Raw genomic sequence first — 226,593 nt, 5'->3', positions numbered from 1 at the left:
GGGTGATGTCGGCGTGCTGCTCGCCGTTCCACTTGACGAGCTTCTCCAGCACCACCGAGCGGGCGGGCATGTTGATGCCGAGCGCGAGGGTCTCGGTGGCGAAGACGGCCTTGACCAGGCCGCGCACGAACAGCTCCTCGACGACCTCCTTGAAGGTCGGCAGCATGCCCGCGTGGTGGGCGGCGATGCCGCGCTCCAGACCTTCCAGCCACTCGTAGTAGCCGAGGACGTGCAGGTCCTCCGACGGGATGGAGGCGGTGCGCTCCTCGACGAGCGCGCGCACCTCCTGCCGCGCCTCCTCGTCGTTGAGCCGCAGGCCCGCGTACATGCACTGCTGGACGGCGGACTCGCAGGCGGCCCGGCTGAAGATGAACGTGATCGCGGGCAGCAGCCCCTCGGCGTCGAGCCGCTCGATGACCTCGGGACGGCCGGGCGTCCACACCCGGGAGCGCTGCCGGCGCTCGCGCTCGCGGTCGGCCTCGCGCATGGCGCGGCCGCGCCGGCGGTCCTGGTAGGACGGGCGGCTGGCCTCCATGCGGGCCATGCGCGTGAGGTCGGGGTTGACGGCCTTGCGGTGGCCCTCGCCCTCCTCGAACAGGTCGTACATCCGGCGTCCGGCGAGCACGTGCTGGAACAGCGGCACCGGCCGGTGCTCGGAGACGATCACCTCGGTGTCACCGCGGACGGTGTCCAGCCAGTCGCCGAACTCCTCGGCGTTGGACACGGTCGCCGACAGCGACACCAGGGTCACGGACTCGGGGAGGTGGATGATCACTTCCTCCCATACGGCGCCGCGGAAGCGGTCGGAGAGGTAGTGCACCTCGTCCATGACCACGTAGCCGAGGCCGAGGAGGGTCTGGGAGCCGGCGTACAGCATGTTCCGGAGCACCTCGGTGGTCATCACGACCACCGGGGCGTCGGAGTTCACGCTGTTGTCGCCGGTGAGGAGGCCGACCTTGCCGCTGCCGTAGCGGCGGCACAGGTCGGAGTACTTCTGGTTGGACAGGGCCTTGATGGGGGTCGTGTAGAAGCACTTCTTGCCCTGCTGGAGGGCGAGGTGGACGGCGAACTCGCCCACGATCGTCTTGCCGGAGCCGGTGGGCGCGGCGACCAGCACGCCCTTGCCCGCCTCGAGTGCCTGGCAGGCCTCGATCTGGAACGGGTCGAGGCCGAAGTCGTACATCTCGCGGAAGTCCGCGAGCGCGGTGGCCTGCTCGGCAGCGCGCCTGCGTGCTGCCGCGTACCGCTCGGCCGGTGAGAGATCCTCTGTCATCGTGCTTTCGAGCGTACCGGGCCGCACTGACAACAGGACGATCATTATCCGGATCGGTGACGTCCGGGTCCGGGAACGCGAAGACCCCGGTCCGCGCGGACCGGGGCCCCTCTCACGCACTGGCGTGATCCAGGGCATCGAGGAGTGCTGACGGGCTGACGCGCAGCCGGGGGCCGGACGGAATGTTCCGTCCGGCCCCCCGTTCATGCCGCTTCTCGGGTCGCCCGTTGCCGTCAGGTGACGTCGTCGTAACCGTTGTGCCTGGGTGAGGGGGTGCCGTCGACGCTGCCGCGGACCTGCCCGGGCAGGACCCGCGAGACTGATACGCGCTCCACCTCGCCGAGGTCCTGCGGAGTGAGGTCGAGCGGTGACGCCTCGTCGTCGTCCAGCTCGGCGTCGGGGTCGGAACGGCGGCGGCGCCGGTCGTTGAGGACGCAGACGCCGACCGCGATGAAGTACAGGACGATGATCGGCCCGGCGAGCGCGATCATGCCGAACGGGTCGGTGGTGGGCGTCGCCACGGCTCCGAAGATGAAGACGCCCATCACGACGCCCCGCCACCACCCGAGCATCCGGCGCCCGGTCACCAGGCCGGTCAGATTCACCATGATCAGCAGCAGCGGCAGCTCGAAGGCCGCTCCGAAGATCAGCACCATCCGAACGGTGAAGTCGAGGATCTTGTCCATCGGCAGGATGTTCGCCGACCCGTCGGGCGTGATACCGAGCAGGACCCTCATGCTGATCGGCATGACGGTGTAGGCGAGCCAGGCACCGCCGAAGAAGAGCGGCACCGCGGCCGACACGAAGTAGTACGAATACCGCCGCTCGTGCCGGTGGAGACCGGGGGCCACGAACGCCCACAGCTGATACAGCCAGATCGGGCTGGAGATGATGACACCTGCCATGACGCTCACCTTCACCGTGGTGGTGAAGGGAGAGAGGAGGTCGGTGTACGCGATGACCGCGCACGCGCCTCCCGTGGTCTCACCGAGCCCCTTGGTGCAGCGGGGAACGGGAGAAGACAGGAACTCCATCAGTTGCTGGCTGTAGAAGGCGGCCGCGACCGACACGACGGTCAGCGCCAGCACTGCCTTCGCGAGCCGGTTGCGCAGCTCACGAAGATGGTCCGCGAGGGGCATCCGCCCCTCCGGATCCTTGTCCCTCTTGCGGGCAGACTTGGGCAACCCACGTCCTCATCTCGTGCGGCGGGCCGGAGGAGTCCGGCCCAGCGTCAGCGCTTGGTCGTGTCCGTCGGCTCGTTGACCGGGCGCGAGCTCGCCACGTCTCCGGGAGCGGCCTGGATGGTGCGCTGCGAGGGAGGCTGCTCGTTCCCGGACGCCGGGGCGGAGGTGTTGCCGTCCTCCTTCATCGCCTTGGCCTCGCTCTTGAGGATCCGGGCGGACTTGCCGAGCGAGCGCGCCATGTCCGGAAGCTTCTTCGCGCCGAACAGGAGCACGATGACGACGAGGATGAGAATGATCTCGGGGGCTCCGAGCCTTCCGAACATAAGTCTTTACCTTCTCACCGAGGCGGCTGGGTGGGGGTGCTGTCCGACCGGTCGGACGCATCTGTGATCGATCGTGCCTGACAGCGATCGTAACGCTCAGGGGTGAACGCGAGGCAATCCCCGTGCGTACTCCCGTCCACGGCCCGGGCCTCGTTCACCGGGCTGCGATCAGCAGCGTACCTGTCCGGGCGAACTGCATAACAGGGCGAGGTGGCGCAAACGGCGCGCCGGGCCGGACTCACACTGCTTTCTTGACCGGCGCCGCGGCGAACCCTGCGACCGCCGGCGCGGGGACGCCGCCCCTTCACAGCGACTCCGCGGACCGGGCCGTGCTCACGGCCGCCCGCTCCAGGTCCTCGGCCGCCCGGTTGATGCGGCGCGCGGACTCCGAGACCTGCCTGCCGAGGCGCTGCGCCTCGACGAAGACCCGGACGGCGAGCACGCCGAGCACGGCGAGACCCAGGAAACCCGCGGACACCGCGAACATCGGCCAGAACATGGTCCGAGCCTAGACCGTGGAGTGCAGCCGCAGCGTCCTGACCCCGCCGCCGGTGAGGAGCTCGACGATCCGCTCACCGGCCGGCTTGCGGACCCCGGCGCCGCAGTCGGGACAGGTGAAGGAGTAGAAGGTGGTGCGGCTGCTGGCCCCGATGGCCAGGCGCAGCGAGCTCGCGGCGAGTTCGAAGCATCCCCGGCAGTCGGGGCAGCCCGCCCGGAAGACCACCGGGGCCACGCTTCTCATCCCCGCGAACGCGGCCGCCACCGACATGTCCCGCACGTCCCGCACGCCGCGCACATCCCGCACTCCGGACGACGTCGCCGACTCGCTCAAAGCCCCAGCTCCTGCCTGTCGTACCACCCGTCCGCCCCGTCGCGGACCGGGTGCACCCCGCCGGGTTCCGGCGCCGCGCCGGCCCTGCCGGATTCAGGCGCCGCGCCGGCCCCGCCGGCCTCCACGCCGTCGTACGCCGCCAAGGCCTCGCGCGCCGCCTGCCGGGCGCTGTCGGCCAGCTCGTGCGGAGCGACGATCCGGCCGTCGCGCCCGAGGCGCAGCGCCAGGCGTCTGAGCGACGCCGGGTCGGGGGTGCGCAGAGTGATACGCAGTCCGCCGTCGGGAAGCTCATCGGCGCTGTCGTGCGGGTAGTACTCGGCGACCCAGCGGCCTCCCGGGCCGGTCTCGACGACGACCTCGGGGTCCTCGGCGGCGGGCTGGACCAGCGCCTCGGACAGGTCGCGCAGCTCCATCTCGGGCGGCGCGGACGGCTCGTCGAGGATCCTGATCTCGGCGACCCGGTCGAGCCGGAAGGTGCGGCGCGCCTCGGAGCGGCGGCACCAGGCCTCCACGTACGTGTGGCCGACGCTGACCAGGCGGATGGGGTCGATCTCGCGCTCGGTGACCTCGTCGCGCGCGGGCGAGTAGTAGCGGATCCACAGGCGGCGGCGCTCGGAGATCGCCCGGTCGACGTCGGCGAAGACACCGCCCTCGGACTCGAAGGTCACCGACAGCCGGGAGCTGGCGCCGGCCGCCTCGCCGGCCGCGGTCTCCACCTTGGCGGTCGCCCGCAGCAGCGCCTGCCGGTCGCTCTCGCGCAGACCGGGCAGGGTCGACACGGCGCGGGCGGCGACCAGCAGCGCGGTGGCCTCGTCGGCGGCCAGCCGCAGCGGCTCGGCCGCGTCCGCCCCGAGGGCCGCGGGGTTGTGCCACCAGATGCGCTCGCCGTCGGTGTCGATGTCGAGCAGGTCACCGCCGCGGAAGCTGGTGCCGCACATGGGGAGCACGTCGAGGTCGGAGACCAGTTCGTCCTCGGTGATGCCGAAGGCGCGCGCGACGTCCTCGATCCGGGCACCGGGGCGCTCCCGGAGATACGTCACCAGCGAGAGCATCCGCCGGGTCTGGTCGATGGCGTTCGTGGGCCTGACCGGTTTGCCTGCCACGTGATCTTCCGCTCCCCCTCAGCCCTTGGCCACGGCACGCAGCCGGTCCACCACGTCGGCCCGCAGCTCGGCCGGCTCCAGCACCACCACGTCCGGACCGAACTCGACCAGCCAGGCGTCCAGCCCGTGCCCGTACGGAATCTCCAACTCGTCCCAGCCGTCGCCGAGTTCCCGCACCGCCGTGGCTTTCGCCCGAAGGGGGTACCCCGCGCCCGAGCGCAGCCGGATCCGCGCGGAGCGGTCGGCGATCTCGCCCGCCCAGCCCGCCACGGTCTCCCGGACCGTGACGACGTCCGGCACCGGGGCGGTGAAACCGACCCCGCGGGTGCGCACCCGGCCGGTGATCCGGGACAGCCGGAAGACCCGCTCGGCACCGCGGTCGCGGTCCCAGCCGGCCAGGTACCAGTGGCCGCGCCAGCACTCCAGCGCCCACGGTTCGACGAGCCGGGGCTCGGGGTGCGCGGCGGTGGCCTTGCGGTAGTCGAAAACGACCGGACGGCGGTCCCGGCAGGCGAGCATCAGCGGCTCGAAGGCGGCCTCGTGCACCGGGATGCGCGGCTCCAGGGCGCCGTGGGCCTCGTAGGGGTCGACCTCCTCGGGCAGTCCGGCGGCGCGCAGCTTCTGCAGGGCGCCGCTGGCCGCGCCGGCCAGGCGGGCCTGCTGCCAGACCTTGGCGGCCAGGCCGAGGGCGGCGGCCTCCTCGGCGTCGAGGGTGATGGGCGGCAGGCGGTTGCTGTCGCGGCGGGCCAGATAGCCCACCTCGCCGTCGACGCCCTCGACGGTCTCGATGACCAGCCCGAGTTCGCGCAGGTCGTCCTTGTCGCGCTCGAACATGCGATTGAAGGAGTCGTCGCTGCCGGACGTGCCCCGCTCCGGCCCGAACGTCTCCACGTAGGCCTCGATGGACTCGCGCAGCTCGCGCTTGCTGAGCGGCCGCCGCGTCCCCAGCAGACACAGCGCCAGGTTCATCAGCCGCTCGGCCTTGGCAATGGCCATCGACGCCCTTCGCCTCCCTATGGTGCTTACGACCGTCGACCGTACCGCTCCGGGGGGCGGTGACAAAAGCCGAGGGCCCATGCCCGACCAGGCATGGGCCCCAGGTGATCGCATCCGGTCGGACCGGGCGGCCGATCAGACGCCGAGCAGGTCCACCACGAAGATCAGGGTCTCACCGGGCTTGATCGCCGGCGTGGGGCTCTGGTCGCCGTAGGCGAGGTGGGCCGGGATGGTCAGCTGACGGCGGCCGCCCACCTTCATGCCCTGCACGCCCCGGTCCCAGCCCTGGATCACGCGGCCCGCACCCAGCGGGAAGCGGAAGGGGGTGCCCCGGTTCCAGCTGGCGTCGAACTCCTCGCCGGTGCTGAAGGCGACGCCCACGTAGTGGACGGTGACCGTCTGGCCCGCCTGCGCCTCGGGCCCGTCGCCCTCCCAGATGTCCTTGATCTCGAGGTCCGCCGGGGGCTCGCCGCCCGGGAAGTCGATCTCGGGCTTGTCGATGCTCACGTCTTTCGCTCCTGCTCATCTACTACAAGGCAACGGACAGTCTTTCATCCCCGGCGCCCTCCCGCCCGCGGCGGGCGGGCGCGGCGCGGCGTCACATCTTGGCGAGGATGTCCACCGAGAACACCAGCGTGGAGTCCTTCTTGATGCCGCTGTTCGGCGGCGGGTTCTCCCCGTACCCCAGGGACGGCGGAATGACGATCAGGACCCGGCTGCCGACCTTCTTGCCGGTCAGACCCTGGGCCCACCCCTTGACGACCTGCTGGAGGGAGAACGACGTCAGCTCGTGCCTGCCGTACGTCGAGTCGAACTCCTTGCCCGAGTCCCACAGCACGCCCTTGTACTGGACGAGCACCGTGTTGTCGGCGGCGACCTCCTCGCCGTCGCCCTCGATGACGTACTCGGCGACCAGCTTCTTCGGCGCGGGCTTCTTGGGGACGTCGATGGAAGGGGCCCGGCCGTCGGTGTTGGTGCCCACCTTGGGCAGGGCCGCGTCGCTCTGCGGGACGTCCTTGCCCTTGGCCGAGCTCTTGGCGTTGAAGGTGTCCACCACGTCGACGACGAAGACCAGCGTGTCGGTGCCCTTGATGCCCGCCTGCGGGTTGCCCTGCTTGCCGTAGCCCCAGGTGGGGGGCACCGCCATCTCCACACGGCTGCCGACCTTCTTGCCGGCGAGGCCGTAGCGCCAGCCGTCGATGATCGTGCCCTGGGAGAGCTTGATGAGCAGGGGCGTCTTGCGGTCGTAGGAGTTGTCGAAGACCTTGGCCGTGGCCCAGACCTGGCCCAGGTAGTTCGCCTGGACGTAGTCGCCCTCCGCGACGGGGCGGCCGCCGCCCGCGACGACCGTCTTGACCGCGAGGTCCTTCGAGGGCGCGCCACTGCCCTTGGCCACGGTCGGCTTCTCGCCGAACTTCACGCCCGCGGTGATCGCCGGCAGCGGACCGGAGACGATCTTCGGCGACGGCGCGGCGGACGGCGCCGAGGCCGACGCGGAAGGCGACGCGCTGTCGCTCGCCTTGCCCGAATCGGCCTTGTCGTTGCCGCATGCGGCCAGCGTGACCAGTCCCGCGGGTACGGAAAGAAGAAGTGAGCGTCGGCGCACGGTGGGGGCCTCGTAATCGGTCGGTCCTGTGGATGGCGTGCGCGCCACCTTACTGATCCACCGGCGCCCACGCGGGCTACGGCCCGCTCGAGTCCCGGCCGGAGGACCGGGGGTTGTCCCCCGGACCAGCACTGTCGGCGTGAGAAGGGCGCCGCACGTGGAACGTACGGCGCCCGTGTGGCCTTCCGGCGACCGGCCGGAAACTCACCCCTCACATACCGGCGATCAGCTTCTCCACCCGGTCGTCCACCGAACGGAACGGGTCCTTGCACAGGACCGTCCGCTGGGCCTGGTCGTTGAGCTTGAGGTGCACCCAGTCGACGGTGAAGTCCCTCCGCTGCTCCTGGGCCCGCCGGATGAAGTCGCCGCGCAGCCGCGCCCGAGTGGTCTGCGGCGGCACCGACTTGCCCTCGAAGATCTTCAAGTCGTCGCAGATCCGGGCCGCTTGCCCCTTCCTCTCCAGCAGGTAGTACAGGCCACGACGGCGGTGGATGTCGTGGTACGCGAGGTCTATCTGGGCGACCCGCGGGTGGGACATCGTCATGTTGTGCTTGGCCCGGTACCGCTCGATGAGCTTGTACTTCATCACCCAGTCGATCTCGGTGCCGATGCGGTCGAGGTCCTCGGTCTCGATCGCGTCCAGCGTCCGGCCCCACAGCTCCAGGACCTGCGCGACCGTGCCGGTGCGGATGCCGCGGCGGTCGCAGAAGTCCACCGCCTTCTCGTAGTACTCGCGCTGCACCTCCAGCGCCGACGCCTCCCGGCCGCTGGCCAGACGCACCTTTCGGCGGCCGGTGATGTCGTGGCTGACCTCGCGGATCGCCCGGATCGGGTTCTCCAGCGTCAGGTCGCGCATCACGGTGCCGGCCTCGATCATGCGCAGCACCAGGTCAGTGGCCCCGACCTTCAGCAGCATCGTCGTCTCGGACATGTTCGAGTCGCCGACGATCACATGCAGCCGACGGTAGCGCTCCGCGTCCGCGTGCGGCTCGTCGCGCGTGTTGATGATGGGCCGCGAGCGGGTCGTCGCCGAGGAGACACCCTCCCAGATGTGCTCGGCCCGCTGACTGACGCAGTACACGGCCCCGCGCGGCGTCTGCAGGACCTTCCCCGCCCCGCACAGCAGCTGCCTCGTGACCAGGAACGGGATGAGGATGTCCGCCAGACGCGAGAACTCCCCGTGCCGGGCCACCAGATAGTTCTCGTGGCAGCCGTAGGAGTTTCCCGCCGAATCGGTGTTGTTCTTGAAAAGGTAGACGTCGCCCGCGATTCCCTCCTCGTGCAGGCGTCGCTCCGCGTCCACCAGGAGTCCCTCGAGAATGCGCTCGCCGGCCTTGTCGTGGGTGACCAGTTCGGTCACGTTGTCACATTCGGGTGTCGCGTATTCCGGATGTGACCCTACGTCGAGATAGAGCCGGGCGCCGTTTCGCAGAAAGACATTGCTGCTGCGGCCCCATGACACGACACGGCGGAAGAGGTACCGCGCCACCTCGTCAGGCGACAGGCGGCGCTGTCCCCTGAACGTGCACGTGACGCCGTACTCGTTCTCCAGCCCGAAAATGCGGCGGTCCATGAGGGAACATTACGCCCGATCACCCGAGCTGAAACGGGGTTCGACGGCACGATTTGGATCATTTTCCGATGAAGCCGCAACGACCGCCCGTCCGGCGGGAGCTGCGAGGACCCCTCCGGTGGCCAGCAGAACCAGCAGCGACACCGCTCCCGCCGCCCCCGGCACGGCGAAGCCCCACAGGGCACCACCCGCCTGGACCACCGGCCCCGCGACCCCCGTTCCGACCGAGGCACCCACGGTGAACATCGTCACCAGCCAGGAGAAGGCCTCCGTGACCGTCCCGCTCGGCGCGTGCCGGTCCACGATGACGAAGGCGCAGGCGATGCAGGGCGCCAGGAAGACCCCGGACAGCGCCGTCAGCAGCACCATGGCCACCACGCCCGGCATCAGCGTCAGCGGCACATAACACACCGCCAGAAGGGCCACCAGCACCCGCAGTCGCCGCTCGGGCGCCCCGGCCCACTGCCGCGCGCCGTAGACGGTGCCGCCGAGCAGCGCGCCCAGACCCACCGCCGCCATCAGCCAGCCGTACACCGCGTCGCCGCCGTGGCCGTCCGCGTAGGGCACCGCGGCGACCGTGATGGAGCCCAGCGCGAGACCGACGAACAGGAACGCGCCGAGCAGGGCCAGCAGGCCCGGCGAGCGCAGCGCGCCCAGCCAGTGCGCCTCGCGGGGCGCCGAGCGCCAGGCCCGCGAGGGCGGCGAGAGGACCACCGAGAGCGCCCCCAGGACCCCGACGACCTGCAGCACCACCAGCGCGGCCGCCGCCGACCACAGCGACACGCACAGCGTCACCAGCAGGGGGCCGACGGTGAACATGACCTCCTGGGCCACCGCGTCCATGGCGTACGCGGTGTGCACCTGGTCCTCCCGCCGCAGCACACTCGGCCACAAGGCCCGCAGACCGCCCTCCAGAGGCGGCGTGAAGAGCCCTGCGGCCGCCACGGCCGCGCACGCCAGGGCGGGCGGCTCGGTACCCGCCAGGGCGAACACCGCCATCGCCAGGGCCGACGCGAGCGCGGCGGGCAACTGGACGCGGGGCTGCCCGTGCAGGTCGACCAGACGCCCGAGCACGGGCTGCCCCACCGCGTTGGCCACGCCGTACACGGCCGCCAGCGCCCCGGCGAGACTGTAGGTGCCACCCTCGGCACGGACGAACAGCACGATGGCGATGGCCGCGGTGGCGTTGGGCAGGCGCCCCACGAGCGTGCCCGTCAGCAGCCGGGCCGCGTGCCTCGCCCTGAGGATCTCCAGGTAGCCCGTGGCCATCGCCCCGCCCTTCACCGGCTCGCCCGAGACGCTTCGGAGGTCTCGACCGAGTGTTACGTATAACGCCCGCCGTCATACGTACCATGTGCGCTGTTCACACGTCCAGACGAAGGAGCACGCCCCCGGTGGCACGAGGTAGCACGCGCCCGACCAGCCGTGACGTCGCCCGGGCCGCCGGGGTCTCCCAGGCCGCCGTCTCGCTCGTCCTCGGCGACAAATGGCGCGGCCGGGTCTCCGAGACCACCGCCGAACGGGTACGCCGCGCCGCCGCCGACCTCGGCTACCGGCCCAACCTCGCCGCCCGCAACCTCCGCCTCGGCCGCACCCGCACGGTCCTGCTCGTCGTCCCCGCCCTCACCACCGAGTTCTTCGCCGGCGTCTACACCGGCGCCGCCCGCGTCGCCGCCGAGCACGGCTTCGGCGTGGTCCTCTACCCCTCCCCCGAAGGCATCGGCCCCGCCAGGAACCCCTTCGCCTCCGCACAGGCCGCCCTGGACGGCGTGCTCGCCTCCTCCATGGCCGCCGACGCCCTCACCGCCATCCGCGGAGACCAGCTCCCGCTGGTCATGCTCGACAGCGACCCGGAGGGCAGCCTCGGCGCCGCCACCGTCAACCTCGACATCGCCGACGGAATGCGCCAGATCGCCGAACACCTGCTCGACCTCGGCCACCGGCGCTTCCTGCACCTGGCCGCCGACGTACCGTCCTGGACCTTCGAGGTACGCGCGCGGGAACTCGCCACCCGCGCCGGCGCGGTCCCCGGCACCTCGATCCGCACCGCCCGAGCCCCCATCTCCATCGAGGGCGCCCGGGCCGCCACCGAGGCCGCGCTCCGCCTGCCCGGCCCCCGCCCCACCGCCCTGGTCTGCGACGACGACAAACTCGCCGCCGGCGCCTACAAGGCACTGCGCCGCCTGGGCCTGCGGATCCCGGACGACATCTCCGTCACCGGCGTCGACGACCTCGCCCTCGCCACCGCCCTCGACCCCGAACTCACCACCGTACGACTGGACGCGGAACTCTTCGGCGAACGCGGGATGCGCGCCCTGCTGGCCGTCCTGGAAGGCCGCACACCCGAGGGCGGAGACATCCCCGTGGAACTGGTGGTCCGGGCGTCCACCGCCCCGCCGACCGCCCCTGAGGGCCCTGTCTCCTGAGCCCCCTGCCCCCTGCCCCTGCAGGCCCCGAGCCCCCGTCGCTCCTGCGGCGCTCCGCACCCCCGGCCCCGCACACCGGTGCCCCGGCCGTGACACCGGCCGGGGCACCAGACGAACCAGAGCGCCAGACGGTCACTCCTCCTCGGAGTCCGCCTCCTCGGCACTCTCCGCACCCGCCGCGCCGTCCGCCCCCAGCAGCCGCGAAAGCTGCCGGCCGACGATACGCCGGAACTTGCGCTTCTGCGGCCGCGTACGGTCCAGCACCGCCACCTCCAGACGCTCCGCGGGGATCTCCCGCTCACTGCCGTTGGTGTCGCGCGACAGCGCCTGCACCGCCAGCTTCAGCGCCTCGGCCAGCGACATGCCGTCCCGGTGCCGCTGGTCCAGATAACTGCTGATCTGCTCGGCGTTCCCGCCGACCGCCACCGACCCGTGCTCGTCCACGATCGACCCGTCGTGCGGCAGCCGGTAGATCTGGTCGCCCTCCGGGGTCTCCCCCACCTCGGCGACCACCAGCTCCACCTCGTACGGCTTCTCCGCCGCGCTGGAGAAGATCGTGCCCAGCGTTTGCGCGTAGACGTTGGCCAGGCCGCGCGCGGTCACGTCGTCCCGGTCGTAGGTGTAGCCGCGCAGATCGGCGTAACGGACGCCGCCGATGCGCAGATTCTCGTACTCGTTGTACTTCCCGGCGGCCGCGAAGCCGATCCGGTCGTAGATCTCGCTGAACTTGTGCAGCGCGCGGGACGGATTCTCACCGACGAACACGATGCCGTCGGAGTACTGCAGCACGACCAGGCTGCGGCCACGGGCGATGCCCTTGCGGGCGTACTCCGCCCGGTCGGCCATGGCCTGCTGGGGTGAGACATAGAACGGCGTCGACACCGGTTATCCGTCCCTTTCTGTCGAAGTCACTGGATCCCCTGGACAAGAACCGCCGCGGACTACAGCAGCGCGGCCCGCGGGCCGTCGGGCTGCTCCAGCCGCCGCTCCAGCACCGCACGGGCGACCTCCGAGGACTCGTCCTCGGTGAGCCGGCGGAAACCGTCCTCGGTGATCACGGTGACGATCGGGTAGATCCGGCGGGCGACATCGGGACCGCCGGTCGCCGAGTCGTCGTCTGCCGCGTCGTACAGGGCCTGGACCACCAGCGTGGTGGCCTGGTCCTCGGTCAGGTCGTCGCGGAAGAGCTTCTTCATGGCGCCGCGCGCGAAGATCGAGCCGGAACCCGTGGCCGCGTAGCCGTGCTCCTCGGAGCGGCCGCCCGTCACGTCGTAGGAGAAGATGCGGCCCCTGTCGCGGTCCAGGTCGAAGCCGGCGAAGAGCGGGACCACGGCCAGGCCCTGCATGGCCATGCCCAGGTTGGAACGGATCATGGTCGACAGCCGGTTCGCCTTGCCCTCCAGCGACAGCTGCGTGCCCTCGACCTTCTCGAAGTGCTCCAGCTCCAGCTGGAACAGCTTCACCATCTCCACGGCCAGACCCGCCGTACCGGCGATGCCCACCGCCGAGTACTCGTCCGCCGGGAAGACCTTCTCGATGTCGCGCTGCGCGATGACGTTGCCCATGGTGGCCCGGCGGTCACCGGCCAGCACGACACCCCCCGGGAACGTCACGGCCACGATCGTCGTGCCGTGCGGCGCCTCGATCACGCCCTGCACCGGCGGCAGCTGCCGCTTGCCCGGCAGCAGCTCCGGCTGGTGCTCGGACAGGAAGTCCATGAAGGACGAGGACCCAGGCGTCAGGAAGGCAGCTGGTAGACGCCCGGTGCCACGAGTATTGGCTTCCACGAGTTTCCTTCCAGATAGGCGGCGGCCCGGCGTACGGCGTCGGGATCGTCACCCAACTTGCCGATGGCCGAATTGCAGTTGAAGCACAGTACGCCACGGACCCTACCCGTCTCGTGGCAGTGATCCACATGTGCGGCCGGAGCTTTCAGGCAGATCACGCAGAGCCCCTTCTGAGAGGCAACCATCGCGTCACGCTCGACTTCGGTGATGCCGTACTGGCGCTTCAGGTGACCAGCACGGTCCTTCGCCGCTTTACACGACCTGCAAAGCGTCGCCAGACCGTCCGAGGCCGTGACATTCCGCGTCCACTCACTGTGCGGCTTGATCTCACCGCACGTCCGGCAGTACTTGTGCCCGTCGGGCGCATCCACTCGCGGGCGCACGTTGCGTCCCTTGGCCACCTGGCGCTGCTGGTGATAGGCCGCTGCGCAGTCACGACAGTAGGCCTGCAACCCGTCACGCATTGCCCTGTTTCGCGCAAACGCTGTCCGCGGCTTGTACTGCTTGCACCGCGGACAACGCTTCACGCCCTCTTCGCTTGACACCCTCGAAGTCCCCGCAACCTTCGCCTCGAAGGGAAAATCTACTCTCCACCCTTCTGAACGAAGGAGCGCACGAAGTCCTCTGCGTTTTCCTCGAGCACATCATCGATTTCGTCGAGGACCGAGTCCACGTCGTCGCTCAGCTTCTCGTGGCGCTCCTTGAGGTCGTCCGTGGCCTGCGCGTCCTGCGCCTGCTCCTCGACCTCCTCGGTGGAACGCGTAGCCTTCTGCTGGCCGCCGCCGGTGTCCTTGGTTGCCATATCCCTCACCCCGCTCAGTTCGCCCGACATGGTCGACGGGTCGGCATTCCTGCCGATCGGTGATGATCAGACCCTACAAGCCGGGTCCGACATCGGCCCCGCAGTTTCTCCAACGTACGGGGGCCATCTCGATGATTCCCTCGCGCCGGGGTTTCCACCCCGGTCGGCCCGGCCGGCCCGGGTACCCGCTCAGCCGCCGGACAGGACCCTGACCAGGTCCTCCGCGGTGCGGCAGCGGTCCAGGAGCTCCTTGACGTGATTTCGCGTTCCGCGAAGCGGTTCCAGGGTTGGGACGCGCTGGAGCGAGTCCCGGCCCGGCAGGTCGAAGATCACCGAGTCCCAGGAGGCCGCGGCGACGTCGTCGGCGTACTGCTCCAGGCAGCGTCCGCGGAAGTACGCGCGGGTGTCCTCGGGCGGCGTGGTGCGGGCGCGGTCGACCTCGGTCTCGTCCAGCAGCCGCTTCATGCGGCCGCGGGCCGCCAGACGGTTGTAGAGGCCCTTCTCGGGGCGTACGTCGGCGTACTGAAGGTCGACGAGGTGGAGCCGGGCGGCGTCCCAGTCGAGGCCGTCGCGGCGCCGGTAGCCCTCCATGAGCTCCCGCTTGGCGACCCAGTCCAGCTCGCCGGCCAGGCTCATGGGGTCGTTCTCCAGGCGGTTGAGGGTGTCCTCCCAGCGGGAGAGGACGTCCTTGGTCTGGTCGTCGGCGTCCGCCCCGAACCGCTCCTCCACGTACTTGCGCGACAGTTCGTAGTACTCCATCTGGAGCTGGACCGCGGTCAGGGTGCGGCCGCTGCGGAGCGTGATCAGGCGCTGCAGGCTCGGGTCGTGGGAGACCTGGTGGAGGGTGCGTACGGGCTGGTCGACGGCGAGGTCGACGGCGATGAAGCCGTCCTCGATCATGGACAGGACCAGGGCGGTGGTGCCCAGTTTGAGGTAGGTGGAGATCTCCGAGAGGTTGGCGTCGCCGATGATCACGTGGAGGCGGCGGTACTTCTCGGCGTCGGCGTGGGGCTCGTCGCGGGTGTTGATGATCGGGCGCTTGAGCGTGGTCTCCAGGCCGACCTCGACCTCGAAGTAGTCGGCGCGCTGGCTGAGCTGGAAGCCGTGTTCGTGGCCGTCCTGGCCGATGCCGACGCGGCCGGCGCCCGCGAAGACCTGGCGGGAGACGAAGAAGGGCGTGAGGTGGCGCACGATGTCCGAGAAGGCGGTCTCCCGCTTCATCAGGTAGTTCTCGTGCGTGCCGTAGGAGGCGCCCTTGTTGTCGGTGTTGTTCTTGTAGAGGTGGATCGGCTGGGCGCCGGGCAGCTGGGCGGCCCGTTCGGCGGCCTCCGCCATGATCCGTTCGCCGGCCTTGTCCCAGAGGACGGCGTCCCGGGGGTTGGTGACCTCGGGGGCGCTGTACTCGGGGTGGGCGTGGTCGACGTAGAGCCGGGCGCCGTTGGTGAGGATCACGTTGGCGAGGCCGATGTCCTCGTCGGTGAGCTGGCTGGCGTCGGCGGCCTCGCGGGCGAGGTCGAAGCCTCGCGCGTCCCGGAGCGGATTCTCCTCCTCGAAGTCCCAGCGGGCCCGCCGCGCCCGGTGCATCGCCGCCGCGTAGGCGTTGACGATCTGGGACGAGGTGAGCATGGCATTGGCGTTGGGGTGGCCGGGGACGGAGATTCCGTACTCCGTCTCGATGCCCATTACTCGCCGTACGGTCATGCGGCCCTCCTTGCCCGGCGGAACCCTCGGTCGTGGGTGCCGCTCAGATACCGCTGGTGCCCAGGTGCCTGTGCGGTGCCCGTCCCCGCACTGCGCGACCCGGCGGTACGAAAGAGCCTAGAACGCCTCTGCGCTGGTGGGGAGATCATTTGCGTCATTGCCTGCTCCAGCCGTGGCCCGAAAAACAGGTCGGCTGCGGGTACCCGCCGAGGGCACCCGCAGCCACCCCGTTTTTACAGGTACTGACCGGTGTTCGCCACCGTGTCGATGGAGCGTCCGGTGTCCGCGCCCTGCTTTCCGGTGATGAGGGTGCGGATGTAGACGATCCGCTCGCCCTTCTTTCCGGAGATCCGGGCCCAGTCGTCCGGGTTGGTGGTGTTGGGAAGGTCCTCGTTCTCCTTGAACTCGTCCACGCATGCCTGGAGGAGGTGGGAGACCCGGAGGCCCTTCTGGTTCTTCTCGAGGAAGTCCTTGATGGCCATCTTCTTGGCGCGGCCGACGATGTTCTCGATCATGGCGCCGGAATTGAAGTCCTTGAAGTAGAGGACTTCCTTGTCGCCGTTGGCGTAGGTGACTTCCAGGAAGCGGTTCTCCTCGGATTCGGCGTACATGTGCTCGACCGCGGTCTGGATCATGTTCTGGACCGTGCTGTCCTTGGCACCGCCGTGTTCCGCGAGGTCGTCCGCGTGCAGCGGGAGACGCTCGGTGAGGTACTTCCCGAAGATGTCCTTGGCCGCTTCGGCGTCCGGACGCTCGATCTTGATCTTCACGTCGAGCCGGCCGGGCCGCAGGATGGCGGGGTCGATCATGTCCTCGCGGTTGGAGGCGCCGATCACGACCACGTTCTGCAGGCCCTCCACGCCGTCGATCTCGGCGAGCAGCTGCGGGACGATGGTGTTCTCCACGTCCGAGCTGACGCCGGAGCCGCGGGTGCGGAAGAGGGACTCCATCTCGTCGAAGAAGACGATGACGGGGGTGCCCTCGCTGGCCTTCTCCCGTGCGCGCTGGAAGACGAGGCGGATCTGCCGCTCGGTCTCGCCGACGTACTTGTTCAGGAGCTCGGGGCCCTTGATGTTGAGGAAGAAGCTCTTGCCGGCGGCCTGGCCGGTGACCTCGGCGACCTTCTTGGCCAGCGAGTTCGCGACGGCCTTGGCAATGAGTGTCTTGCCGCATCCGGGGGGGCCGTAGAGGAGGACGCCCTTGGGCGGCCGCAGCTCGTGCTCCTTGAACAGGTCCGGGTAGAGGTACGGGAGCTCGACGGCGTCGCGGATGGCCTCGATCTGGTTCCCGAGGCCGCCGATCTGCTCGTAGCCGATGTCCGGGACCTCTTCGAGGACGAGCTCCTCGACCTCGCTCTTGGGCACGACCTCGTAGACGTAGCCCGACCTGGGTTCGAGCAGCAGGGCGTCGCCGGGGCGGATGGTGACGTCCAGCAGCGGCTCGGCGAGCCGCACCACCCGCTCCTCGTCGGTGTGCCCGAGTACCAGGGCGCGCTCGCCGTCCTCGAGGATCTCCTTGAGGGTGACGATGTCGCCGACGCGCTCGAATTCCATGGCGTCGACCACGTTGAGCGCTTCGTTGAGCATGACCTCCTGGCCGCGCCGGAGCTCGTCGAGGTCGACGCTGGGGCTGACGTTCACCCGGAGCTTGCGGCCGCCGGTGAAGATGTCGGCCGTGCCGTCCTCGTTCGCCTGCAGGAAGACGCCGAAGCCGGCGGGCGGCTGGGCGAGCCGGTCGACCTCCTCCTTGAGGGCCACGATCTGGTCGCGGGCCTCGCGGAGCGTGTTCGCCAGCCGTTCGTTCTGCGCGGACACGCCGGCCAGGTTGGTCTGCAGCTCGACGATCCGCTCTTCGAGAATCCTCGTGTGTCGCGGAGAGTCGGCGAGCTTGCGGCGCAGGACGGCGATCTCCTGCTCAAGGTAGGCGATCTGCCCGGCCGGGTCGTCGGACCCGCGTCCCGGGCGGATGCCGCGGTTAATGTCGTCGTCGTGGGCTGCCACGGTCCTCACCTCCTCCAAGGGGAGCTGGACGCTTCCAGACCCTACCTGGGTGGGTGTCGATTGAAACCCCTAGATCACAAAGACTGTAGGGGTGTGTCCGATCTTCACCCTTGCGCTCTCCCTCACGCCAGGGGAATACCCACCGAACATGATTGGAAAGCGGGCGGAGGTAGGGTCGAAGCGTTCAACACCCGCCGGAGCTGGCCGGATTCCCGCAGGGCTCGGCACGATTACGTCAGGAGAGAGAACCGTGCAGCAGCAGGCCCCGGGCGAGGGCGAGGCACTGGAGGTCTGGATCGACCAGGATCTGTGCACCGGCGACGGCATCTGCGCCCAGTACGCACCCGAGGTGTTCGAGCTGGACATCGACGGGCTGGCCTATGTGAAGGGGCCGGACGACGCACTGCTGCAGGCGCCGGGCGCCGCAACGCCCGTACCGCTGCCGCTTCTCACGGACGTGGTCGACTCGGCCCGGGAGTGCCCGGGCGAGTGCATCCATGTACGGCGGGTTCAGGACGGGGCCGAGGTGTACGGCCCGGACGCCGAGTGACCCTCTGCTTTCCCTGAGTTACGGATGTCTGGTTGCTCACATCCGGGCGGCATATGCGGTCAGACGCCGAGCGCCTGGGAGGGCGTGGAGCGGATGAACGCGCCGTTGCGCCACTGCCATTTCGCGCCGTTCTTCAGGTCGGGGCAGCAACTGGGCACGTCCGGCGAGGAGTAGCCGAGCAGGGTGGCGGTGACCGTGCCGGCGCGCACCGTGAAGTCGGTCACCGTGAGGCGGTCCTTGGGGTCGACGAGGGTGGCGACCACGCGGGGTTTCTTCGCGTCGGCGGCCTGGGTGAGGACGTAGACGCCGTCGGGCGGGGTGCCCATGGGTGCGTCGCAGTGCACCACGGCCACGGTCTCCGGCCTGCCGTCGCCGTCGAGGTCGCCGGAGGCCTTCTTCACCACCACGGCCCGCACGGGGCCGCACCGGACCGGGAAGGTCACGCCCGTGGTGGCGGGTGCCGCGGCGGCCGCGGGGGCGGGCTCCGCCCGGGTGCCGGAGGGCTGGGCGGCGGTCGCGGAGGCGGGTTGGAGGACCGAGGAGAGGGCGACCACTCCGGCGACGGCGGTGGCGGTGGCGACCCAGTGGATGGGGCGGGTGTGCGTGTGGGCCAGTTCCGGAACGGCGGAGTACTGCACTAGGAGTGTCTCCTGCGAGGGCTGTGCCGGTGGGGGTGGCCAGCATCGTGCCACACGTCACAGTGCGGGGGAACGGCGGGGTGGGTACTCGGAGCGATTTCGGTGCGATCGGCTCGCGACCGGGGGGTGCCGGGTCAACGAAAGGGCGCCGTGGCGCAGTTCCGGATTCGTCCTGGGGAACTGCGCCACGGCGCCCGTGTGTTGCCCTTGGGGGCGGCCTCAGCGGCCGGTGCCTCCGTCGGCGTTGGGGCCTTCGTAGTCCTCGCCGTAGGCGCCCTTGGCGGGGCGGCGGCGGCGCATGGGCGGCTCGACGCCGTCCGCGAGGCGGCGGGCGGTGAGCAGGAAGCCGGTGTGGCCGATCATCCGGTGGTCGGGGCGGACGGCCAGGCCTTCGATGTGCCAGTTGCGGATCATCGTCTCCCAGGCGGTCGGCTCGTTGAAGCAGCCGATCTCGCGGATGGACTCCACGGTCCGGGCGAGCTGGGTGGTGGTGGCGACGTAGCAGCACAGGATGCCGCCGGGGACGAGTGCCTTGGAGACGGCCTCCAGGCACTCCCAGGGGGCGAGCATGTCGAGGATGACGCGGTCGACGTCGGTGTCGGACAGATTGTCCTGGAGGTCGCCGACAGTGAGCTGCCAGGCGGGGTGCGGGCCGCCGAAGTAGCGCTCCACGTTGGCCTGCGCGATCTCGGCGAAGTCGGCGCGGCGCTCGTAGCTGTGCAGCATGCCCTGGTCGCCGATGGCGCGCAGCAGGAAGCTGCTGAGCGAGCCGGAGCCGACGCCGGCCTCCACGACGCGGGCGCCGGGGAAGATGTCGGCGAAGGCGAGGATCTGCCCCGCGTCCTTCGGGTAGACGACGGCTGCCCCGCGGGGCATGGACAGGACGTAGTCGGGGAGCAGGGGGCGCAGCGCGAGGTAGGCGACGTTACCGGTGGTGCGGACAACGCTGCCCTCGGGTGCGCCGATCAGCTCGTCGTGGGGGAAGGAACCCTTGTGGGTGTGGAAGTTCTTCCCGGCCTCGAGCGTGAACGTGTAGTGGCGGCCCTTGGGGTCGGTCAGCTGTACCTGGTCCCCGACCTTGAAGGGCCCGCGTCGGCGGGCGGCACCGGTCGGTTCGGACATGTGACCAGCCTACCGGTCCCCCGGGGGGCCTTGGACCACCCGGGAAGGTTCTAGGAGGACGTGGCCGGGGGGCGGGCCATGGCCTTCACGAAGGCCCGCTCGACGTCCGCGGCGGACAGCACGCCGTAGATCTCGCCGGTCTCCTCCACGACGAGGTACTCGGTCGCCGGGGTGGCGCGCAGCACGTCGAGGAGGTCCTCGCCGGCGAGCTCGGCGGAGACGCGCATGCCGTCGGTGAGGTCCTGGGCGAGTTCGCTGGCGAGGACCCAGGGGCGGCGGTGCTCGGGGACGCCGACGATGGCGGACTCGCGGACCAGGGACAGGGGGCTGCCGTGGCCGTCGACGACGACCAGGGCGCGGGCGCCGGCGGCGTTGGCGCGGCGCAGGGCCTCGGACAGGGAGGTGTTGGTCTCGACGGGGACCGCGCGCCGGGTGAGGGTGCGGGCGCGCAGTTCGGGGAGGTGCTCGCGCAGCCGGGCCATGCGCAGGCTGTTGCCGGCGCCGGTCCAGATGATCGCCGCGAGGATGGCGGCGAGCAGGGCGTCGGTGACGGTGTCCATGCCGACGCTGTCCTCGGCGGTGGTGCCGAGGGCGCCGGACTGGGTGAGCAGGGGCAGTCCGATGAGGACGGAGACCGCGAGCGCGCGGCCGACCCAGGCGGCGGCGACGGTGCCGGTCATCGCGCGGCCGGAGATCTTCCAGACGACGGCGCGGAGCATCCGGCCGCCGTCGAGGGGCAGGCCGGGCAGCAGGTTGAAGGCGGCGACGATCAGGTTGGAGATCATCAGGCCGGCCAGCAGGACGCCGGGGACCGAGGCGGGCTCGACGGGCTGGAGGGCGAGGTAGAAGACGCCGGCCAGGATCAGCGACAGCAGGGGGCCGACGAAGGCGAGGACGAACTCGCGGCCGGGGGTCTCGGCCTCCTTCTCGATCTCGGAGACGCCGCCGAAGAACTGGAGCTGGATGCGGCGGACCGGGAGCCTGAAGCGGAGGGCGGCGACGGTGTGGGCGAGTTCGTGGACGAGGACGGAGGCGTAGAAGGCGACGGCGAAGAAGAGGGAGACGAGGTAGCGGGCGGCGCCGAGTTCGGGCAGCACGCGGTCGAGCTGGCCGCCGAACACCCAGGTGATCAGGGCCGCCACCAGGAACCAGCTGGGCGCCACGTACACGGGCACCCCGAAGGGCCGGCCCATGAGCAGCCCGCCGCCGGGTTCCCGGGGCCGCCGGGGCGGGGGGCCCTGACGTGTGCCGGAGTGGGCCAGGGTGCGGTCGGGGTGGGAGTCGTGGGCGGCGTGGGCGGCGTGGGGGTGGCCGGTCCGCGGCTGCTCCGCCGGTCCGGGCCGGCCCTGGTCCCCGTGGGCCTCGGTCTCGGTTCCGGCTTCGCCTTCGGCTGCTACGGCCGTGTCGGCGTCCGGGGCCGGCCCGGCCGGGGCGTCGGACGTCACGGGTCGGTGGCCGTCGTCGGGGGCCGGGCCGGGGCGCGGGGAGCCGGGGCCCGGGTGGCGCTCGGCCGGCTCGTCGTCGCCGGACCGCGGCTGTCCGCTGCCGCCGCTCACGTCCACGGTGTCCCCTCGATCGAAGCGCGTCTCCCGCACCGGGCGGCCGGAAGGTCTCGGGTCGATGGTATGCGGCCGAGCCGAACGCTTCCGCCTCGGCACCCCTTGTGTTCGCCCCCTGTGTCTGCCCGGTCGTCGCCGGCGTCGCACCGTGCCGTGCGTCACTGTCGGTGGCGGGCCGTATGGTCTGTGGCATGGAGACCAGCACCGAGGGCGACGCGGCGGCCTACAGCGGCGGTGAGGTACCCGCCGGGACCCCGGCGGGGGCGGCGGACGGCACGCAGGGGGTGGCGGCCGGGGCGCCGGAGGCGGTGACCGGGACGTCCGGGGCGGGGACCGCGGGCGTGAGGGCGCCGGTGGTCGTGGCGCCCGCTTCCCTGTCCCCCTCCCGCGCGGGCGACTTCATGCAGTGCCCGTTGCTGTACCGCTTCCGGGTGATCGACAGGCTGCCGGAGAAGCCGAGCGAGGCGGCGACGCGGGGCACGCTGGTGCACGCGGTGCTGGAGCGGCTCTTCGACGCCCCGGCCGCCGAGCGGACGGCGCCCCGGGCCAAGTCGCTGATCCCCGGTCAGTGGGACCGGCTGCGGGAGAACCGGCCGGAGCTGGTGGAGCTGTTCGCCGACGATCCGGACGGCGAGCGGCTGACGCGCTGGCTGACGGAGGCGGAGCAGCTGGTCGAGCGCTGGTTCAGCCTGGAGGACCCGACGCGTCTGGAGCCGGCCGAGCGCGAGCTGTCCGTGGAGGCCGTGCTGGAGTCGGGGCTGCGGCTGCGCGGGATCATCGACCGGGTCGACGTGGCGCCCACCGGCGAGGTGCGCATCGTCGACTACAAGACGGGCAAGGCCCCCCGGCCCGAGTACGCCGAGGGCGCGCTGTTCCAGATGAAGTTCTACGCGCTGGTGGTCTGGCGGCTGAAGGGGGTCGTGCCGCGGCGGCTCCAGCTCGTCTACCTCGGCAGCGGCGACGTGCTGACGTACGACCCGGTCCTCGCCGACCTGGAGCGGGTGGAGCGCAAGCTGCTGGCGCTGTGGGAGGCGATCCGGCGGGCCACCGAGACGGGTGACTGGCGGCCGCGCCCGACCAAGTTGTGCGGCTGGTGCGACCATCGGGCCCGTTGTCCGGAGTTCGGGGGCACTCCCCCGCCCTATCCGCTGCCCGTGAGGGCGCCCGTCTCCGGTGGCGGCGAGCAGGGCAGAATGGGCGCGGACTAGCGAAGGAGACTCCTGTGGCCATCCGTGTCCTACTGGTCGACGACCAGCCCCTGTTGCGCACCGGGTTCCGGATGATCCTGGAGGCGGAGCAGGACCTCGCGGTGGTGGGCGAGGCCGGGGACGGCCTCCAGGCGCTGGACCAGGTGCGCGCCCTGCAGCCCGACGTGGTCCTGATGGACATCCGTATGCCGCGGATGGACGGTGTGGAGGCGACCCGGCAGATCACCGGGCCGGGGAGGGACGGCCCCGCCAAGGTGCTGGTGCTGACCACCTTCGACCTCGACGAGTACGTGGTGGAGGCGTTGCGGGCGGGCGCGAGCGGCTTCCTGCTGAAGGACGCGCCGGCGAACGAGCTGGTGCAGGCGATCCGGGTCGTCGCGGCGGGCGAGGCACTGCTGGCGCCCAGCATCACGCGGCGGCTGCTGGACAAGTACGCCACGCATCTGCCGTCCGGTGAGGATCCGGTGCCGGACACGCTGCACACCCTCACCGAGCGCGAGGTGGAGGTGCTGAAGCTGGTGGCGCGGGGGCTGTCGAACGCGGAGATCGCCGCGGACCTGTTCGTCAGCGAGACCACCGTGAAGACGCACGTGGGGCATGTGCTGACGAAGCTGGGTCTGCGGGACCGGGTGCAGGCCGCGGTGTACGCGTACGAGAGCGGGCTGGTGCGCCCCGGCGCGCAGTAGCGCCGGGGCGGCGGTGGCCCGGGTCAGCCCTTGCTGAGTTCCCAGAACCGGAAGACGGTCGAGGCGTCCAGGCAGTACTCGAGGCCGTAGACGCCGTCGCGGACGACCGCGTACTGCTTGGCCTGCCACACCGGCAGGACGGGCAGTTGCGCGGCCACGATGTCCTGGAGCCGGCCGAACTCCTCGTCGGTGGCGGCGCGGTCGCTCTCGGCGGCGGTGCGCGGGATGAGCGTGCCGGTGATGGTGTCGTTGGCGTAGTGGTTGCCGAGCACGTTGCCCTTGCCGAAGAAGGGTGCCGTGAAGTTGTCGGCGTCGGGGTAGTCCGGGACCCAGCCCTTGACGTAGACGCCGTACTTGCCCTTGGCGATGTCCTTCTCGTACTGGTCGAAGGGCACGGACCGCACGTCGGCCCGGAACAGTCCGCTGGCGTTGAGCTGGGCGGCGATGGCCTTCAGTTCCTCGTCGGTGGCCGGGCCGTAGCGGGACGGGGTGGACCAGAGGGTGAGTCCCACCTTGCCGGTGATGCCGTCGGCGCGCAGCGCCTCGGCGGCCCTGGCCTTGGAGGGGCGGGCGCCGTAGGTGTCGAAGAAGGCCGTGTTGTGGCCGGCGATGCCGGCCGGGATGATCGAGTACAGCGGGGTGGCGGTGTCCTGGTAGACCTGCTTGATGAGGGCGTCGCGGTCGAGCAGGTAGGCGACGGCCTTGCGCACGCCGAGCTTTCCGGCCACCGGGTCGTCCATGTTGAAGACCAGGTGCTGGACCTCGGCGCTGCTGCCCTCGACGACCTCGACGCCCTGGCTGTCGTCCTGCTGGTCGATGCCGCTGATGTCCCGCGCGCTCAGGCCGCGGTAGGCGATGTCCACCTTGCCGGCGAGCAGGTCCCGCTTCAGGGCGGTCTGGTCGCCGTGGAAGAACTTCAGGGTGACGCCGGTGTTCTTGGTCTTGGCGGTGCCCCGGTAGTTCTTGTTGACCGAGAAGGCGGCCTCGTCCTTGCCGAAGGAGTCCAGCTTGTAGGGGCCGGAGCCGACGGCCTGTTCGTCCTTGCGCAACCCGGCGGCGTCGTACTGCCGGTGGTCGACGATGGAGCCGGCGCCGGAGGCTATCTTGCTGGGGAAGGTGGCGTCGGGGACCTTCAGCTCGAAGACGACGGTCCTGTCGTCCGGGGTGCGGACCTTGTCGAGCATGGGGAACATGATCGCCGGACCGGCCGGGTCGTTGATCTTCAGCATCCGCTCGAAGGAGAACTTGACGTCCTCGGCGGTGAGCGGGTCGCCGTTGCTGAACTTCAGGCCGTCCTTGAGGGTGCAGCGGTAGACCTGGGCCCGGGTGTCGGTGAAGGAGCACTGCTCGGCCGCTTCCGGCTGCGGCTCCGTGCCCCCCTTGGGGAAGCTCAGCAGCGACTGGAAGACGTTGTTGAACAGCAGCCACGAGCCGGGGTCGTAGCCGGAGGCCGGGTCGGTGGCCAGGACGTCGTCGGACATTCCCACCACGAGCCGGGAGCCGTCGCTCTCCGACCCGCCGGTCTCGGTGCCGCATCCGGTCAAGAGGCCGGAGGCCAGTCCCGCCACGATGGGCAGGACCGGCCACTGGTTGCGCATGTTCACTGCATGTGCCTTGTCTTTGGTTCTCGGGAAACCCGGGATGCAGTCCCGTGCCCCCGGGCGAGGACCCAGTGCCGACGGGCCCTCAAGAACCGTTAGCTTTTCACACCGCGGCCGAGCTCCCACAGCTGAAGGGTCGAGGTGGAGTTGATGGCGTACGCGGTACCGGTGATGTCGTCCCGGGCGGCGACGTACTGCTTGCCCTGCCACAGCGGCAGCATCGGCACGTCACCTGCGACGATGTCCTGGATCGAGGTCAGGCTGGAGACGGCGGAGAGCCGGTCGGCCTCGCGGCGGGACTGCGGGATCAGCGAGCTGCGGATCTCGGAGTTGGCGTACGGCGAGTTGAGGGTGTTGTCCTTGTCGAGGAACGGCGCGAGGTAGTTGTCGGCGTCCGGGAAGTCGGGGAACCAGCCCATGCCGTAGACCTCGTAGGAGCCCTTCTGCTCGGCCGGGCGGAAGGCCGCCCAGGGCGCGCCCTGGATCTTGGCGTCGAACAGGCCGCTGGCGTTGAGCTGCTGCTGAAGGACCTGGAACTCCTTCTTGGTGGCCGGACCGTAGTGGTCGGTCGTGTAGTGCAGCGTCAGCTTCACCGGGGTGGTGATGTCCGCCTTGGCGAGCAGGGCCTTGGCCTTGGTGACGCTGGGGTCGCCGTACTTGTTGAAGAACGCGTTGGAGTGGCCGGTGACGGTGGCCGGGACCAGCGAGTACAGCGGCTCGGCCTGGGAGCCGTAGACCTTGGAGACGAGTTCGCTGCGGTTGACGAGCTGGGCGATCGCCTGGCGCACGGCACGGCTCTTCACGGACGGGGCGTCGGTGTTGAAGGCCAGGTAGCGGATCTCCAGGCCGGGCATCTCGACCAGGTCGACGGCGCCGCTGCCGGCGTTGCCGAGCTTCTGGATCTGCTGCGGCGACATCGTGCGGGTCATGACGTCGATGTCACCCTTCTCCAGCGCGGCGCCCATGGCGTCGGCGTCCGGGAAGGAGCGCATCTCCACCTTGTCGTTGTGGAGCTCCAACGTCCCCTGGTAGTGGGGGTTCTTGGTGAAGACGGCGTCGACGAGCTCGCCGTTCTCGACGTCGGCCTTGAGACTGTACGGACCGGAGCCGTCCACCGCGAAGCCCTCGCGCAGCTTGTTCTTCTCGTAGTCCTTGGGGTCGACGATGCCCGCAACCGGCGTCGACAGCTTGAACGGGAAGGTGGCGTCGGCGGTGTTGAGGTGGAAGATGACCTCGCGGTCGCCCTGGGTCTCGACGGTGTCGATGGTGGACAGCAGTCCGGCGACGCCGCTGTCGGCCTTGATGGCGAGGGCGCGGTCGATGGAGTACTTCACGTCGGAGGCGGTGATGGGGTCGCCGTTGGCGAACTTCAGGCCGTCGCGCAGGGTGCAGGCGTAGCGCTCGTTGCCGCTGTCGGTGAAGCCGCACTTCTCGGCGGCCTCGGGCACCGGGTCACCGTCGCCCTTGGGCTGGGTCATCAGGGTCTGCACGGTCTGGCGCAGGATGTTCCAGCTGCCGACGTCGTAGGCGTATGCCGGGTCGAGGGGCGCGGGGGCGTCCTTCGAGGCGGTGAACCGGTCCGTGGTGCCGACGACTATGGCGTCGCCGCTGTTGCTGCCGCTGCCGGACCCGCCACAGGCGGCGAGGACCGGCGCCAGCAGACCGGCGACGGCCGGCAGCACCAAAGTCTTGCGGTTCATGCTCGAGTTTCTCCAGGCGTCAAGTCCGTGTATCCGGCATGCAGGGGTGTCGCGGCGGATCACGGGGGTAGTGGCGTTGTTCTCGCGCTGAGATTAATCCGCCCGCGCAGCAAGGGTCACAGCGACCGGAGTTGAAACACCATCACGCTGTGGAACCGGGTGTGGACGGTACGGAGAAACGGCTCGCGGAAGGATTCGTGGCAGTGCCCCGCCAACCGGGACACAAGGGCACACGAAAGCGGGTCGAAGGGGGACGGAGAGCAGACGACGGCCCTCCTGTCGAGCCCCGCAGGGGTGGCGAACGTCACACCCTCAGCCCGGCTTGCGCGGCAACGGAATTCGACCACCGTTACGTATTAATTCATTCTTCCGGGCGGCAGGAAGTAATGGATCTATTCACGTGGCACGCTCGGTGAACGGTTCAGCGCATTTGTGTCATCAGTCCGCGCAGAAATGCGAGATCCACGTGTTCGAGTGACGGAACGATCGTGCGCCGGTGGGCCGGGGCGATGGGGGCGACGGACGGAACGGCGACCACATGGCAGCCGGCGGCCTCCGCCGCCGCGACACCGGTCGCGGTGTCCTCGACCACCGCGCACCGGGCGGGGTCGGCGCCCAGGCCGGCGGCGGCCAGCAGATAGGGGTCGGGGTGCGGCTTGGTGCGGGCCACCTCGTCGCCGGCCACGGACAGGGCGAAGTGCTGCGGGCCGAGCGAGGTGAGCACCCGGTCGATGATGCGCCGGTGCGAGGCCGAGACGAGGGCGGTCGGGATCTCGTGCTCGGCCAGCTCGGCGAGCAGCCGGGCGGCGCCCGGCATCAGGGGCAGAGCGCTGTCGATGCGCTCCTCGAAGCCCGCGTTCAGCAGAACCGTGACCTCGGCGAGGGTGATGTCGGCGCCGGTGGCCTCGATCAGGAAGCCGGCGCTGCGGGTCATGGGGCCGCCGACGACGACGTGTCTCCAGGACTCGTCGAGCGTGTGGCCCAGGGCGGCGAAGACCTCGACCTCGACGTCCCACCAGAAGCCCTCGGTGTCCACCAGGGTTCCGTCCATGTCGAGGAGCACCGCCTGAAGGGCGGAGCCTTCGGCCGTACGGGTTTCGAGCGCGGGGACCGTGCTGGTCATCCGGGCGCACCTCCTTGAGGGACGATCAGGCCGGTTCCCGTGCGGGGAACCGGCCTGCAGTGGACCGACCAGTGTACGCCGTGGGCGGACGAATCGCCTCATACGACTGCCGCCGGGCGCGCTGCGCCCGGCGGAAGCGCACGTCAGCGGGCGTTGAAGTACTTCGCCTCCGGGTGGTGGATCACGATCGCGTCGGTGGACTGCTCGGGGTGCAGCTGGAACTCCTCCGACAGGTGCACGCCGATGCGCTCCGGCTGGAGCAGCTCGGCGATCTTGGCCCGGTCCTCCAGGTCGGGGCAGGCGCCGTAGCCGAGGGAGAAGCGGGCGCCGCGGTACTTGAGGGCGAACATGTCCTCCATGGCGCTCGGGTCCTCCCCGGCGAAGCCCAGCTCGGCCCGCACCCGCGCGTGCCAGTACTCGGCGAGGGCCTCGGCGAGCTGCACGGACAGGCCGTGCAGCTCCAGGTACTCACGGTAGGAGTCGGCGGCGAACAGCCGCGCGGTCTCCTCGCCGATCCGGGAGCCGACGGTGACCACCTGGAAGCCGACCACGTCCGTCTGCCCGGACTCCTCCGGGCGGAAGAAGTCGGCCAGGCACAGCCGGCGGCCGCGGCGCTGGCGCGGGAAGGTGAAGCGGGTGCGCTCGTTGCCCTGCTCGTCCAGGACGATCAGGTCGTCGTCCTTGGACACGCACGGGAAGTAGCCGTGCACGACGGCCGCCTCCAGCAGGTTGTCGGTCTGGAGCCGGTCCAGCAGCCCGCGCAGCCGCGGCCGGCCCTCGGTGTCGACGAGTTCCTCGTAGGTCGGGCCGTCGCCGGTGCGGGCCTGCTTCAGGCCCCACTGGCCCTTGAACAGGGCGCCCTCGTCCAGCCAGGACGCGTACTCCTTGAGCGGGATGCCCTTGATCACGCGGGTGCCCCAGAAGGGCGGCTCGGGCACCGGGTTGTCGGTGGCGACGTCGGAGCGCACGTGGCCCTCCTGGGGGCGCTCCTCGATCTCGACGGCCGCCGCCCGCACCCGGCGCTGCCGCAGCTCGGGCAGCTTGGCCCCGGGCACGCCCCGCTTCACACCGATGAGGGCGTCCATCAGACGCAGGCCCTCGAAGGCGTCGCGGGCGTAGCGGACCTCGCCCTCGTACAGCTCGTGCAGGTCCTGCTCGACGTAGGCCCGGGTCAGCGCGGCGCCGCCGAGGATGACCGGGTAGTCGGCCGCCAGACCGCGCTGGTTCAGCTCCTCCAGGTTCTCCTTCATGATCACCGTGGACTTGACCAGGAGCCCGGACATGCCGATGACGTCGGCGCGGTGCTCCTCGGCCGCCTCCAGGATCGCGGCGACCGGCTGCTTGATGCCGAGGTTGACGACGTTGTAGCCGTTGTTGGACAGGATGATGTCGACGAGGTTCTTGCCGATGTCGTGGACGTCGCCGCGCACGGTGGCCAGCACGATGGTGCCCTTGCCGGCCTCGTCGGTCTTCTCCATGTGCGGTTCGAGGTGGGCGACGGCGGCCTTCATCACCTCGGCGGACTGGAGCACGAACGGCAGCTGCATCTGGCCGGAGCCGAACAGCTCGCCGACCACCTTCATGCCGTCGAGCAGGGTGTCGTTGACGATGTCGAGGGCCTTGCGGGTGGTCAGGGCCTCGTCGAGGTCGGCGTCCAGGCCGTTGCGCTCGCCGTCGATGATGCGCCGCTTCAGGCGCTCCTCCAGCGGCAGCGCGGCCAGCTCCTCGGCCTTGCCCGCCTTGAGGGACTTGGCGGTGGCGCCCTCGAACAGCGCCATCAGCTTCTGCAGCGGGTCGTAGCCCTCGCGGCGGCGGTCGTGGATCAGGTCCAGGGCGGTGGTGACCTGCTCCTCGTCGAAGCGGGCGATCGGCAGGATCTTGCTGGCGTGCACGATCGCCGAGTCCAGGCCGGCCTTGACGCACTCGTCCAGGAAGACGGAGTTGAGCAGGATGCGGGCCGCCGGATTGAGGCCGAAGGAGATGTTGGACAGGCCGAGCGTGGTCTGCACCTTCGGGTGGCGCCGCTTCAGCTCGCGGATGCCCTCGATGGTGGCGATGCCGTCCTTGCGGGACTCCTCCTGGCCGGTGCAGATGGTGAAGGTCAGGCAGTCGACGAGGATGTCCTCCTCGTGGATGCCCCAGTTGCCGGTCAGGTCGGCGATCAGCCGCTCGGCGATCTCCACCTTCTTCTCGGCGGTGCGGGCCTGGCCCTCCTCGTCGATGGTCAGCGCGATCAGTGCGGCGCCGTGCTCCCGGGCCAGCGCGGTGACCCGGGCGAACCGGGACTCGGGGCCGTCGCCGTCCTCGTAGTTCACCGAGTTGATCACGGCGCGGCCGCCGAGCTTCTCCAGGCCCGCCTCGATGACGTCGACCTCGGTGGAGTCCAGCACGATCGGCAGCGTGGAGGCGGTGGCGAAGCGGCCGGCCAGTTCGGCCATGTCGGCGACGCCGTCCCGGCCCACGTAGTCCACGCACAGGTCGAGCATGTGCGCGCCCTCGCGGATCTGCTCGCGGGCCGTCTCCACACAGTCGTCCCAGCGGCCCGCCAGCATGGCCTCGCGGAACTTCTTGGAGCCGTTGGCGTTGGTGCGCTCGCCGATGGCCAGGTAGGAGGTGTCCTGGCGGAAGGGGACCGTCTGGTAGAGCGAGGCGGCTCCGGGCTCGGGGCGCGGGTCGCGCGCGGGCGGGGTGAGGCCGCGGACCCGCTCCACCACCTGGCGCAGGTGCTCGGGCGTGGTGCCGCAGCAGCCGCCGATCAGGGACAGGCCGTAGTCGCGGACGAAGTTCTCCTGCGCGTCGGCCAGGCCCTCCGGACCGAGCGGGAAGTGGGCGCCGTCCTTGGTGAGGACCGGCAGGCCGGCGTTCGGCATGCACAGCAGCGGGATGCGCGAGTGCCGGGTGAGGTAGCGCAGGTGCTCGCTCATCTCGGCCGGGCCGGTGGAACAGTTCAGGCCGATCATGTCGATCCCGAGCGGCTCCAGCGCGGTGAGCGCGGCGCCGATCTCGGAGCCGAGCAGCATGGTGCCGGTCGTCTCGAACGCCATCGAGCACAGCAGGGGCACCTCGGTGCCGGTGGCCTCCATGGCGCGCCGGGCGCCCAGGACCGACGCCTTCGTCTGGAGCAGGTCCTGGGTGGTCTCCACGATCAGCGCGTCGGCGCCGCCGGCGAGCAGGCCCTCGGCGTTGGCCTGGTAGCCGTCGCGGATCGTGGTGTAGCCGACGTGGCCGAGGGTCGGCAGCTTGGTGCCGGGGCCGATGGAGCCCAGCACCCAGCGGACGCGGCCGTCCCGGGCGGCGTACTCGTCCGCTACCTCGCGGGCGATCCGGGCGCCGGCCTCGGACAGCTCGTGCACCCGGTCGGAGATCTCGTACTCGGCGGCCGCCGTGTGGTTGGCGCCGAAGGTGTTGGTCTCCACGCAGTCGACGTCGGCCGCGAAGTAGGCCTCGTGGACCGAGCGGACGATGTCGGGCCGGGTGACGTTCAGGATCTCGTTGCAGCCCTCGAGGTTCTCGAAGTCCTCGAGTGTGGGCTCCTGTGCCTGGAGCATGGTGCCCATCGCTCCGTCGGCTACCACCACACGGGTGGCGAGTGCCTCGCGGAGGGCGGACACACGGGTCCGGCTGTCGGCGGAAGGGGTCGGCGGCAACGAGGCCATGAAGGGGCTCCCTGTGGTGCGACGGCTGTCGGCTTTGCGCCTTCCCCCGGGGGCTCCGCGCGGAGCTTCCCGTGGCGGGCGCACGCGGCCAGGGTAGCCGGGACCGCGCGCCGATGGTCAGGGCGTCCACGACCCGGGACGGACCTGGCCGGGAGGCCGGTGGCCGGAAAGGGCCCGGTCCGGGGTCCCGGAGCGCCGCCGTCGCCCGGTCGGGAGGGGTCTGTCGTGACATCCGGACGTCGTGCGGCGTAACAGGTGTCGACCGACCATTAGCGGGGAGTCGCCATGGACCGGTAGTGTTCGGCATTGCCGAACGGTGGCGGGCCCCCATCGCCGCCGACGGTTCAAGGGGACGGAGGCAGGACGGCGATGGCACGGAACATCCAGTCGCTCGAACGGGCGGCCGCGATGCTGCGACTGCTCGCGGGCGGCGAGCGGCGACTCGGACTGTCGGACATCGCCTCGTCCCTGGGCCTGGCCAAAGGCACCGCCCACGGCATACTCCGCACCCTCCAGCAGGAGGGCTTCGTCGAGCAGGACGACGCCTCCGGGCGCTACCAGCTGGGCGCGGAGCTGCTGCGCCTGGGCACCACCTACCTCGACGTGCACGAACTGCGGGCCCGCGCCCTGGTATGGACGGACGACCTCGCCCGCTCCAGCGGGGAGAGCGTCTATCTGGGCGTGCTGCACCAGCAGGGCGTGCTGATCGTGCACCACGTCTTCCGCCCGGACGACAGCCGGCAGGTCCTGGAGATCGGGGCCATGCAGCCGCTGCACTCCACGGCGCTGGGCAAGGTGCTGTCGGCGTACGACCCGGTCGCGCACAGCGAGGCGCTCGAGGCCGACCGCAAGGCGTTCACCGACCGGACCGTGTGCGAGCTGGAGGAGTTCGAGCACATCCTCGACGTCACGCGGGCCCGCGGCTACGCGGCCGACGTCGAGGAGACCTGGGAGGGTGTCGCCTCCATCGCGGCGCCCGTCCACGACCGGCGGCGGATGCCGGTGGGCGCGGTCGGCATCACCGGCGCCGTGGAGCGCGTGTGCCGGGACGGTGAGCTGCGCCAGGAACTGGTCGCGGCGGTACGGGACTGCGCCCGCTCGGTGTCGCGGGACCTGGGCGCCGGGCGGTTCTGAGCCACGCAGGAGAAACGACCGGAACGTCGAACGGCGTTCCGGTCCGAGGCGTGTCCGCGTGCCCGCGCCGGCGCGCCCGGACGGCTCCCCTCACGCCCCTCGCGCGTCCCCACATCGACCTCGGAGTCCGCACAGAAACGATCGTGACCCCACACGGCCGACCAGGACGGAACGGATCCCGACGCCCTTCGGGACGACCAGCGGGTTTCCGCGAGCCGGGTCGCCGCCACCAGGCGATCAGTAACGATCGGGCTACCAGGAACAGAACTCTTGACGCCCACGTGGCGTGAAGCAAGACTCCCGTCCATCGGTCGGCATTGTCGAACAACTAACGGCAATAAGCGCTACAGTGTGGCAGTGCCAGTGGCCGATTTCGCTCTCACCCCCGAGGGCGCCAGACCCCCGGAGGGACCCGGGGTTCGGCTACCCCTGGACGAAGGACAAAGGAGTCGCGGGTGTCCAGCTCCGACATCTTCATCGGCGAGACCATCGGTACCGCCATACTCATCCTGCTCGGCGGCGGCGTCTGCGCCGCCGTGACGCTCAAGGCCTCCAAGGCACGCAACGCCGGCTGGCTCGCCATCACCTTCGGGTGGGGCTTCGCCGTGCTCACCGCCGTCTACACCTCGGCGCCGCTGTCCGGCGCCCACCTCAACCCGGCGGTGACCCTCGCACTCGCGATCAAGGACGGCGACTGGAGCAACGTCCCCACCTACTGGGCGGGACAGCTCCTCGGCGCCATGATCGGTGCGGCCCTGGTCTGGCTCGCCTACTACGGCCAGTTCCACGCCCACCTCACCGACAAGGAGATCGTCGGCGGTCCTGGTGCGCAGGCCACCACCGCCAAGGCGGTCGAGGCCCAGGAGGCGGGCGCGGGTCCCGTGCTCGGCGTCTTCTCCACCGGTCCCGAGATCCGCAACGTGGCGCAGAACCTGGCCACGGAGATCATCGGCACCATCGTTCTCGTGCTCGCCGTCCTCACCCAGGGCCTGAACGACAAGGGCAACGGCCTCGGCACGCTGGGCGCGCTGATCACCGCGCTGGTGGTCGTCGGCATCGGCCTCTCGCTCGGCGGCCCGACGGGCTACGCGATCAACCCGGCCCGTGACCTCGGCCCGCGTATCGTGCACACCCTTCTGCCCCTGCCCAACAAGGGCGGCTCCGACTGGCGCTACGCCTGGATCCCGGTGGCCGGTCCGCTGATCGGCGGCGCGCTCGCCGCGGGCATCTACAACGTCGCATTCGCTTAGGCACTCATGGCTCTCCAGAGCACCGGGCTGCTCAGCACGCGTACGTACCGCCCCCTTGACCACGGAACCTTCAGGAGCACACAGTGACCGACGCCCACGCCGGCCCCTTCATCGCCGCCATCGACCAGGGCACCACCTCCTCCCGCTGCATCGTCTTCGACCGGGACGGCCGTATCGTCTCCGTCGACCAGAAGGAGCACGAGCAGATCTTCCCCAAGCCGGGCTGGGTCGAGCACGATGCCACCGAGATCTGGACCAACGTCCAGGAGGTCGTCGCCGGAGCCATCGAGAAGGCCGGCATCACCCGCGACGACATCAAGGCCATCGGCATCACCAACCAGCGCGAGACCACCGTGCTGTGGGACAGGAACACCGGTGAGCCGGTCCACAACGCCATCGTCTGGCAGGACACCCGCACCGACGCCCTGTGCCGCGAGCTCGGCCGCAACGTCGGGCAGGACCGTTTCCGCCGCGAGACCGGCCTCCCGCTGGCGTCCTACTTCGCCGGCCCGAAGGCCCGCTGGCTGCTCGACAACGTCGACGGCCTGCGCGAGCGTGCCGAGGCCGGCGACATCCTCTTCGGCACCATGGACACCTGGGTCATCTGGAACCTGACCGGCGGCGTCGACGGCGGACGGCACGTCACCGACGTCACCAACGCCTCCCGCACCCTCCTGATGAACCTGCACACCATGGAGTGGGACGAGAAGATCGCCGAGTCGATCGGCGTGCCGACGCAGATCCTGCCCGAGATCCGCTCCTCCGCCGAGGTCTACGGCGAGATCAAGGGCGGCAAGCTGGGCGACCTGCTCGGCGGCATCCCGGTCGCCTCGGCGCTCGGCGACCAGCAGGCGGCCCTGTTCGGCCAGACCTGCTTCTCCGAGGGCGAGACCAAGTCGACCTACGGCACCGGCACCTTCATGGTGATGAACACCGGTGACAAGATCATCAACTCCTACAGCGGGCTGCTGACCACCGTCGGCTACAAGATCGGCGACCAGGACACGGTCTACGCCCTGGAGGGCTCGATCGCCGTCACCGGCTCCCTGGTGCAGTGGATGCGCGACCAGATGGGCCTGATCTCCACCGCCGCCGAGATCGAGACGCTCGCGCTCTCGGTCGAGGACAACGGAGGGGCCTACTTCGTGCCGGCCTTCTCCGGCCTGTTCGCCCCGTACTGGCGCTCCGACGCCCGTGGTGTGATCGCGGGCCTGACGCGGTACGTGACCAAGGCGCACCTCGCGCGCGCCGTCCTGGAGGCCACGGCCTGGCAGACGCGGGAGATCGCGGACGCCATGACCAAGGACTCCGGCGTGGAGCTGACCGCCCTCAAGGTCGACGGCGGCATGACCTCCAACAACCTGCTGATGCAGACACTCTCGGACTTCCTGGACGCCCCCGTGGTGCGCCCGATGGTCGCCGAGACCACCTGCCTCGGCGCCGCCTACGCCGCCGGCCTGGCCGTCGGCTTCTGGAACAGCACCGACGACCTGCGCGCCAACTGGCGGCGGGCCGCCGAGTGGACCCCCCGCATGGACGCGGACTCCCGCGACCGTGAGTACAAGAGCTGGCTCAAGGCCGTCGAGCGGACCATGGGCTGGCTCGAGGACGAGGAGTAAGAAACCGCATGACCAGTCAGTCCACCCTGCAGTCCGTGCCTGCCCTGGGAACGCACCCGGCCTCCGGCTCCCACCCGAGCCGGGCCGAGACCCGGGAGCAGCTCTCGAAGGCGACGTACGACCTCCTCGTGATCGGCGGCGGCATCCTGGGCATCTCCACCGCCTGGCACGCCGCGCAGTCCGGCCTCAGGGTGGCTCTGGTCGACGCCGGCGACTTCGCCGGCGCCACCTCCTCCGCCTCCTCCAAGCTCCTCCACGGCGGTCTGCGCTACCTGCAGACCGGCGCGGTGAAGCTGGTGGCGGAGAACCACTTCGAGCGCCGTGCGGTCTCCCGCCAGGTGGCCCCCCACCTGGCGAACCCGCTCACGTTCTACCTCCCCGTGTACAAGGGCGGGCCGCACGGCGCGGCGAAGCTCGGTGCGGGCGTCTTCGCCTACTCCGCGCTGTCCGCCTTCGGCGACGGCGTCGGCCACCTGCTGAGCCCGTCGAAGGCCGCGCAGGACGTGCCCGAGCTGCGCACCGAGAACCTCAAGGCCGTCGCGGTCTACGGCGACGACCAGATGAACGACGCGCGCATGGCGCTGATGACGGTCCGCGCGGCCGTCGAGGCGGGCGCGGTCGTCCTCAACCACGCCGAGGTCACCGGCCTGCGGTTCACCCAGGGCCGGGTCACCGGCGCCGAACTCAAGGACCGGCTGTCCGGCGACGAGTTCGGGGTCGCCGCCCGCCTGGTGCTCAACGCGACCGGCCCGTGGGTCGACCACCTGCGCCGGATGGAGGACCCCGGTGCCGCGCCGTCGATCCGGCTGTCGAAGGGCGCGCACCTGGTCCTGAAGCGCACCTCCCCCTGGAAGGCCGCGCTGGCCACGCCGATCGACAAGTACCGGATCACCTTCGCCCTCCCCTGGGAGGACATGCTGCTGCTCGGCACGACCGACGAGGAGTTCGAGGGCGACCCGGCCGATGTCGCGGTCAACGACAAGGACATCGCCCAGATACTCGACGAGGCCGCGTTCTCCATCCGCGACCAGCAGCTCGACCGTGACCTGATCACGTACGCCTTCGCCGGGCTGCGGGTGCTGCCGGGCGGTCCCGGCGACACCGCCAAGGCCAAGCGCGAGACCGTGGTGACCGAGGGCAGGGGCGGAATGCTGTCCGTCGCGGGCGGCAAGTGGACCACCTTCCGCCACATCGGCCGTACGGTGATGCAGAAGCTGGAGTCGCTGCCCGGCCGCCCGCTCGGCGAGGACTTCGAGCCGATCTCCTCGCTGCCGAAGAAGCTGCCGCTGCCGGGCATCGCCAACCCGCGGGCAGTCGCGCACCGGCTGCTGGTGGACCGTCCGGCGCCCGGTCCGCGCATGGCGCCCGACACCGCCCGGCACCTGGCCACGCACTACGGTTCGCTCGCCTTCGACATCGCCCGGCTGGCCAACGAGAACCCGGAACTGGGTGAGCGGGTCCACCCGGACGCGCCGGAGATCTGGGCGCAGGTGGTCTGGGCCCGCGACCACGAGTGGGCCGAGACGCAGGACGACGTGCTGCGCCGCCGTACCACGCTGACGATCCGCGGCCTGGCCACGGACGAGGTGCGGGCGAAGGTCCAGGACCTGCTCGACGGGAAGTGACCGTCGGGCGGACAACGGCCCCGTCGACGACGGGACCAGCCGGCCGGGCCCCCACCGCACGGGGGGCCGGCCGTGCGAAAAGGGGCGGCTCCACCCCGACGGAGCCGCCCCTTTTCGCGTCACCGGCCGCGCGGGCCCACGGGCCGTGCCCCGTGCGCCGGACCCGCGTGCGGCGGGTGCGTCGGGCGCGCTGAACTGTGCGTTCTCCTCCCCGGGCGGCGCGGTGCGCCCCCATACTGTGCTCAGACATCCGATGTCTGAACGCCCGGGAGGACGGCCATGGCGGTGACCGACGCGGCGATCGAGAAGATCAAGGCGATGATCGTCTCCGGTGCGCTGCGCCCGGGCGACCGGTTGCCGAAGGAGGGCGAACTCGCCGCCGAACTCGGCCTGTCCCGCAACTCCCTGCGGGAGGCGGTGCGGGCGCTGTCCCTGCTCGGGATCCTGGACGTGCGGCAGGGCGACGGGACGTACGTCACCAGCCTGGACCCCCAACTGCTGCTGCGGACGCTGGGTTTCGTCCTGGACTTCCACCGCGACGACGCGATGCCGGAGTTCCTGGCCGTGCGCCGCATCCTGGAGCCGGCCGCGACCGCGCTGGCGGCCTCCCGCATCACCGAACGCCAACTGGACGCGCTCTCGGCCCGGTTGGACGCGCTCGGCCCCGATCCCTCGGTGGAGGAACTGGTCGCGTGCGACCTGGAGTTCCACCGGGGCATCGCGCTGAGCTCCGGCAACTCGGTGCTCCGCGCGCTGCTCGACGGCCTGCCGGGGCCCGCCGCCCGGGCCCGGATCCGGCGCGGCCCGGCGCGGGAGGACGCGGTCGGCCGCACCCTGCGTGAGCACCGCGCGATCCTCGCGGCCCTGCGCGACCGGGACGCGGAGGCGGCGCGCTCCTGGGCGACCGTGCACCTCGCGAGCGTGGAGCGGCGGCTGCGCGACGTCCCCTGAGGGGGCGTGGAGCGGCGGCGGCCCGGCGTGCGGGCACCGCTCGGTTCGCTCATGCGTGCCTCTTGTCCCTCGGCGGGCGCATGTCGTGGAACGCCTGCCGCACACCCGCGCCACAGGTCATCGGAGCTCTTCGGTACATCCGACCTATGAAAGATCCCCCTGGGCGTCTCCTGGTCGTATGCCAGGCGGCCGGCCGCGTCCGACGGGGACAGCTCCGATGAATGAGGGGTGTTCCCGGGTGGCGAACGGGGCAGTGATCCGGTCACTCCCCCGTGCAAGGGGGCTGCGGTCGCCCCCGCCGCACGCCGTAAGGTTGGGACGTACGCGAGGGCACGTCGGAAGGAGGCACTGGGTGATCGAGCTCGAGGGGGTTCCCGAGCTGATCGACCCGGTCATGGTGGCCGCGTTCGAGGGCTGGAACGACGCCGGCGACGCCGCCTCCACCGCGGTCGCGCATCTGGAACGCGAGTGGAAGGGCGAGGTGTTCGCGGCGCTGGACGCCGAGGACTACTACGACTTCCAGGTGAACCGCCCCACGGTGTTCATGGACGGCGGCGTCCGCAAGATCACCTGGCCGACGACGAGGCTGTCGGTGGTCCGGATCGGCGGCGACAAGCCGCGCGACCTGGTGCTGGTCCGCGGCATCGAACCGTCCATGCGCTGGCGCTCGTTCTGCAACGAGCTGCTCGGCTTCGCGCACGAGCTGGGCGTGGAAATGGTGGTCATCCTGGGCGCCCTGCTCGGCGACACCCCGCACACGCGCCCGGTCCCGATCAGCGGCACCACGTCCGACGCGGACCTGGCCCGCCGCATGGATCTGGAGGAGACCAAGTACGAGGGGCCGACCGGTATCGTCGGCGTCCTGCAGGAGGCCTGCACGCACGCGGGCGTCCCGGCGGTGTCGCTGTGGGCGGCCGTCCCGCACTACGTCTCGCAGCCGCCCAACCCCAAGGCCACGCTGGCCCTCCTGAACCGTCTGGAGGACCTGCTGGACCTGCGCATCCCGCTGGGCGAACTGGCGGAGGACGCGCGCGCCTGGCAGGTGGGGGTGGACCAACTGGCCGCCGAGGACAGCGAGGTGGCCGAGTACGTCCAAACGCTGGAGGAGGCCCGGGACACCGCGGAGCTGCCGGAGGCGTCGGGCGAGGCGATCGCCCGCGAGTTCGAGCGCTACCTGCGCCGCCGCGACGGCGGTTCCCCGGGCGGGCACGCCACCGCGGACGGCGCCGAGGGCGGCTCGTACCTGCGGGACAGCCCCGGCGGCCGCGGCCGGCCCCCGAAGCCGCAGAAGCCGGGGACGGGCCCGGGGCCGGGGTCCGGGTCCGGCTCGGGACCGGCAGCGGGGCCGGACGACGAGGACTCCTCCGAGGACTGAGGGCGGCCCGGCCAAGGACTCGGGGCCGGAAGGCCGGGGACGGGTCAGGGGCGGTGCGCCTGCCGCGCACCGCCCCTGACGGCGTCTCGGGTGCCCTCGTGGGCCGGAGCCCCGTGTGGCCAGAGCCCCGCGTGGGTCAGAGGGCCACGCCGAGCAGGGCGTCCACGGCGCGGGAGACCAGGCCGGGGGCGCCGATGTCCGTACCGCCCCGCTCCTGCTGGAACGCCGCCCAGCGGTCGACCGCGGCGAGGGCGGCGGGCGCGTCCAGATCGTCGGCGAGCGCCTCGCGGATCTCCTCGACGAGCGCGTCGGCGGGCGGGCCGTCCGGCCGGGAGACGGCCGAGCGCCAGCGGCCGAGGCGCGCGACGGCGTCCCGGAGCACCTGGTCGGTCCACTCCCAGTCGGACCGGTAGTGGTGCGCGAGGAGCGCCAGCCGGATGGCGGCGGGGTCCACGCCGTCGTACCGCAGCCGCGACACGAAGACCAGGTTGCCCTTGGACTTGGACATCTTCTCGCCGTTCAGGGCGACCATGCCGGCGTGCACGTAGGCCTTGGCCATGGGGAACTCGCCGGTCAGCACCTGGGCGTGCGAGGCGCCCATCTCGTGGTGCGGGAAGGCGAGGTCCGAGCCGCCGCCCTGCACGTCGAAGCCCATGCCGAGGTGGTCGAGAGCGATGGCCACGCACTCGATGTGCCAGCCGGGCCGGCCGCGGCCCAGCGAACCGCCGTCCCAGCTCGGCTCGCCCTCGCGGGCGGCCATCCACAGGATCGGGTCGAGCGGGTTCTTCTTGCCGGGCCGGTCGGGGTCGCCGCCGCGCTCGGCGGACAGCAGGCGCATGGCGGCGGCGTCCAGGTGGGACACCTTGCCGAAGTTCGGGTCGGACTCGACCGAGAAGTAGACGTCCCCGTCGAGCTCGTAGGCCGCGCCGAGGTCCCGCAGCCGCTCGACCAGCGGGACGATGCCCGGTATCGCCTCCACGGCGCCTATGTAGTGCCGCGGCGGAAGCATCCTGAGGGCGGTCATGTCCTCGCGGAACAGGGCCGTCTCCTGCTCGGCCAGCGCCACCCAGTCGACGTCGTCGCGCTGTGCCCGCTCCAGCAGCGGATCGTCGACGTCGGTCACGTTCTGGACGTAGTGGACCTGCCGCTTGGTGTCGAGCCACACGCGCTGCACCAGGTCGAACGCGTTGTAGGTCGCCGCGTGACCCATGTGGGTCGCGTCGTACGGGGTGATGCCGCAGACGTAGATACGGGCGACGGGACCGGGGTCGAGGGTGACGAGGCCGCCGGTCGCGGTGTCGTGGATCCTCAGGTCGCGGCCCTGACCAGGCAGGGCGGGGACCTCGGAAGCGGGCCAGGCATGCATGTCATGAGCCTAACCGGACCGGAGTTCCGTATACGAACCGGATCGCGCCGGACGGCCGCGAAGGCGCTCTTGCGCCGGACCCGGCGGGTGTGCCGCCGGCGCGGACGGTGGGGGGGCGCGGCGGGCTGTGCGGCTGCCGTAGCGCGGCGGACTCGTGGGGCCGCCGGGCCGCGGCGGACTCGCGGGACCGTTCCGGCCCTGGCCGGGCCGGTGGGGCCGGGCCGCGGCGGGCCATGGGCGGTGCGCGCTCTGCGTGCCCCTGTGGGGGCCGAGGCCCCCCGGCCCGCCGGGGGGCTAGACCGGTGGCCAGGGAATGGCCGGCCATTCCCCGTTGGGCTCCGGGTGTCTGCCCGAGGCGAGCAGGGCCTCGACCCGCGCGCGGGTGGCGTCGACCTCGGCCGGGGTGATCAGGGGGGCCAGCCGCAGGGCGAGGGCCCCGCCCTCGCCGAGGGCGTCCCGCAGGCCCTCGAGGACGCCGACGGACTCCGAGGGAAGCGGCTCGCCCGCCCAGCCCCACAGCAGCGTCCGCAGCTTGTTCTCGGCGTTGAAGGTGACCCCGTGGTCGATGCCGTACAGCCGTCCGTCCGGGGTCGGCAGCAGATGGCCGCCCTTGCGGTCGGCGTTGTTGATCACCGCGTCGAGCACGGCCAGCCGACGCAGCCGCTCGTCGTCGGCGTGCACGAGCAGGGCGGTCCGCCCCTGGCCGACCTCGGCGAAGCCGATCGCCTTCCACCCGGGGCCGGGCTCCTCCTCGTCGACGAGCGCGAGCAGCTCGGCGTCCGGGGTGGCCTCGATCCACAGCTGGCACATGCCCTCGCCGTAGGGGCCGTCGCGCAGCACGGTGGGCGGCACGAGCCCCCAGCCGGTCGCCTCGGAGACCTCGTACGCCGCCACCTCGCGCCCGGCGAGCGTGCCGTCGGGGAAATCCCACAGCGGGCGCTCCCCGGCGACCGGCTTGTACACGCAGGACGCCTCCTGACCCGCGTACGCCACCGTGCACAACAGCGCGGCGTTGGAGGCGTCACGGATGCGGCCGCGCACCGTCAGCTCGCCCTCGGCGAGCAGCTCGGCGGACGTCACGCTCCGCGGCGGTATCCGTTCTGGCGCGGACATACGTGTCCTTCCGGATCGAGCGGGAGGCTGCACAGCGGGCACGGCGGCCGCCCGGCGTTGACGACGTCGAGGGCGCGCTTGGCGAAGGCCCGTGCCTGCGCGCCGGTGAGCCGGACCCGCAGCATCGGGGGGCCGTTCTCCTCGTCCTGCAGCAGGCGTTCCTCGGCCTCGGCGAGGTCCTCCTCGGACTCGGCGTCGAGCTCGACCAGGGCCTGCGCCTCGACGATCATGCGCTGCTCCTCGCCGTCCCAGGCGAGCGCCATGGTGCCGACCCGGAACTCCTCCTCGATGGGAGTGTCCAGGGGGTCGGTGTCGGAGACCTCGGTGGGGGCCACGGCCGGGACGGAGGCGCTGCCGCCGCTGCGGCGCAACACCTCGTCGAGCAGTTCGTCCATGCGCTCGGCGAGAGCGGCGACCTGGGTCTTCTCCAGGGCCACGCTGGTCACCCGGGAGCCGGCGGTGGCCTGGAGGAAGAACGTACGGCGCCCGGGCAGTCCGACCGTGCCGGCCACGAACCGGTCCGGGGGGTCGTAGAGGAACACCTGACGGGACACGTCCTGTCTCCATGGGATCGAGGGGGGAGCTGGTGGAGGTGAGGGGGGTGACGGCCGCTGCGTCACCGTGACCGCTTCACCCTACTGCGGCCGACGATCACGGTGCGCCCGCGCCGCCGCCGACCGGTGCGTCGTCGCCCGGGGGCTCCTCGCGCGGGGCGAGGGACGCGAGATCGCCCGTATCGCCGAGCCGCACGAGGAAGGGCCGCAAGCGGGTGTACCGGATCGCGGTGACCGAACAGGGTTCCACGGAGATCCGCTGGAACAGGTCGAGGTGAAGTCCGAGCGCGTCCGCGACGAGCGACTTGATGATGTCGCCGTGCGAGCACATGAGGTAGACCGCGTCGGCGCCGTGGTCGCGCTCCACGCGCGCGTTCCACTCGCGGACGGCCTCCGCGGCGCGGGTCTGCATCGAGCGCATCGACTCGCCGCCGGGGAAGGCCGCCGCCGAGGGGTGCGCCTGCACCACCTCCATCAGGGGCTCGTCCTTGAGCTCGGCGAGCTTGCGTCCGGACCAGTCCCCGTAGTGGCACTCCCCGATCCGCTCGTCGGTGTGCGCGGTCAGGCCGGGCCGGGCGTCGAGCAGCGGCCGCAGGGTCTCCTGGCAGCGCTGCAGCGGGCTCGTGACGACCTCGGCGAGGGGCAGCTCGGCGAGCCGCTGGGGCAGCGCGGCGGCCTGCGCGGCCCCGCGTTCGTCCAGGGCGACGCCGGGCGTCCAGCCGGCGAGCAGTCCGGCAGTGTTGGCGGTGGAACGTCCGTGCCTAACGAGGATCAGCGTGGGCATGCGGCCCAGGGTAGGCGTAGGGGGAACACCGGCGGCGGCCGGGCGAAAGGAGGACACGCTCTGTGATCGTCGACTGTGCCATCTATCACGACGGGCACCGGACGGAGGGCCCCGAGGACTTCTCCGACGCACTGGACACGGCGCGGGCGGCAGGCGGTTTCGTCTGGATCGGCCTGCACGAGCCGAGCGAGAAGGAGTTCGAGCACGTCACCGACGAGTTCGGGCTGCACCCGCTGGCCGTCGAGGACGCCCTGAAGGCGCACCAGCGGCCCAAGCTGGAGGTGTACGACGACTCGCTGTTCGTCGTGCTGAAGCCGGTGATCTACGAGCCGCACAGCGACACGGTCTCCACCGGGGAGATCATGGTCTTCGTCGGCGACTCGTTCGTGGTGACGGTCCGGCACGGCGAGGGCGGCGGGCTGGCCGCGGTCCGGCAACGGCTGGAGCAGGAGCCGGAGACGCTCGGCCAGGGCCCCACGTCCGTGCTGTACGCGATCTCCGACAGCGTGGTCGACCACTACCTCGACGTGGCGACCGAGCTCCAGACGGACCTGGAGGAGCTGGAGGCGGAGGTCTTCTCGCCGGACGGCGGCGGCTCGCGCCACACCGCCTCCCGGATCTACAACTTCAAGCGGCAGATCACCGAGTTCCGCCGGGCCACCGGACCGCTGGCGCTGCCCATGTCCCGGCTGGCGGGCACGGGCGCGGGCAGTACGTTCGGCACGGGCGTGCCCTTCGTGGAGGACCGGGCGCGGCCCTTCTTCCGCGACGTCAGCGACCACCTGACCCGGGTGAACGAGTCGGTGGAGAACCTCGACCGGCTGGTCTCCGACATCCTCTCGGCGCATCTCGCGCAGATCAGCGTCCAGCAGAACGACGACATGCGGAAGATCTCCGCGTGGGCCGCCATGGCCGCGATCCCCACGATGCTCGCCGGTGTCTACGGCATGAATTTCGACCACATGCCCGAGCTGCACTGGGTCTGGTCGTATCCGGCGGTGATCACGGTGATGGCGGTCATGGAGGTCCTGCTGTACCGGCTGTTCAAGCGGCGGGGCTGGCTGTGAGGAGAACCGGGACGCGGGGGTGTGAGCGACGCGCTCAGACGTATTCCGGCGCCGGTGCGGCGGGTCCGCCGAGCGCGTCGCGCCGGTCCGGCATGGACAGGCTCACCATGCGGTGCCAGCCCGCGAACCGCTCGTAGGCGTAGACGGCCCGGATGCCCGCCGCGAGCAGCGCCGACTTCGCCCTCGGCCAGCCGAGGATGCGCCCCATGCGGGCCATGACGGCGAGGCTGACGTCGCGGTGGATCCGGATCTCGGCGAGCGCGCACGCGCGCAGCGCCCGCTGGATGGTCCGGCCGTGCCCGGCGGCCGCGAGGCGCAGCAGTTCCTCGTGGCAGTAGGCGAGGTGGCTGTCCTCGTCGTGGGAGATCATCTTCACCGCGCGGCCCACGTCGGGGTGGTCGGCGAAGTACCGGCACAGCAGCTCCATCTGCTCCGAGGCGCGCTGTTCGGTGACCCGGCTGTGCGCCAGGTAGACGACGATGTCCTCCTCGGTGAGCGGGGTGTCGCCCTTGAGCTTCTCGTGCGCGAGGCCGATGCCGTGCCGCTCCAGGAGCATCGTGTAGTCGGTCTCCTCGGGCACCGGCACGGGCTCCAGGCCGCGCTTGCGCAGCAGGGCCCGGAAGATCCTGCCGTGCTTGTCCTCGTCCGCCCCGTGGCGGGCGATCCTGGGCGCGAGGTCGCGCTCGGCGGGAGGCACCAGTGCGGCGATGCGCCCGTTCTCCCAGCCGCCCTGGGCCTCACCGCTGGCCGCGATCGAGCAGAACAGCCGGAAGGACTCGTCGTTGTCGAGGATCTCCTGGAACAGGCTCTTCGCCGAAAGCATCGTGGGCACCTCTCTGCCGGGCTCCGCGAAGAACGAGTCAAGTGCGGCGGGCAGAACCTCGCAACAGCAGTGCCGGACCACTGCGCCGAACGGGGGAAGCACGAAGTCGCGCCGGGGGCGTAACCGAGCCGGGCCGCGGGCGTTGTTCTCCGTGACGGCCGTGGCGGGGAAGACCCCCGAGCCCCCACCACGGCCGCGGAAACCTCCCGCGCGGATCAGGCCAGCCCGGCGCGCTCCAGCGCCTCGGTGCCGGCGCGCAGCGCGGCCAGACGCTCGTCCAGTGTGAAGCCGGCCGGGGCGAGCGTGAGGGTGGTGACCCCGGCCGCCGCGTAGGCCTTCATCCGGTCCGCGATCCGGTCCACGGACCCGAGCAGCGTGGTCCGGTCGATCAGCTCGTGCGGGACGGCGGCCGCGGCGCCCTCCTTGTCGCCGGACAGGTACTTGTCCTGGATCTCGGCGGCCTCCTTCTCGTACCCCATGCGCCGGGCGAGCTGGTTGTAGAAGTTCTGCTTGCGGCTGCCCATGCCGCCGACGTACAGGGAGGTGTAGGGGCGGAAGGTGTCGGCGAGGGCGGTGACGTCCTTGTCGTCGCCGAGGGCGAGCGGCAGGGTCGGGCAGACGTCGAAGCCCTCCAGGGTCTTCCCTGCCTTCTCCCGTCCGGCGCGCAGGTGCTTGACGGCCGTCTCCTCGAGGTGCTCGGCCGAGGGGAAGATGAGCAGTGCGCCGTCCGCGATCTCGCCGGTCTGCTCCAGGTTCTTCGGGCCGATCGCGGCGATGTAGAGGGGGATGTGCTCGCGCTCCGGGTGCACGGTCAGCTTGATCGGCTTGCCCGGCCCGCCGGGCAGCGGCAGCGTCCAGTGCTCGCCCTCGTACGTCAGCCGCTCGCGGGTCATCGCCTTCCGTACGATCTCGACGTACTCGCGGGTGCGGGAGAGCGGCTTGTCGAACTTGACGCCGTACCAGCCCTCGGACACCTGCGGTCCGGAGACACCGAGGCCCAGCCGGAAGCGGCCGCCGGACAGCGAGTCCAGTGTGGCGGCGGTCATCGCCGTCATGGCGGGCTGCCGGGCGGGGATCTGGAAGATGGCCGAGCCCACGTCGATGCGCTCGGTCTGCGCCGCGACCCAGCTGAGGACGGTGGCCGCGTCCGAACCATAGGCCTCGGCCGCCCAGCACACGGCGTAGCCGAGCCGGTCCGCCTCCTGCGCCACCGCCAGATTGTCCGCGTCCATCCCGGCACCCCAGTAACCGAGGTTGATCCCGAGCTGCATCCGCATCCCCTTACCGATCAGTAACGTCCCTTGTGCGGGGAACACTAGCGCGGGGCCCCCGGATACGGCAGGCCGTGGCCGGGCCGCGCCGGGTATCGAACGGCCGTCGCCCGGGCGGGAAATCGGTTGTCCACAGGCAACCCACGGCCCACCACTGGCCAGTAATCTCGGCGTTCATGGAGCAGAGGCATCTCGGCCGTACGGGTCTGCGCGTGTCCCGCATCGGCCTCGGCACCCTCACCTGGGGCCGGGACACCGACGAGCACGACGCCGCAGACCTGCTGAAGGCGTTCTGGGAAGCGGGCGGCACCCTGGTCGACACCGCCGACGTGTACGGCGACGGCGAAGCCGAGTATCTGCTCGGGCGGCTCACGGAGGGGCTGGTTCCCCGCCGTGACCTGGTCATCTCGACGAAGGCGGGCGGCGTCGCGGACCCGGACCGCCGTTTCGACGGCTCCCGCGGCCACCTGCTCGCCGCCCTGGACGCCTCCCTCGCCCGGCTGGGCACGGACTACGTCGACCTCTGGCAGGTTCACGCCTACGACCCCCACACGCCCCTGGAGGAGACCCTCCAGGCGCTCGACCTGGCCGTGAGCAGCGGCCGGGCACGGTACGCCGGGGTGTCCGACTTCTGCGGCTGGCAGCTCGCCAAGGCGGCGACCTGGCAGCTCGCGGCGCCGGGCACGCGAACGCGGCTGGCCGGCACCCAGCTGGAATATTCGCTGCTGCAGCGGGGCGTGGAACGCGAGGTGCTGCCGGCCGCGCTCGACCTGGGCGTCGGCCTGCTGCCCTCCTCCCCGCTCGGCCGCGGGGTGCTGACCGGCAAGTACCGCAACGGCACGCCCCCGGACTCGCGCGGCGCCTCCGACCACCTGGCGCGGTTCGTCGAGCCGTATCTCGACGACGCCGCGAGCCGCATCGTGGACGCCGTGGCGACGGCGGCGGACGGGCTCGCGGTCACCCCGCTCCAGGTGGCCCTCGCGTGGGTCCGGGACCGGCCCGGGGTGACCGCCCCGATCGTCGGCGCGCGCAACGCGCAGCAGCTCACGGCGGCGTTGTCAGTGGAGACGCTTAGTCTTCCTGACGAGATCTGCCGGGCGCTCGACGACGTGTCGGCGCCCGTGCACCGCTATCCCGATCACGACTGGAGCACGCTGTGAGCACGGACCCGGAGACCACGGAGCAGGCCGAACCGGGGGCCCCGGACACGGACTCGGCGGCCGCGGGGGCGGACGTGGCGGAGCCCGGCCCGGTGGCTGAGGGAGCCGACTCTGCGGACGCCGGTACGGCGGCCGAGGGAGCCGACGCGGCGGGCGCCGATCCGGCGGGCGGGGGCGCCGGGGGGCCGTCCGAGGCCGAGGCCGAGCTCGCGGCTCAGCGGCTCGAGCGGGAGCGGATCGCGCGGCGCAGGGCCGAGAAGAAGGGGCCGGTCGAGAGCGGGTCCAAGCTCAGCGGCAAGGCGGCCGACCTCCTCGCCGCGGTGCGGGCCGTGGAGGCCGGCGAGAAGCCCGTGGCCGGTGTCTTCGCCGAGCCGGAGCCCACGCCGCGTCGTGCCGCCCCGGAACCGGCCCGGCGCCCGGGGCCGGCCCCGGCCGAGACCGCCACCGTGCCCGCGGCGCCCACGCCCGCGGCCGTGGCGCCCGAGGCCGTGGACGCGGTGCGCCTGGTGCTCGCCGAGGGCGGCGCCCCGGACTCGCTCGCCCCGCAGGCCGCGGCGGTCCTCGGTGCGGGCGCGGGCGACCGGCTGCGCGCCGACCCCTGGCTGCTGCTGCGTGTGACGGGCGTACGGCCCGAGCAGGCCGACGGGTTCGCCCGGGCCCTGCTCGGCGCGGAGTGCGGCCCCGGCGACGAGCGGCGCGGGCGGGCCTTCACCCTCTGGCTCCTGGAGCAGGCGGCCCTCGCCGGGCACACCGCCCTGGAGGGTCACGCGCTCACCGCCGCACTGGCCCAGCGGGGCGTCCCCGATCCGGACGCGGCCCTGCAGAGCACCCTGGCCGAGGGCGAGGCCCTGGTCTTCCAGGACGCCCTGGAGGAGCCGGGCACCCCGGCCCGGCAGCGGACGGCGGCACCGGACGAGGAGGACCACACCGACGGCGAGGCGGAGGAGGAGCGCCCGGTGCGCGTCCTGGTCGGCCTGGAGCGGTACGCGCTGGCGGAGGAGAGCCTGGCCGACGGACTGGCCAGGCTGGTCAACTCCGTTCCCAAAGAAGGTGGTTCGGCGGAGGGCTGGGAGCGTGCCGCGTCCGCCGCGCGCGGTTCCGCCGCCGAGCTGATCCGCGCGGTCGCGGGCCACGGCCTGGTGCTGCACACCGGCGGCGAGGCCTCCCGCGCCGAGCCGGCGCGGCTGGTCCACGAGGCGCACGGTCTCGGCCTGCGCGCCTGGGCCGCCGCCCACGGCCCGCTCGGCCGGGAGGCCTTCGCGGCGCTCCTGGCCCCGTCCGGCCGCCCGGCCGGTCCCGCGGAACCGGCCGGGCACCCCGTCGCCACGGTGGCCGGCCTCCTGTCCGGCGCCGAGGGACCGGGCCGGGACGCGGACGGTGCGCTCGACCTCGACCTCCTCGTCGTGCTCGACGCGCCTCAGCTGGACGTCGAGACGGCGGCCCTGCTGGTGGAGTCGCTGCCGGACGGGGCCCGGCTCGTGCTGGCCGGGGATCCGGCGGTGCTGTGGTCCGTGGGCCCCGGGCGGGTCTTCGCGGATCTGCTGGCGGCGCGGGTGTGCCCGCAGATCGCCTCGCGGACGCCGGACCCGGGTCCCCTGGGCGAGCTGGTCTCGGGCATCGGCGCCGGTGAGCTGCCCCAGGTGGCGGCGCCCGGCAAGGAGGTCGTGATCGTTCCGGTGCGGGACGCGGGCGAGGCCGTGCACCGGACCGTGCAGCTCGTCGCGGACTCGGTGCCCCGGGCGATCGGCGTCCCCGCCGAGCAGACGGTGGTGATCACACCGGGTCACGGCGGCGCCGCGGGCACCCGCGCGCTGAACGCGGCGCTCAAGGAGCGGCTCAACCCGGGCCCCGGCCGCTTCGGCGGCTTCGACCCGGGCGACCGCGTCGCCTACTCCCCCGCCCCCGGACGCACCCTGCCCGGCGAGGTGGTGGGTGCCGACGCCGAGGGGCTGCGCCTGTCCTGCGCGGGGGCCGCCGTGGTCGTGCCGAGGGAGCGGGTCGACGGCTGTGTACGGCACGGGTGGGCGCTGACCGCCCATCAGGCCGCGGGGGGCCGGTGGCCGGCGGCGGTCGTGGTGCTGCCCGGGGACGCGGCACAGGCGCTGAGCCGCCCGTGGGTCTACACGGCGTTCAGCCGGGCGAGCCGCCATCTGTCGGTGGTGCAGGGCGCGGAGCAGGCGCTGCCGAGAGCCGTGGCCGAGGTCCCGGCCCGGCCCCGGACGACCCGGCTGCCCGTGCTGCTCGCCCCCCAGGTGCCCGCGGCCGGCTGAGGGCACGGACGAGGGCGGGGGCCGCGAGACACCTCCCCGTGGCCCCCGTCCGGCGCCCGGACTCAGCGGTCGGCGTCGAGCGGCTCCAGGTCCTCGTCCTCGTCGAGATGTGTGTCGAACTCGGTGTCGAGGTCGTCGACCAGGTCGTCGGGCGCCTCGTCGTCGATGTCGTCGTCCGGGTCGTCCTCGTCGTCGGCGTCCGGATCCTCGTCGAAGACCGCGCTGACGTCGAAGCGGCACACCACCGCCTCCGGGTCGACGTGCTCGAAGGGCGCCTCCAGCCAGTCGCCGGGGTCGGCGGGCTCGTCCGAGGCCGTGACCCAGAGGGTCGAGTCGCCCTCCTCCAGTCCGAACTCCTTGTGTCTGGAGGCGATCTCGTCCGGTTCGAACTCGCCGAACAGTATGCCGAGCGCCCCGTGGACCGTGTCCGAGGCATCCCCGCCGAGGCTCGCGCCGACCTCGGAGTCGGCCGCCTCCACACGCTGCGCCTGGGCCCGCAGCCGCTGCGGCTCGACCACGGCGTAGTCGCGGCGGATCAGCACACTGATCGCGTTCGGTTCCTCCGGGCCCGCGTACGGCGGCAGCGCGTCGTCACCGGGGATCTCGAAGGGCGTGACCTCGTCGTAACGGTCGTAGAGCAGCTCGTCGTACACCTCTGCGGCCGCGGCCAGCTGGTTGAACGCCTCGTAGACGGCCGGGTCGTCCTCTCCCGACCTGCGTTCGACCGCGGCCAGGTGGCGGTCGAGCGCGGTCTTGACCGCCTCGGCGGCGGCGCGTACCTCGGCAGCGGTGGGCTGCGCAGCATCAGACATAGTGCAGACGCTATCCGTACCGGGCCCCAGCCCGCACAATAGATGCGATGCCGGAATACGAATTTGTCGATGTGTACCTACCGCGCGGGGTGTCCCGCAAGGAGACGACCCGCCTGCTCACGGACCGTGCCGAGTACGGGCACTGGGAGTTGTACCGCCTGAGCCTGCTGCGCGACGGCAGCCGCAGGGTGCGGCTGCGCCGGCGGATCATCCGCCAGGTGCGCGCCACGTGGTGAGGCGAGACGGTCCGGACACCAGCGGGCCCCGCATGACGCGGGGCCCGCTCTGTCGTGTGCGCCGCGACCCGCCCGGGCCGACGCGGCCCGGCTAGGCCGGGGCCCGGTCAGGCCGAGGCCCGCCGCGCCCTGCGGTACAGCACGGCGCCGGCCAGCAGCGCCCCGGCGCCCGCGGGCAGCGCGACGCCCATCGGCAGGTCGCTGCCGGTGTGGGCGAGCTGCGCGCCGCCGTGCGGAGGGGCGACGGACTGCGCGCCGGGGTGGTTGACGTGGGACGACGAGCCGCCCGGCGTCCGGCCGCCGCCCGTGCCGGGCGGGGTGCCCGGGTTCCCGGGCTGTCCCGGCTGACCGGGGTTGCCGGGCTGTCCCGGGTTGCCCGGCTGACCGGGCCCGCCCGGCGTTCCGGGCGGGTTGCCGGAGCCACCGCCGGGGGGCGTGTGGTGCCCGCCGCCCGCGTTGCCGCAGGTGTTGCCCGCGGCGGCGTTGCCCACGCCGATGACGTCGGCGCTGTTGCCGCAGACGTTCACGGGCACGTCGATCGGGGCCTGGACGTGGTTGCCGGAGCCGACGCCCGGCGAGCCGCCGGTGTGCCCGCCCGCGTGCGCCCCGCCGCCGGAGTCGCCGTGCCCTGAGTCGCCGGACCCCCCGGACGAGCCGCCGTGATTGGCGCATGTGTTGCCCGCCGCCGGGTTGAGCAGCCCGACGATGTCGACCGTGTTGCCGCAGACGTTCACCGGCACGTGGACCGGTGCCTGCACGGTGTTGCCGGACAGCACGCCCGGCGAGTGGGACGCGGCGCCGCTCGCGCCCGCGTCGGCGTGGGCGTAGCCGCCGGCGGCGGCGAGCACGCCGGTGGCGGCGGCCACGGTCATCAGGCCCTTGCGGGTGACCTGTCGCATGGTGATGAAATCCCTGCCTTCGACCTTTTTCACGAACCTTCCGGAAACGCGCACCGCACCCTGATAGAAGGGAATGCCGTCGCGCGGTAGACCGGTCAGCCCCGGAGCGCATGGCGCGCGCTCCGGGGCCGACTGGTTCAGACCCCCCACGGAGCCGATGGAGTCAGACCCTCACGGGGCGGGGCACAACGTCAGCTGTTGATGCAGGTGTTGCCGAAGGTGGGGTTCAGGAGCCCGATCACGTTGACCGTGTTGCCGCAGACGTTCACCGGCACGTGGACGGGCACCTGGACGACGTTGCCGGAGAGGACACCCGGGGAACCCACGGCGGCACCCTGGGCACCGGAGTCGGCGACGGCCAGGCCCGCGCCCGCGAGAACCAGTCCACCGGTGGCAGCCGCGGCGGCGACGATCTTCTTGATCATTATTCCTCCTCGTTGACAAAAGCGATCTCTCTCACTGATCGCGATACCTGTAACGAGGAGGGAGTAATGGAGCTACGAGCTTATGGTCGCATTCACTCTTCTCAGTAACTCCCGCACACGCGGGCGATTATCGGGCCGGTCATGGCGTCACGACGCGTCGATGAAACGGTCGAGGACGCGGACGCCGAACTTCAGGCCGTCGACGGGCACCCGCTCGTCGACGCCGTGGAACATGCCCGCGAAGTCCAGCTCCGGCGGCAGCTTCAGGGGCGCGAAGCCGAAGCTGCGGATGCCCAGGTCGTCGAAGGACTTGGCGTCCGTGCCGCCGGAGAGCATGTACGGGATGGCCTTGGCGGCCGGGTCCTCGGCCAGCAGCGCGGACTGCATCGCGTCCACCAGCGCTCCGTCGAAGGTGGTCTCGACGGCCTTGTCGGCGTGCACGTCCTCGCGCCGGACCCGGGGGCCCAGGATCCGGTCGAGGTCGGCGAGGAACTCCTCCTCGAAGCCGGGCAGGAACCGCCCGTCCACGTGCGCCGTGGCCTCGCCGGGGATGACGTTGACCTTGTAGCCGGCGCCCAGCTGCGTCGGGTTGGCCGTGTTGCTCAGGGTCGCGCCGATGAGCTTGGCGATGCCGCCGAGCTTGGCGAGCGTCCCTTCCATGTTCTCCGGGTCCAGCTCGGTGCCGAGCGCGTCGCCGAGCTCGTCCAGGAAGGCCCGGGTCGTCTTGGTCACGCGGACCGGGAACCGGTGCCGGCCCAGGCGCGCCACGGCCTCGGAGAGCTCGGTGATCGCGTTGTCCCGGTGGATCATCGACCCGTGCCCGGCGGTGCCGGCCACGGTCAGCTTCATCCAGTGCATGCCCTTCTCGGCCGTCTGGATCAGGTAGAGCCGCCGCTGCTCGCTGACCGTGAAGGAGAACCCGCCGACCTCGCTGATCGCCTCGTTGACGCCCTCGAAGAGGTCCGGGTGGTGGTCGACGAGATACCGGGCGCCGTAGGTGCCGCCGGCCTCCTCGTCGGCGAGGAAGGCCAGCACGATGTCCCGCGGCGGCCTGCGGCCGCTGCGCAGCCGGTCGCGCACCACCGCGAGGGTCATCGCGTCCATGTCCTTCATGTCGACCGCGCCCCGGCCCCACACACAGCCGTCCGCGATCTCGCCGGAGAAGGGGTGGTGGGTCCAGTCGGCGGCGTTGGCCGGTACGACGTCGGTGTGGCCGTGGATGAGCAGCGCGGGCCGCGAGGGGTCCTCGCCCTCGATGCGGGCCACGGTGGAGGCCCGGCCCGGGTGGGACTCGAAGATCCGCGGTTCGAGTCCCACCTCGGCGAGCTTCTCGGCGACGTACTCGGCGGCCCCGCGCTCGCCCGGGCCGGAGTGGTCGCCGTAGTTGCTGGTGTCGATCTGGATCAGCTCGCGGCAGAGGTCCACGACCTCGTCCTCGCCCGCTACGCCCCTGGCCGTGTCCGTCTCGCTCACGCCGCTTCCTCCCGCTGGGTGCTGGTGGCCCACCTCGCGTGCCGGTGGTCCTCCTCATCCTCCCCCTCCCCCGGCGTCTCCCCAAGGCCGCCCCCGGCCCGTCAGGCGCCGTTCAGGCGGGGACGGGGGGTGATCGGGGCGGCCGGAAAGCCTGGTAAAGTTTTCTTCGTCGCCGGGGAGAGCCCGCGCGGTAGACACCTTGTCCGGGTGGCGGAATGGCAGACGCGCTAGCTTGAGGTGCTAGTGCCCTTTATCGGGCGTGGGGGTTCAAGTCCCCCCTCGGACACCAGCTGAGACCCCTGCTGAGCAGGGGTCTTCTGCTTTTGCGACGGTGGTGCGGCGAGCCGCCGCTCCAGCCGTCCGGCGGCGAGCGCGACGGCCGCGCCGACGGCCAGGACGAAGCCGCCGACGAGCAGGAAGTAGACGGACAGCGGCAGTACGGCGGTGAGCCGGTAGAGCTGGCCGCCGACCACGACGCCGACCGCGCCGAAGAGCCCGTTCACCGCGAGGAAGCGGCCGGTGCTGCCCGGCGGGGCGACCTCCGCGGCCAGCGCCAGACCGGCCGGGGCGAGGGCGATCTCGCCGCACGAGTACAGCAGGTAGACCAGCACGAGCCAGTACGGTCCGACCGGTCCGTCCTCGGCCAGGGACGCGGCGACGGACATCAGCACGAAGCTCGTCCCCGCGGCGGCGAGGGCCCAGGCGAACTTCACCGGCGTCCGCGTACCCGGGCCCGCACGCCGCCCGAGCCGGGCCACGAACGGGGCGGCGAGCAGGACGAACAGCGGGTGCAGGGACTGGAACCAGCTGGCCGGTACCTCGAAGCCGAGCAGGTCGCGGTCGGTGTCGCGCTCGGCGAAGAGGCTGAGGGCCGATCCGCTCTGCGCGAAGATCATCCAGAAGGCGGAGGAGGCCGCCATCATGACGGCGAAGGCCCCGAGCCGCGCCCGCGCCGCGGAGTCGGCTCCGGAGTCTCCCGCGGACCGGACGGCGGCCGGACCGGCCCCTCCCCGGGCCCCGCCGGCCGCCGGGCCGGCCCCCTCCTGGGCCCCGCGGACCGCCGGAGCAACCCCGCCGTTGACGCCACGGACCGCCGGAGCAACCCCGCCGCGGGCCCCGCCGACGACCGGACCTGCCCCGTCGTCGGCCCCAAGGACCGCCGGAACCGCCCCGTCGTGGGGCCCGCCCTCGCCGGTGTCCAGGGTGGTGGCGGGGCTCTCGCGGTCGAGGCTGCGGCGGAGGGTGCGGAGGTAGGCGAAGGGCAGGGTGACCGTGGTCAGGCCGAGCGCGGCCAGTACCGCCTTGAGGGGCAGGGCGCCGAGGAGCGCCGGGGGTGCCAGCACCGCACAGAGCACCGCGGCGGCGAGGGCGACCCGGCGGCGCACGGTCGCGGCCTCGGCCCGGGTGACCGGGCGGGCCGGCCGCGAACCCACCGGCCCCAGCCCGCGCAGCCCCAGGGAGAACTGCGCGAGCCCGGCCAGCATCCCGACAGCCGCCGCGGCGAAGCCCAGGTGCCAGGCGATCCGCTCGGCGAGCAGCCCGGTCACCACGGGGGCGATCAGCGCGCTCACCTGGATGCACACGTAGAACAGCGAGAAGTCGGCCTCGCGGCGGGCGCGCCCCGCGCCCCCGGCCTCCGCCACCATGGCGGCAAGGGCCGGCTTGACGAGGCCGGTCCCCGCGACGACCAGCAGCAGACCGGCGCAGAGCGTGCCCCGCGCGGGCGCCGCGAGCACCAGGTGGCCGCAGGCGATGAGCGCGCCGCCGAGCAGTACGGCCCGGCGCGCGCCCAGCACCCGGTCGGCGAGCCAGCCCCCGGGCAGCCCGGCCAGGAAGCACAGGGACATGTACGCCGCGAAGACGGCGGCCGCCGACTGCGACGCCATGCCCATGCCGCCCCGGCCCGCGGGAGCGGTGAGGTAGAGCACGAGGATCGCCGCCATCCCGAAGAAGCTGAAGCGCTCCCACAGGTCGACCGCGAGCAGGGCGCCGAACCCCCGGCGCCTTCCGCCGTGCCCGGACACGGATCCCGCGGCCGCCGACGGCTCGGTGGAGGAACGGCGCACGCGGCTCACCCGGCCGGTTTGAGGGCCACTCCGGCCAGCATGGCGAGGTCCGGGTCGGGGCGCTCGCCGGGTTCGGGACGCCACAGGGGGGCGCGCACCACGCCGGGCGAGAGCAGGTCGAAGCCGTCGAAGAGGGCGGTGAGTTCGGCCGTGCTGCGCCAGATCACCTGGCTCACCGCGCCCCGGTACTGCTCGGCCGCCTCGGGGGCCGCCTGCGGCACCTCGTCGGCGCCGGCGTGGGAGAGGACCAGGGCGCTGCCCGGTGCCAGCGGGCCGGTGTACTGCCGGACCAGCTCCAGCGGGTCGTCGCCGTCCGGCACGAAGTGCAGTACGGCGGCGAGGATCAGCGCGACCGGGCGGTCGAAGTCGATCAGCCGGCGGGTGTCGTCCGCGTCCAGGATCTCCCGGGGCTTGTGCAGATCGCCCTGGAACACCGCCGCCCTGGGCTCGTCGGCGAGCAGGGCCCGGCCGTGGGCGACCGCCACCGGATCGATGTCGACGTAGACGACGGTGCTGTCGGGGTGGGCGGCGAGGGCGACGTCGTGCACATTGCCCTCTGCGGGGATGCCCGAGCCGATGTCGAGGAACTGGCGGATGCCGAGGGCGGACAGTTCGCGCACCGAGCGGCGCAGGAAGGCGCGGTTGGCCCGGAGGGTGGCGACGAGTTCGGGGTTGCCGGCCGAGACCCGGTCGCCGAGTTCCCGGTCGGCCGGGAAGTTGTGGGTGCCGCCGATCCAGTAGTCGTACACCCGGGCGATGCTCGGGGTGTCGATGTCCACCTCCGGCGGCGCCCAGCTGGGGCGTTCGGTGTCCAGACGTTCCACGTGTGTCTCCTGAGGTCGTTGGTGCGTCGGTGCTTCGTGTGGGGCGCGAGCGTCTCGGCGGCGTACGGCCGGGTCAGCCGGTGTCCTCGCCGGTGAAGACGGGCAGTTCCTCCAGGCCGCGCATCATCAGGCTGCTGCGCCAGCGCAGGCTCGAGGCGTCGGTGGCGAGCCGCAGCCCGGGGAAGCGGGCGAACAGGCGGCTGATGACGATCTGCCCTTCGAGGCGGGCCAGTGGGGCGCCCAGGCAGTGGTGGATGCCGTGGCCGAAGGCGACCGACGCGCTGTGGGGGCGGCCGATGTCCAGTCGGTCGGGGTCGGGGTAGCGGGCCGGGTCGCGTCCGGCCGCGCCGAGCGAGATGGTGACGAACTCGCCCTCGGGGATGACCACGGAGCCGACCTCGACGGGTTCGGTGGTGAAGCGCCAGGTGGCGTTGGTGACGGGTCCGTCGTAGCGGAGGAACTCCTCCACGGCGGCCGGCCACAGCGAGGGGTCCGCGGCGAGCTGCTCGCGCACCCGGGGGTGGCCGAGCACTGCGAGGGTGCCGTTGCCGATGAGGTTGACGGTGGTCTCGTGGCCGGCGACGAGCAGCAGGAAGGCCATGGAGATCAGCTCGTCGTCGGAGAGCTGGTCGCCCTCGTCGCTGACCTGCACGAGGTCGCTGAGCATGTCGTCGGCGGGCTCGGCGCGCTTGCCGTCGATCAGCGCCCGCAGGTAGGCGATCATCGAGACGCTGGCGTCCCGCACCTCCTCGGTGCCCGCTCCGGAGACGAGCAGGTTGGACCAGCGGCGGAAGGAGGCCCGGTCGTCCGGGGGCACGCCGAGCAGCCAGCAGATGACCGTGAACGGCACCGGGAAGGCCAGCGCCTCCATCAGGTCCACGGTGCCGTCCGCAGCGATGTTCTCCAGCAGTTCGTCGGTGAGCCCGGTGATCCTCGGCCGCAGCGCCTCCACCCGGCGCGCGGTGAAGGCCCGGCCGACCAGCCGGCGCAGCCGGGTGTGGTCCGGCGGGTCGCTGTCCAGCATGTGCACGCTGAGTACCTGGGGGAACTGGGCGTGGTCCCCCGCCTCGGCGAGGAAGGCCCGCTGTTTCTCCGGGTCCGCGAAGTTGCGCGGGATGAGGTCCTTGCCGACCCGCATGTCCTTGCTGAGGCGGGGGTCGGCGAGCAGTTCCCTGGCGTGCTCGTACCCGGTGACCAGCCAGGTGCGCAGGCCGTTGGGGGTGACGACGGGCACGGCCGGGGCGGTCCGCCGCAGCTCGGCGAGCGCCTGGTGCGGGTCCTGGTGGAAGGCCGGGGTGAACAGTTCGGCGGGTGGCGGGGACGGGCTCTGCGCGGAGCCCTGTGCGGGGCTCTGGGCGGCGGGCATCTCAGGCTCCTTCCGGGGCGGACTGCGGGTGGCCGCCCTCGTAGCGGGCGAGCTCCCGGTAGATCTCGAACGGCCGGTCCCGCTCCAGGTCCCGGAACGGCCGCAGAGGCGCGGTCTGCTCCTTGTGGGCGGCGCCGCCCTCCCAGGCCACGAAGGCGTCCCAGTCGGACCACCGGCTGACCACGACCAGGGCGCGCGGGTCGCCGACGGCGCGCAGCAGCCGGTTGCCGAGCAGTCCGGGCGTGCCCGCCATGCGCCGGCTGGCCTCGTGGTAGGCGCTCACGACCTGCTCGGCGTCGTCGCTGAGGTGGTGCAGCACCACTTCGACCGGGGCGGCGGTCACCGGATGTCCCGGGCGGAGCCCGCCGCGCCGGCGAGGGCGGCGACGACGTGCATCGTCGTCATGGAGCCGCCGCTGCGGTACGGGTGGAGCTTGCGGCGGTGCTCGACGTGGCGGTCGCTGGTCTCGAACGCGCGGAAGAGCGGCTCGTTCACCCAGTCGCTGACGATGTAGTAGATGCCGTTCTCCTCGGCGCTGCGGGACAGCCACTGCCCGAGGTTCGCGGGGTGGTCGGTGACCGAGTCGCCGACCTCCAGCCACACCTTCTCGAAGTCGTCCTCCATGCCGGGCCGGATCTCCATGCGGAGCATGACCCGGAAGACCTTGTCGGCCATGTCAGATCCCCCCGTCGACGTTGAGCGTCTCGCCGGTGATGTACGCGGCGTGCTCGCTGAGCAGGAACAGCACGGGCCCGGCGAGTTCGTCGACGGTGCCGAGGCGGGCGAGGGCGGTCTTCTGCGCGTAGGTGGCCCGCAGGCCCGCGGCGCGTTCGGTGGGCATCGCGTCGAAGGCCTCGGTCTCGATGACGCCGGGCGCGACGACGTTGACCCGGATGCCACGGGGGCCGAGTTCCTTGGCGAGGGAGCGGGTCAGGCCGGTCATGGCGGCCTTGGCGGCGGTGTAGTGGGCGCGCAGCGGTATGCCCGCGGCGGCGCCGCGTGAGCCGATGTTCACCACCGAGGAGCCGGTGCCGAGCAGCGGGAGCGCCTGCTGGATGACCCGGTAGGCGGCGGTGAGGTTGGTGTCGATGATCCGGGACCACTCCTCGGCGGGCAGTTCCGCGAAGGGGATGTGGCTGATCACACCCGCGTTGTTGACGACGCCGTCGAGCCGGCCGTAGCGGTCCTTGACCTCGCCGAGGAGCCGGTCGACCTCGGCGGTGTCGCCGACGTCGGCGCGCAGCACGTGGTGGTCGCCGGCGGTCTCCTTCAGGGCGGCGGTCAGCGTGTCGACGGCCTCGCTCTCCTGCCGGTGGCAGGTGATGACGTCGGCCCCGGCGCGGGCGGCGGCGAGTACGATGCCGCGGCCGATGCCCCGGCTGCCGCCGGTGACGAGGAGCTTCTTGCCGTGCAGTGCGAATTCCACGGGATGTCCCTTTCGTTGCTGGGGGTTGCGGGTCACACGCAGCCGTCGACGTGGATGTTCTGGCCGGTGACGTAGGCGGCTTCGTCGCTGACGAGGAACAGCACCGTGCGGGCGATGTCGTCGACGGTGCCGAGCCGGCCGAGGGCGGTGAAGGAGGAGAAGGTCCGGCGCTCCCGCTCGGCGTCCTCCTCGGGCAGGTCGTCGAGCGCCTCGGTGGCGATGCGGCCGGGCGAGACGGTGTTGACGCGGATGCCCCGCGGGCCGAGTTCGCGGGCGAGCGATCGGGTCATGCCGACCAGGGCGGACTTCACCGCCGTGTAGTGGACGCCTCCGGCCATGCCGATGAAGGCGACCGTGGAGCCGATGTTCACCACCGAGGAGCCCTCGCCCAGCAGGGGCAGGGTGCGCCGGGTCACCAGGTGGGTGGCGGTCAGGTTGCCCTGGAGGGTGGCGGCCCACTGGGCGTCGTCCAGGTCCGCGTACGGCGTGGGCCGGAAGGCGCCCGCGTTGTTGACGACCGCGTCGAGCCGGCCGACGCTCGCCTCGCACTCGGCGACCAGCCGGTCCACGTCCGCGGGGTCGGCCGCGTCGGCCCGCACCACCTGGTGCTTGCCGGGGGTCCGGGCGAGTTCCTGCTCCAGGGAGGCGACGGCCGGGCCGGGGGTGCGGTAGCAGGTGACGACGTCGGCTCCGGCGCGGGCGGCGGCGAGCACGACGCCGCGGCCGATGCCCCGGCTGCCGCCGGTCACCAGCAGCCGCCTGCCCTCCAGCTGCCGGGCGGCCCGGGCGGCGGCCTCCACCTTGGCCTTGATCAGCCGCATCTGCACGGCGGTGTTGCGGTTGAGGCGCTCGGTCATCCCGGCGTCGTCGAGGGGGGCCCCGGGCTTCATCGCGAAGTCCTGGATCCAGCGCATCCGGACGCCGTTGGGCCGCTGCTCGTACTCCCAGCGGATGTTCATGTACGCGAAGGGCCCGGTCTCCACCCGGCGGGCGGTGACGGTGCGGGTGGCGGGGTCCGGGGTGCGTTCGGAGACCCAGCTCCAGACCGTGCCGTTCTCGTCGGGGTGCAGGGCGAGGCGGAAGGTGACCGTGTCGCCGTCGCGTCCGAGGATCTCGGCGGACGCGTACTCGCTGAACAGCCGCGGCCAGGAGGCCACGTCGTTGGTCATCGACCACACCAGGTCCATGGGCGCGTCGACGACGATCTCGTTGTCGGTGTGTCCGGCCATCAGACGCGCACCTCCGCGAGCCGGGCGTGCACGTAGGCGAGGGCCTCGCGCGGGGTCTGGGTGTGCTCGAGGTCGCCGTCGGGGATCTCGATGCCGTACTCGCGCTCGATGCGGTTGGCGAGTTCCAGCAGGGCGAGGGAGTCGTATCCGAGGTTGGCGAACGCGGTGTCGGCGAAGTCCGCGCCGTCCAGGTCGGTCTGTTCGTCGACGCCCGCGCTCGCGCGCAGGATGCGCCGGACGTCGTCGAGGGTGAACTCGGCCATGGTGGGCCGCCTTCCGGTCGTCGTGGAGTGGTCGTCGGTCACTTCTTGGGGTCGTCGCGGTCGCCCGCGCCGACGATGAGCGCGGAGGTGAAGCCGCCGTGGCCGCGGGCCAGGACCAGGGCGGTGCGCAGAGCGGTCGGGCGCGGGCGGTGCAGCACAAGGTCGATCTCGCAGCCGTCGGCGGCGGCCCCGAGGCCCGCGGTGTGCGGGACGACCCCGGCGGTCAGCGCGAGAAGCGCGGTCGCCACGTCCAGCGCGGCGCCGCCCGCGTACAGCCGTCCGGTGAGCGTCTTCGGCGCGGTCACCGGCACTCCGCGGGGGCCGAACACCTCGGTGATCGCACGGGCTTCGGCGAGGTCGGCGGCGGGCACCCCCGCGGCGTCCGCGAAGACCACGTCGATGTCCGCGGGGTCCAGCCGGGCGTCGGCGAGTGCCCGCCGGACGACGGAGGTGAGCACGGTGTGCCGGGGGCGGCCCGTGGCGGCGGCGTCCGGGGCGTCGGCCGCCGGGTCGAAGCCGGCCGCGTAGCCGAGGAGTTCGCCGTAGTGCGGCACCCCGCGCGCGCGGGCCGACGCCGGGCTCTCCACCACGAGCATGGCGCCGCCCTCGCCGGGGACGAAGCCGGAAGCGGCGGCGTCGAAGGGCAGGTAGGCGCGGGCCGGGTCGTCCTCGGTGGACAGGTGCCCCGAGGAGAGCTGGGCGACCAGGCCGTACGGGCAGAGGGAGGCGTCGGTACCGCCGCTGAGGACCAGCCGGGAGCCGGTGTCCAGCAGCCGGCGGGACTGGCCGAGGACGTCGAGTCCGCCGGCCTGCTCGCAGCAGATCACCCCGCAGGGGCCGCGCATCCCGTGCCGGATGGAGACCTGGCCGGTGGTGGCCGCGTAGAACCAGGCGATCGACTGGTACGCGCCCACCCAGGAGGACCCCTGCTGGTAGAGGTTCTCCATCTCGTGCTGGCCGAACTCGGTGCCGCCGGAGGAGCTCGCGGTCACCACCGCCATCTCGTACTCGGGCAGCTCGGCCGGATCGGCGGCGGCGTCCGCGAGGGCGGCCTCGGCGGCGGCCAGCGCGAAGTGCGTGTACCGGTCGGTCTGCGGGACGAGCCGCCCCGGGATCTGCTCGCCGGCCCGGAAGCCCGGCACCTCGCCGGCGATTCTGACGGGGTAGCCGGTCGGGTCGAAGCGGGTGATCCGGCCGAGGCCGCTCTTGCCCGCGAGGACGGACTCCCAGTGCCGGGCCGCGCCGATGCCGGTCGGCGCGATCACGCCGAGCCCGGTGACCACGGCCCGGCCGCGCGGGCCGGGGCGTATGCCGGAGGCGCTCATGCCGCCTCCTTCCGCGCCGGGGAGGTACTCCGGGCGGCGCGCGGCGTGGTCCGCGTGCGACCGGGCCGGCCGAGCACCATCGCGGTCTGGAAGCCACCGAAGCCGCTGCCCACGCTGAGCACCCGGTCCATACGGTGCTCCCGCGCCGTCACCGGTACGTAGTCCAGGTCGCACTCGGGGTCGGGGACGGCCAGGTTGGCGGTGGGCGGGACGACCTGGTGGCGCAGCGCCAGGGCGCACGCGGCGATCTCCAGGGAGCCGATCGCGCCGAGGGAGTGCCCGATCATCGACTTGATGGAGCTGACGGGCACCTCGTGGGCACGGCTACCGAGACTGCGCTTGAACGCGGCGGTCTCGTGCCGGTCGTTCTGCTTGGTGCCGGAGCCGTGCGCGTTGATGTAGTCGATGTCGCCGGGGTCGAGCCGGGCCCGGTCGAGGGCGACCCGGATGGCCTCGGCCATCTCCCGGCCGTCCGGCTTGAGTCCGGTCATGTGGAAGGCGTTGCTGCGCCCGGCGAAGCCGAGGATCTCGGCGTACACGGTGGCGCCGCGGCGCCGCGCGGACTCGGCCTCCTCGATCACCATCACCGCCGAGCCCTCGCCCAGGACGAAGCCGTCGCGCCGCCCGTCGAAGGGGCGGGAGGCGTGCTCGGGGTCGTCCTTGTTGGGGGTGGTGGCCTTGATGGCGTCGAAGCAGGCGGAGGTGATCGGCGACAGCGGGGCGTCGGTCGCGCCGGCGAGCACCACGTCCACGGAGCCCTCCTCGATCAGCTGGACGCCGTGTCCGATGGCGTCCAGGCCCGAGGTGCAGCCGGTGGAGATCAGCGCGACCGGCCCCTCGGCGTGGACCTGCCGGGCGACCTCGACGGCGAGGGTGCTGGGCACCATGTAGCCGTACAGGTGGGGCACGCCGTAGCTGTGGTCGACCAGCCAGTCGCGTCCGCCGTCGGAGAGGACGGCGTACTCCTCCTCCAGGCCCATGGTGCAGCCGACGGCGCTGCCGATGCTCACGCCGATCCGGCCCGGGTCGGCGGCGGCCAGGTCGAGTCCACTGTCCTCGACGGCCTCGCGGGCGGCGACCACCGCGAACTGGCCGGCCCGGTCCATGCGGCGGGCCTCCTGCGGGGTGAGCCCGGCGGCGAGCGGGTCGAAGTCGCACTCGGCGGCCACCTGGGAGCGGAACCCGGCGGGGTCGAACAGGCTGATCCGGCGGGTGGCGGTGCGCCCGGCGGTGAGCAGGTCCCAGTAGGCGTCGCGTCCGCGGCCGCCGGGGGCGACGGCCCCCACGCCGGTGATGACCGCGCGCCGCTGCGGGCGGGTCACCGGGCCTCCCCGACGTCCGGGTTGCCGGCGGCGGCGTCGAGCGGCTGCTCGGTGTCGACGTGGCCGAGCTCGGGGCGGGGCGCGAGCGGGGAGAGGTGGAAGACCACCTCGGCGGGCACGGTCCCGGTGTTGACCAGGCGGTGCCGGACGCCGATGGGCACCAGCAGCGAGTCGCCGGGGCCGAGTTCCACCGGGACCCCGTCCAGCCGCATCTCCAGACGGCCCTGGACGACGTGCAGGAACTCCTCGGAGTACGGGTGGAGGTGCTCGGTGACGTACTCGCCGGGGGCGAGGCGCAGCACCCCGCCGAACCCGGAGGTGCAGCCGACCGTGCGGGGGCTGAGGGTGACGCGGATGTCGCCGCCGCGCTTGGTGTTGGCGGCGACCGTGTCCGCGTGGACCTTGGTGGTGACGGGGGCGCTCATCGGGCACCGCCCAGGTTCGCGGCGGTCGGGGCGGTGATGGCGGGGCCCTGCTCGGGCGTCCAGGAGTAGAACGGGACGGCCATGGCGTCCTTGGGCTCGCGCCAGTTCGGGTCGTAGGGCGAGATGAACTGGCCCAGGCGGGTGTTGATCTCGCCGTAGAGCGGGTGGCTGCGCGCCTTGTAGAGGTTGGGCGCGATGTCCTGGTCGGCCTCGACCAGGTGGAAGTACAGGTCGTGGAAGGCGAACAGGGTCCGCCGCGACACACCGACCATGTGCGGCAGTTCGGTGCTGTCCGAATCGGCGAAGACCTCGGCGACGCCCTGGGCGTCGGCAAGGCTCATCCTGGCCACGATCAGTGTTCGGTGCACGGTGTCCTCCCGGGCTTGGCTCCTCTGCGTTCACCCTGTTCGGAACGGGTCGAGGCAGTCTGGAGGGCGCCTGGAGAACCGCTCGTCGCGCGGGCGGCGGGCGCTAGCGGGGTGGCGCGAGCGGGGGCCGGACGGAGGACTCGGTGGCCGGACGGGGGGCGGCGCGCGGACAGTGGCTGGACTGCGGGGGCGGCGCCCGGGTGGAGGGCGCGGTGACCAACGGGGCGGCGCGCGGACGGTGGCCGGGCGGAGGGGGCCGGGGCCGGCCGACGGGGGCCGTCGCCGGGTGGGGAGGCGCGGTGGCCGGGCGGAGGGGGCCGCGCAGCGGTGCGGCCCGCCGCACCTGGGGTGCGACGGGCCGCTGGGTGGCGTGGCGCCGTGGGTCGGGTGGGGGTGACTCGGGTGGACGGGTGCTAGCGGCGGGGCACCGCGGTCTTCAGCAGCGTGACCCGCCCGGCGTGGCGGTTCCCCACGTTGGCCGGGGGACCGGCGTGGACCGTGCCGCCCTTCTGCAGGCCGCCGGGCAGCAGCTGGAGCAGCGCCTGCCGGGTGAGTCCCGGCACCGCGTACACCGGTTCACCGCCCGGGGGCAGGACCTCCTCCACCAGGTGGACGTCCACCAGGTACTCCAGCAGCGTCTCGCTGTCGGCGGCGCGTCCGGGCAGCAGGGCCCGCACCTCCTCCAGGTGCCAGCGCGGCTGGCTCCGGGTGAGCAGGAGGTGCAGCAACTCCCGGTAGGGGGCGGACAGATGGCGGTAGCTGGACTCGACCGTGCTCATCAGCGACTGGGTGCCGGCCGGCAGTTCCAGCAGCAGGCGCTGGTTGGTGCGCAACCGGTCGACCAGGCGCCCGGCCGACCAGCCCGGCCGGGCCGCCAGCCGCCCGGCCACCGCCCGCACCGCCAGCGGCAGCCCCTCGCACATCCGGATCAGTTCCTTCACGGCGGCCCGGTCCTCCCGCTGGGAGCGGTCCTGGGCGACCTTGTTGTAGAGCTGGAGGGACTCCGTGTCGGAGAGGGCGGACAGGACGACCTTGCGTCCGGTGGACAGGCTGTGCGCCCGGTAGCGGTTGGTGGCGATCACCGCGCAGCCCGCGCCGCCGGGCATCACGGCGCGCAGCTGGGAGGCGGCGAGCACGTCGTCGACCACCACCAGCACCCGGCGGTCGGCGGTCCAGCTGCGGAAGAGGCGGCTGAGCTCGTCCAGGCCGGACGGCTGCTTCTCCCGTCCGATCCCGCAGGCGCCGAGGGCCGCGGACAGCACGTCGGTGAGCTGTTCCGTGCCGTCACCGACCGTGGACAGGTCGATGAAGAGCTGCCCGTCCGGGAAGTGCGGCCGCAGCCGGTGCGCGGCGCGGATCGCGAAGGCGCTCTTGCCCACCCCGGGCGGGCCGTGCACCTCCACCACCCGCATTCCGGTGCCGGCCCGGTCTCCGCCGAGGAAGGCCTCCAGCTGGGCCAGTTGGTGCTCGCGGCCGACGAAGTCGCCGATGTCGTGCGGAAGTTGCGCTGGCCGGGGCGAGGCCGGCCGTGGCCCGGGCGCGGCGGTGGAGCCGGCCCTGGTCCGGCCGGAAGCCGACGGGAGCGCCCCCCGGTCGGCGAGGACCTCCTGGTGCAGCCGCTGGAGCTGGAGCGAGGGCTCCAGGCCGAGTTCGTCGACGAGGTGGCCGCGCAGGGTGCGGAAGACCTCGAGGGCGTCGGGCCGGCGGCCGCAGCGGTGCAGGGCCCGCATCAGCTGTCCGGCGAAGGCCTCATGGGTCGGGTGGGCGCCGAACGCCTCCGCGAGCTCGTCCAGGACGACCTGGTGGCGGCCGAGTTCGAGTTCGAGGGCGAAACGTTGTTCCTGGACGTTCTTGCGCCGCTCCTCGAGCTGGGTCGACCAGGCCGACAGACGGCGTCCGGAGCTGACGTCGACCAGGGCCGGCCCCCGCCAGACGCCGAGTGCCTCCTTGAGGGTGCGGGCCGCCTCCTCGTGCGCTCCGCCGCGCTGATGGGCCTTGCCGCGTTCGACGAGGAGCTCGAAGCGGTAGGCGTCGACCGACTGCTTGTCGTGCAGGCGCAGTTCGTACCCGCCGACCCGGGTGAGCAGGGCCGGGAAGCCGTGGGGCGGCCGGGATCCGAACGGAGCGCCGTGCTGCCCGGTGGCCAGGAGCAACCTGCGGCGCAGTTGATAAATGTAGGTTTGCAGGGTGGTCAGCGCGCTGAAAGGTGGGTGGTCCTCCCACAGTTCCTCGCACAGCTGGTCGACGCTGACCAGCGAGTTGGCATTGAGCACCAGCAGGGCCAGCACTTGACGCAGTTTCGGGGCCGACGGCGTCACATCGTCCCCGTCCCTGCAGACTCGCATCGAGCCCAGCAGACCGATCTCTATCACTACGTTCCCCCTGATGTTGCCGCCTGGTCTGCGCCGGCCGCCGGCTGGCGCAGTAGTCCGGCAATCGTGTCGGCTGTTCACCTTCCTACACCAAAGCGTCATTGGCGAAACGCCGCCATGACACATAACAAGCGCCGATATTCGGACAATTACATGGTCTTTTGCGGAGCCGTGCGGGCTATGTGAAACGCAGAAAACTAATGCTTCAACAAACTTCGCCGGGGGAGGCGGAAAACGGGCGCGGATCAAATTCGCGGGGCCGGACGCCCGGGAGGACGCCCGGCAAAACTGTATGACTTCCCGCACCTTATTCCATCTCACACATGCGTGACAAGTGGCACATGTCTCTCCCCGGCGGGAACTTTCGCGCCGGGCTCACAGCCGCAGCTCGACCCCGTACTCGGTCAGCCAGGTGTTGAGCTGGAGCACCATCTCCATGCTGGCCCGCTCCACCCAGGCGAAGGCCCCGCTGGGGGCGCCCGCGGCGTCCAGGGCCGCGCTCGTCGCCCGCGCGTCCAGCAGCGGTGCGACCGGCGCCGCGGTGTCCTTGGCCAGTTCGCCGAACCGGTGCCGCACGAACTCGCCGTACGCCGCCTCCTGCACGGTCGGGTAGGCGCTCTTGGGCCGCTCCAGGACCCGCCGCGGCAGCAGATCCGCCACGGCGGACCGCAACAGGCTCTTCTCCTGCCCGTTCACCCGCTTCAGCTCGGCCGGCACGTTGTACACGTACTCCACCAGGGCCCGGTCGCAGAACGGCGGGCGCAGCTGCACCCCGTGCGCCATGCTCATCCGGTCCGCCCGGTCCAGATGGGTCGGCGCCCACCGGGTCAGCGCCAGGTACGTGATCTCCCGGGCCCGGCGCTCCGCCGGGCTCTCGCCCTCCACGTGCGGCACCTCGGCCAGCGCGTCCCGGTAGTGCTGGTCCGCGTACTCCATGAAGTTCAGCTCGCGGCGCAGCGAGTGGTCCACCAGGGAGCAGCCGAGCCCGCCGGCGGCGGCGTCGTGGCCGCGCTCGAAGGAGATCCAGGGGAAGGTCGTCGAGTTGCTGTGCCGGGGGTCGTACGACCAGAAGTAGCCGTTGAACACCTCGTCCGCTGTCTCCCCGGAGAGCACCGCGCTGACCCCGGCGCCGCGCAGCGCCTCGAAGAAGAGCAGCAGCGAGACGTCCATGTCGCCGAGCGGGGAGGGCGTGTCCTGGCAGCGCAGGGCGGCGGCGTGCACCTCCGGGTCGGCCAGCGCCGCGGTGTCCAGCAGGATCTCGGTGTGCTCGGTGCCGATGTGCTCCGCCGCCAGCGCCGCGTAGGGCGCGTCGGGGGTGGCGCGCATCGTGGGGTGCGGCTCGAAGTTCTCCGCGTAGCCGGTGAAGTTGACCGAGAACGACCTCAGGCGGCCGGCGCCCGAGGCGGTGACCGCGCGGGCGGCGAGCGCGGTCAGGGCGCTGGAGTCGATGCCTCCGGAGAGCATCGCGCCGACCCGGACGTCGGCCCGCAGATGCGTGGCCACCGCCTCGCCGAGCAGCCGGCGCACGGTGGCCACGGTGGCCTGCGGGGTGTCCTCGTGCCGCCGCGCGGGCAGCGACCAGTAGCGCCGCCGGCCGGTGCCGCTGTGCCGGACGGTCAGCACATGGCCCGGCAGCACCTCGCACATGCCGTGGAACACGCCCGTGCCCGGCTTCCGGCTGTGCGCGAACAGTTCGCGCAGCCCGTCGGCGTCCACCAGCGGCCGCACCGCCGGGTGGGCCAGCAGCGCCTTGGGCTCGGAGCCGAACAGCACGCCCGACGGGGTCAGGAAGTACGCCAGCGGCTTGACCCCGAGCCGGTCGCGGACCAGGTGGAGCTCCTGCCGGACGACGTCCCACACGGCCAGGGCGAACAGCCCCTCCAGCCGCGCCGGGAAGTCCGTGCCCCACTCCAGGAAGGCGTGCACCGCCACCTCGGCGTCCCCGCGGCCGGTGAACCGGTGGCCCCGGGCGGCCAGTTCGCGCCGCAGCTCGGGCTCGTTGGTGATCGCCCCGTCGAGCACGAGCACCGCCAGCGGCTGCCCGGACGCGGACGCGGCGACCGCGGGCTGCCGCCCGTGCGCGCGGTCGAGCAGCGCGAGCCGCCGGTGGGCCAGCGCCGCGTGCCCCTCGATCCACTCCCCCGGGCCGTCGGGCCCGCGGTGGGCCAGGGTGTCCGCCATGGCGCGCACGGTGGGCGCCTCGGGCACCAGGTCCCGTTCGAAGTCCACCCAGCCGGCCAGTCCGCTCATCGTGGCGTCCTCTCGTTCGCTGTCTCGGATGCTTCCGGTGCGCCGGGCCCGGCCGTGGCGGCGGGCGCGTCGCCGGTCCCCGCCGTCTCGACGGTCACGAGGGACAGGCCGCGGCGCACCACCGCCTCGCGGAACGCGCCGAGGTCGGGCGCTTCCCCGCCGCGCACCGCGATGCCCAGCCGGCGCGGTGCCGCCTCCCCGTACCTGCGGTACAGCTCCAGATAGCCGCGGGCGGTGCGCTCCACGTCGGTCACCAGCGCGAAGCGCGCCGGGACGTTCCGGCCGCGCCAGGTCAGCGCCCCCCTCGCGCCGCCCTGGAAGTTGTGCCGCCAGCCGCTGCCGGTGGCCACGACCAGATCGCCGCCGAGCGTGTGCACCCCGGCCGGCACCGTGTACGGCCGACCCGTGCGCCGGCCGGTGAAGTGCAGCAGCGCGATCCGCTCGGCGAGCGGCCCCGGGTTCGGGCGGCCGAGCAGGTCCCGCATCCGGGCGTCGGCGGCGGCCCGTTCGTCGCCCTCGGGCAGGTCCCGCACGATCTCGGCGCTCACGACAGCACCACCGCCGCCGCCGTCAGCGCGCAGCCCGCGACCGCGCAGCAGGTGCGCACCAGGTGCCAGTCCCGCCAGGCCGGGCGCGGGTCCCGCCAGCCGGGTCCCAGGTCCTCCGGCCGGGTCTGCTTGACCCTCCGGTTCATGGGGACGTTCCGGGTCTGCGACACGACCGCGACGCCGGCCATGCACAGGGCCGCCAGCGCGAACAGCAGCCGGGGAATGCCGGAGGCGCGGATCGCGAAGCCCACGTCGACGGCGGTGGAGCCGGTGACGATGAAGGGCATGATCCGGTCGTAGCGCCGGCCGAGCAGCCGGTGGGTGTCCACGTACCGCTCGGGGGTCATCGCGATCAGCGCGGGCACCACGCTCAGCGCGACCGCGAACAGCACCCCCGCCACCAGGCCGGTGCCCAGCAGCACCAGCACACTCAACGCCTCCACCATGGTTCCGGTCCTCCTAGGCGTGCCAGTCGCACATGTCGGTCGGGCTCGGGCGACTCGAAACTGTCAGCCGCGCCTCGGGCACCACTCGAATCCGCCTGGGATCGCCCTGTGTCCCGGGTGACCGGTTCGCACCGGCCACGAGCCCCCTTCGAGGGGGCGGAGGTTGCATCGGGCCAACTGTCCGAGCACACGCACCTGTCCGGGAGCCGGTATGGCAGAAGAGACGACCGACGTTCTGATCGTGGGCGGCAGCATGGTGGGGCTGGCCCAGGCCCTGTTCCTGGCCCGGCAGGGCATCCGGCCGCTGCTGGTCGAGCGGCACGCGGAGATCTCGGCGCACCCGCGCGCCCAGGCGGCCAGTCCGCGCACCATGGAGCTGATGCGCGCGCTGGGCCTGGAGGACGCCGTACGCGCCAACGAGAACCCGCACGCGCACTACGGCGACGTGCTGCAGGCCGAGTCGCTCGCCGGGCCCGAACTGGGCCGGTTCGACGGCCCGTTCCGCCACGACCCGAACGACGTGGGCGGCACCGGCTGGACCCTGATCGGCCAGGACCGCTTCGAGCCGGTGCTGCGCGACCACGCCGTGGAGCTCGGCGCCGACCTCCGGTTCGGCACGGAGATGACCGGGTTCACCCAGGACGACGACGGTGTCACCGCCGTACTGCGCGGACCGGGGGGCGACGGCAGGCCCGCCGAGTACACCGTGCGGGCCCAGTACCTGGTGGCCGCGGACGGGTTCCGGGCGCCGGTGCGCTCCTCGCTCGGCATCGGCCGGCACGGGCAGGGCGTCTTCGGCCGGCAGATGAACGTCGTCTTCCACGCCGACCTCGACCCGTACGTCGCGGGCCGGACCTTCTTCCTCTGCTTCGTGAACAACGACCGGGTCAAGGGCGTGCTCGGCAAGCTCGGCGGCGACGGCTCCGACCGGTGGGTCCTGGCGCCCAGCCTGCCGCCCGGGGCCCGGCACCAGGAGTACGGGACGCAGGAGTGCGTCGAACTGGTGCGGGCGGCTGTCGGGGTGCCGGACCTCCCGGTGCGGATCGAGTCGGCGACGAGCTGGGAGATCGCCGCCTGGGTGGCCGACCGCTTCCGCTCCGGCCGGGTGCTGCTGGCCGGGGACTGCGCGCACGTCATGCCGCCCACCGGCGGCTTCGGCGGCAACATGGGCGTCCAGGACGCGCACAACCTGGCGTGGAAGCTCGCCCTCGTCCTGCGCGGGCAGGCGGCCCCCGAACTGCTGGACAGCTACGAGCAGGAGCGGGCGCCGGTCGCGGAGTTCACCGTCGACCAGGGGGTGATCCGCTACCTCCAGCGCAGCGGGCTGGACGAGGCGGCCGCGGCCCGGCACCGCCCGGAGACCACCGTGCTCTTCGGCCATGTCTACCGCTCCGGCGCCGTGATCCCCGAGGGCGGCCCCGACGACGGCGCCCCCGTCGAGGACCCGACCGCCCCCTCCGGCCGCCCGGGCACCCGGGCCCCGCACCTGCCGGTCGTCAGGGCGGGCAAGGAGATGCCGCTGCACGACCTGTTCGACGGCGGGTTCTGGCTGCTGGCCGGGCCCGAGGGCGCGGCCTGGGAGAGCGCCTGCGCGGCGGACGCCCTGCCGGCCGGCGTCTCCTTCCACCGCGTCGGGGCGCAGGAGCCGGGCGCGACGGTGGAGCGCTTCCTCACCCGGTACGGGGTGGGCGCGTCCGGCGCGGTGCTGGTCCGGCCGGACGGATTCGTCGCCTGGCGTTCGCGGGACCTGCCGGCGAAGCCCGGAGAGGCGCTCCTGACGGCCCTCGGCCGGATCCTGGGGCGCGCCTCGGTGTGAGGAGCCTTTTCACCACGACGTCCGCGGTGTGCTCCCGAGCGGGGGCACACCGCGGACGTCCGTACGGGTCGGGGCTCTCTAGGCGCGGTCCAGGACGTGGCGCAGGGCGGCGACGGCCGAGCGGTCGACCGGGCCGGAGCGGCCCGCGGTGACCCGCCAGCCGACGAACCCGTCCGGGCGGACCAGCACCGCGCCGCCGGGCAGGATGCCGTAGCGCTGCCGGAACTCGCCGTCGCGGTCGGCGAGGCGGCCCCCCGGCCCGATGCGCACCGACTTCAGGGAGACGCCGAGGGCCTGGGCCTCGCGCTCGACCGCGGCCGGCCACGGCCCCGCCGCCTCGTCGACCAGCAGGGTGAACCCGTCGCCGAACAGGTCGCCCACGGGCAGGGGTCCGTCGGGGCCGTCCAGGACCAGGTGCGGGGCCCGGGTGCCGGGGGCGGCGCTCGGGTGCTCCGGGTCCTCGACGACCGTGCCGGGGGTGCCCTCCTCCGCGGCGAAGGCGCCGGACCGGTAGCAGTAGCCGAAGGTCATCGTCGTCTCGCTGAGCAGTTCGTCGGCGACCTCGTGGTACTGCTTGCCCTCGCGGACCGCGAACCGCAGCATCGCCTGCCGCACGGTCTCCTCGGCGACCGGACGCCGCTCCGCGTCGTAGCTCTCCAGCAGGCCCGGGCCCGCCGCGCCGGACAGCACCAGGGCCAGCTTCCACGCCAGGTTGTACACGTCCTGAATGCCGGTGCTGGCGCCGAACGCGCCGGTGGGCGGCATGACATGGGCGGCGTCCCCGGCGACGAAGACCCGGCGGGTGGCGAAGCGGTCCGCGAGCCGGGCGGAGATGTCCCAGGCCGGCATGTCCACCGACTCGATCTTCAGCGGCAGGCCGGGCACGCCCACCGCCGCCCGGACCAGCTCGATGCAGCGCTCCTCCGTGAAGTCCTCGGCGCTCTGCCCCCGGTCGGGGAAGAAGGAGACGTTGATGACCCAGCGGCGGTCGTTGTCCAAGGGGATGATCGTGCCGCGCACCTCGGGGTTGTTGACGTAGGCGGCGATGATCCGCCGCCCGCGCAGCGCCTCGTCGAGGTCGGCCTCGAAGAAGAAGCTGACCAGGTTGGTGATCGTGCCGCGCCCGTGCGCCCCGATGCCGAGCATCCCGCGCAGCGGGCTGCGGCTGCCGTCGGCGGCGATCACGTACCGGCTGCGGATCTCCGACTCGGTGTCCGTGGAGAGGTCCCTGATCCGGACCAGGACGCCGTCCGCGTCCTCCTCGACCGCCTCCACCCGGGTGTGGAAGCGCACGTCGGCGCCCGCCTCCACGGCGCGGGCGCGCAGGATGGGCTCGAGCTGGTTCTGGTCGATGAGCGTCCACTGGGCGGGGCTGATCCGGCCGATGTCCTCGATGGACGCGTTCGGCATCCGCACCCGTTCCTTGCCGGCCAGGGTCTCCACGTGCACCAGGTCGGTGTTGCCGGAGATGGGCGACCGGCCTGCCCGCACCCGCTCCTCCATGCCGACCGCCCGGTACAGCTCCATGGTTCGCGGGTTGATCGCGCGGGCCTTGGGGTGGGTGGAGGTGTCGGCGTGCCGTTCCACGAGGGTGGCCCGTACGCCGTGCCGGGCCAGGAAGACGGCCGCGGACAGGCCGGTGAGGCCGCCGCCGACGATGAGGACGGGGGTCTGCTCCTGCTTCATGCCGCTGCCTCCTTGTGGGCCGTGACGAGGGTGTGGGTGCCGAGCAGCGGCTCGGCGCCGGCGCCGGTGAAGCCGGCCTCGCGCAGCCAGGTGTGGCAGTCCGCGATCCGGTACTCGGAGCCGTCCTGGCTGACCAGCCTCATGTGCAGGCTGCTCAGCAGCCGCTCGGGGTCGCTGCGGTCGTCGTCGATCATGCGGTCGTAGACGAGCACGGTGCCACCGGGGCGCACCGCGTCGAAGACCCGGCGCAGCAACTCGACGCGCCGCTCGGTGTCGAAGCCGTGCAGGATGTGGCCGAGCACGACCACGTCCGAGGCGGGCAGCGGGTCGGCGAAGAAGTCGCCGCCGGCGAAGGCGATCCGGTCGGCGAGGCCGAGTCCCAGGACGTGCTCGGTGAACAGCGGGCGGGTGCGCTCCAGGTCGAAGCAGGTCGCCGTGAGGTGGGGGTGGGCCTGGACCAGGACGGCGGCGAGGTTGCCGCGGGCGCCGCCCAGGTCGGTGAAGGAGGAGTACCGGCTCCAGTCGACGCGGCGGGCCAGTTCGGCGCCCATCCGGTCGCTGTAGGCGTCGAGGCCGGCGAGGAACCGCTTCATCTTCGCGGGGTCCTGGTGCCGGTCGCCCACGAACCCGCCCTTGTCGGGGTCGAGATGCTGGGGTTCGCCGGTGCGCAGCGCCTCGGTGAGCCGGCCCCAGGTCCCGTACAGGGTCTCGTTGGTGAGCTCGATGAAGCCGCCGAGGTAGGAGGCGGAGTCGGGCACCAGGTAGGTCTGCGCGAGGGCGGAGTTGCGGTAGCGGCCGTCGGTGCGCTCCAGCAGGCCGAGCCCGGCGAGGGCGTCCAGGAAGTCGGGGAGCATCCGGTGGTGCGTACCGGTGCGCCGGGCCACCTCCGCGGCCTCGCGGGGGCCGTCGGCGAGCGCGCCGAACACACCGAGCGCGACGGCGCTGTGCAGCACCTTGGCGGCGCAGTCCGCGATGGTCAGTTTGATCAGCGGCCCCGGGTCGACCGCCGCTGCCGTCGTGGTGGGGTCTTCGGTCGTCGTCACACAAGCCTCCAGGTCGCCCTCGGCGTCTTCGTACGGTGCGGTGCTGCCGACGATGGCCGCGGGGTGTCGAGGGGGGCTCGAAGAGCGCTGAAGCGTCCGGGGCGCGCTCGGCAGGGGCGTACGACGGAGGCGTACGGCAGGGGCGTACGGCAGGCCTGCGCTGGGGACGGCGTGCACGGCGGGGCGCGCTCGGGTCGCTCGGGGCCGGCGCTCGGCGCGGGAGGCGTACGGAACCGGCGTACGGCGCGGGGTGCGTACGGAACCGGACTACGGCGCGGGCGCGTACGGGTCGGGACGCGCGGACCGCCCTCCCGCGGGCGTGTGGTGACGCCGGCGCGGGAGGGCGGTCCCGGGTGGCCCGGAGTGGGGCCGGGTTGCGGTCAGTGTTCGGCTGCGGGGTGCTCCCGGGCCTTCTCCTCCCCTCCGTGGTGGTCCCACGAGCGGAGCGGCAGGTTCCTCATCCGCAGGGCGACGACCAGGCCGACCAGGAGCACCGGCACGGCGGCCAGGAAGACCGGGGTGAGCGCGGTGACGTAGGACTGCTCGACCGCGTCCCGCACGGGGGCGGCGAGCTTGTCGAGGACCTCGTGCGAGGTGAGCGAGTTGTGGTCGACGCCGCGGAGCGCGCCGGCGGGCACCCGCTTGGCGAGTTCCTCGGTCAGCCGGTCGTAGAAGATCGCGGCGAAGACGGAGATGCCCAGCGTGCTGCCGAGCTGACGGGAGAAGGACACCGTGGCGTGGACGGCGCCGATGTCGTCACGCGGCGCGGTGTTCTGCGCGGCCATCGTCAGGACCTGCATGTTGAGGCCGGCGGCGATGCCGAACAGCAGCATGTAGGCGACGACGACGGGCCGCGGGGTGCCGGTGTCCATGGTGGCGAACAGCAGCGCGCCGCCGATGCCGGTGACCATGCTGAGCACCGGGTACCACTTGTAGCGCCCGGTCTGGGTGATGACCCGGCCGCTGACCACCGAGGAGGCGACCAGGCCGAACATCATCGGCAGCAGCACCACGCCGGACATGGTGGGGCTGGCGCCGGTGACCACCTGCACGTACAGGGCGAGGAAGTTGACCGCGCCGAGGAAGACGACACCGGCCGCGAGGCTGACCACGACGCTGATGGTGAAGGTGGAGTCGCGGAACAGGTGGAGCGGGATGACCGGTTCGGGGGCGCGCCGCTCGGCGGCCACGAACAGGACGCCCATGACGACGGCGGCGAGGCCGAGCCCGAGGATCTGCGGCGACGTCCAGTCGTACTTCACCCCGCCCCAGCTGGCGAGGAGGGTGAGCGAGACGATGGCGAGGCTGAGGGTGGTGAATCCCGCGTAGTCGATGTGCGCGCGCCGCGACTTGGGCGGCAGATGCAGACCGGTGGCGATCATCCCGAACACCACCAGCCCGATGGGCAGGTTGATCAGGAAGACCCAGTGCCAGCTCAGCAGATCGGTGAGCAGTCCGCCGATCGCGGGTCCGGCGAGGGCGGCCGCGGCGAAGACGATGCCGAAGAGATTGAAGTACTTGGCGCCCTCGCGGGGGCTGAACAGCTCGCCGATGATGGCGAGCACGGAGACGAACAGGCCGCCGGCTCCGAGGCCTTGGAGGACGCGGAACACGATGAGCTGTTCCATGGACTGCGCGGCGCCCGAGGCGGCCGAGCCGGCCAGGAACAGCACGATGGCGATCAGGAAGACCTTCTTGCGGCCGAAGAGATCGCCGAGCTTGCCGTAGACCGGCGTGGTGACGCTGCTGGTGATGATGTACGCCGTGGTCACCCAGGCGAACACGTCGAGGCCGCCGAGGTCGGCGACGATGCGGGGCAGCGCGGTGGCGATGATCTGCGCGTCGAGCATGGCCAGGAAGATCGCCAGCATGCAGGCCGTCATCACGGTCTTGATCTTCGTCTGGGGTGCGAGCGGGGCACCCGTTCCCACGCTGTGGGATCCGGTTGTCGGGGATGACACGGAAGTGACCTTTCGGTGAGGATCTGAAATCCGCATGGGGCGGCGCCCCTACGAGTGGTGTTCCGTCCCCGTCCCGCCGGCCGCGCGGGGCGGCCGGCGTCGTGAGCTGTCCGAAAAGGGGATCTTCACTTCACTGTGCGGGTGGGTGGAGCAGTGGCCGGCCGCACCCGGGGGACAGCGCGGCCGGCCACCGTCTGGGAGAGGCGGTCGGAGCGGCCCGGCCGGCCCGGTCAGGGAACCAGGACGACCTTGCCGAGCTGGGCGCGCGCCTCCATCAGTTCGTGCGCCTTGACGGCGTCCGTCAGCGGCAGCCGCTCGTGGACGACCGGGCGCACCTTGCCGCTGCCGATCATGTCGAGCAGGTCGCGCTGTCCCGCGGCGATGGCCTCGGGCTTGTTGTAGAGCATCGCGTAGAGCGCGAAGCCGGCGACGGTCTTCATCCGGCTGAGCATCAGCGGGTTGACCGGCTGGATGTCGCCGCTGGCCGAACCGTAGAAGACCAGCCGGCCGAACTGGGCGGTCAGGGCGATGCTCTTGGTGAGGATGTCGCCGCCGACGGTCTCGAGGACGACGTCGGCGCCGCGGCCGTCGGTGGCGGCCTTGACCTGCTCGTCCCAGTCCTCGTCGGTGTAGTTGACGGTGACGTCGGCACCGAGTTCGCGGACGAAGTCCAGCTTGGCCCGGGTGCTGGCGGTGGCGATGACCTTGCCGGCGCCCATCGCCTTGGCGATCTGCACGGCGAGGTGGCCGACACCGCCGGACGCGGCGTCGATCAGCACCGTCTCGCCGGGCTTGAGCTGACCGGCCTCCTTGAGCGCGTGGTACGCGGTCTGGGCCGGGCTGGGCAGCAGGGTCGCCTCGGCGGCGTCCATGGTGGCCGGGATGGAGATGGCCCAGGCGGCGTCGGCGACGACGTGGTCGGCGTAGGCACCGCGGTCCACGTCGACGACGACACGGTCGCCGACGCGGAGGTTGGCCACGCCCTCACCGAGGGCCTCGACGGTGCCGGCGACGTCGCCGCCGGGGGCGCCGGGCAGCTCGGCGTGACCGCCGATCGGGATGCCCTGGCGCCGTTGGACCTCGGCGAAGGTGACACCGACGGCCTCGGAGCGGATCAGCACTTCGCCCGGTCCGGGCTGCGGCTTCTCCGCCTCTTCGACACGCAGCACCGACGGGGCGCCGTGCTCGTAGTGGCGGACGATTCGCATGGTGTTCTCCCAACTAGGAAGTGACTTTCGAGCCGCGGCCGTGCCGCGGCTCCGCCCAGGGATCCGGGTTACAATTTATATGCACTCATGCACGTGTATGAGAGTCTACATATCCGTGCACGGTGCGCAAGCCCTTTGAACGCGGAAAAGCGCCGACGGCTCAGGGGACGAGGACCACCCGCCCGAGCTGGGCGCGTGCCTCCATCAATTCGTGGGCGGCGGCGGCCTCTTCGAGCGGCAGCTCGGCATGCACGACGGGCCGGACCTTGCCCGACGCCACCATGTCCAGCAGCTCCCGCGCACCCTCGGCCATGGCGTCGGGCCGGTGGCGCATCACGCCCCACATGCTGAAGCCCATGACGGTGCGGTTGTCGAAGATGTCGCGGACCTCGACCGCCGGCACCTCTCCGCCGGCCGTGCCGTAGACCACGGTCCGGCCGAAGGCGGCGGTCAGGTTGACGCTCTTGGTGAGGACGTCGCCGCCGACGGTCTCCAGCACCAGGTCGACGCCCTGCCCACCGGTGGCGGCGAGGACCTTCTCCTCCCAGCCCTCCTGGCTGTAGTCGACGGTGACGTCGGCGCCGAGCGAGGCGGCGAAGTCCAGCTTGTCCCGGCTGCTCGCGGCGGCGATCACGCTGCCCGCGCCGAGCGCCTTGGCCATCTGCACCAGCAGGTGGCCGATGCCGCCCGCCGCGGCCGTGATGAGCACCGACTCCCCTTCCCGGAGCCGGCCGGCCGTGACGATGACGTGGTAGGCGGTCTGCGCCGGGATCGGCAGGGACGTGGCCTGGCCGGCGTCGATGCCCTCGGGGATGGCGAACAGCCAGTCGGCGCGGGTGACGACGTACTCGGCGTACCCGTCGGCGCCGACGCCGGTGACCACGCGGTCCCCGGGGCGGACCTGGGTGACGCCCTCGCCCACGGCCTCGACGGTGCCTGCCACGTCGCCGCCCGGGGATCCGGGGAGGACGGCGGGGCCGCCCACCGGGATGCCCTGGCGGCGCTGACACTCGGCGAAGTTGACTCCGACGGCTTCGGTGCGGATCAGCACCTCGCCGGGGCCGGGCGCCGGTTTGTCTGCCTCCTCGACTCGCAGCACCGACGGGGCGCCGAACTCGTGGTGACGGACGATTCGCATGAACGTGCTCCTCTTGCTGATGGGGGGAATGGTGCTCGTGGTACGGGTCGTGCTCGGGTCGATCGCGCGGTGCGCGTGGGGGTGGGGTCGTGCGGGGCCGTAAGGGCTCGTACGGGGTCGTGCGGGTCGGTTCGTGCGGGTCGGTTCGTACGGGGCTGGTGCGGGTGGTCTCCGGTGGCGGCGGGGGTGCGGTGGCCGGACTGCGGACCGACGGACGGGGGCTGCGGCCGGGTGGACGGGGCGGCGGGCCGGTGGGCGGCGGCTCAGGCCGGGGTGAACTCGGCGAGCGAGCGGACCGGGCCCAGGCTGGTGACCCGGCGCAGCGCGAGCCCGGCCGCGGCCCCCAGCTCGCGCAGCCGGCCCGTCGTGCGCATCTGCCCGCCCAGATAGACGAGCATCCGCAGGTCCAGATCGGTCTGGTCGGTCTGCATGTCGAGCAGGCCCTCGACGACCATGACCCGCCCGTCCGGGGCGACGGCCTCGGCGCAGCGCCGCAGAATGGTCCCGGCCTGGTCGTCCGGCCAGTTCAGCAGCACGTTGGCCAGCAGGTACACATCGGCGCCGGGCGGCAGCGGCTCGAAGAAGCTGCCCACGACCGCCCGGCAGCGCTCCCGCAGACCGGCCGCCTCGAAGTCCGACTCGGCCGCCCCGGCGGGTCCTTCGAGGTCGACGAGCGTGCCCCGGGCGCCGGGCGCGGCGGCGATCACGGCCGCGAGCAGCGCGCCGCTGCCGCCGCCGACGTCGACGACGTGCCGGACGCCCCGCCAGTCGCCCTGCGCCAGCAGCGCGGGGGTCACCCACTCCATGCTCGCCGCCATCCGCCGGCCGAAGGACTCGGCGGCCACGGGGTCCGCCTCGACGTCCGTCCAGAAGTCGCGGCCGTAGAGGTCCGCGTAGACGGGGGTGCCGGTGCGGACGGCGTCGAGCAGGCGGAAGAAGGCGAGTTCGCCCCGGCCGGTCGGCCCGTCCAGGCCGAGCCAGTCGCGGCCCGAGCCCTGGGCGTCGCCGCGCAGCAGGTCGCCGAGCCCGGTCGGCTCGTACCCGCCCTCGGGGAGCTCCCGGTAGAGCCCGGCCGTCACCAGGTGGCCGAGCAGGCGGCGCAGCGCGTCCGGGTCGGCGTGGGTCTCCCGGGCCAGCGCGTCGACGGTGACCGCGCCGGCCGCCATGTGGTCGGAGAGCCGCAGGGTCGCGGCCACCCTGATCGCCATCGGAGTGATGAGGTCGCTCTTCCGCAGCAGTTCCTTCGACCAGGGCGGCGCACTCACGATGCTCCTCTCAGGTAATGACATGACGGGACCGGCGGCCCGTCAGACGGTGCCGAACCACGTGGCCAGCGCGTTGCCCAGCGACTCGCGCAGCTCCGCCTCCGGCATGTCCCGGTCCGCGGCCCAGGCGACGTACCCGTCGGGACGGACCAGCAGGCCGGACAGCTCCCGCTCCTGGCCGCACTCGGCACGGACGTGGCGGACGCGGCCTGCCCAGGAGACGCCGGCGCCCCACTTCTCGTAGACCTGGCCGATCTCCGGACGGCCCGTCAGGTCGAGCAGCACGCCGGTGCCCCGCTTCAGGTACTCCGGCAGGGTCTTCTCGCCGTCCTCCGTGCGCAGCGGCAGGTCGCGGGCGAAGTCGCCGAGCATCGGGTGGGCGGGGCCGTCGAGTTCGTAGCGGACGGTGACGCCGCTGAGCATCTGGGCCAGGTACAGGTTCACCTGGTCCTTGCGCATGAGGTCGGTGAACAGCTCACGCAGCGGGGTGACGTACGGGTCCGGGTTCATCAGCGCGATCTGGGCGCGGGTGTTGGCCAGCACCTTGCGGGCCGGGGCCTGGCGCTCCCGGTCGTAGGTGTCGAGCAGTCCTTCGGGCGCCCAGCCGTGGACGGTGGCCGCGAGCTTCCAGCCGAGGTTGAAGGCGTCCTGGAGGCCGAGGTTGACCCCCTGGCCGCCGACCGGGAAGTGGGTGTGGGCGGCGTCGCCCGCGACCAGCAGCCGGCCCTCGCGGTAGCGGTCGGCCTGGCAGGCGGAGTCGGTGAAGACGGAGAGCCAGCGCGGGTCGTGCGCGCCGAGGTCGCTGCCCCAGATCTCGCGCAGGCTCGCGGTGAGCTCGTCCAGGGTGAGCTCCGTGCCGGGCTCCCGCTCGGCGTGGAAGTCGAAGGTGGACACGCGGTGGTAGGTGTCGTCCAGCGGGACGCAGAAGAGCAGGCCGCGCTCGGTGCGCTCCATGCCCATCGGGGCGTTCTCCCGGTCGGCGAGCTTCACGTCGCCGAGGCGGGCGGTGACGCGGCCGCCGGTGCCGGGGAAGGCGATGCCGGCCTCCCGGCGGACCAGGCTGCGCCCGCCGTCGCAGCCCACCGCGTAGCGGGCGCGCAGCGTGTAGGCGCCGTCGGGGGCGGTCACGTCCGCCTCGACGCCATCGGCGTCCTGGCGTACGGCCGTGACCTCGTGGCCGCGCCGGATCTCCGTGCCGACCTCGGCGGCGCGCTCCTCCAGCAGCCGCTCGGTCCTGGTCTGCTCCGAGAGCAGCGCGTAGGCGTGGGAGCTGTCCAGGGCCGAGAAGTCGACCCATTCGTCGAGGCCCGCGAAGTGACCGTTGTTCCAGGAGCGCGCGCCCTCGCGGAAGCGCCCGACCAGGCCGCGCCGGTCGAGGGACTCCAGGGAGCGGGCGTGCAGGCCGAAGGCCTTGGAGTGCGGGGTGCGCTCGGGCAGGCGCTCGAGCACCACGGCCCGGACCCGGGAGATGCGCAGTTCCGCGGCGAGCAGCATGCCGACGGGCCCGCCGCCGACGACGAGCACGTCGAAGTCGTAGTCCCGCTCAGTCTTCCCCGTTGACACGGCGAGTTCCTCTCGCTCGGCGCCAGCTTATGTGCTGGCGAGCAGATATATGTTTTCACACATGCAGTAGATTGAGAGCATACAGATGCTCGCTCGACGTAATCAAGTCGCCTAGAATGCGTGCATGGAGACTTCGACACAGAGTCCGCCGCGGGCATCGGAACTGCTCGACGCCGTGGGACCCGCGTTCTCGCGCCTGCGGCGGACCCAGGCCCTGAATGTCGAAAAGCAGGTGTCCCGCAAGGACATGACGAGGACACTCGTGCTCAACATCGTCCAGGACGGCCCCGAGCACGAGGGCCAGGAGATCACCGTGGGCGTGGTCGGCGAGCGGCTGGCGGTCGACCCCTCCGTGGCCAGCCGGATGGTCTCCGACTGCATCACGGCCGGCTACCTGGTCCGCGCCGCCTCGCAGCGCGACGGACGCCGGACGATCCTCCAGCTCACCCCCGACGGACACGAGATGCTCGCCCGCTTCCGCAGCCACCAGCGCTCGGCGTTCGAGCGCATCACCCGGGACTGGCCGGACGAGGAGCGGCTGGAGTTCGCCCGGCTGCTCATCAAGTACGTCGACTCCATCGGCGAGTTGCAGCAGGAGGCCGCCGAGTCGGCCTGACCCGGCGGCACTCGGCGACCGGGCCGTGAGGCACCCGGCGCCGGAACCGCCGGCACACGGCGAACGGGCCGGGGGTGCGGCGTGCGTGCCGCTCCCCCGGCCCGGTGCGTCAGCCCCGTGCCAGCACCGTCCGCAGCACGGCCGTCAGGACCGCGGCCTCCTCCCCCGCGGGGTCCGCGCCCGGCGAACGCCAGGCGACGACCCCGTCCGGCCGCACCAGCACCGCACCCTCGGGCGCCAGACCGCCGTAGCGCTCCGCCCACTGGCCGTCCGGGTCCGCCAGGGTCCCCGACCCGCCGCCCGAGCCCGGCACCACCCGGCGCGCGGTCAGCTTGAGCCCGAGCGCGGCGGCGGCGGCCGCGGCCGCCGTCAGCCACTCCCCGCCCCGCTCCCCGGCCAGCAGCACGAAGCCGCTGCCGAACAGGTCGAGGGTCGGGACCGGCGCGCCGTCCCGCGCCAGCACCACGTACGGCGCCCGGGTGCCCGCCCGGCCGCGCAGCGTCCGGGGGTCGGCGGGCGCCGGGAGCGCCTCGGCGCCCGGCTCCGGGACCACCGCGGTGGACCGGTAGGCCTGGCCCATCGTCACCGTCAGCGCGTCCGCCGTGGCCGCCTGCTGCTCCGGGGTGGCGCTGCCGGAGCGCACGGCCAGTTGCAGGGACCCCTGCTCCGCCGTGTACGCGGCGACCGGCCGCCGCTCGGCGTCGTACGTCCGGAGCAGGTCCGCTCCGGCGACGCCGTCGACGACCAGGGCGAGCTTCCAGGCGAGGTTGTGGGCGTCGGCGATGCCGGTGTTGGCGCCGTACCCGCCGGTCGGCGGAACGACGTGCGCGGCGTCCCCGGCGAGCAGCACCCGTCCGTGCACGAACTCCTCGGCGACCTGCTCCGCCATGTCCCAGGGGAAGCGGGAGCGGATCGTCACCTCCACTTCGGGCGAGCCGACGGCGGCGGCGACCAGCTCGGCGCAGCGGGCGTCGGTGAAGTCGTCCAGGCTCTCGCCGTCCTCGGGACGGTAGCCGACGATCAGGGTGCCCCCGGTCAGGGTGTCGTCGTGCACCAGGATTCCCATGACGTCGGGGTTCTTCACATGGACGACGCTGTAGCGGCGGTCGCCGAGCACCGGGCGCAGATCGGCGCCGAAGGCGATGCTCACATGGCGGGACAGTACCCCGCGGCCCCGCCGCGGCACCTTGAGCGCCTCGCGCACGGTGCTGCGCGGCCCGTCGCAGGCCACCAGGTAGTCGCTGCGGAAGGTGCGGGTGTCGCCGTCGCCGTCGGCGAGGACGGCGGTGACCCCGTCCGGGTCCTCCGCGAAGGACAGCAGCTCCGTGCCGAAGCGCAGGTCGGCGCCGAGCTCCACGGCACGGTCGCGCAGCAGCGGCTCCAGCCGGTCCTGCGGCAGCAGCAGCAGCCGGGACGGGGTGAGGTCGCCCAGCTCGTCGCCGCCCTCCAGCTCCTCCTTGCTGAACAGCACCTCACCGGCGAGGGAGGTCACTCCGGCGCGGGTGCGGTGCGCCTCGAAGCCCGCGGCCTCCCGCAGGGCGGCGTCCTCGACGCCGGCCTGGCGCAGCAGTTCCGCCGTGCGGGGGTAGTAGCCCACCGCGCGCGGATGGATGGAGGTGCCCGGGTGGCGCTCCACCAGGGTGCAGCGGACCCCGTGGTGGGCGAGGAAGACGGCGGCGGACAGGCCCACCAGGCTGCCGCCCACGATCAGTACGGGTGCGTCACTGGAACTCATCGCGGAGCCCTCTCGTTCGGTCTCGGTCGGGACGGCGGCGGCGCTCACGGGGTCGGCAGCCCCGCCCGGCGCAGCGCCAGGTAGTCGACGACCTCCCAGTGCTCGGCCACCTTGCCGGCCTCGATCCGGAACTGGTCGCAGGTGCGCATCCGCAGCGGCAGGTCGGAGGGTCCGCCGCCGCTCCACGCCCCGGTGAGGGTGCCCGTCCAGGTCACCAGGACCATCACCCGGTCCTCGGCGGCGACGATGTGGTCGACGGTGGTGACCAGGTCGGGGAAGGCGGCGATGTTGTCCGCGAAGAACGCCTTGAAGGCGTCGAGCCCGTCCGGCACCGCGTCGGTGCGCATGTTGTGGTGCCGGTAGTCGTGATGGTAGTAGCGGTCGGCGAGCTCCAGCCGGTGCTCGCTGAAGACCTCGCGGTAGGCCCCGAGCACCAGCTCGGCGTTGGCCTGTTCGACGGCGCTGTGCGGGCCGTGCAGGCCGGGCGCGGCGGGCTGTTCGCCGTCGCCCTCGAGTCCGGGCACGCCGTGGGCCGCGAGCACGTCGCGGTCGGCCACGTTCCAGTGCTCGGCGATGCGGCCGTCTTGGGTGCGGTACAACTCGGCGGTGTGCAGCCGCAGATCGCCGCCGGAGGGGGTCCGCCCGGTCCAGGTCGCGAACAGCATCACCCGGTCGTTGTCGGCGACCAGGTGGTCGATGTCCGCGCGCAGGCCCCAGAACCGTTCGGTCAGGGCCCGGAAGTGGCCGACGGGGCCGCCCGCGGCGGGTCCGGCCAGCGGATCGTGGTCGACGTGTCCGGCGTGGAAGAGGCGGCCGGCCTCCTCGAAGCGGTGCTCGCGGTACAGCACTTCGTACAGATCACGCACCAGGTCCGCGTTGCGCGCGCGCTGCCCGAAGGGGCTCACAGTGGTCATGGGTTCCTCTCGGATCAGCGGGGACCGGTGGGTGGTCCGCCGGTCGCTCAGACTTTGAGCGCGTACGTCGTCCAGTGGGAGTCGGCCTCGAAGCCGAGCTTGCGGTTGAGGGCGACGACGGCGGTGTTGCCGGTGTCGTTGAACACCTGGACCAGCGCGAGGTGTTCGTTCTCCCGGGCCGCCCGCAGCAGCAGCTCGGCCTTCAGCCGGGTGGCGAGGCCCCGTCGCCGGTGCTCCGGCAGCACCAGCGTCTCGCCGGCGTCCGCCATCGGGCTGTCGCGCACGAAGAGGGTGCTGTAGGCGACGACGCCGCCGCCGTCCTCGGGCAGCGCCGCCACCGCGTGGGGCCGGTGTCCCGCGCGGGCCGCCTCGGCCTCCCGCGCCCGTACGTCGGCGGCCGCCGGACGGCGTACCCGGGCCTGGCCGTTGACCCGCTCGTCCAGGGCGCTCCAGGCGCGGGCGTAGGAGTCGACGAGGTCGTCGGGGCAGGGACCGGTCCAGTGCACCAGGCGGTAGCCGGGCACGGGGCGGGCCGCCGCGGCGCGCAGCGCCTCGCGGGCGGGGCCGGCCGGGCGCAGCCGGTTGCGCACGGTCTCGGCGGTGCGCTCCGCGCCGAGCGCCGCGGCGAAGCGCTCCGCGGCCGCCCCGGCGGGAGCGTCGGCCAGGAGCAGGTCGCGTCCGCGGTCGCGCAGCGCGAAGCGGCCCGCGGTGGCCAGCGCCCGGCCCGCGCCGCGCCGGCGGAAGCCGGGGAAGACCCAGAGCGAACCGTGCCCCGGGCCGGAGGGGTCCCCCAGGTCGAGGCCGAGTTTCAGCACTCCGGCCGGGGTGTTCCCGTCGTAGGCGGCGAGCACGATCCGCTCCGTGCCGTGGCGGCGCTGGAACAGCCGCGCGAGCAGCGCCTCGGTCACCGGCGGGTCCGCGGGCAGTTCCAGGCGCATGGTCTCCCGGAACCCGGGGAGCAGGGCGGCGAGGGTCGCCGGGTCGTCACCGTCGAGGCTGCGAATCTCCATGTCCGACACCCTGTCCCGCCGCTCTCGAAGCGCCGTCGAGGGCAGCTCGACACCGGTTCACGGCGGCGGGACGGGCGGCTCAGGCCTCGTGGACGGTGATGGCCTGGACCGGGCAGGCCCGGGCGGCCTCCCGGACCCGGCCGTCCGCGGCGCGGTCCGGCGCGCCGGGGAGCAGCCGGCTCACGCCGTCGTCGTCCTGGGTGAAGACCTCGGGCGCGGTCAGGGCGCACATGGCGGCGCCGATGCAGCGGTCCGTCGCGATGCTGATGGTCACCTGGTCCTCCGTCACCACTCGACGGGGAGTTCGGCGACGCCCTGGAGCACGTACGGGGGGTTCAGCGGCAGCCGGTCGGCGCGGACCGGCACCCGCAGCCCCGGGATGCGCCGGAAGAGGGTGCGGAAGGCGATCTCCATCTCGGCCCGGGCCAGGTTCTGGCCGATGCACTGGTGGATGCCGTAGCCGAAGGCGACGTGCCGGCCGGCGGAGCGGGTGATGTCGAAGGAGTCGGGGTTCTCCCAGGCCCGGGGGTCGCGGTTCATCAGCATCGTCGACATGGCGACTCCGTCCCCGGCGCGGATGGTCTGCCCGGCGATCTCGATGTCCTCGACCGCCACCCGCATCAGCACGTCGCCGATGGAGGTGAACCGCATCAACTCCTCGACGGCGCCCGGCAGCAGGGTGTCGTCCGCCCGCAGCATCGCGAGCTGGTCGGGGTGTTCGAGCAGGGTGACGGTGCCGAGCGCGATCATGTTGGACGTGGTCTCGTGGCCGGAGACCAGCAGCAGCGAGCAGATCATCGCGAGTTCGTGGGTGTCGAGGGCGCCCTCTGCGAGCTGGTGGGCGATGAGGTCGTCGACGAGGCCGTCGCCCGGCTGCTTCTCCTTCCGTTGGATCAGGTCGTGCAGATAGGTGAGGATCTCGGTGAAGGCCGTCCGGGCCAGCTCCGCCTCTCCCTCGCCGGAGGAGGACAGCACGTGCCGGGAGCGTTCGTCGAAGTACCCGCGGTCCTCGTACGGCACGCCGAGCAGCGCGCAGATCACCGCGGACGGCAGCGGAAGCGCGTACTGGGAGAGCAGTTCGGCGGGGCTGCCCCGGTCGAGCATCTCGTCGATCAGCGCGTCGGCGATCCGCTCGATCTCCGGGCGCAGCGCGGCGACCCGCCGGATCCCGAAGCCGGGGATCACCATGCGCCGCTGCCGTCCGTGCTCGGGGTCGTCGACGCCGACCAGCGGCGGCGCGGCCCGCTGCTGCGTCTGGGCGGCGATCCGGGGGGCGAGGAAGGGGAAGTTGGGATGCAGGACGTCGGAGGACAGGCGCGGGTCGGGGAAGAGGGCCCGGCCCACCTCGTTCCCGGCGACCAGCCACACCTGGCGTCCGTCGTACAGGGTGACCTTGGTGAGGGGCGCGCGCTCCCGCAACTCCTCGTAGCCGACGGGCATCTGGTACGGGCAGCTCCGGGTCATCGGGTAGGCCGGCGCCTCGCTCCCGGTGGGCGGGCTGGTGGTCTCCGTCATGGGTGCCTCCTCAAGTCGTATCGCGACGCACGCCATTGAGCCCCGCCGCTCTCGAGGGGGCTTGGAAGATCCCTGGAGAGCGACGGGGCCTGGTGAGGGGTGGCGGGAGGGTCAGGCTCCGCCGGTGACGCGGAGGGTCTCGCCGTTGGTGTTGCCGTTGGCCGCGGAGCCGAGGAAGACCACGGCGTTGGCCACGTCCCGCGGCTCGGACATCCGCCCGGAGGGCAGGCTCCTGCCCTTCTCCTCCAGGAAGGAGGCGGGCACGTTGGCGCGTACCGTCTCGGTGGCCGTCTGGCCCGGGACGGCCATGTTGACCAGGATCCCCTCGGGTCCCAGCTCCCAGGCGAGGCTGCGCGTCAGCCCGAACAGCGCCGACTTGCCGGCCCCGTAGGCTCCGGCGCCCGGCTTGCCCGCGTCCGCGAGGCCCGCGCCGATCAGCACGATGCGGCCCCAGTCGCGGCCCCGCATCCACGGCAGCACGGCCTGGACGGTGTGGAAGACCGCCTCGACGGAGGTGTGCAGCACCTCCTGCCACTGTTTGGCCGGTACGTCCTCGAAGCGCGGGACCGGCCGGCCGGGGCGCGGGATCGCCTCGCTCCACACCACGGCGTTGGCCACCAGGACGTCGATGCCGCCCCACTCCTCGGCGACCCGCCCGACGGCGTCCCGGATCGAGCGCTCGTCGGCGAGGTCGTAGCGCACGACGAGGGGCGTGCCGCCCGCCTCGGTCACCAGCCGGGCCGTCTCCCGGGCGCCGTCCTCGTTGCTGTGGTAGGTGATCGCGACGCGGGCGCCCTCCTCGCCGTACGCCACGGCCGTCGCCCGGCCGATGCCCGAGGAGGCACCGGTGACCAGCACCACCTTGTCCTGCAGATCGGTCCTCATGAAGCCACCTTGGTCGTCGGGGGCCGGCCGCCGATGCTCTGTGCGTGCCGGAAGAAGTTCTCCGGGTCGTACGCCCGCTTCACCTCCAGCAGCCGGGCGCGGTTCTCGCCGAAGCAGTCGGTCTCCCAGTCCTCGCTCACCCGGGAACTGGGGAAGTTGATGTACGAGCCGCAGGCGAGCGGGGCGAGCGCCCCGGCCGCGCGGTCGGCCCAGGCGGTGAGCCGGGCCTCGGCCCCCGGGTCGGCCGCCACGTCCCGGCAGGCCATCTGATAGCCGATCAGGAAGCGGGCGTCCCGGTGCACATAGGCGGTCTGCGTCCGCGGGACCCGGTTGGCGGCGCCGCCGAGTGCGATGCACAGCAGGTACCTCTCCCGGCCCTCCCGGTCGAGCGTGGCGTCCCAGGCGTCGAGCAGCGCCGCCGACTGGGCGCGGGTGGCGGCCCGTGCGGTCAGCCGGTAGCTCTGCCGGGTGTACGGATGGCGGTGTCCCTCGGCCTCGGGGCCCGAACCGGTGCGGTGGCACTGCGCCACGGTCTTCGAACCGCACAGTGCCTCGTGCATCACGTCGGCGTACACGCCCCGGGGCCCCACGGTCCGGCTCAGCGGCTTGGCCGCGGCACGCTCCGCGAGGGCGTCCAGCTCGGCGGCGAGCTGCTCGGTCGGGCCCAGGTGCACGCCCCACACCCGGACCACCGGACGGCCGCCGGGACCGAACATGCCGGGCAGCACGACCAGGGAGGTGCCGAGTTCGTCGGGGCCCTCGACGCACCACTCCTGCCAGGCGGTGAGGACGTCCACGGCGTCCTCGTACGCCCAGAGCGTCTCGAAGCCGGTCATCACCGGGGCGTCGACGGGACGCACCGCGAACTCCGTGACGACGCCGAAGCTGCCGCCACCGCCGCCACGCAGCGCCCAGTACAGATCCGGTTCCTCGGTCGCGGAGCAGCGCACGGTGCGGCCGTCGGCCAGCACCACGCGGGCCGCGGCGATCCGGTCGCTGGCCACCCCGAACTTCCGTGTCTGCCAGCCGATTCCGCCACCGGTCAGGAAGCCGCCGGCGCTCACGGTGGGAAAGGTGCCGGTGACGATCTGGCGGCGCTGCGGCTTCAGCGCGTCCAGCGCGTCCAGCGACTGCGTGCCCGCCCCCAGCCGGACGAGGGGGCCGTCGGCCAGGGCGTGGTTCATCCGGGACAGGTCCACGACCAGGCCCTCGCCGGTCGACCAGCCGTTCATGCTGTGGCCGTTGCCCCGCACGTGCACCCGCAGCCCGTGCTCGCGCGCGTGCCGCAGGCAGGCCACGACGTCGTCCTCCGACTCGCAGTACGCGACGGCGTGCGGCCGGACCGTGTCGTACTCGGTGTTCTGCAGCTGCCTGGCCAGTGGGAAGCCCGGGTCGGCGGGTTCCACCAGCTCCCCCCTCAGACGGTCGCGCAGCATCAGTCGTCGACGCCGAACTTCTCGGCGGTCACCTTGGACCCGGAGTGGCCGCGCAGCTCGGTGCCCTGCGGGTCGAAGAACTGGGCACCGCCCGTCCCCTGCCAGGCGGTGGCGGAGACGAACTCGCCCTCGACCCGGACGTGGGCCTCGCCGACGTGGTTGCCCTCGGGGTCGGCCGCGAGGATGTGGAAGCCGTACTCGAAGGTGTCCGGGCCGGTGGAGCGCCAGGTGCCCAGGCCGATGTTCTTGGTGTTCAGCTGGGTCGAGACGACCCCGCCGTCGGCCGAGAAGGAGACCAGCCCGGGGACCGCCTTGCCGTCGTCGTCCAGCTGAGTGGTCCAGGTGCCGACCAGACGCTCGTCGCTCATCACAACTCTCCTCGGAAGGGTCGCGGGGTGGGTGTCGTCGTCAGGCTTTCGGGCGTGTCTGGAACGGCGCTCGAGCCTGCCTGTAGGAGGCGCCGGAGCTCCTCGGTGCCGTCGTCGCAGAACCACGGCAGGGGCGGGGAGCCGAGCTCGGGGTGCCAGAAGGTGGCCACGTGCATGCTGCCGAGCGCGGTCAGCGCCCGCAGCGCGGGCCGCAGGAGGTGGCGGACCAGCGCCCGCCGCACGGGCGAGGTGGTGTACACGCGGGGGGACACATCGTTCCCTTCGGTTGCGGTGCGCGGTGGAGAGACTCGTGCGCGGTGTGCGGTGCGCCGGGGCGCGGTGCGCGGCGCGTCGGTGCGCGGTGCGCCGCGGCGGGAGGCGACGCGACGGTTCAGCGGGCGCAGACGGCCATTTCCAGGCCGGCGCCGAACGGGAGGGGCAGCGAGACGTAGCCGCCGCCGGGCAGGCGCAGGTGGGTGAGGAACTCCGCGCAGCGCCGGGCGACCTGACGCACTCCGCAGGCCACGACCACGGCCCCCGGCAGCATCCGGGGTTCCAGCAGCCTCAGCAGCGGAAGGTACGACTCCGGCCGGCCGTCGAGCAGCAGCAGGTCGACCGGTCCGGGCACGCCGGGCAGCGTCCGCTCGGGGCTGCCCGCCCGCACCTCGGCGTACCGTCCGAGTCCCGCCGCCTCGATCGCCGCGGCCGCCGCGGCCGCCCGCGCGCCCTCCGGCTCGCAGCACACGACCCGGCCGCGCCCGTTCTCGCTCAGCGCCTGGGCGAGCCGGACGACGGTCGACTCGTGTGAGCAGCCCGCCTGGAGCACCGTGAGCGGTCCGGTGGCCAGCACCAGCTGGCGGAGCAGGGTTCCCACGGCGGCCTGGGCGCCCTGCGGGGGCGCCGGCGCGGTCTCCGGGAGGTGGTCGACGGACGATGTGGTGTTGGGCATGCGCAACTCCCCCGTGCAGAGTGTCGAGAGACCGGCGACGGTCCCTCCTGGCCCGTGGAACCTCTCGGCCGAGCGTTACAGACCGGGCCCCGCCGGGCCACGGCCGTGGACGGCCCCCCGAGCGAGACTCCAGCCGTCCTCCACCCCGCGCGCCCACGGCTCGCCCGCTGAGCGCGTCGCTTCCCAGGGGGGTTCGTTTGGATCAGCCCGGGTCCGCGACGCCCGGCACGGCACCTCGCCGCACGTTGTCGGACCACCCGGGTACGTCCGGTACGCGGGCGGTCCTCCGCCCTGCGACGCTCCCCCACAGCCTCAACGGCGGGGGAGGTGCCCCCAGCACCGGACGCCGCGGCCTGATCCGACCTGGTCCGAACGCCCCCCTAGACTTGAGGGGTGGCCCGGCCCAACGAGGAGGTCGAGGCGCTCCTCCAGGAGTACGCGGACCTCGTCGCGATCACGGGAGGCGACGCCTTCAAGGTGCGCGCCTACGAGAAGGCCGCGCGCGCGATCGGCGGGTACCCCGTCGACATCTCCCATCTGGACGCGCACGGGCTGCGGGAGATCCCCAGCGTCGGCCGGTCGATCGCCGACAAGGTGCTCGAGTACCTGCGCACCGGCAGCGTCGCCGTGGTCGAGGAACGCCGGGCGAAGATCCCGGCCGGGGTGCGGGAACTGATCACCGTCCCCACGCTCGGCCCGAAGAAGGCGCTGCGGCTCCACCAGGACCTGCACATCTCCTCGGTGGACGAACTCGCCGCGGCGATCGCCTCGGACGCGCTGCGCGACCTGAAGGGCTTCGGCGCGAAGACCCAGGAGAACATCCTGCACGGCATCGAACTGCTGCGGCGGACCGGGGACCGCATCCCCCTGCACGTCGCCCTGGACACCGCCGAGGAGATCGTCGGCGAGCTGTCCCGGGTCACCGGGTGCCGCCGCTGCGCGTACGCCGGCTCGCTGCGCCGGATGAAGGAGACCGTCGGCGACATCGACGTGCTCGTCGCCGCGCGCGCGTCCACCCCGTTCATGGACGCCCTCACCGCGCTTCCGGTGACCGCCGAGGTGATCGCGCACGGCCAGAAGAAGACGTCGGTGCGCACCTCCCGGGGCGTCCAGGTCGACCTGCGCGTGCTGCCGCCGGCCTCATGGGGCGCGGGCCTGCAGTACTTCACCGGCTCCAAGGCGCACAACATCCGTACTCGCACCCTCGCCGTCCGCCAGGGCCTGAAGCTCTCCGAGTACGGCCTGTTCGACGTGGAGAGCGGGGAGTCGGTCGCCTCCCGCACGGAGGAGGAGGTCTACGCCCGGCTCGGCCTGCCGTGGATCCCGCCCACGCTGCGCGAGGACCGCGGGGAGATCGAGGCCGCCCAGCGGGGCGAGCTGCCCGAGGTGGTGACCGAGCGCGGCATCCGCGGGGACCTGCACACCCACACCGACCTCACCGACGGGCTCGCACCACTGGAGACCATGGTCGCGGCCGCCGCCGAACGCGGTTACGCCTACTACGCGGTCACCGACCACGCGCCGCGCCTGTACATGCAGCGCATGACCGACGAGAAGATCCTCGCCCAGCGGGAACGGCTGCGGGCCCTGGACGGCACCCACCACGGGATGCGGCTGCTGCACGGCACGGAGCTCAACATCGGTCCCGACGGCGAGCTGGACTGGCCCGACGACTTCCTGGCCGGCTTCGACCTCTGTGTGGCGTCCCTGCACTCCCACTTCGACCTGGACCGCAAGGCGATGACCGAGCGGCTGGTGCGGGCCTGCGAGAACCCGCACGTGCACGTCCTCGGCCATCCGACGACCCGGCTGATCGGCCGCCGGGCGGGCGTCGACGCCGACTGGGACGAGGTGTTCGACGCGTGCGCCCGCTCCGGCACCGCGCTGGAGGTCAACGCCCAGCCCGACCGCCTCGACCTGGGCGACGAGGACATCCTGCGGGCCAGGCGGTACGGCGTGAAGTTCGCCGTCGACACCGACGCCCACTCCGTTCCGCAGCTGGGGTACCTGCGTTACGGCGTGGGCACGGCGCAGCGCGGCTGGCTCACCCCGGACGACGTCGTCAACGCCTGGCCGCTGAGCCGGCTGCGGCGGTTCCTGCGCGGGAGCGGGCGGTCCTGAGCGCCGCCGGGTGTCCCGGCCCCGCGGCGGCTCCGCCCCGCCGCCCTCGCGGGCCGGCGTCCTCGCGTCCCGCCGCTACGGCGCCGCGCCGGCCGGTACGGACCCGAGCGTGAGGGTGCCGTCGTCCCCGAGGCCGACCCGGGTACCGAGGTCGCGGCCGCACCGGTCGAGGACGGTGCGCAGCCATGCGGTGTCCTCGGCGGACGCGTGTTCGAGGCGCATCCGGCGCGCCTGGAGGGGCACCATCCGCAGACCGGTCAGCCGTCCGGTGCCGGACTCGACCGACACCAGGTACAGCAGCCGCAGGTCGTCACGGTAGCGCTCGTAGCCGCCGATGCCCTCGTAGTCGTCGACGAGGTCGCCGCAGCCGTACAGGACGAGCCTGCCCCGGTAGAGCTCCAGGGGGCGCGGGTGGTGCGAGGAGTGCCCGTGGACGACGGCCGCACCGGCGTCGACGAGCGCGTGGGCGAAGCGGACCTCGTCGCGGGCGAGCGCGTAGCCCCAGTTGGAGCCCCAGTGGACCGAGGCGACCACGAGGTCGCCTGGCCGCTCGATCTGCCGCAGGCGGTCGGCGAAGCCTGCCGCGGCCTCGGCCGTCGGCGCGGCGACGAGATCGACCCCGGCCTGCTCGCCGGTGGCGGCCCAGCCGTGCGGGATCCCGCTGGACGGCATGCCGAAGGAGAAGACCAGCACCCGCCCGCCCGCCTCCAGCGGGACGATCGCCGGCTGCCGCGCCGCGACGAGGTCACGGCCCGCCCCCGCCGTGCGCAGCCCCGCCGCGGCCAGCGTCTCCAGCGTCTCCAGGAGGCCGAGCGGGCCGAAGTCGAGCACGTGGTTGTTGGCCAGCGTGCACACGTCGGGGCGGGCCGTCGCCAGGCAGGGCAGGTTGTCGGGGTGCATGCGGTAGTGGACGGCCTTGCCGGGTGCGAAGTCCCCGTCCCGGGTCACGGCGGTCTCCAGGTTGACCACCCGTACGTCCGGGGCGACACGGTCCAGGACGGCCAGCGCCTCACCCCAGGGCCAGGAGAAGTCCACCGGCCGGGGGATCGGGCCGTTCACGGCCTCCGCCAGGCGGACGTAGTCGCGGGCGTCGTGCAGGTAGTCCTCCCGCAGGACGGGAGCACCGGGGTGCGGGAGGATCTGGTCGACGCCGCGGCCGAGCATGACGTCACCTGCGAGGAAGAGGGTGACCGTGCCCTGCTTCATGCTTCCAAGCTAACAAGCCGCGGGCCGCCGGGCGTGGCGGGCTGCCGTCCCGGGAGTCCGGGGACCTTCGGCCCTCCACATCCCACCGGAGGACGACAAGCCTGGAGAGGCGACACCTTCCGGAACAGGAGGCTGCCATGAAACCAGCGGCACCACAGCGCGCTCCGGAGATTCAGGTGGAGGCCCGGGGAGGGGCACCGCGGTCCGCCGTGGAGTACGCGCAGGAAAAGGTGGGGGCGGTCCTCGGACACACCCGGGAACCCATTCTGTACGCCCGGGTCAGACTGACTTTGATGGAGAATCCCGCCCTGGAACGGCCGGCGCTGGCCCAGGTCAACGCGGACGTCAACGGGCGCCAGGCGCGGGCCCACGTCGCCGCCACGACCCTCACGGAGGCGGTCGACCGGCTCCAGGACCGGCTCGCCGAACGGCTGGAGCGGCTGGAGCGGCACTGGGAGGCCCGGCGCGGCCGGACATCGGCCGTGGAGCCGCACGAGTGGCGGCACGGCGACGAGCCCACCCAGCGCCCCGACCACTTCCCGCGCCCGCCCGAGGAACGGCGGGTCGTGCGGCACAAGTCCTTCTCGCTGGACCGGGAGACGCCGGACGAGGCCGCGTTCGAGATGGAGACGATGGACTACGACTTCCAGTTGTTCACCGACCTGTCCAGCGGCGAGGACAGCGTGCTGTACCGGGGCGGCCCGACCGGCTACCGGCTGGCCGCCGTACGTCCTCCCGCCGCTCCGCCGGGCGACGCGGCCGTACCGCTGACCGTCAGTGAACAGCCCGCCCCCCGGCTGACGGTGGACGAGGCCAAGCAGCGGCTCGACGCCGCCGGGTTCCCCTTCGTCTTCTTCAGCGACACCACGACGGGACGCGGAAACGTCCTGTACCACCGCTACGACGGCCATTACGGCCTGATCACCCCCGCCGATTAGCCCCGCCCGGTCGGCCAAGACCCAGAAAGAAGGCCCGACATGACGCCGAACCAGTCCGGCGAGACGGACACCGAGGCCCGCCCCGCCCCTGCCGCCGCGCAGACCGCCAAGAGCCCGGAGGAGCGGCTGAGTCAGCTGGAGTCCCAGGTGGCGACCCTGGCCGGCGCCGTCCGGGCGCTCGCCCGGGGCCTGGAGAGCGTCCCCTCCCAGGACACCCCGCCGGAGGAGGCGGCCAAGGGCGCCCGCCTGGCCCACGAACTCCTGCTCTCCCAGGGGCTGTAGCCCCGCTCACCGGGCACGCGGCCCCGGCACCCGGCACCTCGTCCCGCGCGTTCTCGGCACGGGGCGAGGTGCCGGGTGCCGGGGCCGCCGCCCGTGGGCCGGGGGCCGGGGGCCGTCAAGCGGCCGGAGCGCCCGGCACACGGCCAGGGGGCGTCAAGCGGCCGGGGCGCCCGGCACACGGCCGGGGGGCGTCACACGTGGGCCGGGGCCATGTGGTCGGTGAACCAGTCGCGGGCCAGTTCGGTGACCGCCTCCAGGGTGCCGGGCTCCTCGAACAGGTGGGTGGCGCCGGGGACGACCGCGAGCCGGTTCTCGCAGCGCAGCAGGGCCTGTGCCTGCCGGTTGAGCTCGAGCACGGTCAGGTCGGCGCTGCCGACGATGAGCAGCGTGGGCGCGGTCACCGCGCTCAGACGCGGCCCCGCCAGGTCGGGCCGGCCGCCGCGGGAGACGACCGCGGCGGGACGCGCGTCCGGTTCCGCGGCGGCCCACAGGGCGGCGGCCGCGCCGGTGCTGGCGCCGAAGTAGCCGACGGCGAGTCCCTCGGCGTCGGGCTCCTCGCGCAGCCAGGCGGTGGCGCCGACCAACCGCTCGGCCAGCAGATCGATGTCGAAAACGTTGGCCCGGTCGCGCTCCTCGGCCTCGGTGAGCAGGTCGAACAGCAGGGTGCCGAGTCCGGCCCGGTTCAGCCCCGAGGCCACGAACCGGTTCCGCGGGCTGTGCCGGCTGCTGCCGCTGCCGTGCGCGAAGATGACGACGCCGGTCGCGCCCGCGGGCACGGTGAGCCGCCCGCTTACCCGCACGGCGCCGGCCGTGATCTCCACCTCCCGGTCCACCTGCCCGGCGGCCGCGTCGGACCGGGCCGCCACCCGCCGGAGGACGGCGGTGACCTCCTCGTCCTCGACCTGGGTGAAGTCGTCGTAGAACTGGCCGATGGCGTAGAAGCCCCGGGGGGTGTCCACGCAGACCAGTTCGTCGGCCTCCCCGGCCAGCCGCACGGTCCAGTCCCGCGGCGCGACGGGCACCGCGAGCACGATGTGCGCCGCGCCCCGGGCCCGGGCGATCCGGCAGGCAACCCGCGCGGTCGACCCGGTGGCCACACCGTCGTCGACCACCACGACGGTCCGCCCGGCGACGCTGACCGGCGCGCGCTCCCCCCGGTACCGCGCGGCCCGCCGCTCCAGCACGTCGCGCTCGCGCTCCTCGACCAGCGCCAGGTCGGCCGGCGAGACACCGGTCTCGCGCACCACCTGGTCGTTGATCACGCGCACGCCGTCCTCGCCGATCGCGCCCATCCCCAGCTCGGGCTGGTAGGGCACGCCCAGCTTCCGCACCAGGCAGACGTCCAGGGGCGCGTCGAGCGCGGCGGCGACCTCGGCGGCCACCGGCACGCCTCCCCGGGGCAGCCCCAGCACCACGATGTCCTGGCCCCTCAGGTATTCGAGGCGGGCGCCCAGCCGCCTTCCCGCTTCCAGACGATCCGTGAACAGCACGGTGCAGCTCCTTCGTTCCCTGGGCGACCGTCACGGCCCGGGCGGCGACGCTCCCCCGGCGACGTCATTCCCTGGGCGACCACAGGGGCATGGGAGGGGTCGCCTCGGGCGCTCCCACCGCCTTGATGTCGCCCGCGGCGGCGCGCAGCAGCCGGCGGCCCAGCGCGATCAGGGCGCGCCCGGCGGCGAGTTCGTCGCCGATCTCGGGCACCGCCCGGTCATAGGGGTTCCGGCGCGCCTCCGCGCGGCTCTCCAGCACGTTGTCCCCGGTGTCCAGAATGATCCGGGCCGTGGTGTCCGGATCGTGCTCGGACAGGTACAGGTTCAGCCGCCACTCCTTGACGGACGCGGGCCGGCTGCCGTCGGTTCGAGTCATCGTCCGTCTCTCCTCACTCCGGTGCGAAGCAGGGGACCCAGGGGCGGCGACGGAACACGGGTGCGACACCCCCTTCCACTGTGCATCCGACCCGCGTGCGCCGCACGGGCAGAATGGGCCCATGACCACGCGTTCCTGCCCCTGCGGACTCCCCCGTCCCTACGACGCCTGCTGCGGCCGCCACCACACGGGCGCCGTCGCCGCGCCGACCGCCGAGGCGCTGATGCGGTCGCGCTACACGGCCTTCGTGCGGCAGGACGCCGGCTATCTGCTGCGGACGTGGCATCCGCGGACGCGGCCCGCGCGGATCGACTTCGACCCGCCGATGCGGTGGACCGGTCTGGAGATCCTCGGCACCACGGACGGTTCCGCGTTCCACTCCGCCGGGACCGTCACGTTCCGTGCCTCCTACCGCGGGGGCGCGCTGCACGAGCGCAGCCGCTTCGAGCGGGTGGACGGGGCGTGGACGTACGTGGACGGGGACTTCCTGGACTGACGTCCAGGGCTCCCCAGGCCCCCGTGCGCTACGGCGCCAGGATGTCCAGCTCCTGCAGCGCGCCCTCGGTGATCTCGCGGGTCAGCTGCTCGGCGCGGGCCGCGTCCCTGGCCCGTACCGCCTCGGCGACCCGCACATGGAGGGTGACGGCGGCCGGGTCGGGGTCCTCGAACATGACCTCGTGGTGGGTGCGCCCGGCCAGCACCTCGGCGACGACGTCACCGAGGCGGGCGAACATCTCGTTGCCGGAGGCGGTCAGGATCACGCGGTGGAAGGCGATGTCGTGGACCAGATACCCCTCCAGCCGGTGGCCGCGTGAGTTGGCCACCATGCCGAGCGCGCACTCGGTGAGTTCGGCGCACTGCTCGGACGTGGCGTGCTTCGCCGCGAGGCCCGCGGCGACCGGCTCGACGGCCGAGCGCAGCACGGTCAGCGAGCGCAGTTGCCGCGGGCGGTCGGCGCCCGCCAGACGCCAGCGGATGACCTGGGGGTCGTAGACGTTCCACTCGGACCTGGGCCGCACGGTCACGCCGACGCGGCGGCGCGACTCGACCAGGTGCATGGACTCCAGCACCCGGACCGCCTCGCGCATGACGGAGCGGGAGACGTCGAAGCGCTGGGCCAGCTCGTCGGTGCGCAGCACGCTGCCCGGCGGGTACTCCCCCGCGGTGATCGCGGGGCCGAGGGTGTCCAGTACATGGCCGTGCAGCCCCCGGCCCGGTGTGCTCATGCACTCAGCGTACGGGGTGGATCACGGACTCAAAAAGTCAGACTTATTTGTCACAGACTCTTGAATTCGTCGTACCTAATCGGTTTCAGTTGCGTCGACATCACGTGTCGACGAAGACAGCGAGGCAGCAATGAGTACCCCCCGAGTCGTCGTGGTCATGGGGGTCGCAGGCACCGGCAAGACCACCATCGGTCCCCTGCTCGCGGCCCGGCTCGGCGTCCCGTACGCCGAGGGCGACGACTTCCACCCCCAGGCCAACATCGCCAAGATGACGGCCGGCACTCCGCTCACCGACGACGACCGCTGGCCGTGGCTCGACGCCATCGGCGCCTGGGCGCACGGACGGGCGGGGCTCGGCGGGGTGGTCAGCAGCTCGGCGCTGAAGCGGGCCTACCGCGACCGGCTGCGGGCCGCGGCTCCCGGCATCGTCTTCGTGCACCTCACGGGCGACCGCACGCTCATCGAGGACCGGATGGCACACCGGCAGGGGCACTTCATGCCCACCGCACTGCTGGACTCCCAGTTCGCCGCGCTCCAGCCGCTGGAGCGGGACGAGACCGGGGTGGAGGTGGACGTCTCGGGCAGCCCCGAGGAGATCACCGCCCGCGCCGTGGACGCGCTGCACGGCCTCGGCCGTCCCGCCCCCCGGACCCCGTAGGAACCGGCCCTCGCCGGAAGCAGCCCTCTCCCCACGGACGCGGCCCCTGCGGCCGTCTTCCGAGGGCGCGGGCCCGTAGGACCCTCCCCAACCCGAAACCGAGAGTTCCTCTCCTCATCCAAGGGAACACCGTGACCAGACTCAGCGTCGAGATGCTGGCAGCGGACGCCGTCCAGCCGATCACCTCGGCCGGCCACGCCCAGCTGGGCATCGCCGTACTGGCGGGCATCGCCGTCATCGTCGTCCTCATCACCCAGTTCAAACTGCACGCCTTCCTGGCGCTGACCATCGGGTCGCTGGCGCTCGGAGCGATCGCCGGGGCGCCGCTCGACAAGGCCATCCTCAGCTTCACCACCGGCCTCGGCACCACGGTCGCCGGCGTCGGTGTCCTGATCGCCCTCGGCGCGATCCTCGGCAAGATGCTCGCCGACTCCGGCGGCGCCGACGAGATCGTCGACACCATCCTCGCGAAGGCCGGCGGCCGCGCCATGCCGTGGGCGATGGTGCTGATCGCCTCGGTGATCGGCCTGCCGCTGTTCTTCGAGGTCGGCATCGTGCTGCTGATCCCGGTCGTGCTGATGGTCGCCAAGCGCGGCAACTACTCCCTCATGCGCATCGGCATCCCGGCGCTGGCCGGCCTGTCCGTGATGCACGGCCTGATCCCGCCGCACCCCGGCCCGCTGGTCGCGATCGACGCGGTCAAGGCCAACCTCGGTGTGACGCTGGCGCTCGGCATCCTCGTCGCCGTTCCCACGGTGATCATCGCCGGTCCGCTGTTCTCGCGCTTCGCGGCCCGCTGGGTGGACGTCCCGGCCCCCGACCGCATGATCCCGCAGCGCCCCTCCGAGGAGCTGGAGCGCCGCCCCGGCTTCGGCGCCACGCTGACGACCGTCCTGCTCCCGGTCGTGCTGATGCTCGCCAAGGCCCTGGTCGACATCGTCGTGGACGACCCGGCCAACACCACGCAGCGCGTCTTCGACGTGGTCGGGTCCCCGCTGATCGCCCTGCTCGCCGCCGTGCTGCTCGGCATCTTCACGCTGCTCCGGCCGGCCGGGTTCGGCAAGGAACGGATATCGGGTCTCGTCGAGAAGGGCCTCGCGCCCATCGCCGGCATCCTGCTCATCGTCGGCGCGGGCGGCGGCTTCAAGCAGACGCTGATCGACTGCGGTGTGGGCCAGATGATCCTGGACGTGTCCAAGGACTGGTCGATCCCGGCGCTGCTGCTGGGCTGGCTGATCGCGGTGGCGATCCGGCTCGCCACCGGTTCGGCGACCGTGGCGACCGTCTCGGCGGCCGGCCTGGTCGCGCCGCTGGCGGCCGACATGTCCACCACGCACGCCGCCCTGCTGGTCCTCGCGATCGGCGCCGGCTCGCTGTTCTTCAGCCACGTCAACGACGCCGGCTTCTGGCTGGTGAAGGAGTACTTCGGGCTGAGCGTCGGCCAGACGATCAAGACCTGGTCGGTGATGGAGACCGTCATCTCGGTGGTCGCCGGCGGTCTGGTCCTGCTGCTGTCCCTGATCATCTAGGGCTGGGTACGGCGGCCCTGCGAAGGCTCGGTACGGCTGTCATGCGGAGCTGGGCGGCGGCGCCTCATCCACGACGGTGAGGCGCCGCCGCCTTGTCGCACCGTCCTCCGGCGCCCGGGCAGTGTCACGGCCTCCACAGCGGGTGTTCGCTCTCCGCCCACTCCCGGCTCACCGAGCCGGTGCGCAGGCCGCGCCGGGCCTCCGGGTCGCCGAGGGCCATGCCGATGTGGCCGGCCAGCACGATGCCGATGGTCAGGGCCAGCCAGTCGTGCACGAAGGTGGCGCTGGTGCGCCACATCAGCGGGGTGAGGTGGGTGAACCACATCAGCAGGCCCGTGCCCAGCATCACCAGCGCGGCCCCGGCGATCCAGGCGGCGTAGATCTTCTGCCCGGCGTTGAACTTGCCCGCCGGGCGGGAGGCGGGGCGCCGGTCGCGGCGCAGCGCGGCCCGCAGCCAGATCCGGTCGTGCGGGCCGAAGCGGTCGAGGAGCCGCAGGTCGGCGCGGAAGGCGCGGGAGGCCAGGCCCAGCAGGACCGGCACCGGCAGCGCCAGCCCGGCCCACTCGTGGAGGCGGACCACCAGCTCGCGCCGGCCGACGAGTTCGGCGAGCTGCGGCACGTAGAGGCAGGCCGCCGTCGCCACGCACACCCCCATCAGCGCGGCGGTGCTCCGGTGCGCCCACCGCTGGGCCGGGCCGAAGCGGTGGACGTCCGCGTCCGGCGGGGCGGGGGTCTCAGCTCGTAGGCTCATCGTCGCGTCCGTTCGACCGGCCGACCCAGGCGTCGACGTCGTAGCCCCGCTCCTCCCAGTAGCCCGGCCGGACCTCGTCGGTGACGGTGATGCCGGAGAGCCACTTGGCGGACTTGTAGAAGTACATGGGGGCGACGTACAGGCGGACCGGGCCGCCGTGGTCGTGGCCGAGGTCCTTGTCCCGCATCCGCAGCGCGACCAGGACGTCGGCGCGGCGGGCCTGGTCGAGGGTGAGGCTCTCCGAGTAGGCGCCGTCGAAGCAGGTGAGGCGCACCGCCCGCGCCGAGGAGCGCACACCGGCCGCGTCCAGCAGCCGGGACAGCCGCACCCCTTCGAAGGGGGTGCCGGGCACTCGCCAGCCGGTCACGCACTGCACGTCGCGCACCACGCGGGTCTGCGGCAGGGCCCGCAGCTCCGCCAGCGTGTACGTGGCCGGGTGGTCGACCAGGCCGTCGACGGTCAGCCGGTAGTCGGCCGGGCCGCGGTGCGGGACGGAGGCGGCGACCGAGTAGTAGCGGAAGCCGCCGCCGTTGGGCAGCAGGCCGGTCAGGCCGGTGGGGTCCTTGTCGGAGGCGGCGCCGAGCACGGCCTCCAGGCCGCGCTGCAGGGTGGGTGCGGTGAGCACGCCGAGGGCGCCGAGGCCGAGGGTGCCGAGCAGGACGCGGCGGCCGATGGGCCGGCCCCGCTCCTCGGATGGTCCGGAGTTCACCCCTTCATTCGAGCACCCGCGGTCCCCTTGCGGCCAGGGATCACGGGGACTCGTCAGACTTCCGTCATCACTCTCGCGTGACCGGCGGCGGGACCGGTCCCGCGCCGTCTCCCGTACGCAGGGCCGGTCCCGCGCCGTCCCCCGGGAGACATTCCTTGGAGGCCGCCTCGGCCGCCTTCTCGAGCTGGAACGCCTCGTTGCCGAGTCCGATACGGGCGTGCGCCCGCGGTCTGCGGGAGCGCAGGACGGCTCCCTGGACGAGCCCGGCCACCAGGGCGAGGCCGATGATGCCGGGCAGCACCACGCTGAGGGAGGAGTCGGGGCCGACGCCGACCAGGATGTCGAAGTCCTTCACCGTGTAGACGGCGATCACCAGCAGCGCCAGGCCCGCCAGCGCCGAGGTGACCAGCCGCCAGGCCTGCGCGGCGACGGCGCCGCGCCGCGCGAAGAAGACGATCACCGACAGACAGGCCGCGGCCATCAGGACGATCACGCCGAGGGCGCCGACGTTGCCGAACCAGGTGAACAGGTGCAGCACGGGCGCGGTCGGGTCGCCGGCCGGCCCGTCGTCGAGGAGCGCGAACGCCGCCACGACCACCAGCGAGACCGCGGTCTGGGAGAGCGACCCGGTCGCGGGCGCCCCGCTGGCGGTGGAGGTGCGGCCGAAGGCCGCGGGCAGCAGGCCCTCGCGGCCCATGGCGAAGGCGTACCGGGCGACGACGTTGTGGAAGCTGAGCATGGCCGCGAACATGCCGGTGACGAACAGCACGTGCAGGACGTCGGTGAAGGTGGTGCCGAGCCGTGACTCGGTCAGCGCGAACAGCAGCCCGGCGCTCTCCTTGCGCGCCGCGCCGACGATCGCCGAGGGCCCCGCGGCGACGGTGAGCGCCCAGGAGCTGAACGCGAAGAAGACGGCGACGCCGGCGACCGCCAGGAACATCACCCGGGGCACCAGGATGTGCGGGCGGCTGGTCTCCTCCGCGTACACCGGGGCCTGCTCGAAGCCGAGGAAGGCCGCGATGCAGAAGCACAGCGCGGTGCCGATGCCCGCGCCGCCGAGCGTGTCCGGATTGAAGGCGTGCAGGGACAGGCCCTCCCTGGCGGGGTCGGCGACCGCGGCCACGTCGAAGATCACGACCAGCGCCACCTCGACGACCAGCAGCACGCCGAGCACGCGCGCGTTGACGTCGATCTTGAGCCAGCCGAGCGCGCCCACGACGGCGACGGCCGCGAGGGCGGGGATCCACCAGGCGACCGTGACGTCGGCGTAGGTGGTGAGGAGGTTGGACACCTCGAAGCCGAAGAGGCCGTAGATGCCGACCTGGAGGGCGTTGTAGGCGACGAGGGCGACCAGCGCCGCGCTCGCCCCGGCCGTCCCGCCGAGCCCCCGGGAGATGTACGCGTAGAAGGCGCCCGCGTTGTGCACGTGGCGGCTCATCTCCGCGTATCCGACGCCGAAGAGGACGAGGACCGCGCCTAGGGCGACGAAGAGCAGCGGCTGGCCGACGATGCCCATCACCGCGAATGTAGTGGGCATGACACCCGCGACCACCATGAGGGGGGCGGTCGCGGCGAGCACGGAGAGCAGCAGGCCGCCCGTGCCGAGGCGGCCGGCGCGCAGGGCGCGCTCCTGCCCCTTGAAGGTGCTGATGCCGCCGCCGTCCGCGGTGGGTCTGCTCGTGTGCGAACTGCCCGTCGTCATCGGGGTGGTCCTTTCGGGCTCGGGTTCCGGGGGCTTTCCGTCGTGCGGGTGCGTACAGGTACGTACGTGCGTACAGGTCTCACGCCGCGCCGAGCGCGGCGGCGCGGGCGGCGCGGAAGGCGGTGAACGGGTCCCGGTCGGGGTACGACCAGGGCGCCGGGGTGCCGTGCTCCCCGATGCGGTGGAAGAGGGCGGCGGCCTCGGCGCCCCGGCCCTCGCAGTACTTGGCGTGGGCGAGGAAGTTCAGATCGACCAGGCGCCGCGGATGACCCTCCTGCTCCCACTCCAGCCACCAGTCGAAGGCGGCCTTCAGCACCTGCCGGGCACGGCGGCCCGCCCAGTGCCCGGAGGCGGCCGGGTCGGCGGGCTCGTGCCCGGCGGTGGCCAGCACGCGGTACCGCTCGGCGTGCGCGACCACCGGCAGGACGGCGAGCGGCGAGTCGGCCGGCGCCTGCTCGGCGGCCCAGGCGGCGAAGTCGTAGACCTCGTGCAGCGGGTCCGGGCCCGCCCCGGCGTGGCGCTCGGCGAACCGGGCCACCATCAGGTGGTGCGCGTGGTGGTGGTCGGGGTGCCGTCGGCGGACCTCCTCGAAGAGGCGGACCGCCTCCCGCGCGCCGCCCGGCCCCCGCTCCAGCAGGAGCAGCCCGAGCCACGGGGTGGGGTCGGCGGGCGCGAGCGCGGCCGCGGCCCGGCAGGCCTCGCGGGCGGCCTCGGGCTTCTCCTTGCCGCGCAGGGCGCGCTGCACCAGGGCGGCGCCGAGCAGCACCGAGGCGTCGGCGGACTCCGGTTCGGCGAGCAGCCAGTCGCGGGTCCAGGCAACGGTGTGGGACTCCTGGGCGAGGACGGTGACGCGGTGCCCGCGGCGGTCCCAGTCGTCGCCGGTGTGGACGAGCAGCGAGCGGACCGCCTGCCAGCGCCCCTGCGCCAGCGCGGTGCGCGCGGTGGCGAGCGGGGCGTCGTCGAGAGCGGCGTCGAAGGCCTGCGCCGCACGCCTGCGGCCGCGGCCGAGCGGAGGCGGGGGTGGTGGGGGCACCGCGGCACTTCCTCACACGCTCTTCGTTCCGTGGCGCGGCTCCCGCGCCACGGCCGGGCCGCCGGTCATCGGCCCGCCACCGACTGATCACGGACAGCAAACCCGCGGCCCATACGTGGCGTCAAGGCCCGCCCGGGCGTTACACGCGTCAACTGACCGAAAACGAACGGGACTTGGAGCGAGGCCGACGGTGCCTCCCACCCGCCCGGCCGGCGCCCGCGGGTCCCACCTGTGGCGTACGCCATGGCGCGGCCGGTCCCGGGCGTCCCACCATGGCCGTACGGCCGTACCGTCGCCCCGGTCCGCGGGGCGTCGCGGCCGGGCCGGCTGCCCGATCCGGGTGCTCCCCGGGGCGGACAGCGCCCCGGTCCCCGGGGCAGGCACCGCCCCGGGCTACAGTCGGCCCCCTACGCACCCCGTAACCCAGCCGGACGATCGAGGTACGCAGCGTGTCGGTTCTCGTTCTGACTCTCGCCGTGAGCGCCGCCTGCTGTGTGGGCCTCGGCTTCGTGCTCCAGCAGAACGCGGCCCAGCAGGCACCGCTCAGCGACTTCCTCTCCCCCCGGCTGCTCCTGGACCTGATGCGGGTGCCGCGCTGGCTGGGCGGCATCGCCCTGATGGCGGCGGGCATGGGCCTGGGCGCGGTCGCGCTGAGCCGGGGCGAGGTCTCGCTGGTCGAGCCGCTGCTGGCGACGAACCTTCTGTTCGCCCTGACCCTGTCCCGCAGACAGACCCGGCAGCCGCTCGGCCGCCAGGGCTGGACGGGCCTGGCGCTGCTGGCGGGCGGGGTGACAGCGTTCATCGTGGCGGGCCGCCCGCGCTCCGGCAGCGCGGTGACGGACCCGTTGCGCCACTGGCTGATCGTCGGCGCTCTGGTGGGCCTCGCGCTGCTGCTGACGGCGTACGCCAAACGGTCCCGGCTGAGCTGGGGGCCGGTGCTGCTGGCCACCGCCGCCGGGCTGCTCTACGGCGTGCAGGACGCGCTGACCCGGGTGAGCGGGCAGCGGTTCGCCGCGGGCGGCTGGACGGAACTGCTCACCGGCTGGCAGCCGTACGCGGTGCTGGTGCTCGGGGTGACCGGCCTGGTCCTCGTGCAGAGCGCCTTCGAGACGGCGCCGTTGCGCATGTCGCTGCCCGCGCTGACCGCGGCCCAGCCGCTGACCGGCATCGCCTGCGGGGTGGGCTTCCTCGGCGACCGGCTGCGCACCGACACCGGCGCGCTGGTCTGGGAGGCGACGGGGCTCGCGGCGATCGTGACCGGCATCGTGCTGCTCGGCCTGCACCCGGCGATGCCGTGCGGGGCGACGGCACCCTCACCCGCCCGGGGCCTGCAGCGGCGCTGACCGGCGGCCCGCCGCCGCGGCGGCCCTGCTTGGATGGGCACCATGAGCGCCGCAGAGGAGATCCTCGACATCGTCGACGAGAACGACCGCGTCATCGGGCAGTGCCCGCGGGGCGAGGTCTACGCCCGGGGGCTGCGCCACCGCTGCGTCTTCGTCGAGGCCCGGGACGCCGACGGCCGCGTCTTCGTCCACCGCCGCACCGCGACCAAACTCGTCTTCCCCTCGCACTACGACATGTTCGTCGGCGGGGTGGTCGGCGCGGGCGAGTCCTACGACGACGCCGCCCTGCGCGAGGCGGAGGAGGAACTCGGCGTGCGCGGGCTGCCCCGCCCCGAGCACCTGTTCACGTTCCTCTACGACGACGGCGACGGCCACAGCTGGTGGTCGGCCGTGTACCAGGTCCGCTGCGACCTCCCGGTGCGGCCGCAGGCCGAGGAGATCGCCTGGCACGACTTCCTGCCGGACGCGGAGGTGCGGCGCCGGCTGCACGAGGGCGAGTGGGTACCGGACGGCCTGGCCGCGTACGAACGGCTGCGGGCCCACCGGGCGGCGGGCTGAGGCCGCACGGGGCGTCCGCCCGACGGCGAACCACCGGGCGGCGGGCCGAAGCCGCACGGGGCGGCCGACCGACACCGGTCGACGGGCGGCAGGCGGACCTGCACGGGGTGGCGGACTGTCGCCGGCCCCGGGGGGACTGATGCCGCCCCGGGGGGACTGATGCCGGCCCGGCGGCCGGCAGGCGGACCTGCATATGGTGGCGGACCGACGCCGGCCCGGCCCGTCGTGCCCGGGGCGCGGCCGCTGGGTAAGGTCCGTGACGTGATCGAGCTCGTACGGAACGCCCGCCTGTGGTTCGCCCCCGGGGAGATCGCCGAGGAGGGGCACACCCCCGACTACCGCTTCTCGCTCGCGAACGAGCGCACCTTCCTCGCCTGGCTGCGCACCGCCCTCGCCCTGATCGGCGGCGGCTTCGCCGTGGACCAGTTCCTGCCGCACCTGCCCCGGGCCTGGCGCGTCGGCCTCGCGCTCGCGCTGCTGGCCGCGGGCGTGCTGTGCTCCCTGCGCTCGGTCAACCACTGGGTGCGCTGCGAGCGGGCGATGCGCCGCGGCGAGGACCTGCCGACCTCGCGCTTCCCGGCGCTGCTGGGCGTCGTCGTCGCGGTGGTCGCCGTCGCCATGGTCGTCGTCGTGCTCGCCGGCTGGGAGGGTTGAGCGTGGGCGCGGACCCGGACGCCCCGCCACGGGACCCGGGGCTCCAGCCGGAACGGACCCTGCTGGCCTGGCGGCGCACGACCCTGTCCTGCACCGTCGCCGCCGTCCTCGCGGTGCGCGCGGTGCTGCGCGGCGGCGCCACGCCGGCCACCCTCGCCGTCTGCGCCCTGGTCGGCGCGCTCTGTCTCGGCTTCCTGCTGGTGGCCCAGCACCGGATCCGCGCCCTGGACGCCACACCCGTACCCGCGGCCCTGGCGCCGCGCCACGCCACCGCCGCCGCCCTCTGCGCGGCGGCCCTGGCGCTGTGCGCGGCCGCGCTGCTCGTGTGAGGCCCGCAGGACGGCGCCGGGACCGGCGACCGACGATCCGGAGCGGAGAGAGACGATCCGGAGCGGAGAGAAAGGAACGGAGCGGGGCGGAGACGGGCAGGCCGGAGAGATCTCCGCCTATCGTGGATCCGATCACGTTGGGCTCGCGCACTGGACGACATACCGACCGGTCGGCATCATGGTCGCGTCCCGTTCGTTCCTCCGTCCGTAGGAGCAATGATGAGCCCCGACCATCCGCCCGGACTCGATCTCGACCGGCTGCGCGGCCTGCTCGACCGTGAGCGGCCCGGCCTGGCGCAGGGCCCCCTGACCGGCCGGCTGATCGAGGGGGGACGGTCGAACCTCACCTACGCGCTCTCGGACGGCACCTCGAAGTGGGTCGTGCGCCGCCCCCCGCTCGGCCATGTCCTGGCCACCGCGCACGACATGCGGCGCGAGCACCGGGTGATCAGCGCGCTGCACCCGACCGACGTGCCGGTGCCCCGCCCGGTCCTGCTGTGCGAGGACGAGGAGGTCCTCGGGGCGCCCTTCTACGTCATGGAGTTCGTCGAGGGCACGCCCTACCGCGCCGCGGACCAGCTCGCCCCGCTGGGCGCCGAGCGGACGCGGAACGCGGTGCTGTCGCTCGTCGACACCCTGGTCGAGCTGCACGCGGTGGACCCCGCCGAGGTGGGACTGGCCGACTTCGGCCGCCCCGAGGGCTTCCTGGACCGCCAGCTGCGGCGCTGGGGCAAGCAGCTGGACGCCTCCCGCAACCGCGAGCTGGCCGGCATCGACGAGCTGCACGCGGCGCTCGGCCGCGCCCTGCCCGCCTCCCCCGCCCCGGCCGTCGTGCACGGCGACTACCGGCTCGACAACGTCCTGATCGGCCCCGACGACACGATCCGGGCGATCCTCGACTGGGAGATGTCGACGCTCGGCGACCCGCTCACCGACCTGGGCCTGCTGGTGATGTACAGCGTGCCGCTGGACAGCCCGGACTCCCCGGTCGCCACCACGGCCGAGGCCCCCGGGCACCCCGACCCGGCCGAACTCGTCGAGCGGTACGCCGCGCGCTCGGGGCGCGACGTGTCCGCCGTGTCCTGGTACACGGCGTTCGCCTGGTTCAAGCTCGCCGTGATCCTGGAGGGCATCCACTACCGGTACACGCTCGGCCAGACGGTCGGCCGCGGCTTCGACCGCATCGGCGACCTGGTCCCCGTCTTCATCGAGCACGGCCTGACCACGCTCCACCAGGGCCTACAGGAGGGCTGATCGTCATGGACTTCGCGTTCGACGCACGTACCGAGGAGCTGCGCGCCCGGCTCCTCGCCTTCATGGACGAGCACGTCCACCCGGCCGAGCAGGTCGCGCACGAGCAGCGCGCCCGGCTGGCCTCGCCGTGGGACACCCCGGCGGTGGTCGAGGAGCTGAAGGCCGAGGCCCGCCGCCAGGGGCTGTGGAACCTCTTCCTGCCCGACGCCGAGTACGGTGCCGGGCTGACCAACCTCCAGTACGCCCCCCTCGCCGAGATCACCGGCCGCAGCCCGCAGCTCGCGCCCACGGCCACCAACTGCGCGGCCCCCGACACCGGCAACATGGAGGTGCTGGCGCAGTTCGGCGACGAGCGGCAGAAGAAGCAGTGGCTGGAGCCGCTGCTGGCGGGCGAGATCCGCTCGGCGTTCGCGATGACCGAGCCGGAGGTCGCCTCCTCGGACGCCACGAACGTCACCACGCGCATCGAGCGGGACGGCGACGAGTACGTCATCTCCGGCCGCAAGTGGTACATCTCCGGGGCGATGGACCCGCGCTGCGCGATCTTCATCGTGATGGGCAAGACGGACCCGGACGGCCCGGACATCCGCCGCCAGCAGTCCATGGTGCTGGTCCCCCGCGACACGCCCGGCGTCACGGTCAGGCGCGCGATGCAGGTCTTCGGCTACGAGGACCACTACCACGGGGGCCACGCCGAGGTGGTCTTCGACCAGGTGCGGGTGCCGGTGGCGAACCTGGTCGGCGAGGAGGGGGGCGGCTTCGCCATCGCCCAGGCCCGGCTCGGTCCCGGCCGGATCCACCACTGCATGCGCCTGATCGGCATGGCGGAACGGGCGATCGAGCTGATGTGCCGCCGCGCCGTCTCCCGTACCGCCTTCGGAAAGTCGCTGGCCCAGCAGGGCGTGGTGCACAACTGGATCGCGGACGCGCGGGTCACCGTCGAGCAGCTGCGGCTGCTGGTGCTCAAGACGGCCTGGCTGATGGACACGGTCGGCAACCGGGGCGCCCACACCGAGATCCAGGCCATCAAGATCGCCACGCCGCGCGCGGTGGTCGACATCATCGACCGCGCGATCCAGCTGCACGGCGCGGGCGGGGTCAGCCAGGACTTCCCGCTGGCCGAGCTCTACGCCGGCGCCCGCACCCTGATGATCGCCGACGGGCCGGACGAGGTGCACCAGCGCTCGCTGGCGCGGCGGGAGCTCAAGAAGTACCTGTGAGACGAGGAAGTACCCGCGGGACACGGGCGAGGGGCGGCCGCGCCGAGCGGCCGCCCCTGGTTCGTGTGTCCGGCCCGGCTACGGGCGCAGGGCCCGCAGCAGCAGGTCCGCCAGGTGGTCGGCGACCTCCTGCGGGCTGAGCGGTCCGTCGGGGCGGTACCAGGTGGACAGGTGGTGGACGGAGCCGAAGTGGTAGTCGACCACCAGGTCGGCCGGGGTCGCCCGGGAGAAGACGCCCGCATCCTGGCCCTCCTCGATGAGCGCACGGAAGCGTTCGTGGTAGCGCCGGCGCTCGGCGCGCACCTGCTTGTTCTTCTCGGGGCTCAGGTGGTGCATGGAGCGGAAGAAGATCGACGCGTCGTCGAGGTTGTCGATCGTGGTGACCACCACGTCGGCGGCCGCGTCCCGCACCCGCTTCTCGATCGGCTCGTCGGCGTCCGCGAAGGCGTCCAGGCGCTCCTGCTGTACGCGCAGCACACGCGCGTACACCTCGTGCAGCAGGTCGTCCTTGGACCCGAAGTAGTGGTAGAGCGCCCCCTTGGTGACGCCGGCCGCCTCGACGATCTCCTGCACCGACGTGCGGTCGTAGCCCTGCTCGGCGAAGAGCCGGGTGGCGGCGGCCAGGAGCCGCTGCGGCACGGGAGTGCCGTCCGTGTCCGTCGTTCTGGGCACTGCCGCCACCTGCCTTTCCTCGATGTCTACTGGCTTTCGCGGGCATTCTGCGCGTCACGGGAACGCAGCTCCCGACGCAGGATCTTCCCACTCGCGGTCTTGGGCAGGTCGGGCAGGATCTCCACCTGGCGCGGGTATTTGTAGGCCGCCAGTCTCTCCTTGCACCAGGCGGCCAGCGCACCGGGGTCCGCCTCGGCGCCCGGGCGCAGGCTGATGTACGCCTTGACGGTCTCCCCGCGGTAGCCGTCGGGCACCCCGACCACGGCCGCCTCGCGCACCGCCGGGTGCGTGTAGAGCACGTCCTCCACCTCGCGCGGCCACACCTTGAAGCCGGAGGCGTTGATCATGTCCTTCTTGCGGTCGACGACGTACAGCCAGCCCTGCGCGTCCATGAACCCGATGTCGCCGGTGCGCAGTTCGCCGCCGGGGAAGGTCTCGGCGGTGGCGTCGGGGCGCCGCCAGTAGCCGGGCACGACCTGCGGGCCGCGTACGACGATCTCGCCCTGCCCGCCGAACGGCACCTCCCGCCCCGCGTCGTCGACGATGCGCACGACCGTCTCGGGGCCCGGCAGACCCACCGCCAGCGTCCCGGAGGCCGGATCGACGGGAGCCTCCAGGTGGGGCGGTACGGAGGCGCAGGGCGCGGTGCACTCGGTGAGCCCGTAGCCGTTGCGGATGTACGGCCCGAAGCCGGCCCGGAACTTCTCCACCAGCGCGGGCGGCAGCGGGGCGCCGCCGGAGGAGATGACGTGGAAGGAGGAGAAGTGGTCCGCCGTGGCGGAGGGGTGGGCGGCCAGGGCCATGAAGGCGGTCGAGGGGCCGACGGTGTAGTGCGGCCGGTGCTCGGCGAAGGCGTCCAGCACCACGCCGGCCTCGAAGCGGTACGCCAGTACCAGGGTGCCCGCGCTGTTCAGGCAGGCGCCGAACTGGCAGACCATGCCGGTGATGTGGAACAGGGGCGCCATCGCGAAGTAGACCGGCGCCTCGGGCAGGGCGAGCCCCGTCCCCTGCCGCTCGGCGTTGTACATGATGTTGCCGTGCGTGTTGGTGGCGCCCTTGGGGGTGCCGCTGGTACCCGAGGTGTAGCTGATCAGCGCGATGTCGGCCGGGGCGGGGTCGCGGCCCTCGGGTGCCTTCAGCCCCTGCCGGGCGACGGCCACCAGGTCGTCGGCGTCGGGGGCCTGCGGGAGCCGCTCGAAGGTCAGCACGCGGGCGTCGTCGCGGGTCTGGAAGTCACGCTCGCACCCGGTGAGCACGATCCGCACCGGCGAGCCGGCGGCGGTGTCCCGCAGGTACGCCTCCCAGGCCCGGTCGGAGCAGATCAGCGCGGCCACCTCGCCGTCCCGCAGGACGTGCCCGACCTCCGCCGACTTGTACATCGGGTTCACCGGGACGACGGTGGCGCCCGCCTTCCAGGCGCCGAGGACCGCGAGCACGAAGTGCGGGGAGTTCTGCAGCAGGACGGCGACCCGGTCGCCGCGTTCCAGGCCGCGCGCGGCGAGGTGGCCGGCGACGGAGTCGCTCAGCTCGTCGACCTCGCGGTGGGTCAGCCGCGCGTCGAAGTAGGCGAGGCAGGTGCGGTCCGGGGCCTCCGCGACCGCGCTGCGCAGGGCGTGCACGAGGGAGTCGGCGGGGTCCACGGGGGCCCGCTGGGCATCGGTGAGCAGGGCCAGCCAGGGCTGGTCCTCGTAGGCGGAGGAGGCGTCGGGCGTGGCGTCGGAGGCGGTCACCGGGCCTCCTCCCAGGTGCGCTGGATGTGGTTCATGCCCGCCAGCCAGCGGTCGGGCTCCTCGGCCCGGGCCCGGTAGTACCCGGCGACCTCGGGGTGCGGCAGGACCAGGAACCGGTCCTCCTGGATGCCCCGGAACAGGGCGTCCGCCACGTCCTCCGGCTCGATCGCGGTGGGCTTGAGGACGATGTCGCCCGCGCTGCCGGTGGCGGCCAGCATGTCGGTGCGCACGCCCTGCGGGCAGATCGCGTGCACCTTGAGGCCGCGGTGGCGGTAGGTCAGCGACAGCCACTCGGCGAAGGCGTACGCGCCGTGCTTGGTGACGCTGTACGGGGCGGCTCCGATCATGGTGAGCAGTCCGGCGGCGGAGACGGTGGAGACGAACCGGCCGGCGCCGCGCTCCAGCCAGGCCGGGAGCAGCGCCTGCGCGGCGCGGACATGGGCCATCACGTTGACGTCCCAGGCCTGCGCCCAGACCTCCTCGCCGGCCGCCTCCGAACCGCCCGAGCCGACACCGGCGTTGGCGCAGTAGACGTCGACGGTGCCGCCGAGCGCGGCGCGGGCCTCCTCGACCACGGCGGAGGCGTCGCCCGGGACCGGGATGCCGCCGATCTCCGCGGCGACCGCCTTGGCCCGCTCGGCGTCGAGGTCGTTCACGACGACCCGGGACCCCTCGGCGGCGAACCGGCGGGCCAGCGCGGCGCCGATGCCGCCTCCAGCCCCGGTCACCACGACTCCGGCACCCTGCACGGCTTCCACCATCGGTCTCCTTCGACACGGCGTCGCGGGCGCACCTCATCGCGCGCCCCGGCTCTGCTGGACAGTCAGACTAACCGGTCGGTATGTGGCCGCGGAAGGGGTCCGCGCGACGCGGCCGCGCCGCTTCGTTCCCCTGTGGCGGGGCCCGCGCTAGCGTGCGTGTGCATGACACCCGCTGCGATCACGGAGGTCCCCGCATGAAGCTGACCAGACGGAGCCTGCTCGCCGGGACGGCCGCGGCGGCGGCCACGACGGTCCCCGGGACCCCGGCGCGGGCGGCCGGCCGCCGGCCCGGCGAACGGCTGCGCACCGGCTTCGAGCGCCTCGCGGCGGACGGCTACGCCCCGCTCGCCGGGCAGCGCGTCGGTGTCGTCACCAACCCGACCGGCATCACCCGGGACGTGCGCCACATCGTCGACGTCATGCACGCCGACCGCCGGGTGGACCTGGTCGCCGTCTTCGGCCCCGAGCACGGCTTCCGCGGCACCGCCCAGGCGGGCGGCTCCGAGGGCCGCTACGACGACCCGGCGACCGGACTGCCCGTCTACGACACGTACCTCAAGAGCGGGCAGCCGCTCGCCGACGTCTTCACCGCCTCCGGCGTCGACACCGTCGTCTTCGACATCCAGGACGTGGGCGCGCGCTTCTACACGTACATCTGGACGCTGTACGACTGCATGGAGGCGGCGCGGCTCGCGGGCAAGCGGTTCGTGGTGCTCGACCGGCCCAACCCGGTGACCGGGCGCGCGGCCCTCGGGCCGGTCCTGCACCGGGAGTTCGCCACCTTCGTCGGGCGGCAGCCGGTCTCCCAGGCGCACGGGATGACGGTCGCGGAGCTGGCGCGGCTGTTCAACGGGGAGTTCCTGAGCGCGCCGGTGCCGCTGGAGACGGTCCTGATGACCGGCTGGAGACGGTCGGAGTTCTACGACGCCTCGGGCCTGCCCTGGGTCCCGCCGAGCCCGAACATGCCCACCCCCGACACCGCCCTGGTGTACGCGGGGACGTGCATGTTCGAGGGGACGAACCTGTCCGAGGGGCGCGGCACCACCCGCCCCTTCGAACTGCTCGGCGCGGACGGCATCGACGGGCGGTGGGCGGCCGAGGCCGGCCGGCTCGCCCTGCCGGGCGTCCGCTTCCGCGAGGCGTACTTCGCGCCCACCTTCTCCAAGTTCCAGGGCACCACCGTCGGCGGGGTGCAGATCCATGTGCACGACCGGGCCGCCTTCGACCCGGTGCGGACCGGCATCGCCCTGCTCGTCACCGCGCGGAAGGTCTGGAGCGGCTTCGCCTGGCGCCCGGACCACTGGATCGACAAGCTGACCGGCTCCACCTGGGTGCGCACGGCGATCGACTCCGGGGCGGACACCGACGCGGTGGTGGCGGGCTGGCAGGAGGAACTGGCCGCGTTCCGTGCGGTGCGCGGGAAGTACCTCGTCTACGGATGAGGCCCTTCGTCGGCTCGTCTGCGGACGAGGCCCGTCGCCCGCCCGTCCGGGGATGAGGCCGTCCCTCCGCGGATGAGGCGTGACGTATGGCCAACTCCGCCCGTTGGCAGGACGATGCGCCCACATCGTGCCGCCGCGGGGGACGAAGGAGTCGGTCATGACGGATCCGGGGATGAGCGTGGCTCCGTACTGGGAGCTGACCTTCGACGCCGACGGGGACGTGGACGGCCGGGAACGGGACCGGCTGCTGGACGGGGTCACGCGGGAGGGCGTGCGTGACCTGATCGTCTTCGCGCACGGCTGGAACAACGACCGCAGACGCGCCACCGACCTGTACCGGCGCTTCTTCGCCCCGATCCCGGGCCTCGGACCGGCGGCCCGGATCGGGTACGTCGGCGTCGTGTGGCCGTCGATGCGGTTCTGCGACGAGCCGGTCCCGGACTTCCCGCGCGCCACGGCCGCCGGACCGCTGCCGGGCCCGGCGCTGGACAAGGACACCCGCGTCGCGCTGCTGACGGCGTTCCCGGGGCGGGCGACGGTGATCGACCGGATCACCCGGCTGCTGGACGGGCCGCCGCCCGGAGCGGCCGCACTGGACGAGTTCGGGCGGCTGGTGCGGCTGCTCGTCGAGGTGGAACCGGGAGCCCCGCGGACGCTGTTCGCGGCCGACACCGTGGCCGAGGGGGAGCAGCCGGGCGAGCCGGAGATGTTCTCCCGGCCCACGGCGGAGGTCTGCGCGGAGTTCGCCGGGGCGCTGGGGGGCCTTCCGGCCGCGGCCGGCGAGGAGTCCTTCGCGCTGCCCGGGGCGCTGGGCGACGCGCGGTCCGGAGCGCTGGAACTGCTGCGCCAGGCGACGTACTTCGAGATGAAGCGGCGAGCGGGCACGGTCGGCGAGCGCGGGCTCGGCCCGGCGGTCGGCCGGCTCGCCGCTGCGGCCCCGGACGTCCGGGTGCACCTGGTCGGGCACAGCTTCGGCGGCCGTCTGGTCTCGTTCGCCCTGCGCGGCCTGCCCGAGGGCGTGCGCACGGTGAAGTCGGTGACGCTGCTCCAGGGGGCCTTCTCGCACCACGCGTTCGCCGACCGGCTGCCGGACGAGGCGCGCGCGGGAGGGGTGCTGCGGGGCCTGTACCGCCGGGTCGACGGTCCGGTCGTGTGCTGCTTCTCCCGTTTCGACTCGGCGCTCGGCACGCTCTATCCGATGGCCTCGCGGATGGCGGGCGACGACCGCTCGCTCGCGGGCTTCGACCTCGGGCGGCTGCTCGGCGCGCGCTGGGGCGCCATGGGGCACGACGGGGTGCAGGGGGTGCCGGGCACGCACGCGTGCACCCTCGCCGACGCCCTGCGGGCACCGCTGCCCGCGTCGGGCTGCGTGAACGTCGACGCGGCCGCAGTCGTCCGGCGCGGCGGGCCGCCGAGCGGGGCGCACAGCGACATCCTGCACCCGGAGCTGGCCCGGGTGGTACTGGCGGCGGGCCGCATCGGCTGACCCGCCGCCGCGCGCATGTCACCGGTGTGACGTGTACTCCACCACCTGCTGGTAGGTGGGCCGGTTCTGCCAGCCGATCCTGCCGTGCTTGATGCCGCCCAGGGGGCGCTGCACGATCGAGTCGGCGCACCACTGGTCGCCCGCCGAGCACTGGTCGTCGCCGGGGTAGACCTGGGACGCCGTCTTGCCGGCCGCCTCCTTCAGGGTGCTGATCAGGACGTCCCGGCAGGAGGTGAGGCTACCGCCGCCGCAGTACTTCCGCGCCAGCGGGCCCCGCACCGGCTCACCGAGGACCGACCGGAGATCCTTGTCGACATAGCTCCACCAGCCGTACTGGAAGGAGCTTCCGGCGTGCGCGCCGGTCGGGCCGTGACCGGCCGAAGGGGCCTCGTCCACGGGCAGGTTGGCGGTGAGGGCGGTGTACAGGTCGCTGCCGAGCCCCGGTTCGAACTCGGCCTTCACCAGCAGCGGCCACCAGGCGTCGAGTATCCGGATCGCCTCGGCGTCGGCGTACGTCTTGGAGCCGGCCGAGGTCTCGGTGCGCAGGGCGCCCGCCGTGACCCATGCCTGGAGCTTGCTCACCGCCGCGGCGGCCGTCGGGTCGGTGACCGCCGAGGTGGTGACCACCTGCAGCAGCTTCGGCAGCACGTCCTCCGCCCGCAGGTCCGCGAGCGCCGCGTCCGCCATCGCCTTGACCAGGGACGCGCGGGTCACCCCGCCCGCCGCGACGAGCCGCTTGACCCGGTCGTCCAGCAGATCGCCGCGGTGCACCGAGCCCTCGCCCCAGGGCGCCGCCGTGTACTCCTCGGCCTGCTTGTTGTTCCAGGAGATGTAGTAGTCCTGGTCGACGGAGTTCGGGTGGGCGGAGGCGGGGGTGTAGTCGGCGGTGTTGGCCGCCGGGTCCCAGCCGCGCCACTCGTACGCCGGCCGCGCCCACACCGGGAACTCGGCGTCCACGCCGTCCGCCCGGACCGGGTTGTCGCCGCTGTTGTAGTACGCGGTGTGCCGGGAGTCGGCGTAGAACCAGTTGAAGGTGAAGTTGATGTGCTGGGTCGCGCTCTGGAAGCTCTGCGGGCCCTTGACGTAATCCGGGTCGTTGAGCATCTGGAAACCGATGATCGAGTCGGTCTCGTGCAGGTAGGAGGAGCGCAGGGTGGTGTAGGCGACCCTCTTGCCGCCGACGGTCGCCCGGTACGCGACGGGGCCGTACGCGGTCCGCCACACGCGCATCGTGTAGGAGCCCTCGGCGGTGCCGTCGGCCACGGTCGGCTTCCAGGCGTTCTTCTGCTCGACGCGCTCCATGGCCGTGCAGGTGCCGTGGTACAGGTAGTGCTGGTCGTCCTGGCACAGTTCGACGGCGTAGGTGTCGATGATGTCCTGGCCCGAGGTCGTGGCGCTCCACGAGTAGTCCTGGCCGCGGCCGAGTTCGACGTACATGCTCAGGCCCGCGAAGGAGGCGCCGCGGGCGCTGAGGCCGGGTCCCTGGATCTCCTGGAGCATCAGCAGCTGAGGGGCGAAGTACCCGGTCTGCGGGCCGAACACGGCGACGGGGTGGCCGCTCGCGGTGTGCTCGCCGCTGACCACGAGGGCGTTGGACATGCCGCGCCGGGCGGAGCTCAGCGCGGTCGTGGCGGCGGTGGCCGAGGCGCCGGCCGCGGCCGAGCCCGTGGCGCTGCCGGTGCGGTCGTGGACGAGCTGTTCCCGGGTCACCGAGCCGGGGTCGGGCAGGGCCTCGCCCTGCGGGTCGTCCGGCCTGGGGGCGTACGGGAACCTCTCGCCGTTGTGGACGGTCAGGACGGCCTCGGGGTCGTTGCGCTCGCGGAAGGACTCCCAGACCCGGGTGCCCTCCGTCACACCGTACTTGGACTGGGCGGCGAGCAGGGAGAGCGCGTTGCTGACCTCGCCGCCGCCTCCGGAGCCGAACAGCGAGCCGACGACGGAGGCCAGCGCGACCAGGTCGGTGACCTTGAAGTGCTCGATGGTGCCGGCGTTGGTGATCGCGTCCTTGTGGCCGGTGAGGACGTACTCGCCGGGGAAGTAGCGGCCGGAGTCGGAGGCGTCGATGTAGGCGTTGACACCGGCGAGGTAGGCGTTGACGTCCGCGAGGGCCTGCTGCCCGCGGGCGCCGCCACGGGCCACGGCGCTGTCGATCTGGGCCTGGAGGTCGGCCTCGGTGTACGGGGCGTTGCGGTAGAACTCCTGTTCCAGGCCCTGGTTGGCGGGGGCGCCGCCCGCGAAGGAGGTCAACTGGCCGCGGCCGACGTGCCGGAAGACGTCCATGAGCCACAGGCGGTCCTCGGCGGCGGCGTACCCGGCGCCGAACTCGGTGCCGTACCGGGTGGTGCCCGTGATGTGCGGCACACCGGTCCTCTTGTCCCGGACGATGGTGACGTCGCCGCGTCCGGCGGGCTTCTCCGTGGACGCCACCTGGTCCGAGGGCACCCCGAACGAGGCGTCCCGGAAGAAGTCGTCGATCTTCGCGTCGGTGAGCGCGGGGTAGCCCTTGGCCAGGCCGGCGTAGGGGCCGAGCTGGTCCTCGGCATGGCTGGGCTGGGTGCCGAAGGCCTGGTTGAGGAGGATCTGGGCGAGGGTGGCGTTGCCGTTCTCGCCGGGCGGCAGGATGTCCGAGCACTGGCCGCCGCAGTAGTCGTTCACAGTGGCCGAGTCGGCCGCGGCCGCTTGGGAAAAGGGCGACAAAAGACCGGCAATGAGGACGCATACGGATGCTGTCTTCAGGAACCCGTTGAGTCTGCGGGGAGTTCTCTCTTCGTCGAGCGCGTGGTGTGGGGTGCGCCGTGGCATGGGGCGGCTCCTCCGGACGGGGACGGGGCGGGACGTTACCGGCGGTATCCCCGAGTTGGAAGATGAACGTGCGTCACTTTTTGGAGGCAGCGTGGGGAGGTGCGGGGAGGTCAAGCAGGGCGGGCTTATGGCGGGCATCGGAAATCGGATGGAGCCGATTGACGTGTCGACACGTCTACTCGGCGACGTCCGTACGACGACTTCGCACGACGCGTACGACGACGCCGAAGTGACCGAAGTGCAGACGCAGATGTGACGGAGGTGCAGGGCGATGGCCGGTTTCCGGAGTCTGGCGAGACAGGTGAGGGACCCGCGGTGCGATCTGGCGCTGCGGCGCTACTCGTTGCGCAAGTGCCTTGAGCGGTTCGCCCCTTACGGGCACAGGGCGACCTGGGACCATCTGTGCTCCCGGTGGGGGTTCGGCCCCGAGGACCGCTCCCCCGATCCGGCGCGGCTCGTGGCCGCACTGGACGAGCTGGAGCAGGCGCGTTCGGTCTGGCTGGGCTACGAGGTCGAGTTCGCGGACCGGCGCAGGAAGGAGAAGCACGACGGGCTGCGCAGGCCGGGCAGCGTGGACGACTGGCACCGGATGACCTGGGGCGGGTTCGGCGTCGCCTGGTGCGACGACCCGCGGGTCCACCCGCGTGAACCGCTGGCGGAGGTCCTGCGCCGGCTGATCGCCGCACTGCAGCGCGAGCCGGGCTCGATGTGCCCGGTGTGCGGGGGCGGGCGCCTGGTGTGGCAGTACGACCTGGACCACGAGCCGTCGTCGGGTCCGGTCTGCACGGACTGCGGAATCCTGGTGCCGCGCCCCGTCCTCACCGCGGAGGCGCTGGCCTTCGCCCGGCGGGGACGACTACTGGTGTCGGCCTGAGTACGCGGGGGTGCGCCGGGGATGCCGCACCCCCTTCATCGGCGGACGTTCGTCAGGGCCGCCGGCCGTGGGGGCGTGCGGCCGAGCGGCCGCCGGAGGGTTCGTCCGGACGTTCCACCATCAGCCGTGATCCGGTCCGGCGCTCGCCGAAGGCGTCGTCGGGATTGGACAGGACACAGCCCTCCAGGGACAGGCAGCCGCAGCCGATGCAGTCGGTGAGGTGGTCGCGCAGCCGGTTGAGCTGCTTGATGCGTTCGTCCAGTTCGGACCGCCAGGTCTCGGACAGGCGCGCCCAGTCCGCCCGGGTGGGCGTGCGTTCCTCGGGGAGCTCGGCGAGCGCCTCGCGGATCGTCGCCAGCGGGATCCCGACGCGCTGCGCGGCCCGGACGAAGGCCACCCGGCGCAGCGTGTCGCGCGTGTAGCGGCGCTGGTTGCCGGCGGTGCGCCGGCTGCTGATCAGACCCTTGGCCTCGTAGAAGTGCAGGGCCGAGACGGCGGCCCCGCTGCGCGCGGACAGCTGGCCGACGGTCAGCTCGTGGATCTTCTCGGGAATCTGCGGCACCCCGCAGAGCCTACCCACCCGTCCCGGCCCGGTCCGTTGACAGGGGCCGCGCGGCCCACCATGCTAAGCAGTTGCTTAGAGATGGCGATGTGGGCGACGGAGACGACGCCACACGACGGAGCAACCCGAGAGGCCGGGCACATGGCAGAGCCGAGGATCTTCACGTCCGCCGACGAGCTGAAGGCGGCGGTGGGCGAGCAGCTGGGGTACACCGACTGGCTGGAGATCGACCAGAAGCGGATCGACCTGTTCGCGGAGGCGACCGGCGACCACCAGTGGATCCACGTGGATCCGGAGAAGGCCGCCGCGGGCCCCTTCGGCACGACCATCGCGCACGGCTATCTGACCCTGTCGCTGCTTCCGCTCTTCGGACCGCAGCTGATGGGTGTCGAGGGTTTGAAGATGGGCGTCAACTACGGCACCAACAAGGTCCGTTTCCCCGCCCCCGTCCCGGTCGGCTCGCGGGTGCGCGCCACCGCGACGATCACCGGCGTGGACGACGTGCCGGGCGGCGTGCAGGTGAGCGTCGGCTTCACGGTGGAGCGCGAGGGCGGGGACAAGCCGGTGTGCGTCGCGGAGTCGGTGGCCCGGTACTACCTCTAGAACCCGGGGAGCCGCGCGCCCCCGCCGCCGGGGCCCCGCGCCGGGCCCCGGTCACTTCCGCCGGGAGTCCGGCTCCTTCGCCCCGACCATCCGCAGCACGAGGTCGGCGTAGAGCGCGCCGACCTCCTCCGGGGTGCGCGGCCCGCCGACGTTGAACCAGCGGGCGACGTCGATGCAGAGGGAGAGCACGGCGAGCGTGGTCCCCCGTACGTCCAGGACGTCGAACTCGCCCGACGCCACGCCCTCCTCGATGATGCCGCGCACCTCGGCGTCGACCTTGTGACGCAGCGCGAGGATCTCCGCGCGGGCGTCCGGGCCGAGCGAGTCCAGCTCGTACTGCACGACGCGGGCGGTGGTGCGGCCGCCGGCGTGCCAGCGGACGAAGGAACTCACCGCGTCGGCGAGCCGCTCGGTCGCGCTGCCCTCGCGCCGGGCCGCCGTGCGCAGGATCTCCAGGGCCTTCTCGTGGCCGATCCGGCTGATGCGGTGGAGCAGCTCTTCCTTGGTCTTGTAATGGATGTAGAGCGCGGCCGGGCTCATGCCGGCGCGGCCCGCGATGTCGCGGGTCGTCGTCGCGTGGTAGCCCCGCTCGGCGAAGGCCTCCACGGCGGCCACGAGCAGCCGCCGGGCCGCGTCAGGCGTGACCTCGCCCCACGGCTGCGCCTCGCCGCCGGCCGTCTCCTGCGCCGTAGTCATCCCTCGCCCCTCTCTCGGTCAGGGCCACCACCATACCGCCGAAGGTGAGCGCTCGCTTAGCGCGTGGCTGCCCCGGAGGGCCGTGGCGTCGTCACGGCCGTGCGGCCGCTCCGGCACCCGTCACAGCTTCTCGAAGGGGTCGTGGTCGGCGAGCAGCTTCTCCAGCCGGGCCTGGTCGACCCGGCTGACGATCTGCCCGGCCTCCTGGCGGTCCCGGATCACCTTGGCGAGGGTGAAGGCGGACGTGACGAGGTAGAGGACGGCGATGGCCAGGAAGCCCCGGACCCAGGCGTCGGCGTCCAGCCGGACGATGCCGACCGCGGTCGCCGCCATGGCCACCGCGAAGGAGGCGACCGCCTGGCCGTGGAAGGCGGCGGTGCTCTGCTGCTTGACCGGTGTCTCACTCATGACGGCCAGCCTCGGCGCCCGGGGCCGCCGGCACATCCGCACGGATACTCAGCCGAGGTACTCAGCCGGGCACACTCGGCCGGCTCCCCACCGGGGCCCAGCGGGCCCTCAGAACGCCGAGACCCCCGTCAGGGCGCGCCCGATGACGAGCTTCTGGATTTGGCTGGTGCCCTCGTAGAGGGTCATCACGCGGGCGTCGCGCAGCAGTTTGCCCGCCGGGTACTCGTCGATGTAGCCGTAACCGCCGAAGACCTGGAGGGCGTTGTTGGCGGCCCGCACCGCGGCCTCGGAGGCGAAGAGCTTGGCCTTGGAGGACTCCACCGCGAAGGGCAGCCCGCGGTCGATCAGGTCGGCGACCCGCCAGGTCAGCAGCCGGGCGGCGTCCACGTCCACGGCGATGTCGCTGAGCAGCTCCTGCACGAGCTGGTGGTGGGCGATGGACCGGCCGAACTGCTCGCGCTCGCCCGCGTAGCGCACCGCCGCGTCCAGCGCGGCCTGGGCTATGCCGACACAGCCCGCCGCCACCGACATCCGGCCCTTGGCCAGCGCCGACATGGCCACCGAGAAGCCCTTGCCCTCCGGCGCCAGCATCGCGGAAGCGGGCACGCGGACGTCCTCCAGGACCAGCTCGGCGGTGGCCTGGCCGCGCAGGCCGAGCTTGCCGTGGAGGGTGCGCCGACTCAGTCCGGGGGTGTCGGTGGGGACCAGGAAGGCGGAGACGCCCTTGTGTCCGGGGGCGTCGGTGGAGCGGGCGAAGAGCAGGACGACGTCGGCCCAGGTGCCGTTGGTGATGAACATCTTGGTGCCGTTGACGACGTAGTCGCCACCGTCGCGGACCGCCCGGGTGGCGAGGTTGCCGGCGTCGGAGCCGGTGCCGGGCTCGGTCAGGCCGAAGCAGCCGACCAGCTCGCCGGAGGTCAGCCCCGGCAGCCAGCGCCGCTTCTGCTCCTCGCTCCCCCAGGCTGCGATCGTCTTGGCGACCAGGCCGAGGGAGACGGACACGATGCCGCGCACCGACGAGTCCCCCCGCCCGAGCTCCTCCGTCACCAGGCAGTACGCGAGGTGGTCGCCGCCGCAGCCGCCGTACTCCTCGTCGACGGTGAGCCCGAGGAAGCCGACCTCGCCGAGCTTCTTCACGATCGACCGGTCGACCTCCTCGGCGCGGTCCCAGGCCACGGAGTGCGGGGTGATCTCGCGCTCGACGAAGTCCCGGGCCAGCCGCCGGACCGCGGTCTGCTCCTCGCTGAGTCCGAGGTTCATGACGGATCACCCCACAAGTGACGGACGGTGCGGACCGTTCGTTAAATTAGCACTGCTAGTTTAAAGCCGCAGCCCTACTATGTGCGCCATGGCCCGACCGCGCAAGCCCCTGCTCAGCACCGACCGCATCGTCGCGACGGCGCGGGACCTCGTGGACCGGGAGGGCCTGGCGGCCGTCTCCACCCGCCGGCTCGCCGCCGAACTGGGGGTCAGCGGGCCCTCGCTCTACAACCACTTCCGCACCAAGGACGAGATCCTGGAGGTGGTCGCGGACTCGGTGAGCGCCCAGGTCGACCTGTCGATGTTCGAGGACGGCCGCGACTGGCGGACCGCGCTGCACGACTGGGCCGTCTCCTACCGGGCCGCCCTGCGCGACCACCCGAACATCGTCCCGGTCCTCGCCCGCGGCCCCGGACGCCGCCCGGCCGCGCTGCGCCTGGCCGACGCCGTGTACGGCGCGATGGTCGACGCGGGCTGGCCGCCGGCCCAGGCGACCTCGATCGGCGCGCTGATGCGGTACTTCATCATGGGCTCCGCGCTGGGCTCCTTCGCAGGCGGCTTCGTGGACGACGCGAGCGCCTACGACCCCGCCGACTACCCCCACCTCGGACAGGCGCACCTGCTGGCCGACCAGCAGGAGAAGATCGACGAACGGGCCTTCGAGACCGGGCTGACGGCACTCCTCGACGGCCTGGCGCAGCAGTACGAACAGGTGGCGCGGACCGCCTGAGCACCACCGCCCGAGCACCCCTGCGGGGACCGCCCGGGCATGCCGCGGGCCTTCCCCAGGGACGACGATCGCCGAGCCGGCGCCCCAAGGCGGCCGCCCGGGAACACGGGATCCGGGAGGCACGGCGCCCTGGAGCGTGGCGTCCGGCAGCGTGATCGGGACATGGCGCCCGGCACCGTGGCGTCCGAAACCCGCCAGCCCCGTGCGCACTCGCCCGCCTAGCCTCTGGAGCATGATGAACGTCTCTCCGTCCCGCCTCGCCGCGGGTGCCGCCACGGTCACCGTGGTGCTGTGGGCCTCCGCCTTCGTCTCGATCCGCAGCGCGGGCGCCGCGTACTCCCCCGGGGCGCTGGCGCTCGGGCGGCTGCTGTCCGGGGCCCTGGCGCTGGGGCTGATCTGCCTGGTGCGGCGGGAGGGGCGGCCGCCGCGGACCGCCTGGCGCGGGATCGCGATATCCGGGCTGCTGTGGTTCGGCTTCTACATGGTGGCCCTCAACTGGGGCGAACAGCAGGTGGACGCCGGCACGGCGGCGCTGGTCGTCAACATCGGCCCGCTGCTCATCGCCCTGCTCGGCGCGCGGCTGCTCGGGGACCCCATGCCGCCGCGGCTCCTCGCGGGCATGGCGGTCTCCTTCGCGGGCGCGGTGACCGTGGGCCTGTCGATGTCCGGCGCGGGCGGAGCCTCGGTGCTCGGCGTGGTGCTGTGCCTGCTCGCCGCCGTCGCGTACGCCGCCGGGGTCGTCGCGCAGAAGCCGGCGCTGGGCCGGGCGAGCGCGCTTCAGGTGACGACGTTCGGGTGCCTGGTCGGGGCGGTGGCCTGTCTGCCCTTCGCCGGCGAACTGGTGTCCGACGCCGCCGACGCGCCGGTGTCGGCGACCCTCAACATGGTCTACCTGGGTGTCTTCCCCACCGCCCTGGCCTTCACGACCTGGGCCTACGCCCTGTCCCGGACCACGGCCAGCCGCATGGGCGCGACCACGTACGCCGTTCCCGCCCTGGTGGTGCTGATGTCGTGGCTGGCGCTCGGCGAGGTGCCGGGGCCGGTCACGCTGGCGGGCGGGGTGCTGTGCCTGGCGGGCGTGGCGGTGTCCCGCTCGCGGCCGCGGGTCCCGCGCACGGCTGCGGCCCCGGACACCCGTCCGGAGCCGCAGCCCGAGCGGGCCTCGTGATCAGGAGCTACGGGTCCGGGCCCGGCTCGCCAGGACCTTGATGCAGACCAGGGCGATCACGGCGAGGGCGACGATGTAGCCGGACACCGCCATCGACGTGCCCGTCGCCTCCAGCAGCAGCACCATCACGAAGGGCGCGAGGCCGCCGCCGAACACGGCCGCGATCTGGTAGCCGAGCGAGGCGCCCGTGTACCGCATCTCGGGCGTGAACAGTTCGGCGAACAGCGCGGCCTGCGGGCCGTACATGATGCTGAGGAAGCAGCTCGCGACGAACGTGCCCACCGCCAGCCAGAGCAGTGAGCCGGTGTCGATCAGCAGGAACAGCGGTACGGCCCACAGCGCGATGCCGGCCGCGCCGAGCGCGTAGATCCGGATGCGGCCGATGCGGTCGGACAGCGCCGCCGAGGCCGGGATCAGCACGAGCTGGGTGAGGCTGACGCAGAGCGAGACGGTGAGCACGGCGCCGCGCTCCATGTGCAGGGCGCGGGTGGTGTACTCCAGGACGCCGGTGATCAGGATGTAGAAGGTCGCGGTGTTCACGGCGAAGGACCCTCCGGCGAGGAGGACCGTGCCGAGGTGGCCGCGCACGATCTCCCGCAGCGGGGAGCCGCGCTCGGCCGCCTCCTTGCGTGCCAGGGCCTCCTCCGCCGCCCGGAACTCGGGGGTCTCCTCGACCCGGGTGTGGATGTACCAGGCCAGGACGAGGACGAGCAGGCCGACCAGGAAGGGCAGCCGCCAGCCCCAGGCCGCGAACGCGGAGTCGCTGGTGAAGGCGCCGGCCAGCAGGAAGACGGTGTTCGCCGTGATCACGCCGATGGGGACACCGAGCTGGACGACGCTGCCGTAGACACCGCGCTTGCCCTCCGGGGCGTACTCGGTGGCCAGCAGCATCGCGCCGCCCCACTGGGCGCCGACCGCGACGCCCTGCACGACGCGCAGGGCGACCAGCAGGATCGGGGCGGCCACGCCGATGGTGTCGTACGTGGGCAGCAGGCCGATGCCCGTGGTGGCGAGGCCCATCAGCGTCAGGGCCAGGACCAGCATCGGCTTGCGGCCGCGCTTGTCGCCGAGGTGCCCGGCGACGACGCCGCCGATCGGGCGGGCCAGGAAGCCGACCGCGAAGGTGGCGAAGGAGGCGAGGACGCCGGCGGTCGGACTGCCGGACGGGAAGTAGAGACCGCCGAAGACGAGGGCGGCCGCGATGCCGAAGACGAAGTAGTCGTACCACTCGACGGCGGAGGCGAGGGCGGCCGCCGTGGCGACCCGGCGGCGGTGCGGGTCGACGGGGACGGAGGGGGTGGTGAGCGGTTGAGCGGAAGGGGCCGTGTCCATGCGTGCACGCTCCGATGAGTGCGGGGACGGAACGGGGGGAGGGGGGCGGCTCGAGTTGCGGGGAACGTACTGACCGGACGGTATGGACGTCAACGGGTCGCACACCAGCAGTTTTTACCTGTACATGGCACGGAATACGGCCCGCGGGCACGCCGAGGGCCCGGTCCTCGGCGAGGACCGGGCACGTCGCCTGACGGGCTAGAAGACGACCAGGGCCCGACCGCCCTTCCCGGCCACCATGTTCTCGAAGGCCGCCGGAATGCCGTCCAGGGCGATCCGCTCGGTCACCAGCGCACCCAGGTCCAGACGGCCGGCGCGCACGTGCCCGGCCAGCACGGGCAGGTCCTTCGCCGGGTCCGAGTTGCCGTACACGCAGCCGGACAGGGTCCGGCCCCAGTGGAAGATCTCCAGCGCGTTGAAGGTGACCTGCTGGTCCTTGCCCCCGATGCCGACGACCGTGGTACGGCCGCCGCGGCGGGTGGACTCCCAGGCGGCGCGGATGGTGACCGCGCGGCCCACGCACTCGACGGACACGTCGACGCCCTGCTTGCCGGTCAGGGCGCGGATCTCGCGGGGGGTGTCCGCGGAGGCGACGACGTAGTCCGTGGCGCCGGCCGCACGGGCCAGCTCCTCCTTCTCCGGGGAGACATCGACGGCGACGATCCGCGAGGCCCCGGCGATCCGGGCGGCCTGCAGGGTGGCCAGGCCCACGCCGCCGACGCCGAACACGGCCACCGTCTCCCCGGGGCGCACCTTCGCCGAGTGGTGCACGGCGCCGTAGCCGGTGAGGACGGCGCAGCCGAGCAGGGCCGCGTCGGTGAGCGGGACGCCCTCGGGCAGCGGCAGGACGCAGGCGGCGGGGACGACGGTCTCCTCGGCGAAGGCGGCGACGTTCAGACCGGGGTGGAGGTCGGTGCCGTCCACGGTGCGGGCGTGGACGTTCGCCGCGCCGTTCAGGGCGTTGGCGCACAACCAGACCTCGCCGAGCGAGCAGGCATGGCAACGCCCGCACGAGGGAGCCCAGTTGAGGACGACACGGTCGCCGGGCCGGACATGGGCGACTCCGTTCCCGACGGCGACGACGGTGCCGGCTCCCTCGTGGCCGAGGACGGCGGGCACCGGCACCCGCATGGTGCCGTCGGACAGCGACAGGTCCGAGTGGCAGACCCCGGCGGCGGCCAGGCGGACCCGGACCTGGCCGGGACCCGGCTCGGGCAGCTCGATGCCGGTGATCTCCAGCGGGGAGCCGATGGCGGGCAGGACGGCGGCGCGTACGGCCATGATGGGCAACGCTCCTAGAACTGGAGGGACTTGGTCTGGAGGTACTCGGCGAGGCCGTGCGCGCCGAGCTCGCGGCCGACGCCGGACTGCTTGTATCCGCCGAAGGGGGCGAGGGGGTTGAAGCGGCCGCCGTTGATGTCGACCTGGCCGGTCTCCATCCGGCGCGCGAAGGCCACCGCCTCCGCCTCGTCACCGGCCCACACGGCGCCCGCGAGCCCGTAGACCGTGCCGTTGGCGATGCGCAGGGCGTCCTCCTCGTCCTCGTAGCGCAGGAGGGTGAGGACCGGGCCGAAGATCTCCTCCTGCGCGATCGTCATCCCGGGGGTGACGTCGGCGAAGACCGTCGGGCTGACGAAGCAGCCCCGCTCGCGCGGGGATTCGGGGCCGCCCGCGACCAGCCGGGCCCCCTCCGCCACCCCCTGCTCGATGTAGCCGCGCACCCGTGCCTGCTGCTTGGCGTTCACCACCGGGCCGATGCGGTCGGCGTACTTGGCGGCGGCGGCCGCGGCGAGTTCGACGGCCGTGTCGTACTGGTCGCGGTGCACCAGCATCCGCGTCCAGGCGCTGCACGTCTGACCGGAGTTGGACATGACGTTGGCGACGCCGACGTTCACCGCCTTGGCGAGGTCCGCGCTCGGCAGGATGACGTTGGCGGACTTGCCGCCCAGTTCCAGGGCGACCTTCTTCACGGCCGCGCCCGCCGTCGCGCCGATGTGCCGGCCGACGGCGGTGGAGCCGGTGAAGGAGACCAGGTCGACCCCGGGGTGCTCGGCGAGCGCCTGGCCGGCGACCGGGCCGAGGCCGGTGACCAGGTTGAAGACACCGGCCGGGACGCCGGCCTCGTGCACCGCCTCGGCGAAGAGCTGGGCGGTGAGCGGGGTGTCCTCGGCGGGCTTCAGCACGATCGTGCAGCCGGCGGCGAGCGCCGGGGCGGCCTTGGCGACGATCTGGTGCAGGGGGTAGTTCCAGGGGGTGATCGCGCCGACCACGCCGACCGGCTCGTGGTGGACGACGGAGTTGCCGACCCGCTCCTCGAAGACGTGCGCGGCCGCGAGGTCGGCGTACGAGCCGGCGACGGCGATCGGCACGGCCGCGTGCACCGCCTGCGAGAACGCGAGCGGCGCGCCGAGTTCGGCGGTGATCGTCTCGGCGATCTCGTCCTTGCGGGCCGCCAGGACGTCCCGGAGGGCGGCCAGCCGCGCGGCCCGCTCGGCGGGCGGGGTCGCCGCCCAGGCGGGGAGGGCGGCGCGGGCGGCGCGCACGGCGGCGTCGACGTCCTCGGCGGTACCGGCCGGGACGATGCCGACGATCTGCTCGTCGACCGGGTTCACGACCTCGATGGTGTCCCGGCCCGCGGCGGGGCGCCAGGCGCCGTCGATGTACAGGCCGTCGTGTGCCTTCATGGTGCTCCTCCGGGGCGGGGTGCGTCCGTTCGCGGCCGCGCCGCGGACGTCCGCGTCACAACCTACCGACAGGCCCATAAACTAGCGCCGATAGTTTTTGGCCGCCACACCCCGCCTTGATCGGGCACCCGGTCCGCTCACTCCTCCAGGCCCGGCAGCCGGTCCGGGGCCGGGCAGACGCGCTCGCCGTGCTGGTCGAAGACGAACAGGTGGGCGAGGTCGACGAGGAGCGGGACCTGCATCCCGTGGCGCAGCCGGAGGTCCGGGCTGGTGCGCACCACCAGGTCACCGGTCGGGCGCGGCTCGGACCCGCCGGGATCGGCGAACCCGGGTCCGGCGTCGGCCGGGTGCTCCAGGACCACCACCGGGCCGGCCCGCAGGGCGCCCGCCCGGTCCCGCAGGCGTTCCAGGACGGTGCCCTCGCGGCGGCGCCGCCGGACCGGGCGGCGGACGGGCCGCGGGGCCTCCAGATCGGTCACGACGGCGGGGCGGGAACCGGTGTTGAAGTGGACGAGGACCTCGTGCCCCTGGAACTCCACGTGCTCCACCAGTCCGGTGAGCGCCACCTCGCCGGGCCGGGCCGCCGTGCGTTCGGCGATGCGCACGGCCTCCGAGCGCAGGCCCACGATCACCTCACGGCCCTGCTGCACCCGCAGCAACTGGTGGTCGCGGGAGAGGGGTTCGGGCAGGCGCAGGAACTGCTTGCCGAGGCTGATGGACATCGCGCCCTCCAGCGGGGCCCGGACCATACCGCGCAGCAGGTTGATCCGCGGGGTGCCGATGAAGGCGGCGACGAAGACGTTGCGGGGCAGGGCGTAGACCGCGCGCGGGCTGTCGAGCTGCTGGAGCACCCCGCCGCGCAGCACGGCCACCCGGTCGCCGAGCGACATGGCCTCCGCCTGGTCGTGGGTGACGTAGACCGTGGTGACGCCCAGCTCGCCGGTCAGTCTGGCGATCTCGGCGCGCAGGTGGTTGCGCAGCTTGGCGTCGAGGTTGGACAACGGCTCGTCCATCAGGAAGGCGGAGGGGTGGCGGGCGATCGCCCGGCCCATGGCGACGCGCTGGCGTTCGCCGCCGGAGAGCTGGCCGGGGAGGCGTTCGAGGAGATCCTCGATGCCCAGCATCCGGGCCGTGGCGTCCACGCGGGTGCGCGGGTCCGCGCCGGGCGACTCGATGCGCAGCGGGAAACCGATGTTGTCGCGGCTGGTCATGTTCGGGTAGAGGGCGAAGTTCTGGAAGACCATCGCCATGTCCCGTCCCGCGGGCGGCAGGTCGTTGGCGTACTCGCCGTCGAGCCGCAGCTCGCCCTCGGTGATCTCCTCCAGCCCGGCGATCATCCGGAGCACGGTGGACTTGCCGCAGCCGGAGGGGCCGAGCAGCACCAGGAACTCGCCCGGCGCGATGTCGAGCGACAGGCGGTCGACCACCCGGCCGCCGCCCTTGGTGTAGGTCTTGCTCACGTCGTGCAGAGAGATGGCGCGTGTCATGAGGGTGCCCCCGGGACTCGACCGAGCACTGGCGCTCCGCCGCCGAAACGCCTCGTGCGGGTCGTACGGGGCGTGTGAGTCACGGAAGCTAACGGATCGTGTGCGCCGGGGGGAAGACATCGGTCGGGATCGGGCGCATCCGTCCAGCGGGCGGGAAAGCGGACGGCGGTATTTCGCCACGGCGCGGACGGCCCGTCGAGGGGACGGACGGGCCGCCCGCGCCCGTCAGGCCGTGGAGGTCAGATGGGCGAAGACGACGACGTTGCTGGAGTAGCCGGCCCTGCGGGTGAAGAGGCCGCCGCAGGTGATGATCCGGAGTTCCGGTCGGCGGCTGGGGCCGTACACCTCCTTGTCGGGGAAGCGCGACTTGTCGAAGACCCGCACCTTGTCCACGGTGTAGACGGCGGTACGGCCGTCCGCCCGCCGGGCCTCCACCCGGCTGCCCGGCGCCACCTGCCCGAGAGCGGCGAAGACGGCCGCGCCGGTCGTGGTGTCCCGGTGTCCCACGGCGACGGCGGTGCCGGACTCGCCCGGTGTGGGCCCCTGCTCGTACCAGCCGACCAGCTTCGGCTTGTCCACCGGTGGCGTCCCCAACTGCCTCTTGCCGTCGATCCGTACGCCCATGACGGGGGCGTCGATCCCGAGGGAGGGGATGCGCAGCGAGGTCGCCCGCGAGCGGGACATCGGCGGCGGCGGAGGGGAAGGCGGGGCGGTGGGACTCGCCGACGCCTCCGCGTCCGCCTCGTCCTCCGGGTCCGAGTGCCCGGAGTCCGAGGAGCCCGACCCGTCGTCCCCCGCGCCGGGAACGGCCGGGGCCACGGCGTCCGGGCCGCCGGCCAGGCCCGGACCGGGCCGCTCGTGGGGTCCCGCACACCGGACCCCCGCCGTCACCAGCACGACCGCCAGCACGGTCGTCCTGGCGAGGCGGTAGGCGCGGGTCCGGTACCAGGGGCGCCTGCGTCGGCGCCTACGCGGCGCCATGGGGACGCCGGCGGATCATCCGGAAGTACACCACACCGCTCACCACCACGAGGCCGACGGCCGCGGTCCCGGTCAGCGGCGAGAAGGCCGCCGCGGCCGGGACGAGACCGCCGCCGCCCGCGTGCACACCGCCCCTGGGACCGTCGTGGTCCCCGCGGCCCCAGGCCGCCTGTCCGCGCTGCTCGTCGTTGTCCCGGCCCGACTCCTGGCCGCCGCGGCCCTGGTCCTCGATCTGGCCGCCCGGACCCTGCGCCTCGTGCCGCTCGTTCTCCTCGCGGCAGTTGACGCGGAAGGCCTTCTCCTTGGTGGTGCCGCCGGGGACGGACCAGATCAGCCGGTACTGCCCGTCGGTCAGCCCGAGCGGTTCGGTGTGACCGGCGCCGGCGGCGAGGATGATGGAGCCCCCGAGGGTGGCGGTGTTGGGCAGCGGCGGCTGGGCCTGGATGGTGTAGCCGACGTTCGTCAGCGAGTCGAAGTTGATGGCGTCGAGGTAGAACCTGCACACCACGGGGTCGTCCTTCGAGACGCCGAAGGGCACGCCCACCCGGTGGATCTTGATGTCCCCGTTGTCTCCGGGGATGGCCGCGGCGGCCGGCGCCGCCAGCCACGTGGCCCCCGCCGCGGTGAGGGCCGTGAGGACGGCCGCTGCGCCGACACGGGTGCCGTGAATGCGTGGGAGTGTCAGGGGGGACATGTGCGCTCCTCCGAATCAGACGATTTTCATACAATCGCTCTTTTCGTCTGACTCTCTTTCACATCTCCCGCCCCGGTGACCGCACCCGCGCCCGACGCGCCGTCAGAGATCGCCCGTCCGGCGCAACCGCGGCCCGCCCCTCATCGGGTCGCGGTGAGCTCGACGGGGACGCCGTTGAGGACCGCGTTGCCCGACAGCGGGTCGAGCAGGCTGCCGTCGAGGAGCTGGTTGACGTTGACGCCGGGGTCGGTGGCGGCGTGCGTCAGCCGGGTGCCGGGACGGTCGTGGCCCCAGCCGTGCGGCAGGCTCACCACGCCGGGGCGTACGCCGTCGGTGACCTCGGCCGGGGCGGTCACCTCTCCCCCGGCGCCCTTGACCCGCACCGGGGCCCCGTCGAGGATGCCGAGGCGGGCGGCGTCCTCGGGGTGGACGTGCAGGGTGCAGCGGTTGGAGCCGCCGGTCAGGGCGGGCACGTTGTGCATCCAGCTGTTGTTGGAGCGCAGATGGCGGCGGCCGACGAGGAGGAGCCCGGCCGGGCGTTCGCGCAGGGCCGCCCGCAGGCGCGGCAGGTCGTCCGCGATCGGCCGCGGCAGCAGCTCGACCTTGCCGCTGACCGTCCTCAGCGGCTGCGGCAGGCGCGGGCGCAGCGGCCCGAGGTCGATGCCGTGCGGGTGAGCGAGCAGCTTCTCCAGGCTCAGTCCCTCGGGCCGTACGCCGAAGCCGTCGCCGTAGGGGCCGAGGCGCAGCATCAGGTCGAGGCGCCGCTCGGGGCCGGTGTCGCCGGTCAGCCGTGCGGCGAGTTCGCGCGGGTCGCGGCCGTGGACGGGTGAGTGCGCGTCGCGGACCGCCTTGCGGAGGGTCTGGTCGATCACCGCCGTGTCGACCGCGGACGGGTCGGCACCGTCCATGCCGGTCGCGGCCAGGATCAGCCGGGCCAGGATCTCGGTCTCGGCCATCCGGCCGGGCTCCAGGGGGACGGCCGGGCGGGTGTAGCGGACCTGGTGGCGTACGGCGAGGGTGTTGAAGGCGAAGTCGTGGTGCGGGCTCTGCGCGGGCGGCGGCGGGGGCAGGACGACGTCGGCGTGGCGGGAGGTCTCGTTCAGGTACGGGTCGACGCTCACCATGAAGTCGAGCGAGTCCAGGGCCTTGTCGAGCCGGGCGCCGTCGGGTGCGGACAGCACGGGGTTGGCGGCGACGACGACCAGCGCGCGGACCGGCTCGCCCTCCTCGGTGGCGGTGTCGATCTCCTCGGCGAGCGCGGACAGCGGCAACTCGCCTTTCGCCTCGGGGTGCTTGCTCACCCGGGAGTGCCAGCGCCCGAGCGCGAAGCCGCGGCCGGGCCCGGCCGGCCGGGGCGCCCTGTCGGTGGCCGCCTGCGGGAAGAGGGCGCCGCCGGGACGATCGAGGTTGCCGGTGAGGATGTTGAGGACGTCCACCAGCCAGCTGGCGAGGGTGCCGTGCGCGACCGTGCAGCTGCCGATGCGGGCGTACACGGCGGCGGTGGGGGCAGCGGCGAGCTCACGGGCCAGCGCGCGGATCGTCCCGGCCTCCACGTCGCACGCCCCGGCGACCTCCTCGGGGGCGAAGTCCCTTATCGCCTGGGCGAGTTCGTCGAGCCCCAGGACGTGCGGGTCCAGGGCGCCGAGGGCGACGAGGTCCTCCTCGAAGAGCACGTACGCCATCGCGGCGAGCAGCAGGGCGTCGGTGCCGGGCCGGATCGCGACGTGCCGGTCGGCGAGGCGCGCGGTGCGGGTGCGGCGCGGGTCGACGACCGTGAGGGTTCCGCCGCGGGCCCTGAGCGCCTTGAGCCTGCCGGGGAAGTCGGGGGCGGTGCACAGACTGCCGTTGGACTCCAGGGGGTTGGCGCCGATCAGAAGCAGATGGCCGGTGTGGTCCAGGTCGGGCACGGGGATGGCGTTCGCGTCACCGTAGAGCAGGCCGCTGGAGACGTGCTTGGGCATCTGGTCGACCGTGGAGGCGGTGAAGAGGCTGCGGGTGCCGAGGGCGCCGAGCAGGATGGACGGGTAGAGGGCACCGGCCATGGTGTGCACGTTGGGGTTGCCGAGGACGACGCCGACGGCGTGCGGCCCGTACCGCTCCACGACCGGCCGGATCCCGGCGGCCACGGCGTCGAACGCCTCCTCCCAGGTGGCCTCGCGCAGTTCGCCGTCCTTGCGCACGAGCGGGGTGCGCAGCCGGTCCGGGTCGCCGTCGACGGCCCCGAAGGCAGCGCCCTTGGGACAGATGAACCCCTTGCTGAACACGTCCTCGCGGTCGCCGCGGGCGCCGGTGACCCGCGTGCCGTCGAGGGTGAGCGTCAGCCCGCAAGTGGCCTCGCACAGGGGGCAGATTCGCAGGGCGGTGCGGGACACGGGTCCTCCCGGAGGGGCGGCGGCAGCGGCACTGGGACGGGGGTGAGCATACCGACCGGTAGGCATGTACGGGAGGGCTGCGGAGGCACCGCCGGGAATTCCGGTCCCGGCCCGCCTTGTGCGTGCCAGACCCCGCGGCTCACGGCAAGATCCGAAAGGGAGGCTGGTCGAGCACGCGTCCCAGATACGCCCGCAGCAGGGCGCGCGTCTCCTCGACGATCCTCTCGTCACCCTGCGGGTCCACCCTGAAGGCCAGTTGGACGAGGGTGTCGGCGGTCTCCACGGCGACCAGGAAGACCCGGCGCAGATCCTCGTCGGGCTCGCGGCCCAGATGGCCGGAGAGCAGTTCGGTGAGGCGGTCGGCGACGCGGTGGTTGGGCTCGGCGTGCCGGGCGCCGACGGGGATCTGGTTGCCGAAGTCGACGAGCGAGAAGCCGGGGGCGGTGCGCTTCATCGCCAGGTACTCGTCGAGTACCGCGTCCATGGCCGTGCGCCAGTCCGCCGCGGGAGGCGGCCCGGGCACCTCGGAGACGGCCCCGGGCTCCTCACCGGGCGCGGGCCCGGAGGATTCCGGGCCGGCGGCCCGCCGCAAGCGCTCGCCGACCCGCTCGGTGTACCGCTCCAGGTTGCGCTGCGCGAGCGCGTCGACCATCGCCCGCTTGTTGCCGAAGAAGCGGTAGACGGAGCCGATGGGCACACCGGCCCGCTGGGCGACGGCGCGCGTGCTCAGGGCGTCGTAGCCCACCTCGTCGAGCAGGTCTGCGCAGACGTCCAGGATCCTGGTCAGCCGTTCGGCGCTGCGCCGCTGCACGGGCACACGGCGGAGCGATCTCGCGTGGGGCACGCACCTCATGATGCCGGTCCACGGCGATCCGGTGAAGCGCGCCCCGGGTGTGCGCCGGCCCGTGGCCCCGGACGGTGCCGGCCGCCCTCCGCACTCGTGCCCCCGGAAGGTGCCGTCCGCCCCCGCACGGAGGGCCCACGCCCTCTTGCGCCGGAGCAACCGCAATCCTACGGTGTTGCATAGGAATCAGGGCGCAAGGGAGCGATCATGAGCGGGGACGCACGCAAGACCGCCGAGGGACTGGCCTACCTCTCCGGCTTCGGCAACGAGCACAGCTCCGAGGCGGTGCCCGGCGCACTGCCCGAGGGCCGCAACTCGCCCCAGCGCGCCCCCCTCGGGCTGTACGCGGAGCAGCTGAGCGGTACGGCGTTCACCGAGCCGCGTGCCCACAACCGCCGCTCCTGGCTGTACCGGATCCACCCCTCGGCCGCGCACCCGGCCTTCGCCCGCACCGCCAACGGCGCGCTCCGCACGGCGCCCTTCAACCAGACCGTGCCCGACCCCAACCGCCTGCGCTGGAACCCGCTGCCGGAACCCCCCGCGGGCACGGACTTCCTGGCCGGCCTGTGGACCCTCGGCGGCAACGGCGACGTCACCCAGCGCACCGGCGTCGCCGTGCACCTCTACACCGCCAACTCCTCGATGGAGCGGGTCTTCAGCGACGCCGACGGCGAGCTGCTGATCGTGCCGGAGCGGGGCGGACTGCTGCTGCACACGGAGTTCGGGATGCTGCACGCCGAGCCCGGCCACGTGGCGCTGATCCCGCGCGGGGTGCGCTTCCGGGTCGAGCTCCTGGACACCGAGCCGGACGGCGGCCCCGGCGAGGCCGCGCGCGGCTACGTCTGCGAGAACTACGGCGCCCCCTTCCGCCTGCCCGACCTCGGCCCGATCGGCGCCAACGGCCTTGCCAACGCCCGCGACTTCCGCGCCCCGGTCGCCGCGTTCGAGGACGTCGAGGGCCCGGTGGAGGTGGTGAACAAGTTCTGCGGCAACCTCTGGAGCGCCACCTACGACCACTCCCCGCTCGACGTCGTCGCCTGGCACGGCAACTACGTCCCGTACGTCTACGACCTGCGCCGCTTCAACGTCATCGGCACGATCTCCTACGACCACCCGGACCCGTCGATCTTCACGGTGCTGACCTCGCCGTCCGACACCCCGGGCCTGGCCGGCGTCGACTTCGTCGTGTTCGCGCCGCGCTGGCTGGTGGGCGAGGACACCTTCCGGCCGCCGTACTTCCACCGCAACGTGATGACCGAGTACATGGGCCTGATCGAGGGCGCCTACGACGCGAAGGCCGAGGGCTTCGTGCCGGGCGGGGGCTCGCTGCACAACATGATGTCGGCGCACGGCCCGGACCGGGAGACGTTCGACCGGGCGAGCGCGGCCGAGCTGCGGCCGCAGAAGATCGACGACGGGCTCGCGTTCATGTTCGAGACCCGGTGGCCGCTGACGCTCACGCCGCAGGCGGCACGGGCGGAGCACCTGCAGCAGCGGTACGACGACGTGTGGCAGGGCCTCGAGCGGCACTTCCGCCCGTTGCGCTGAACGGTGCCGCCCGGTACGGATAGGCCCGTGACCTCTTTCGCCCCGGATTCGATCGTCCTGAACCGCAAGCTGCCGCTGTGGTACCAGGTGTCCCAGTCGCTGCGCGCCTCCATCCTCGGCCGTTCGGCCCGGGACCCGCTGCGCCTGCCCACCGAGGAGCAGTTGGCGGGGCACTACGGGGTGAGCGTGCTGACCATGCGGCAGGCGCTGAAGGAGCTGGAGGACGAGGGCCTGATCACGCGCCACCGCCGGCGCGGCACGTTCATCGAGCCCGGTGCCACCCGGGGAGCGCCGGTCCGGCTCCTCGGCTCGGTCGACGCGATCGTGGCCCAGCAGTCCGGCATGACGACCGAGCTGCTGGACCACGGCCCGGCTCCCGTGCCCGCCGAACTCGCCGAGTACTTCCCGGATCTCGGGGAGGTGGCGACGTACCACCGGCTGCGCAGCGACGAGAAGACCGGGGAGCCCACCAACCACGCCCGCAACTACGTCCGTCCGGAGCTGGCCGCGCGGATCGACCTGGGCGATCTGGTGCGGTGGCCGATGACGAAGGTGCTGCGGGACGTGGTGGGCGCGGACATCAGCCGGATCACCGACACCGTGGAGGCGCGGCTGGCCGACCCGGAGACCGCGCGGCTGCTCGAAGTGCCGTTGCTCAGCCCGATCCTGCACTACACGGGGGTCACCTACGACGCCCAGGGGCGGCCGCTCGACGTGGCGGTCATCCACTACCGGGGCGACCGTTTCTCCTTCACGGTCACGCTCGAGGCCACCTGACCCGCCCCCGCCGTACCGGCGGCCCGTCGTACGATGCCCGGCGTGACGCACGACGACGCTCCGCTGCTGGCGGACCTCATGCCGTGGTCCGTCGCACCGCCGCGGCTGGGCCGGGGGTGGCCGGCGGCCCCCGACGCGGCGTGTCTGAAGACCCGCTGGGACACCCTGCTCAAGGCTGACGGGCCAGGCCGGGAGAGCCTGTTCGAGCCGACGCGGTCGCGCACCGCGCACACGGCGGTCGGGCAGCTGCCCGGACAGTCCGGCGGCACCGGGAAGCTGATCCGCGCCAAGGGCCCGTGCGCGGAGCCGGTGCGCGTGCTGCGCGGGGCCTTCGACGAGCAGTGGCTGATCCCCGACCACCGCCTGATCGACGCGGCCCGCCCCGAGCTGTGGCGGGTGGCGGACGCCGCGCAGATCTTCGCCGTGGAGACGGGTGCCGCGCCCGGCGCGGCGGGCCCACCGCTGCTGGCCACCTCCCTGCTGCCGCTCCTGCGCCCGGGGCGCGTGCGCCCGCTGTACCGGCGCCCCGGCGGCGCGGAGCCGAACCTGGCACCGGGTCTGTCGGCCCACCTGGCCGCCCGTCTCGGGCACTCCCCCGCCCCGGTGGACGTCCTGGCCTGGATCCTGGCGACGGTGCGCCCCGGCCCGGACGGACTCGCCGTCCCGCTCACCTCCGACCCCGAACTCTGGTCCGCGGCGCTGGAGGTCGGCCGCCGGACGCTGTGGCTGATGCGGCGCGACGGCGAGCGCCCCAAGCTCCCCGGCGGCCGCCGCCCCTACGTCCGTGCCCCGCTGCCGCCCCGCCCGCTGACCCTGCGCTACGACCGGGACGAGGAGACGCTGCACCTCGACGACGGCCGCATCTCCCCGGTGCCGCCGGGGGCCTGGGACTTCGAGGTCGGCCAGGCCCGCGTCCTGGAGCAGTGGTTCACGGCCCGTACCGAGGAGGCCGAGCCGGGCACCCTGGCCGCGATCCGGCCGGCGGTCTGGCCGCAGACGTGGACCTCGGAGCTGCTGGAGCTGATCACCGTCCTGGCCCTGCTGGCGGAACTGGGGCCGCGGCGGGAGGCGTTGGAGCCGGCCTCCCCGATCACCGCGGCGGAGCTGCGGGCGGCGGGCGTGCTCCCGGTCCCGGGCGCGGCCCGCCGGCCCGCCTCCGTCCTCGACCATCACGAGGAGGGGCCGGAGGGGCAGTTCGCGCTGCTGTGACGACGCAGCGGCCCGTGCGGGCACCTCGGCCCGCGCGAGCACCTCAATCCGTGCGGGCACCTCGGTCCGTCTCGGCGCCTCGGTCCGTCTCGGCGCCTCGGCCCGCGCATGGGCCCGGCCGCCCGGCTCCGCCTCGGCCGCGCGGCTCGAACCCGTCCAGGACCCGCGTCAGCGCCCGCTCGAACACCGCCTCCAGGTCGATCGGCCCCGCGTCCTCCTGGAAGGCCGCCGCCATGCGCGGATAGGCGCCGGTGGCGACCTGACCGCCCAGGTAGGCGATCCGCACCGCGGTCTCCTGCTCCTCCGACCAGGGCAGCGAGCGGGTGCGCTCGGCGGTGGCCAGCTCGTTGGACACGTACATCGTCACCACCGCGTTGAGCATGGCGACCAGTTCCATCTTGGTGCCGTAGGACGCCTCCAGGGGGTCCAGGCAGGTCAGGCAGTGCTCCAGGTAGCGCAGGGCGTGGGGGCTGAAGCCGTAGATCCCGGACATCAGACGGGGCAGCCAGGGGTGGCGCCGCATCAGGTCGCGGGTCTGGTGGCCGACCCGGACCATGTCGGCACGCCAGTCCCCGGACGGCTCCCACAGTTCGTGCTCGGCGCTGACGGCGTCCACCATGAGCTCGTACAGGTCCTCCTTGCGGGGGACGTAGTTGTACAGCGACATCGTGCCGCAGCCCAGTTCGGCGGCGACGTGCCGCATGGACACCGCGTCCAGCCCGCCGGCGTCGGCGATACGCACCGCGGCGGCCGCGATGTCGGCCCGGCTGTAGGCCGGCTTCGGACCCCGTCCCGTCCGCTCGGGACGGGCCCAGATCACTTCGGGTACGGCCGCTCGGCCAGCCATCGATCATCACCTCGCCCCACCATCGTAGTTACGTACACCGTACGTAGTGCGCTATGGTCGGGACATGACTTCTACGTACGCTGTACTTAGTGAAGGCCTGGAGAAGCGGTTCGGTGAGGTCCGTGCCGTGAGCGGGCTGGACCTCGCCGTGGCCGAGGGGACCGTCTGCGGGGTCCTCGGACGGAACGGCGCGGGCAAGACCACGGCGGTGCGGCTGCTGACCACGCTGCTGCGGCCGGACGCGGGATCGGCGCGGATCGCGGGACACGACCTGGTGCGCGAGGCGGCCGCCGTGCGGCGCCGCATCGGCGTCACGGGGCAGTCCGCGTCGGTGGACGGGGACCTCACCGGGCGGCAGAACCTGCGGCTGTTCGCCCGGCTGCACCGGGTCCGGGACCCGCGGGCCCGGGCCGGCGAGCTGCTGGACCGGTTCGGCCTGGCCGAGGCCGCCGACCGGCCGGCGTCCACCTACTCGGGCGGGATGCGGCGCCGTCTGGACCTCGCGGCCAGCCTGATCCGCCGCCCCGACGTGCTGTTCCTGGACGAACCGACCACCGGGCTCGACCCGGCCAGCCGCACCAGCGTCTGGGACGCCGTGGGCGAGCTGAAGCGGCAGGGCACCACGGTGCTGCTGACCACGCAGTACCTGGAGGAGGCCGACCGGCTCGCCGACGAGATCGCCCTGGTGGACCGCGGCCGGGTCGCGCACACCGGCTCACCCGCCGAACTCAAGGCGCTCATCGGCGCCCACGCGGAGGTCGTCGTCGCGCACACCGAGGCGATGACGCGGGCGGCGGCCGTCCTGGACAGGCTCACCGGCGCCGAGCCGGTCTTCGACCACGACCGGCGCGCCGTGGGCGCGGTCTCCACCGACCCGACCCTCACCCTGCCCCGCCTGGTCCGCGAACTCGACGCGGCGGGCGTGCCGTTGCTGGACGCGAGCCTGCGGCCACCGACCCTCGACGACGTCTTCCTCCGGCTGACCGGAGAGTCCCCCGACCCCTCCACCGACCCCCAGGAGCTCGTGGCATGAACGCGCTGACGTACGACGGCACGGCGATGACGGTCCGGCAGTTGCGCCGGGTCCGCAACAACCCGGGGCTGGCGATCCTCTCCCAGCTGATGCCGATCAACATGCTGCTGTTCTTCGGCTACGTCTTCGGCAGCGCGCTGGCGATGCCCGGGCGGGAGTACCGGTCCTTCCTGGTGCCGGGGCTGCTGGTGGCGACCGCCGCGGGCGGGGTCATGACCGGGATGTTCCAGGCGGCCCAGGACACGCACCGGGGTGTGATGGACCGCTTCCGCACGATGCCGGTGAGCCGGGCGGCGGTGCCGCTCGGGCAGGTCGCGGCGGATCTGGTGGTCACGGCCGTCGGGACGGTGCCGCTGCTGCTGGTGGGCCTCGCGGTGGGCTGGCGGGTCGAGGGCTCGGCGCCGGCCGTGCTGGGCGCGGTGGGCCTGCTGCTGCTGTTCCGGCTCGCGTGCACCTGGGTCGGCGTCTTCCTCGGGCTGCTCACCCGCAGCGAGGAGGCCGCCGGGCAGCTGGGCGCCTCGACCTTCCTGCTGCCGTTGCTGTCCGACGCCTACATTCCCACCGACAACCTCGCGGGCTGGCTGCGCACCCTCGCCGAGTGGAACCCGATCAGCGCGGTGACCACGGCCCTGCGGACCCTCTTCGGCAACGCGCCCGTCCCCGAGGGCGCAGCCTGGCCGGTCGCCCATCCCGTCGCCGGCTCTCTGGCCTGGTGCGCCGTCCTGACCACGGTCTTCGCCCCGCTCGCCGTACGCCGCTACACCCACGGGGAGCGCTGACCGAACCGGGCCCTGGGGCGCCGCCGGACGCCGGACCGAGAACGACCGCCGCGGACCGCCGGGCGGACGCCACCGCCGCCGCCCGACACCGCCTGCCCGGGCACCGCCCCCAGGACCCGCACGGACACGGCACCACGGCCGCACGGCGGACGGGAGTGACCGCCGCGGGCGCCGGACCGAGGACGACCGCCGCCGGACGCCGGGCGGGCGCCGCCTGGGCCGTCAGGTGCGACGAGGAGCGCACGCGCGGGCCCCACCGCCGGGGTGCCGCCCGCTGTGCCCGATCGCCGGAGCCGGCCGCCGGCGGGCGCCCGGCCTGGCCCGCCCACGAGGGCGGCTGCTGACAAAGGTGGTGTCCGCGGGTCATGATCCGGGGCATGGAGCAACTCCCCCTGCCCCTGGAGGGCATCACCGTCGTCGCCGTCGAGCAGGCCGTCTCGGCCCCCTTCGCGACCCGGCAGCTCGCCGACCTCGGCGCCCGGGTCGTCAAGGTCGAGCGGCTCGACGGCGGCGACTTCGCGCGCGGGTACGACACGGCCGCCGGCGGGCTCGCCTCGCACTTCGTGTGGTGCAACCGCGGCAAGGAGTCGATCGCGCTGGACCTCAAGGACCCCCGGGGACTGGCGGCCCTGCGGCGACTGGTGGCGGACGCGGACGTGTTCGTGCAGAACCTGGCACAGGGGGCGGCGGCCCGGCTGGGGCTGGACGCGGCGACGCTGTGCGCCGCGCACCCGCGGCTGATCGCCGTCGACATCTCGGGCTACGGCTCGGCGGGGCCGTACGCGGACAAGCGGGCGTACGACATGCTCGTGCAGTGCGAGGCGGGGCTGGTGTCGGTGACGGGCACGCCGGAGCAGCCGGTGAAGGCGGGGATCCCGGCGGCGGACATCGCGGCGGCCATGTACGCCTTCTCGGGCGTCCTGGCGGCGCTGGTGCGGCGCGGCACGACCGGGCGCGGCGGTCCGGTGGAGGTGTCGATGCTGGAGGCGCTCACGGAGTGGATGGGGCACCCGCTGCACCATGCGATGCACGGCGGCGCCGCCCCCGCGCGCACCGGGCTCGCGCACGCGGTCATCGCGCCGTACGACGCCTACCCGACGGCGGACGGCGGGCGGGTGCTGTTGTCGGTGCAGAACGACCGCGAGTGGCGGCGGCTGGCCGAACAGGTGCTGGAGCGGGCCGACTTGGGCATGGACCCGGCGTTCGCGACGAACGAGGCGCGGGTGGCGCACCGGGAGCGCACCGACGATCTGGTCGCGAAGGCGCTGGGCGCGCTGGACGCCGACGAGGCGCTGGCCCGGCTGGAGGGCGCGGGCATCGCGTGCGCACGGCTGAGGGACCTGCACGAGGTGGCGGACCATCCGCAGTTGGCGGCCCGGGAGCGGTGGCGGGAGGTGGGGACGCCGGTCGGGCCGCTGCGGGCTCTGCTGCCGCCGATCACGCTGCCGGGCGCGGCGGCGCCGCGGATGGGGGACGTGCCCGCGCTCGGACAGCACACCGAGGCGCTGCTGCGTGCCGTGGGGATGACGGACGAAGAGATCGCAGCCTTGCGCCGGGACGGTGTGGCGGCCTGAACGCGGGCCCTGGAGGAACGCGGGCTCCTCGGGGAGACGGCCCGGAGGGACGCCGGTGGCGGGGGACGCCGGTGGCGCTCAGCGCCCGCCGAACAGCGAGCGGCGCAGCCGGCGCAGTGGCGCGAACAGCGACACCCGGCGGACGCGTGCTCCCCTGCCCGTGCGGTCGTGCGCGCCCCGCGCGGTCAGCTCGCGCATCAGCGAGGTCGCCTCGGCCGTCTCGCGCTGCGGGACGGCGGGGCCGGCCAGCACCGAGAGGTGGCGGTCGAGGCGCGAGCTGGTCGCGCTGCTCCCGCACGTGATCGCAGGGACCCTGGCCCTGCTGCGCACAGTTATCTGCTCCATGTCACTCCCCACCCGTACGAGTCCACCCGGCCCGGGCAGAGTAACCCTATCGTCCCGTTGCGGCACTCGTGTATCGCGGTCACAGGATTCACCTACCCCGTAAGGGTGTTGACGACTACCCTCCGAATCCGACCGATTTCAAGGCGAGTTGAACAATTGGCTGCGTAGTCGGCCGTTCTGAGCCCCCGTTCGGTTCGACGGTCACGGCGAGTGACGTGGACGCCGGAGCGAGCCCGGCGGCGACCAAGGGCGTGTCGGCCTCGAAGAGCCCGAGGGAACGCGGTTGTGCGCCGGGGCGCATGAGCCACAGCTGCCGCACCCGGCCGCTCGGCGCGGGGCGGTATCCGCTCAGGGTGACGACGGCCCGGCCCTCCGAGGCGGAAGCGATCACTCCGATACTGCCGCCCCGCGCGTCCTGGCCGGTGGCGGCCCGCGCGTCGGAGGCACCGAGAACGTGGGCGATCTCACGTGCCCGGTCCCGCTGCGCCTCCACCTGGTCCTGCGCCTTGCGGGCCTGCACGGCGAAGAGCGCGGCCACCACGAGCGCCGCGGCGGCGGTCACGGTGGCGAACGGAACGAGCAGGAGGCGCGACCGGGGCGCACGGGTGCGCGCGGGCGGCGGCTGCCTGCCCCAGACGTGCGGCGGCAGTTGGGGTGTGTGGCCGCGGGCCGGGGCGGGCTCCTGCGGAGTGGCGCGCACGGCGGCCAGCACCCTCGCGCGCAGCGCGGCCGGTGCCGGGGCCGCCGCGGAGCAGGCCAGGCGCACCGCGTCCTCGGACAGCGCCCGGACCTCGGCGGCGCAGGGGTCGCAGTCCTTCATGTGCTTCTCGAATCGGAGGCGTTCGACGGGCTCCAGCGCGTCGAGGGCGTAGGGGGCGGCGAGGGAGTGCAGGTCCTCGCGGCGGAACAGGCGGCCGAGCAGGCTCATGCCGCACCTCCTCGGTGCTCGCTCGCGCGGTTCGCGGGCCACGGGCGGCGGTCCGGGGTGCTCATGCCGCACCTCCCAGGCACTCGCGCATCCGGGTGAGCCCGTCGCGCATCCGCGTCTTGACCGTGCCCAGCGGCAGCGAGAGCCGCTCGGCCACCTCACGGTAGGTGTAGCCGTCGTAGTAGGCGAGGGTGAGGGACTGCCGCTGGAGGGCGGTCAGCCGGTCCAGGCAGCGCCGTACCCACTGCCGTTCCAGCCCGGCCTCGACCTCCTCGGCGACCTGGTCGAAGGCGGGCGAGGCGGCGCGCAGGGCCTCGCGCTGATCGCGTTCGCCGGCGGCGCGGGCGCTGCGCACCCGGTCGACGGCGCGCCGGTGGGCGAGGGTGAGCACCCACGACAGGGCGCTGCCGCGTCCGGGGTCGAACCGGCGGGCGGAGCGCCAGAGTTCGAGCAGCACCTCCTGGGCCACCTCCTCGGACTGCGCGGGGTCGCGCACCACCCGCCGCACCAGCCCGTACACGGGCCCGGACACCAGGCCGTAGAGCTCCTCGAATGCCTTCTGGTCGCCGCCTGCGACGAGCACCAGAAGTTCGTCCGCCTCCACTCCCGTCCCCCTCTCCGCCGGCCGCCGCGGGCCGTTCCGTCAGGCGAGGCGCCCGCAGTGCGCGCACCTCCTGACGGTGTTACGGATCAGCGGGCCGAAAACGCGGGTCGAGCAGGCAGAAAGAAAAATCTCCGCGCCGACCAATCCGCCCCCGAGAGGTCTCCGAATGCCCGGTCGACAGGCAAGTCGGCACTGAGGACGGAACGGCATGACACCTATTTCCAGTCTCTGGGGCGGTCCGGGGCGCAGGGGCCTGGCCGGCCTCGTCTGCGCGGCGCTGGCCGCCGGGGGGCTCACGGCCGTCGGCGTGGCCACGCTGGAACCGGGGGCGGCCTCCGCCTCCAGCCACCGGGAGGCCCCGCTCATCTCGGGCACCCCGCAGTACGACAACACCGACGTGTACGCGTTCGTCAGCCCGGACAAGCCCGACACCACGACGATCGTGGCCAACTGGATACCGTTCGAGGAGCCGGCCGGCGGACCGAACTTCTACACCTTCGCGGACGACGCGCAGTACGACCTCCACGTCGACAACAACGGCGACGCGCAGAGCGAACTGATCTTCCGCTACACGTTCAAGACGCACGTCAAGAACCAGAACACCTTTCTCTACAACACGGGTCCGGTGAAGAGCCTCGACGACCCGAACCTCAACGTCACGCAGACGTACGACATCGACCTCATCAAGCTGCGCCACCAGAAGCTGGTCTCCAAGACGCGCCTCGCGGACAACGTGCCGGTCGCCCCGTCCAACGTCGGCAAGGCGTCGATGCCCGACTACGGCAAGCTGCGCGACCAGGCGATCCACAAGACGGCCGGCGGCGCGGCGACCTTCGCCGGGCAGGCCGACGACCCCTTCTTCCTCGACCTGCGCGTCTTCGACCTGCTGTACGGCGGGAACCTCTCCGAGGTGGGCCGGGACACACTCAAGGGCTACAACGTCAACTCGATCGCCCTGCAGGTGCCGAACGACCTGATCCGCGAGTCGGCGGACCAGCCGGTCGTGGGCATCTGGTCGACCACCCAGCGCAAGAACGCCCGCGGCGGCTGGAGCCAGGTCTCGCGCCTCGGCAACCCGCTGGTCAACGAGGTCGTCAACCCGCAGAAGGACAAGGACAAGTTCAACGCGTCCGCGCCCTGGGACGACGCGCAGTTCCTGAAGAACGTCACCAACCCCGAACTGCCCAAGCTGGTCGAGCAGATCTACAAGATCAAGGCGCCCGCCGAGCCGCGCAACGACCTGGTGGACGTCTTCCTCAAGGGCGTGAAGGGCCTCAACCAGCCGCCGCACGTGAAGCCGTCGGAGGAGCTGCGCCTGAACACCTCCATCAAGCCGAGCGCGCACCCGAAGCGGCTGGGCGTCCTCGACGGCGACAACGCGGGCTTCCCGAACGGCCGCCGGCTCACCGACGACGTGATCGACGAGGCGCTGCAGGTGATGGAGGGCGAGCTGGTCGGCTCCAAGAACGACCTGGGCGACGCGGTCGACGCCAACGACAAGAAGTTCGAGAAGTACTTCCCCTACGTGGCCCAGCCGACATCCGGTTCGCGCGGGCAGCTCGCCAAGGGCACGACGAGCGGGACCGACGTGCGCAGCCAGCTCGGCGACGCGCTGCGGCCGGCGGGCGCGTCCTCCGGCTCCGGCGACACCGTCCTGATCGCCTCCTCGGCGGCCTCGGGCGCGGCCGGGATCCTGCTCCTCGGCACGGCTCTGGCGTGGTGGCGCCGCCGGATGCGCCGGCCGTACTGACCCGCCGGCCCCACGACTGGCGCGGCCCGCGCTCACCCCATCCCCCACGGCGCGGGCCGCGCCGCCCCACGCGACGACTTCGTCCACCACCGAGCACATCGCACCACCCAGGCGACCGAGGAGAGGGCATGGCCCCGCGGAGCAACGACAACGCGCCGGACGACGGCCCGGGCGACCACCCCGCCGAACCGCCCGCCCGGCCCCCCGTGACAGCGGACACCGGGACGGTGGACGCGGCGGAGGAGCCCACCGGCGACGACACGCGGGTCACCACGGTCGACGCGGCCGAAGAACCCGCCGACGCTGAACCGCGAGTCGCCACCGTCGACGCGGCCGAAGAACCCGCCGACGCTGAACCGCGAGTCGCCACCGTCGACGCGGCCGAAGAACCCGCCGACGCTGAACCGCGAGTCGCCACCGTCGACGCGGCCGAAGAACCCGCCGACGGCGACGACACGCGGATCGGCACGGCCGTCGCGGAGGAGGAGCCCGCCAACCGCGGTGACGTGCGGATCGCCGCCGTGCGTCGGGTCGCGGCGGCCGGACGGCGGTGGCGGGCTGCGCGGCTCGCCGGCTCCTCGCTGCTGCTGGCCGTGGCGCTCACCGGCGGGGCGATCGCCGTGGGGGCCGCCCGGGACCCGGGAGGCGTGCCCGCGGCCTCCGCGGCCCCCGCGGCGTCGCCCGAACTGCTCGCCGGCGGCGGCCTCGACGCGAGCGTCCTCTCGCTCCAGGCCCATCTGCGCGGGCAGCCCCGGGACCACGACGGCTGGGCCACCCTCGGACTCGCCTACGTCGAGCAGGCGCGCACCAAGGGCGATCCGGCACGCTACCCGCGGGCCGAGCAGGCGCTGGCCCGCTCGCTGGAGCTGGCCCCCGGCAACGACCGGGCGCTGGCCGGCCGCGCCGCGCTCGCCGCCGCCCGGCACGACTTCAAGGACGCCCTGGTCTACGCGGACCGGGCCCTGCGGCAGAACCCCTACAGCGAGCGCGCCCTGTCCTCGCGCATCGACGCCCTGGTGGAACTCGGCCGGTACGGCGAGGCGGCGCGGGCCGCCGACACGGCCGACGCCCGGCGTCCCGGCATCCCGGTCTTCACGCGCTACGCCTACGTACGTGAACTGCGCGGCGACGTCACCACCGCCCGCCGCGTCCTCACCCAGGCCCTCGACTCCGCCAACTCCCCGGGCGACATCGCGTACGTCGCCACGCAACTCGGCCAGCTCGCCTGGAACCAGGGCGACTACCGGACCGCCCTGCGCCAGTACGCGCGGGCGCTGGCCGCCGACGACGCCTGCCTCCCCGCCCTGGAGGGCCGCGCCCGGGCCCGGGCCGCGAGCGGTGACCACGCGGGCGCCCTCAAGGACATGGAGGCCGTCGTAGCCCGCTACCCGCTGCCCGGCCCGCTCGTCGCACTCGGCGAGCTGTACGAGGCCCGCGGCGCCGCCGGCGACCGGAAGCGCGCGCACGCGCAGTACGCCCTGGTCGACGCCTGGATCGCGCTGGCCCGCGCGGGCGGCGTCAACGCCGACCTGGACACCGCGCTCGCCGCCGCCGACCACGGCGACACCCGGGCCGCCCTGCGCGCGGCCCGCGCCGAATGGGCCCGCCGCCACACCGTGCACACCGCGGACGCCCTGGCCTGGGCCCTGCACGTCAACGGCCGCGACCAGGAGGCACTCCCCTACGCCCGGCAGGCGGCGGCCACCGGCTACCGCAACGCCGCCTTCCTCTACCACCGGGGCATGATCGAGCGGGCCACCGGCCACCCGGAGGACGCCCGGACCCACCTGGCCGCCGCGCTGAGACTGAACCCCGGCTTCTCCCCGCTGGGCGCCCGCACGGCCCGTACGGCCCTGAAGTCCCTGGAGGCGGCCCGGTGAGGCCCCGCCGTGTACTCGCCTCCGCCGCGGCCGTGTTCACGGCCGCCTGCGCCCTGGTCGTCGTGCTCTCCGCCGCCGCGAGCGCGCACCCCCTCGGCAACTTCACCGTCAACCGCTACGACGGTCTGGTCACCGCCCCCGGCCTGCTGCGCGTCGACCACGTCGAGGACCTCGCGGAGATCCCGGCGACCCAGGCCGCGCCCGACATCGAGCGGCTCGGCGCGGCCGCGTGGGCCCGGCAGCGGTGCGAGCGGGCCGCCCGGGGCAGCCGCCTCACGGTCGAGGGGCGGACGTCAGCGCTCGCCGTCCGCGGCAGCCACGCGCGGACGCGTCCCGGCCAGGCGGGTCTGCACACCCTCCGGGTCGAGTGCGCGCTGACGGCGCCGCTGCCGAAGCACGGCACGGTCACCGTGGGCTTCCGCAGCGCGGGAGCGTCCTCCGGGCCCGGCTGGCGGGAGATCACGGCCGCCGGCGACCGTACGACACTCACCGCGTCCGACGTGCCGAAGACCTCCACCTCTCACGAACTCACAAGCTATCCCAAGGAGTTGCTCTCCTCCCCTGCGGACACCTCGACCGCCTTCCTGCGGGTGCGCCCCGGCGGTCCCGCCCTCGTCGCGGACCGGGCGGACGCGCCCGCCGCCTCCGTCCTCCCGCGCGGCGCCGACCGCTGGACCCGCGCCCTGGACGACCTGGTCGCCCGCCACGACCTCACCCTCGGCTTCGCCGCCCTCGCCCTGGTGATCGCGGTCGCTCTGGGCGCCCTGCACGCCCTGGCGCCGGGCCACGGCAAGACCCTGATGGCGGCCACGGCGGCGGCACGCGGCGGGCGCGCCCGCCTCGGGGACGTCCTGCCGCTGGCCGCGTCGGTGACGGTCACCCACACCCTCGGCGTGGTCGCCCTCGGCCTTCTGGTCACCGCGGGTTCGGCCGCCGCGCCCTCGGTGATCGCCTGGCTGGGACTCGCCAGCGGCGTCCTGGTGACCGTCGCCGGCGCGAGCCTCGTACGCCGTGCCTGGCGCAACCGCACGCACGGCCACGGGCACTCCCACGAACACCATCACGGTCACCCGCGCGGGCACTCCCACGAACACGGTCACACCCACGGGCCCTCCCACGAGCACGCGCACGACGACAGGCACGACCACGCCCAGGCCCAGGACCCGGCACACGAGCACGATCACAACCACACACACGACGAAGGGACCGAGCCCGGGCACAACCACCCCCACCCCGCCGCCGTCGCCCACACCCACGGCGGCGTCACCCACACCCACCCCACCGCACCCACCCTCCGCGGCACGCTCCTGCTCGGCTTCGCCGGCGGGCTGGTGCCCAGCCCCTCGGCCGTGGTCGTCCTGGTGGGCGCGGCCGCGCTGGGGCAGGCCTGGTTCGGGCTGCTGCTCGTGGTCGCCTACGGTGTCGGGCTCGCCCTGACCCTCACCGCCGCCGGGTTCGCCGTCGTCCGGCTGGGCAGCGAGGTGTCCCGGGTGCTGGACCGGCGCCCCCGCTGGACCGCGGGCCCCCTGGCGGCCCTGGTGCGCAGGACCGCGCCGCTGGGATCGGCCTGCGTCGTCCTGGCCCTCGGTGCCGGATTGGTGCTCAAGGGGGCGGCATCCGCACTGGGTTGAGCTACTTTTGGGGAGAAATCACGCGAGTCACGTCGAGTGGAGACATCGCCGGGAAGCGAATGGGGGGCGCCGGTGTCCGAAGAACCGGGCCGTGAGCGTGTGATCGCGGGCCGCTACCGTCTCCTGTCCCCGCTCGGCGAGGGCGGCATGGGAACCGTGTGGCGCGCCCGCGACGAGGTGCTGCACCGCGAGGTCGCGGTCAAGGAGGTGCGCGCGCCGGCGGGCCTGCCGGCCGCCGACGTGGAACGGATGTACGCGCGGCTGGAGCGCGAGGCGTGGGCGGCGGCCCGGGTCTCGAACCGCAACGTGGTCACGGTGTACGACGTGGCCACCGACGGCGGCCGCCCGTGGATCGTCATGGAGTTGGTCCGCGGGCTGTCGCTGGCCGACCTGCTGGAGGCCGAGGGCCCGATCGGCCCGCAGCGCGCCGCGCACATCGGCGCCGAGGTGCTGTCGGCGCTGCGCGCCGCGCACGCCGCCGGGGTGCTGCACCGCGACGTGAAGCCGGCCAACGTGCTGCTGGCGAACGACGGCCGGGTGGTGCTCACCGACTTCGGCATCGCCACGGTCGAGGGCAGTTCGGCGCTGACGATGACGGGCGAGGTGATCGGCTCCCCGGAGTTCCTGGCCCCGGAGCGGGCGCTGGGCCGCACCCCGGGCCCGGAGTCGGACCTGTGGTCGCTCGGGGTGCTGCTGTACGCGGCCGTCGAGGGGAACTCGCCGTTCCGGCAGGACACACCGCTGAGCACCCTGCGGGCGGTCGTCGACGAGGAACTGCCGCCCGCGCGCCGGGCCGGTCCCCTCGCGCCGGTCATCGAGGGACTGCTCCGCAAGGACCCGGCCGAGCGGCTGCCGGCCGAGCGGGCCGAGCGGAACCTGCGCCTCGTCGGGGCGGGCGGCACGCCCCGCGCGGACGTCGCCCCGGCGGCCGCGTACGCACCCACGGTCGCCACCGTGCGGGAGGAGCGGTCGCCGACTCCGCCGCTGCCGCTCCCGCCGACCGGGACCGGGCCCACCCGGGCCGCGGCGGCCACCCGCGAGCGCCCGGAAGGCGGCCGCCGTACGGCCCTGGTGCTGATCGCGGGTCTGGCCGCCCTCGCGCTGGCCCTGGCCGGGCTGACGTACGCGCTGCTCGACCGGGGCGGCGGAGGGAAGGGGGACGACAGCGCGGGCACCACCAGCAGCAGCCGGGCCGGGGTGACGCCGTCGCCGACGCCGAGCGACGAGCACACCCGCGACGGCGGCGGTGCGAGCGCCTCCCCGAGCGGCGGCTCCTCCCACTCCGCTCCGCAGCAGTCGGTGACGGTCACGCTGACGGGGACGCACACGGCGTACTCCGGGGGGTGTCCGCCGCCGCGTGCCGGGGCGCCGTCCTTCACGGCGACGTTCACGGTGGGCCGGCTGCCCGCGGAGGTCTCCTACCGATGGGTGCTGCGCGACGGCGAGGTCTCCGACCCCGGTTGGAAGACGCTGTCGTTCCCGGCGGGCGGGGAGAGGACCCGGCAGGACACGGTGGCCGTCACGACGTACTCGGACGGCGGGACGTACCACGACGCGATCGGTGTCGAGGTGCGGGCGCCGGTGCGCACCGCCTCGGACACGGTGCCGTTCTCGGTGACGTGCGTGACGGAGACCCCGACGGGCGGGGCCTCCGTTTCGCCGACGGCCTCGGCCTCCCCGTGACGGGTCAGGCCGCGTTGGTGAGCACCGGCAGGTAGCCGCCGGACTGGCCGGCCGCGGTGGGGTGGTACGACTCGCCGATGTTGAGCCAGTTGACGCTGTGCAGCCAGGAGCTGCCGGAGCAGATCTCGTGGCCGGTGAAGGTCGTGCGGACGTCGCCGAAGACGAAGCCGTGGTTCGCGACGACCTTGGCGATGGCGGCGTCGAGGTGGTCGGCCGCGTCGTTGATGGCGGAGCGCTTGGTCTCGGACAGGCCGACGCAGTAGGTGCCGAGCTTGTAGAAGCGGGGGTAACCGAGGACGACCACCCGGGCGGACGGGGCCTTGGAGCGGATCGTCGAGTAGACGTTGTCGAGCTTGCCGGGCAGCGTCGTGTCGACGTAGGCCATGGCGGTGTTGATACGGGAGATGCAGGTGCTGTCGGACGACGTCACACAGGTCGTCATGACGTCGGCGAATCCCGCGTCGTTGCCGCCGATGGTGAGGGAGACCAGGGCGGTGGAGGAGCTGAGCGGGCCGAGCTGGTTGGCCAGGACGTCGTCCGTGGTGGCGCCCGAGCAGGCGGTGAAGTCGAACGACGACGGCGCGTGAGCCGCGTTCCAGAGATAGGGGTACGCCTTGGTGCTGCGGTCGCAGCTGCCGCTGGAGCTGATGTAGCTGCCGGCTCCGACCCCAGAGGAGTAGGAGTCGCCGAGGGCCACGTAGCCGCCGGCGGCCAGTTCGGATGCCTGCGCCGACGCGGCCCCCGTGAGAGCGATACCGGCGGCCAGGAGGAGGGAACTGACGTATGCGGTAAATCGGGAACGTCTCATGGAACCTCCCTTTAGCAGGATCTCTGCCACAACCGTGGTAGCAGCTACGCGTGTTGACTGGAAGTGTCCATGCCAAAACTTTTTCGCCGCTCAACAGAATTCATGGAGGCGTCAACAAGCCGTCCCTGACGCTCACTCAGGCAAATCACCCGAACGGAGACGGCCTGGAAAAGGGCACGTGGTCACCCCGAACGCATGTTTAAAGCCGGGCGCGAAGCTCCGCCGACGGCTTCGGCGTCTTGACGGCCGCCACGGGGCTGCGCGACATTGAAGCCCGGCATCCGGCGCTTCGGGGGGCAAAGTCGCCAATGCAGACCATACGTATCAAGACAGCTTCAACGGACGGCGCACCACGGGCGCGGCCGGGGCCGGGGAGGAACCTGACGCCGCTGCTCGCGGGCGCCGCGACCGCGGTCGCCGGGGTGGGCGCGCTGCTGGCGCTCACCGACTCGCCGTCCGTGCTGCGCGGCCCCCTCACGCTGTTCTTCCTCCTGGCGGCGCCGGCCGCCGCCGTCGCGGCCGCTCTGCGCGGGCTGGATCCTTTCGGCCGCGTGCTCGCCTCGGTGGCGGGCGCGGTCGTCCTCGACATGCTGGTCGCCCAGGGCATGCTGGCCGTGCACCGCTGGTCCGTGCGCGGCGGGGTCGTCGCGGTGGCCGTCCTCAGCTCCCTCGTTCTCCTGCTGGTCACGGTGCGGCGGTCGCGCGGCCGCACGGCGAGAAGACAGGGCTTGTGACGTGGACATCAGCGTGTACCGCCCCGGCGAGCTGAGCGCCGCCGACCGGGCGGCCTGGACGGCGATGCAGTCCAAGGCCCATCTGCACGGCTCCGAGGGGCTGGCGAACCCCTTCCTGTCCCCGGAGTTCGCGCTCGCGGTGGGCCGGTGCAGACGCGGGGTGCGGATCGCGGTGGTGCGCGAGGGCGGCGAGCCTGCCGCGTTCTTCCCGTTCCAGAGATCCGCCGCCGGGGTCGGCCGCGCGGTCGGCATCGGGGTGTCGGACTGCCAGGGCCTGGTGCACCGGCCCGGCTTCACCTGGGACCCCCGGGACCTGCTGCGGGCCTGCGGACTCGCCGTCTGGGAGTTCGACCACCTGGTGGCGGGCCAGGAGCCGTTCGAGGCCGGCGCCTCCGGCACCTTCCCCTCCCCGGTCGTGGACGTCGACCAGGGCTACGACACCTATCTGCGCGAGCTGCGCGCCCGGTCGCCGAAGTTCACCCGAACCACGCTCGCCAAGGAGCGCAGACTCGGCCGGGACGCGGGCCCGGTGACCTACGTCCACGACGAGCGCGACCCGGCCGCGCTGCGCACGCTGATGGCCTGGAAGTCCGCGCAGTACCGCCGCACCGGGCGCAGCGACCGCTTCGCCCACGAGTGGATCAACCGGCTGGCCACCCGGCTCTTCCACACCCGTTCGGACCCCTTCGCGGGGATCCTCTCGGTGCTGTACGCCGACGGCAGGCCGGTCGCCGCCCACTTCGGACTGCGCACCGAGCGGGTGCTGGCGTGCTGGTTCCCGGCGTACGACCCGGCGTACGCCAAGTACTCCCCCGGGCTCGTCCTGCACCTGCGCATGGCCGAGGCGGCCGCCGCCGACGGCATCGCCCATCTCGATCTCGGCCGGGGCCAGAAGGCGTACAAGGACTCCCTGAAGACACGGGAACTCCTGGTGTCCGAAGGGTGGGTGACACGACGTCATCCGGTAGCGGTCGGGCACCGGGCGCGCCGCGCCCCGGTCCGGGCGCTGCGCAACATGGTGCTGTCCCGGCCGGAGCTGTTCGAGCCGGCGGACAGAATTCTCAAACGGATGGGAAAAATCCGTTCGAATCAATGAGTCATGCAGGACCAAATCTGCGTAACGGCCAAACCAACAAAAACGTGAGACCTCCTTCCAGGTCTTGCCATACAGGTTCAATCGTCAATACCGTCGTACATCTCACCCGCACCGGTCCGTCATTACGCGGCTCAAGGGGAGGGCTCAGGGACCGCGGCGTTCCGGCGCGGGGCGCGGTAGGGGGGGTGCCGTGCTCGGTTACCGCACAGGTGACCGGGCCGTGCCGCGCGACCGGCTGCCATTTTTCGACCGGCCGGCCAGCTTTGCCAGCTCACCTGGCGTGCGCGGAGATCCGTTCCGCGCGTTCCGCGTGAGAACCCCCCTTTCGAACCGGACACACAGCCGGGCCGCCCAGGGGCGGGCGGCCCGCCGGACGAGAGGGACACAACTCATGAGCTCGGTTCTGCGTCCGCCCGCATCGGGCCAAGATCCGTCCATGGCCGCCCAATACCGGCCGATCTCTTCTCACCTCGCGATAACACCGCCGGTGAGTGTGGTGATCCCCGCCATGAACGAGGCGGAGAATCTCCCCTACGTCTTCAAGACACTTCCGGCCTGGATACACGAAGTGGTTCTTGTGGACGGCAATTCCACCGACGGCACCGTCGAGGTGGCGCGCGGTCTGTGGCCCGGCGTCAAGGTCGTCGGGCAGCGCGGCCGGGGCAAGGGCGACGCCCTCATCACCGGCTTCGAGGCCTGCTCCGGCGACATCGTCGTGATGGTCGACGCCGACGGCTCGGCCGACGGCAACGAGATCGTGTCGTACGTCTCCGCGCTGGTCTCGGGCGCGGACTTCGCCAAGGGGTCCCGTTTCGCCAACGGCGGCGGCACCGACGACATGACCTTCGTCCGCAAGCTGGGCAACCGGATCCTGTGCGCCGTCGTCAACCGCAAGTTCGGCGCCCGCTACACCGATCTCTGCTACGGATACAACGCGTTCTGGCGGCACTGCCTCGACAAGATCGACCTCGACTGCACCGGCTTCGAGGTCGAGACGCTGATGAACATCAGAGTGGTCAAGGCCGGACTGAAGGTGCAGGAGATACCCAGCCACGAGTACCTGCGCATCCACGGCACCAGCAATCTGCGCGCCGTGCGCGACGGGCTCCGCGTGCTCAGGGTGATCCTCCAGGAGCGCTCCAACCGACGTGCGCTGCGCCGCCGTGCGCTCCGCCCGCCGCTGCCGGGCACCGGCCGGGGAGAGGTGTCTTGACCGGTCCCGGCATCTCCGTCGTGATCTGCGTCTACACCGAGGACCGCTGGGAGGACATCCTCGCGGCGGTCTCCTCGGTGCGGGCGCAGTCCCGGCCCGCGCTGGAGACGCTGCTGGTCGTCGACCACAACCGGGCGCTCCTGGACCGGCTGAGCGGGGAGTACTCGGAGGCCGGCGAGGTGCGGGTGCTCGCGAACGCGGGCCCCCGCGGCCTGTCCGCCGGCCGCAACACCGGAATCGCCGCCTCGCACGGCGACGTCGTCGCCTTCCTCGACGACGACGCGGTGGCCGAGCGGGACTGGCTGCGGCACTTCGCGGAGGGGTACGCGGACCCGCGGGTGATGGCCGTCGGTGGCCGCACGGTGCCGGTCTGGGCGTCGGGCCGCCGGCCGGCCTGGTTCCCGGAGGAGTTCGACTGGGTGGTGGGCTGCACCTACCGGGGCCTGCCGCCGGGCCGGGTCCGGGTCCGCAACGTCCTCGGCGGGAACGCCTCCTTCCGGCGGACGGCGTTCGACGCCGCGGGCGGCTTCGCCACCGGCATCGGACGCGACGGCGACCGGCGCCCGCTGGGCTGCGAGGAGACGGAACTGTGCATCCGCCTCACCCGCGCACGGCCCGACGCGGTCCTGCTGATCGACGACCGCGCGGTGATCCACCACCGGGTGCCCGAAGCACGTGAGCGCTTCCGTTACTTCCGCGCCCGCGCCTGGGCCGAGGGCCTGTCCAAGGCGCTGGTGGCGCGGAGCGTGGGCGCGGACCGGGGCCTTGCGTCCGAGCGCCGCTACACCACCCGTGTCCTGCCCGCCGGGGTGGCCCGCGGGCTGCGGGACGCGCTGCTGGCCCGGCCGGGCGGCGCGGGCCGCGCCGGGGCGATCGTCGCCGGCGTGCTCACGGCCACGGGCGGATACGTCGCCGGGAGCGTCCGCGCGCGCCGGGCGGACACGGCCTTCCGGATCGTGGACCTCGCGGACGGCAGGGGGGAAGGAGCCGTATGAGCACACCGGTACCGGTGCTGATGTACCACGCGGTCGCGCGCGAGCCCAACGCGGCCACGCGCGGCCTCTCGGTCGATCCGGAGGCGTTCGCCGAGCAGATGGCGGTGCTGCACGAGATGGGCTTCCGGCCGGTCACCACGGCCGAGCTGGCCGAGCGGTGGCGCGCCACGTCCGGCCCGCCGCCGCCCGCGAACTCCGTCCTGGTCACCTTCGACGACGGCTACGAGGGCGTGCACCGGCACGCGCTGCCCGTGCTCGCCCGCTACGGCTTCCCGGCCACGCTGTTCGTCTCCACCGGCTGGATCCGCGGCGCCCACGACACCGGCGGCGGCCTGGACACCATGCTCGACTGGGACCAGGTGCGCGAACTGGCGGCCGGCGGGGTCGAGATCGGCGGGCACAGCCACACCCATCCGCAGCTCGACCAGCTCGACGACGGCACGCTGTGGTCGGAGCTGATCCGCTGCAAGGAAATCGTCGCCGGCGAACTGGGCACCGTACCGGTCTCCTTCGCCTACCCGTACGGCTACTCCAGCCGCCGGGTGCGCGAGCGGGTCCGGGAGGCGGGCTTCACACAGGCGCTCGCCGTCGGCAACGCCCTGGCCCGCCGCGGTCAGGGCCCGTACGCCCTGCGCCGGCTCACCGTGCGCCGCAGCACGAGCCTCGACGAGTTCGAGCGGCTGGTGCGCGGCCGCGCGATCACCCGGAACTTCGCCAGGGACCGCGCCCTGACCAAGGGGTACGCCGTGGTCCGAAGAGCACGCCAGGTCTGCCGGAAGGCCATCCCGACCCGTGTCTGACGCGACGACCACCACCGAGGCATCGGCCTCCTCCGCGACCGGGGCGCCCGAGCGGCCGGGACGCCGTCTGCGCCTGCCCGGACAGGGCCGGCCCCCCGGCGGTGACCAACTGTTCCGCAACGCCTACGCCCTGATGCTCAACACCGGCATCTCCGCGGTGCTGGGCCTGGGCTACTGGCTGGTCGCCGCCCGCTACTATTCCGCCTCCGCGGTGGGCCAGGGCTCCGCCGCGATCGCCGCCATGAAGCTGCTCGCCGGGCTGACCGCGGTGACCCTGACCGGGGCCCTGGCCCGCTTCATCCCGGTCGCGGGCCGCACCACCGGCCGGCTCGTCGCCCGCACCTACGCGGGCAGTTCGCTGGTCGTGGCGGGCGCGGCGGGCGTCTTCCTGGTCACACTCGACCTGTGGGGGCCGTCGTACCGCTTCCTCCACGGACTCGGCCACGGCCTGGGGTTCATCGCGGTCGTCATGGCCTGGAACCTGCTCACCCTGCAGGACGGGGTGCTGACCGGGCTGCGCAGCGCGCCCTGGGTGCCGGTCGGCAACACCGTGTTCTCGGCGGTGAAGCTGGCGCTGCTGGTCGGTCTCGCCGCCACGCTCCCGACGACCGGGGTCTTCGCCTCCTGGGGCCTGGCGATCGCCACCTCCGTGGTGCCGCTGGGCTGGCTGGTGTTCCGGCGCCTGGTGCCCCGGCACGTCAGGGCGACCGAGTCGCACGCGAAACCCCCGGCGCTGCGGGAGCTCGGCCGGTTCCTCGCCGGCGACTACACCGGCTCGCTGTTCTCGCTCGCCGTGGTCTACCTGGTTCCCGTGATCGTCGCCTCGCAGGTCGGCTCGGCGGACAACGCGTACTTCTACATCACCACCACGATCGGCGGCACGGTCAACCTGCTCGCCATCAACATGGGCGCCTCCCTCACCGTCGAGGGCTCGCACGACCCGGCGCGTCTGGCCGCCAACACCCGGGCCGCGCTGCGGCGCATGGCACGGATCATGCTGCCGGTGGCCGGGGTGCTGTTCCTGGGCGCGCCGTACATCCTGCGCGTCTTCGGGGACGGCTACGCGCACGCGGCGACCGGGCTGCTGCGCTGGTTCGCGGTCGGCGCGCTGCTGCGGGTCGTGATGGAGACGTACTTCGCGGTGCTGCGGGCGCAGAGCCGCACCGCCGGACTCGCCTGGCTGCAGGGCCTGTTGTGCGCCCTGGTGCTGGGGCTGACGCTGCTGCTGCTCCCCCGCATGGGGCTGACCGGAGCGGGCGTCGCCGAGATCTCCAGCCTCGCCGTGATCGTCGCGATCGCCGCGCCGAAGCTGTACCGGACCGTCCGGGCCGGCCAGGCCGCCGGCGTCCCCGAGGACGCGGCTCCGGACGGGGACCTCGCCGACCTGGGGGCGCGCGAGGTCCCCGCCGGGGCCGTCGCGCCGCACCGGCGGGGTCCGGCGTGGGCGCCGGACCCCGACACCGTGGCCCTGGGCATCCATGTCGACTTCGACCACCAGGAACGCCGGCCCGATGTGCGCCCCGGCCCCGGCACCCCGCCCGCGGGCACGCCGGTACCGCCGGACCACCGGCCGACCTGGGCGCTGACCCCGCGTCCGCCGGAGGTCGTGGGGCTGCCCGTGGAGGGGCGCGAGCCCGGCGCGGAGGCATCGGTGGGACCGGCCGAACGGGAGGTGGACGCGCCGTTCGGGACGGAGGAGCGGGCGGTCGTCCCGGACGCCGGGACCGTCTCCGAGGAATCCCGGGAGTTCGAGGATTCCCGGGAGTCCGAGGAGGGAGACGTGGTCGCGCGCGCCGCGCGGGAGGCGGCGGAGGCACGGCGGTACGGCACCTCGCCTCCGACCCCGCAGTCCCCGCGGGCACCTCTCGCGCCCACCCGGCCCGGAGTGTTCCTCGGCGGTCTGCTGGCGGCGGCACTCCTGCTGTACTGGGTACCAGCGCTGCGGCTCGGCGAGCCGGACCTGGACCGGATGGGCGGGCTCGGGCTCGTCTCGGTGCTGCCGCCGGCGACACTGGCGGGCGCGGCGCTGCTGGTCGCGGTGTTCGCCGCGCTGCTGTGGCTGCGCCGCGAGCACCGGACCCTGCTGCTGGTCACCCTGCTCGCGACCGTCGTCTCCCTGCACGCGCTGCCCGCGGTGATCGAGACCGAGCCGCGGTTCGCCACGGCCTGGCAGCACCTGGGGTTCCTCGACTACATCGACCGCACCGGGACGGCCGTGCCGGACCTGGACGCGCGCTGGAGCTGGCCCGGGTTCTTCGCGGTGGCCGCGTTCGCCGCCCGGGCGTGCGGGATGGGCGACCTCACCGAGGTCGTCCGCTGGTGGCCGCTCACCATGCAACTGCTGTACCTGCCCCCCATGTTCCTGCTGACCCGCGCGCTGAGGGCGGGCTGGCGGGCCAAGTGGACCGGCGTGTGGATCTTCGTGCTCGGCGGCTGGGTGGGCCAGGACTACTTCTCCCCGCAGGGCTTCACCTATCTGCTGTACCTGGCCTTCGTGGCGATCCTGCTGGTCTGGTTCCGGGCGCCGCACGTCATCTGGACCCGGGCGCGGCCCGGCGAGGTCGAGGTGGAGCCGGCCGGCCGACGGCAGCGGGCCGTGCTGCTGACGGTCGTGATCGGGCTGTTCGCGGCGAGTGTCCCGGCGCACCAGCTCACGCCGTTCGTGATGCTGGGCGTGCTGGCCGCGCTGGTCCTCGCCGGACGGTCCGAACTGCGCGGCCTGCCCGTCCTGTGCGCGGTGCTGGTGGCCTTCTGGCTCGGTTTCATGGCCGAGCCGTACTGGTCCGGGCACTTCGACGAGCTGTTCGGCGGGGTCGGCGGGGTCGGCGGCAATGTGTCGACGTCCGTCTCCGGCCGGATCAAGGGCGGCGACCCCACGCACCGGCTCGTCCTGTACGCGCGGGTGCTGCTGGCCGGCGGCGTGCTCGCCCTCGCCTGCTGGGGCTGGTGGCGGCGGCGCGAGAACCGGTACCGCGAGCGGGCGCTGCCGGTCCTCGCCTTCGTGCCGTTCCTGGGCTTCGGCATGCAGTCCTACGGCGGTGAGATGGCCCTGCGCGTCTTCCTGTTCGCCCTGCCCGGCGCGGCGCTGCTCGCCGCGTACGCCTTCTTCCCGCGCACCGGCGCCACCGCCGGGGAACGCGCGAAGGACCGGGTCAGCCTGGCCCCGGTCGCCGCGTTCCTGGCGGGCCTGCTGCTCCTGGGCGGCTTCCTGGTCGCCCGGTGGGGCAACGAGCCCTTCGAGCGGATCCACACCGGCGAGGTCGCGGCCATGGAGTACGTGTACGCCCACGACGGGCCGACGGTACGGCTGCTGTGGCTGAGCAACGACACCGTCGACAACGTGACGCCCGCGATGCCGTGGGGGGCGCGGGACATGGAGCGCGTGAACTACGTGCCGACGCTCGCGCCGACCGACCCGGTGCTGGTGTCGGGGCTGGTCAAGGCGCTCGAGGACGCGGGCCCGAACTCGTATCTGATGGTCAACCGGAGTCAGGTGACGTATCTGCGGATGGACGTGGGCTACTCGGCCGGCTGGGAGTCCCGGCTGGTGCGCAACCTCGACGGCCGGCCGGAGCTGAGGAAGGTCCTCGCCAATGACGACGTGACGCTGTACGCGCTGCGCGAGCAGCCCGCGGGCCCGGTGCCCGAGCCGCGGCCGGGGTCGATCGGGCCGAAGGTGACGTGGACACCGTGGTCGGTGGTCGGCGGGCTCGCGGCCCTGGCCCTGGTCCTGATGCTCACGGCCCGGGAGGTCGTGCGGGTCGCGATGCGGCCGGGCGTGCGGCAACTGCGCTGGCTGCAGAGCAGTTTCTGGTTCTCGCTGCCGCTGCTGGCGGTGCTGTGCGCCTCGCTGGCGCAGCGGTTCCTGACCATGGGCAAGGGCTGAGAGGCGAAGGGCACGGGGCAGGGGGCAGGGGGCACGGGGGAACGGAGTGCGGGGTAGGGAGCTCGGGGGGCGGGGGGCGGGGTGAGGCGGCTCAGCGCGCCAGCCACTTCACCTCGTACGCCCCCATGTCGAACCGCCTGCCGTCGACCAGCGCGCTGACGGTCCGGTCCAGGGTGTTCACCACCAGGACGGTCCTCGCACTGGCCAGCACCCGCACGTTGGGCACGTCGTCCCGGGCGACGGACACGGTCTCGTAGCGGGTGCCCGGCGGGAACGCCCGGCCGAAGCGGGAGACGAGGCCGTACATGGGCAGCGCCCGTCCGCCGCCGGGGGTGTCGGTGGTGGTCCACAGACAGCCTGCGCAGCCGCCGCCCTTCTCCTTCTGCGGGTTCCAGTAGAAGCCGGAGGAGGCGCCGCCACGGACCATGGCGATCAGGCCGGCCGCCTGGACTGCGACACGGTGCGGCTCGCTCCAGCCCGTGCGGTCGTCGTCGCCGTCGGCGGGCTCGACGTAGTACTCCGCCCACCACAGCGGCAGGCCGCCGGTCCGCTGCCGCACCCACCGGCCGACGGCCGTGAGCTTGTCGGTGGCCGCGAACTCGTCGGGCAGCAGGTCGTCGTCCCGGGTGTAGGTGGAGCCGTCGACGACCACGAAGTCGGCGCCCTTCTTGTGGGCGTTCCAGTAACCGAAGGCGTCCAGGACCCGCTGGTCCATGGCGCCCCAGGGGCCCCGGAGCGCCGTCGAGGCGTTCTCCTTCTGCCGCGGGCCGACGCTGTCCATGACGAGGTAGGGCCCGCCGACCATGATGTCCTTGCCGATCTTCTTCAGCGCCGCGTACACCAGGTTGTACAGCTTGGTGTACCCCTCGTAGTCCCAGCGGCCCGCGCGGTCGTTCCAGAAGCCCTTGAACTCGTTCCAGACGATGAAGTGCCGTACGTCCGGATAGCGCTTGGCCACCGTCGCGGCGAGCGCGGCGAAGTCGTCGTAGTGGTCGGGCGTCGGTGCGGTCTCCAGGGCGGACCGGCTCCAGTCGGTGCCGCCGACGCCGGCTCTGCCGCCCTTCATCCAGTCCGGCGCGCAGCACAGGGTGAGCACCGGGGTGCCCCCCGACCTGCGGACGAAGTCGATGCGCCGGTCCAGCGCGGCGAAGTCGTAACGTCCCCGGACCGGCTCCGGGTTGTCCGCGCCCCAGCCCATGATGTGCTGGTTCTGCGGCAGGCCCGCCGTGTCGGCGAGCAGCCCCGCCACCCGGTCGGTGGCGGCGCCGCTGCCCTCGTCGGCGCTGAACTGCGTGTGCGTGAAGCCCCAGCCGACGGACGGATCCGCCCGGTGCGGCGGCGTGGCGGGCGTGCCGTGCACCTTGTCGCCGTCGCGCGAGGTGCCGGCCGTGTCGCCGCTCCCGGGCAGGGTGCCGATCAGCGTCACGACCAGGGCGAGAACGGCCGCGCCGACGCCCAGCAGTGCGGTGAGCCGCCACCGCCGCTCCCCCGAGGTCCACCCATGACGTCCCATCAAAGGCAACAGTAACGGCGGAAATCGCCCGCCGGACAGGTGTCGCCGGGGTACGACTTCGCCACAGGACGGGCGAGGCCGCACCGGAGCGGACGACTCCGTACGAGCAGGGACGCAGCGGAGAGATCCGCGACACTTCACGCGCACGTCGGAAAGCGGGTGCGTGCGGCGGCCCCGTGACGGATCATGGCGACATGTCTGCGAACCCACACGACGCTCTGCCGATCCGGCTCAACGTCGACGACTCCGACTCGCCGTCCGACGTCGTCGACGCGCTGTTCCTCGGCCGCTTCGCGAAGGGCGAGCAGCCGTACTCGCACGCGGTGAACATCGACCGCGTCCGCTCCGGCGCCACGCTGCTGCCCGCGGGCGCCCGGGTGCTGCGCACGGCCCGCGACGACGACCGCAGCGCGACCCTCGCGGAGGGCGACGGCTGGACGCTGCTGGTCTCCCGCTGGAACCGGGGCGCCGACGTCACCGTCACCGCGACCACCGCCGACCTGGCCGAGAAGGTGCTCGGCGAGGCGACGGACGGTGCGGCGGACGAGCCGGAACCGCAGCCGGAGAACGTGACGATGGGCTTCTGGTACGTGTCCCCGCGCCGCGGCCCGCACCGCACCACCCGCCAGATCTCCGCGGGCACCTGGGACGAGGTGCGGGCGAACTACACGGCCCCGGTGGCGGACGCGATGGACCGCCTGATGAAGACGACCCCGGAGGACATCGCCGGCCGGCTGCTCCTGCTGCACGGCCCGCCGGGCACGGGCAAGACGTCGGCGCTGCGGACGCTGGCCCGATCATGGCGGGACTGGTGCCAGGTGGACTGCGTCCTCGACCCCGAGCGGCTCTTCTCCGATGTCGGCTACCTGATGGACATCGCGATCGGCGAGGAGGACGCGGCGGGCAAGGGCCGCTGGCGGCTGCTCCTGCTGGAGGACTGCGACGAGCTGATCCGCGGCGAGGCCAAGCACACCGCGGGACAGGCGCTGTCCCGGCTGCTCAACCTCACCGACGGCCTGCTCGGCCAGGGCCGCAACGTGCTGGTCGGGGTCACGACCAACGAGGACCTGGAGCGCCTGCACCCGGCCGTCGTCCGGCCGGGCCGCTGTCTGGCCCGGATCGAGGTGGGACCGCTGACCCGCGCGGAGTCGGTGAGCTGGCTGGGCACCGACCAGGGCGTGGGCCGCGACGGCGCGACCCTGGCGGAGCTGTACGCCCTGCGCCGGGGCACCTCCCCGACGGCCCTGCCGGAGCCCCGGGGCGGGGTGGAGGCGGGGCTGTACCTGTGACGCGTAGTGCGCCGGCGACCGCGGGAGGACCGGGTGCGGCGGCCGGTGCTTTGATGGTGGTATGACCCTGTTCGTCGGGACGTCGGGCTGGCAGTACAAGGACTGGCGGGGCGTGTTCTACCCGCAGGGGTGTCCCGTGCGGCTGTGGCTGGAGGAGTACGCCCGGCACTTCGCCACGGTGGAGATCAACAACGCCTTCTACCGGCTGCCCTCCCGGGAGAACTTCGCGGCCTGGCGGGAGCGGGTGCCGCCGGACTTCGTGGCCGCGGTGAAGGCGAGCCGCTATCTGACCCACGTCAAGCGGCTGAAGGAGCCCGCGGAGCCGGTGCACCGGCTGATGAGCCACGCCGAGGGACTCGGCGACCGGCTCGGACCTGTGCTGCTGCAGCTGCCGCCGACGCTGCTCGCCGACGCGCGGCTGCTCGACGCCTGCCTGGCGTGCTTCCCGGCGGGCACCCGGGTCGCGGTCGAGCCGCGCCACATGTCGTGGTGGACGCACGAGGTGCGGGCGGTGCTGAAGGAGCGGGGGGCCGCGCTGTGCTGGGCCGACGCCTACGCCCGTCCGGTCACGCCGCTGTGGCGGACCACCGACTGGGGCTACGTCCGCTTCCACGTGGGGCGCGCCCGGGCCTGGCCGCACTACGGCCGCCGGTCCCTGGAGACCTGGGTCGACCGGATAGCGACCGCCTGGCCCGACGACCAGGACGTGTACGCCTACTTCAACAACGACCCGGGGGGCGCGGCGGTCCGGGACGCGATGGTGTTCGCGCGGGTGGCCGCGATCGCGGGCCTGGAGGTCACCAGAACCCCGCGACGGCTCGTGGCAGCAGCCCGGTAGCCGTCCCCGGCACTCCCGCACCGGCACAGGCCGACCACCCGGCACGGCCCAGCGAGGCCCCGCGAGGAGCCACCCGCGCGTCCCGGTCCCGCAGCGCGGGGCTCCGCCGCCGTGCGCCACCCGCGGGGTCCCCGGCCCGCAGGGCAACCAACCGGCTTCCCCACCCGCGCGCCACCCGCGGGGATCTGGGTCCGCGCACCACCCCCGGGGCCCGGGGCCCGTGCGACAGCCGCCCGCTTCCGGGCCCGCAGACCACCCGCCGGGCTCCGGGGCCGCGCGCCACCCGCGGGGTCCGGGGCCCGTGCGGCGGCCGTCCGCTTCCGGGCCCCGCAGACCACCCGCCGGGCTCCGCGCCCGCAAGCCACCCGCAGTGTTCCCGCCCGCCGGGCAACCAACCGGCTTCCACACCCGCGCGCCACCCGCCGGGCTCCGGGCCAGTACGCCGCCTGCGGGCTTCCGGGCCCGCGCGCCACCCCAGGGGCCCGGGGCCCGTGCGGCGGCCGCCCGCTTCCGGGCCCGCAAGCCACCCGCGTGGCTCCGGGCCCGCGCCCCACCCCCGGGGGCCCGGGCCCGCAGGTCACCCGCCGGGCTTCGCGCCCGCCCCGCCGGCATCCGTGCCCGTGCGCCGCCCGCAGGGCTCCTACTCCCCGTAGGCCGCGCGCAGGGCGTCACGGACTGCCGCGAGCGCGGCGTTCTCGTCCAGGCCCAGCCGCCGTACCCGCTCCGCGTAGCCCTGCGCGGCCACCGCGGCCTCGCGCTCCGCGGCCGAGCCGGCGGCCGCGACGAACGTGCCGTTGCGCCCCCGCGTCTCGATCACCCCGTCCGCCTCCAGCGCCCGGTACGCCTTGGCGACCGTGTTCGCGGCGAGCCCGAGCGACTCGGCCAGCCCGCGCACCGTCGGCAGCCGGTACCCGACCGGCAGCGTCCCCGAACGCGCCTGCTCGGAGATCTGCGTCCGCACCTGCTCGTACGGCGGCGCACCGTCCTCGATGTGGATCTTCAACGTCACCCGCCGATTGTCCCGTACCCGGCGGAAAATGAGAGGCACCCCGCCCGTTCTCCCCCGTAGCGTGCGCCCTCATGACCGTGACCATCCGCGACCTCAGGCCGGACGCGCGGGCCGACCTCGAGGGCTTCGCCCGCGTGCGGCACCTCGCGCTCCCGTTCATCCTGTTCACCCCCGAGTCCCTCGCCCACGACCTCGTCCACATGCACCCCGACGCCCACTACCGCCCGCTCGTCGCCGTGGTGGACGGCGAGGTGATCGGCACGGCGCAGGTGCACATGGTCCACGAGAGCCCCGAGCCCGGCCAGGGCAACATCAACGTGTACGTCGACCCCGGGCACACCCGCCGGGGCGCCGGCCGCCTCCTCCTCCGCGCCGCCGAGGAGCACCTGGCCGCCCACGGGGCGAGGAAGCTGTTCTCCTGGGTGCTGGACGAGCCGGGCAGCCGCGCCTTCGCCGAGCGGCACGGCTACCGCGCGAGCCGTTCCGCGCACTTCCTCCGGCTGGACCTGGCCGGCGGCGCGCTCCCGCCCCTGCAGGACCCGCCGCCGGGCGTCGAGGTGCGCCGGGGTTCGGACTTCGCCGACGACCCGCGGCCCCTGTTCGCCCTGGACGCGGAGACCGCGGCGGACGAACCGAGCGACGTGGACACGGAGTTCACCGACTACGAGGCCTGGCTGGAGGAGACCTGGCGGCACCCGCTGTTCAGCGCCGAGCTGACCTCGGTGGCGGTGGTCGACGGGCGTCCCGTCGCGTTCAGCGCCGCCCGCACGGACGGCGGGCGGCGGTACGGCACCGTCATGACCGGCACCGCCCGCGCGTTCCGCGGCCGGGGCCTGGCCAAGCTCGCCAAGAACGACTCGCTGCACCGGGCCCGCGCCGCCGGATGCACGGAGGCGTTCACGGGCAACGACGCCGGCAACAGGCCGATGATCGCGATCAACAAGTGGTTCGGGTACGAGATCTGCGGGACGGAGGTGCGTCATGTCCGCGAACTCGGCTGAGCCGGGCGGGCTCGTGGAGGTCGTGCTCGTCAAGGCGGGGGTCACGAAGATCGCTTATCCGGCGGAACTGCTCGCCGACGACGGCACCCGGATCGTCGTCCGCGCCCCGTGGGCGGGCGACGGGGTGCGCGACTTCGGCTTCGTACGCTTCGAACCGGGCGACGTCTTCACCGAGTACTACTGGCGGGACCGCTGGTACGCGGTGAAGGAGGTCCGGGACGCCCGGGGCACGGTGAAGGGCTGGTACTGCGACGTCACCCGCCCGGCCTCCCGTTCCGGCACGGAACTGGTGGTCGAGGACCTGGACCTGGACCTGTGGCGCTCCGCCGACGGCACGGACGTGCGCCGCCTGGACGAGGACGAGTTCGCGGACAGCGGCCTGGCGCGGACGGACCCCGAGGCCGCGGCGGCCGCCGTCGCGGCCCTCGACACCCTGGAGGCCCTGGCCCGAGGGGACGTCTTCGAGGCACTGCTGGCCTGAGGCCGTGGAGCGGCGGCGCCTTCGACGTGCCGCTACGCGGCCCCGGCCTCCGCCACCACCGCGTACCGCTCGTCGTCCACCTCCCGGCCCCACAGCCGCGCGTCGGCCGAGAGCGGTTCGCTGCGGATCTCCTCGGCGAGCGGGCGTACAAGCATGGTCAGCCGGTGCGCGGGTATGCCGACCGGCGTGACGGAACCCCACCGGCCCTCGATCAGGACCAGCCGCCCGGCCGGGCGCAGCAGCGCCCGCCAGTGGCGCAGCACCCGGTCCGGCTCGGGCAGCGCCCACAGCACGTGGCGCACCAGGACCACGTCGAAGCGGCGCTCGCCCACCGGTGGTTGTGCCGCGTCGCCGACGAGGAACGCCGCGTCCCGGTCTGCCAGTTTGGCGCGGGCCCGCTCCACCATGGCCGGGGACAGGTCGATCCCGGTGACCCGGTGTCCCTGCTCGGCGGCGAGGAGCGACATGCTGCCGGTGCCGCAGCCGAGGTCGAGGACGTCGCACGGGTGTGCCGGCAGCCAGCCGCGCAGCCGCTCGGCCCAGGCCGCGCGCACGTCCGGGTCGCGCAGCCCGTGATCCGGCTCGTCGTCGAAGACGGCGGCCTGCGCGTCCCAGTCCACCCGAGCCGGGGCCGGCCCGTCACCGTCGTCCGTGATCCGTGTCGTCATGCGCTCCAGGGTGACACCCGCCACTGACAGTCGAATGTGACAGCGGCCACAGACAGACCCGCACCGATGAGGAACTCTCGCCCGCAAGGTCTACCACCGTGGCAGCACGGATCCGGTAGGCGTCGAAGGAGGCAGCGATGCGCCGTACGACAGTGCAGAAGCCCCTGAGGAAGACGGACACCCGCCGGGTCCGCGAGGAGGCCGAGGAGCGTCCCGCCGCGCGCCCGGAAGTGCGCAGGGACATCGCGCGCACCTGGTGGCCGGACGGATGACGGTCCGAGGGCCCGGGCATGAGACGTCTCAGACCAGCCGCTTGCGGTAGTGGATCCGGTCGTAGGGCCCGTCCACACGGCGCTCGACGGCCTCGTAGCCGAACTTCGGGTAGATCCTCCGGTTCTCCCACATCATCGCGTTCGTGTAGAGCCTGACCTCGGGCAGCCCCAGCGCACGCGCGTGCGCGTCCACGAACTCCAGCAGCCGCCGGCCGACGCCCGTACCGTGGGCGTCGGGACGGACGGCGACGCTGTCGAGGAACAGGTGGTCGGTGCGCGCCTCGACCACCACGAGGCCGATCACCCGGCCCGTCCCGGGCTCCTCGGCGACGAACACCTTGCCCGCGGCCACGTCCGCCGCGTGGTCCGCGTCCATGGGCACCGGCCGCACTCCGATGCGCGCGACGTAGGGGCGGTACGCCTCCTCGGTCACGGACCCGACGGCCGGGACGTCGGCGGCACGGGCCGCCCGGACCACCTCGTTCGACATGCCGCGCACGCTCCCCGTCTGAGCGCAGCCTCAGCGCTCCCTTAACGCGAGCATAAGGATCTCCTCCCACCGCCTCGGGCGGGCGATTTCACGGTTTCCCCCGGCTAGCTTGCTGATCGCCCCCACGGGATCCGGCGCCCGGAGTCCGCGCTCCGGGGGCCGCCGCCCCGCCACAGGACCGTTCCGAGGAGTTCCCCCATGCCCTTCCCCAGGCTCTCCGCGTCGTTCGAGCGGGGGACGCCGCGACGCCGCGGGGCCGCCGCCGGCGTCGCCGCCGCCCTCGGCACGGCCTCGCTCGCGCTGACCGCGCTGGCCGCCGGGCCCGCGTCCGCCCACGGGTCCATGGGCGACCCGGTCAGCCGGGTCGCCCAGTGCTACGCGGAGGGTCCGGAGAGCCCGAAGTCCGCCGCGTGCAGGGCGGCGGTCGCGGCCGGCGGCACCCAGGCGCTCTACGACTGGAACGGCATCCGGATCGGCGACGCGAACGGCCGCCACCAGGCGCTGATCCCGGACGGCAGGCTGTGCAGCGCGAACAACCCGGAGTTCAAGGGCCTCGACCTGGCCCGCGCGGACTGGCCCGCGACCGGTGTGCGCGGCGGCTCGTACACCTTCAGATACCGGGTGACCGCCCCGCACAAGGGCACCTTCAAGGTCTATCTGACGAGGCCCGGCTACGACCCGGCGAAGCCGCTCGCCTGGGACGACCTCGACCTCGCGCACCCGGTGGCGACGGCGACCGACCCGGTGGCCTCGGGCGGCTTCTACACGTTCTCCGGCACCCTCCCCGAGCGCTCCGGCAGGCAGTTGCTGTACGCGGTCTGGCAGCGCTCGGACAGTCCGGAGGCGTTCTACTCCTGCTCGGACGTCGTCTTCGGCGGCGGCGGCGGTACGGCGGCCGGCACGTCCCCGGCCCCGAGCGCGTCCGCGCCCACCGAGCGGCAGATCGAGGACGGTGCCGGCAGGTCGACGGCCGGGCACCACGGCCACGGGGACACCGAGGCCCGTACGACGACGCACCCGGCGTCCGCTTCCGGCTCCTCGGCGGCGGACCGGTCGAAGAGCGCCGAGGTCGAGGACGCCCGGGACACCGCGGACGCCGCGAACGCGTCCACGGCGAACCGGCCCGAGGCCGCCGGTGCCTCCGGTGCCTCCGGTGCCTCCGGCGACCTGGCCGAGACCGGCGGCGACGGCGGTGAACCTTACGTGGCGGTCGGCGGCGCGGCCGCCCTGGCGGTCGGCTCGGCCGCGCTGTTCGCCTCGGCGCGCAGGCGCGCGGCGAACGGCGCCCGGCAGGGCCGCCGCTGAGGCGGCCCCACCAGCGCGGGGCCTGTCCGGCGGCTCAGGCCGGACAGGCCCCGGAACACGCGTCAGCTGAACGCCGACGCGCAGGTGGTGGCGGTGGCGTGGCCCGGGTCGAGGGCGTTGGCCACCTCGTGGAAGGCGATGCGGTCGAAGAGCGCGATCGCCAGGTGCTCGGAGAGGTCCACCGAGCACAGGTCCTGCAACAGGACGTTGCGCACGTCGGGGCCGGTCAGGTACTGGCTGCGCCACGGCGTGGCGACCTCGTCGTACTTGGTGGCGATGACCGTGTAGTGCACGCCGGCCACGGTGTCGCCGCCGTTGTTGAGCCTGGTGAGGAAGTCGGAGCCGGGGAGCTGGTCGGCGAGGCCGGGGGTGGCGGCGGAGATGAGGTCCTCGGCGCCCGGGAAGTACGGCAGCAGGTTGGTCAGTCCGCTGAGGGTGGCGCCGTGGTTGTCGGGCGCGATGCCGACGAGCGCGTTCACCTTGCCGGCCCCGCCGAGGAACTTCAGGTAGTAGCGGGGCATCATCCCGCCCTGCGAGTGGCCGACGAGGTCGGTCTTCGCGGCACCGGTGGTGCCGAGCACCCTGTCGACGAAGTCGGACAGCTGCTGTGCCGACTTGTCGATGGGGCCGAGGCCGTGGAAGAGCGGGACGTTCTGCAACTGGCCGTAGTCGAGGGAGAAGACGCAGTACCCGCGGTCCTTCAGGTACGGCGCGAGGGCCAGCCAGTTGTCGACGGAGTTGCCGAGGGTGCCGTGGACGAGGACGACGGGGCGGGGGTGGGTGGCCGACGGCCTGCAGGACCAGTTGTTCCAGCCACTGCTCGGGGCGTCGGCAGCGTGGGCGGTGGCGGCGGGGACGGTGGCGACCGCTGCGGCGAGCAGCAGGGCGGCCAGGGGTCTGAGGACGCGCTTGAGGGGCAGCATCGGGTGATCTCCTTGCGGCTCAAGGGGGGAGGTGCGACGGCACTAAGCCCTGTGATCCGGATCACGGGATGCTGTTCATTCGTCAAGTTACGGACGAGTAGCCCGCATGGGAAGTTACGCGTCAGTAAAAACTTTCGACGTCAACCGGAGACCGTGATAAAGCCCCTGACAAACCGTCACCAGACAGGCCTGATCGGACCGTACGGTGCGATGCGCGCCAGCCGCTCCCGCAACGCGCGCACCTCACCCTCGCCGATCAGTTCGACCCGTACCCCCACGGCCTCGGCGCCCGCCTCCTGGGCCGCACGGTGCAGGCCCGCCCCCCGGTCGGTCAGGACCACCGGCCACGACCGCGCGTCGTCCGGGTGGGGCCGGCGCTCCGCGTACCCCTTGCGCACGATCTCGTCGACGAGCTGACTCGCCGCCTGCCTGGTGACCCCGCGATGGACGGCGAGTTCACCGACCGTCGCGCCGTCCGGCGCCGGCCGCGCGAAGGCGAAGCCGTGCGCGGGCCCGAGCCCTGATCACCCTCGGCGGCCGGCGCGAGCGGATCTCGGCGGGCGACACGGTGATCACCAACGCCGGTGCGACGGTGGCCGTCGAGAACCCGACCGGGCACACCGCGCTCTCCTGGGTCACCACGTCCGTCGGCCTGGAGGCGGAGCTGGCCGACGGCACGCGCATCACTCCCCTGGGCCGACTGACACCCGCGGAGGCGCAGTCACGCCGCCAGTGCCCCCGGTACCACCGCGCGCGGGCCGAACCTCGCCCGGACGCGGTCGGCCGCTTCCTCGACGCGGCGGACCTTCTCGTCCACGGGGTCGAAGGTGAGCTGATGGGAGGCCTGGTCGGCGGGGGTCAGACCCTCGGCGCGCAGGGCGATCGCGCGGACGCGGGCGCGCTGCAGGCCCAGGGAGTCGTACAGGCCGTGGGCCGCCCCGATCAACACGGCCGAGTGGGCGGTCGGTTCCGCGAGGGTGCGGCCGCGGGTCGTGGCGGAACGGTCGGCGTAGCGCACGGTGAGGGTCAGGACTCGGCAGACCTTGTCCAGGGCGCGCAGCCGGACGCCCAGTTCCCAGGCGGCCGAGAGCAGTTCCCGGCGATGGCGGCCGGGGTCCGTCTCGTCGCGTGCGAAGGGGCGTTCCGCGACAAGGGAGCGTGAGACCCCGTCGGGAACGACCCGGCCGCGGTCCACACCGTTCGCCCGCTCGTGCAGTGCGCGGCCGGCACCCGCGCCGATCAGGCGCTGGAGGGTGGACAGGGGCGCTGCGGCGACCCGGTCCACGGTGTCGAGGCCGTACTCGCCCAGGGTGCGGGCCGTCGCCGCGCCGACGCCGGGCAGCGCGGAGACCGGCCGCCCGGCCAGGAACTCCGCGACGGCGTCCGGGTCTCCGGGTGCCGCGCGGGTCGTCCCGTGCCGGGCGTCGCGCAGCGCCATACGCGCCAGCATCGGCCCGGGGCCGGCGCCGATCACGCAGTCGACGCCGTGCAGCGCGAGGGCCCGGATCCGGATCACCGAGGCCAGTTCGACGGCGTCGCGGCCGAAGTACCGCTCGGCGCCCCGCAGATCGGCCAGCGCCCCGTCCGGCGGCAGCGCCTCGACGACCGGGGTGAACTCCTCCAGCAGGCCGAGCAGCCCGGGCAGGGCGTCCTCGCGCGCCGGCGGCAGCTGGAAACGTACGCAGAGGATGGTCATCCCGCACTCCCCGGGCTCTGGTGCCACAACTTCCGTCCACCCGCGGGGCCTTCGCCCGCGGGACGCAGATCGGCCCAAGGGTGCATCTCGTACCCCGTGGGCATGCGGATCGTGCGGCCCGGGCGGCCCGGGTCCGGACGGCCCTCGGCAGGGCCGCCGTCCGGATCCCGCCCCGGATCCTGCTCCGGGCTCCCCTGCGGCAGGGGCTCCGCCAGCCGCGCCGCCACCTCCTCCAGGCCGCCCCCGGCGCGCAGTTCGGCCAGCTCGGCGAGGTTCCAGGCGGCGGAGCCCACCACGCTGAGGCTGCGCGGGCCGCGCCGCTGCACCACCCCTCGCACCAGCAGCAGCCAGGAGTGGAAGACGGTGTGGGCGCAGGCGTCGTGGGAGTCGTCGAAGAAGGCGAGGTCGACCAGGCCCGTGCCGTCGTCCAGCGTGGAGAAGATCACCCGCTTGCCGGACCGGATCGGCGGGGTCTGGGTGGCCGCCTTGGCGCCCGCGACCAGCACCGTCTCCCCGTGCCGGGCCTCGCGCAGCCGGCGCGCGGACACCACGCCCAGCTCGTCGAGGAAGGCGCGGTGGTCGTCCATCAGGTTGCGCGAGGCGTCCATGGACAGCACACCCAGTTCGGCGCTGAGCCGCTCCGCGTCGGACAGGTCCGGCAGTCCCGCGGACGCGGTCTTGCGGCCACCCGCCAGCGGGAGTTGGCCACCGCCTCCGCCCCGGGCGCCCCGGTGCAGCTCGGTCAGGTGCAGTTGCAGGTCGCGGCGGTTGGCACCGAACGCGTCCAGCGCACCCACCTGGGCGAGCCGTCCGGCGACGGGGCGGCTCGGCCTGCCCCGCTCCCAGAAGTCGAGCAGGGAGGCGTACGGCTGCGCGTCCGCGATCCGTGCCGCCTCGGCCTCGCTGATGCCGTGCACATCGCAGAGGGCCAGCCGAAGTCCCCACATGTCCGGCGAACCAGACTCTGAATCAGACACCAGTTCGATACGGTGGGCGACCCCCGACCGGTTCACGTCAAGCGGCAGGATCGGCACCCCGCGCCGCCGCGCGTCCGCCAGCAGCAGCCGCTTCGGGTACATCCCCGGGTCGTGGGTGAGCAGACCCGCGTAGAAGGCGGCCGGGTGATGCGTCTTCAGCCAGGCCGACTGGTACGTCGGTACGGCGAAGGCGACGGCGTGCGCCTTGCAGAAGCCGTAGGAGCCGAACGCCTCGACGATCTCCCAGGTGCGCCGGACCGTCTCCGCGTCGTAGCCGTGGGCCGCCGCGTGCTGCGCGAACCAGACCCGGATGCGCGCCTGCGACTCCGGGTCGGACAGCCCGCGCCGCACCCGGTCCGCCTCGTCCCGGCCGCAGCCGGTCATGATGTGCAGGATGTGGATGATCTGCTCGTGGAAGACGACGACCCCGTACGTCTCCCTCAGCGGCTCCTCCAGGTCCGGGTGGGGGTAGCGGGCCGGCGCGCGCCCGTGCCGCGCCTCGATGAACGGCCGCACCATGTCGGCGGCGACCGGCCCCGGCCGGAACAGCGAGATGTCGACGACCAGGTCGTGGAAGTCTGCGGGCTGCAACCGTCCGACCAGGTCCCGCTGGCCCGGCGACTCGATCTGGAAGCAGCCGAGCGTCTCGGTGGACCGGATGAGCCCGTACGTCGCCGGGTCGCCCGGCGGCACCGCGTCCAGGTCGATCCGCTCCCCCGTCGCCCGCTCCACCTCCGCGACGGCGTGCGCCATCGCCGACTGCATCCGCACGCCCAGCACGTCCAGCTTGAGCAGCCCGAGGTCCTCCACGTCGTCCTTGTCGAACTGGGACATGGGGAAGCCCTCGCCGCTGGTGGGCATGACCGGCGTACGGGACAGCAGGGAGGCGTCGGACAGGAGCACTCCGCAGGGGTGCATGGCGACCCCGCGCGGGAGCGCGTCGAGGGCCTCGACCAGCTCCCACAGCCTCCCGTACCTGTCCCGCTCCCCCGCCAGCGCCCTGAGCTCGGGCAGCTCGTCCAGGGCGGCGCGGGCGTCGCGGGCGCGGATGTGCGGGAAGGACTTGGCGATGCGGTCGACGTCGGCGGGGTCCATGGACAGCGCGGCGCCGACGTCGCGGATCGCGTGCCGCACCCGGTACGTCTCCGGCATGGCGACCGTCGCCACCCGCTCGGTGCCGAACCGCCCGATGATCGCCCGGTAGACCTCCAGACGGCGCGCGGACTCCACGTCGATGTCGATGTCGGGCAGGGCCACACGGCGCTTGGACAGGAAGCGCTCCATCAGCAGCCCGTGCTCGACCGGGTCGGCGTGCGCGATGCCGAGGAGGTGGTTGACCAGGGAGCCCGCGCCGGAGCCGCGCGCGGCGACCCGGATGCCCATGTCCCGCACGTCGTCGACGACCTGGGCGACGGTGAGGAAGTAGGAGGCGAAGCCGTGGTGGGCGATGACGTCCAGTTCCTCGTGCATCCGCTCCCAGTAGTCCCGCCGGCCGGCGTAGCCGCGCAGCACCATGCCCGCCGCGGCCCGGGAGGCGAGCGTGCGCTGGGCGGTGCGGCGGCCGGCGCCGACGAGGTGCGCCTCGGGGAAGTGGACGGAACCCATGCCGAGGTCGTCCTCGGGGTCGACCAGGCACTCGGCGGCCGTGGCCCGGGTCTGCTCCAGCAGGCGGTGGGCGGTGTCGCGCCGGAAACCCGCGGCCTCGACGATGCGCTCGGCGGCGTGCAGCATCGCGTCCGCGCCCTTCAGCCAGGCCTCGCCGGAGTCCAGCTCCCGCGTGGGGTCGACGGGGACCAGGCGGCGGGCGGCGTCCAGGACGTCGGCGACCGGGCCCTGGCCGGGGTCGGCGTACCGGACGGCGTTGCTCAGCACCGGCCGGACGCCCTGCTCGGCGGCGAAGCCGACGGTACGGGCGGCCAGGCGCAGGGAGCCGGGGCCGGTGCCGGTACGGCCGTGCCAGACGGCCTCGAGCCGCAGGGCGTCGCCGTAGACCTCGCGCCAGGGGACGAGCAGCCCGGCCGCGCGGTCCGGGCGCCCGGCGGCGAGGGCGCGGCCCACGTCGGAGTCGGGGCCGAGCAGGACGGTCAGGCCGTCGGCGTGGTTCTCGGGCCAGGACAGCAGGGGGGTGCCGGCGGCGGTGTGGGCGGCGGTGACCAGGCGGCACAGGCCGGCCCAGCCGCGGGCGCCGTCCCGGGCCAGGAAGGTGACGCGGGGAGCCGACTCGTCGACGAAGGCGCCGCCGCGCACGGGCGTCCGGCGCCGCTCGTGCCGGACGGGGCCGTCCCGCCGTACGGGCTCGGGCCCGGCCACCGCCAGCTCCGCGCCGAACAACGGGCGGACGCCCGCCGCGGCGCAGGCCTTGGCGAACCGGACCGTGCCGGCGACGGTGTCGCGGTCGGTGAGCGCGAGGGCGTCCATGCCCCGCTCGGCGGCGCGCTCGGCCAGCCGCTCCGGGTGCGAGGCGCCGTAGCGCAGGGAGAACCCGGAGACGGTGTGCAGATGCGTGAAGCCCGGCATCCGCACCTCCCGCACACGCGACCCCTCACAGGGTCTCGAACATCAGTTCCCTCAACTCTCACCCCCACCATAGACCAATTCCCGAACATCTGTGCGACAACCGTCTCGGGTGCCCTCACCTGCGCGGATCCGCGGCGGCCCGGCGCGCGCGAGCCCGCGCGAAGCCCGTGCGGGAAGCCGCGCGAAGCCCGCACGAGAGGCCCACGCGAAAGCCCCGCCCCCTCGCGCGCGAGGGCGGGGCTCCGCGGTGCTGCTCAGCGGATCAGGTCAGCCGATCTGGCTTCCGGTGGCCGACAGTGCCTCGGTGACCGGCTGGAAGAAGGTCTCGCCGCCGGAGGTGCAGTCGCCGCTGCCGCCGGAGGTCAGGCCGAGCGCGGTGTCGCCGTCGAACAGCGAGCCGCCGCTGTCGCCGGGCTCGGCGCACACGTCGGTCTGGATGAGGCCGCTGACCGTGCCCTCGGAGTAGTTCACGGTGGCGTTCAGACCGGTGACCGTGCCGGTGTGCACCTGGGTCGTGGAGCCGCTGCGGGTGACCTTCTCTCCGACGGTCGCCTCGCCGGCCTTGGCGATCGCCTGCGTGGAGCCGTTGTAGAGGTCCACCGCGCTCGGGTGCTCCACGCTCGCGGTGTACTTCACCAGGCCGAAGTCGTTGCCCGGGAAGCTGGACTGCTCGTTCTTGCCGATCTGGTTGCCGCTGGAGTCGGACCAGGCGGAGATCGCGGAGGTGCAGTGTCCGGCGGTCAGGAAGTACGGCTGGCCGCCCTTGACCACGTTGAACCCGAGCGAGCAGCGGCCGCCCGAGCCGGTGATGGCGTCGCCGCCCGCGACGAAGGGTTTGAACTCCCCCTTCGAACGCTTGAGTTCGGCCTTGGCGCCGAGCCCGTCGACGACCTTGGAGAGCGTGGCCCACTCGGTCTTCGAGACGGACCTGTCGGCGGTGACCACGACCTTGTTGCTGACCGGGTCGGTCGCCCACGAGGTGCCGGGGATGGTGGCGTCCTCGCGCAGGGTGGTGCGCGCTCCGTCCAGCTCCGCGAGGGAGTTCTCGACGATTCTCGCCTTGGCGCCGGACTGCTGGACGGTCTTCGCCGCGGCGGCGTCGAGCACGTTGACCACGAGGCTCTTCGCCCGGGCGTCGTAGTACGTACCCGCCGCGTCGGTGCCGAGGTCCTTGACCAGCGTCGAGGCGAGCTTTCCGGCCGCCGTGGACGACAGGGTCCGCGCCACGGGGGTCTTCGGGGCCTCACTGGCGTTCGCACTCTGGAAGGTCACTCCCGCGGCGACCAGCGCGGCGATGCCCGCACCTGCCACGGCCGCACGGCGCCTGGGTATGCGTCGGTGCTTCAACTCTCGTCCTCCTGTGGGGGGTCGGCACACGAGGTTGTGGGGGCCCCGTGCGCCGGAAGGCGGTTGACCCGGCCCACTATTCCGAGACCGGCAGTGCGCACACAAGGTCGAGTTCTGGACGCGCATACGTCAACCGGCGTATGTCCCCTATGCCTTGACCGCCCGAGGTCGGCCCACCCGGGTTCGCACTGCAAATACGACGCAGGGACATCCTGTGTGCCGTCCGTGAGGTCTAGTCCTGTCCTGAATTCAACCCGCTCTCACCGCGCCCCGGACCGGATCGGAACCCCTGGTGACCCCCGCGCGAGCGAGAGCCCCCGCACGCCGGTTGCGTGCGGGGGCTCTCCTGCTGCCGCAGGTCGGACCGCCGGGAACGGGGCCGGGGTCCACGGGGGACGTCAGTAGACGTGCACCCCGTAGGCGCTCAGCGCCTCGGTGACCGGCTGGAAGAAGGTCGTACCGCCGGAGGTGCAGTCGCCGCTGCCGCCGGAGGTCAGACCGTAGGCGGTGGTGCCGCCGTACAGCGGGCCGCCGGAGTCGCCGGGCTCGGCACAGACCGTGGTCTGGATCAGGCCGTAGACGATGTCGCCGTTACCGTAGTTGACCGTCGCGTTGAGCGCGGTGACGCGGCCGCTGTGCGTGCCGGTCGTGGAGCCGCGGCGGTACACGGTGGTGCCGACGGAGGGCGTGGCCGCGCTGGTGATGTCCTGGCTTCCCACCGTGCCCGACTTGGTGATCGAGCTGTTGGTGTAGCGCACGATGCCGTAGTCGTTGCCGGGGAAGGAGGAGCCGGCGGTGGAACCGAGGGTCGTGGAGTGCGAGGAGTTCGCCCACCAGGTGCCCGCGCCGTCGGTGCAGTGACCGGCGGTCAGGAAGTAGTAGTTTCCGCTGGCGTCCTTGACGTTGAAGCCCAGCGAGCAGCGCCAGCTACTCGCATAGATGGCGTCGCCGCCGGAGATCAGCTTGTTGAACTTGCCCGCCGTGCGCTTGATGGTCAGCGCGCCGGAGTTGGTCCCCGCCCGCTGCTTGATCTGGGCGATCTCGGACGGGGTGACCGTGCTGTCGACGGTGACGACGACACGGTTGGTCTTGCTGTCGACCGCCCAGGCGGTGCCCGGGATGTCGGCCTTCAGCACCGAGTCGCTCGCCTTGGTGAGCTGAGCGGCACTGAAGGTGGTCGTGTCGGACGCGTTCGCGTTGGGGACCGCGAACGCGGCAGCGGCCACGAGCCCGGAGGCGATGGCGATCAGCCGGGTCCGTCTCGCGACGCCGCTGCGCGGGGTGGTGCGCTTGATCCTCACTTGTCGTTCCTCCACAAAGGAAGTCGGGGGCCGCGTGGGGTCGGGGCCCGTGAGGCGCAGCCAGGCGCCGGGTGTCCGGATTCCGGATACGCCGTGCCCCTGACAAGCGCTGAGGGGGAGTATTCGGCCGAACGGACGGTCGGCGCAAGGGCACCTTTCGGCCGTGCGACTGTGTGCGATTCAACTAGAAGGCGTGCGTCCGGGATGACTTGACGCTCCGTCAGGCAATGGGGGAAAGGCCCTCGCCTCAGGCCGGGGCCCGCTGCCCCGCCGGTATCGCGAGGTGCGGCGCGACCCGCACGAATGCCGCCGTTTCGGCCCCGAAGCCGAGCCGCGCCCCGGAGGCGAACGCCCCTCGACCGACGGCCGGAGCGTCCGCCTCGGCAGCGGCGGGAACGACCGCGGCGCCGTGGACCGGCAGGAACACGGGGTTGTCCGGAATTTGACCGTCCGGATACCTCTTCGGCCAGGGGGCGCCGGCCGGCGCCGACGGGTCGCGGGACGCCCGCGCCGTCCCGGTGCGGCGCCCACGCCCCTCCCACTGGTCCGATACGTCCGTCATGTGATCACCCCTTCCATGCGGGGGCGGGCGGGCAAACCCCCGTACGACCGGGCCGCTCCCCCACTCCTTTCCTCTTTCTCTCCGGTCTCTCCACGGCGGACGGCTCACCCCGCACCACCCCCGTCGGCCCGCGACGCGTCACAGCCCGCAGTCGCAGCAGGAGCAGCATTCACAGCACTCGCAGCACTGGCACGCCTCGCAACACGAGCAGTCGCAGTCGCAGTTGGCGCAGCAGCCCTCGCGCCTCCTCCGCGACCACGGGCCCTCGAACTCGTCGGCACAGCACACCTTGCAGGTGCAGCACAGCCCGAGGGCGGCCGCGCACCCGGCCCAGAAGCCGCGCCTGCCGGGGCTCGGGGGCGCGCCGCCGAAGGGGCTGCCGCCGCCGGTTCCGGGGTGGTTCGGGTCGTGCGGTGCCCGCGGGCCGTGCGGGCTCTGGGGTGCGTACGGCCCCTGCGGCGGCCCGAAGGCGCCTTCGGGCGCGTGCCCGCAGGACTCGGTGCCGAAGGCCCGGTCGACGGAGCGGCCCAGTTCGTGCGCGAGCAGCAGGTGCGCCAGCCGGCCCTCGGTGAACCCCACCCCGCGCAGGGCGAGACGGATGCCGTGGACGGCGTCGTCGGCGAGCCGGCGGGCCTCGGTGAGCGGGGTGCCGGTCGCGGTGAGCGGGTTCCAGGCACCCCGGGCGGCGTCCTCCCGGCGGTCCTCCACTGCGTCCAGGAGATGGGCGAGCCGGCCGAACAGGCGGCCGGCCTCGGCGAGCGGTGCGGCGTTGCCCGGCCGGCCGGCGAGGACCGCGGTGTGCGCGAAGGCGGCGGCGGTCGCGGTCTCGGTCGGTTCGGTGACGGCGAGGAGCGGCGTCCCGGGTCCGGCGAGCGCCTCGATGCCGGTCTGGCGGTCCACGGCGTCGACGAGGACGGCGGTGTCGAACCCGACGCCCGCCCCGGTGCGGGCGCCCGCGCGCCGCCAGCCGTCCGCGACCCGGCGCGCGGCGAGCGCCACCGGCCGGCGCGCCAGCAGCCCGTCACCGTCGGCGAAATGGTCGCGCACCTTGGCCGAGGCGAGCACCAGCGAGACGGCCGCCGCGAGCCGCGACCCCTCACCCTGTGCGACGGAGGCGGTGCGCATACCGCGCAGCGGACACGGGCCCGCCGTCCGCCGCCGTCCCCCCGCCGCTCCCGCCGCCCCGGTGGCCTGAGCCTCCGTCAGGACCGAGAGGATCAGCCCGTCATAGTTCGTCACCACGCGCGCGAACTGCCCGTGGTCGCCGCGCAGCGCCAGGCACAGTCCGCACAGGTGGGCCATCCACTGGGCGCCGAGGTTCTCCCCGAGGCGATGCCGGCAGGGCCTGACAATTCCGAACACGACGATCCCCCGTGATGCGTACGACGTTGAGCCGCCGCATCGTATCCGCCCCTTCGTTCACCCGTACGCACCGTGCGTCACCCATACGCCGTGGACAATCATATTTCACTCACAGTCAGCAGCCGTGTAGGCCCGCGCCCTTGGGGCACACGGCCTCTCGACGTATTCGCTGTGCACCAGTACCGTCACAAACCCCCCGCGCGGCGTCTATCCACTTGGCGCACCGTCCGCATCATGGATGACCATAGGGATACGAAAAGCAAGAGAGACCGCTGTGAGAGGAGGCGTCCATGGGATCGGTACGCAAGGCGAGTGCGTGGCTCGGCCTCGTCGACGACAACGATGACGAGCGTTACTACGACGACGACTACTCCGAGGGCACCGACGCCGGGGACGCCTGGGTCACCGACCCCCGGGTGAAGGTGGCCTCGGACACGGCCGAGGAGAAGGGCCGCCGGATCGGCACGATCACCCCGGACAGCTTCCGTGACGCCCGCGCGGTGGGCGAACTGTTCCGGGAGGGCGTGCCCGTCATCATGAACCTGACGGCCATGGAGGCGGCCGACGCCAAGCGCGTCGTGGACTTCGCGGCCGGGCTCGTGTTCGGCCTGCGCGGCTCCATCGACCGCGTGTCCAACCGGGTCTTCCTGCTGTCCCCCGCCGACACCGAGATCATCAGCGGCGAACCGACGGGGCACCGGACGGACGGTTTCTTCAACCAGAGCTGAGGCAGGGCCGCACGCCGGCCCTGCCCGCCCCGGGCGTCACCGGAAGGCGTCGAGACCGGTGAGCGCCTTGCCCAGCACGAGCTGGTGCATCTCGACGGTGCCCTCGTAGGTGAGCACCGACTCGAGGTTGGTCGCGTGCCGCATCACGGGGTATTCGAGGGAGATCCCGTTGGCCCCGAGGATCGTCCGGGCCGTGCGGCAGATCTCGATCGCCTCCCGCACGTTGTTGAGCTTGCCGAAGCTGACCTGCTCGGGACGCAGGCGGCCGGCGTCCATCCGTCGCCCCAGGTGGTGGGCGAGCAGGATTCCCTTGTGCAGTTCGACCGCCATGTCGGCGAGCTTGGCCTGGGTGAGCTGGAAGCCTCCGATGGGCCTGCCGAACTGCTCCCGGGTCCGCGCGTAGTCGAGGGCGGTCTCGAAACAGGAGCGGGCCGCACCCATGGCGCCCCAGACGATGCCGTAGCGGGCGTGGGACAGACAGCCGAGTGGGCCGCGCAGTCCGACGACCCCGGGCAGCACCGCGTCGGCGGGCAGCCGTACGTCGTCGAGGACGAGTTCACTGGTGACGCTGGCCCGCAGCGACCACTTGTGCTTGATCTCCGGCGCGGAGAACCCTGCGCTGTCCGCCGGCACCACGAACCCGCGGATCCCCTCGTCGGTCTGCGCCCAGACGACGGCGACACCGGCGACCGAACCGTTGGTGATCCACATCTTGCGGCCGTTGAGGACCCAGTCCGTGCCCTCGCGCTTGGCGTACGTGCGCATGGCGGCGGGGTCGGATCCGTGGTCGGGTTCGGTCAGGCCGAAGCAGCCGATCACCTCGCCGGCGGCCATCCGGGGCAGCCAGGCCTGCTTCTGCTCCTCGGAGCCGAACCGGTGGATGGCGTACATGGCGAGGGAGCCCTGCACGGAGACCAGGGAGCGGATGCCGGAGTCGGCGGCCTCGAGCTCCAGGCAGGCGAGTCCGTACTGGACGGCGGTGGCGCCGGCGCAGCCGTACCCGTCGAGTGACATCCCGAGTGCGCCGAGGGCGCCGAGCTCCCGGGCGAGTTCCCGCACACCCGGCAGCTCGCCGCTCTCGTACCACTCGGCGACGTGCGGGAGCACACGGTCGGCGGCCCAGCCGCGCACGGTGTCCCGGATCGCCAGGTCCTCCGGCTCCAGCAGGTCGTCGATCCCGATCGGATCGGCGGGGTCGAACGGGGGCATCTTCGAGGACGCGGACATGGAACACCCTCCGGCAACTGAAAACTAGCAGCGCTAGTTATACGACTCCGGCCCGACGTTACGACGCAGTGTCCCGCACGTCCACCCCACGGGGCCCCACTCCGCGGGCCCGCACCCGGACGCCGCGGACGTCCGCCGAGCCGATACGCGGGGTCGGGCCGACACACGAGGGCCGGTCCGGGACACGAAGGCCGGGCCGGTCAGGCCGAGACCCGGGGCCGCTCGACCTTCCGCTGCGCGGGCAGCTCCACCTCGGGCTCCTCGCACTGCATCACCCGGGGCAGCCGCAGCGCCATCACCGCGCCGAGCAGCAACAGCCCCGCGCTCACGAGCAACGTCACATGCAGCCCGTGCACGAAGGAGTTCCGCGCGGCCTGCCGCAGCGCGTCCCCCGCCGGCACCCCGAGCCGCCCGGCCACCTCGTACGCCTCCCCCAGCGAGTGCGAGGCCGCCCGCGAGGCGTCCGCCGGGACCCCCGACACGGACGTGAGGCCGGGCGCGTACGCGGCGTTCATCACACTGCCCAGCAGGGCGATGCCGATGCCCGCCCCCAGCTGGTAGGACGTCTCCCCGATCGCCGCGGCCCCGCCCGCCCGCGCCTCCGGCGCCTCGCTCAGCATCGACTCGTACGCCCCGAAGAGCGTCGTCTCCAGCCCGAACCCGAGCGCCACGAACCCGGCCAGCAGCAGCGCCGTATCGTCCTGCCCGCCCATCCCCGTGAGCAGCAGCACCGCGGCCGCCGTCAGGCAGAACCCGAAGCAGACCATCCAGCGCGGCCCGAACCGCCGCAGCATCCGAGCCCCGGCCAGCCCGGCCGCCATCGCCGCGAACGTCAGCGGCAGCAGCCGCAGCCCCGTGCGCAGCGGCGAGAGGCCCAGCACCAGTTGCAGGTACTGCGCCGCGATCAGCTCCAGGCCGACCAGCGCCAGCATCGCCAGCACGATGCACCCGACCGACGTGACGAACGCCGGCCGCGCGAACATCCCCAGGTCCACCAGCGGATGCGACCGGCGCCGCTGCCGCCGTACGAAACCCACCAGCAGCACCACGCCGACCAGCAGCGGCACCAGGGTGAGCGGGCTCAGCGCGGGCTCCCCGCCGCCGAGCCGCTTCACGCCGAGCACCGCACCGAACAGCCCGACCGCCGCCATGATCGCGCCGACCACGTCCCAGGGACCGTCCCGGTCGCCGGTCGACTCCGGCAGCAGCAGCCGTCCCACCGGGAGGCTGACCAGCATCAGCGGGATGTTGACGAGGAAGACCGACCCCCACCAGAAGTGCTCCAGCAGGAAGCCGCCGAGCAGCGGACCGACCGCGGCGCCCACCGCGGCGACCGCGCTCCAGATGCCGATCGCCAGCGCTCGTTCGCGCCGGTCGGGGAAGACCTGCCGCAGGATCGACAGCGTCGCCGGCATGATCATGGCGCCGCCGACGCCGAGCAGCGCGCGGGCCAGGATGAGTGTCTGCGGGTTGTGCGCGAACGCCGCGACGGCGGACGCGATCCCGAACAGGCCGTAACCGAGGAGCAGGATCCGTCTGCGGCCCACCCGGTCGCCGAGCGTGCCGAACAGGATCAGCAGCGAGGCGCAGACGAGCGGATAGGTGTCGACGATCCAGAGCAGCTCTATGGCGCCGGGCCTGAGGTCCTCGGTGACCGCGGGCACCGCCACGTGCAGGACGGTGGCGTCCACGGCGACCAGCAGCAGGCTGACGCAGAGGACGACGAGGACGACCCAGCGGTTGGCACCGGCCCCGGCCGCCCGACGGCGCGGCACTGCGGCGGCCGTGGTCGTCCCGGACATGTACGTACCTCCCAGATGAACCCTCGCGTCGGCGGGCCCGCGGGGTGGGGACTCCCCGGCGGCTCGGCCGGAGAGAGCGGTGATCCCCGGCCGGCGCAACGACGTGCGAGTGACTGGCCAGGTTACGCGAGTTATCGCCGCGGTCGCGTGGCCCAGCTCTCACCGTTCACCGGGAACCCGTGTGGCGTACACCACTCCCTCCCCCGGCCCGCACGCCCCGCGGGGCGGACCGGTGCCCTGTGCGGTCGATAATCGAGCCCGTGACCGATCTTGCGACGCCCGTGGCACCGGCCCGGCCCGGCATCCTGCGCCGGGCCGCCCCGGCGCTGCTCGGGTACGCGGCCGTCCGCGTCCTCGGCCTGCTCGCCCTGGCCGTCTGGAGCGCCGCGCGCGGCAAGGACGCGTACATTCTGCTGACCGCCCGCTGGGACGCGCTCTGGTACGCCCGGGTCGCCGGCCCCGGGTACGGCTACGAAGTGCGCCTGCCGAACGGCGACGTCCATTCCGACCTGGCCTTCTTCCCGCTGCTGCCCTGGCTGGAGCGGCTGCTCGCCGCAGTGACCCCGCTCACGTACGCCGACGCGGGCTTCGCCGTCGCTCTGCTCGCCTCGCTCGCCGCCGCGTGGGGGATCTTCGCGGTCGCCGCGCACGTGTACGGCCGCCGGGCCGGTGTCTGCGCGGTGCTGCTGTGGGCGGCGCTGCCGGTCGGGATCGTGCAGTCGATGGCGTACAGCGAGTCGCTGTTCACGGCGCTCGCCGCCTGGTCGCTGTACGCCGTGCTGACCGGCCGCTGGGTGACCGCGGGCGCCCTGGCCCTGCTGGCGGGGCTGACCCGGCCGGTGGGCCTGGCCGTCGTCGCGGCGGTGTGGGCGGCCGGCGTCACCTCGATCCGGCGAAGCCGGGTCGAGGCCCCGACCGAGGGCGCGTGCCGGCCGGCGCGCGCCCTCGGCATGGCGCTCGCGCCCCTGGGGGCCGCCGGGTACGTGCTGTGGGTCGGGCTCCGCACGGGCAAGGGCCCGCTCGGCTACCTCGACGTGCAGGCGGGCTGGCGCAACGGTTTCGACGGCGGGTACGCCTTCGCCCGGTTCACCGCCGAGAAGTTCACCTCGCTCGCGTCCGCCCCGGCCGGCCTCGGACTGGTCGTCGGCGTCGGCCTGGTGATCTGGCTGCTCGTCCTCGGGGTGCGCGGACGGCAGCCGCTCCCGCTCCTGGTGTACGCGGGCGTGGTCACCGCGCTCGCGCTGTGCGCGTCGAGCTACTTCGGCTCCAAGCCGCGTCTGCTGCTGCCCGCCTTCCCGCTGCTGCTGCCGCCCGCCCTGGCCCTCGCCCGGCTGCGGACGTCGCGGACGGCCCTGGTGGTGGCCGGTGCGGCGGTGGTCTCGGCGGTGTACGGGGCGTTCTGGCTGAACGGCTCCGGGCCCCCGTGACCGCATCGGGTTGTCGGATGAGCGTGCGGAGAATTCCACCCGAGCGTTCGGTTAACGCATTTATAAGCGCTCCATAAGCACCTCCGGAATGATCAAAGGAATTGCAGGCCGCGACGGCACGGGCATTGCGCAATACGGGGAAATAAAGGCGCGGTTGAGAGCAATGCCACATCACATCGTCATCACAAACCCCGTGATTCGTCGGGGAAGTGAGCTCACTCGCTGTAACGTCGATTAGGTGCGTACCGAAGGAACCCTCACCCGCCTGGACCGGGTGTTCGCCAGGCTGGACCGTGAGCCGCAACGGCCGGCGCACATCGACGTGCCGCGGATGAGTCGGCACCGTTTCGTGCTGTTCTCGGCGACGTTGGCGTTCTACCTGTCCATCGTCTGGGCCGTGGTGACGACTTCGTGGCTGGTCCGGCTCGACTGGCTGGTCATGTTCTTCCGGCCGTACCAGCAGTGGCCGCAGATCCACGCGTTCCTCGACTACTACGTGGTGCTGGGCCAGCGCGGCCCGACCGCCGTGATGGTGGCCTCGTGGCTGGGCTGGCGCTCCTGGCGGCAGCACACGCTCCGTCCACTGCTCACCCTCGCCGCGTCCCTGCTGCTGCTGAACATCACGGTCGGCGCCGCGAAGATCGGCATGGGCCGCCTCGGACCGCACTACGCGACCGTCATCGGCTCGAACGAGATGGGCCTTGGCGGCGATATATTCCCCAGCGGTCACACCGCCAACGCCGTGGTGACCTGGGGCATTCTGGCGTATCTGGCCTCCACCCCGAGGGCGCGCCGCTGGTTGTCCGCCCTGTCCGCGGTCACCTCGCTGGGCGTCGGCCTCACCACGGTCTACCTGGGTACGCACTGGCTGAGCGACGTGCTCCTCGGCTGGGCCGCGGGACTGCTGATCATGCTTGCGCTGCCGTGGTGCGAGCCGCTGATCGCCCGCGCGGAGGCCTGGCTGTTCACCCTGCGCGACCGGCTGCGCGACCGCCGCGGCCGCACGGCTCCGGTGCCGGCACCGGCCGCCCCCGTCGGCGCGCCCGTGGCGCTGGGGCCCCGCACCGCCGCGGACGAGGCCCCGGCCGCCCGCGAGACGATCGGCGTGTCCCACTCGTCCCGGGTGCCCGCCCATCTCGCCCCCGGCCCGCATCTGGCCCGCTCCGAGCGCACGCCGGTCACCCCGGCCGGCAGCCGTCGGCCTCCGCACGCCGACCGCGTCCCGCGGGGCACGGCCCCGGCTGCCCGCCCCCTCGCGGGCAGTTGACTCCCCCGGGGCCGCGCGTGGGCGCGGCCCCGGTTCAGCCCTTCCAGGCGCGGGCCACCCGGCCGCTCTCGACCTCGAAGTTCAGCCGTCCGACCCGGTACTCCATGGTGATGACCGCGCCCGGCGGCAGGGACCGGACCGTGGACCAGCCGCGTTCGCGCGCGCGCCGCTCGGCCTCCTCCGTGTCGAGACCGACGTAGCCGTCGGGGCTGTCCTGGGGCTCCGCGGGCGGAGTGGGGATGGCTGCCATACCGCCACGCTAGGCCCTGGTCCGCGACCGGGGAAGTCCAGCTGGGCGGCAGCGGTCACCACCGACGCTCCTGTCACACTTCTGTCACAGGATGCCGACGTGCCTCCGCTCCGAACTCCGTCACACCGACGGGTGGTTCGGTCCGCCTTTCGCGGGCATTCGAACGAAATTCCCCCGTGCCCTGAGGACGCCTCGAAAAGCACGACGAAAAGCACCGAAAGAACCGAACCGAAACCGACCGGGAGCCGGTGCGGAACCGGTCCGGAACCCGGTTCCGGGCCCATTCCCCGCCGCCCCGCGCACGGCGGCCGGGAAGCTGACGCCGCATCGGAATTTCACCCTTCCGGCGCACCGTCCGGCGGGACGCGGACGGGCCCCGTCCGGTCGGCGGACCGGACGGGGCCTGGCACCCGGGGCAGGGGGAGCGACTCAGAGGGCGAGACGCTGCCCGGGCACGATCAGGTCGGGGTCACCGCCGATGACGGCCCGGTTGACGGCGTAGAGCCGCTGCCAGGTGGTCCCGTGCCGGGCGGCGATGCCACTCAGCGTGTCGCCCTCGCGGACGGTGTACTCCCCGTGGGAGGCACCGTGGTTCGTGTGGCCCGTGGTGCGGGCGGGCGCCTTCGCCCGCTCCTGTTCCGGGGCCGCCTTCCGGGTTGTGCCCCGGTCCGACTGGTGCGTCGGCTCTCGCGTCGAGGAGTGCGTCGAGCGGCGTGCCGACTCGTACGCGGACCCGGTCGTCGTGGAGCCGGAGCCCGCCGCGGGCGCGCCGCCGGACGCCCCGGCCCGCGCCGAGCAGACCGGCCAGGCTCCCCACCCCTGGGCCCGCTGGACCTTGGTGGCGACTGCGATCTGCTGGGTCCTGGAGGCCCGGTCGGCGGTGGGCGCGTAGGCCGTGCCGCCGTAGGCGCGCCAGGTGCCGGCGGCGAACTGGAGCCCGCCGTAGTAGCCGTTGCCGGTGTTGATGTGCCAGTTGCCGCCGCTCTCGCACCGGGCGATGCGGTCCCACACTCCGCCGTCCGCCGCACGGGCCTGGCCGGTCGCGGCCAGCAGCCCGAGCGGGGCGAGCAGGACGGCACCGGCGAGAACCGCGGCCGTCCGGTTCCTACGAACGTTGTCGCGCGTGGTATCGGCACATTCAGACATGTACATCCCTCTCGGACAACCCGGGGTCCCCCAGGACGGGGCGCGACGCCGCGCAGGGACGCGGTCGTCGCGCTCCGCCCCGTCCGCCGGGACATGGGGTGGCACTGCGGGTGGTGCTGCTGCGCGAGGCGCGGCCGGCGGACGTACCCGAGCGGTGCTCGTTGCACTCGGCGCAGGAATGTAGGGAGCATGCAGAGCCGGTATCAACCAACTCCTCGTCCTCGCAGGCCAGTTCGACGTTACCGCAGGTATCGTCAATTTTCGGACACCCACTTCATCCGCTGATTTCCTGATATGTCGACCACTCCCCGATCACCCCTGTGACCCACTTCACCTCTTCAAGGGCCTTGACCTGATGGCAAGTTGACGATGAGTGCCGGATTCCGTCCCCAGGGTGACCCTGCGCGCCCGCTGGTTCGATTCCGTTCGCGGGTGGGCGTGACTCCCGCCACAGATCGCCCGTTGTCTTCTTCATGAGCCGCGGGCCCACCCGGTTCACGGGCCGGGAGCCACCCGGTCCCGCCACGCACCGCATTCCGAGGGAGCCACCCGTGCCGCGCATGCTCGACGTCAGCGACGCCGTACGCGCCGAGATCGGCGACGAAGAAGCCGACCGGCTGCTCGCCGGAGAGAACGCCCCGGGCAGTTACGACTGCACGTCCTGCCGCACCCCGGGCGACTCCGATCAGGAGCGCACCAGCACCGTCCTGTTCATCGGGGACGAGACCGCCGTCCTCGCCTTCGCCCACGCCGGCTGCCTGCCCTCCCAGGTCGTCCAGGTCACCGAGGAGCAGCTGCAGGGCGCGGTCCGCTCCATCAACGCCGGTTCCCGCACCGCCCCGGCGGAGCCCCCCAGGGTCGTGCCCGAGCAGGCCGTGCTCGGCGTCACCAGCGGACTCGTGCTGATCACCGGGGAGCTGCACCCGGCCCTGGTGGTGGAGCCGACCGCGCCCATCGTGCGCCCGGGGGCCATCGCCGCCGGCGACGACTTCCTGCCGCTGCTGATCGAGCAGGGTTACCTGCCCGTCACCCAGCTCGACGCCGTACCGCCCGTGCTGCACGGCTGGTCCGTGCTGCTGGCCATGGGGCAGCTGCACGCCGTGCTGCAGCCCGGCCCCAACGGGGGCCAGGCGGTGGCCTGGTGGCAGGCGCACCAGCCGCTCCAGGTCACCGACGGATGGCGGGCCGCCGCCAACAAGCACCAGCAGGTGCTGTTGTTCGCCGCACCGGTGGGCTCCATCGGGCGCCAGCCGCGCGAGGACCTGCTGCGTGACGCCCTGGACAAGGCGGCGGCGAACGGGAAGCTGGTCGCGGCGGCGCTGCCGCTCGCGGGGACCTGAGCGCACCCGCCGGGGGCCGCGGCGGGCGCGGGTCCTCCACGCCGGTTCGCGCGGCCCCCCACGCCCCTTTTGGGATGTTTCACAACCGCATCCCTTTGCGTCCGGGGTCGTTTGGACATACGTGCACGCATACGACGTTCCCCGCCGCCAGCCCTACCAGCCGATCCCGTCCGCGCGGTCGGCGCAGGATTCCGCCGGCAGCCCATCGGCCACGCCGATCTACGACGCGCTCTACGCCGAGTACGTCAAGTCCTACCGGACGCTCCCGGGTGACCGCAGCGGCGAGGAGAACCTCGGCTTCACCGCGTTCGGGATCCTCCCGCACGGCTCGGACCGGCACGGCACGGGCTCGTACGGCACGAGCGGGTACAGCGCCTACAGCGCGGGGGCGTACAGCACCCGGCACACCACCGGCCAGCAGCAGACGCAGTGGCAGCGGGTCGGCACGCTGGGGCGGCAGCAGGACCCCGGCAGACGCCACGTTCCGGCGGCGCTGCCGCCCGGTCCGCGCCGGGGAGTGTGACCTACGGCGAAGGGCGGCCCCTGGAGCAGGGGCCGCCCTTCGCCGTGACCGTACCGGTGTTACTTCTTCTTGCCGCGCTTCTCGCGCACCCGCACCGAGATGTGGATCGGGGTGCCCTCGAAACCGAACTCCTCGCGCAGCCGGCGCTCGACGAAGCGCCGGTAGCCCGCCTCGATGAAGCCGGAGGCGAACAGCACGAACCGCGGGGGCTTGGTGCCGGCCTGGGTGCCGAACAGGATGCGTGGCTGCTTGCCGCCCCGGACCGGGTGCGGATGGGCGGAGACCAGCTCGCCGAGGAAGGCGTTCAGACGCCCGGTCGGCACGCGCGTCTCCCAGCCGGCCAGCGCCGTCTCGATCGCCGGGACCAGCTTCTCCATGTGGCGGCCGGTGCGGGCCGAGACGTTGACGCGGGGCGCCCAGGCGACCTGGGCGAGCTCGGTCTCGATCTCGCGCTCCAGGTAGTAGCGGCGCTCCTCGTCGAGGGTGTCCCACTTGTTGTACGCGATGACCATGGCGCGGCCGGCCTCGACGGCCATGGTGATGATCCGCTGGTCCTGCACCGAGATGTTCTCGGAGGCGTCGACCAGGACGACCGCGACCTCGGCCTTCTCCACGGCCGCCGCCGTGCGCAGCGAGGCGTAGTAGTCGGCGCCCTGCTGGAGGTGGACACGCTTGCGGATGCCGGCCGTGTCGACGAACTTCCAGGTCACGCCGCCCAGTTCGATCAGCTCGTCGACCGGATCGCGGGTGGTGCCCGCCATTTCGTTGACGACGACGCGCTCCTCGCCGGCCACCTTGTTCAGCAGGGAGGACTTGCCGACGTTCGGGCGGCCGATCAGGGCGATGCGGCGCGGGCCGCCGACGGCGGTGCCGAAGGTCTGCGCCGGGGCCTCGGGCAGCGCCTCCAGGACACGGTCCAGCATGTCGCCGGTGCCGCGGCCGTGCAGCGCCGAGACCGGGTGCGGCTCGCCGAGACCCAGGGACCACAGGTAGGCCGCGTCGGCCTCACCGCTCGGGCCGTCCACCTTGTTGGCGGCCAGCACCACGGGCTTGCCCGCCTTGCGCAGCAGCCGTACGACCGCCTCGTCGGTGTCGGTCGCGCCGACCTTGGCGTCCACGACGAAGACGACCGCGTCGGCCGCCTCGATCGCGTACTCGGCCTGCGCGGCCACGGAGGCGTCGATGCCGAGGACGTCCTGCTCCCAGCCGCCGGTGTCGACGACCTTGAAGCGGCGGCCCGCCCACTCGGCCTCGTAGGTCACGCGGTCGCGGGTCACGCCCGGCTTGTCCTCGACGACCGCCTCGCGGCGGCCGATGATCCGGTTCACCAGGGTCGACTTGCCGACATTGGGGCGGCCGACGACGGCGAGCACGGGCAGCGGGCCGTGGCCGGCCTCCTCGATGGCGCCTTCGACGTCGTCGAGGTCGAAGCCCTCCTCCGCGGCGAGCTCCATGAACTCCGCGTACTCGGCGTCGCCGAGCGCCCCGTGCTCGGAGGCGAGCTCGGCCGAGCCGTCGGGCTGGTTCTGGTCGTTCATGAAGTCCGTACCTCGTCGTTCCTTCGTGGTGATCGGTGGAGCACCCCCGCCAGGGGTGATCCACTACTCAAGTGTCGCCTGGCGCCCGGTGAGACGCCTGGCGTTTTCCAGGTGGGCGGCGAGCTGCTTCTGGATGCGCTCGGTCGCCTCGTCCAGCGCCCGGCGCGTGCGCCGTCCGCTTCCGTCGCCCGCCTCGAAGGGGTCGCCGAAGACGACGTCGACGCGGGAGCGCAGCGGCGGCAGCGCCTTTATCAACCGTCCGCGCCGCTCGGAACTTCCCAGCACGGCCACCGGGACGACCGGGGCGCCGCTGCGCACCGCGAAGTACGCGAGCCCGGCCCGCAGCGAGGCGAAGTCGCCCTCTCCGCGGGTGCCCTCCGGGAAGATGCCGAGAACGCCGCCGGCGTCCAGGACGCCCAGCGCCGTGGTGATCGCGGTGCGGTCGGCGGAGTGGCGGTCCACCTTCACCTGGCCGATGCCGGTCAGGAAGGGGTCGAGCGGGCCGACGAACGCTTCCTTCTTGATCAGGAAGTGCACCGGCCGCGGGGCCACGCCCATCACCATCGGGCCGTCGACGTTGTGGGAGTGGTTCACGGCGAGGATCACCGGTCCGGTCGCGGGCACCCGCCAGGAACCCAGCACGCGCGGGCGCCACAGCCCGTACATCAGCCCGACGCCGATCCGGCGGCCGACGTCGGCACCGCGCTCGGACGGAAGGCTCACCGCGCGGCCTGCTTCTCCTCGGCGGGGGCCCGCTTCTCCTCGACCAGGGTGACGACGCACTCGATGACCTGCGCCAGCGTGAGTTCGGTGGTGTCCACCTCGACCGCGTCGCCGGCCTTGGCCAGCGGCGAGGTCTTGCGGCTGGAGTCGGCGGCGTCCCGCTTGATCAGGGCCTCGCGGGTGGTGTGCACGTCGGCGCCCTTCAGCTCACCGCTGCGGCGGGCGGCACGCGCCTCCGGCGAGGCGGTGAGGAAGATCTTCAGATCGGCGTCCGGCAGCACCGTGGTGCCGATGTCGCGGCCCTCGACGACTATGCCCCGCTCGGCGGAGGCGGCCAGCGAGCGCTGCAGTTCGGTGATCCGGGCGCGCACCTCGGGGACCGCGCTGACCGCACTGACCTTGGAGGTGACCTCCTGGGTCCGGATGGGGCCGGCCACGTCCACGCCGTCGACGGTGATCGTCGGGTGCGCCGGGTCGGTGCCGGAGACGATCTCGGCCTTGCCGGCCACGGCGGCGATCGCGGTGGGGTCGTCGAGGTCGATGCCGTTGGTCACCATCCACCAGGTGATCGCCCGGTACTGGGCGCCGGTGTCCAGGTAGCTCAGACCGAGCTGCGCGGCCACGGCCTTGGACGTGCTCGACTTGCCCGTGCCGGACGGGCCGTCGATGGCGACAATCACGGGCTGGGCGGTCCGGGCGGCGCCGTTTTCCACAGCGGGGCACCTTCCTGGTGATGATGGTGGGTGTGTGCGGGACGCGAAGGCGCCCCGCACAAGGTTACTGTCTCCCCGGACGCCCTTTTACTGGCGGATGGCCCAGCCCCGCTCGCGCAGCGCCGCCGTCAGTACCGGCGCCGCCTTCGGCTCCACCGTCAGCTGCACCAGACCGGCCTGCTGGCCGGTCGCGTGCTCGATGCGCACGTCCTCGATGTTGACCCCGGCCATCCCCGCGTCCGCGAAGATACGGGCCAGCTGGCCGGGCTGGTCGTCGATGAGCACGGCCACGACCTCGTAGACCCGCGGCGCGGAGCCGTGCTTGCCGGGGACGCGGACCTGGCCCGCGTTGCCGCGGCGCAGCACGTCCTCGATGCCGTGGGTTCCCTCCCGGCGCTTGGCCTCGTCGGCGGACTGCAGCGAGCGCAGGGCGCGGACCGTCTCGTCGAGGTCGGCGGAGACGTCGGTGAGCAGGTCGGCGACCGGGCCCGGATTCGCGGACAGGATGTCGATCCACATCCGCGGGTCGGAGGCGGCGATCCGGGTCACGTCCCGGATGCCCTGCCCGCACAGCCGTACGGCGGCGTCCTCGGCGTGCTCCAGGCGGGCGGCGACCATGCTGGAGACCAGGTGGGGCATGTGGGAGACGAGGGCCACGGCGCGGTCGTGGGCGTCGGCGTCCATGACGACCGGGACCGCCCGGCAGTGCGAGACCAGCTCCAGGGCGAGGTTGAGGACCTCGGTGTCGGTGTCCCGGGTCGGGGTGAGCACCCAGGGGCGGCCCTCGAAGAGGTCCGCGGTGGCGGCCAGCGGGCCGGAGCGCTCCCGGCCGGACATGGGGTGCGTGCCGATGTAGCGGGTCAGGTCGAGGCCGAGCGACTGCAGCTCGCGGCGCGGGCCGCCCTTGACACTGGCGACGTCCAGGTAGCCGCGGGCCACGCCGCGGCGCATGGCGTCGGCGAGCACCGCGGCCACGTGCGCCGGCGGGGCGGCGACGATCGCGAGGTCGACGGGGCCGTCGGGGGCCCCGTCCGTGCCGGCGCCCAGCGCGGCCGCCGTACGGGCCTGCTCGGGGTCCCGGTCGGCGAGGTGGACGGTGACGCCCCGGCGGGCCAGGGCGAGGGCGGCGGAGGTGCCGATCAGCCCGGTGCCGATGACGAGTGCGGTTCTCACTGGGCGATGTCCTTGCGCAGGGCGGCCGCGGCGCCCAGGTAGACGTGGGCGATGTCGGCGCGCGGTTTGTCGGACTCGATGTGGGCGAGGACGCGGACGACGCGGGGCATCCCGCCCTCGATGTCCAGCTCCTGGGCGCAGATCAGCGGCACGTCGACGATGCCGAGCTTGCGGGCGGCGGCCGCCGGGAAGTCGCTGTGCAGGTCCGGCGTGGCCGTGAACCAGATGCTGATCAGATCGTCCGCGGTCAGGCCGTTCCGCTCCAGGACGGCGGTGAGCAGGGCTCCGACCTGCTCGTCCATGTGGCCGGCCTCGTCCCGCTCCAGTTGGACGGCCCCCCGGACCGCTCGTACCGCCACGGCGTTGCTCCTTGCTGACGTGAGTGTTCGGTGCTCTTCGGATCTCTGTCGGCTCTGGGCATCCAGCCTAGTCAGCCCCGGTCGGCTGGGGGCGCGGCGCCCGCGAACTGAGACGGGTGGGCGGAGCGGGCGGCCTTCCCGGTGGAGGTGCCGGTCGCGGTGCACTGCCGTACACCGTCGGCCGGCAGACGTACGAAAAGCGAGTTTTGTGGCACTCCCTCCTGGGTTGTTTCTTCTTGGGGGGTTCAGTGCCAAGATGCTGGTGCTCCGCTCGGAGCGCCTCTCCGGCCGGCTGCCGCCGGTGCTCGGCGGACCGGTGTTCGCCGTGCTCACGGCCGTCCGGCCGACGTCCGCCCTCTGGTTCTTCCGCACGTTCGGAGTGACGACATGACGCACGACTCGACGCGGCGCACGGTTCTCGCGACGGGCGCGGCGGCGCTCGCCGCGGCGGGCTGCAGCAAGTACGGCGGCAGCGAGACCTCCACCGGGTCGTCCGCGTCGCCGAACGACTCCGGCGAGCGGGAGCTGGCACGCACCAGCGACATCCCGGTGGGCGGGGGCAGGATCTTCCGGGAGCAGCGGGTGGTGGTCACCCAGCCGAAGAAGGACGAGTTCAAGGCCTTCTCGGCGATCTGCACCCACCAGGGCTGCACCGTGTCCAGGATCGCGGACGGCACCATCGACTGCCCCTGCCACGGCAGCCGTTTCCACATCGCCGACGGCTCGGTGGCCGCGGGCCCGGCCCCCGCGCCCCTGCCCGTCCAGCAGATCACGGTGGCGGGGAACTCGATCCGCCTGGCGTGAGCCTCCGCGCACACCAGGCGGTCCGGGCCCCCGCGACCCCGGCAATGACCCGGCAGGACTGGCAGGACCCGGCAGCGAAGCCCTAGAGGTCGACCTCGCCCATCAGCATGCCGACCTCGGTGTTCGACAGGCGGCGCAGCCAGCCGGACTTCTGGTCGCCCAGGGTGATCGGGCCGAAGGCGGTGCGGACCAGCTTGTCGACCGGGAAGCCCGCCTCCGCGAGCATCCGCCGGACGATGTGCTTGCGGCCCTCGTGGAGGGTGACCTCGACGAGGTAGTTCTTGCCGGTCTGCTCGACCACCCGGAAGTGGTCGGCCCGGGCGTAGCCGTCCTCCAGCTGGATGCCGTCCTTCAGCCGCTTGCCCAGGTCGCGCGGGACGGGGCCGACGATGTGCGCCAGGTACGTCTTCTTCACGCCGTACTTGGGGTGGGTCAGCCGATGGGCCAGCTCGCCGTGGTTGGTGAGCAGGATGACGCCCTCGGTCTCGGTGTCGAGCCGGCCGACGTGGAAAAGGCGCGTCTCACGGTTGGTGACGTAGTCGCCGAGGCACTGACGGCCTTCCGGGTCCTCCATCGTCGAGACGACACCGGCGGGCTTGTTCAGCGCGAAGAACTGGTACGACTGCGTCGCCACCGTGAGGCCGTCGACCTTGACCTCGTCCTTCTCCGGGTCGACCCGCTTGCCCTGCTCCAGGACGATCTCGCCGTTGACCTCGACCCTGGCCTGCTCGATCAGCTCCTCGCAGGCGCGCCGGGAGCCGTAACCCGCGCGCGCGAGCACCTTCTGCAGCCGCTCGCCCTCCTGCTCGGCCCCCGGGAAGGTCTTCGGCGGCTTGACGTCCTTCTTGCCGGCGTACCGCTCCCGGTTGCGCTCCTCGGCGCGGGCCTCGTACTCCCGGGAACGCGCCGGGGCGGTGCGGCCGTCGCCGGACCGGGGCTGCTTGGGGCCGCCCTTGGCGCCGCCGCGGGCCGCGCCACCGCGCCCCGCCTTGGGGCCGTCCTTGGTGGCGCCGGGGCCCACGTCGTAGCGGCGCTCCTCGGGGCGGGGCTTGCGGGGGCGGCCCTGGCCCTGCTTGTCGTCCCTGCTGTTGCCGGCACCTCGGTAGTTACCGCGCCCGCCGCTCTTGCCGCTGCTTCGCATCAGAATTCCGTCGTCGTCGTGTTCGGTGGACCGTCGTCCGCGTCCGGGGCATCCGGATCGAACGACGGTACGGCTTCCTGGGTCTCGGCCTCGATCGCCTCCGCCTCCGGGAGGAAGGGCGCGAGCTCCGGGAGCTCGTCCAGACCGCGCAGGCCCATCCGCTCCAGGAAGTAGTTCGTCGTCGTGTACAGGATCGCACCTGTTTCGGGTTCCGTGCCCGCCTCCGCGACCAGACCGCGCTGGAGCAGGGTGCGCATCACGCCGTCGCAGTTGACTCCGCGTACGGCCGAGACCCGGCTGCGGCTCACCGGCTGACGGTAGGCGACCACCGCCAGGGTCTCCAGCGCGGCCTGGGTGAGCCGGGCCTGCTGGCCGTCCAGGACGAAGCCCTCGACGGCCGCCGCGTACGCGGGCCGGGAGTAGAAGCGCCAGCCGCCCGCGACGAGCCGGAGCTCGAAGCCGCGGCCCTGCACGGTGTACTCGTCGGCCAGTTCCCGCAGGGCGTCCGCGATCTGCCGCCGGGGCCGCTGGAGCGTCTTCGCCAGGAGCTCCTCGGTCGCGGGCTCGTCCACGACCATCAGGACGGCCTCCAGGGCGGGCTTGAGGTCGAGGTCGGCGACGGTGGGCGGCCCGGCCGGTGCGTCGGTGGTCTGCTCGCTCACGCCGTCTCCTCCTTGGGCTCCTGGGGCCCCTTCGTCTCATCGGGCCGCTCGGGCGGCCGGTCGAACTCGTCCGTCACCATCGAGGTGGTGTCCTCGTCCCCGCCGGTCCAGCGCACGAGCAGCTCGCCGAGCGCCGTCTCCTGGTCGAGGGCGACGGCCTTCTCGCGGTACAGCTCCAGCAGCGCCAGGAAGCGCGCCACGACGGTCAGCGTGTCGTCGGTGTCCGCCACCAGGGCGCGGAAGCTGGCCTCGCCCAGCTCCCGCAGCCGCGCGACGACGATCCCGGCCTGCTCCTGCACGCTCACCAGCGGCGCGTGGATGTGGTCGACGTACACCTGCGGCTTCGGCCTGGGCTGCATCGCCTTGACCGCGAGCCTGGCGAAGCCCTCCGCGCCGATGCTGATCACGACCTCGGGCAGCAGCTCGGCGTGGTGGGGCTCCAGACCGACGGTACGGGGGTAACGGCGGGCCTCCGCGTCGAGGCGGCCGCTGAAGATGTCGGCGATCCGCTTGTACGCGCGGTACTGGAGCAGGCGCGCGAACAGCAGGTCCCGTGCTTCGAGCAGTGCGAGGTCCGCCTCGTCCTCGACCTCGGCGGCGGGCAGCAGCCTGGCCGCCTTCAGGTCGAGCAGCGTGGCCGCCACGACCAGGAACTCGGTCGTCTCGTCGAGGTCCCAGTCCGGGCCCATGGCACGGATGTACGCCATGAACTCGTCGGTCACCTTCGACAGCGCGACCTCGGTGACGTCGAGCTTGTGCTTCGTGATCAGTTGGAGGAGCAGGTCGAAGGGGCCCTCGAAGTTCGCCAGCCGGACCTTGAAGACGTTGTCGTCGCCGCTGCCGCCGTCATCGCCGTCCCGGCCGCTCTGGCCGCCTTGGACGTCCTGGCCGTCGCCCGGTTCGCCGTCACCGGCGTCGGGCCGCGTACGGGGCAGGGGCTCCGGCGACAGCACGTGCTCCGCGAGGGACCTCGGCTCCGGATCGCGCACCGGCTGAGGTGCCGTCGTCGGTGTCGCCGTCGGCGTGCGGGTCGGTTCGGCCTCACGGGCCTGTTCGTAGCGCGGTGCCGGTGCGGGCTCCGGGACCGCTTCGGGCTCCGGTGCCGCTTCGGGCTCCGGCGTCGGCTCGGGCTCCGGCGCCGGTTCTGGCTGTGGTTCCGGTTCGATCGGTGGCACCGGCCGCGGGGCGCTCGCGCCCGGGCCCCGTCCCAGCGCGCGCCGGCGGCCGGCGGGCGGGCCGGACGCGGGGGTGGGAACGTCGTGCGAGGTCATGGCCTCCGCAGGCTACCGCTACCGCCCGCGCAGCCGTCGTACGAGGATGCTGGCGTCTCCCCGGGCCTCCAGGTCCGCGAGCACCACGGCGACCGCCTCGCGGACGATGCGCCCGCGGTCCACGGCCAGCCCGTGCTCGCCGCGCAGGACCAGACGGGCGTGCTCCAGGTCCATGAGTTCCTCGGCGGAGACGTACACGGTGATCTTCTCGTCGTGCCGCTCCCGCCCGCTGGGGCGGCGCCCGGCCGCCCGGCCGCGCTTGCGGGACTGCGGCTCGGCGGCAGAACCTTCCTGCGCTCCCTGGCGCCGCCCGGAGCGCTCCGCGGCCGCGCCGCGGCTGCGGGACTCGCCGGCGTCGGCCGGTTCGGCGTCCGCGGCGACGTGCTCCGCGCCCTCGCCGTCACCGCCCTGCGCGGGCACCGCCTGCGGCCCGTCCTCCGCCGCCGCGGCCGCCGCGTCGCCCTCCCCCGCGGGAGCGGGCACCCGGGCCTCGCCGTTGGCCTGGCGCCGGGGTGTGGACGACTGGAGTCCCATTCCCCCTGTCGTACGGAACAGTTCGTCGGCCCCCGGCAGACTCACTCGGCGTGACACCGGGCGAGCACCTCCCTGGCGAGCTGGCGGTAGGCGGCGGCACCGACGGAGTTGGAGGCGTAGGTGGTGATCGGCTCACCGGCGACCGTGGTCTCCGGGAAGCGGACCGTGCGCCCGATGACCGTGTGGTAGACGTGGTCGTCGAACGCCTCGACGACACGTGCCAGCACCTCGCGGCTGTGCACCGTGCGCGAGTCGTACATCGTGGCGAGGATCCCGTCGAGCTCCAGCTCCGGGTTGAGGCGCTCCTGGACCTTCTCGATGGTCTCGGTCAGCAGCGCGACACCGCGCAGGGCGAAGAACTCGCACTCGAGCGGCACGATCACCTTGTGCGCGGCGGTGAGCGCGTTGACGGTGAGCAGGCCGAGCGAGGGCTGGCAGTCGATCACGATGAAGTCGTAGTCGTCCATCAGCGGTTTGAGGGCGCGCTGGAGCGTCGACTCGCGCGCGACCTCGGAGACCAGCTGGACCTCCGCCGCCGACAGGTCGATGTTGCTGGGCAGCAGGTCCATGTTGGGGACCGCGGTCTTCAGCAGCACCTCGTCCGCGGACATGCCCCGCTCCATGAGCAGGTTGTAGACGGTGAGGTCGAGCTCCATCGGGTTGACACCGAGACCGACCGACAGCGCGCCCTGCGGGTCGAAGTCCACGAGCAGCACCCGGCGGCCGTACTCCGCGAGCGCGGCACCCAGGTTGATGGTCGACGTGGTCTTGCCGACGCCGCCCTTCTGGTTGCACATCGCGATGATCTTCGCGGGGCCGTGGTCGGTGAGCGGGCCCGGGATCGGGAAGTACGGCAGCGGGCGCCCGGTCGGGCCGATGCGCTCACGTCGCTGGCGGGCAGCGTCGGGCGCGAGCGTGGCCGCGTACTCCGGATCGGGCTCGTACTCGGCGTCGGGGTCGTAGAAGTGCCCCTCGGGCAGTTCGTCGTAGTCGGCGAAGTGGGTGTGGGGCGCGCCACTTCCGTCGCCGGCCATGGCGTTCACGTGATGGCCATCCATGCTCTGGTGTGCTGGCTGGGTCACTGCCGGATTCCGGTGACCCTGGTGGGATGCGAAGGTGCGCACAGCAACGGAGCCGACAGCCTCGAGCCCCGTGGAACCCTGGCCCCGCGCGGGCGTTCCTGGTTGACCACCCCCGGGAGAAAATGTCGACTCATTCACAAGTCGTCTTACCTCCTTGGTGACCAGGGAACTTCTAGACAGGTCAGCGTGGCACCATGCCGACGATTGGCGACTCTATGGCGTGTCGGGCGTCCGCAGCAACACAATCCGCCGGACCCGGCCCGATGTGTCGGCAATGAAACATCCCTCTGTCAAGGGCGTACGGCCGTCGCACGGCAGGTTTCACCGGTGCGTGAATCGGTCGATTGGTTGCGATCGGCGCGAGTTGACCGAGTGCGGCGAAGTGACCATACACACACCCGGCCGGACCTTGTCGGGCAAGGTCCGGCCGGGTGTGCGGCGTTGACGACCGGTGTTGACGTATCGCCTTTTGCCGATCGCCGACTTGACCGGCGGAGGTGGCGGCGGGTCAGCCGAGGAGAGTCTCCAGCTCCACGTGCTCCAGGCCGTGGGCCTCGGCGACCTCCCGGTAAACGACCTTGCCGTCATGGGTGTTGAGACCCTTGGCCAGCGCGGCGTCCCGGCGCAGCGCCTCCGCCCAGCCCCGGTTGGCCAGTTCGACGATGTACGGCAGCGTGGCGTTGGTCAGCGCGTAGGTCGAGGTGTTGGGCACCGCGCCGGGCATGTTGGCGACGCAGTAGAACACCGACTCGTGGACCCGGAAGGTCGGCTCGGCGTGCGTGGTCGGGTGGGAGTCCTCGAAGCAGCCGCCCTGGTCGATCGCGATGTCGACAAGGACACTTCCCGCCTTCATCCGGGACACCAGCTCGTTGGTGACCAGCTTCGGGGCCTTGGCGCCCGGGATGAGCACGGCACCGACGACGAGGTCGGCCTCGAGGCAGGCCTTCTCCAGCTCGAAGGCGTTGGAGACGACGGTCTGGATCTTCGTACCGAAGATCTTGTCCGCCTCCTTGAGCTTGTTGATGTCCTTGTCGAGCAGGGTGACGTGGAAGCCCAGGCCGATGGCGATCTGCGCGGCATTCCAGCCGGAGACGCCGCCGCCGATGATGACGGCCTTGCCGGCCGGCACGCCCGGGACGCCGCCCGGCAGCACACCCCGGCCGCCGGCGGCGCGCATCAGGTGGTAGGCGCCGACCTGCGGGGCGAGCCGGCCCGCCACCTCGGACATCGGGGCGAGCAGCGGCAGCGCGCGGTTCGCCAGCTCGACGGTCTCGTAGGCGATCGCCGTGGTGCCGGACTCCAGCAGGGCGTCCGTGCACTCCTTGGAGGCGGCCAGGTGCAGGTAGGTGAAGAGGATCTGGTCCTTGCGGAGGCGGTGGTACTCCTCCGCGACGGGCTCCTTGACCTTCAGCAGCAGGTCGGCGGAGGCCCAGACCTCGTCGGCGGTGTCCAGGATCTGGGCACCGGCGGCCACGTACTCCTCGTTCGGGATCGAGGAGCCGACGCCGGCGTTCCGCTCGACGACGACCTGGTGGCCGTGGCGCACCAGCTCGTGCACGCCGGCGGGGGTGATGGCCACCCGGAACTCGTTGTTCTTGACCTCGCGGGGGATGCCGACCTTCACGTCGATCACGGTCCTTGACTCAGGGATTGTGGGGCAATACGAGACGTACCCCGGCATGCGGGGGCATACCAGGAGACACCGCAGGAGAGCGAGCGGCAGAGCCAGTCTAATGAAGGCGTTCTCGCTGTCTAGCCTTTCATTGCATCAATCTTCAGCGGATGCGCTACGGATTTCGCAGGCGTTAGCGTCCTGTTCCGGCGATGTGGCGTCCGTGCCGCCGTCATCGGCTCCCTGGACCTCCTCTCCCAGGATGCGCTCGGCGGCCCCGCGGTGCAGGCTCGCGGCCACCGGGTCGCCGAGGCGCTCCAGGGTGTCGGCCAGCCGCAGCTGCAGCGCCGCCTGCAGCCGGACGTCGTCGGCGCGCCGGGCCCACTCGACCGCCTCCTGACAGGTGCGCAGCGACTCCGCGGGCCGCCCCGCGTACTCCTGGACCCGGGCCAGCTCGCTCAACGCCCTGGCGTGCGCGGGCACATCGCCGGTCCTGCGGTGCTCGGCGATGGCCGCGCGCCAGTTGCGCAGGGCCTCGCCGTAGCGGCCCGCGTAGGTGTGCGCGCCGGCGATCCGGCCGTACAGCCGGGCGGCCTCCTCGTGCTCGCCGCGGGCCAGGCGCTGGGACAGGGCCCGGCCGAACCAGTCGGCGGCCCGGTCGTGATCGCCGAGCTCCTGGTGGGCCCCGCCTACGGATTCCATCGCGCGGCCGGTCGCGTAGGGGTCGTTCGCCTCCCGGCCGGCGTCCAATGCGGCCCGGTAGCGGGCCAGCGCCTGGGCCGTCCGGCCGGTGCGGGCGTCCAGGTCGGCGAGGTTCAGCAGGGCCGCGGCGCGCTCGCGGGGCAGCCGCCGCCGCTCGGCCACGTCCAGCACGAGGCGGTGGATGCCGTACAGGTCACCGGCGGCGGCCTGGGTGCCGAAGTGGGCGACCATCGCCCGCACGAGCTGGGACATCAGCCGGCGGGCCAGGGTGTCCAGCTCCCCGTCGGCCACCGCGAGCCGGGCGGCGGCGAGCAGGGCGGGCCGCCGGGCCCGCAGCCAGTCCTCGGCGGCCCGCGGGGTGGGAAAGCGCAGTGCGGGGGGCAGGCCCTTCAGCTTCTCCCGGGTCTCCGGGCTGTCGGTCTCGGTGATCGCGCGGCAGGTCTGCAGCAGCCGTACGGTGCGCTCCAGCATCCGGGCGCGGGCCAGTTGCAGCTCGGCGGGGCGGTCCTGGGCCCGGGCCAGGGACAGCAGCAGCGGATGCAGGCAGCCGGGGACCTCGTACCGCGGCAGCGGCGCGGGCACGGCCCGCAGCAGGCCCGCCCCGGCGAGGTCGTCGAGGATGCCCCGCGCGCTGTCGAGGGAGCAGCCGGCGAGCGCGGAGGCGGTGTGCGGGTCGACGTCGCCGGCCGGGGCGAGGGCGAGCAGCCGCAGCATCCGCGCGGCACCGGCCGGCAGGGAGGCGTGCGCGAGCCGCAGGACGCGGCCGAGCGGGGTCCCCTCGTCGGGGTCGGCGTGCAGCTGCTTGGCGAGGTCGGCGACGGCCGCCTGGGGGTGGGCGGCCAGCCAGCCGCCCGCCAGGGTGAGTGCGGTGGGCTGCCCCTGGAGCAGCTCCACCAGGCCCTCGGCTGACCGCGGGTCGACGGTGACGCGGACCGGGTCGATGTGCCGGGTCAGGAGCTCCAGCGACGACTTGGTGTCGAGGCCGCCGAGGGTGCAGGGGCGGACGTCCGCGATGCCGGTGAGCGGGCCCCGGGCGACGGCGACGAGCAGGCAGTCCGCGTTGTCCGGGAGCAGCGCGTCGACATGCTCGGCGCCGGGCGCGTCGTCCAGCAGGAGCAGGGCCGCGCGGTCGGCGAGGGCGGCCCGGAACGCCTCGGCGAGGTCGTCCTCGGTGGCGCCGGGCGGGGCGGGCAGGCCGAGGGCGGCGAGCAGTTCGCGGGCGGCGCGCTCGACGGGCACCGGCGTGCCGTCGGGCTCGGTGAGCCGGGCGCGCAGCACCCCGCCGGGGTAACGGTCCGCTACCTGCCGCACGAGTTCCTCGGCGAGCGCGGTCCGGCCGGAACCGGGCCTGCCCGCGATGAGGAGGACCCGGGCGCGCGGGGCCTTGCGGCCCGAGATGGTGTCCAGGCCGGCTCGCTCGATGTCGGCGCGCAGCTCCTTCAACTCCCGTGCGCGGCCCAGGAATCGGTGTTCCCCGGCCGCGGAGACCGGGCCCTTTCCGGACGGGTTCGCACCGCTCGGTTCCACCGCCTGATCCGCCACGGGCCACACTCCCGTCCCACCGCACGCGCAAGCCCGCCGGGACTCCGGTCCGGGCGTCCTCAGAGCCTAGTTCACGCTCTGCGACCTTCCCGGCGGAGCACGGCGATGGGGTCGCCCGATCGGATCAGGCGATGGTCACACCGGAACGGGAGGGAGTGGTCCCAGGTAGCGGAGTGCGGTGGTTTCAGGACTCGAAGGGGCGGGCCGGCCAGGGCGCCTCCGCCGGACGCAACGCGTCCAGCCCGTCCCCGGTCCGCGCCGCGACGAGCGAGAGGACGCCGGCGACCAGGCAGGTGTTGTGCAGGTCGCCCGCGAGCACGCCCCGCACGAGGTCCTCGACCGGCACCCGGGCCAGCTCCAGGTCGATCTCCTCGTGCTCGGCCTCGAACTTCGCGCCCTCGGCCTCGGACAGTCCGCGGGCGAGGAAGATCCGCACGGCCTCGTCGCTGCCGCCGGGGCTGGTGTACAGGTCGGTGAGCACCCGCCAGTCCTCGGCCTTGACGTGCGCCTCCTCGTAGAGCTCGCGCTGGGCGGCGTGCAGCGGGTTCTCACCGGGCACGTCGAGCAGGCCGGCCGGGATCTCCCACAGCCTCTGCCGTACGGGGTGGCGGTACTGGCGGATCACCACCACGCGGCCGGCGTCGTCCAGGGCCAGGATCGCCACCGAGCCGGGGTGGACCTGGTAGTCGCGGGTGACCACGGTGCCGTCGGGCATGACCACCTCGTCGGTACGGACCGAGGTCTTGTTCCCGGTGAACGGGGTCTCCGTGGCCCGGGTCTCCCACTCCTCGGGGATGTCCTTGATCGTCATGCCCTGTCCTTCCGCACGTACAAAAAGAGAACGGGGGTGCGGACCATTGAAGGAACGCACCCCCGTCACCGTACAACTGGTGTGTTACTCGGAGCCCTTGCGCATCGCGTCCTGCCGCTGCACGGCCGCCTTCACCAGCCCCGCGAACAGCGGGTGGGGGCGGGTCGGCCGCGAGCGCAGCTCGGGGTGCGCCTGGGTGGCGACCAGGTACGGGTGGACGTCGCGCGGGTACTCGACGTACTCGACGAGCTTGCCGTCCGGCGAGGTGCCGGAGAAGACGATGCCCGCCTTCTTCTCCAGCTCCGCGCGGTAGGCGTTGTTCACCTCGTAGCGGTGGCGGTGGCGCTCCTCGACGTACTCCTTGTCGTCGTACACCTCGCGCACGATCGAGCCCTCGGCCAGCTTGGCCGGGTACATGCCCAGGCGCATCGTGCCGCCCATGTCGCCCTCGCCTGCGACGATGTCGAGCTGCTCGGCCATGGTGGAGATCACCGGGTGGCCGGTGGCCGGGTCGAACTCGGTGGAGTTGGCGTCGGAGATGCCGGCGAGGCTGCGCGCGGCCTCGATCACGATGCACTGCAGGCCCAGGCAGAGGCCGAGCAGCGGGATCCCGTTCTCGCGGGCGTAGCGGATGGCGCCGACCTTGCCGAGCACGCCGCGGTCGCCGAAGCCGCCCGGGATGCAGATGCCGTCGACGTCGGCGAGCTGCGCCTTGGCGCCGGCCGGGGTCTTGCAGTCGTCCGAGGTGACCCACTTGATCTTCACGCGGGCCTTGTTGGCGAAGCCGCCCGCGCGCAGCGCCTCGGTGACCGACAGATAGGCGTCGGGCAGGTCGATGTACTTGCCGACCAGGGCGAGGGTGATCTCGTGGTCGGGGTTGTGGACGCGGTCGAGCAGGTCGTCCCAGGTCGTCCAGTCCACGTCGCGGAAGGGCAGGTCGAGCTTGCGCACGACGTAGGCGTCCAGGCCCTCGGAGTGCACGACCTTCGGGATGTCGTAGATCGAGCGGGCGTCCGGGCAGGCGACGACGGCAGCCTCGTCGACGTCGCACATCAGGGAGATCTTGCGCTTGATCGCGGTGGGCACCTCGCGGTCGCAGCGCAGCACGATCGCGTCCGGCTGGATACCGATGTTGCGCAGGGCGGCGACGGAGTGCTGGGTCGGCTTGGTCTTCAGCTCACCGGAGGGGCCGATGTAGGGCAGCAGCGAGATGTGGACCACGAAGACGTTGTCGCGTCCGACCTCGTGCCGGACCTGGCGGACGGTCTCCAGGAACGGAAGCGACTCGATGTCGCCGACCGTGCCGCCGACCTCGGTGATCACCACGTCGACCTCGTCCGTCGCCATGCGGCGGATGCGGTGCTTGATCTCGTTGGTGATGTGCGGGATGACCTGCACGGTGTCGCCCAGGTACTCGCCGCGCCGCTCCTTGGCGATCACGGTCGAGTAGACCTGACCGGTGGTGACGTTGGCGGAGCCGTCCAGGTCCCGGTCGAGGAAGCGCTCGTAGTGGCCGATGTCCAGGTCGGTCTCGGCTCCGTCGTTGGTGACGAACACCTCACCGTGCTGGAAGGGGTTCATCGTGCCCGGGTCGACGTTCAGGTACGGGTCGAGCTTCTGCATCACGACGCGCAGGCCACGGGCCTTGAGCAGCATGCCCAGGCTGGAGGCGGTGAGGCCCTTGCCGAGCGAGGAGGCGACACCCCCGGTGACGAAGATGTGCTTGGTCGTCGTAGATTTCGGCGGCATGGCCAAGAGGGGGCTCCCGTGGTCGCGGTTCGGATGCGGTGCGGCGGCCCGGCCCGGAAATCCCGGGTCGCCGGGCGGAGGCGCCGTCGCTGCGGTTCGGGGGGATCGAGCCCACCGGTCCACGGGCTACCAGGGTATCAGCGCCGGAGAGGGATGACTTCCGGCCACGCTCCGCGCACATCTCGACACGGGCGCGCACTGGTCACGGGTTTATCACCCGTGGCTCACCCTTTCGGCGCATGCGCGTTGGCCCGAGGGGCACCCGCATCAACTACGTGCGTCGTATCCTGCTCGGACACTCTCTGCCGAGCCCGGCCGGCTACACGGCACCACCCCCCGCCCGTGACCACCGGCACAACGTGTGCTCGTCAGTTCGTTGAGCAACAATGGACGCTTTGTCCCACCAGCGAGCGGCCGATTGCCTCACCGCTCGACGACGTATTACAACGACCCCTTGACCGCACTAGCGACCGCCCCCATGCGGGGTGACGTGGCCGTTCGACTGGAGTTGCACGTGGCCGGGCGCATCGAAGACTACGCACTCATCGGAGACATGCAGACCGCTGCCCTGGTCTGCCGGGACGGGACGGTCGACTGGCTGTGCCTGCCCCGCTTCGACTCGCACGCCATCTTCGCCGGTCTGCTGGGTACGGAGGAACACGGCCTCTGGCGTCTCGGCCCCGCCCACGCGGCGGACGAGGAGCCGCCCACCGCGGCCCGGCGCAGCTACCGCGGCGACTCGCTGATCCTGGAGTCGGAGTGGGACACCCCGCGCGGCACGGTCCGCGTGACCGATTTCATGCCCCCGCGCGACGGCGCCCCGCAGGTCATCCGGATCGTGGAGGGCGTCACCGGCCGGGTCCCCATGCGCTCGTCGCTGCGGATGCGGTTCTCCTACGGCCGGATCGTGCCGTGGGTGCACCGGTACGACAAGCGCACGGTCGCGGTCGCGGGCCCGGACTCCGTGTGGTTCGACACGGAGGTGGAGACCTACGGCGAGTCGCTGACCACGTACGCGGACTTCACGGTCGCTCCCGGTGACCGGATCGCGTTCACCATCTCGTGGCAGCCCTCGCACAAGGAGGCGCCGCCGCTGCCGGAGCCGGAGCAGTCGCTGGAGGCGACGGAGGACTTCTGGCGCGAGTGGGTCGGGCACTGCACCTACCACGGCCCCTACCGCGAGGCGGTGGTCCGCTCCCTGATCACGCTCAAGGCGCTGACGTACGCCCCCACGGGCGGCATCGTCGCCGCGCCCACCACCTCCCTGCCGGAGGACGTCGGCGGCGTACGGAACTGGGACTACCGCTACACCTGGCTGCGGGACGCGGCGATCACCCTGTCCTCGCTGCTGCGCACCGGCTACCGCGAGGAGGCCCGCGCCTGGCGCGAGTGGCTGCTGCGGGCGGTCGCCGGCGACCCGGAGAACCTGCAGATCATGTACGGCATCGCCGGTGAGCGCGAACTCGGCGAGGCGGAGCTGGACTGGCTGCCCGGCTACGAGAACTCCGCGCCGGTCCGGGTGGGCAACGGCGCCGCGCACCAGCTCCAGCTCGACGTGTACGGCGAGGTCACCGAGGCCCTGCACCTGGCGCACATGACCGGTCTGGCCCGCAACGACTACGCCTCACTGCTCCAGCTGAAGCTGATCCGCTACCTGGAGAAGCACTGGCAGGAGCCGGACGAGGGCATCTGGGAGGTGCGCGGCCCGCGCCGCCACTTCGTGCACTCCAAGGTGATGGCCTGGGTCGCCGTCGACCGCACCATCAAGCTGATCGAGTCCGGCGACGCCGACGGCCCGCTGGAGGAGTGGAAGGAGCTGCGCGACGACATCCACCGGGACGTGTGCGAGAAGGGGTACGACAAGGAGCGCAACACCTTCACGCAGTCCTACGGCTCCCGGGAGCTGGACGCGTCGCTGCTGCTCATCCCGCAGATGGGCTTCCTGCCGCCGGACGACAAGCGCGTGATCGGCACCATCGAGGCGATCCAGCGCGAGCTCTCCACCTCGGACGGCTTCATCCTGCGCTACCCGACCGACGGCGAGCACGCGGGCGTCGACGGCCTGCCCGGCGACGAGGGCGCCTTCCTGGCCTGCTCGTTCTGGATGGCCGACGACCTGGCGATGATCGGCCGCGTGGAGGAGGCCCGGAAGCTGTTCGAGAAGCTGCTGTCGCTGCGCAACGACCTCGGGCTGCTGGCCGAGGAGTGGGACCCGAGGCTCCAGCGCCAGGTGGGCAACTTCCCCCAGGCCTTCAGCCACGTCCCGCTGATCGACACGGCCCTGCGCCTGACGGCGAGCGGGGCGTACGGGGGCTGAGCTTCCCGCAGGTCGGCGCCGGGGACGGCGAACTGTCCCGGCGCCGCCGCCCCGGGGTAGCGTCCGCTGCATGGACCGCAGATTCGACACCGAGGGAGCCGGGATCACGGTCCAGCGCGCCCTCGAGCTGCCCGGCCTCCGCAGCGGCCTCCCGGAGGTCCTGGCCGGCGCCGACCGGCTGAACCGCACCGTCCGCTGGGTGCACGCCGGCGAGGTCCCCAACATCGCCTCTCTCCTCAAGGGCGGCGAACTCCTGCTGACCACGGGCTACGGCCTCGGCACCCGCCCCGCCGACCAGCGCGCCTTCGTCCGCACGCTCGCCGACCGCGGCATCGCGGCCCTCGTCGTGGAACTCGGCCCCCGTTTCGCCCGGCTGCCCGCAGCCCTGGTCGAGACGGCCCGCGCCGCCGGTCTGCCGCTGGTGCAGCTGCACCGCGAGGTGCCGTTCGTGACGGTCACCGAGGAGGTCCACACGGAGATCGTCAACGGCCACTACGCGCTGCTCCAGCGGGCCGAGGAGGTGCACCGGCGCTGCACGGAGGCCCTGCTCGGCGGCGGCGGGGTGCCGCAGGTCCTCGGCATCCTCGCCGACTTCGGCGGCAACCCGGTGTTCCTGGAGACCCCGGACGGCCGGCTGCTGTACGCGGCCGGGTCCGGCCCCGAGGGCGCCGATCCGCTCCAGGTGTGGGAGGGGCTGCGCGGGCAGCACAAGGACGTCCCGCCGCCGGCCGGGTCGGTCCTCGTGGACGTGCCCGGTGGCGGCCCGGGGGCGGGCGCGGTGCGCGCCCGGCTCGTGCTGCTGCCGGTCCGCTCCCCCCTCGGTCCGGTGCACCGCATGGCCGCCGAACGGGCCGCGGGCATCCTGGCCGTGGTGCTGATGCAGGCCCGGCAGGAGGAGGAGCTGGCGGCCCGCGGCCGCGGCGACTTCCTCACCGACCTCGCCGAGGGCCGGATCACCGCGGAGGACGCCCCGGCGCAGGCCCGCGTCCTCGGCTTCAAGCCCGGCGGCAGCCCGCTGCTGCCCGTGGTCATGCGGCTCGGTGACGCCCTCGCGCCCGGCGGGGGCTGGGCGGTGCTCGCGCGCGCGGTCGCCGAGGAGCTCGCCTCGGTGGGCGTGCCGGTGCTGCTGGGCGTACGGCCGGTCGAGGGCCGCGTCCTGCTGCTGGTGGGGCTGCGCGCGGAGCCGGAGCGGCCGACGGTCGCGGACCGGGTCGCGGCGGCGCTGCGGGCCGGTGTGGAGCGGGCCGGGATGCGGCGGCCGGGCGCGCAGCCCCCGGTCGTGGTCTTCGGGGTGGCCGGCGGCTGGGCGGCCGCGTCGGCGGGCCTGCGGCACGCGGCCGAGACGGCGACGGCGGCGCTGGGACTGCCGGAGCAGCCCTGGTACGACGCCCGCCGCCTCGACATCGACCTGCTGCTGTGGCGGCTGCGCGACCATCCTGACCTGGCGGCCTTCGTGGACCGCGCCATCGGCCCGATCCGGGACCACGACAACCGGTCCCGGCCGCCACTGCTTCCCACCCTCCAGACGTACCTCGCGCACGCGGGCCGCAAGGCGGAGACGGCCCGCGAGCTGCACCTCAACCGGCAGACGCTCTACAACCGCCTGGCGCGCATCGGCGAGTTGCTGGGCACGGACCTCGACGACCCCCAGACGGTACTGGCGTTGAGCCTCGCCCTGCGGGCACGCCGCCACGTGCCGCAGGTCGGCGGGGCGTAGCCGAGGGGGCGTTGGGGCCGGCGGAGGCGGTGTGGGGGCCGGCGGCACTCGGTGGGGGCGGCCCGGACCGTGCGCGGGGCGCCCCGGATCACCGGACCGGGAACCGATCGCCTCAGATCAGCGGCCGGGGCTGCGTCAACTCGTCGTACACGCTGAGGACTTGGGCGACGGTCTCGTCCTCGGTGGGCCAGGTGGCCGCCTGCCGGGTGCCCCGCTCCCGCAGCGCCTCGCGTCGCCCGGGGTCGCCGAGCAGCCGTACGACGGCATCGGCGAACGCCTTGGCGTCCTGATGCGGGACCAGTTCGGCCGCGTCGCCGACGATCTCGGGGATGCCGCCGGTGCGCGCGGCGACCAGCGGGACGCCCGCGTGCAGGGCCTCCTGCGCGAGGACGGAGCGGGACTCCCCGCTCCTGGGCAGCAGCGCCAAGTCGGCGGCGGCGAGCAGTTCGCCCACGTCGTCGCGCCGTCCCACGAGCCGGACCGGCAGTTCCTCGTCCTCGATCCGGCGCTGCAGGACCGCGCGCAGCGGCCCCTCCCCCGCGATCACCACCAGCGGCGCGGGATCGAGGTCCCGCCAGCCGTGGGCGGCGTCCAGCAGGAGCTCGTGGCCCCGGTGCCGTTCGAGGGCGGCAACGGCGATGAGCAACGGCCGCCCGGTGGAGCCGAGTTCGGCGCGCACCTTGGACCGGGGGCGCTCGGGGTCCTCGTACCCGGCGGTGCCGCGCGGCCGGGGTACCGCGATCGCGGCGAGCCGCGCGTCCCGCGCACCCCTGCGGCGGGCCCGGTCCACGAGCTGCGAGGTGGTGCCGAGCACGACGGTCGCGGCCTTGGCGACCCGCCGCTCCAGCAGGCGCAGCAGCTGGGCGCGGGGGCCCTCGGCGCGGGTGTGGTTGTGCCAGGTGACGACGAGCGGTGTGGTGCGCCCGCTGAGCGCGAGCGCCGCACGGAACGAGGCGTGCAGCCCGTGCGCGTGCACCAGGTCCGCGTCCGAGCAGATCGTGCGCAGCGCGGCCACCGACACCGGGTCGCTGCTGCGCGGCACGGGGACATGGGCGGCGCCGGCCCCGGTGAAGTCGTAGGCGCGGTCGGTCTCGTCGGGGGCGCACACGGTGACCCGTACGCCCCGGGCGACCAGCCCCGCGGACAGCGACCGCACGTGCGCGCTGCTGCCGGCGTTGCCTCCGCCGAGCACCTGCACGGTGCGCAGCGGCGACTGACCGTGCGGTGCGTGGCTGCTCACGGGGCTCACGTGGCCGGGGCTCCTGGGTCGGGGTGGGACGGTCACGAGGAAACGTACAGAAGGTCCCGCGCGGTCAGGATGTACCGCGCGTTACCTTCACGTGCCGGGTTTCCGCCCCAAGGATGCCAGCACGTACGGGTGTTCCGGGAATGCCAGGGTGCGTCAAGAGCAGGAAGGGGTTACCGGGCGTCCGGCCGGTATGCGTCACCCACACGGGTGATGAACCCTCCGGGGGGTGAGGCACGGTCCGGACGCACCGAGCTTGTCAGAAACGGGCAAGCCCGCTCACCTTGTCGCCGAAGACGGCCACGGCCACCACCGCGGCGGCGTGCGCGACCAGTCCGGGGCGCCCGTTGCACACGACAGCGGCCGTGCCGACGGCCGCGCCCAGGGCGTGCGCCCCCGCGTCACCGATCATCACGCGCTCCCCCAGGTCGTCGGGCAGGACGGCCGCGGCGGCGCCCGTCGCCGCGGCGGCCAGCTCCGCGCCAGGGCCCCGGCGCAGCAGCCCGGGCGCTCCGAGCGCGAGCACCACCACGGCGGCGCGGCCGGGGCGCACGTCCACGAGGTTGACGGCGTGCGCGGCCCCGGCGATCACGATGCCCGCGAGCACCTTGTCGAGCGGCCGCTCCTTGAGCAGCGCGCCCGCCCGGAGACCGGCGGCGGAGATGCCGAAGAGCTTGACCGCTCCGCTGGTGATCTCGCCGTGCCGCAGGGCCGTGGGGTGGGCGCGGAAGCCGCGCCGGGGGTCGCCGGCCCCGGCGATGTCGTCGTAGGCCCCGCAGGCACCGGCGACCGCGACCGCGAAGGCGGCGGCAGGCCGCACCCGCCCCGCGGCGACCGCCGCGGCCAGCGCGGTCGCGGGACCCGCGTACAGGCCGACGGCCCGGCCGGCGTGGTTCCTCCGCTCCCAGCGCTCCCGGCCGCCGGGCGCGGTGGCACGCAGGACGGCGGTCCCGGCCCGGGCGAGCCCGGCGGCCAGCACGAACGACACGGCGACACGGCGGATCATCCCGCCACCCTACGGTCCCCGACCCGCCACGTCCGGGCCGGATCACCGGCCGGCGCACGCGATGGCCGGACGCCCCTGTCGCACCGACGGGATGCGCGGCCCCCGGGGCCCCGCACGTCCGCCCGGCGCCGGTCCGGCTACAGGTCCGCGCGGGCCGTGGCCAGGAGTTCCTCGGCGTGGGCGCGGGCCGTCTCCGAGTCCTCCTGACCCGCCAGCATCCGGGACAGCTCGCGGATGCGGTCCTCGCCCTCCAGCACCTTCACGCCGGACCGGGTCACCGAACCGTCGTCGGTCTTCTCCACCAGCAGCTGCCGGTCGGCGAAGGCGGCGACCTGCGGCAGGTGCGTCACCACGACGACCTGCGCGGTCTTCGCCAGGCGGGCCAGCCGCCGTCCGATCTCCACGGCGGCCTTGCCGCCGACGCCCGCGTCGACCTCGTCGAAGAGATACGTCGGCACCGGGTCCGTCCCCGCGAACACCACCTCGACGGCCAGCATCACGCGCGACAGCTCACCGCCCGAGGCGCCCTTGGCGATGGGCCGGGGCGGCGCCCCGGGGTGCGGGGCGAGCAGCAGCTCGACCTCGTCGGCGCCCGACGGCCCGTAGGCGACCGCGCGCCCGCCGACCTCGACGCCTTCGGGGTCCTCGGTCTGCCGGATGGCGAAGGACACGCGCGCGTGCGGCATCGCGAGCGAGGCCAGCTCGGCGGTCACGGCGGCGGCGAACCGTTCCGCGGCCTCCGTCCGGGCGTCCGTCAACGCCTGTGTCAGCCCGCCCAGTTCGGTGCGCAGGGCGTCCCGCTCGGCGGTCAGCTCCCCGATCCGCTCGTCGTCGCCGTCCAGCTCGGTCAGCCGGGCGGCGCTCTGCTCGGCCCAGGCCAGTACGGCGTTCACGTCCTCGCCGTACTTCCGGGTCAGTGCGGTCAGTGCCGACCGCCGCTCCTCCACCGCGGACAGCCGCAGCGGATCGGCGTCCAGGTCGTCGGCGTACCCGGCCAGTTCCCCGGCCACGTCGCCCAGCAGGATCCCGATCTCCCCGATCCGGTCGGCGAGCGCGGCCAGCGCCGGATCGTGCGCACGCACGGCCTCCAGGGCCCGCTGGGCACCCGCGACGAGGGTCGCCGCGTCGATGCCCTCGGGGTCCTCCGGGTTGCCCGCGAGCGCGGCGTGCGCGGCCGTCGCGGCGGACGAGAGGGCCTCCGCGTGCCCGAGCCGCTCCGCCTCCTCGGCCAGTTCCCCGTCCTCGCCGGCCCGCGGCTCGACGGCGCCGATCTCGTCGAGGCCGTAACGCAGCATGTCGGCCTCCTGGGCCCGCTCACGCGCGCGCGTGGTGATCTCCTCCAGTTCGGCGGAGACGGCCCGCAGCCGCCGGTAGGCCTCGGCGTACTTGGCGAGCGGCCCGGCGACCGCGTCCCCGGCGTACCGGTCGAGCGCCTGCCGCTGCCGGTTCAGCTTCAGCAGCCCCTGCTGGTCGGTCTGCCCGTGCACGGCCACCAGGTCGTCGGCGAGTTCACCGAGCAGCCCGACGGGCACGCTGCGCCCGCCCAGGTGCGCCCGGGAACGCCCCTCGGCGGAAACGGTACGGCTGATCAGCAGCGCCCCGTCGTCGAGCTCCGCCCCGGCCTCCTCGGCGCGTACGACGGCCGCGGTGCCCGCGGGTACGGCGACCCGGCCCTCCACGACCGCCTTCCCGGCGCCGATCCGGACGAGCGCCGGGTCCGCGCGCCCGCCCAGCAGCAGCCCCAGGCTGGTGACCACCATGGTCTTGCCCGCGCCCGTCTCGCCCGTGACCGCAGTGAACCCCGGCGACAGCTCGACGACCGCGTCGTCGATGACTCCGAGCGACCGTATCCGCATCTCCTCCAACACGACCCCGACCATACGAGGTTTCGCTCGTGTCGCGCGACGCGCCCCACCCGTCCGGGGAAACCACGGACCGTCACCGGTGACCGGGGCGGTCGTTCACCAGTGCGTCCCCGCCTTCGCCGGGGTGATCCGGTCGTCTCCGTCTCGGACGAGCCGCGGATGCGGTGCTCCCCGCCCGACGCGGGGCGCGCGGGAGCCGTGCCGGGGCACGCTCCTAGTGCGGAGCCCCCCGCCACCCGGTCACCGGCAGCGCGAACTTCGCCACCAGCCGGTCCGTGAACGAGGCGTGGTGCAGCCGGGCGAGCCGCACCGGGACGGCCCCCCGCCGCACCTCGACCCGCGCGCCCGGCGGCAGTTCCACGGTCCGCCGCCCGTCGCACCACAGCACCCCCGGCGGCACATGCGGCAGCACCTCGACGGCAAGCACCGAGTCGGGAGAGGTCACCAGCGGCTTGGCGAACAGCGCGTGCGCGCTGATCGGCACCATGAGCAGCGCCTCCACCTCGGGCCACACCACCGGCCCCCCGGCGGAGAAGGCGTACGCGGTCGACCCGGTGGGCGTGGCGCACACGATCCCGTCGCAGCCGAACGCCGTCACCGGCCGCCCGTCGATCTCCAGCACCACCTCGAGCATCCGCTCGGCGGACACCTTCTGCACCGCGGCCTCGTTCAGCGCCCAGTCGGTGTGCACGATGTCCCCGTTGCGGTGCACGACCACGTCGACGGTCATGCGCTCCTCGACCTCGTAGGCCCGGCTGACCACCCGGTCGACGACCTTGTCCAAATCGTCCCGCTCGGCCTCGGCGAGGAACCCGACCCGGCCGAGGTTCACGCCGAGCATCGGTACCCCGGACGCGCGGGCGAACTCCGCCCCGCGCAGCAGCGTGCCGTCGCCACCGAGCACGATGAGCAGTTCACACCCGTCGAGGCACTGCGGGGTGGCCTCCTTGACCAGCTCCACCTCGTCCGGCAGCGGCAGGTCGAGCGCCTCCGCCTCCAGCACGCGCACGCCGATGCCGCACCGCAGCAGCCCCTTGACCACGAGTTCGGCACTGCGGATGGCCGCCGGCCGCCCGGTGTGGGCCAGCAGGAATACGGTTCGAGCTTGGGTCTGTGTCAACGCGGCCCCTCCGCCACTGCACGGTGAACATCGGCCGGGTCCAGTTCCGGTGCACCGGCCCTCAGCCACAGAAAGTACTCGACGTTTCCGGAGGGACCGGGCAGCGGGCTGGCGGCGACACCCCGTACCCCGAGCCCCAGTTCCCAGGCCTTCGCGGCCACCCCGCGCACGGCCTCCGCGCGCAGCTCCGGACTGCGCACGACACCCCCGCTCCCCAGCCGTTCCTTCCCCACCTCGAACTGGGGCTTGACCATCATCACGAGGTCGGCGTCCGGCTTCACGCACCGCACCAGGGCAGGCAGCACCAGGCCGAGCGGGATGAAGGAAAGGTCCCCCACGACAAGATCCACAGGCTCCCCATCGATCGCTTCGAGCGTCAACTCGCGTACGTTCGTACGGTCCTTGACGGTCACGCGTTCATCGCTCTGCAGAGACCAGGCGAGTTGTCCGTATCCGACGTCGACGGCGACGACGTGCGCGGCTCCCGCCCGCAGCAGGACGTCGGTGAAGCCCCCGGTGGACGCGCCGGCGTCCAGCGCCCGCCGCCCCTCCACCACGAGCCCCCGCGGGACGAAGGCGGCCAGCGCGCCGGCCAGTTTGTGGCCGCCCCGGGAGACGTAGTCGGGGTCGCTGCCGTCGGACGCCACGACGATGGCGGCGGCGGTCTCCACCTGGGTGGCGGGCTTGGTCGCGACGGTCTTGCCGACGGTGACCCGGCCGGCGGCGATCAGCTGGCTGGCGTGCTCGCGCGAGCGCGCGAGCTTGCGGCGGACCAGCTCCGCGTCGAGACGGCGGCGTGCGACTCCTGCCACGTTCGGTTCAGCTCCTGTTGTCGAAAGGTCGTGCGGGCGCCGGGGGCGCCGGGGGTCCCGGGCGGGTGTCGAGCGCGGTGAGCGCGTCGCGCAAACCCCGGTGTACATCCTCGTACACCTCGACATGACCGTCCGTGGCCAGGTGGTCGGCGTCGCCGAGCCGCTCCAGGACCGCGTCGACGCCGGCGTCGCCGGTGGGGGTGCGCGGCACGTTCAGCGGGGCCGGGGCGGCGGGGTCGTCCTCGTCCACGGACGCGGCGGTGTCCCCGGGCTCGGCGGTGTCCTCGGCGTCGGCGCCGTGCACGGGGGCGTCCTCGTACCCGACGGGCTCGGCGGTGTCGTCGTACCCGGATTCGACCGCTGGGGCGGAGGAGGAGACGGAGTCGCTCATGCCCCGACGCTACCCCGAAGCGCTGCGGTACCGTCGGTCGCGATGGCCACGATCGAGGAGTGCCGCACGGCACTGGAGAAGCTCTCGGACACCATGCGGGGCGCCGAGGGCGACGTTCGCGCCGCCGCGGCCATGGACCGCTCCGTGAGCTGCCTGATCACCGACCTGGACGTCACCTTCGTGGGTCTCCTCACCGGAGGCCGGATAGAGGTGCACCACACGCTCACGGAGCCGCCGGCCGAGAGCGCCCAGATCAGGCTCGCCATGACCGGCGACGACCTGGTGGCGCTGGTCGACGGCGATCTGCACTTCGCCAGGGCCTGGGGCTCGGGCCGGGTGCGGCTGGAGGCGAGCCTGTTCGACCTGTTCCGGCTCAGGAAGCTGCTGTAGCCGCCCGGTTCAGGGGGCCCCGTCGACCGCCACGCGCGCGCGTGTCGCACGCGCCGCCGGGACGACCAGCGGCGTTCCCGTCTCAGGGTCGTCGACGACCTGGCAGCGCAGCCCGAAGACCTCCTCCACCAGCTCGGCCGTGACGATGTCCTCCGGCGCGCCCGCGGCGACCACCTTCCCGGCCCGCAGGGCGACGAGGTGGGTGGCGTAGCGGGCGGCGTGGTTGAGGTCGTGCAGCACGGCGACCAGGGTGCGTCCCTGTTCCTCGTGCAGCTCGGCGCACAGGTCGAGCACGTCGATCTGGTGCTGGATGTCCAGATACGTCGTCGGCTCGTCCAGCAGCAGCAGCGGCGTCTGCTGCGCGAGCGCCATGGCGATCCACACCCGCTGCCGCTGACCGCCCGACAGCTCGTCGACGTACCGGTCGGCGAGCCCGGCGACCCCGGTCCGCTCCATCGACTCCCGCACGACCCGCTCGTCCTCGGCGGACCACTGCCGCAGGACGCCCTGGTGCGGATACCGGCCGCGGCCCACCAGGTCGCCCACGGTGATGCCGTCGGGCGCGATCGAGGACTGCGGCAGCAGACCCAGCGTGCGGGCGACCTTCCTGGCCGGCAGCGACTGGATGGCCTGCCCGTCGAGCAGGACCCGGCCCGCGCGCGGCCTGAGCATCCGCGACAGCGCCCGCAGCAGGGTGGACTTGCCGCACGCGTTCGGGCCGACGATCACCGTGAAGGAGTGGTCGGGGATCTCCACCGACAGCCGTTCGGCGATGACGCGCTGGTCGTAGGCGAGGGTGACGTCGTCGGCGGACAGGCGGTTCACGAGGCTCCTCCGGGGGCGGAATCGTCGGGGCGGGAGGCGCTCATATCCGGCCCGCTCGGCGCTCGGTGACCAGCAGTACCAGCAGGTACGCTCCGCCGAGCACGCCGGTGACCACGCCGACGGGCAGCCGGTCGGCGCCGAAGGCGCGCTGCGCGGCCCAGTCCGCGGTGACCAGCAGGGCGGCGCCCGTGCAGAGGGAGGGCAGGAGGTTCGGGCCCGGGGATCGTGTCAGCCGGCGGGCGAGCTGGGGTGCGGTCAGGGCGACGAAGCCGACGGGACCGGCGGCGGCGGTGGCGGCGGACGTGAGCAGCACGGCGGAGCCGAGCAGCAGCAGCCGTACGCGCTCGACGCGCACCCCGAGGGCGTACGCCACGTCGTCGCCCATCTCCGTCATCCGCAGGCCGGGCGCGTGGGCCAGGACCAGCGGCAGGAGCAGGGCGCACAGCGCGAGCAGCGGCCCGACCTGGCTCCAGTCGCGGCCGTCCAGGGAGCCGGTCATCCACAGCACCGCGCGCGCCGCGTCCACGAAGTCGGCCTTGGTGATCAGGTAGCCGTTGACCGCCGTGACCACGGCGCCGGCGCCGATGCCGACCAGGACCAGCCTGTACCCGTGCACGCCCTGCTTCCGGGCGAGCAGGTAGAGGGCGGTTCCGGTCGCCAGACCGCCGGCCAGCGCGCCTAGGCTGACCGCGGTGGCGTCGCCCGAGAACAGGACGATCACGGTCAGCGCGCCGGCGGTCGCACCCTGCGAGAGCCCGAGCACGTCCGGGCTGCCCAGCGGATTCCGGGAGACGGACTGGAACAGTGCACCGCCGAGCCCGAGGCAGCCGCCCACCAGCAGCCCGACGAGGACGCGTGGCAGCCGCAGTTCGCGGACGACGAACTCCTGGCCCGGACTGCCGTGACCGAGCAGCGTCCGGAGCACGTCCGCGACGGGGATCGGGAAGTCGCCGGTGCCGATCAGCGCCACACCGGCGGCCAGGGCGGCCAGCGCCAGCAGGACGACGACGGCGCAGGTCCGGATGTCGACGCGGAAGGACAGGCCGCCCGGGGTGCGGACGACGCGCGGACCGCGGGGCGCGCGGGGGCGGGCGGCGAGCGGACCGCGGGTGTCGTGGCCGCGGGGGGCGAGCGGGTCACGAGTGGCGCGGCCGGTCCGGTCGGCGGGAGCGCTCTTCACAGCCGCGCCGTCCTGCGCCGCCGTACCAGCAGGATGAACACCGGGCCCCCGATGATCGCGGTGACGACCCCGACCTGGAGCTCGGCCGGCCGGGCGGCGATCCGCCCGACGACGTCGGCGCCGAGCAGCAGCACGGGTGCCAGGAGCGCGGCGTACGGCAGGATCCAGCGCAGGTCGGGGCCGGTGAAGGAGCGCACCGCGTGCGGGACCATCAGCCCGACGAAGACGATCGGCCCGCAGACGGCGGTCGCCGCTCCGCACAGCACGGTCGCGGCGAGCATCGCCAGCGCGCGGGTGCGGTGCGGCCGGGCGCCGAGGGCGCGGGCGGTGTCGTCCCCCATCGCCAGGGCGTTGAGCGGCCGGGCGAGCAGCAGGGCGAGGACCGTGCCGGCCGCGAGGAACGGCAGCACCTGGGTAAGGGTGCCGGTGTCCGCGGAGGCCAGCGACCCCACGGTCCAGAAGCGCATCCTGCCGAGCGCGGCGCCGTCCGTGATCATCACGGCCTGCAGATAGCCGTAGAGCGCGGCGCTGATCGCGGTGCCGGCGAGGGCGAGCCGCACCGGTGTGGCCCCCCGGCTGCCGCCGAGGAACCACACCAGCGCGCCCACGGCGGCCGCGCCGAGGAAGGCGAACCAGACGTACCCGCTCAGGCTGGTGACGCCGAAGTACGTGAGGGCGGTGACGACGGCGGCCGACGCGCCCGCGTTGATGCCGAGCAGCCCGGGGTCGGCCAGCGGATTGCGGGTCAGCGCCTGCAGCAGGGCCCCCGAGAGACCGAGGGCGGCGCCGGCGAGCACACCGAGAAGGGTCCGGGACAGCCGCTCGCCGACCACGACGTCGCCGTACCGCCCCGAGTCCAGGAACAGCCCGTGCCAGACCTGGGCCAGGGAGAGATCCTTGGCGCCGATCGCGATGCTCGCCAGCGCGACGAGCGCCAGGATCGCGGCGGAGGCCAGGAGCCCGGCGGCTCGTACCGCGCGGCGGGTCGGAGGCACCGCGGCCGCCGGCGCGCGCTCTCGGGGAGGACTGTCGACCAACACGAGGTTAGGTTAGCCTACCCTCTCCAATCCCTCGACGGCGCGTCCGGCCGGAGCCTCTCACACCCCCAGTCGCGCCAGTGCCTTCGCCGCGTCCAGCGCGCACGCGCCGTCCCCGGCCGCCGTCCACGCCGCCGCGCACAGCGCGCGCAGCCCGTCCAGCGACTGCCCCTCGCCTTCCAGCTCCAGCCGCTCCGCCCCCGCCGTCGCCGTCCACCCGCCGCACCGGAAACCGTCACCCGCGGGGGTGACGTCCGGCTGCCCGGTGAGCAGCCCCCGCAGATCGGCGTCGACGTACGTAGGCCGGTGCTCGGGCCGCGCGGCGAGCAGCCGCGCCCCGTCGGTCACGCCGGTCAGCACCAGCAACGAGTCGACATCGCCGTTGAACGCGCCCTCGATGTCCGTGTCCAGCCGGTCCCCGACCACCAGGGGGCGCCGCGCGCCGGTCCGCAGAACCGTCTCGCGGTGCATCGGCGGCAGCGGCTTGCCCGCCACCTGCGGCTCGGCGCCGGTGGCGATCCGTACGACCTCCACCGCCGCGCCGTTGCCGGGCGCGATCCCCCGCGCGCCGGGGATCGTCAGGTCGGTGTTGGAGGCGAACCACGGCACTCCGCGCGCGACGGCGTAGCAGGCCTCGGCGAAACGCCCCCACGCCAGCTCGGGCCCGCCGTACCCCTGCACCACCGCCGCCGGATCGTCGTCGGCCGACTCGACCGGCTCCAGCCCGCGCTCGCGCAGCGCCACCCGCAGCCCCTCCCCGCCGACCACCAGCACCCGCGCTCCCGCCGGCACCTGCTCGGCGATCAGCCGGGCCACCGCCTGGGCGGAGGTGACGACGTCGGACCCCGCGGCCGGTATCCCCAGCTCGGTGAGGTGCGCGGCCACGGCGTCCGGGGTGCGCAGGGCGTTGTTGGTGACGTAGGCCAGATGCATGCCGCCCGTCCGGGCGGTGCCGAGCGACTCGACGGCGTGCGCGATCGCCTCCCCGCCCGCGTAGACCACGCCGTCCAGGTCGAGCAGGGCCGTGTCGTACGCCTCGCTCAGGGCCTGCTCACTGCCCTCGGGCCTTGTCCTGACGCCCTGGCTCATTCCGCATCGCTCCTCGTGTCGCCGGTTTCCCCCGATCATCGCGCACACCGCCGGCGCACGTACGATGCCGGGATGAACACAGGTCCTTCGCAGGCGACGGCGGGCCACGGCCTCGACATCACCCCGTTCCGAGGCCTTCGCTACGACCCCGACCGGGTCGGCAGTCTGGCCGCCGTGACGTCCCCACCGTACGACGTCGTCGTACGCCCGGACGGCCTGCACCACCTCGAGTCCGCGGACCCCTACAACATCGTCCGCCTGATCCTGCCCCAGGCCGAGACGCCCAGTGCCCGCAACAAGCAGGCGGCGGAGACCCTGCGCCGCTGGCTTTCCGAGGGCGTCCTCACCGCCGACGCCGAACCGGGCCTGTACGTCTACGAGCAGCGCGACGGCGACGGGATGCTGCAGCGCGGCCTGATCGGCGCACTGCGCGTGTCGGACCCGGAGGAGGGCGTCGTCCTGCCTCACGAGGACGTCATGCCGCACGTCGTCGCGGACCGCGCGGCGCTGATGCGTGCGACGTCCGCGAACCTGGAACCGCTGCTGCTGACGTACCGCGGCCACGACTCCACCGCCTTCGCCTCCCTGCTCGTCGAACGCACCGCCGAACGGCCCCCGCTGCTGTCGACCACCACCGAGGACGGGTTCTGCCACCGCCTGTGGGCCGTCACCGACCCCGCCGACGTGGCCGCCGTGCGGGAGGACCTGGCCGGGCACCAGGCCCTGATCGCCGACGGGCACCACCGCTGGGCCACCTACTGCCGTCTACGCGCGGAGCACCCCTCCCCCAGCCCCTGGGACTACGGTCTGGTCCTCCTCGTCGACACCGCGCGCTACCCGCTCCGGGTCCGCGCCATCCACCGCCTGCTGCACAATCTGCCGGTCGCCGACGCGCTGTCGGCGCTGGAGGGCCTGTTCCGCGTGCGGCACCTGGAGGTGCCGCTGGCGCAGGCGCTGGAGGCACTCGCGGACGCGGCCTGCGCGGGCAACGCCTTCCTGCTCGCCGGGGACGGCGCCTTCCACCTGGTGGACCGCCCCGACCCGGACCTGCTGGCCCGGACGGTGCCCGCCGACCGCCCCGCGGCCTGGCGCACCCTGGACGCGACGGTCCTGCACGCCACTCTCCTCGAACACGTCTGGGGAATCCCTGAGGACTCCCCGGCCCACATCGCCTACATCCACGACACGGTCGCCACCGTGGAGAAGGCCGAACGCGACGGCGGTACGGCGGTCCTGCTGCACCCCGTCCGCGAGGAGGTCGTGCGCGACCTGGCCCGGCAGGGCGTCACAATGCCCCGGAAGTCCACGTCGTTCGGCCCCAAGCCGGCCTCGGGGCTGGTCCTGCGGGCGCTCGACGTCTGAGCGTTGCCGAAGTACGCGCGCACGCGGCACGAAGAAGGAAGGGCGGGCCCGCAGGGGGCCCGCCCTTCTTCGTCTCACCGACCCGGCGTCAGCACCTGACGTCAGTCCGTGCCGTTGTCCTTGTCCCTGTCGTCGTCGGCGGCGGTCGCGGGCGTGGCCTCGGAGCCGCGCTCGTTGTCGTGCCCGCGCTCGTTCTCGCTGTCGCTCTCGTCGAGCGCGTCGACGAACTCCACGCCGTCCAGCTCGGCCAGCCGGTCGGAGGCGTCGGTGCTGCCGTCCCGGTCGGCCTCGACGGCCTTCGCGAACCACTCGCGCGCCTCGCCCTGACGGCCGGCCGCGAGCAGGGCGTCGGCGTAGGCGTACCGCAGTCGCGCCGTCCACGGCTGGACCGAGTTCGAGGCCAGCTCCGGGCTCTGCAGCGTCACGATCGCCGCGTCGAGCTGGCCCATGTCCCGCCGGGCACCCGCCGCCACGAGCCGCATCTCGACCTGACCGGCCTTGTCGAGCTTGTGCACCTCCGGGGCGCCGGCCATCTCCAGCGCCTTCTCCGGCCGCCCGCGACCGCGCTCGCAGTCGGCCATGACCGGCCACAGCTCGACGTTGCCCGTCATCCGCCGCGCGGTACGGAACTCGCCGAGCGCCTCCTCGTACTTCTGGTTCGCGTACGCGGCGAAGCCGGCCGCCTCGCGTACGGCGGCGACACGGGAGGCCAACCGGAGAGCGACCTTGGCGTAACCGTAGGCACCCTCGGGGTCCTCGTCGATGAGCCGGCCGGCCATCACCAGGTTCCGTGCGACGTCCTCCGCGAGCGTCTTGGGCAGGCTCTGCAGCTCCTGACGTACGTCCTTGTCGATCTCGTCGCCGGTGACGTCCTCGGGGATCGGCAGCCGCTTGATGGGCTCACGGTCCCGGTCGCGGTCCCGCTCGTCACGGAACCGGCCACCACCGCGCCGGTCGTCACCACGCCGGTCGTCGCGGCCACGGAAGCCACCGGGGCGGTCGTCGCGGCCACGGAAGCCACCGGGGCGTCCGCCGCGGTCGTCCCGACGGGGCCCACGCCCACCGCGGTCGTCGCGTCCGCGGTAGCCGCCACGGTCACCACCGCGGTCGCCCCGATCGTCACGACGGCCGTGACCACCGCGGTCTTCGTCACGACGCCCGTACCCAGCGCGGTCATCGTCGCGGCGGCCTACGTAGCCGCCCCTGTCGTCGTCGCGGCGGCCGTAGCCGGCCCGGTCACCGTCGCGCCGGTCGTCACGGCGGTCATCGCGCCTGTCGTCACGGCGGTCGTCACGGCGTCCGTACCCGCCGCGGTCACCGCGGTCGTCACGGCCACGGAAGCCACCGCGCTCGGGCCGGTCGGTCCGGTCGTCCCGGCGGAAACCGCGGTCCCGGTCACGGTCGTCGCGGCGGAAGCCGCCACGGTCGTCATCACGCCGGAAGCCACGGCGGTCGTCGCGTCGGTCATCACGGCGGTCGTCCCGCCTGTCGTCACGGCGGTCATCACGCCTGTCGTCACGGCGGTCGTCGCGACGGTCATCACGCCTGTCGTCCCGCCTGTCGTCCCGCCTGTCGTCGCGACGGTAGGAAGGACGGTCTCCGTCGCGGCGGAAACCACGGTCGCGGTCGTCACGGCGCGGGCCGGCAGGCCGGTCGTCGCGACGGCCGTATCCGCCCCGGTCGTCACGGTCGTCACGGCGCGGGCCGGCAGGCCGGTCGTCACGACGGCCGTATCCGCCCCGGTCGTCACGGTCGTCACGGCGCGGGCCGGCAGGCCGGTCGTCACGACGGCCGTAACCGCCCCGGTCGTCACGGTCGTCACGGCGCGGGCCGGCAGGCCGGTCGTCACGACGGCCGTAACCGCCGCGGTCACCACCGCGGTCGCCGCGGTCACCTCGGTCGTCGCGACGGCCGTAACCACCGCGGTCGTCGTCTCGACGGCCGTAGCCGGCACGCTCGTTGCCGCGACGCGGGCCCCCGCGGTAGCCGCCACGGTCACCGCGGTCACCCTCGTCCCGGCGGCGCTGCTCGCGCTCCGGACGCTCGTCGGGAGAGTTGGTGGACATCGGTGACTCCTGTCTGCTGTACCGCAAGTCATTCTCGCGCAGCCGGGTACCCGACGCGCAGTGGAAAAAAAGAAAAGGACCCCTGGTCCCAGCTGAACGCTGGTGACCAGGGGTCCTTCAAAAATTGTTCGGCGGCGTCCTACTCTCCCACAGGGTCCCCCCTGCAGTACCATCGGCGCTGTGAGGCTTAGCTTCCGGGTTCGAAATGTAACCGGGCGTTTCCCTCACGCTATGACCACCGAAACCCTAATGGTTTCGAGCGAACAAGCACACTCTTCAATTGTGTGTTCAGCTCTCGGCCGGCAACGGTCGTTGCCTCAGAACTAACACAGTGGACGCGAGCAACTGAGGACAAGCCCTCGGCCTATTAGTACCGGTCACCTCCACACGTTACCGTGCTTCCAGATCCGGC

At 73.1% G+C, this 226,593-nt stretch carries 201 protein-coding genes, 1 tRNA gene, 1 rRNA gene and 6 pseudogenes (1 of these 209 only partly in view); 70 read left to right on the top strand and 139 right to left on the bottom strand.

Annotated features, from left to right (window positions below; translation table 11 throughout):
* The 11 genes from ACF1A5_RS17235 to ACF1A5_RS17185 all read right to left on the bottom strand — a co-directional run.
* Positions 1-1,318: the beginning of a DEAD/DEAH box helicase gene (locus ACF1A5_RS17235; RefSeq protein WP_392193682.1), read on the bottom strand. It extends 1,535 nt beyond the left edge of the window; only the first 1,318 of its 2,853 coding nucleotides appear in the window; its start codon is at positions 1,316-1,318; its stop codon lies beyond the left edge, outside the window.
* Between the two features lie 188 nt (positions 1,319-1,506).
* Positions 1,507-2,412: a twin-arginine translocase subunit TatC gene (tatC, locus tag ACF1A5_RS17230; protein WP_392193816.1), complete on the bottom strand. Its 906-nt coding sequence runs from the start codon at positions 2,410-2,412 to the stop codon at positions 1,507-1,509.
* 92 nt (positions 2,413-2,504) lie between these two features.
* Positions 2,505-2,780, bottom strand: a complete 276-nt coding sequence (gene tatA, locus ACF1A5_RS17225; protein WP_392193681.1) for a Sec-independent protein translocase subunit TatA — start codon at positions 2,778-2,780, stop codon at positions 2,505-2,507.
* A gap of 304 nt (positions 2,781-3,084) precedes the next feature.
* Positions 3,085-3,279, bottom strand: coding sequence for a hypothetical protein (locus tag ACF1A5_RS17220; RefSeq protein ID WP_392193680.1), 195 nt, complete (start codon positions 3,277-3,279; stop codon positions 3,085-3,087).
* 9 nt (positions 3,280-3,288) lie between these two features.
* The gene (locus tag ACF1A5_RS17215; protein ID WP_392193679.1) at positions 3,289-3,612 is read right to left on the bottom strand and encodes a hypothetical protein; all 324 of its coding nucleotides are present in this window, start codon (positions 3,610-3,612) and stop codon (positions 3,289-3,291) included.
* On the bottom strand, positions 3,609-4,715 hold the full coding sequence (locus tag ACF1A5_RS17210; RefSeq protein ID WP_392193678.1) for a helix-turn-helix transcriptional regulator: 1,107 nt from the start codon (positions 4,713-4,715) through the stop codon (positions 3,609-3,611). Before ACF1A5_RS17210 ends, ACF1A5_RS17215 begins: the two co-directional genes overlap by 4 nt.
* Before the next feature lie 18 nt (positions 4,716-4,733).
* Positions 4,734-5,711: a helix-turn-helix transcriptional regulator gene (locus tag ACF1A5_RS17205; protein ID WP_392193677.1), complete on the bottom strand. Its 978-nt coding sequence runs from the start codon at positions 5,709-5,711 to the stop codon at positions 4,734-4,736.
* A gap of 135 nt (positions 5,712-5,846) precedes the next feature.
* The gene (locus ACF1A5_RS17200; protein WP_356189979.1) at positions 5,847-6,218 is read right to left on the bottom strand and encodes an FKBP-type peptidyl-prolyl cis-trans isomerase; all 372 of its coding nucleotides are present in this window, start codon (positions 6,216-6,218) and stop codon (positions 5,847-5,849) included.
* Between the two features lie 91 nt (positions 6,219-6,309).
* On the bottom strand, positions 6,310-7,317 hold the full coding sequence (locus ACF1A5_RS17195; protein WP_392193676.1) for an FKBP-type peptidyl-prolyl cis-trans isomerase: 1,008 nt from the start codon (positions 7,315-7,317) through the stop codon (positions 6,310-6,312).
* Positions 7,318-7,528: 211 nt separating this feature from the next.
* Positions 7,529-8,890 carry a Pup--protein ligase gene (pafA, locus tag ACF1A5_RS17190; protein ID WP_392193675.1) on the bottom strand — a complete coding sequence of 454 codons (1,362 nt, stop codon included), beginning with the start codon at positions 8,888-8,890 and terminating at the stop codon, positions 7,529-7,531.
* 9 nt (positions 8,891-8,899) lie between these two features.
* Positions 8,900-10,159 (bottom strand): MFS transporter, encoded by a 1,260-nt coding sequence (locus ACF1A5_RS17185; RefSeq protein ID WP_392193674.1) that lies wholly within the window; start codon positions 10,157-10,159, stop codon positions 8,900-8,902.
* 125 nt (positions 10,160-10,284) lie between these two features.
* Here ACF1A5_RS17185 and ACF1A5_RS17180 point away from each other — a divergent pair, with 125 nt between their 5' ends.
* Positions 10,285-11,316, top strand: coding sequence for a LacI family DNA-binding transcriptional regulator (locus ACF1A5_RS17180; RefSeq protein ID WP_392193673.1), 1,032 nt, complete (start codon positions 10,285-10,287; stop codon positions 11,314-11,316).
* A gap of 132 nt (positions 11,317-11,448) precedes the next feature.
* On the opposite strand, the gene prcA is transcribed toward ACF1A5_RS17180, so the two are convergent.
* From prcA to arc, 6 genes are all read right to left on the bottom strand, one after another.
* On the bottom strand, positions 11,449-12,198 hold the full coding sequence (gene prcA, locus ACF1A5_RS17175) for a proteasome subunit alpha (protein WP_356189966.1): 750 nt from the start codon (positions 12,196-12,198) through the stop codon (positions 11,449-11,451).
* A 59-nt stretch (positions 12,199-12,257) separates the two neighbouring features.
* Positions 12,258-13,103 (bottom strand): proteasome subunit beta, encoded by an 846-nt coding sequence (prcB, locus tag ACF1A5_RS17170; protein WP_392193672.1) that lies wholly within the window; start codon positions 13,101-13,103, stop codon positions 12,258-12,260.
* Entirely contained in the window at positions 13,055-13,504 is a 450-nt protein-coding gene (locus ACF1A5_RS17165) for an endonuclease VII domain-containing protein (protein WP_392193671.1), read from the bottom strand. Before ACF1A5_RS17165 ends, prcB begins: the two co-directional genes overlap by 49 nt.
* 182 nt (positions 13,505-13,686) lie before the next feature.
* On the bottom strand, positions 13,687-13,905 hold the full coding sequence (locus ACF1A5_RS17160) for a ubiquitin-like protein Pup (RefSeq protein WP_121888496.1): 219 nt from the start codon (positions 13,903-13,905) through the stop codon (positions 13,687-13,689).
* 189 nt (positions 13,906-14,094) lie between these two features.
* The gene (dop, locus tag ACF1A5_RS17155) at positions 14,095-15,606 is read right to left on the bottom strand and encodes a depupylase/deamidase Dop (RefSeq protein WP_356189957.1); all 1,512 of its coding nucleotides are present in this window, start codon (positions 15,604-15,606) and stop codon (positions 14,095-14,097) included.
* 233 nt (positions 15,607-15,839) lie between these two features.
* Positions 15,840-17,606, bottom strand: coding sequence for a proteasome ATPase (arc, locus tag ACF1A5_RS17150; protein ID WP_356189955.1), 1,767 nt, complete (start codon positions 17,604-17,606; stop codon positions 15,840-15,842).
* A 250-nt stretch (positions 17,607-17,856) separates the two neighbouring features.
* On the opposite strand from arc, the gene ACF1A5_RS17145 reads away from it, so the two are divergent.
* Positions 17,857-18,156: a ferredoxin gene (locus ACF1A5_RS17145; RefSeq protein WP_392193670.1), complete on the top strand. Its 300-nt coding sequence runs from the start codon at positions 17,857-17,859 to the stop codon at positions 18,154-18,156.
* 59 nt (positions 18,157-18,215) lie between these two features.
* Here the strand turns inward: ACF1A5_RS17145 and ACF1A5_RS17140 are convergent, their stop codons facing one another.
* The 3 genes from ACF1A5_RS17140 to ACF1A5_RS17130 all read right to left on the bottom strand — a co-directional run bounded on the left by ACF1A5_RS17140 (position 18,216) and on the right by ACF1A5_RS17130 (position 21,478).
* Entirely contained in the window at positions 18,216-18,794 is a 579-nt protein-coding gene (locus tag ACF1A5_RS17140; RefSeq protein WP_392193669.1) for a hypothetical protein, read from the bottom strand.
* 219 nt (positions 18,795-19,013) lie between these two features.
* Positions 19,014-19,916 carry a tRNA (adenine-N1)-methyltransferase gene (locus ACF1A5_RS17135; protein WP_030179604.1) on the bottom strand — a complete coding sequence of 301 codons (903 nt, stop codon included), beginning with the start codon at positions 19,914-19,916 and terminating at the stop codon, positions 19,014-19,016.
* A gap of 50 nt (positions 19,917-19,966) precedes the next feature.
* On the bottom strand, positions 19,967-21,478 hold the full coding sequence (locus ACF1A5_RS17130) for a site-2 protease family protein (RefSeq protein ID WP_392193668.1): 1,512 nt from the start codon (positions 21,476-21,478) through the stop codon (positions 19,967-19,969).
* Between the two features lie 188 nt (positions 21,479-21,666).
* Here ACF1A5_RS17130 and ACF1A5_RS17125 point away from each other — a divergent pair, with 188 nt between their 5' ends.
* Both ACF1A5_RS17125 and ACF1A5_RS17120 read left to right on the top strand, forming a co-directional pair.
* Complete coding sequence (locus tag ACF1A5_RS17125) at positions 21,667-22,683, top strand: RecB family exonuclease (RefSeq protein ID WP_392193667.1); 1,017 nt, start codon at positions 21,667-21,669, stop codon at positions 22,681-22,683.
* Between the two features lie 14 nt (positions 22,684-22,697).
* The gene (locus tag ACF1A5_RS17120; RefSeq protein WP_392193666.1) at positions 22,698-23,369 is read left to right on the top strand and encodes a response regulator; all 672 of its coding nucleotides are present in this window, start codon (positions 22,698-22,700) and stop codon (positions 23,367-23,369) included.
* Positions 23,370-23,392: 23 nt separating this feature from the next.
* Here the strand turns inward: ACF1A5_RS17120 and ACF1A5_RS17115 are convergent, their stop codons facing one another.
* From ACF1A5_RS17115 to metH, 4 genes are all read right to left on the bottom strand, one after another.
* Positions 23,393-24,973, bottom strand: coding sequence for an ABC transporter substrate-binding protein (locus ACF1A5_RS17115; protein WP_392193665.1), 1,581 nt, complete (start codon positions 24,971-24,973; stop codon positions 23,393-23,395).
* Positions 24,974-25,065: 92 nt separating this feature from the next.
* Positions 25,066-26,670: an ABC transporter substrate-binding protein gene (locus ACF1A5_RS17110; RefSeq protein ID WP_392193664.1), complete on the bottom strand. Its 1,605-nt coding sequence runs from the start codon at positions 26,668-26,670 to the stop codon at positions 25,066-25,068.
* Between the two features lie 421 nt (positions 26,671-27,091).
* A complete protein-coding gene (locus tag ACF1A5_RS17105) occupies positions 27,092-27,793 on the bottom strand; it encodes an HAD family hydrolase (protein ID WP_392193663.1) in 702 nt (233 codons plus the stop codon).
* 143 nt (positions 27,794-27,936) lie between these two features.
* Complete coding sequence (metH, locus tag ACF1A5_RS17100) at positions 27,937-31,449, bottom strand: methionine synthase (protein ID WP_392193662.1); 3,513 nt, start codon at positions 31,447-31,449, stop codon at positions 27,937-27,939.
* A 369-nt stretch (positions 31,450-31,818) separates the two neighbouring features.
* Between metH and ACF1A5_RS17095 the strand changes: the two genes are divergently transcribed.
* The 6 genes from ACF1A5_RS17095 to ACF1A5_RS17070 all read left to right on the top strand — a co-directional run bounded on the left by ACF1A5_RS17095 (position 31,819) and on the right by ACF1A5_RS17070 (position 39,403).
* A complete protein-coding gene (locus ACF1A5_RS17095; RefSeq protein ID WP_392193661.1) occupies positions 31,819-32,583 on the top strand; it encodes an IclR family transcriptional regulator in 765 nt (254 codons plus the stop codon).
* Between the two features lie 455 nt (positions 32,584-33,038).
* Entirely contained in the window at positions 33,039-33,833 is a 795-nt protein-coding gene (locus ACF1A5_RS17090) for an MIP/aquaporin family protein (protein WP_392193660.1), read from the top strand.
* An 83-nt stretch (positions 33,834-33,916) separates the two neighbouring features.
* On the top strand, positions 33,917-35,452 hold the full coding sequence (gene glpK, locus ACF1A5_RS17085; protein ID WP_392193659.1) for a glycerol kinase GlpK: 1,536 nt from the start codon (positions 33,917-33,919) through the stop codon (positions 35,450-35,452).
* Between the two features lie 8 nt (positions 35,453-35,460).
* On the top strand, positions 35,461-37,077 hold the full coding sequence (locus ACF1A5_RS17080; RefSeq protein WP_392193658.1) for an FAD-dependent oxidoreductase: 1,617 nt from the start codon (positions 35,461-35,463) through the stop codon (positions 37,075-37,077).
* Between the two features lie 279 nt (positions 37,078-37,356).
* Positions 37,357-38,028, top strand: a complete 672-nt coding sequence (locus ACF1A5_RS17075) for a FadR/GntR family transcriptional regulator (protein WP_392193657.1) — start codon at positions 37,357-37,359, stop codon at positions 38,026-38,028.
* Between the two features lie 352 nt (positions 38,029-38,380).
* Positions 38,381-39,403 carry a PAC2 family protein gene (locus tag ACF1A5_RS17070; RefSeq protein WP_392193656.1) on the top strand — a complete coding sequence of 341 codons (1,023 nt, stop codon included), beginning with the start codon at positions 38,381-38,383 and terminating at the stop codon, positions 39,401-39,403.
* A 136-nt stretch (positions 39,404-39,539) separates the two neighbouring features.
* Here ACF1A5_RS17070 and mshC read toward each other — a convergent pair whose 3' ends face one another.
* From mshC to ACF1A5_RS17050, 4 genes are all read right to left on the bottom strand, one after another.
* Positions 39,540-40,769, bottom strand: coding sequence for a cysteine--1-D-myo-inosityl 2-amino-2-deoxy-alpha-D-glucopyranoside ligase (gene mshC, locus ACF1A5_RS17065; protein ID WP_392193655.1), 1,230 nt, complete (start codon positions 40,767-40,769; stop codon positions 39,540-39,542).
* 294 nt (positions 40,770-41,063) lie between these two features.
* Positions 41,064-41,882, bottom strand: a complete 819-nt coding sequence (locus ACF1A5_RS17060) for an SCO1664 family protein (RefSeq protein ID WP_392193654.1) — start codon at positions 41,880-41,882, stop codon at positions 41,064-41,066.
* Positions 41,846-42,436 (bottom strand): DUF3090 domain-containing protein, encoded by a 591-nt coding sequence (locus ACF1A5_RS17055; RefSeq protein ID WP_392193653.1) that lies wholly within the window; start codon positions 42,434-42,436, stop codon positions 41,846-41,848. The genes ACF1A5_RS17060 and ACF1A5_RS17055 overlap by 37 nt, the downstream gene beginning before the upstream one ends.
* A gap of 97 nt (positions 42,437-42,533) precedes the next feature.
* Positions 42,534-43,220 (bottom strand): histidine phosphatase family protein, encoded by a 687-nt coding sequence (locus tag ACF1A5_RS17050; RefSeq protein ID WP_392193652.1) that lies wholly within the window; start codon positions 43,218-43,220, stop codon positions 42,534-42,536.
* Between the two features lie 62 nt (positions 43,221-43,282).
* On the opposite strand from ACF1A5_RS17050, the gene corA reads away from it, so the two are divergent.
* Positions 43,283-44,287 carry a magnesium/cobalt transporter CorA gene (gene corA / locus ACF1A5_RS17045; protein ID WP_392193651.1) on the top strand — a complete coding sequence of 335 codons (1,005 nt, stop codon included), beginning with the start codon at positions 43,283-43,285 and terminating at the stop codon, positions 44,285-44,287.
* A gap of 34 nt (positions 44,288-44,321) precedes the next feature.
* On the opposite strand, the gene ACF1A5_RS17040 is transcribed toward corA, so the two are convergent.
* Together ACF1A5_RS17040 and ACF1A5_RS17035 are read right to left on the bottom strand one after the other, a co-directional pair.
* The gene (locus tag ACF1A5_RS17040) at positions 44,322-45,110 is read right to left on the bottom strand and encodes a ferritin-like domain-containing protein (protein ID WP_392193650.1); all 789 of its coding nucleotides are present in this window, start codon (positions 45,108-45,110) and stop codon (positions 44,322-44,324) included.
* Positions 45,111-45,325: 215 nt separating this feature from the next.
* The gene (locus ACF1A5_RS17035) at positions 45,326-46,381 is read right to left on the bottom strand and encodes an LLM class F420-dependent oxidoreductase (RefSeq protein ID WP_392193649.1); all 1,056 of its coding nucleotides are present in this window, start codon (positions 46,379-46,381) and stop codon (positions 45,326-45,328) included.
* A 176-nt stretch (positions 46,382-46,557) separates the two neighbouring features.
* Here ACF1A5_RS17035 and ACF1A5_RS17030 point away from each other — a divergent pair, with 176 nt between their 5' ends.
* Together ACF1A5_RS17030 and ACF1A5_RS17025 are read left to right on the top strand one after the other, a co-directional pair.
* A complete protein-coding gene (locus ACF1A5_RS17030; protein WP_392193648.1) occupies positions 46,558-47,541 on the top strand; it encodes an aldo/keto reductase in 984 nt (327 codons plus the stop codon).
* Positions 47,538-49,811 carry an ATP-binding domain-containing protein gene (locus ACF1A5_RS17025; protein WP_392193647.1) on the top strand — a complete coding sequence of 758 codons (2,274 nt, stop codon included), beginning with the start codon at positions 47,538-47,540 and terminating at the stop codon, positions 49,809-49,811. The genes ACF1A5_RS17030 and ACF1A5_RS17025 overlap by 4 nt, the downstream gene beginning before the upstream one ends.
* Before the next feature lie 62 nt (positions 49,812-49,873).
* On the opposite strand, the gene ACF1A5_RS17020 is transcribed toward ACF1A5_RS17025, so the two are convergent.
* Positions 49,874-50,623 carry a hypothetical protein gene (locus tag ACF1A5_RS17020; protein WP_392193646.1) on the bottom strand — a complete coding sequence of 250 codons (750 nt, stop codon included), beginning with the start codon at positions 50,621-50,623 and terminating at the stop codon, positions 49,874-49,876.
* 47 nt (positions 50,624-50,670) lie between these two features.
* Here ACF1A5_RS17020 and ACF1A5_RS17015 point away from each other — a divergent pair, with 47 nt between their 5' ends.
* Positions 50,671-50,859 (top strand): DUF5703 family protein, encoded by a 189-nt coding sequence (locus ACF1A5_RS17015; protein WP_392193645.1) that lies wholly within the window; start codon positions 50,671-50,673, stop codon positions 50,857-50,859.
* 107 nt (positions 50,860-50,966) lie between these two features.
* On the opposite strand, the gene ACF1A5_RS17010 is transcribed toward ACF1A5_RS17015, so the two are convergent.
* The 3 genes from ACF1A5_RS17010 to ACF1A5_RS17000 all read right to left on the bottom strand — a co-directional run bounded on the left by ACF1A5_RS17010 (position 50,967) and on the right by ACF1A5_RS17000 (position 53,656).
* A complete protein-coding gene (locus tag ACF1A5_RS17010; protein WP_392193644.1) occupies positions 50,967-51,758 on the bottom strand; it encodes a chaplin in 792 nt (263 codons plus the stop codon).
* 191 nt (positions 51,759-51,949) lie between these two features.
* Positions 51,950-52,183 (bottom strand): chaplin ChpH, encoded by a 234-nt coding sequence (gene chpH / locus ACF1A5_RS17005; RefSeq protein ID WP_392193643.1) that lies wholly within the window; start codon positions 52,181-52,183, stop codon positions 51,950-51,952.
* 147 nt (positions 52,184-52,330) lie between these two features.
* A complete protein-coding gene (locus ACF1A5_RS17000) occupies positions 52,331-53,656 on the bottom strand; it encodes a M20/M25/M40 family metallo-hydrolase (protein WP_392193642.1) in 1,326 nt (441 codons plus the stop codon).
* A gap of 201 nt (positions 53,657-53,857) precedes the next feature.
* Here ACF1A5_RS17000 and ACF1A5_RS16995 point away from each other — a divergent pair.
* Positions 53,858-53,945: transfer RNA gene (locus ACF1A5_RS16995), tRNA-Leu, on the top strand.
* A 154-nt stretch (positions 53,946-54,099) separates the two neighbouring features.
* On the opposite strand, the pseudogene ACF1A5_RS16990 reads toward ACF1A5_RS16995, so the two are convergent.
* The 17 genes and pseudogenes from ACF1A5_RS16990 to ACF1A5_RS16910 form a co-directional block, all read right to left on the bottom strand.
* A pseudogene (locus ACF1A5_RS16990) lies at positions 54,100-55,599 on the bottom strand (peptide MFS transporter); the annotation flags it as partial.
* A 128-nt stretch (positions 55,600-55,727) separates the two neighbouring features.
* Positions 55,728-56,546: an SAM-dependent methyltransferase gene (locus ACF1A5_RS16985; protein ID WP_392193641.1), complete on the bottom strand. Its 819-nt coding sequence runs from the start codon at positions 56,544-56,546 to the stop codon at positions 55,728-55,730.
* A 73-nt stretch (positions 56,547-56,619) separates the two neighbouring features.
* Complete coding sequence (locus ACF1A5_RS16980; RefSeq protein WP_392193640.1) at positions 56,620-57,912, bottom strand: cytochrome P450; 1,293 nt, start codon at positions 57,910-57,912, stop codon at positions 56,620-56,622.
* A gap of 1 nt (position 57,913) precedes the next feature.
* Complete coding sequence (locus ACF1A5_RS16975) at positions 57,914-58,255, bottom strand: antibiotic biosynthesis monooxygenase family protein (protein ID WP_392193639.1); 342 nt, start codon at positions 58,253-58,255, stop codon at positions 57,914-57,916.
* Positions 58,252-58,587, bottom strand: coding sequence for an antibiotic biosynthesis monooxygenase family protein (locus ACF1A5_RS16970; RefSeq protein WP_392193638.1), 336 nt, complete (start codon positions 58,585-58,587; stop codon positions 58,252-58,254). Before ACF1A5_RS16970 ends, ACF1A5_RS16975 begins: the two co-directional genes overlap by 4 nt.
* Position 58,588: 1 nt before the next feature.
* The gene (locus ACF1A5_RS16965; protein WP_392193637.1) at positions 58,589-59,338 is read right to left on the bottom strand and encodes an SDR family NAD(P)-dependent oxidoreductase; all 750 of its coding nucleotides are present in this window, start codon (positions 59,336-59,338) and stop codon (positions 58,589-58,591) included.
* Positions 59,339-59,370: 32 nt separating this feature from the next.
* A pseudogene (locus ACF1A5_RS16960) lies at positions 59,371-60,081 on the bottom strand (SDR family NAD(P)-dependent oxidoreductase); the annotation flags it as partial.
* A gap of 36 nt (positions 60,082-60,117) precedes the next feature.
* Positions 60,118-60,567: pseudogene (locus tag ACF1A5_RS16955) on the bottom strand (SRPBCC family protein); the annotation flags it as partial.
* Positions 60,567-60,830, bottom strand: a complete 264-nt coding sequence (locus tag ACF1A5_RS16950) for an acyl carrier protein (protein ID WP_392193636.1) — start codon at positions 60,828-60,830, stop codon at positions 60,567-60,569. The gene ACF1A5_RS16950 and the pseudogene ACF1A5_RS16955, both read right to left, overlap by 1 nt.
* Positions 60,831-60,868: 38 nt before the next feature.
* Positions 60,869-62,155, bottom strand: a complete 1,287-nt coding sequence (locus ACF1A5_RS16945; RefSeq protein WP_392193635.1) for a ketosynthase chain-length factor — start codon at positions 62,153-62,155, stop codon at positions 60,869-60,871.
* Entirely contained in the window at positions 62,152-63,477 is a 1,326-nt protein-coding gene (locus ACF1A5_RS16940) for a beta-ketoacyl-[acyl-carrier-protein] synthase family protein (RefSeq protein WP_392193634.1), read from the bottom strand. Before ACF1A5_RS16940 ends, ACF1A5_RS16945 begins: the two co-directional genes overlap by 4 nt.
* Positions 63,474-63,902, bottom strand: coding sequence for a cupin domain-containing protein (locus ACF1A5_RS16935; RefSeq protein ID WP_356194449.1), 429 nt, complete (start codon positions 63,900-63,902; stop codon positions 63,474-63,476). The genes ACF1A5_RS16940 and ACF1A5_RS16935 overlap by 4 nt, the downstream gene beginning before the upstream one ends.
* Entirely contained in the window at positions 63,899-64,270 is a 372-nt protein-coding gene (locus tag ACF1A5_RS16930) for a TcmI family type II polyketide cyclase (RefSeq protein ID WP_392193633.1), read from the bottom strand. Before ACF1A5_RS16930 ends, ACF1A5_RS16935 begins: the two co-directional genes overlap by 4 nt.
* Before the next feature lie 413 nt (positions 64,271-64,683).
* The gene (locus ACF1A5_RS16925; protein WP_392193632.1) at positions 64,684-66,642 is read right to left on the bottom strand and encodes a BTAD domain-containing putative transcriptional regulator; all 1,959 of its coding nucleotides are present in this window, start codon (positions 66,640-66,642) and stop codon (positions 64,684-64,686) included.
* A 375-nt stretch (positions 66,643-67,017) separates the two neighbouring features.
* Positions 67,018-68,892 carry an asparagine synthase (glutamine-hydrolyzing) gene (gene asnB / locus ACF1A5_RS16920; protein WP_392193631.1) on the bottom strand — a complete coding sequence of 625 codons (1,875 nt, stop codon included), beginning with the start codon at positions 68,890-68,892 and terminating at the stop codon, positions 67,018-67,020.
* Positions 68,889-69,440: a hypothetical protein gene (locus ACF1A5_RS16915; RefSeq protein ID WP_392193630.1), complete on the bottom strand. Its 552-nt coding sequence runs from the start codon at positions 69,438-69,440 to the stop codon at positions 68,889-68,891. The genes asnB and ACF1A5_RS16915 overlap by 4 nt, the downstream gene beginning before the upstream one ends.
* Positions 69,437-69,886, bottom strand: a complete 450-nt coding sequence (locus tag ACF1A5_RS16910; protein WP_392193629.1) for a DUF1772 domain-containing protein — start codon at positions 69,884-69,886, stop codon at positions 69,437-69,439. Before ACF1A5_RS16910 ends, ACF1A5_RS16915 begins: the two co-directional genes overlap by 4 nt.
* Positions 69,887-70,097: 211 nt before the next feature.
* Between ACF1A5_RS16910 and ACF1A5_RS16905 the strand changes: the two genes are divergently transcribed.
* Positions 70,098-71,702 carry an FAD-dependent monooxygenase gene (locus ACF1A5_RS16905; protein WP_392193628.1) on the top strand — a complete coding sequence of 535 codons (1,605 nt, stop codon included), beginning with the start codon at positions 70,098-70,100 and terminating at the stop codon, positions 71,700-71,702.
* 78 nt (positions 71,703-71,780) lie between these two features.
* On the opposite strand, the gene ACF1A5_RS16900 is transcribed toward ACF1A5_RS16905, so the two are convergent.
* From ACF1A5_RS16900 to ACF1A5_RS16870, 7 genes are all read right to left on the bottom strand, one after another.
* Positions 71,781-73,388 carry an FAD-dependent oxidoreductase gene (locus ACF1A5_RS16900; protein ID WP_392193627.1) on the bottom strand — a complete coding sequence of 536 codons (1,608 nt, stop codon included), beginning with the start codon at positions 73,386-73,388 and terminating at the stop codon, positions 71,781-71,783.
* Positions 73,385-74,431, bottom strand: a complete 1,047-nt coding sequence (locus tag ACF1A5_RS16895) for a methyltransferase (protein WP_392193626.1) — start codon at positions 74,429-74,431, stop codon at positions 73,385-73,387. Before ACF1A5_RS16895 ends, ACF1A5_RS16900 begins: the two co-directional genes overlap by 4 nt.
* Before the next feature lie 380 nt (positions 74,432-74,811).
* Positions 74,812-76,392: an MDR family MFS transporter gene (locus ACF1A5_RS16890; RefSeq protein ID WP_392193625.1), complete on the bottom strand. Its 1,581-nt coding sequence runs from the start codon at positions 76,390-76,392 to the stop codon at positions 74,812-74,814.
* Positions 76,393-76,622: 230 nt separating this feature from the next.
* Positions 76,623-77,600, bottom strand: coding sequence for a zinc-binding alcohol dehydrogenase family protein (locus tag ACF1A5_RS16885; RefSeq protein WP_392193624.1), 978 nt, complete (start codon positions 77,598-77,600; stop codon positions 76,623-76,625).
* Between the two features lie 160 nt (positions 77,601-77,760).
* Entirely contained in the window at positions 77,761-78,738 is a 978-nt protein-coding gene (locus tag ACF1A5_RS16880) for a zinc-binding alcohol dehydrogenase family protein (protein WP_392193623.1), read from the bottom strand.
* Between the two features lie 263 nt (positions 78,739-79,001).
* Complete coding sequence (locus tag ACF1A5_RS16875) at positions 79,002-80,003, bottom strand: methyltransferase (protein ID WP_392193622.1); 1,002 nt, start codon at positions 80,001-80,003, stop codon at positions 79,002-79,004.
* A 42-nt stretch (positions 80,004-80,045) separates the two neighbouring features.
* On the bottom strand, positions 80,046-81,566 hold the full coding sequence (locus tag ACF1A5_RS16870) for an FAD-dependent monooxygenase (RefSeq protein WP_392193621.1): 1,521 nt from the start codon (positions 81,564-81,566) through the stop codon (positions 80,046-80,048).
* A gap of 124 nt (positions 81,567-81,690) precedes the next feature.
* Here ACF1A5_RS16870 and ACF1A5_RS16865 point away from each other — a divergent pair, with 124 nt between their 5' ends.
* On the top strand, positions 81,691-82,182 hold the full coding sequence (locus ACF1A5_RS16865; RefSeq protein ID WP_392193620.1) for a MarR family winged helix-turn-helix transcriptional regulator: 492 nt from the start codon (positions 81,691-81,693) through the stop codon (positions 82,180-82,182).
* 109 nt (positions 82,183-82,291) lie between these two features.
* Here the strand turns inward: ACF1A5_RS16865 and ACF1A5_RS16860 are convergent, their stop codons facing one another.
* From ACF1A5_RS16860 to ACF1A5_RS16815, 10 genes are all read right to left on the bottom strand, one after another.
* Positions 82,292-83,917, bottom strand: a complete 1,626-nt coding sequence (locus ACF1A5_RS16860; RefSeq protein WP_392193619.1) for an FAD-dependent oxidoreductase — start codon at positions 83,915-83,917, stop codon at positions 82,292-82,294.
* Positions 83,918-83,961: 44 nt separating this feature from the next.
* Positions 83,962-84,831 (bottom strand): ester cyclase family protein, encoded by an 870-nt coding sequence (locus tag ACF1A5_RS16855; RefSeq protein ID WP_392193618.1) that lies wholly within the window; start codon positions 84,829-84,831, stop codon positions 83,962-83,964.
* A 47-nt stretch (positions 84,832-84,878) separates the two neighbouring features.
* The gene (locus tag ACF1A5_RS16850; RefSeq protein ID WP_392193617.1) at positions 84,879-85,841 is read right to left on the bottom strand and encodes a GNAT family N-acetyltransferase; all 963 of its coding nucleotides are present in this window, start codon (positions 85,839-85,841) and stop codon (positions 84,879-84,881) included.
* A 79-nt stretch (positions 85,842-85,920) separates the two neighbouring features.
* The gene (locus ACF1A5_RS16845; RefSeq protein WP_392193616.1) at positions 85,921-86,115 is read right to left on the bottom strand and encodes a ferredoxin; all 195 of its coding nucleotides are present in this window, start codon (positions 86,113-86,115) and stop codon (positions 85,921-85,923) included.
* 11 nt (positions 86,116-86,126) lie between these two features.
* On the bottom strand, positions 86,127-87,356 hold the full coding sequence (locus ACF1A5_RS16840) for a cytochrome P450 (RefSeq protein ID WP_392193615.1): 1,230 nt from the start codon (positions 87,354-87,356) through the stop codon (positions 86,127-86,129).
* A gap of 111 nt (positions 87,357-87,467) precedes the next feature.
* Positions 87,468-88,241, bottom strand: a complete 774-nt coding sequence (locus ACF1A5_RS16835; protein ID WP_392193614.1) for an SDR family NAD(P)-dependent oxidoreductase — start codon at positions 88,239-88,241, stop codon at positions 87,468-87,470.
* Positions 88,238-89,647: an FAD-binding oxidoreductase gene (locus tag ACF1A5_RS16830; RefSeq protein ID WP_392193613.1), complete on the bottom strand. Its 1,410-nt coding sequence runs from the start codon at positions 89,645-89,647 to the stop codon at positions 88,238-88,240. Before ACF1A5_RS16830 ends, ACF1A5_RS16835 begins: the two co-directional genes overlap by 4 nt.
* 29 nt (positions 89,648-89,676) lie before the next feature.
* Positions 89,677-90,045 (bottom strand): hypothetical protein, encoded by a 369-nt coding sequence (locus ACF1A5_RS16825; RefSeq protein WP_392193612.1) that lies wholly within the window; start codon positions 90,043-90,045, stop codon positions 89,677-89,679.
* The gene (locus ACF1A5_RS16820) at positions 90,045-90,317 is read right to left on the bottom strand and encodes a hypothetical protein (protein WP_392193611.1); all 273 of its coding nucleotides are present in this window, start codon (positions 90,315-90,317) and stop codon (positions 90,045-90,047) included. The genes ACF1A5_RS16825 and ACF1A5_RS16820 overlap by 1 nt, the downstream gene beginning before the upstream one ends.
* 119 nt (positions 90,318-90,436) lie before the next feature.
* Entirely contained in the window at positions 90,437-90,994 is a 558-nt protein-coding gene (locus tag ACF1A5_RS16815; RefSeq protein ID WP_392193610.1) for a class I SAM-dependent methyltransferase, read from the bottom strand.
* A gap of 393 nt (positions 90,995-91,387) precedes the next feature.
* On the opposite strand from ACF1A5_RS16815, the gene polX reads away from it, so the two are divergent.
* On the top strand, positions 91,388-93,115 hold the full coding sequence (polX, locus tag ACF1A5_RS16810) for a DNA polymerase/3'-5' exonuclease PolX (protein ID WP_392193609.1): 1,728 nt from the start codon (positions 91,388-91,390) through the stop codon (positions 93,113-93,115).
* Between the two features lie 75 nt (positions 93,116-93,190).
* Here polX and ACF1A5_RS16805 read toward each other — a convergent pair whose 3' ends face one another.
* On the bottom strand, positions 93,191-94,321 hold the full coding sequence (locus ACF1A5_RS16805) for a CapA family protein (protein ID WP_392193608.1): 1,131 nt from the start codon (positions 94,319-94,321) through the stop codon (positions 93,191-93,193).
* A 293-nt stretch (positions 94,322-94,614) separates the two neighbouring features.
* Here ACF1A5_RS16805 and ACF1A5_RS16800 point away from each other — a divergent pair, with 293 nt between their 5' ends.
* Together ACF1A5_RS16800 and ACF1A5_RS16795 are read left to right on the top strand one after the other, a co-directional pair.
* Entirely contained in the window at positions 94,615-95,259 is a 645-nt protein-coding gene (locus ACF1A5_RS16800; protein ID WP_392193607.1) for a sigma 54 modulation/S30EA ribosomal C-terminal domain-containing protein, read from the top strand.
* A 39-nt stretch (positions 95,260-95,298) separates the two neighbouring features.
* Positions 95,299-95,541 carry a hypothetical protein gene (locus ACF1A5_RS16795; protein ID WP_392193606.1) on the top strand — a complete coding sequence of 81 codons (243 nt, stop codon included), beginning with the start codon at positions 95,299-95,301 and terminating at the stop codon, positions 95,539-95,541.
* A gap of 191 nt (positions 95,542-95,732) precedes the next feature.
* Here ACF1A5_RS16795 and ACF1A5_RS16790 read toward each other — a convergent pair whose 3' ends face one another.
* Both ACF1A5_RS16790 and ACF1A5_RS16785 read right to left on the bottom strand, forming a co-directional pair.
* Positions 95,733-97,031 carry a phosphoribosyltransferase family protein gene (locus ACF1A5_RS16790; protein WP_392193605.1) on the bottom strand — a complete coding sequence of 433 codons (1,299 nt, stop codon included), beginning with the start codon at positions 97,029-97,031 and terminating at the stop codon, positions 95,733-95,735.
* Positions 97,032-97,095: 64 nt separating this feature from the next.
* Positions 97,096-97,407: a dsRBD fold-containing protein gene (locus ACF1A5_RS16785; protein ID WP_392193604.1), complete on the bottom strand. Its 312-nt coding sequence runs from the start codon at positions 97,405-97,407 to the stop codon at positions 97,096-97,098.
* Between the two features lie 121 nt (positions 97,408-97,528).
* On the opposite strand from ACF1A5_RS16785, the gene ACF1A5_RS16780 reads away from it, so the two are divergent.
* On the top strand, positions 97,529-97,903 hold the full coding sequence (locus ACF1A5_RS16780; protein ID WP_392193603.1) for a YchJ family protein: 375 nt from the start codon (positions 97,529-97,531) through the stop codon (positions 97,901-97,903).
* 28 nt (positions 97,904-97,931) lie between these two features.
* On the opposite strand, the gene ACF1A5_RS16775 is transcribed toward ACF1A5_RS16780, so the two are convergent.
* Positions 97,932-98,633, bottom strand: a complete 702-nt coding sequence (locus ACF1A5_RS16775) for a FadR/GntR family transcriptional regulator (protein WP_392193602.1) — start codon at positions 98,631-98,633, stop codon at positions 97,932-97,934.
* 130 nt (positions 98,634-98,763) lie between these two features.
* Between ACF1A5_RS16775 and ACF1A5_RS16770 the strand changes: the two genes are divergently transcribed.
* Both ACF1A5_RS16770 and ACF1A5_RS16765 read left to right on the top strand, forming a co-directional pair.
* The gene (locus tag ACF1A5_RS16770; RefSeq protein ID WP_392193601.1) at positions 98,764-99,291 is read left to right on the top strand and encodes a gluconokinase; all 528 of its coding nucleotides are present in this window, start codon (positions 98,764-98,766) and stop codon (positions 99,289-99,291) included.
* Positions 99,292-99,422: 131 nt separating this feature from the next.
* Positions 99,423-100,820 carry a GntP family permease gene (locus tag ACF1A5_RS16765; RefSeq protein ID WP_392193600.1) on the top strand — a complete coding sequence of 466 codons (1,398 nt, stop codon included), beginning with the start codon at positions 99,423-99,425 and terminating at the stop codon, positions 100,818-100,820.
* Positions 100,821-100,944: 124 nt separating this feature from the next.
* Here the strand turns inward: ACF1A5_RS16765 and ACF1A5_RS16760 are convergent, their stop codons facing one another.
* From ACF1A5_RS16760 to ACF1A5_RS16745, 4 genes are all read right to left on the bottom strand, one after another.
* Positions 100,945-101,571, bottom strand: coding sequence for a cytochrome b/b6 domain-containing protein (locus ACF1A5_RS16760; RefSeq protein ID WP_392193599.1), 627 nt, complete (start codon positions 101,569-101,571; stop codon positions 100,945-100,947).
* Complete coding sequence (locus ACF1A5_RS16755) at positions 101,555-102,280, bottom strand: molybdopterin-dependent oxidoreductase (RefSeq protein WP_392193598.1); 726 nt, start codon at positions 102,278-102,280, stop codon at positions 101,555-101,557. Before ACF1A5_RS16755 ends, ACF1A5_RS16760 begins: the two co-directional genes overlap by 17 nt.
* A gap of 67 nt (positions 102,281-102,347) precedes the next feature.
* Positions 102,348-103,982: an APC family permease gene (locus ACF1A5_RS16750; protein ID WP_392193597.1), complete on the bottom strand. Its 1,635-nt coding sequence runs from the start codon at positions 103,980-103,982 to the stop codon at positions 102,348-102,350.
* A gap of 79 nt (positions 103,983-104,061) precedes the next feature.
* A complete protein-coding gene (locus ACF1A5_RS16745; RefSeq protein WP_392193596.1) occupies positions 104,062-105,015 on the bottom strand; it encodes a hypothetical protein in 954 nt (317 codons plus the stop codon).
* Positions 105,016-105,464: 449 nt separating this feature from the next.
* Here ACF1A5_RS16745 and ACF1A5_RS16740 point away from each other — a divergent pair, with 449 nt between their 5' ends.
* The 6 genes from ACF1A5_RS16740 to ACF1A5_RS16715 all read left to right on the top strand — a co-directional run bounded on the left by ACF1A5_RS16740 (position 105,465) and on the right by ACF1A5_RS16715 (position 110,373).
* Entirely contained in the window at positions 105,465-106,358 is an 894-nt protein-coding gene (locus ACF1A5_RS16740) for a DMT family transporter (protein WP_392193595.1), read from the top strand.
* A gap of 42 nt (positions 106,359-106,400) precedes the next feature.
* Positions 106,401-106,916 carry an NUDIX hydrolase gene (locus ACF1A5_RS16735; RefSeq protein WP_392193594.1) on the top strand — a complete coding sequence of 172 codons (516 nt, stop codon included), beginning with the start codon at positions 106,401-106,403 and terminating at the stop codon, positions 106,914-106,916.
* A 261-nt stretch (positions 106,917-107,177) separates the two neighbouring features.
* The gene (locus ACF1A5_RS16730; RefSeq protein ID WP_392193593.1) at positions 107,178-107,570 is read left to right on the top strand and encodes a YidH family protein; all 393 of its coding nucleotides are present in this window, start codon (positions 107,178-107,180) and stop codon (positions 107,568-107,570) included.
* A 2-nt stretch (positions 107,571-107,572) separates the two neighbouring features.
* Positions 107,573-107,899: a DUF202 domain-containing protein gene (locus ACF1A5_RS16725; RefSeq protein ID WP_392193592.1), complete on the top strand. Its 327-nt coding sequence runs from the start codon at positions 107,573-107,575 to the stop codon at positions 107,897-107,899.
* Positions 107,900-108,118: 219 nt separating this feature from the next.
* The gene (locus ACF1A5_RS16720) at positions 108,119-109,153 is read left to right on the top strand and encodes a phosphotransferase family protein (RefSeq protein ID WP_392193591.1); all 1,035 of its coding nucleotides are present in this window, start codon (positions 108,119-108,121) and stop codon (positions 109,151-109,153) included.
* Positions 109,154-109,158: 5 nt separating this feature from the next.
* Positions 109,159-110,373 carry an acyl-CoA dehydrogenase family protein gene (locus tag ACF1A5_RS16715; protein WP_392193590.1) on the top strand — a complete coding sequence of 405 codons (1,215 nt, stop codon included), beginning with the start codon at positions 109,159-109,161 and terminating at the stop codon, positions 110,371-110,373.
* A 78-nt stretch (positions 110,374-110,451) separates the two neighbouring features.
* Here ACF1A5_RS16715 and ACF1A5_RS16710 read toward each other — a convergent pair whose 3' ends face one another.
* The 3 genes from ACF1A5_RS16710 to ACF1A5_RS16700 are packed head-to-tail and all read right to left on the bottom strand — an operon-like array spanning position 110,452 to position 113,536.
* On the bottom strand, positions 110,452-111,045 hold the full coding sequence (locus ACF1A5_RS16710) for a TetR/AcrR family transcriptional regulator (protein ID WP_392193589.1): 594 nt from the start codon (positions 111,043-111,045) through the stop codon (positions 110,452-110,454).
* Positions 111,046-111,071: 26 nt separating this feature from the next.
* On the bottom strand, positions 111,072-112,775 hold the full coding sequence (locus ACF1A5_RS16705; RefSeq protein WP_392193588.1) for a class I adenylate-forming enzyme family protein: 1,704 nt from the start codon (positions 112,773-112,775) through the stop codon (positions 111,072-111,074).
* Positions 112,772-113,536 carry an SDR family oxidoreductase gene (locus ACF1A5_RS16700; protein WP_392193587.1) on the bottom strand — a complete coding sequence of 255 codons (765 nt, stop codon included), beginning with the start codon at positions 113,534-113,536 and terminating at the stop codon, positions 112,772-112,774. The genes ACF1A5_RS16705 and ACF1A5_RS16700 overlap by 4 nt, the downstream gene beginning before the upstream one ends.
* 194 nt (positions 113,537-113,730) lie before the next feature.
* Here ACF1A5_RS16700 and ACF1A5_RS16695 point away from each other — a divergent pair, with 194 nt between their 5' ends.
* Entirely contained in the window at positions 113,731-114,978 is a 1,248-nt protein-coding gene (locus ACF1A5_RS16695) for an exo-beta-N-acetylmuramidase NamZ domain-containing protein (RefSeq protein WP_392193586.1), read from the top strand.
* Between the two features lie 157 nt (positions 114,979-115,135).
* Positions 115,136-116,464: a serine-threonine protein kinase gene (locus ACF1A5_RS16690; RefSeq protein WP_392193585.1), complete on the top strand. Its 1,329-nt coding sequence runs from the start codon at positions 115,136-115,138 to the stop codon at positions 116,462-116,464.
* 18 nt (positions 116,465-116,482) lie between these two features.
* On the opposite strand, the gene ACF1A5_RS16685 is transcribed toward ACF1A5_RS16690, so the two are convergent.
* Positions 116,483-119,266, bottom strand: a complete 2,784-nt coding sequence (locus ACF1A5_RS16685; protein WP_392193584.1) for a penicillin acylase family protein — start codon at positions 119,264-119,266, stop codon at positions 116,483-116,485.
* A gap of 271 nt (positions 119,267-119,537) precedes the next feature.
* On the opposite strand from ACF1A5_RS16685, the gene ACF1A5_RS16680 reads away from it, so the two are divergent.
* Complete coding sequence (locus tag ACF1A5_RS16680) at positions 119,538-120,140, top strand: hypothetical protein (protein WP_392193583.1); 603 nt, start codon at positions 119,538-119,540, stop codon at positions 120,138-120,140.
* Positions 120,141-120,192: 52 nt separating this feature from the next.
* On the opposite strand, the gene soxR is transcribed toward ACF1A5_RS16680, so the two are convergent.
* On the bottom strand, positions 120,193-120,702 hold the full coding sequence (gene soxR / locus ACF1A5_RS16675) for a redox-sensitive transcriptional activator SoxR (RefSeq protein WP_392193582.1): 510 nt from the start codon (positions 120,700-120,702) through the stop codon (positions 120,193-120,195).
* A gap of 141 nt (positions 120,703-120,843) precedes the next feature.
* On the opposite strand from soxR, the gene ACF1A5_RS16670 reads away from it, so the two are divergent.
* Positions 120,844-121,305 carry a MaoC family dehydratase gene (locus ACF1A5_RS16670; protein ID WP_392193581.1) on the top strand — a complete coding sequence of 154 codons (462 nt, stop codon included), beginning with the start codon at positions 120,844-120,846 and terminating at the stop codon, positions 121,303-121,305.
* 51 nt (positions 121,306-121,356) lie between these two features.
* Here the strand turns inward: ACF1A5_RS16670 and ACF1A5_RS16665 are convergent, their stop codons facing one another.
* The 3 genes from ACF1A5_RS16665 to ACF1A5_RS16655 form a co-directional block, all read right to left on the bottom strand.
* Positions 121,357-122,001, bottom strand: coding sequence for a TetR/AcrR family transcriptional regulator (locus ACF1A5_RS16665; protein ID WP_392193580.1), 645 nt, complete (start codon positions 121,999-122,001; stop codon positions 121,357-121,359).
* Between the two features lie 120 nt (positions 122,002-122,121).
* Positions 122,122-122,409 carry a YiaA/YiaB family inner membrane protein gene (locus ACF1A5_RS16660; RefSeq protein WP_392193579.1) on the bottom strand — a complete coding sequence of 96 codons (288 nt, stop codon included), beginning with the start codon at positions 122,407-122,409 and terminating at the stop codon, positions 122,122-122,124.
* Positions 122,410-122,517: 108 nt separating this feature from the next.
* Entirely contained in the window at positions 122,518-123,669 is a 1,152-nt protein-coding gene (locus ACF1A5_RS16655; protein ID WP_392193578.1) for an acyl-CoA dehydrogenase family protein, read from the bottom strand.
* Positions 123,670-123,757: 88 nt separating this feature from the next.
* Here ACF1A5_RS16655 and ACF1A5_RS16650 point away from each other — a divergent pair, with 88 nt between their 5' ends.
* Both ACF1A5_RS16650 and ACF1A5_RS16645 read left to right on the top strand, forming a co-directional pair.
* Complete coding sequence (locus ACF1A5_RS16650; RefSeq protein WP_392193577.1) at positions 123,758-124,399, top strand: TetR/AcrR family transcriptional regulator; 642 nt, start codon at positions 123,758-123,760, stop codon at positions 124,397-124,399.
* A 235-nt stretch (positions 124,400-124,634) separates the two neighbouring features.
* Positions 124,635-125,567, top strand: a complete 933-nt coding sequence (locus ACF1A5_RS16645) for a DMT family transporter (RefSeq protein ID WP_392193815.1) — start codon at positions 124,635-124,637, stop codon at positions 125,565-125,567.
* On the opposite strand, the gene ACF1A5_RS16640 is transcribed toward ACF1A5_RS16645, so the two are convergent.
* The 8 genes from ACF1A5_RS16640 to ACF1A5_RS16605 form a co-directional block, all read right to left on the bottom strand.
* Positions 125,568-126,899 carry an MFS transporter gene (locus ACF1A5_RS16640; RefSeq protein WP_392193576.1) on the bottom strand — a complete coding sequence of 444 codons (1,332 nt, stop codon included), beginning with the start codon at positions 126,897-126,899 and terminating at the stop codon, positions 125,568-125,570. It lies immediately after the preceding gene.
* A 198-nt stretch (positions 126,900-127,097) separates the two neighbouring features.
* Complete coding sequence (locus ACF1A5_RS16635; protein WP_392193575.1) at positions 127,098-128,180, bottom strand: Zn-dependent alcohol dehydrogenase; 1,083 nt, start codon at positions 128,178-128,180, stop codon at positions 127,098-127,100.
* A 14-nt stretch (positions 128,181-128,194) separates the two neighbouring features.
* Positions 128,195-129,583: an aldehyde dehydrogenase family protein gene (locus ACF1A5_RS16630; protein ID WP_392193574.1), complete on the bottom strand. Its 1,389-nt coding sequence runs from the start codon at positions 129,581-129,583 to the stop codon at positions 128,195-128,197.
* Between the two features lie 137 nt (positions 129,584-129,720).
* Complete coding sequence (locus ACF1A5_RS16625) at positions 129,721-131,070, bottom strand: ABC transporter ATP-binding protein (protein ID WP_392193573.1); 1,350 nt, start codon at positions 131,068-131,070, stop codon at positions 129,721-129,723.
* Between the two features lie 225 nt (positions 131,071-131,295).
* Positions 131,296-132,051, bottom strand: coding sequence for a class F sortase (locus ACF1A5_RS16620; RefSeq protein WP_392193572.1), 756 nt, complete (start codon positions 132,049-132,051; stop codon positions 131,296-131,298).
* Positions 132,038-132,745 (bottom strand): hypothetical protein, encoded by a 708-nt coding sequence (locus tag ACF1A5_RS16615; protein WP_392193571.1) that lies wholly within the window; start codon positions 132,743-132,745, stop codon positions 132,038-132,040. The genes ACF1A5_RS16620 and ACF1A5_RS16615 overlap by 14 nt, the downstream gene beginning before the upstream one ends.
* Positions 132,746-132,885: 140 nt before the next feature.
* Positions 132,886-135,117, bottom strand: coding sequence for a molybdopterin oxidoreductase family protein (locus tag ACF1A5_RS16610; RefSeq protein WP_392193570.1), 2,232 nt, complete (start codon positions 135,115-135,117; stop codon positions 132,886-132,888).
* A 139-nt stretch (positions 135,118-135,256) separates the two neighbouring features.
* Positions 135,257-135,970, bottom strand: coding sequence for a TetR family transcriptional regulator (locus ACF1A5_RS16605; RefSeq protein WP_392193569.1), 714 nt, complete (start codon positions 135,968-135,970; stop codon positions 135,257-135,259).
* A gap of 198 nt (positions 135,971-136,168) precedes the next feature.
* Here ACF1A5_RS16605 and hmgA point away from each other — a divergent pair, with 198 nt between their 5' ends.
* Genes hmgA through ACF1A5_RS16590 form a run of 3 tightly spaced genes read left to right on the top strand, consistent with a single transcriptional unit; the run spans position 136,169 to position 139,495 of the window.
* Positions 136,169-137,509, top strand: a complete 1,341-nt coding sequence (hmgA, locus tag ACF1A5_RS16600; RefSeq protein WP_392193568.1) for a homogentisate 1,2-dioxygenase — start codon at positions 136,169-136,171, stop codon at positions 137,507-137,509.
* Positions 137,510-137,536: 27 nt separating this feature from the next.
* Positions 137,537-138,286: a GntR family transcriptional regulator gene (locus tag ACF1A5_RS16595; RefSeq protein ID WP_392193567.1), complete on the top strand. Its 750-nt coding sequence runs from the start codon at positions 137,537-137,539 to the stop codon at positions 138,284-138,286.
* Between the two features lie 33 nt (positions 138,287-138,319).
* Entirely contained in the window at positions 138,320-139,495 is a 1,176-nt protein-coding gene (locus ACF1A5_RS16590; protein WP_392193566.1) for a type ISP restriction/modification enzyme, read from the top strand.
* A 43-nt stretch (positions 139,496-139,538) separates the two neighbouring features.
* Here the strand turns inward: ACF1A5_RS16590 and ACF1A5_RS16585 are convergent, their stop codons facing one another.
* Entirely contained in the window at positions 139,539-140,342 is an 804-nt protein-coding gene (locus tag ACF1A5_RS16585) for a TetR/AcrR family transcriptional regulator C-terminal domain-containing protein (protein WP_392193565.1), read from the bottom strand.
* 64 nt (positions 140,343-140,406) lie between these two features.
* Here ACF1A5_RS16585 and ACF1A5_RS16580 point away from each other — a divergent pair, with 64 nt between their 5' ends.
* The 3 genes from ACF1A5_RS16580 to ACF1A5_RS16570 all read left to right on the top strand — a co-directional run bounded on the left by ACF1A5_RS16580 (position 140,407) and on the right by ACF1A5_RS16570 (position 143,728).
* Positions 140,407-141,375, top strand: a complete 969-nt coding sequence (locus ACF1A5_RS16580) for an ATP-binding cassette domain-containing protein (RefSeq protein WP_392193564.1) — start codon at positions 140,407-140,409, stop codon at positions 141,373-141,375.
* Entirely contained in the window at positions 141,372-142,154 is a 783-nt protein-coding gene (locus ACF1A5_RS16575) for an ABC transporter permease (RefSeq protein WP_392193563.1), read from the top strand. Before ACF1A5_RS16580 ends, ACF1A5_RS16575 begins: the two co-directional genes overlap by 4 nt.
* A gap of 365 nt (positions 142,155-142,519) precedes the next feature.
* Positions 142,520-143,728, top strand: coding sequence for a CaiB/BaiF CoA transferase family protein (locus ACF1A5_RS16570; protein WP_392193562.1), 1,209 nt, complete (start codon positions 142,520-142,522; stop codon positions 143,726-143,728).
* 78 nt (positions 143,729-143,806) lie between these two features.
* Here the strand turns inward: ACF1A5_RS16570 and ACF1A5_RS16565 are convergent, their stop codons facing one another.
* The 3 genes from ACF1A5_RS16565 to ACF1A5_RS16555 all read right to left on the bottom strand — a co-directional run bounded on the left by ACF1A5_RS16565 (position 143,807) and on the right by ACF1A5_RS16555 (position 145,605).
* Positions 143,807-144,073, bottom strand: a complete 267-nt coding sequence (locus tag ACF1A5_RS16565) for a hypothetical protein (RefSeq protein WP_392193561.1) — start codon at positions 144,071-144,073, stop codon at positions 143,807-143,809.
* 115 nt (positions 144,074-144,188) lie between these two features.
* Complete coding sequence (locus ACF1A5_RS16560; protein WP_392193560.1) at positions 144,189-145,001, bottom strand: anti-sigma factor domain-containing protein; 813 nt, start codon at positions 144,999-145,001, stop codon at positions 144,189-144,191.
* 61 nt (positions 145,002-145,062) lie between these two features.
* The gene (locus tag ACF1A5_RS16555; protein ID WP_392193559.1) at positions 145,063-145,605 is read right to left on the bottom strand and encodes a sigma-70 family RNA polymerase sigma factor; all 543 of its coding nucleotides are present in this window, start codon (positions 145,603-145,605) and stop codon (positions 145,063-145,065) included.
* 208 nt (positions 145,606-145,813) lie between these two features.
* On the opposite strand from ACF1A5_RS16555, the gene ACF1A5_RS16550 reads away from it, so the two are divergent.
* From ACF1A5_RS16550 to ACF1A5_RS16535, 4 genes are all read left to right on the top strand, one after another.
* The gene (locus ACF1A5_RS16550) at positions 145,814-147,355 is read left to right on the top strand and encodes a DUF4331 domain-containing protein (protein WP_392193558.1); all 1,542 of its coding nucleotides are present in this window, start codon (positions 145,814-145,816) and stop codon (positions 147,353-147,355) included.
* 128 nt (positions 147,356-147,483) lie between these two features.
* On the top strand, positions 147,484-149,235 hold the full coding sequence (locus ACF1A5_RS16545) for a tetratricopeptide repeat protein (RefSeq protein WP_392193557.1): 1,752 nt from the start codon (positions 147,484-147,486) through the stop codon (positions 149,233-149,235).
* On the top strand, positions 149,232-150,866 hold the full coding sequence (locus tag ACF1A5_RS16540) for a sulfite exporter TauE/SafE family protein (protein ID WP_392193556.1): 1,635 nt from the start codon (positions 149,232-149,234) through the stop codon (positions 150,864-150,866). The genes ACF1A5_RS16545 and ACF1A5_RS16540 overlap by 4 nt, the downstream gene beginning before the upstream one ends.
* 72 nt (positions 150,867-150,938) lie before the next feature.
* The gene (locus ACF1A5_RS16535) at positions 150,939-152,549 is read left to right on the top strand and encodes a serine/threonine-protein kinase (RefSeq protein ID WP_392193555.1); all 1,611 of its coding nucleotides are present in this window, start codon (positions 150,939-150,941) and stop codon (positions 152,547-152,549) included.
* Between the two features lie 4 nt (positions 152,550-152,553).
* Here ACF1A5_RS16535 and ACF1A5_RS16530 read toward each other — a convergent pair whose 3' ends face one another.
* Positions 152,554-153,357 carry an SGNH/GDSL hydrolase family protein gene (locus ACF1A5_RS16530; protein ID WP_392193554.1) on the bottom strand — a complete coding sequence of 268 codons (804 nt, stop codon included), beginning with the start codon at positions 153,355-153,357 and terminating at the stop codon, positions 152,554-152,556.
* Between the two features lie 308 nt (positions 153,358-153,665).
* On the opposite strand from ACF1A5_RS16530, the gene ACF1A5_RS16525 reads away from it, so the two are divergent.
* From ACF1A5_RS16525 to ACF1A5_RS16500, 6 genes are all read left to right on the top strand, one after another.
* Positions 153,666-154,091 (top strand): hypothetical protein, encoded by a 426-nt coding sequence (locus tag ACF1A5_RS16525; RefSeq protein ID WP_392193553.1) that lies wholly within the window; start codon positions 153,666-153,668, stop codon positions 154,089-154,091.
* Between the two features lies 1 nt (position 154,092).
* Positions 154,093-155,187 (top strand): GNAT family N-acetyltransferase, encoded by a 1,095-nt coding sequence (locus ACF1A5_RS16520; RefSeq protein ID WP_392193552.1) that lies wholly within the window; start codon positions 154,093-154,095, stop codon positions 155,185-155,187.
* Positions 155,188-155,578: 391 nt separating this feature from the next.
* Positions 155,579-156,400 (top strand): glycosyltransferase family 2 protein, encoded by an 822-nt coding sequence (locus ACF1A5_RS16515; RefSeq protein WP_392193551.1) that lies wholly within the window; start codon positions 155,579-155,581, stop codon positions 156,398-156,400.
* Positions 156,397-157,395, top strand: a complete 999-nt coding sequence (locus ACF1A5_RS16510) for a glycosyltransferase (protein ID WP_392193550.1) — start codon at positions 156,397-156,399, stop codon at positions 157,393-157,395. Before ACF1A5_RS16515 ends, ACF1A5_RS16510 begins: the two co-directional genes overlap by 4 nt.
* Positions 157,392-158,195, top strand: a complete 804-nt coding sequence (locus tag ACF1A5_RS16505; RefSeq protein WP_392193549.1) for a polysaccharide deacetylase family protein — start codon at positions 157,392-157,394, stop codon at positions 158,193-158,195. Before ACF1A5_RS16510 ends, ACF1A5_RS16505 begins: the two co-directional genes overlap by 4 nt.
* Positions 158,188-162,081 (top strand): lipopolysaccharide biosynthesis protein, encoded by a 3,894-nt coding sequence (locus ACF1A5_RS16500; RefSeq protein WP_392193548.1) that lies wholly within the window; start codon positions 158,188-158,190, stop codon positions 162,079-162,081. The genes ACF1A5_RS16505 and ACF1A5_RS16500 overlap by 8 nt, the downstream gene beginning before the upstream one ends.
* Positions 162,082-162,172: 91 nt before the next feature.
* On the opposite strand, the gene ACF1A5_RS16495 is transcribed toward ACF1A5_RS16500, so the two are convergent.
* Positions 162,173-163,594: a xylan 1,4-beta-xylosidase gene (locus ACF1A5_RS16495; RefSeq protein ID WP_392193547.1), complete on the bottom strand. Its 1,422-nt coding sequence runs from the start codon at positions 163,592-163,594 to the stop codon at positions 162,173-162,175.
* Positions 163,595-163,788: 194 nt separating this feature from the next.
* Here ACF1A5_RS16495 and ACF1A5_RS16490 point away from each other — a divergent pair, with 194 nt between their 5' ends.
* On the top strand, positions 163,789-164,883 hold the full coding sequence (locus ACF1A5_RS16490; protein WP_392193546.1) for a DUF5925 domain-containing protein: 1,095 nt from the start codon (positions 163,789-163,791) through the stop codon (positions 164,881-164,883).
* 61 nt (positions 164,884-164,944) lie between these two features.
* Positions 164,945-165,721: a DUF72 domain-containing protein gene (locus ACF1A5_RS16485; RefSeq protein WP_392193545.1), complete on the top strand. Its 777-nt coding sequence runs from the start codon at positions 164,945-164,947 to the stop codon at positions 165,719-165,721.
* 640 nt (positions 165,722-166,361) lie between these two features.
* On the opposite strand, the gene ACF1A5_RS16480 is transcribed toward ACF1A5_RS16485, so the two are convergent.
* Positions 166,362-166,730 carry a GntR family transcriptional regulator gene (locus tag ACF1A5_RS16480; protein ID WP_392193544.1) on the bottom strand — a complete coding sequence of 123 codons (369 nt, stop codon included), beginning with the start codon at positions 166,728-166,730 and terminating at the stop codon, positions 166,362-166,364.
* A 71-nt stretch (positions 166,731-166,801) separates the two neighbouring features.
* On the opposite strand from ACF1A5_RS16480, the gene ACF1A5_RS16475 reads away from it, so the two are divergent.
* Both ACF1A5_RS16475 and ACF1A5_RS16470 read left to right on the top strand, forming a co-directional pair.
* Positions 166,802-167,731 (top strand): GNAT family N-acetyltransferase, encoded by a 930-nt coding sequence (locus ACF1A5_RS16475; RefSeq protein ID WP_392193543.1) that lies wholly within the window; start codon positions 166,802-166,804, stop codon positions 167,729-167,731.
* The gene (locus ACF1A5_RS16470) at positions 167,712-168,212 is read left to right on the top strand and encodes a DUF402 domain-containing protein (protein ID WP_392193542.1); all 501 of its coding nucleotides are present in this window, start codon (positions 167,712-167,714) and stop codon (positions 168,210-168,212) included. Before ACF1A5_RS16475 ends, ACF1A5_RS16470 begins: the two co-directional genes overlap by 20 nt.
* 32 nt (positions 168,213-168,244) lie before the next feature.
* Here the strand turns inward: ACF1A5_RS16470 and ACF1A5_RS16465 are convergent, their stop codons facing one another.
* The gene (locus ACF1A5_RS16465; protein ID WP_392193541.1) at positions 168,245-168,880 is read right to left on the bottom strand and encodes a class I SAM-dependent methyltransferase; all 636 of its coding nucleotides are present in this window, start codon (positions 168,878-168,880) and stop codon (positions 168,245-168,247) included.
* A 137-nt stretch (positions 168,881-169,017) separates the two neighbouring features.
* Between ACF1A5_RS16465 and ACF1A5_RS16460 the strand changes: the two genes are divergently transcribed.
* Entirely contained in the window at positions 169,018-169,152 is a 135-nt protein-coding gene (locus ACF1A5_RS16460) for a hypothetical protein (protein WP_392193540.1), read from the top strand.
* A gap of 28 nt (positions 169,153-169,180) precedes the next feature.
* Here ACF1A5_RS16460 and ACF1A5_RS16455 read toward each other — a convergent pair whose 3' ends face one another.
* Positions 169,181-169,642, bottom strand: coding sequence for a GNAT family N-acetyltransferase (locus ACF1A5_RS16455; protein WP_392193539.1), 462 nt, complete (start codon positions 169,640-169,642; stop codon positions 169,181-169,183).
* Positions 169,643-169,840: 198 nt separating this feature from the next.
* Between ACF1A5_RS16455 and ACF1A5_RS16450 the strand changes: the two genes are divergently transcribed.
* Positions 169,841-170,947: a lytic polysaccharide monooxygenase gene (locus ACF1A5_RS16450; protein WP_392193538.1), complete on the top strand. Its 1,107-nt coding sequence runs from the start codon at positions 169,841-169,843 to the stop codon at positions 170,945-170,947.
* Positions 170,948-171,009: 62 nt separating this feature from the next.
* Here the strand turns inward: ACF1A5_RS16450 and ACF1A5_RS16445 are convergent, their stop codons facing one another.
* Both ACF1A5_RS16445 and ACF1A5_RS16440 read right to left on the bottom strand, forming a co-directional pair.
* A complete protein-coding gene (locus ACF1A5_RS16445) occupies positions 171,010-171,870 on the bottom strand; it encodes a lipase family alpha/beta hydrolase (RefSeq protein ID WP_392193537.1) in 861 nt (286 codons plus the stop codon).
* 176 nt (positions 171,871-172,046) lie between these two features.
* Positions 172,047-172,391 (bottom strand): annotated as a pseudogene (locus ACF1A5_RS16440) (MarR family winged helix-turn-helix transcriptional regulator); the annotation flags it as partial.
* Here ACF1A5_RS16440 and ACF1A5_RS16435 point away from each other — a divergent pair.
* Positions 172,391-172,561: pseudogene (locus tag ACF1A5_RS16435) on the top strand (cupin domain-containing protein); the annotation flags it as partial. The pseudogenes ACF1A5_RS16440 and ACF1A5_RS16435 sit on opposite strands and share 1 nt — an antisense overlap.
* Before the next feature lie 30 nt (positions 172,562-172,591).
* Here ACF1A5_RS16435 and ACF1A5_RS16430 read toward each other — a convergent pair.
* The 6 genes from ACF1A5_RS16430 to ACF1A5_RS16405 all read right to left on the bottom strand — a co-directional run bounded on the left by ACF1A5_RS16430 (position 172,592) and on the right by ACF1A5_RS16405 (position 181,632).
* Positions 172,592-173,566 carry a hypothetical protein gene (locus ACF1A5_RS16430; protein ID WP_392193536.1) on the bottom strand — a complete coding sequence of 325 codons (975 nt, stop codon included), beginning with the start codon at positions 173,564-173,566 and terminating at the stop codon, positions 172,592-172,594.
* The gene (locus tag ACF1A5_RS16425) at positions 173,563-177,060 is read right to left on the bottom strand and encodes a DNA polymerase III subunit alpha (protein WP_392193535.1); all 3,498 of its coding nucleotides are present in this window, start codon (positions 177,058-177,060) and stop codon (positions 173,563-173,565) included. The genes ACF1A5_RS16430 and ACF1A5_RS16425 overlap by 4 nt, the downstream gene beginning before the upstream one ends.
* Before the next feature lie 267 nt (positions 177,061-177,327).
* Positions 177,328-178,371, bottom strand: coding sequence for a S1 family peptidase (locus ACF1A5_RS16420; RefSeq protein WP_392193534.1), 1,044 nt, complete (start codon positions 178,369-178,371; stop codon positions 177,328-177,330).
* Positions 178,372-178,805: 434 nt separating this feature from the next.
* A complete protein-coding gene (locus ACF1A5_RS16415; RefSeq protein ID WP_392193533.1) occupies positions 178,806-179,708 on the bottom strand; it encodes a S1 family peptidase in 903 nt (300 codons plus the stop codon).
* 247 nt (positions 179,709-179,955) lie between these two features.
* Positions 179,956-180,270: a hypothetical protein gene (locus tag ACF1A5_RS16410; protein ID WP_392193532.1), complete on the bottom strand. Its 315-nt coding sequence runs from the start codon at positions 180,268-180,270 to the stop codon at positions 179,956-179,958.
* Between the two features lie 138 nt (positions 180,271-180,408).
* A complete protein-coding gene (locus ACF1A5_RS16405; RefSeq protein ID WP_392193531.1) occupies positions 180,409-181,632 on the bottom strand; it encodes a DUF5685 family protein in 1,224 nt (407 codons plus the stop codon).
* 290 nt (positions 181,633-181,922) lie between these two features.
* On the opposite strand from ACF1A5_RS16405, the gene ACF1A5_RS16400 reads away from it, so the two are divergent.
* Positions 181,923-182,360, top strand: coding sequence for a cell division protein SepF (locus ACF1A5_RS16400; RefSeq protein WP_392193530.1), 438 nt, complete (start codon positions 181,923-181,925; stop codon positions 182,358-182,360).
* Between the two features lie 36 nt (positions 182,361-182,396).
* Here the strand turns inward: ACF1A5_RS16400 and ACF1A5_RS16395 are convergent, their stop codons facing one another.
* Positions 182,397-183,587, bottom strand: coding sequence for an acyl-CoA dehydrogenase family protein (locus ACF1A5_RS16395; RefSeq protein WP_356195607.1), 1,191 nt, complete (start codon positions 183,585-183,587; stop codon positions 182,397-182,399).
* Between the two features lie 200 nt (positions 183,588-183,787).
* On the bottom strand, positions 183,788-185,389 hold the full coding sequence (locus ACF1A5_RS16390) for an MFS transporter (protein ID WP_392193529.1): 1,602 nt from the start codon (positions 185,387-185,389) through the stop codon (positions 183,788-183,790).
* A gap of 260 nt (positions 185,390-185,649) precedes the next feature.
* Here ACF1A5_RS16390 and ACF1A5_RS16385 point away from each other — a divergent pair, with 260 nt between their 5' ends.
* Together ACF1A5_RS16385 and ACF1A5_RS16380 are read left to right on the top strand one after the other, a co-directional pair.
* A complete protein-coding gene (locus ACF1A5_RS16385) occupies positions 185,650-186,816 on the top strand; it encodes a hypothetical protein (RefSeq protein ID WP_392193528.1) in 1,167 nt (388 codons plus the stop codon).
* Between the two features lie 238 nt (positions 186,817-187,054).
* A complete protein-coding gene (locus ACF1A5_RS16380; protein ID WP_392193527.1) occupies positions 187,055-188,083 on the top strand; it encodes a phosphatase PAP2 family protein in 1,029 nt (342 codons plus the stop codon).
* Between the two features lie 34 nt (positions 188,084-188,117).
* On the opposite strand, the gene ACF1A5_RS16375 is transcribed toward ACF1A5_RS16380, so the two are convergent.
* Positions 188,118-188,333, bottom strand: coding sequence for an I78 family peptidase inhibitor (locus tag ACF1A5_RS16375; protein WP_392193526.1), 216 nt, complete (start codon positions 188,331-188,333; stop codon positions 188,118-188,120).
* A gap of 429 nt (positions 188,334-188,762) precedes the next feature.
* Positions 188,763-189,479 carry a transglycosylase family protein gene (locus tag ACF1A5_RS16370; RefSeq protein ID WP_392193525.1) on the bottom strand — a complete coding sequence of 239 codons (717 nt, stop codon included), beginning with the start codon at positions 189,477-189,479 and terminating at the stop codon, positions 188,763-188,765.
* Positions 189,480-190,030: 551 nt separating this feature from the next.
* Between ACF1A5_RS16370 and ACF1A5_RS16365 the strand changes: the two genes are divergently transcribed.
* Both ACF1A5_RS16365 and ACF1A5_RS16360 read left to right on the top strand, forming a co-directional pair.
* The gene (locus tag ACF1A5_RS16365) at positions 190,031-190,819 is read left to right on the top strand and encodes a hypothetical protein (RefSeq protein WP_392193524.1); all 789 of its coding nucleotides are present in this window, start codon (positions 190,031-190,033) and stop codon (positions 190,817-190,819) included.
* 121 nt (positions 190,820-190,940) lie between these two features.
* Positions 190,941-191,342 (top strand): hypothetical protein, encoded by a 402-nt coding sequence (locus ACF1A5_RS16360; protein WP_392193523.1) that lies wholly within the window; start codon positions 190,941-190,943, stop codon positions 191,340-191,342.
* A 59-nt stretch (positions 191,343-191,401) separates the two neighbouring features.
* On the opposite strand, the gene der is transcribed toward ACF1A5_RS16360, so the two are convergent.
* The 5 genes from der to aroH form a co-directional block, all read right to left on the bottom strand.
* Positions 191,402-192,880 (bottom strand): ribosome biogenesis GTPase Der, encoded by a 1,479-nt coding sequence (der, locus tag ACF1A5_RS16355; protein ID WP_392193522.1) that lies wholly within the window; start codon positions 192,878-192,880, stop codon positions 191,402-191,404.
* A gap of 63 nt (positions 192,881-192,943) precedes the next feature.
* The gene (locus tag ACF1A5_RS16350) at positions 192,944-193,546 is read right to left on the bottom strand and encodes a lysophospholipid acyltransferase family protein (protein WP_392193814.1); all 603 of its coding nucleotides are present in this window, start codon (positions 193,544-193,546) and stop codon (positions 192,944-192,946) included.
* A gap of 53 nt (positions 193,547-193,599) precedes the next feature.
* Positions 193,600-194,316 carry a (d)CMP kinase gene (gene cmk / locus ACF1A5_RS16345; protein ID WP_392193521.1) on the bottom strand — a complete coding sequence of 239 codons (717 nt, stop codon included), beginning with the start codon at positions 194,314-194,316 and terminating at the stop codon, positions 193,600-193,602.
* A gap of 87 nt (positions 194,317-194,403) precedes the next feature.
* Positions 194,404-195,489 carry a prephenate dehydrogenase gene (locus ACF1A5_RS16340; protein WP_392193520.1) on the bottom strand — a complete coding sequence of 362 codons (1,086 nt, stop codon included), beginning with the start codon at positions 195,487-195,489 and terminating at the stop codon, positions 194,404-194,406.
* On the bottom strand, positions 195,486-195,848 hold the full coding sequence (aroH, locus tag ACF1A5_RS16335; protein WP_356193314.1) for a chorismate mutase: 363 nt from the start codon (positions 195,846-195,848) through the stop codon (positions 195,486-195,488). Before aroH ends, ACF1A5_RS16340 begins: the two co-directional genes overlap by 4 nt.
* Before the next feature lie 117 nt (positions 195,849-195,965).
* Between aroH and ACF1A5_RS16330 the strand changes: the two are divergent.
* A pseudogene (locus tag ACF1A5_RS16330) lies at positions 195,966-196,239 on the top strand (DUF6529 family protein); the annotation flags it as partial.
* On the top strand, positions 196,236-196,652 hold the full coding sequence (locus ACF1A5_RS16325; RefSeq protein ID WP_392193519.1) for a Rieske (2Fe-2S) protein: 417 nt from the start codon (positions 196,236-196,238) through the stop codon (positions 196,650-196,652). The pseudogene ACF1A5_RS16330 and the gene ACF1A5_RS16325, both read left to right, overlap by 4 nt.
* 82 nt (positions 196,653-196,734) lie before the next feature.
* On the opposite strand, the gene ACF1A5_RS16320 is transcribed toward ACF1A5_RS16325, so the two are convergent.
* The 9 genes from ACF1A5_RS16320 to ACF1A5_RS16280 all read right to left on the bottom strand — a co-directional run bounded on the left by ACF1A5_RS16320 (position 196,735) and on the right by ACF1A5_RS16280 (position 207,758).
* Entirely contained in the window at positions 196,735-197,793 is a 1,059-nt protein-coding gene (locus ACF1A5_RS16320) for a pseudouridine synthase (RefSeq protein ID WP_392193518.1), read from the bottom strand.
* Positions 197,793-198,455, bottom strand: a complete 663-nt coding sequence (gene scpB, locus ACF1A5_RS16315) for an SMC-Scp complex subunit ScpB (protein ID WP_392193517.1) — start codon at positions 198,453-198,455, stop codon at positions 197,793-197,795. The genes ACF1A5_RS16320 and scpB overlap by 1 nt, the downstream gene beginning before the upstream one ends.
* Positions 198,452-199,726: a segregation and condensation protein A gene (locus ACF1A5_RS16310; protein ID WP_392193516.1), complete on the bottom strand. Its 1,275-nt coding sequence runs from the start codon at positions 199,724-199,726 to the stop codon at positions 198,452-198,454. The genes scpB and ACF1A5_RS16310 overlap by 4 nt, the downstream gene beginning before the upstream one ends.
* 18 nt (positions 199,727-199,744) lie before the next feature.
* Positions 199,745-200,317, bottom strand: a complete 573-nt coding sequence (locus ACF1A5_RS16305) for a hypothetical protein (protein WP_392193515.1) — start codon at positions 200,315-200,317, stop codon at positions 199,745-199,747.
* A complete protein-coding gene (locus ACF1A5_RS16300; protein WP_392193813.1) occupies positions 200,302-201,294 on the bottom strand; it encodes a ParA family protein in 993 nt (330 codons plus the stop codon). The genes ACF1A5_RS16305 and ACF1A5_RS16300 overlap by 16 nt, the downstream gene beginning before the upstream one ends.
* A gap of 556 nt (positions 201,295-201,850) precedes the next feature.
* Positions 201,851-202,975, bottom strand: coding sequence for an alanine dehydrogenase (gene ald / locus ACF1A5_RS16295; RefSeq protein ID WP_392193514.1), 1,125 nt, complete (start codon positions 202,973-202,975; stop codon positions 201,851-201,853).
* Between the two features lie 135 nt (positions 202,976-203,110).
* Positions 203,111-205,198 (bottom strand): tetratricopeptide repeat protein, encoded by a 2,088-nt coding sequence (locus tag ACF1A5_RS16290; RefSeq protein WP_392193513.1) that lies wholly within the window; start codon positions 205,196-205,198, stop codon positions 203,111-203,113.
* A gap of 184 nt (positions 205,199-205,382) precedes the next feature.
* Complete coding sequence (locus ACF1A5_RS16285) at positions 205,383-206,009, bottom strand: NUDIX domain-containing protein (RefSeq protein ID WP_392193512.1); 627 nt, start codon at positions 206,007-206,009, stop codon at positions 205,383-205,385.
* 84 nt (positions 206,010-206,093) lie between these two features.
* Positions 206,094-207,758, bottom strand: coding sequence for a CTP synthase (locus ACF1A5_RS16280; RefSeq protein ID WP_392193812.1), 1,665 nt, complete (start codon positions 207,756-207,758; stop codon positions 206,094-206,096).
* Between the two features lie 514 nt (positions 207,759-208,272).
* Between ACF1A5_RS16280 and ACF1A5_RS16275 the strand changes: the two genes are divergently transcribed.
* Both ACF1A5_RS16275 and ACF1A5_RS16270 read left to right on the top strand, forming a co-directional pair.
* Complete coding sequence (locus tag ACF1A5_RS16275; RefSeq protein WP_392193811.1) at positions 208,273-210,075, top strand: glycoside hydrolase family 15 protein; 1,803 nt, start codon at positions 208,273-208,275, stop codon at positions 210,073-210,075.
* Positions 210,076-210,145: 70 nt separating this feature from the next.
* Positions 210,146-211,792: a PucR family transcriptional regulator gene (locus ACF1A5_RS16270; protein ID WP_392193511.1), complete on the top strand. Its 1,647-nt coding sequence runs from the start codon at positions 210,146-210,148 to the stop codon at positions 211,790-211,792.
* Positions 211,793-211,904: 112 nt separating this feature from the next.
* Here the strand turns inward: ACF1A5_RS16270 and ACF1A5_RS16265 are convergent, their stop codons facing one another.
* The 6 genes from ACF1A5_RS16265 to ACF1A5_RS16240 form a co-directional block, all read right to left on the bottom strand.
* Positions 211,905-213,041, bottom strand: coding sequence for a glycosyltransferase family 4 protein (locus ACF1A5_RS16265; protein WP_392193510.1), 1,137 nt, complete (start codon positions 213,039-213,041; stop codon positions 211,905-211,907).
* Positions 213,042-213,297: 256 nt separating this feature from the next.
* Positions 213,298-214,044 (bottom strand): hypothetical protein, encoded by a 747-nt coding sequence (locus ACF1A5_RS16260; protein WP_392193509.1) that lies wholly within the window; start codon positions 214,042-214,044, stop codon positions 213,298-213,300.
* Positions 214,045-214,181: 137 nt separating this feature from the next.
* Positions 214,182-215,924 carry a DNA repair protein RecN gene (gene recN, locus ACF1A5_RS16255; protein ID WP_392193508.1) on the bottom strand — a complete coding sequence of 581 codons (1,743 nt, stop codon included), beginning with the start codon at positions 215,922-215,924 and terminating at the stop codon, positions 214,182-214,184.
* Positions 215,925-216,123: 199 nt separating this feature from the next.
* Positions 216,124-217,029, bottom strand: a complete 906-nt coding sequence (locus tag ACF1A5_RS16250; protein ID WP_392193507.1) for an NAD kinase — start codon at positions 217,027-217,029, stop codon at positions 216,124-216,126.
* Positions 217,026-217,841 (bottom strand): TlyA family RNA methyltransferase, encoded by an 816-nt coding sequence (locus ACF1A5_RS16245; RefSeq protein WP_392193506.1) that lies wholly within the window; start codon positions 217,839-217,841, stop codon positions 217,026-217,028. Before ACF1A5_RS16245 ends, ACF1A5_RS16250 begins: the two co-directional genes overlap by 4 nt.
* Before the next feature lie 7 nt (positions 217,842-217,848).
* A complete protein-coding gene (locus ACF1A5_RS16240; RefSeq protein WP_392193505.1) occupies positions 217,849-218,232 on the bottom strand; it encodes a hypothetical protein in 384 nt (127 codons plus the stop codon).
* A gap of 42 nt (positions 218,233-218,274) precedes the next feature.
* On the opposite strand from ACF1A5_RS16240, the gene ACF1A5_RS16235 reads away from it, so the two are divergent.
* Complete coding sequence (locus ACF1A5_RS16235; RefSeq protein WP_392193504.1) at positions 218,275-218,622, top strand: sterol-binding protein; 348 nt, start codon at positions 218,275-218,277, stop codon at positions 218,620-218,622.
* Between the two features lie 9 nt (positions 218,623-218,631).
* On the opposite strand, the gene ACF1A5_RS16230 is transcribed toward ACF1A5_RS16235, so the two are convergent.
* Genes ACF1A5_RS16230 through ACF1A5_RS16215 form a run of 4 tightly spaced genes read right to left on the bottom strand, consistent with a single transcriptional unit; the run spans position 218,632 to position 222,753 of the window.
* Entirely contained in the window at positions 218,632-219,447 is an 816-nt protein-coding gene (locus tag ACF1A5_RS16230; protein WP_392193503.1) for an ABC transporter ATP-binding protein, read from the bottom strand.
* A 40-nt stretch (positions 219,448-219,487) separates the two neighbouring features.
* On the bottom strand, positions 219,488-220,627 hold the full coding sequence (locus tag ACF1A5_RS16225; protein ID WP_392193502.1) for a FecCD family ABC transporter permease: 1,140 nt from the start codon (positions 220,625-220,627) through the stop codon (positions 219,488-219,490).
* Positions 220,624-221,667, bottom strand: coding sequence for a FecCD family ABC transporter permease (locus ACF1A5_RS16220; RefSeq protein WP_392193501.1), 1,044 nt, complete (start codon positions 221,665-221,667; stop codon positions 220,624-220,626). The genes ACF1A5_RS16225 and ACF1A5_RS16220 overlap by 4 nt, the downstream gene beginning before the upstream one ends.
* A gap of 57 nt (positions 221,668-221,724) precedes the next feature.
* Positions 221,725-222,753 carry an HAD hydrolase-like protein gene (locus tag ACF1A5_RS16215; RefSeq protein WP_392193500.1) on the bottom strand — a complete coding sequence of 343 codons (1,029 nt, stop codon included), beginning with the start codon at positions 222,751-222,753 and terminating at the stop codon, positions 221,725-221,727.
* Positions 222,754-222,825: 72 nt separating this feature from the next.
* Here ACF1A5_RS16215 and ACF1A5_RS16210 point away from each other — a divergent pair, with 72 nt between their 5' ends.
* Positions 222,826-224,115, top strand: a complete 1,290-nt coding sequence (locus ACF1A5_RS16210; RefSeq protein ID WP_392193499.1) for a DUF1015 domain-containing protein — start codon at positions 222,826-222,828, stop codon at positions 224,113-224,115.
* A 101-nt stretch (positions 224,116-224,216) separates the two neighbouring features.
* Here ACF1A5_RS16210 and ACF1A5_RS16205 read toward each other — a convergent pair whose 3' ends face one another.
* Positions 224,217-225,002 (bottom strand): hypothetical protein, encoded by a 786-nt coding sequence (locus tag ACF1A5_RS16205; RefSeq protein ID WP_392193810.1) that lies wholly within the window; start codon positions 225,000-225,002, stop codon positions 224,217-224,219.
* Positions 225,003-225,245: 243 nt separating this feature from the next.
* Between ACF1A5_RS16205 and ACF1A5_RS16200 the strand changes: the two genes are divergently transcribed.
* The gene (locus ACF1A5_RS16200; protein ID WP_392193824.1) at positions 225,246-226,187 is read left to right on the top strand and encodes a hypothetical protein; all 942 of its coding nucleotides are present in this window, start codon (positions 225,246-225,248) and stop codon (positions 226,185-226,187) included.
* A gap of 120 nt (positions 226,188-226,307) precedes the next feature.
* Here ACF1A5_RS16200 and rrf read toward each other — a convergent pair.
* Positions 226,308-226,424: ribosomal RNA gene (rrf, locus tag ACF1A5_RS16195) — 5S ribosomal RNA — on the bottom strand.
* Positions 226,425-226,593: the final 169 nt, after the last annotated feature.

Origin of the sequence: Streptomyces sp. NPDC014864, from assembly GCF_043081525.1 — a bacterium.
GTDB lineage: Bacteria > Actinomycetota > Actinomycetes > Streptomycetales > Streptomycetaceae > Streptomyces.
Note: the sequence above shows the minus strand (reverse complement) of the source record. Positions and strands in the feature narration are given on the sequence as shown.

Bases quoted from the DNA above. Each gene is read 5' to 3' on its own strand.
- ACF1A5_RS16590 (WP_392193566.1), top strand. From the start codon at position 138,320: ATGCCCGGCGTGACGCACGACGACGCTCCGCTGCTGGCGGACCTCATG.
- ACF1A5_RS16400 (WP_392193530.1), top strand. From the start codon at position 181,923: ATGGGATCGGTACGCAAGGCGAGTGCGTGGCTCGGCCTCGTCGACGAC.
- ACF1A5_RS17010 (WP_392193644.1), bottom strand. From the start codon at position 51,758: ATGCGACAGGTCACCCGCAAGGGCCTGATGACCGTGGCCGCCGCCACC.
- ACF1A5_RS16370 (WP_392193525.1), bottom strand. From the start codon at position 189,479: ATGTCTGAATGTGCCGATACCACGCGCGACAACGTTCGTAGGAACCGG.
- ACF1A5_RS16945 (WP_392193635.1), bottom strand. From the start codon at position 62,155: ATGAGCGCCTCCGGCATACGCCCCGGCCCGCGCGGCCGGGCCGTGGTC.
- ACF1A5_RS16980 (WP_392193640.1), bottom strand. From the start codon at position 57,912: ATGCCCGCCGCCCAGAGCCCCGCACAGGGCTCCGCGCAGAGCCCGTCC.
- ACF1A5_RS16855 (WP_392193618.1), bottom strand. From the start codon at position 84,831: ATGACCACTGTGAGCCCCTTCGGGCAGCGCGCGCGCAACGCGGACCTG.
- ACF1A5_RS16900 (WP_392193627.1), bottom strand. From the start codon at position 73,388: ATGAAGCAGGAGCAGACCCCCGTCCTCATCGTCGGCGGCGGCCTCACC.
- pafA (WP_392193675.1), bottom strand. From the start codon at position 8,890: ATGGACCGCCGCATTTTCGGGCTGGAGAACGAGTACGGCGTCACGTGC.
- ACF1A5_RS16715 (WP_392193590.1), top strand. From the start codon at position 109,159: ATGGACTTCGCGTTCGACGCACGTACCGAGGAGCTGCGCGCCCGGCTC.
- ACF1A5_RS17110 (WP_392193664.1), bottom strand. From the start codon at position 26,670: ATGAACCGCAAGACTTTGGTGCTGCCGGCCGTCGCCGGTCTGCTGGCG.
- ACF1A5_RS16585 (WP_392193565.1), bottom strand. From the start codon at position 140,342: ATGGCTGGCCGAGCGGCCGTACCCGAAGTGATCTGGGCCCGTCCCGAG.
- ACF1A5_RS16865 (WP_392193620.1), top strand. From the start codon at position 81,691: ATGGAGACTTCGACACAGAGTCCGCCGCGGGCATCGGAACTGCTCGAC.
- ACF1A5_RS16560 (WP_392193560.1), bottom strand. From the start codon at position 145,001: ATGAGCCTGCTCGGCCGCCTGTTCCGCCGCGAGGACCTGCACTCCCTC.
- ACF1A5_RS16570 (WP_392193562.1), top strand. From the start codon at position 142,520: ATGATCCGGGGCATGGAGCAACTCCCCCTGCCCCTGGAGGGCATCACC.
- ACF1A5_RS16485 (WP_392193545.1), top strand. From the start codon at position 164,945: ATGACCCTGTTCGTCGGGACGTCGGGCTGGCAGTACAAGGACTGGCGG.
- ACF1A5_RS17075 (WP_392193657.1), top strand. From the start codon at position 37,357: ATGGCGGTGACCGACGCGGCGATCGAGAAGATCAAGGCGATGATCGTC.
- ACF1A5_RS16615 (WP_392193571.1), bottom strand. From the start codon at position 132,745: ATGTCCCCCCTGACACTCCCACGCATTCACGGCACCCGTGTCGGCGCA.
- dop (WP_356189957.1), bottom strand. From the start codon at position 15,606: ATGACCGTACGGCGAGTAATGGGCATCGAGACGGAGTACGGAATCTCC.
- ACF1A5_RS17035 (WP_392193649.1), bottom strand. From the start codon at position 46,381: ATGCAGCTCGGGATCAACCTCGGTTACTGGGGTGCCGGGATGGACGCG.
- ACF1A5_RS16455 (WP_392193539.1), bottom strand. From the start codon at position 169,642: ATGTCGAACGAGGTGGTCCGGGCGGCCCGTGCCGCCGACGTCCCGGCC.
- ACF1A5_RS16390 (WP_392193529.1), bottom strand. From the start codon at position 185,389: ATGTCCGGGACGACCACGGCCGCCGCAGTGCCGCGCCGTCGGGCGGCC.
- ACF1A5_RS16835 (WP_392193614.1), bottom strand. From the start codon at position 88,241: ATGAGGACCGATCTGCAGGACAAGGTGGTGCTGGTCACCGGTGCCTCC.
- ACF1A5_RS16575 (WP_392193563.1), top strand. From the start codon at position 141,372: ATGAACGCGCTGACGTACGACGGCACGGCGATGACGGTCCGGCAGTTG.
- ACF1A5_RS16655 (WP_392193578.1), bottom strand. From the start codon at position 123,669: ATGAACCTCGGACTCAGCGAGGAGCAGACCGCGGTCCGGCGGCTGGCC.
- ACF1A5_RS16285 (WP_392193512.1), bottom strand. From the start codon at position 206,009: ATGACGATCAAGGACATCCCCGAGGAGTGGGAGACCCGGGCCACGGAG.
- ACF1A5_RS16665 (WP_392193580.1), bottom strand. From the start codon at position 122,001: ATGACTACGGCGCAGGAGACGGCCGGCGGCGAGGCGCAGCCGTGGGGC.
- ACF1A5_RS16580 (WP_392193564.1), top strand. From the start codon at position 140,407: ATGACTTCTACGTACGCTGTACTTAGTGAAGGCCTGGAGAAGCGGTTC.
- ACF1A5_RS16780 (WP_392193603.1), top strand. From the start codon at position 97,529: ATGACCACGCGTTCCTGCCCCTGCGGACTCCCCCGTCCCTACGACGCC.
- ACF1A5_RS16565 (WP_392193561.1), bottom strand. From the start codon at position 144,073: ATGGAGCAGATAACTGTGCGCAGCAGGGCCAGGGTCCCTGCGATCACG.
- ACF1A5_RS16495 (WP_392193547.1), bottom strand. From the start codon at position 163,594: ATGGGACGTCATGGGTGGACCTCGGGGGAGCGGCGGTGGCGGCTCACC.
- ACF1A5_RS16515 (WP_392193551.1), top strand. From the start codon at position 155,579: ATGAGCTCGGTTCTGCGTCCGCCCGCATCGGGCCAAGATCCGTCCATG.
- ACF1A5_RS16410 (WP_392193532.1), bottom strand. From the start codon at position 180,270: ATGACGGACGTATCGGACCAGTGGGAGGGGCGTGGGCGCCGCACCGGG.
- ACF1A5_RS16375 (WP_392193526.1), bottom strand. From the start codon at position 188,333: ATGGCAGCCATCCCCACTCCGCCCGCGGAGCCCCAGGACAGCCCCGAC.
- hmgA (WP_392193568.1), top strand. From the start codon at position 136,169: ATGAGCGGGGACGCACGCAAGACCGCCGAGGGACTGGCCTACCTCTCC.
- ACF1A5_RS17160 (WP_121888496.1), bottom strand. From the start codon at position 13,905: ATGGCAACCAAGGACACCGGCGGCGGCCAGCAGAAGGCTACGCGTTCC.
- ACF1A5_RS16815 (WP_392193610.1), bottom strand. From the start codon at position 90,994: ATGCCCAACACCACATCGTCCGTCGACCACCTCCCGGAGACCGCGCCG.
- ACF1A5_RS16625 (WP_392193573.1), bottom strand. From the start codon at position 131,070: ATGACACGCGCCATCTCTCTGCACGACGTGAGCAAGACCTACACCAAG.
- ACF1A5_RS16460 (WP_392193540.1), top strand. From the start codon at position 169,018: ATGCGCCGTACGACAGTGCAGAAGCCCCTGAGGAAGACGGACACCCGC.
- ACF1A5_RS17105 (WP_392193663.1), bottom strand. From the start codon at position 27,793: ATGACCAGCACGGTCCCCGCGCTCGAAACCCGTACGGCCGAAGGCTCC.
- ACF1A5_RS16905 (WP_392193628.1), top strand. From the start codon at position 70,098: ATGGCAGAAGAGACGACCGACGTTCTGATCGTGGGCGGCAGCATGGTG.
- ACF1A5_RS16970 (WP_392193638.1), bottom strand. From the start codon at position 58,587: ATGGCCGACAAGGTCTTCCGGGTCATGCTCCGCATGGAGATCCGGCCC.
- ACF1A5_RS16620 (WP_392193572.1), bottom strand. From the start codon at position 132,051: ATGGCGCCGCGTAGGCGCCGACGCAGGCGCCCCTGGTACCGGACCCGC.
- ACF1A5_RS16475 (WP_392193543.1), top strand. From the start codon at position 166,802: ATGACCGTGACCATCCGCGACCTCAGGCCGGACGCGCGGGCCGACCTC.
- ACF1A5_RS16300 (WP_392193813.1), bottom strand. From the start codon at position 201,294: ATGGCCGGCGACGGAAGTGGCGCGCCCCACACCCACTTCGCCGACTAC.
- ACF1A5_RS16935 (WP_356194449.1), bottom strand. From the start codon at position 63,902: ATGAGCGCCCCCGTCACCACCAAGGTCCACGCGGACACGGTCGCCGCC.
- ACF1A5_RS17030 (WP_392193648.1), top strand. From the start codon at position 46,558: ATGGAGCAGAGGCATCTCGGCCGTACGGGTCTGCGCGTGTCCCGCATC.
- ACF1A5_RS17185 (WP_392193674.1), bottom strand. From the start codon at position 10,159: ATGGCCACGGGCTACCTGGAGATCCTCAGGGCGAGGCACGCGGCCCGG.
- ACF1A5_RS16525 (WP_392193553.1), top strand. From the start codon at position 153,666: ATGCAGACCATACGTATCAAGACAGCTTCAACGGACGGCGCACCACGG.
- ACF1A5_RS16750 (WP_392193597.1), bottom strand. From the start codon at position 103,982: ATGACGACGGGCAGTTCGCACACGAGCAGACCCACCGCGGACGGCGGC.
- ACF1A5_RS16545 (WP_392193557.1), top strand. From the start codon at position 147,484: ATGGCCCCGCGGAGCAACGACAACGCGCCGGACGACGGCCCGGGCGAC.
- ACF1A5_RS16680 (WP_392193583.1), top strand. From the start codon at position 119,538: ATGGCCGGTTTCCGGAGTCTGGCGAGACAGGTGAGGGACCCGCGGTGC.
- ACF1A5_RS16650 (WP_392193577.1), top strand. From the start codon at position 123,758: ATGGCCCGACCGCGCAAGCCCCTGCTCAGCACCGACCGCATCGTCGCG.
- ACF1A5_RS17050 (WP_392193652.1), bottom strand. From the start codon at position 43,220: ATGCCCACGCTGATCCTCGTTAGGCACGGACGTTCCACCGCCAACACT.
- ACF1A5_RS16395 (WP_356195607.1), bottom strand. From the start codon at position 183,587: ATGTCCGCGTCCTCGAAGATGCCCCCGTTCGACCCCGCCGATCCGATC.
- ACF1A5_RS16910 (WP_392193629.1), bottom strand. From the start codon at position 69,886: ATGGTGGAGGCGTTGAGTGTGCTGGTGCTGCTGGGCACCGGCCTGGTG.
- ACF1A5_RS16270 (WP_392193511.1), top strand. From the start codon at position 210,146: ATGGACCGCAGATTCGACACCGAGGGAGCCGGGATCACGGTCCAGCGC.
- ACF1A5_RS16700 (WP_392193587.1), bottom strand. From the start codon at position 113,536: ATGGTGGAAGCCGTGCAGGGTGCCGGAGTCGTGGTGACCGGGGCTGGA.
- ACF1A5_RS16950 (WP_392193636.1), bottom strand. From the start codon at position 60,830: ATGGCCGAGTTCACCCTCGACGACGTCCGGCGCATCCTGCGCGCGAGC.
- ACF1A5_RS17125 (WP_392193667.1), top strand. From the start codon at position 21,667: ATGGAGACCAGCACCGAGGGCGACGCGGCGGCCTACAGCGGCGGTGAG.
- ACF1A5_RS16760 (WP_392193599.1), bottom strand. From the start codon at position 101,571: ATGAGCCTACGAGCTGAGACCCCCGCCCCGCCGGACGCGGACGTCCAC.
- ACF1A5_RS17080 (WP_392193658.1), top strand. From the start codon at position 35,461: ATGACCAGTCAGTCCACCCTGCAGTCCGTGCCTGCCCTGGGAACGCAC.
- ACF1A5_RS17020 (WP_392193646.1), bottom strand. From the start codon at position 50,623: ATGTCTGATGCTGCGCAGCCCACCGCTGCCGAGGTACGCGCCGCCGCC.
- ACF1A5_RS16630 (WP_392193574.1), bottom strand. From the start codon at position 129,583: ATGAAGGCACACGACGGCCTGTACATCGACGGCGCCTGGCGCCCCGCC.
- ACF1A5_RS16530 (WP_392193554.1), bottom strand. From the start codon at position 153,357: ATGAGACGTTCCCGATTTACCGCATACGTCAGTTCCCTCCTCCTGGCC.
- ACF1A5_RS16425 (WP_392193535.1), bottom strand. From the start codon at position 177,060: ATGCCGGGCTTCACGCATCTGCACACCGTCTCCGGGTTCTCCCTGCGC.
- ACF1A5_RS16695 (WP_392193586.1), top strand. From the start codon at position 113,731: ATGAAGCTGACCAGACGGAGCCTGCTCGCCGGGACGGCCGCGGCGGCG.
- ACF1A5_RS17060 (WP_392193654.1), bottom strand. From the start codon at position 41,882: ATGTCCGCGCCAGAACGGATACCGCCGCGGAGCGTGACGTCCGCCGAG.
- ACF1A5_RS16490 (WP_392193546.1), top strand. From the start codon at position 163,789: ATGTCTGCGAACCCACACGACGCTCTGCCGATCCGGCTCAACGTCGAC.
- ACF1A5_RS16885 (WP_392193624.1), bottom strand. From the start codon at position 77,600: ATGCGAATCGTCCGCCACTACGAGCACGGCGCCCCGTCGGTGCTGCGT.
- der (WP_392193522.1), bottom strand. From the start codon at position 192,880: ATGAACGACCAGAACCAGCCCGACGGCTCGGCCGAGCTCGCCTCCGAG.
- ACF1A5_RS16215 (WP_392193500.1), bottom strand. From the start codon at position 222,753: ATGAGCCAGGGCGTCAGGACAAGGCCCGAGGGCAGTGAGCAGGCCCTG.
- ACF1A5_RS16210 (WP_392193499.1), top strand. From the start codon at position 222,826: ATGAACACAGGTCCTTCGCAGGCGACGGCGGGCCACGGCCTCGACATC.
- ACF1A5_RS16840 (WP_392193615.1), bottom strand. From the start codon at position 87,356: ATGACGGAGACCACCAGCCCGCCCACCGGGAGCGAGGCGCCGGCCTAC.
- tatC (WP_392193816.1), bottom strand. From the start codon at position 2,412: ATGCCCCTCGCGGACCATCTTCGTGAGCTGCGCAACCGGCTCGCGAAG.
- mshC (WP_392193655.1), bottom strand. From the start codon at position 40,769: ATGCATGCCTGGCCCGCTTCCGAGGTCCCCGCCCTGCCTGGTCAGGGC.
- ACF1A5_RS16320 (WP_392193518.1), bottom strand. From the start codon at position 197,793: ATGCGAAGCAGCGGCAAGAGCGGCGGGCGCGGTAACTACCGAGGTGCC.
- ACF1A5_RS16795 (WP_392193606.1), top strand. From the start codon at position 95,299: ATGACGCCGAACCAGTCCGGCGAGACGGACACCGAGGCCCGCCCCGCC.
- ACF1A5_RS16605 (WP_392193569.1), bottom strand. From the start codon at position 135,970: ATGAGGTGCGTGCCCCACGCGAGATCGCTCCGCCGTGTGCCCGTGCAG.
- ACF1A5_RS16800 (WP_392193607.1), top strand. From the start codon at position 94,615: ATGGAGAATCCCGCCCTGGAACGGCCGGCGCTGGCCCAGGTCAACGCG.
- tatA (WP_392193681.1), bottom strand. From the start codon at position 2,780: ATGTTCGGAAGGCTCGGAGCCCCCGAGATCATTCTCATCCTCGTCGTC.
- ACF1A5_RS16880 (WP_392193623.1), bottom strand. From the start codon at position 78,738: ATGCGAATCGTCCGTCACCACGAGTTCGGCGCCCCGTCGGTGCTGCGA.
- ACF1A5_RS16325 (WP_392193519.1), top strand. From the start codon at position 196,236: ATGACGCACGACTCGACGCGGCGCACGGTTCTCGCGACGGGCGCGGCG.
- ACF1A5_RS16735 (WP_392193594.1), top strand. From the start codon at position 106,401: ATGAGCGCCGCAGAGGAGATCCTCGACATCGTCGACGAGAACGACCGC.
- ACF1A5_RS17220 (WP_392193680.1), bottom strand. From the start codon at position 3,279: ATGTTCTGGCCGATGTTCGCGGTGTCCGCGGGTTTCCTGGGTCTCGCC.
- ACF1A5_RS16720 (WP_392193591.1), top strand. From the start codon at position 108,119: ATGAGCCCCGACCATCCGCCCGGACTCGATCTCGACCGGCTGCGCGGC.
- ACF1A5_RS16280 (WP_392193812.1), bottom strand. From the start codon at position 207,758: ATGCCGCCGAAATCTACGACGACCAAGCACATCTTCGTCACCGGGGGT.
- ACF1A5_RS16645 (WP_392193815.1), top strand. From the start codon at position 124,635: ATGAACGTCTCTCCGTCCCGCCTCGCCGCGGGTGCCGCCACGGTCACC.
- ACF1A5_RS16635 (WP_392193575.1), bottom strand. From the start codon at position 128,180: ATGGCCGTACGCGCCGCCGTCCTGCCCGCCATCGGCTCCCCGCTGGAG.
- ACF1A5_RS16550 (WP_392193558.1), top strand. From the start codon at position 145,814: ATGACACCTATTTCCAGTCTCTGGGGCGGTCCGGGGCGCAGGGGCCTG.
- ACF1A5_RS16770 (WP_392193601.1), top strand. From the start codon at position 98,764: ATGAGTACCCCCCGAGTCGTCGTGGTCATGGGGGTCGCAGGCACCGGC.
- ACF1A5_RS16640 (WP_392193576.1), bottom strand. From the start codon at position 126,899: ATGGACACGGCCCCTTCCGCTCAACCGCTCACCACCCCCTCCGTCCCC.
- ACF1A5_RS16670 (WP_392193581.1), top strand. From the start codon at position 120,844: ATGGCAGAGCCGAGGATCTTCACGTCCGCCGACGAGCTGAAGGCGGCG.
- ACF1A5_RS16430 (WP_392193536.1), bottom strand. From the start codon at position 173,566: ATGACCATCCTCTGCGTACGTTTCCAGCTGCCGCCGGCGCGCGAGGAC.
- recN (WP_392193508.1), bottom strand. From the start codon at position 215,924: ATGGTCGGGGTCGTGTTGGAGGAGATGCGGATACGGTCGCTCGGAGTC.
- ACF1A5_RS17135 (WP_030179604.1), bottom strand. From the start codon at position 19,916: ATGTCCGAACCGACCGGTGCCGCCCGCCGACGCGGGCCCTTCAAGGTC.
- ACF1A5_RS17040 (WP_392193650.1), bottom strand. From the start codon at position 45,110: ATGCTTTCGGCGAAGAGCCTGTTCCAGGAGATCCTCGACAACGACGAG.
- chpH (WP_392193643.1), bottom strand. From the start codon at position 52,183: ATGATCAAGAAGATCGTCGCCGCCGCGGCTGCCACCGGTGGACTGGTT.
- ACF1A5_RS16690 (WP_392193585.1), top strand. From the start codon at position 115,136: ATGACGGATCCGGGGATGAGCGTGGCTCCGTACTGGGAGCTGACCTTC.
- ACF1A5_RS16450 (WP_392193538.1), top strand. From the start codon at position 169,841: ATGCCCTTCCCCAGGCTCTCCGCGTCGTTCGAGCGGGGGACGCCGCGA.
- ACF1A5_RS17015 (WP_392193645.1), top strand. From the start codon at position 50,671: ATGCCGGAATACGAATTTGTCGATGTGTACCTACCGCGCGGGGTGTCC.
- ACF1A5_RS16235 (WP_392193504.1), top strand. From the start codon at position 218,275: ATGGCCACGATCGAGGAGTGCCGCACGGCACTGGAGAAGCTCTCGGAC.
- ACF1A5_RS16350 (WP_392193814.1), bottom strand. From the start codon at position 193,546: ATGTACGGGCTGTGGCGCCCGCGCGTGCTGGGTTCCTGGCGGGTGCCC.
- ACF1A5_RS16805 (WP_392193608.1), bottom strand. From the start codon at position 94,321: ATGAAGCAGGGCACGGTCACCCTCTTCCTCGCAGGTGACGTCATGCTC.
- ACF1A5_RS17095 (WP_392193661.1), top strand. From the start codon at position 31,819: ATGGCACGGAACATCCAGTCGCTCGAACGGGCGGCCGCGATGCTGCGA.
- ACF1A5_RS16310 (WP_392193516.1), bottom strand. From the start codon at position 199,726: ATGACCTCGCACGACGTTCCCACCCCCGCGTCCGGCCCGCCCGCCGGC.
- metH (WP_392193662.1), bottom strand. From the start codon at position 31,449: ATGGCCTCGTTGCCGCCGACCCCTTCCGCCGACAGCCGGACCCGTGTG.
- ACF1A5_RS16260 (WP_392193509.1), bottom strand. From the start codon at position 214,044: ATGATCCGCCGTGTCGCCGTGTCGTTCGTGCTGGCCGCCGGGCTCGCC.
- ACF1A5_RS16660 (WP_392193579.1), bottom strand. From the start codon at position 122,409: ATGAGTGAGACACCGGTCAAGCAGCAGAGCACCGCCGCCTTCCACGGC.
- ACF1A5_RS16240 (WP_392193505.1), bottom strand. From the start codon at position 218,232: ATGAGCGACTCCGTCTCCTCCTCCGCCCCAGCGGTCGAATCCGGGTAC.
- ACF1A5_RS16785 (WP_392193604.1), bottom strand. From the start codon at position 97,407: ATGACTCGAACCGACGGCAGCCGGCCCGCGTCCGTCAAGGAGTGGCGG.
- ACF1A5_RS16465 (WP_392193541.1), bottom strand. From the start codon at position 168,880: ATGACGACACGGATCACGGACGACGGTGACGGGCCGGCCCCGGCTCGG.
- ACF1A5_RS16850 (WP_392193617.1), bottom strand. From the start codon at position 85,841: ATGGAGATTCGCAGCCTCGACGGTGACGACCCGGCGACCCTCGCCGCC.
- ACF1A5_RS16825 (WP_392193612.1), bottom strand. From the start codon at position 90,045: ATGAGCGACGAGCGTCTGGTCGGCACCTGGACCACTCAGCTGGACGAC.
- ACF1A5_RS16445 (WP_392193537.1), bottom strand. From the start codon at position 171,870: ATGCTGCCCCTCAAGCGCGTCCTCAGACCCCTGGCCGCCCTGCTGCTC.
- ACF1A5_RS16470 (WP_392193542.1), top strand. From the start codon at position 167,712: ATGTCCGCGAACTCGGCTGAGCCGGGCGGGCTCGTGGAGGTCGTGCTC.
- ACF1A5_RS16505 (WP_392193549.1), top strand. From the start codon at position 157,392: ATGAGCACACCGGTACCGGTGCTGATGTACCACGCGGTCGCGCGCGAG.
- asnB (WP_392193631.1), bottom strand. From the start codon at position 68,892: ATGAGCGGACTGGCCGGCTGGGTGGACTTCGAACGGGACCTGGTGCCC.
- ACF1A5_RS16860 (WP_392193619.1), bottom strand. From the start codon at position 83,917: ATGAGTTCCAGTGACGCACCCGTACTGATCGTGGGCGGCAGCCTGGTG.
- ACF1A5_RS16775 (WP_392193602.1), bottom strand. From the start codon at position 98,633: ATGAGCACACCGGGCCGGGGGCTGCACGGCCATGTACTGGACACCCTC.
- ACF1A5_RS17205 (WP_392193677.1), bottom strand. From the start codon at position 5,711: ATGGCCATTGCCAAGGCCGAGCGGCTGATGAACCTGGCGCTGTGTCTG.
- ACF1A5_RS16685 (WP_392193584.1), bottom strand. From the start codon at position 119,266: ATGCCACGGCGCACCCCACACCACGCGCTCGACGAAGAGAGAACTCCC.